A 186,944-nucleotide genomic window follows, 5' to 3' on the forward strand; every position below is an offset into this window, starting at 1 on the left:
CATCCCCTCCGACTTGTGGAGCCGTCTGATCTCGGCCCAATCCTCCACGCTGATCACTCCCTCACTCTGTCCGAGGGGGTCAACTTTCACTCGGCACCAGGGGGTCAGTATTCACGTGGCACTGACAATGTAGTGGATGGCCTGCGTCATGAGCACGCCACCGCCATCGGTGTCCCATTTTCCTCGCCATGGATCTCTCGTGAAGTAGTCCGGGTCGCGGTGCAGGAGCACTGAACAGTGCGCCAGGAACGGAGCGCCCAGGACCCCTTCGTCAATGGTCCTCCGGACTTTCTGGCTGGCCGGCCAGAATCGACGCTGAAACAAGACGCCGAGCTCCACGCCCGCAGTGTCGCAAGCATCGACCATCCGCTGCGCAGCTGCAGTTGTGAGAGCGATGGGCTTCTCGCACAGGACGTGCACCCCTGCTTTCGCGGCGTCAATAACCGCCTGCTCGTGCGTGGGGTGCGGCGTGCAGACGCTCAGGACATCGATGCCTACCTCAAGCAGTTCGCCCAGTGATCCAACCCAGATCGGCAGGTTGTACTTCTCTGCGAACGACCGCGCTCTCGGACGGTCGACATCCGCGCATGCGACTACCTCGACTTCGGCGACCTCCCGGTATGCCTCCACGTGATTACCCGCGATACCACCACAACCTAGGATCCCCACCCGGATCGTCATGGCGCCTCAGCCGGTCGTCCCGATGACGTCGGCGCGAACCGCGCCCTCTCCGGCCACACTCTGGCCTTCGAGCCAAGCTGCGCCGTCGCGATAGAGCTGCTCGGTAGCCGCTCCTGTCAGCTCAGGCAGACCTGTCCGCACCTTCATACCGAGCTGTTCTTGAATGTAACCGAGGTTCCTGTAACCGAATGGCAACGACTCCCAGCGCCCCATGTCGAGCTCCGGAACCGCGCCGGGCACGACCGGGACCATCCGATCCATCTCGTAGATCGGTTGCCGTCGCCTCAACAACCACTCTCCGGCATCGCGAATGAAGAAGTCGTAGAAGCGCCCGGTGCAGATGACGTCCACAAGAACGCCGTGCACCTCGGCGCGTTGTGTGATTGTCATCTTGGTCTCGCTCACCGCCCGGTCGCCCGTCACGTCCACAGCTGATCCCCCCAAGAAGTGGAGGATCCGCACGCCGGAGTCAAAGCCTCGACGACTCGCTTCGATGAAGTCCCTGTAGCCGCCCACGAACCAGGTGGCGCTCATGGTGCCCTCGTCGTGCCAGAGTGTTGCGAACCGGTCCCAGTAACCCGCGTCCCGCCAGACAGCCCATTGCTCAACTGCCTGCCGGACCATGTGTGCGTCATTCATAATCTCGCCTCCAAATTGGTGTCTGCGCGTTGTTCTGCCTGCTGCTGAGCCGCCGTCCTTACTCGGACTGCCATCTGCGATCCAGCTGCCACATGCACAACCTCGCCCGTGATTGCCCGTGCGCCTGGCGAGGCTAAGAAAGCCACGGTCTCCGCTACGTCCTCAGGGGTGACCGGACGATTGAGCGGGCTGGCGTCCATGAACCGCTGCGCGAAATCCTCAATCTGATCCGCGTCCCCCTTGACGTTGCTGAGCTGCGACCTGACAAAGCCCGGAGCAACGGCGTTGCTTGTCACGCCCAGGTACCCCAGCTCGGATGCAAGGGCACGCGTCAGCCCGACGAGCGCAGCCTTCGAAGAAACGTAGGCAGCGTCGCTTCCACCACTCAGCCATGTCCGCGAGGAAATGTTCACGATGGTGCCAGCTCGCGTGCGAAACCATATCGGTAGAGCCGCCCGCGCAAGCAGGAATGGACCGGTGACGTTAACCTCGAAGATTTGCCTCCAGTCGCTCACCGTCAGGTCGGAAAGAAGAGCTCCGCTCTCAATTCCAGCATTGTTGACCAGCACATCGAGCTGACCGTGCTTTTCTTCGACGCGACCCATCAGCTGACTGACGGAACCCTCGTCGGTCACGTCGCACTGGTGGATCTCCCAGGAGCCGGTCAGCGTTTGTGCGATTCGCTCCAAGCCCTCGATCTCGACATCGACAAGCAGAACATGAAAGCCTGCCTCGGAGAGTCTGCGACAAACCACGGACCCCAGGCCGCCTCCGGCACCCGTCACGAGGGCGATCGATTTCATTGTCATCGAGACACGCTCGCTGGTCCGGAAATCGTGACCGCGGGCTCAGAACCTGGGCGCCTCACCCCACTGAGGAAGGCTCTGAGCAGATCCGCAAGGTCTACCGGCTGTTCTTCGGGCACCCAGTGTCCACAGTCCTCGATCACTGCACCGGTGACGTCGTGGGCGAATTCGCGCATGATGGACTCCATCTGAGATCCCCACCGCGCGCGGCCCCCGATGGCAAGCACCGGGAGCGTCAGCTTACCCAGTTCGAGACGCCCTCGATTATCTTCGGCATCCTCGGGAAATGCTCGGTACCAGCCGAGCATCCCATGCTTGGTGCCAGGAGCTGCGAAATTCTGCGTGTACGTGTCGAGGAGCCCATTCTCGAATGCGTCCAGATTGACTGCACGCTCGCGAACAAACTCACGAATGTAGAGAGCCTCTTTACCCTCCAGCAGAGCTTCCGGAAGGTTCTCCTTCAGGTGGAACGCGAAATGCCACAGAAGCGGGTCCCTCAGGGCGTCGTCCCAGAAGCTCACGCCGGGGATCGGGACGTCGATCACCGCGATGCGCGAGACCCGGCCGGGGTGGAAGGCCGCCCACGAGTACGCGATCATCCCTCCGATGTCGTGGCCGATCACTGCCACCTCGTCCAGACCAAGCTGATGACACGCGGCATCGATCTCAGCAGCTAGGCGTTTCTTGTCGTAGCCGGCCGCCGTTTTCGAAGATCCACCGCTCCCCTTCAGGTCGAACGCTATTAGTTCGTAATCGTCCTGGAGCAGCGGCGAGATCTGGTCCCACTCATGAAGATCCTGGGGAAATCCGTGCAGGAGCACAACCGGATAACCATGGCCCACGCGTACACCATGGAGCACAACCCCGTCATCGACCTCGATCTTGAAATGCCTTCTGGACTCGGTCACTTGTCGCCCTCTCCAACCAATCGTGTAAATAACGTGAACCTACTGACGGACGTCGGGACAGCCCGTTCCTCGCTCACCCGGGACGTCCTTGGGAGACCAGCCCGCGTCCGAGAACGTCTGTCGCCGCCGCGTACAACTGTTGGGCCGCTTCACGCTGATCGAGATCATTGAGATCGTCGGACCACACTTCGACGGCATACCGCGGCTCGTGGCCGAGGCGGTCCAGCGTTTCGACGAGTTGTCGGGACTGTTCACCGGGCAGTTTCCGGTGGTGACGCGCCTCCCACCTGAGGTCCGCCGCCGCTTGCTCCTGGGTATCGCACAACTGGACCGAGCAGATGGAACCAATCGGGATGTTGTGGATCTCCGACCATGCCCCTGTCCGCTCCACGTGCCATGTGTCGAGCAGCAACCCGACACTGCCACCGTCCACGGCGTCCAGAACGTCGAGAGCGCATCGCAGGTTCGGCACCTGACCGAAGGGCATGAACTCCAGTGCGAACACGGAGTTGCGCTCTTGCACGAGCGTCGCCCATCGACGTAAGCCTGCACGAATTCCGCGGCCGGTTGCCGGAGCCAGCTGCACCGCAGTCACCTGTAGGGGTCCGAACGCGTCGAGGAGTTCTAGCATCAGCGCGTCTTCTTCGTTCATGTCGCCTTGGTGTGCCCAATCCCAGGGCCCCTCGATCTCCGTCAGCGCCAATCCGTTTTCTGCGAGGATCGCCTTGATCGTTCGCGCGCCCGCGCCTCGGTGGCGCTCGGTCAGCCACTGCCGGAGGCTGATGCCTATCCCGGTAAATCCTGCCGCCGCAGCCGCTTCACATCTTTGTTGGAAATTGAGTAGCGGAAGGTTCATTGCGGAGAGGGTGACACCGAACGCCACCGAGTGTTGCATTACTTCACCCCTATCAGGAAGGATCGCCGGATCAACCGCCAGCAGCTCAGTCAGTTGCCCGCGATTAGTTCGTCGACGTCGATGGGGGCCTCGATGAGTCCGTCGTCCTGGGCGAGCTGTGCCTGCGTACGGATCGACTCGGCGTTGATGCTTTCCGGGTACTGGGGAAGCAGCACCTTGGCTGTCAGATCGTCGTCCATCTCGGTGAAGTTGGAGGTCTGGGCGCGCACCTCGTCAGGGTTCTCGGAGGCGAACTTGGAAGCCTCCGAGATTGCCGCGGTGAACCGCTCAACAGCGTCTGGCTGCTCCTCGAAGGTCTGCTGCATCGTGAAATAGACGCCCGCCACATTGTTGGGGCTGGTGTCAAGGAAGGGCCAGGAGAGGACCTTGTTGCCTGCATCCTTGTGAAGAGAAACGAAGGGTTCGACCGCGAAAGCGGCGTCAACGCGGGACTCAGCCAGCGCCGGGACCATGTCCGGGTAGTTGAGCTCGACGAAGTTCACCTTGTCGGGGTCGCCCCCGGCGGCCCTGATGGACTGGCGGGTCGTGACATAGGCATTGCCCGCCAGTGTGTTCACCGCGACCGTCTTGCCCTCGAGTTCCTTGGCAGAGGTCAACGTGCTCTGCCCGTTCACCAGGACAGCGCTGTAGTCGGGTTCCTCATTCAGCGACGCACTTCCGGCGGCGATGATCGTTACATCCATGCCTCGCCCACGAGCGACGGCAAGCGACACTGGGTTGCTGAACCCGATGTCATATTGTCCGCTGACCACGCTCGGGAGTAGGGCTGCGCCACCCTCGGCGACTTCGAAGGTCACGTCAAGACCGTGCTTGTCGAACATCCCCAGTTCCTCAGCCAGGTAGGCCGGCGCCACGTCGAGGCTCGTGAGTACGCCTACGGTGAGAGGAATGGCTTCCGTTGCGGACCCTTCGGTTTCCGGCGCGCCGGCACTGGACCCGCAGGCCGCCGTGGTGGCCAGCACAGCAGCAACGGCGATGAGGGTGGTCGAACGTCTACGAAGCGGCATCTTTGCCTCCTGGTGAGTCGCGGAGTGGCTCTGGGGGACGAGCCGGGCAAGACGCTAACTCGGAGGAAGAGGGCTTGGTGCCGATGCTCCCGCTGAGCGGAAGTGACCCTTAGGCGCCGCCTCCCACGGCGGGGGACAGCCGGCGGCCGATCGCTGATGCAGATGTTCGAAGAGCTGGTACGAGACGTGAGTAGTTGGTCCCGGCTCGAGCGACGATGGTAAGTGCGGCCGCGAATTGTCCGGCCGAATTGAACACCGGCACCGCGATGGAGCTGACACCGATAGTGAACTCACTGTGCACGGCAGCGACCTGTTCTTCTTTCACCGTCGCTACGACCTGACAGAGGCGCCTGAAGTTGGTGACGGTGTAGGGCGTGTACTGACGCAGGGGTGTCTCGCCGACTGACGCCAGGAGGTCATCTCCGCCGAACGCGAGAATTACCTTCCCGACGCTCGTTGCGTGTAGGGGCGCCCTCCGCCCGATGTTCGTTTCCGTGCGAACGGACTTGTGGCCGGAAATAACTTCAATGTAGAGAGCCTCGAGCGCATCCTCCACGGCGAGATGCACGTTTTCGTGCGTTGCCTCGTAGAGGTCTTGCATGTACGGCAGGGCGACTCGCTGCAGTTGTGCTCGAAATGGTATCAAAGACGCAAGCTCCCAGAAACGCAGTCCGATTCGGTAACGCCCTGCAGAGGTGCGGTCTAGCGCCCTGACATCCACAAGCTCGGCGGCAAGTCGATGGACCGTGGAAAGCGGAATTCCGGTCGCGCTGGCTATTTCCGTCAGCGTCATCGTCGGTCGCGTCGAGTCGAATGCGCCTAAGACTGACCAAGCACGATGGATCGTCGTTCGGCCCGGCTCTCTGGAATTGCCACTCATACGAGCACGTCCAAGTCTTCTACTTGTCGGACACTTGCAACACCCGTCACCGTGGACTGGATGGTGGACGCCAGCGGTATCTCAACAGGCATTCCGCAACCGCCGCTAGCGGACGAAAACGGCTGGGACCGACATCAACTGGCTCCTTCTCCTACGCTAGCGCCACCCGCCTCGCACGCTGCTCACCATGGGTGGGGGTGCCGGCGGAGGACGCCCGCGAGGTCGCCGCGCGCCCGCTCCCGCAGCTGCCCGCGGGTATCTGACCCGGCCCGCTGGGCTAGTCGGGACGGACGGCCGAGGAGCGGCACCCGGGCGTCAGGCACGCGTCCCCGAGAACTCGGCCTCCGGGTCGTGGCCGTAGATCCAGCCGTTGGCCACCAGCGGGTCGCCGTCCGCGAGGGCGGCGTCCCGCGCTGCCTGCTCCGGCCCGTCGGGAAGGTGGTTGATGTGTGCGCGGGCGTGGCTGACCTGCTGGATACGGGTGGTCCGCGGCAGGCGGAGCTCCTCGTACCGGCGCAGCGCCTGCCCGGGGTCCGACTCGGCTGCGAGGCAGGCCGCCAGGGTGGCGGCGTCCTCGAGGGCCTGCGCCGCCCCCTGGGCGTAGAACGGGAACATCGGGTGTGCGGCGTCGCCGAGCAGGGTGACGCGCCCGGAGGTCCAGCGGGTCAGGGGCGCCCGGTCCAACAGGGCCCACCGCCCCGGGGTGCCGGCGGCGCTGATGAGGTCCGTCAGCCGCCGATCCCAGCCCTCGAACTCTGCGAGGAACTCCTCGACCGTCGCGGTCGCGCTCCAGGACTCCTCGGTGTACTCCCCGGCAGGTGCGAAGGCCACGAGGTTGACCAGGCGCCCGGCGGAGATCGGGTAGTGCACCAGGTGGTGGTCCGGTCCGATCCAGAGCGTGTGCGCGCGTCGGCGGGCGAACTCCGGCGCAGCGTCCGCGGGGACGAGTGCACGGAAGGCACTGATGCCCGAGTACTCCGGCGGGGACGGGTCCGTCGTCGCGCTCCGGACCACCGAGTGGACGCCGTCGGCCCCGATGACGACATCGGCCCGCTCCGTCATGCCGTCGGCGAACGTGAGGCGGGCGCCGTCGTCGTCCTGCTCGACGGCGACGCACCGGGCACCGAGGCGGACGGCACCGCCCGGCACCGCCGCGCGGATCACGTCGAGGAAGTCCGCGCGGTGGACCGTGTAGGTGCGCTCGCCGTAGTGCCGTTCGCACGCCTCGCTGAGGTCCTCCGCGGAGATGACCTCCCCGTCCCGCCACCGCCGGAACTCCCAGCCCACCTCCATCCGTACCGCCGACCTCTCGAGCAGGTTCATCACGCCGAGACGGCGGACCAGCCGGCCCGCGTTGGGGGCGACGACCAGACCCGCCCCCACTTCCCCCAGCTCGCCAGCCTGCTCGTACACCGTCGCACCGATCCCGGCGCGGCGCAGGAACGCCGCCGTCGCCATCCCGCCAATGCCGCCGCCCACGACGGCGACGCGCGGACCGTCTGATCTCATGCTCATCTCGCTCCTCGTCCTTCCGGCCGGGTCACGGCAGGAGGGCTGCGACGTCGACCGGCTCGCTGACCAGCCCGTACTCGAGCGCGAGGTCGGCGTGCAGCTCGACGGCCTCGGCGCTGAGCTCGGTCGGGAACTCCGGCATGACCAGCTGCTCCCGGACCTCGGGCGAGATCTCGGTGTACTCGCCGAGGATGGCGCGCGCGTCGTCGGGGTTGTCCCGGGCGAACGACTGGGACTCGGCCATGGCGGCGGTGAAGGCCTCGACGGTGTCGGCGTTCTCCGTGGCGTAGTCGCCGGTGGTGAAGTACGCGGCGATGAGGAGGTCGGGGTCCGTCTCGGCGTAGTTGTGGCTGATCACGCGCCCGCCGTCGTTCTTGGCGATCGTGAGGAACGGTTCCAGCACCCAGATGGCGTCGACCCGTCCGGAGGCCAGCGCGGCAGGCATGTCGGGGAACGGCATCTCGACGAACTCGATCGCCGAGGGGTCGCCGCCCGCGCCCTTGACGACGTGGCTGACGGTGACGTCCCCGATGTTCTTCAGGGTCGAGACCGCGACCGTGTGCCCGGCCAGGTCGCTGGGGTTGTGGATGTCCGAGCCCTCCGGGACGACGACGGCACTGAAGTCCGACTTCGTGTCGCCGGTGGTCGTGTTGGCTGGTGCGATGAGCCGGAGCGGCAGGCCTTGGCCCGTGGCGACGATGAGGGAGGGGACGTTGGAGAAGCCGAAGTCGTAGGTGCCGCTGACGACGGCCGGGATGATCGCCGCTCCGCCCTGCGCCATCTCGAAGGTCAGGTCGAGGCCGTGCTCGGCGAAGATTCCCTCCTTCTCGCCGAGGAAGATGGCCGCGGTGTCGACGATCGGCATGACACCCACGGTGACGGGGGTCAGCGTGCCGGCCGTGGCTGCATCACCACCGCCACCTCCACTCTCAACCTCCCCGCCGCCACAGGCGGCAAGGGCGACGGCCGCGGCCAGCGCGGCGGCGGGAGCGAGTGTCTTCTTCATTCGGCGGACTCCTTCGTCACGGGCGTTCGGGGTGGAGCTCCGATGCTTTCCGATGTTGCGTGCCGGGAGAACGGCTATGTTCATTCAACGATCGTCGGCCGGTTGCGTCGGAGGAGAGGCATGCCGCGAACGAGCCAGCCGGGCCGGAGCGTCAGCTCGAGGCTGTTCGAGATCCTCTACGCGTTCGGGCCGGGGCGGACGCGGCTGACGCTCGCCGAGCTGACCCGCGTCACATGCCTCCCCCACGCGACCGTACGGCGGCTCGTTCTCGAGCTCGTCCAGGCCGGCGCCCTCGACCGCGCCGCCGACGGCACGCTCACGATCGGGCTCCGACTGTGGCGGCTCGGCACCCTCGCGCCGTTGACGGTCCCGCTCCGCACGGCCGCGCAGCCGTTCATGGAGGACCTCTACACCGCGCTGAACCAGCACGTTCAGCTCGCAGTGCGAGAGGGCACGGAGGCGGTGATCGTGGAGAGGCTGTCCGCGAGCCCCGCGGTCGACGTCGTCTCGCAGGTCGGTGGTCACCTGCCGCTCCACAGCTCCGGGGTGGGAAAGGTGCTTCTGGCGCACGCACCGGAGGAGATCGGCGAGCGCCTCCTCACCGCCGGGCTCCCGCGGCTGACACCGCGGACCATCACGGACCCCCAGCGGCTCCGGCAGGTGCTGGTCGAGTGCCGACGGACCGGCATCGCCACCGTCCGCGAGGAGACGAGCACCATGGCCGACTCCGTGGCCTCGCGGGTCATGGATGCCGACGGCAACGTCGTCGCCGCCCTGTCCGTGGTCGTCCGGTCGGGCACCGTCGACCTGCGGGCCGTCACACCGACCGTCATCGCCTCGGCGCTCGGCATCTCCCGGCGGCTCGGCTGGACCCCGAGAGCCGGAGTTCGGTAGCAGGGTGGGAGCAGTTGCCGATCCGCTGTCCCCGCATCGCCACGGGCCACGACCCATGGACCACGGACCACGAACCACGGATGAACGTCCCGCAGGTGTGAGCCGGCCCACCCCGGATTCGGAAACATCACGCACTACTTGCCGGTTCAACCACTTGTGACTACTACTGCTGACCACCAGACCCAGGACGCCCTCGTTCTCGACGAGCACGCCCAGGACCTGCTCTTCCGCGAGGCCCGTACCGCCAACACGTTCACGGACGAGCCGGTCACCGACGAGCAGATCGACGCGATCTTCGAGCTCGTCAAGTGGGCTCCGACGTCGATGAACACCCAGCCGCTCCGGGTCGTCGTCGTCCGCTCCGACGAGGCCAAGGCCCGCCTCCTCCCCCACATGTCCGAGGGCAACCGGGCGAAGACGGCGGCCGCCCCCGCCACCGCCCTCCTCGCCGCGGACATCGACTTCCACGAGGAGCTGCCGCGGACCTTCCCGCACTTCCCCGGCGCCCGCGACATGTTCGCCGGCGACGAGGAGTCGCGCGCCCGCACGGCCGAGCTCAACACGGGCCTCCAGGTCGGCTACGCGATCATCGGCATCCGCGCGGCCGGCCTCGCCGCCGGCCCGATGACCGGCTTCGACGCCGACGCGATCTCCCGCGAGTTCTTCCCGGACGGCCGCCACCGCGTGCTCGTCGCGATCAACATGGGCAAGCCCGCCGAGGACGCCTGGCACGACCGCCTGCCCCGCCTCGGCTTCGACGAGGTCGTCACCACTCTGTGAGCCTCTGAGCTGACACCGACGGGCGCGGCCTCCGACCGGGGCCGCGCCCGTCGCGTCTTCCCGCCCGCCCTACCGCGCAGCGGCGATGCTCGGGCTCACCGGGATGTCGCGGCGCATGACCAGCCGGGGCATCCTGCTCGCGACGGCGTCGGTCGTGCCGATCACCCGGAACCCGGCCTTCTCGAACATCGCGCGGGTGCCGACGAACGCCATGGTCGTGTCCATCCGGCCGGGCGGGTCCACCGGGTAGGCCTCGACCGCCGGCGCGCCGCGCGAGGCGGCGTACGCCACGGCCCCCTCGAGCAGCGGCCCGGTGACGCCCTTCCTCCGGTGCCCGCCGCGCACGACGACGCAGATGATGCTCCACACCGGCACGTCGTCGACCGGGCGGATGAGCTTGGAGCGCGAGAGGCGCGGGATCTCGGCGCGCGGCCCGACGTTGCACCAGCCGACCGGGACGCCGTCGAGGTAGGTCACCACCCCGGGCGGGTTCTCCCGCTCGCACAGGGCGCGCATCGCCCGCTCCCTGTCTCCACCACCGAGCTCCTCGATGTCCTTGGCCTGGAGGCGGTGCGAGAGGCACCAGCAGTGGGTCGCCCGGCGGTTGGGGTTGATGATGTCGGCGAAGTCGTCGAAGCGGTCGGGCGTGACGGGATGGGTCTCCCAGGTCATGAATGTCCTTCCCCCCACGTGGGCGCTCCGAAGCGGCGCCGACGCACGCCCTCAGTGTGGCGCGTCCGCCGGCGGCTGACGGCCGCGCCGTCGTCACTAGGCTGCGGCCATGCACAGGGACGGGCTGGGACGGCTCCAGGTGGTGTGCGGGCCGATGTTCGCCGGGAAGTCCGAGGAGCTGCTGCGGCGCGTGCGCCGCGCCCAGCTCGCCGGGCTCGCCGTCGAGGTGGTCAACCACGCGCTCGACGAGCGGCACGGCGCCGGCCAGGTGGCCTCCCACTCCGGACTGAGCGTCCCCTCCAGCGCGGTACCGGACGTCCCCTCGCTGGTGGAGCATCTCGACGGCCGGCGGCTCGACCTCCTCGCGATCGACGAGGCCCAGTTCTTCGGCGCGGGCCTCGTCCCCGTGGTCGGCGACCTCGCTCTCCGGGGCGTGACGGTCGTCGTCGCCGGCCTGTGCGTGACGTTCGACGGCCGCCCGTTCGAGCCGCTCCCCTCCCTCATGGCGCTCGCCGAGGACGTCACCAAGCTGACGGCGGTGTGCGCGGTGTGCGGGGAGGACGCCCCGTTCCACCAGCGCGTGCGGGCGGGCGACGTGGGGGACGCCCGCGTCCCCACCGCCGAGCACGTCGGCGGGATCGAGTCCTACCAGGCCAGGTGCCGGCGTCACCACGAGGCGCTCCCCTGATCCGAGGCGGCCCGGCGGCCGGGAATTTCCCCACGAGCGCGGTCGCACGTCCGAAAACGCCTCGCGAGCCAAACTTCTCCCGAATAATCCGGCGAATGAAGAAGTGGTTCCAGCGCGACTACCGCCCTCTGCTGGACGCCGGCAACGGCGAGGTCATCGAGGTCTCGGCGTCGGTCGAGATCGCCGCCACGCGCCAGAGCGTCTGGGCGCTGATCAAGCCGGCGGAGAACGGCCCGCTGCTCAGCCCGCACATCCTCCGGGGGTTCCACGTCCCCGGGACGCCCGAGGGCACCGGTGAGGTCCAGGGGTTCCTCACCGTGCACGAGGGTCGCAAGCACATCGTCGGCATCGAGCTGGTCGACGAGGTCCCGGGGACGATCGCGGTGACCCGGGTGCTCGGGAGCCTCGACGACGCCTCGCGGTCCACCTACGTGCTCGGCGACATTCCCGGCGGTTGCCGGTTCGAGCAGCGCGAGCGGTTCACCGTCCCGCTCGGCCACGATCCCGAGACGGTGGAGCGTCAGCACCAGGACGTCGTCGATCTCCTGGTCCAGCGGGTCAAGGTGGTCGCGGAGCGGGGGTGGACGCCCTACCCGGCAGCCGCGGACGGGCGCTCCGACCAGCGGTTCAGCCCCGAGTACCGCGCCGCCCGCTCGTAGTCCTCGGAGGCGGACGCCGACGTCGTCCCCTCTCCGCCGGCCTCCCCCCTCCGGCCGGGACTCTTCGGGAATTTCCGGCATCCCACCCAGGTTCATGCAAATACATGAACATGCGACCGCCACAGGGACGGCCGCGAAGCCAGAAAGAAGTGAGCAGCATGTCTTCCGTCGACAGCAAGGTCGCCATCGTCACCGGGGCCGGTTCGGGCCTGGGCGCCGCCATCGCCGAGGAGCTCGCGGCCGGCGGGGCGCGCGTGGTCGTCACCGACATCAACCTCCCCGCCGCGGAGGCCACCGTCGGGCGCATCACGGAGGCGGGCGGGACGGCCATGGCGGTCCAGCAGAACACCGCCGTCGCCGCCGAGTCCGAGAAGGTCGTCCAGGCCGCGCTCGACGCCTACGGCCGCCTCGACCTCGCGGTGAACAACGCCGGCATCGGCGGCAAGGCCGCCCCCACCGGCGAGATCGACCTCGAGGACTGGGCGCGGGTCATCGACATCAACCTCAACGGCGTGCTCTACGGCCTGCGCTACCAGATCCCGGCGATGCTCGCCTCGGGCGGGGGCGCCATCGTCAACATGGCCTCCATCCACGGCGCGGTCGCCGCGCCCGGCAACACCGCATACACGGCCGCCAAGCACGGCGTCGTCGGGATGACCAAGAACGCCGCCGTCGAGTACGGCACCCAGGGCGTGCGCGTCAACGCCGTGGGCCCGGGCTACATCGCCACCCCGCTGCTCGAGAACCTGCCGCAGGAGCAGCGCGACGCCCTCGCGGCCAAGCACGCGCTCGGCCGCCTCGGGCGCGCGGAGGAGATCGCCCACCTGGTCACTTTCCTGCTGAGCGACCAGGCGTCGTTCCTCACCGGCGGCTACTACCTGGCCGACGGCGGCTACACCGCGAGCTGACGCGGAAGGTCCCACGTTCCGAGTCGAGCAGGTCCGTAGGCTGGTTCCGAACCGGCCCGAAGGGATGAAGTCATGAAGGCATGGATGTTCAACGGTGCAGGGCAGCCGCTCGAGCTGGCAGAGATACCTGACCCAACCGCCAGACCCGGCGAGATCGTCATCGACGTCAAGGCGAGCGGCCTGTGCCACTCGGACGTGTCGGCGCTGGACGACCCGAACTGGCGCGTCAACTTCGGCGATCTTCCCGTCGTCCTCGGTCACGAGCCGGTCGGCGTGGTGACGGAGATCAGCGAGGGCGTCACGGAGGTCCAGGTGGGCGACCGGGTCGGCATCCCGTCCGGCCCGCCGAACGTGAACGGCTACTTCCGGGACGGTGGCTACGCCGAGAAGACCACCGCGATCGCTGCCGAGGTCGTCAAGATCCCGGACGGGCTCGACTTCCTGCGGGCCGCCTCCGGGACGGACGCCGGCAACGTCGCGCACCACGCGGTCGTGACCCGCGGGAAGGTCGAGGCGGGCCAGAAGGTCGGCATCATCGGGATCGGCGGACTCGGTCAGGTCGGCGCCCGGATCGCCGTGCTCAAGGGCGCCGAGGTCTACGCCGCCGAAATCAAGGAAGACGTCTGGCCGATGGCTCGCGAGCTCGGCGTGGTGAGGTGCGTCAAGGACATCCGAGAGCTCTCGGACGTCGGCCTCGACACGATCATCGACTTCGCCGGCTTCGGCACCACCACGACGGGCGCCATCGAGGCCGTGCGGGAGTACGGCCGGGTGGTCCAGGTGGGCATGGGCAAGCTGGTGTTCGAGATCAACTCGAACCCGCTCATCATCAAGCAGATCGAGCTGGTCGGATCGATGGGTGGGGGCGTCGAGGACCTCCGGGGCGTCTACGAGATGATGGCGTCCGGTGGCCTGGACCCGAAGATCACCACCACGACGTTCGACAAGATCGACGAGGGCCTCGACCTGCTGCGGCACGGCAAGGTGCAGGGCCGCATGGTGGTCGACATGCAGAACGGCATCTAGCCAGCCAGGCGAGACGGTCGGCCCCGCTCCGTCGGAGCGGGGCCGTCGTGCTGGGCGCGGGAGGGCTCCCCCCGAGCCGTCCTTCCCGGCGCGGCGGGGCGTCGTGCTTGACGCAGGCCATAGCCTTCGGGCCATGAGCCCCACGCCCTACGTCCTCTTCCCCGGCACGGCGCGCGAGGCCCTCACCTTCTACGGCGAGGTCTTCGGCTGCGGGGTCCAGCTGCACACCTACGAGGAGTTCAGCCGGGAGGACGGACCCGCCGACGCCGTGGCGCACGGCCTCCTCACCGACGGCCCCGTCGCGCTCTACGGCTCCGACGCGTCAGGCGACCAGGCTCCCGTGCGGCTCGAGGGCATGATGCTGTCGCTGCTCGGCACCGCCCCGCCGGAGACCATGCGTGGCTGGTTCGCCAGGCTCTCCGACGGCGGCCGGGTGGTGGAGGCCCTGGAGACGCGGCCGTGGGGTGCGTCCGACGGCCAGGTCGTGGACCGCCACGGCCTCCACTGGTTGATCGGGTTCGAGGCCTGACGAGAGGCGGCCTACGCGGACGTCCCCGAGGCGGGCCCCGCCGTCACCTCCGCGTCGGGACCAGGCTCCGGCGTCGTCCCCCGGTCGGCGGGTGCGTCCGACTCCCGCAGCGCCGCCTCCGCCTGCTCCGCCGTCACGGCCTCGCCGCGCGCGATCATCCCGGCGACGTCGGACAGCGCGATCTCCCGCACGAAGAACGCGAGGACGAAGCCGAGCGCCAGCAGCGGCACGAGGTACCAGAACGCCGGGGCGAGGGCCTCGGCGTAGGCCTCGACCACACCGTCCTTCAGCGGGGCGGGCAGGGACTGCACCGCCTCGGGCGTCAGCGACGACGGCGCGGCGGCCTGGCCGGTCTGCGGCACGCCGGCGAAGACGTCCTCGAGGCCGTCGACCAGCCGGGAGGTGAAGATCGAGCTGAACAGCGCGGTCCCGAGGGCGGCGCCGATCTCGCGGAAGTAGTTGTTCGCACTGGTGGCGGTGCCGATCTCGTGGGGGTCGACCGCGTTCTGGACCGCCAGCACGATCGTCTGCATGACGAGCCCGAGCCCGGCGCCGAGCACGAAGATCATCGCGGAGTACTGCAGCATCGAGATGTCCGCGGTGATGGTGGTCATCCACACCAGGGTGGCGGTGGCGATGCCCATGCCGGTGATCGTGTAGATCCGGTACTTCCCGGTCCTGGTGATCGCGACGCCGGAGGCGATCGCCGTCGCCATCATGCCGACCATCATCGGGATCATCAGGAACCCGGACTGGGTCACGCCCACGCCGGTGGCCATCTGCAGGAACGTGGGCAGGAAGCCCAGCGCCGCGAACATGCCCATCCCGATGACCAGGCCGATCACGGTGGACAGGGTGAAGACGGAGTTGCGGAACAGCCGCATCGGCAGGATCGGGTTCTCCGCGCGCAGCTCGACCGCGACGAACGCGACCGAGGCGGCGAGCGTGCCGAGCAGGAGCCCGGCGAAACGGGTGTCGCTCAGGTCGTAGCTGCCGACCAGGCTCTCCCAGCTGGCGACGACGACGAGGCCCGTGGTGCCGAGCGTCATGAGCACGGCGCCGAGGACGTCGACCCGGTGCTCGGAGCGGTGGCTGGGCAGCTTGAGGGTCACCCAGGCGACGGCGAACGCCAGCAGGCCGACGGGGATGTTGATCCAGAACGCCCAGCGCCAGTCGTGGACGTCGGTGAACCACCCGCCGAGCAGCGGCCCCGCCACGGCCGCGACGCCGAACAGCGCACCCATCGGGCCCATGTACTTCCCGCGCTCCCGGGCGGGCACGATGTCCGCGATGATCGCCTGGGACAGGATCATCAGGCCGCCGCCGCCGAGGCCCTGGATGCCGCGCCAGGCCACCAGCTCGGTGAAGCTGCCGGCGAACCCGGCCCCGGCCGAGGCCGCGGTGAAGAGCGCGACGGCGATGAGGAACGGCCAGCGCCTCCCCCAGCTGTCCCCGGCCTTGCCGTAGATCGGCATGACGACGGCGACGGCGAGGATGTAGATGGTGATGAGCCAGCCCTGGTGCTCGACGCCGTCGAGCTCGCCGACGATGGTGGGCATCGCGGTGCTGATGATGGACTGGTCCAGCGAGGACAGGAACATGCTGGCCATGAGGGCCGCGAAGATGAGCCACACCGTGCGGCGGTCGAGGACGATCGGGGCGCGGTCGGGCGGGGTGGTTGTCAGGGGCGCGGCGGTCACAGTTCTCCTACGCGGGAGCGTCGTTGGTGGGGGGGCGCACGCCAGGGGGACCTCGTCCCGGTGGTGGCTGGTAGAACGCTACGCGTAACGGCCGGGGCCGCCCAGATATTTCTCGACGACGCCGGAACAGCACGGTGCTAGCGCGAACCGGTGCCGGGTTCGGCGTCGTCGTCGATCTCCTCGTCCTCACGGCGCTTCGGCCGCTGCTCGAGGTAGGCGACGCCGGAGTCCAGGTCGACCGGCCCGAACGGCGGGGCACCGTCCCCGGGGCGCCGCACGTCCAGCTCCAGGCGCTCACGCTCCTCCACGAGGTGCCGCAGGCCCGGCTCGAAGATCATGAAGAACTCCGACATGTCCGCACCGTACGCCGCGGCGGCACGGCGCGGCGGACGTTCGGGCGACCCCGACCGCCGCCGCGACGGCGGTCGGGGTCGCCACCGGGATGAGCTAGGCGTTCACCTGCTGCCCGGCCGCCTCGCGTCCGGCGATGTGCCCGAAGACGAGCCCGAGCGAGATCGTCCCGCCGGCTCCGCCGTAGAAGCCCTTGGTCGGCGCGCCTCCGGCGTTGCCGGCGGAGTACAGGCCGGGGATGACCCTGCCCTCGGTGTCCAGCACCTGCCCGCGGGCGTCGGTCTTCGGGCCGCCGACCGTGCCGAGCGCGCTGGCCTCGACCTTGAGCGCGTAGTACGGCGCGGTGTCCACCGGCCCGAGGACGCTGGACCGGGGGCTCTTGAGGACCGGTCGCATGATGGCCGCGAGCGGACCGACGACGAGGGAGCGCAGCCGGTCGAAGTCGGCCTTCTTCGCCGTCCCGGCGGCGGCCTTGTTGGCGACCGGACCGATCAGCTTGGCGATGGCCGTCCGCGCCCTGGCCGTGGCGGCCGGGAAGAGCGCGTCGGGCGAGGCCTTGCCCAGGCGGGGGTAGTACGCGCCGAAGTAACGGTCGAAGAGCGTGCCGCCGCGGTTGAACTTCGGGTCCTGGCCGCGTGCGGCGTGGGGGTTGAACTCGTCGACGGTGCGGAGCAGGCCGACCTCGTCCACCCCGATCTGGGCCGCCAGGCCCGCCAGGGTGTCGGCGCGGTGGAGGTACTCGGGCACCTCGCCGCCGGGCGTGACGCCGAAGATGCCGAACTTCTCCCAGTAGTTCTGGTCGAAGATGAGCCAGGCCTCGGCGTTCGGCTTCTCGCCGGTCGCCGGGTCGGTCTCGCTCATGATGGCGCCGAACTGGTCGTACGCGAGGGCCTCGTTGGCGAAGCGCTCACCCTTGCGGTTGACCATGATGCTGTGCGGGAGCGCACGCTCGCCGAGGAACACGCGGGCGAGCGGGCGGCCCTCGAGCTCCTCGCCGGGCAGCTGGACGCCGGGCATCCACCACGCGTCCTCCATGCCGGTGAGGTCGGCCCCGATCTCCTCGGCCAGCTGCACCGCGATGCCGTCGTGGCCCTTGGGCGAGACCTGCGTGCCGAACGGTGCGCCGAGGTGCTTGGTGGTGAGCTCGTCGTTGGTCTCGTAGCCGCCGGTGGTGAGCAGCACCCCCCTGGTCGCGCGGACCGTCCGCTCGACGCCGTCGGCCCGGACGACGACGCCGCTCACCCCGGACTCGTCCGTGACGAGCCTGACCGCCGGCGCCTCGACGCGGACGTCGACGCCGTTGCGCAGGCTCGCGTCGAGCAGGGCGCCGACCAGGGCCGGCCCGGCCATCCACACGTCGTCGGGGCTGATGCCGTTGAGCATCCAGAACGGGAGCGGGTTCTTGGCCATGCCGGTCGTCAGGGCCGGGCGCACGTACTTGGCGGCCTCCCCCAGCCGCTCGGGCGAGAAGGGTCCGGGGAAGAGCGCCCGCCCGACGGACGCACCGTCGATGTCGGACCGGTAGTCCGGCCAGATCGCCGGGATCCACCCGAAGGCCGTGTGCTCCTCGATGTAGCGGGCGACGTGGGGGCCGGTCTGGAGGAAGGTCTCGACGATGTCGTGGTCGAGGGTCTTGTCCCGGCCCTGGCCGTACATGTAGCGCCGGACCTGGTCGAGGTCATCGCGCACCTTGAGCTGCTTGGTCGAGAAGCCGTGGTTCGGGATCCAGGCGGCCCCGGCGGAGATGCCGGTGGCACCCCCGACGAGCTCGCGGGACTCGACGACGAGCACCCGCGCACCCTGCTTCGCGGCGGTGAGCGCGGCCATCAGCCCCGCCCCGCCGGATCCGACGATCGCCACGTCCACCTCGTCGGGGAGGCCCAGCTGCGACACGGTCCCGATGGAGCCGCGGTGCGTCGTCGCGCGAGCGCCCGCCCCGCCGAGGCCCTGGGAGCGAGCCGCTGCCTTCTTGCCGTCGGACTGCATGAGATGTACTCCTCTCGGCCGGCCATGGTGCAGCCGGCCACGATTACTCCGAACAATTGATGCGTACGCATCGACGTGTCCAGGGCAACCCCGGGGAGCAGCCGGAAATTCCGGTTCCGGACTCGACAGTCGTGAAACAGAGTGGCGGGAGACCGGCCCGCTACCGCAGCGGCGGCTCGGGCCCTGCGACGAGAGGCTCGAGCATGTGGCCGGCCCACTCGTACGCCTGCAGGTACGCCTCGTAGACGGAGAAGGTGCTGGGCCGCTCGATCTCCAGGAGCAGGTCACCGTCGAAGCAGCCGGGCAGCGCGGCGAGGACGCGGTCGAACGGGACGACGCCGGCGCCGGGCTCGGCCCAGAGCCGCCGGGTGGCGACGAGCTCGGGATAGCTCTTGCCACGCCCGCGCCGGGTGGGCTGCACGTAGTCGGCGTAGACGTCGGAGAGGTGGACGGCACCGACGCGGTCGGCGTAGCGGGCCACCATGTCGGCCGGGTCCATGCCGGCCCACCGCAGGTGACCGGTGTCCGGGCCGAAGCCGACGACGTCGGGCCCGAGCTGGTCCAGCGCGGCGACGACCTCGGCCTCCGTCTCGACCAGCCCGCCCACCCGTGGGTGGAGCAGCGGGCGCAGGCCCTCCGCCCCGAGCACGCGGGCCGTCTCGCCGATCTCCTCGAGGGCGCGGGCGAAGGCCTCCCTGTCGTGCTTGGCGCCGACCGCCGGGCGGGCCACCCGTGCCGGGACCGGGTCGGGCAGCAGCATCACGCGGTCCAGCCCCAGGGCGGTGTGCTGGGCGGCGGTGCGGCGGGCACGCTCCAGGATGCCCGGCAACGTCTCTGCGCCGTCGAACGTGGCGGCGAAGACTCCGGTGGCCGGAGTGAGCTGGTAGACGCCGAGCCAGTGCGCGTAGTCGTCCAGCGGGAGGTCGTCCGGGACGTCCACGCGCACGGCGGTGAAGCCGATGTCGTGCAGGTCGGCGTAGCACTGTGCCATCTGCTCGAGGGGGGTGGTGTCCACCGAGCCCCACAGGTACCCCAGGGTGCTGACGGCCAGGCGCGGCCGGGTGGTCGTTCGGGTCGTCATCGTGGGGCCTCGCCTGGCGGATCGGTCGGTGTCTGCGATCAGACTGTGCCACCGCCGTCACTCTGCCCACTGGTTGCCGTTTGTTGCCCGAAATGCCGCGTTTTCACGCCGGCCAGACCGGCGCACGCGCCGCCCTCGCCCCCTCCCACGCCGAGCAAGAAGTTCTGTGCCGAGAAAGAAGGTCTGATCCCGCTTGCTCGGCACAAGACCTCTTGCTCGGCCGGGAGCGCCAGGCCGCCGCGAGCGCCTACTCGGCGTCGTCGGGGTCCACCGGGGCGTGGTGGTCGTGGTTGGCGACACCGCGCTTCCAGTAGCCGCTGCACTCCACGGTCGAGGCGTCCAGGGCGAGCTCGCGGCGCAGGTAGCGGCGGATCGGCCGCAGTGTGCCGGCCTCGCCCCCGAACCACCAGAAGACGAGCCCCTGGGCGGGCGGGAGGGCGCGCACCGCGTCCTCGAGAAGGGAGGTGGTGCCGGGCACGTCGTCGCCGCGGTGCAGCCAGGTGATCCGGCGGCCGGGCCCGGCAAGCCCCGCGAGATAGGCCTCGTCGTCGGCGTCCTGGATCTCGGCGAGCACGGTGACGTCGGCGTCGCCGGGCAGGATCCGCAGCCAGCGCGAGAGCGCGGGCAGCGCGGACTCGTCGCCGCCGAGGACGAACCGGTCGGCGCCGGTCGGTGCCAGCTTGGAGCCCCGCGGGCCGGCGACGACGATCTGGTCCCCCGCGCTCACGCGCGCGGCCCAGCCGGCGGCGGGTCCGCCGTCGCCGTGGAGGAAGAAGTCCAGCTCGAGCTCGCCGTCGTCGTTGACCAGCGGCGTGTAGTCGCGGCTGACGAGCTCGACACCCTGGGGCCGCTCGATGCCGCCGCCCGGCGCGACCCGGGGGGCGTGGAGCTCACCGGTGTCCGGGTGCGGGAAGAACACCTTGACGTGGTCGGCGGGGCCGTCGCTGGCGAAGCCGTCCATCGGGCCGGCGAGCGTCACGCGGCGCATGCGGGGCGTGACGTCGCGCCAGCGGGCGACGGTCATCGGGCGGACGGCGAACTCGCGGCGGACGCGCTCACGGACGAGCGCGGGAGAGGAGAGGTTCATCGTCGGTCAGGAGACACGGCCTGTCCGGCCGATGCCCCGTTCCCCTTTCGGTCGTGCGTGCGGTCCTTCCGCACGCGGGTGGTGGTCGTGGCGTCAGCGCCCCGGCCGGAGCAGGTCGAAGAGCGCGCCTGGCGCCGGCCGAGCACCTGCTCGAGCAGGACGATCTCCGCCGCCTCGACAGCGCCTCGAGGTCGGAGTCCTCTGCCGGCGATGACGAGACGCCAGGCGGCAACAGACCGTCGGGGGTCGGCGGCGGGGCAGCGGGGACATGCCGACCACAACGTACCTCTCACACGCCTGCCGCTGTGACGTCGCCCGAGAACCGGGTAGCGAGTTGCAGCGGCTGCCCGATCCTCGTGCACGTGGCTCGTGGCCGCGATGTCGTCGAGGTCCGGCAGCCAGCTCATCTCCCAATCGCCGACGGCGACCGGGCCTCCAGGATGGGTCTGCACCGCTCGTACCGGCGGACGGTGTACTGGAACGCCTCGTGGTCCTCGGGCCTACCCGGAACCGGTGGGCGTGGCGTGAGCGGTCGCCAAGCCGTCAGACGCAGGTCATCAGCTTCGCGGCGGTGCTGTGGAGCAGCGGGACGATCGTCATGACCGTGTCGATGGTGAGGCGCGAGTCGGGGCCGAGGATGGAGAGCGCCATCGGCACGGGCGCCTCGGGGACCGAGACCGCGATGCTGCGCAGGCCCTTCTCGGACTCGCCGTCGTCCACCGCGAAGCCCTGCTTCTCGATGGTGGCCAGCTCCTCCTTCAGCTCGGGGAAGGACGAGATCGTACGGGGCGTGTAACCGAGCATCTGGGTGCGCGTCATCAGGTGCTTCACCTGGCTGAGCGGAAGCTGCGCGAGGATCGCCTTCCCGACGGCGGTGCAGTGGAGCGGCGAACGATGCCCGACCTCGATGGTCATCCGCATCGCGAACCTCGAGGGTGCCTGGGCGACGAAGGCGGCGCTCTCGCCGTCCAGCGCGGCCAGACCGGCGGTCTCCCCCACGATCTCCACGAGCTCCTCGAGGAAGGGGTCCGCGCACGCGCCCAGCATCCGCGAGGCCACCGCCCCCAGGCCGATGAGCCGGGGCCCCAGCGCGTACCCCCGCTCCTGCAGGCGGCGGACGTACCCCTCCGACACCATCGAGTTGACGACGCGGTATGTGGTCGGCAGGGGGAGCCCGGACTGGCTGGCCAGGTCGCTGACCGACATCGAGCCGCCGTTGGCCGCCATCAGCTCGAGCAGCTGGAACGCCCGGGTGAGCGACTGCATGCGCTGCTCGCTCCGGTCGCCGTCCGGCACCTCGGGCGTCTCGTGCGCCTCCAGCTTGGGTGCAAGACTCATGGCATCCTCCGGTCCTCGTGCCGATCGACAGACATCACGCTCTCCCTCTCATGGCGTGGCGAGCTGGAGGAGCTCTCCGAGCTCCGCGACGAGGCTGGACTTCGTCCTGGCGCCCACGATCGTGTGGACGACCTCGCCGCCGCGGAACAGCTTGAGCGTGGGCATGGACCCGATGGCGTACCTCTCAGCGGTCAGCGGGCTCTCGTCGACGTCGACCTTCCGCACCGCAAGCACTCCCTCGTACTCGCGGGCGAAGTCGTTCAGCGCCGGGAACATCAGCTGGCACGCGCTGCACCAGGTCGCCCAGAAGTCGACGAGCACGGGCTGGTCGTGCTCCAGCACCTCGCTCGCGAAGGTGTCGTCGTTGACGGGCTGCACGTCGTTCGCAGTCATCTTCCTCGTCCCCTCCGTCGCGGGCAGGACCGCCTGGATCGCGGTTCGAGCCACGTCCGTCGGCCCTGTCGCCACCGTACTCGCGGGGCTAAAGGCCCGGCTATCTGACGGCACCCCGAGGTCGCCGAGGTACCGCTGGGCGTCCAGAGCTGCGGCGCAGCCGCTCCCCGCAGCGGTGATCGCCTGGCGGTACCGCGCATCCACGACGTCGCCGCACGCGAAGACGCCGGGCAGGCTGGTCGCCGTGGTCGGGGACTGCACGCTGATGTGGCCGCCGGCCGTCAGCTCGAGCTGGCCTCTGAACAGGTCGCTCCTGGGGACGTGCCCGATCGCGATGAAGAGGCCGTCTACCAGCAGCTCGCCGAGGTCACCGGACCGAGCGTCGGCAAGCTGGACCCCCCTGAGCCTGTCCTCTCCCACCAGGCCGATCACCTCCTTGTTCCACGCGAAGGAGATGCGCGGGTTCGCGCGCGCCCGGTCCTGCATCACGGCCGAGGCGCGCAGGGCGTCTCGTCGGTGGATGATGGTCACCGAGCGGGCGAAACGGGTGAGGAACAGGGCCTCCTCCACGGCGGAGTCCCCGCCGCCGACCACGGCGACGTCCTTCTCCTTGTAGAACGCCCCGTCGCAGGTGGCGCACCAGGAGACCCCGTACCCGGTCAGTCGCGCCTCGTCGCTCAGTCCCAGCTCGCGATAGCCGGCACCGGTAGCGACGATCACAGCCCGCACCTCGTACTCCGCGCCGCTCTCGGTACGGAGCCGCTTGGTCTCAGACGCCAGGTCCACCTCGACGACGTCCTCCGTCACGAGCTCGGCGCCGAACTCCTCGGCCTGCCGGCGAAGCAGCGCCATGAGGTCGGGTCCCTGGATGCCGCCCGGAAACCCGGGGAAGTTCTCCACGCCCGTGGTGGACATCAGCGCGCCACCGGCGCTGATCGACCCCTCGAGGACGAGCGGCGCGAGGTTGGCGCGTGCGGCGTACAGGGCGGCTGTGTATCCCGCAGGGCCGGATCCGATGATCGCGACCGCTCGGACTTCAGGCGACACGGGTAACTCCTCAGGTGTTGGTGCGCGGGTGTTCCCTGAACGCACAGGCGGAGACCGGGGTGGAGCACCGACCGGACGGGGACGAGAACGCCGACCGGAAGGAGATGGAGCACCGCCGGAAGGGGCGAAGCACTACGGGAAGTCGTGAGCCACGGCAGCTCCCCGGTCTTGCCGGGTTCCGGCGGGCAGGTGCCCGCCGGAACCCGGTGGATCTAGCAGTCCAGCTTGATCTCCGCGACGGCCAGCTTCTGGAACGTCGCTGGGTTCGGGGTGTACTGCACGCACTCGTTCGCGGTGATGAGCGTGTCGGTCGTGTACGCGACAGGCACCAGGAAGGTCATCTCGTCGTGGGCGTACCGTGCTGCATCCTGCAGGAGGCTCTCCCGCTCGTCGCCGCTGGCGGCGCCGGCGGCGTCGAGCATCTGCTGGAACGTCTCGTCGCAGACCGGCGACTGCGGGGCTCCGCAGCCCAGCTTGCCGGCGAGGCTGAGATGGGCGTCACCGAGCGAGTTCCCGTGCACGTTGACGATCATCATCGGCAGTGCGGCGGGGTCCTGCGGAGCCTCGAACCGGTCCCGGTACTGCTCGAACTCCATCACCACGGTCCGGGCCTTGAGGCCCACCTCGCCGAGCATGGCCGCGAGCGTGTCCATGGTCTCGGAACCGTTGGAGTTGCGGAGCCCCGCGCGGCCGAGAATCTCGATCTCGCGGTCCACGTCGACGCCGTCGGCCTTGGCCTCGGCGATGAGCCGCCTGGCCTCGTCGGGGTCGTACTCCCACGTCACGTCGGGGTTGTAGCCGACCACGTTGGGCAGGAAGATCTCGCTGGCGGGCTCCCCCTTGCCGCCGAAGACGTTGTCGATGAACGTCTGCCGGTCGATGGCGAGGTTCACGGCCTTGCGGACCCGTGCGTCGTCGAACGGCGGGACCTCGCTGTCCAGCCGCGCGTAGAGCGTCTCCGAGATGGTGTAGGTCTGCGCGTTGGGTGCGTCGGCGTCCTGTGCGGTGATCGACATGGCGAGGTCCACCTCCCCGGTCGAGGCCATGGCCGCGCGCACCGCGCTCTCACTGCGGAAGATGTACTCGACCTCCTCGACGTCGGGCGCCTCTCCCCAGTAGTCCGCGTACCGCTCCATGGTGAAGGACTGGTCGGGGGTGTAGTTGACGAACTGGTACGGGCCGGTGCCCACCGGGTCGGTGACCTCGGCCAGCGGGTCGTCGGTGGGGGCCCCGATCGGGGTGAACGCGAGCCGGCGCGGCAGGATCGGGTCCGGTGAGCCGAGGTCGATCGCGAGGGTGTGCTCGTCGACCGCGCTGACCGAGGTGATGTCGGAGGTCAGGACGCTCTCGAGCACGTAGCAGTCCGTCGCCGGGTCCAGCACCCGGTTCAACCACCACGCCGCGGCCTCGGCGTCGAAGGGCTGCCCGTCGTGGAAGGTGACGCCCTCCCGGAGGGTGAAGAGCCACCGGGTCGCGCTCTCCTCGGTCCACTCCACCGCCAGCAGCGGTTCGAGCTCGCCGGTCTCGCCGTTGGCCCGCACCAGCGGCTCCGTGATGTTCTCCTGGAGGAGCTGGTTGTTGTCCCCGTCGCAGGTGTCGAGGGTCCCCTCCTTCGGGGGGTTGGCCATCACGATCCGCAGGGCGGCGTCGGAGCTGCCGCCCGTCGTACCGGCCTCCCCCGCCCCTCCGGCGGAGCAGGCGGTGAGCGCGACCGCCGCCAGTGCGGCGACGGCCGTACCGGCCGCGGATCGACGTGGGGTCCGGGATCGGTGCTGCACGAGGTCCCTAGATGTCGTCATTGACATGCCTTTCGGAGAGGGGGGCTTGGGGTCAGTCGTTCAGGGTCGGCGTCGACGTGATCAGCTCGGTGTACGGCCGTGAGCGGGTGGGCATGAGGAGGTCCTTCGCACGGACCGAGCCGACCACGACGATGGAGTACTCCTCCGGCTTCTCGATGACCGGGAGGGTGGTGCGCCTCGCCTCCTCCGGAGACATCTCGAACAGCCAGCGCCACTCGGGCTTGACCTTGCCGTCGGCATAAAGCTTGCGGATCGGCTCGATCATCCGGTCGACCGGCTCCTGGCCGTGGTGGAACATGAACTTCTCCAGCGCGTGCTTGGAGAAGCCGCCCTCGTTCGCCAGCGGCAGGGCATGGGGCGGGGCCAGGAACAGCAGGCGACCCAGCCCGGAGAACCGCTCCGAACCGCCCAGGTTGGTGAAGTACCCGCTGCTGTTGTTGCCACCGCTGAAGGAGGCGATGGACCGCGCGAGCTGGGGAGCGTCCAGGGCGCCCTGGATGCTGATGTCCCACTCGCCGCTGGTGAAGAAGACCGACGCGGTGCTGTCCGTCGGCTTGTGGCCGAGCGAGACGTGGTACGGCTCCCAGGGGCTCTCCTCCTCATTCTCGGCGACGACGACGATGTGCTTGCGGGTGGTGCCGATCGTGTCCATGTCCATCACGCCGGGGTACCAGGAGCCGATGTTCTTGAGGGCGAACACGATGGCCCGGCTGATCCGGATGTTCACCTCGTTCTGCTTGCCCGGCCCGAGGCACGAACGGCCGCCGTTGATGCCGAGCTCGCGGGCGATGGGGCCGTTGACCACCACCAGTGGGGCGTAGGCGCTGGTGGACATCAGCGCCCCGCGCGGCACCGGGCGCATGTTGGCGATGGCGCGCAGCGACGCCATGATCACCGGCATCTCCTGCGGCAGGCACCCGGCCATCGCCGCGTTGATCGCGACGGAGCGGACGGTAGCCTCGCCGTTGCCGGGAGGCAGCACGCACACGACGTCGTCGGGCCGGCCGTCGACGGCACCCATGAGGCGATCGACCGCGTCGCGGGTCGGCGGCCACAGCGGGTAGCCGTCGCCCCAGTCTCGGTCCATGAAGTCCTTGTTGAACTCCTCGATGACGGCGAACGCGTCGCCCGCCGCGTAGCGCCAGCTCTCCTTCGGCTCGTCCAGGAGCACCGACGAACCGTCCCGGGGCACCGTGAGGTTCTCGATCACGTCGTCGACCAGGTCGAGGGTCTGCTCGACGGCCTCGTCCTCGGTGAGGTTGTTGTAGACCTTCGGGGCCAGCACGTAGTTCGGGTCGGGCAGCGCGAAGGCGCGTGCGCTGACCTCCACGTCGTGCTCGAATCCCTTGGAGGCCAGGATGACGGTGGGCTTGCCCATCCGCTCGATCTGTGTGGTGTCGTGGGTCATCCAGGAGGTGCAGGAACCGCAGTCGGCGGTGCAGCCGATGACGGCGTCGCACTCCTCGGCAGCCTGCTTCACCAGGTCCGGCGGGCAGGGCATGGCTCCGCTGTAGAACTTGAAGGTCACACCCGGCACGCGCTCCTCGATGAGCCTGGCCGCGGTACGCAGGGCGACGTCGCCGTTGGCCTTGCCGTTCCACAGCAGGCCGATCGTCTTGTTCTCCAGGGTGCGCAGCCGGGGCGCGCGCCTGCCCGGCTCCTGCCCCCCGTGCCGAGCGGGCCGAGGATCGAGCACGTCGAGCTGGACCGCCCCCTCCGGGGCCTCGCTCTGCTCGTGCTCGAGCAGGTTCACGCTGTGGTCGGACGCCATGGGATTCTCCTCTGTGTCTGGCTGGAAGTCGCCGCCGGGGTGCGTGAGCAGATGCCTCTCACCCCCGGGCGTGCGTCGGATGGTCGGGCGTTACTCGACGCCGGCGACGATGACCTCGTTGGTGGTGACGCCGTGGGCCCGGAGGCCCTCGACGAGGAACGACTGGAGCATCTCCGGCGGGATGGAGCAGGTGGCGCAGTCAGGGTCGACGCCCATCCGGTACTCGACGTTCAGCACCCCCGCCGCGGCGTCGAAATCGATCAGCTTGATGTCTCCTCCGTCGCGCGCCACGATCTGGTTCATCGAGTCGAGGACCTCCTGCACCGCGGCATCCTGATCACTCATGGCACTTCCTTCCTGTGGGTTCGTCTATGTGGGATTCGTCGGGACCGTCGTCAGCTCGGGCGAGCGACGACGTCCGTCTCCGCCGGTACCGCCTGAGCGGCCGACGCGAGCGCGTCCGCCGCGATGCCGGGGAAGTGACAGGCGGCGCCCTGGTCCGCCGTGCGGTGGTCCGGGAGCGACGGCTCCGACTCGGCGCACAGGTCTGTCGCGAAGGTGCACCGGGTGCGGAATCGGCAGCCGGACGGCGGGTCGATCGGGCTGGGCACGTCACCGGTGAGCAGCTGCCTCGCGGGACGGCCGGCACCGGCGCCGAACCGTGCCCTGGGGACGGAGCGAAGCAGCGCCTGCGTGTACGGGTGCTGCGTCCGCTCGAAGATGTCGGCCTCGGGTCCGTACTCGACCATCCGACCGAGGTACATCACGCCGACGGTGTCGGCGATGTGCCGTACGACGCCGAGGTCGTGCGCGATGAACACGTAGGACAGCCCGAGCTCGGCCTGGAGCTCCTGAAGCAGGTTGATGACCTGCGCCTGGACGGAGACGTCCAGCGCCGAGACCGGCTCGTCGCAGACGATGAGCTCCGGTCCCAGGGCGAGCGCGCGGGCGATGCCGATCCGCTGGCGCTGCCCGCCCGAGAACTGGCCGGGATAGCGGTCGAGGTGGTCCGGCCGCAGCCCCACCATCTCGAGCAGTTCGCCAGCGCGGCGCCGACGGTCGGTGCGGGCCACGACGTCGGGATGGATCTCCCACGGCTCCGAGAGAATCTGCCGGACCGTCTTGCGCGGGTTGAGCGACTCGAACGGGTCCTGGAACACCAACTGCACCTTGCGCCTGAAGGCGCGCAGCTCGGCGGGCGTCATCGTCAGGATGTCCTGGCCGCGGTAGCGCACCTGCCCCGAGGTAGGCTCGACCAGCCGAGTGATGGTCTGGGCGAGGGTCGACTTCCCGCAGCCGGACTCACCGACCAGCCCGAAGGACTCGCCCTGGCGGACAGTGAAGGTGACGCCGTCCACCGCCCTCAGCGTCGCGGTCTGCCGCTTGCGCACCCGCCCCTCCTTGACGGGGTAGTGCTTGTGCAGGTCGACCACCTCCAGGAGCGGTTCCCCGGACGTCGCGCCTGGGCGGAGCGGAGCGGTGCTAGTCGCGATGGGAGACACCGGCGACCTCCTCGAGTCGGTGGCAGCTGGCGGCACGTCCCGGTCCGAGCGGCTGCGCGGGCGGCAGCTCCGTGCTGCACAGCTCGCTCGCCCACTCGCACCGCGGGTGGAACGGGCACCCGGACGGTGGTCGCATCAGGTCGGGGGGCGAGCCCTTGATCGGGTGCAGGCGGTCGCGCTTGTGGCTGACGTCGGGGATCGAGCGCAGCAGCCCGCGGGTGTAGGGATGGGCGGGGCTCGTGAAGATCTCCTCCGCGGTCCCGGTCTCCACCTCCCGGCCGGCGTACATCACGACGACGCGATCCGCGGCCTCGGCGACGAGCCCCAGGTCGTGGGTGATGAGGATGAGCCCCATGCCGTTCTCGTCCTTGAGCTCGGTGAGCAGCTCCATGATCTGCGCCTGGATGGTCACGTCGAGCGCCGTGGTCGGCTCGTCGGCGATCAGGACGTCCGGCTCCAGCGCCAGGGCCATCGCGATGCTGGCGCGCTGGCGCTGACCACCCGAGAACTGATGGGGGTAGTCGTTCACGCGCGTGCTCGCCGAAGGGATGCCCACCCGGTCGAGCAGCTCGGCCGCGTGCTTGAGGGACTGCGCCTGGGACATCCCGCGGTGCACCCGGAACGGCTCACCGACCTGCCAGCCCACGGTGAAGACGGGGTTGAGGGAGGAGTTCTGGCTGATCAGCGAGAGCCGGTCGCCCCGCACGGCCCGTCGTTCGCGCTCGGGCATTGTCAGGAGCTCCGTGCCGCTCAGCCGCACCGACCCGTGGATCTCGTGGACCGGCAGCTCGTTCAGCACACCGAGGACGGCGTGCGCGGCCACGCTCTTGCCGGAGCCGCTCTCCCCCACGATGGCGAGCGTCTCGTGCCGGCCCACGTGGTAGCTGAGCCCGGCGACCGCCTTGACGGTCCCGCGCCGTAGATGAAGGTCCACCCGCAGGTCCCGCACCTCGAGGAGGGTGTTCTCCCCGGGGGCCGGCGCGGTCCGGGTGTCCGTGGCGCTCACGGCTCTGGTGATCGTCCTCATGTCCTGGTCTCCCATGGTCTAGTCCGTCTCGTTGGTGCGCCGGACCGCGTCCGCGACGAGGTTGACGGAGACAGCTGTCAGGGTGATGACGAGGCCGGGGAGCAGCGCCACCCACCAGGCGTCCCGGAGGTAGTTGCGCCCCTCGGCGATGAGGCCGCCCCAGGTGACGTCCGGCGCCTGGATGCCGAGACCCAGGAAGCTCAGGGCCGACTCGGCCAGGATGATCAGCGCGAACTCCAGGGTCGCCAGCGCGACGAGGGGTGGCGCGATCACGGGCAGGATCTGCTTCGCCATGATGCGGAACGGGCCACTTCCCAGCGACCGCGACGCCGTGATGAACACCCGTTCGCGGACCGCCAGGGCCTCGCCCCGGGCCACCCGGGTGAAGGCGGGAAGTCTGCCGATGGCGAGCACGAACATCAGCGAGGCCACCCCCGGGCCGAGGATGTACAGCACGATGAGGGCGAGCAGGAGCGAGGGGAAGGCGAGCATCACGTCGGTGACCCGCATGACGACGGTCTCCGCCGCGCCGCGCACGTAGCCGACCGTGGCGCCGATCATCGACCCGATGACTGAGGCGAGCAGCACCGCGACAAGAGCGATGAGGAGCGTCGTGCGGCCGGCCACGACGAGCCGGGCCAGGAAGCTCCGCCCCAGGGCGTCGGCCCCGAGCACGTAGTGCCAGCCGTGCTCGAGCGTCGGCGGCGTGAACCGCATGTCCAGCCTGGGGACGAGCGCGTCGGTGACGAACAGCGGGGACAGCACGGAGGACGCCAGGACGACGCCGAGGAACGCGATGCCGAACTGGGCCCCACGGTCGTGCCGGACGGTGTGTGCGAGCTTGGCCCGGAATCGTTCCGACTGCTGCACCTGCTCGGCGTCGCTCCCGGGATCGCCGCCGTGCAGGGCGGCGTCGGACGCCGAGACCAACCTGCGGCGCGGAAGGGCTGTCTTCAGCACGTCAGTCTCCAAACCGGATCTGCGGGTTCACCCAGGAGTAGGCGACGTCGATGAGGAAGTTCAGGGCGATGATCGCGGCACCCGTCACCAGGACGACCGCCTGGATGACCGCGAAGTCCCGGGCGTAGATCGAGGTGACCATCAAGGTGCCCACGCCCGGCCACCCGAACACCGTCTCGACGACGAGAGCGCCGTTGACGACCTGGGCGAGCGAGAGACCGGCGACCGTGATGATGGGGATGGCCGCGTTGCGCAACGCGTGCTTGTAGACGATCCCCGCGGGCCGGACGCCCTTGCCGCGGGCGACCTTGACGTAGTCGGAGTCCAGGGCGCCGAGCATGGAGCTGCGGGTGACCTGCGTGAGGATGCCGGCCGGCCGCATGGCCAGCGTCATCACCGGCAGGATCCAGTACTGCCAGCCGGCGTTGCCCGACGTCGGCAGGAGGCCGAGCCACACCGAGAAGACCGCGATGCCAGTGATGCCGATCCAGAAGTCCGGCACGCTCAGGGCGGCGAGAGACATCACCCGGGAACCGCCGTCGAACACGGACCGTCTGCGTGCCGCGCTGGCCGCGCCGACGAAGATGCCCAGAACGGCCGCGATGACGATGGTGACGAGGGACAGCTGGAGCGTCGCCGGGTACCGCGAGAGAACGGTGGCCAGCGCCGGCTCGCCGTACGCCATCGACTCTCCGAGGTCGAGCCGGACCAGACCCTTGAGGTAGTCGAAGAGCTGGATGTAGAGAGGCTGGTCGAGCCCGTGCTCGGCGTTGAACGCCGCGATCGCCTCCGGGCCGGCGTCCTCGGGGAGGTACAGCCGGGCCGGGCTGCCCGTGGCTCGCGCCAGAAGAAAGACCAGGATCACGATGCCGAACAGGCTCAGCAGCCCGTGGCGCAGTCGTTTGAGCACGAAGTACGTCACTGTGACCTCGCGGAGAAGTGGTTCGTGGGACTCGCTCTGTCGTTCAGGCGGCCCTACCGCCTGCACACCGACCCGGCTCTGGCTTGTGACCGCCGGTCCCTCGTGTTGGTGGTGAACAGTACAACTCACTGACCGAAAGTCAATGGGTATCGGAGCGCCTACTTTTTGAAAGGTTTCATATCCGGGATGCCATTGCGCCTGGAGAACTCCGTACCGGAAGGCGACGCCGGCGGGGCAGCCGCCGGGGTCGCCGGAGCGCGCCCAAGGCGGGGATTCCGCGGATCCGATCGGGTTTGCGGGCAGCTCGGGGATCCGACAACCACTGAGTGGAAACGAATCGTTGACCTATCTGGTCCGCACCGCTACCTTCCGTTCACGCAATGAGGCACACCTATCACCTATCGAGAGGGCTGCGACGATGCACCCGTCGAGGTATGCGGTCAACTGCTCCATCATGTTCACGGAACTGCCGCTGACCGAGCGAGCGCAGGCGGCCCGTGCCGCCGGTTTCGGCGCCGTCGAGTTCTGGTGGCCGTTCCGGGACGCCGTTCCGGGCGACGGCGAGGTCGACAGATTCGTGACCTCCGTCCAGGACGCCGGCGTCCAGCTCGCCGGCCTGAACTTCTTCGCCGGTGACATGGCGGGCGGCGACCGCGGCGCGGTGTCCTGGCCGCGACGCTCCCGGGAGTTCCGGGACAACGTCGACGTGGTCGTCGACATCGGGCGGCGCCTGGGGTGCCGGTCTTTCAACGCCCTGTACGGCAACCGCGTCGACGGTGCCACGGCGCCCGAGCAGGATGAGCTCGCGGTGGAGAACCTCGCGGCCGCGGCCCGCGCCGTCGCCGCGATCGACGGAACCGTCCTCCTGGAGGCGGTGAGCGGGACGCCTGCGTACCCGCTCAAGCTGGCGGGCGACGCGATCGGGGTGCTCGACCGGGTCCAGCGGGAGACCGGCGCCACCAACCTCGCGTTCCTGCTGGACCTGTACCACCTCACAGTCAACGGCGACGACGTGGGGGCCGTCCTGGACACCCAAGCGGAGCGGATCGGGCACGTCCAGATCGCCGACGCACCGGGGCGGGGCGAGCCGGGCACGGGAGGCATCGACATCCCCGCCTTCCTCGGCCGGCTCGAGGACGCCGGTTACGCCGGCTGGGTCGCGCTGGAGTACAAGCCGACCACCCGGACGGCCGAATCGTTCGGCTGGTTGCCCGCGCAGACGGCGGCCGGCACTGCCAGCACCTCGGAGAGGAAGCCGTCATGACCCGCATCGCCTTCATCGGGCTCGGCATCATGGGCAGCCCGATGGCCGTCCATCTCGCGCGCGCCGGGCACGACGTCGTCGGGTTCAACCGCACGCCGGAGAAGACGGCGCCGCTCGTGGCGGCGGGCGGGCGGGCCGCCCCGTCCGTGCGCGAGGCCGTCCGGGGTGCCGAGGTCGTCATGACCATGCTCCCGGACTCCCCGGACGTCGAGGAGGTTCTCGGCGGGGACGACGGCGTGCTCGCCCATGCCGAGCGAGGTGCGCTGCTCGTCGACTTCTCCACGATCCGGCCCGACGTGACCCAGGACCTCGCGGGACGGGCACGGGAGCGGGGCCTGGCGTTCCTCGACGCCCCCGTCTCGGGCGGCGAGGCCGGCGCCAAGGACGCCGCGCTGTCGATCATGGTCGGCGGTGAGCCCGCGGACTTCGCCGCGGCGCGGCCCCTGCTCGACGTCGTCGGGAAGACGGTCGTCCACGTCGGGCCGAGCGGCTCCGGCCAGACCGTCAAGGCCGCGAACCAGCTGATGGTCGCCGCGCACATCCAGGCCCTGGCCGAGGCCACCGTCTTCCTCGAGGCGTACGGCGTCGACGTCGACGCCGCCTTCGAGGTGCTGGGAGGCGGGCTCGCCGGCTCCAAGGTGCTGACGCAGAAGAAGGCCAACATGCGCGACCGCTCCTTCGACCCCGGCTTCCGGCTGCAGCTGCACCACAAGGACCTCGGCATCGTGCAGGCGGCGGCCCGCGAGGCGGGGGTCATCACCCCGGTCGGCGCCCTGGTCGGTCAGCTGGTCGGCTCCCTCGTCGCCCAGGGCCACGGCACGCTCGACCACTCCGCGCTCCTCAAGGGCGTCGAGCAGCTCTCCGGTCGCCAGTCCGACTGACCCCCCGGCGCGGCGACGGTGCCGTCCAACCACCTCCAGGAGGTGCCATCCATGTCAGAGACCGCAGACGGGCCGCTCACCGGCACGTTCGTCGTCGACCTCTCCCGGGCCCTCGCCGGCCCCCACGCCACGATGATGCTCGGGGACCTAGGCGCCCGGATCGTCAAGATCGAGGCCCCCGGGGCCGGCGACGACACCCGCGGGTGGGGCCCGCCCTTCGTCACCCCCGCCGGCGGCGGAGCTCCCGAGTCGACCTACTTCCTCGCCGCGAACCGGAACAAGGAGTCGGTGACGCTCGACCTCAGGGACGACGGCGACCGTGCGGTGCTCCTCGGTCTCGTCCGCCGCGCCGACGTGCTGGTGGAGAACTTCCGCACCGGGGTGCTCGACCGTCTGGGTCTCGGCCTCGAGACCCTGCACGAGCTCAACCCCGGCCTGGTCATCCTCTCCATCACCGGGTTCGGGCACGACGGGCCGGAGGGCGGCCGGCCCGGCTACGACCAGATCGCCCAGGGCGAGGCTGGGCTGATGTCCCTCACCGGGCCGGACCCGGACACCCCGCAGAAGTCGGGAGTGCCGATCTCGGACCTGCTCGCCGGCATGTACGGCGCCTTCGGCGTCGTCGCCGCCCTGCACGAGCGCAGCACGACCGGGCGCGGCGCCGTGGTGCGCACCTCGCTGCTCGCCGCCACCGTGGGGGTCCACGCCTTCCAGGGCTCCCGGTGGACGGTGGCCAGGGAGGTCGGCCGGGCCCAGGGGAACCACCACGCGTCGATCGCGCCGTACGGGCTCTTCCGCTGCGCGGACGGCTCGGTGCAGATCGCGGTCGGCAGCGAGGGCCTGTGGCGCACCTTCTGCGCCGCATTCGGCCTCGACCCCGGCGCACCGGGCCTGGCCAGCAACGCCGAGCGGGTGGCGAACCGCGACGCGCTCGTCGCCCTTGTGGAGGAGGTCTTCGCCGGCTGGGAGGCCGCGGCCCTGCTGACCCGGCTCCGCGAGCTCGGCATCCCCGCCGGCCGGGTCCGGACCCTCGAGGAGGTCTACACCTGGGACCAGGTGCTCAGCCAGGGCCTGCTCGTCGACGTCGACCACGAGACCCTCGGCCGGCTCCAGCTGCCTGGGCCGCCGCTGCGGTTCTTCGACACCGTCGGCCGGGAGCTGACGCGCACCCGCCACAAGGCGCCGCCCGTGCTCGGCGCCGACGGTTCCGCCGTGCGTGCCTGGCTGGCGTGGGAGGAGGAGAGCCATGACGCACCCACGCGCCGCTGAGCTGCTCGCCCAGGTGATCGATACGGGGACGTTCGTCTCGTGGGACGCAGAGGTGGATCTGGCCGGCTACGACGAGCAGTACGCCGCCGAGCTACGGGCCGCCCGCGCACGCGCCGGCACCGACGAGGCGGTGATCACCGGGCAGGGCACGATCCGTGGCCACCGGGTGGCCGTCATCGTCAGCGAGTTCGCCTTCCTCGGTGGCACCATCGGCCGCGCCACGGCCGCCCGCGTCACCGCCGCCGTGTGCCGGGCCACTCTCGAGCGGCTCCCGCTCATCGCGGCGCCCGCGTCGGGCGGCACCCGCATGCAGGAGGGCACCCCGGCGTTCGTCGAGATGGTGACGATCTCCCGCGCCGTCGTCGCCCACAAGGCGGCGGGGCTGCCCTACATCGTCTACCTGCGTCACCCCACGACCGGCGGCGTGTTCGCGTCGTGGGGCTCCCTCGGCCACGTCACCGTGGCGGAGCCAGGGGCTCTCATCGGGTTCCTCGGCCCGCGGGTGTACGAGGCGCTCCACGGGGAGCCTTTCCCTGCCGGGGTGCAGGTGGCGGAGAACCTCGTCGACAAGGGCATCCTCGACGCCGTCGTCCCGCTGGAGGACGTCGCCGAGGTGGCCGCCCGGGTGCTCGCCCTGCTCTCCCCGCCCGCCTCGAGGGCGCCGGCACGCCCCGAGACGCCCACCCCTTCCCTTCCCGCCCCGGCGCACGACGCCTGGGAGTCCGTGCTGCGTACCCGGGACCCCAGGCGACCGGGCGTGCGCGAGCTGCTGCGGTACGCCGCCGACGACGTCCTTCCCCTGTCGGGCACCGGCGACGGCGAGCACGAGGCCGGCCTGATGCTTGCCCTCACCTCCTTCGGCGGGCTCCCGTGCGTGCTCGTCGGGCAGGACCGGCGCTACCAGAGCGCCGGTGACTCCATGGGGCCCGCCGCCCTGCGGGAGGCACGCCGGGGCATGCGGCTGGCCGACGAGCTCGGCCTGCCGCTCGTGACGGTCATCGACACCCCGGGCGCGGACCTGTCTCCCCGGTCCGAGGAGGGAGCCCTTGCCGGCGAGATCGCCCGGTGCCTGGCGGACATGGCGGGCCTGCGTGTGCCCAGCGTCTCACTGCTCCTCGGCCAGGGCTGCGGCGGGGGCGCGCTGGCGCTGCTGCCGGCACGGCGGGTGATCGCTGCCGAGCACAGCTGGCTCTCGCCGTTGCCGCCCGAGGGAGCCAGCGCCATCGTCTACCGCGACGTCGAGCACGCGGCGGAGATGACGCGCAGCCAGCGGGTCAGCGCACCTGAACTGCTTGCTGCGGGCATCGTCCACCACGTCGTGCCGGAGGTGCCCGACGCGGCGGACGACCCTCGGGGCTTCGCCGTCGCCATGGCGGACGCCTTCGTGGATGAGCTGCGCGGCCTGCTCTCCGTCACCGGCACCTCGCCGGTGAGGGTCCCGGCCCGATCGGCGGCGCGTGCATGACCCCGCGCACTCGGGTCCCCCGATCAGCTCGTGCGTGACTCCGGCACGCGGGTCCGGGCCGGCTAGCGAACGCGCTCGAGCGCGAGCGTCTCCGGACTGACCCGGATCGCGGCGACCGCCGCCAGCGCACCCGCCATGGCACGGCCCGCGGCGGTGTGCAGGTGCTCGTGCGTGCGCGAGGCGACCAGTCTCAGCGCCTCCTCGGCGTCCAGGCCGAACCACCGCTGCACCGTGGAGAGCCCGTGCGGGGTGATCCGCCAGAGCTTGTCGGCGTCCTTGACGCAGGCGTCGTCGACGGAGAGCGCCTCGGCGCGGCTGTCGTGACCGTCGACGATGGCGACGATCTTCTCGATGTCCCCGGGGTCGTGCCGCAGGTCGGTGAGGATCTCCCGGGCGATGCGCGCGCCGGCGATCTCGTGAGCCCGTACGAGCTCGGGCCGCCGGGCCTGGGGGGCGATCGCCTCCAGGATGTGCTCCTCCGGCACGGCCGACCAGCCGGTGTCGTGCAGGAGGATCGCCGGGAGCACCACCTCGGCGCTGGCCTCGGGCGTCTGCGCGAGCAGCGCGGTGGCGAGCGCGTAGGAGTACAGCGTGTGGCTGTCGTTGTCGCGCACGCGCAGGTACCCCGCCGCGCGTTCCCACACGGCGCGGTCGCGGCCGGTCAGCGTGATCAGGCCGGGCACCGCGGAGTCCGGCGGGACGAGGTGGCGCACGTCCCGGCCGAGCAGCGAGGCCCGGGTCATCGCCTCGCCCGTCGGTGGACGGACTGCGGCGAGAGGTAGGCGTGCAGGCCCTCGAGCCCGTACTCCACACCGAGGCCGGAGTCGCCGCGCCCGCCGAAGGGGGCGCTGTGGTTGGAGGCGAAGAAGTTCAGCCCGATCGAGCCGGTGCTGACCCGCCGCGCCACCTGGTACGCCCGTTCGTCGTCGGCCGAGAAGACGATGCCGCCGAGGCCGAAGGTGGTGTCGTTCGCGAGCTCGACCGCCTGGTCGACGCCCTCGTAGCGCAGCACGCTGAGCACCGGCCCGAAGATCTCCTCGCGCGCGATCCGCATGCCGGGCGTGACGTCGGCGAAGACGGTGGGGCGGACGTAGTAGCCGCGGCCCAGGTCGGCCGCCGCCCCGCCGGTGGTGGCCCGGGCCCCCTCGGCGTGCCCGGCGGCGAGGTACTCCAGCACGCTGTCGTACTGGGAGCGCGTGGCCACCGGCCCGAACACGGTGCGCTCGTCGAGCGGGTCACCCAGGGGCGCGGCCGCGACGGTGGCCGTGACGGCGTCGACCACCTCGTCGTACCTCTCGGCGGGCGCGAGCAGGCGGGTGGAGATGTAGCAGGTCTGCCCGGTGTTGCGCAGGCACGAGCGGATGAGCACCCGGGACAGCTCGTCGAGGTCGGCGTCGGGCAGCACGATGCCGGCGGACTTCCCGCCGAGCTCGAGGGTGACCGGCCGGAGCAGCTCGCCGCACGCTGCGGCGATGCGGCGTCCGACGGGGGTGGAGCCGGTGAAGGCCACCTTGTCGACCTGCGGGTGGCGCACCAGGGCGTCCCCCACCGACCCGCTCCCGGTGACGAGGTTGACCACGCCCGCGGGAAGGCCCGCGGCGGCGACGGCGTCGACCACCAGCCGGATCGACAGCGGGGTGGGCGAGGCTGGCTTGACTACCACCGTGCAGCCCGCGAGCAGGGCCGGCGCGAGCTTGATGACCACCAGGTTGATGGGGAAGTTCCACGGCGCGATGAGCGCGCACACGCCGACCGGGTCCCAGCTGACCACGGTCTCCCCGGCGCCGTTCGGGAACGGGCGGACGTCCGGCGTCTCCAGATGACCGGCGAGCGAGGCGAAGTAGCGCAGGATGCCCGCGGCGTTCGCGGCGGCCCCCGACGTCTCGGCCAGCGGGGAGCCGTTCTCCCGGGTGTTCGTCCAGGCCAGCGGCTGCGCGCGGCGCTCGAGCTCGTCGGCGGCCCGGAGCATGAGCGCGGCACGTTCGGAAGGTGCGAGGGCGGCCCAGCCGGGCAGCGCCCGCCGCGCGGCGGCCACCGCGCGGTCGACGTCCTCGGCGGTGGCGTTCGGGACCTCGCCCCACGCCTCCTCGGTGGCCGGGTCGACGACGACGTTGCGCACGGTGCCGGTCGAGGGCCGCCAGGCGCCGTCGATGAAGTGGTCGTCTTGCCGGGTGTACGGCAGGATGAGACTCCCCCGGTCGAGGACCGCCGGGCCGGCCCCGGACGTCACCGCGCTCACCGCAGCACGTCCGTCTTCAGCAGCGCGCGGGACCGGGCGAGGTGGGCGACGGCGAGGGTGTGGGCGGCCTCGGTGAGCAGCTCGGGCAGGATCTCGGTCTCGAGCCGGTCGGCGTAGGTGGCCGGGTCGAGCCGGAACCAGCCGGCGGCCAGGGCGATGCCCGCGTAGTCGAAGCGCCACAGCCGGTCCGCGTCCCGCACGAGGGAGTCCTCCAGCGACAGCGAGTACGGCCGGGTGTCGTGCCCGTCGATGATCGCCGTGACCCGGTCGACGAACTCCGGCGCGTAGCCCAGCGGCGGCAGCACCTCGCGGGCGACGAGGCAACCCTGCCGCTCGTGCTCGTACCGGATCTCCGCCTTGCGCCAGTCCCCGGTGAACCCCTCGGAGAGGATGCGCTCCTCGTCCACCCGCCCCCAGCCTGTGTCGTGCAGCAGGGTCGCCACCCGCACCAGCCGGGCGTCCGCCCGGGGGTGCACGGCGCACAGCCGCTCGGCGTAGGCGAGGGACATCGGCAGATGGACGTCGTTGCTGCGCGCCCTCGACTCGGGGACGACGGCGCGCCAGACGTCGTCGAGGTCCGTCCCGGCGGCGGGGGTCAGGACGATCGGCGAGGTGTCAACGGTCAGGTTGGTCGTCAGGCGGGCGGCGGGCGGTGCGGACATGGCACTTCCTTCATCGGGCGGCGGGCTCGCGCCGGGCGAGGCCCTTCAGCGGGACGGTGGCGTCGGCGGCAAGCTCGGCGGGGATCGTCGCTGCCTGGGCGAGTGCGTTCTTGACGGCCATGAAGTCGAGCGGGTTGTTGACGCAGTCGGCGGCGACGAGCCGCCCGGCGCGGTAGTAGAGGACGGAGAACTTCCCCCGGGTGTCGTCGCGGCGCACCACGGTGGCGTCGTGCCCGAGCGACAGGCCGGCGATCTGCAGCTTGAGGTCTCCCTGGTTGGACCAGAACCAGGGGATGCCGGCGTACTCCTCGCGGCGTCCCACCAGCGAGTAGGCGGCCACCTTGGCGTGCTCGACCGCGTTGTTGACGCTCTCGAGCCGCAGCCGTTCCCCGGCCGGCGAGCCGGGGACCGGGTTGGGCAGGTTGGCGCAGTCGCCGATGGCCAGGGTGCTGCCGTCGGACGCGCGCGCCGAGCGGTCGACGACGATGCCGTTGTCTACCTCCAGGCCCATCTGCTCGGCCAGCTCGGTGTTCGGGACGGCGCCGATCCCCACCAGCGCGACCTGCGCGGGCACGGTCTCGCCGTCGGCGAGCACGACGCCGGTGAGCCGGCCGTCACCGTCGCCGACGAACCGCGTCACCTGGGTGCCGAGGCGGACGTCCAGCCCGGCGGCGCGGTGCGCGCGGAGGAAGTACTCCGAGGTCTCCTCCCCCACCGCCCGGCCCACCAGGCGCGGCCCGGCCTCCAGCACGGTGACCCGCTTGCCCAGCGCGTGGGCGCTGCGGGCCACCTCCAGTCCGACGAACCCGCCGCCCACGACGACGACGTCGCTCGCGGCGGGCAGGTGCGCCTTGAGCGCCAGGGCGTCGTCGGCGTTCCGCAGGTACAGCACCCCGGTCAGGTCGTGGCCCGGGCTCTCCAGTCTCCGAGCCCGGGCGCCGACGGCGAGCGCGAGATGGTCGAACCGGAACGCCCGGCCGGAGGCCGTGTGCGCGGTGCCCGAGCCGTCGTCCTGCCGCTCGACCCGCTCGATCCGCTCGCCCTTGACCAGGTCCACGCGGTGCTCATCCCAGTACTCCTGGGTGCGGAAGATCAGCGACTCCTTGCCCACCTTGTCCTGGAGGAACTCCTTGGACAGCGCGGGGCGCTGGTAGGGCCGGTGGTTCTCCTCGCCGAGGAGGGTGATCGGCTCGTGGAAGCCGAGCGCGCGCAGGGAGGCGACGAGCTGGACCCCGGCCTGGCTCGCGCCGACGATGAGCAGTCCGGTCATCGCTCAGACCTGCGTCTCGGGGGTGGTGACGTGGAGGTCGCAGCCCTCGGTCAGGCGCAGCTGGCAGGAGAGCCGGGAGTTCTCCTCCCGGTCCACGGCGGTGCCGTAGAGCATCTCGTCCTCCATCTCGCTCATCGGCGGGAGCAGCTCCAGGTCCTCCTCGGCGACGAACACGTGGCAGGTGGCGCACGACAACGACCCGCCGCACTCGGCGACGATCCCGGGGACCCCGTGGCGCACCGCGGTTTCCATGACCGAGTCCCCGGCGACGCCGTCGACGACGCGGGTGGCGCCCTCGTGGTCGGTGTAGGTGATCTGGGGCATGGTTCCTCCTAGATGAACTGACGTCCGCCGTCGACCACGAGGGTCTGCCCGCTCACGTACGCGCTGTCCGGGCTGGCGAGGTAGCGGGCGGCGCCCACGATGTCCTCCGGCCGGGCGGCGCGCCGGAGGGCGCCCCGGTCGACGCCGTAGCTCTCGGCGTCCTCCATGAGGCCGTAGCTCGCCTCGGTGAGCGTGAAGCCAGGCGCAATGGCGTTGACGCGGATCCCGCGGCGGCCGAGCTCCTTGGCCATCACCCGGGTCAGTGCGACCACCCCGCCCTTGGAAGCGACGTAGTGCATCCACTGCTCCGAGCCGCTGTAGACGGTGGCGGAGGAGACGTTGATGACCGAGGCGCCCTCGCGCAGGTGGGGGCTGCATGCCCGGGCGCACAGCCACGGTCCCTTGAGGTTGACGGCCATGACCCGGTCCCACTCGTCCGGGTCGATCTCCTCGAACGGGCTGCGGGTGATGCCCGCGTAGATCGCGGCATTGTTGACCAGGACGTCGATGCCGCCGCCGAGCCGGGCCACCTCGGCGGCCATCGCCTCGGTGGAGGCCGGGGAGGTGACGTCGACCTCGACGGCGGCGGCCTGCCCGCCCTGCTCGCGCACCAGGGCGGCGGTCACCTCGGCGCCGGCGGCGTCGACGTCGGCCACCGCCACGGTGGTGCCGGGGCCGGCGAGCCCGAGCGCGAACGCACGCCCGAGCCCGCCTGCCCCGCCCGTGACGAGCACGGTCCGGCTGCTAGCTGCGGTCACCGCACCGCCCCGTCGAGCACGGTCTCGGGCGACTCCTGCGCCTCGTCGTCGAGGATGGTGACGGTGCCGGTGTTGCCGTCCACCCTCAGGCGCTGCCCCGTGCGGATGGTCGTCGACCCGGAGCCGGTCCCCGTGACGGCCGGCAGGCCGTACTCCCGGCAGACGATGGCGGCGTGGCTCATCATGCCCCCGATGTCGGTCACGGTGGCCCTGATCTTCCCGAAGATGGGCCCCCAGCTCGGCGCGGTCACCGTGGCGACGAGGATGTCGCCCTCCTGGACCTGGCCGAGCTGGTCGGCGTCGTGGACCACGCGGGCCACACCCTCGACCACCCCCGGGGAGGCGGCCATACCGCGCAGGCCGGTGAAGCCGTCCTCGTCGTCGACGCCCAGCCACGACTGGACCTGCTCGGTGGTGATGCCCCAGAGCATGCGGGTGAACGGCTCGGTGATCACCGCCGGCGGCGTGTTGAGCGCCGGGGCGGGGCGGGCCGTCTTGAGGGCGTCGACGATCTTCCGGCGCCGCTCGATCTCGGCGGGCCAGTAGACCGGGCCGACCGGGCCGCTCGGGGCGCCGACGCCCCAGCCGGTGACGAGGTCGAAGAGGGCGTCGCGCACCTCGTTGCGATTGAGGTAGAGCAGGTCGTCCGGCTCGCTCCAGAAGCCCTCGGCGTGGAGCATGCGGCTGAGCTGGCGGACCTTGCGCCAGAACACTCCCATGGTCCAGTGCTCGATGTAGAAGTTGTGGTTCTCGACGTAGGGGTAGGCGGTGGCCGCGAGCTGACGCTTGGCGTCGAAGGCGGCCCGGGTCTCGCCGTCGAGAAGTTCGCGGTACTCGGCGACGATGCGCTCCTTCTCCGCGATGAGCTCCTCGACCGGCCGCCGGATCTGCTGGCCGTCCTGAAGGCGGCGGATGTAGTCCGCGATGTAGCCGAGCGGGATCTCCTGGTGCTCGTTCCAGTACTTGTCGTGCCCGTAGAACCCGTTGCCGACGGTGAAGTTGAACCACGGGTCCTGAGCCTGCTCGTAGCGGGCGGTCCACCGGTCCCCGCCCGGGGCGGCGGCGATCGCCGCGAGGGTCCCCGCGACGTCGTCGGTGCTGCCGAAGTGGCCCTCGAGCCCGAGCTCGACGGCAAGGGTGGCGAGCTCCTTGAGCTCGTCGTCCGGCTTGAAGAGCTCCATGTCGACGCCCTGGACCATGGTGGCGATGGCCAGGTCGGGGATGTTCGGGAACGCCTCCTTGCAGAAGTTGAAGAAGTCGAGGTAGGCGATGTAGCCGAGGTTGAGGAACTCGAAGTGGTACTGCCAGTTGCGGTAGCACAGCTGGATCAGCCGGTCGTAGTTCTCGAGGAGCTTCTCGCTGCCGTCCATCGCCTTGCCGGAGAGGATGTCCTCGGTGGGGACGATGTCGGGCAGCTTGGTGAACTCGATCGTCTCCATCTCGTCGATGGTGGCGCGGACCTTGACCTTCCACTGCTCGAGCAGGCGCTCCCAGTTCTGGAAGTAGTACCCGACCCGCTCCTCGAACACGGGCACCCGGGCCGCGATCTGGTCCTCGGGCACGGGGATCGGGGACATGTAGAGGTAGCCCAGGTGGACCCGGAACTCGATGCCGTTGGCGTTCGGGATCATCAGGTGCCGGGCGTTGTACTGCCCCAGGCACTTCACGGCGAACTCCCCGCCGATGGTCTCGAACGGCTTGTAGACCGTCGGCCAGTGCTGGCTGTCGCAGAACCAGAACTTCTCGTCCTCCGCCTGCTTCAGGGCGTCCTGGAAGACGAGATAGTAGGGGTAGATGTCCTCCCACCCCTCGGCACCGGGGGGCGTGGGGAGGTCGAACGGACTGGGGAAGGACTTGCTGGCCATGGCTCACCTTTTCCGTCGGCTGCGTCGGTGCAGCGGGGGTGCGGCGTCGTCGTCGCGGGGGGGTCGTGCGGGGTCAGGGGGGCTGCTCGGGTGCGGTTCTGGTGGGGACTGCTCTCGCGCGGTTCTGGTGCGGCGGACTGCTCTCGTGCCGGTCGGGCCTGCGCCGGCGTCACCCGGCGTTCGCGCCCAGCAGGACGCTCGTGAAGCTGCTGAGGCCTGCGGCGCCGGCGTGGGAAACGGGTGCGGGCGCCGCCGCAGGCTTCGCCGACCAGACCGTCTCCGGGCGAGACTGCAGGAGGAGCAGGTTCACGCCGTCGGGAAGGTCGGCGTCGATCGCCCACTCGATGTCCTGCGGGGAGCCGTAGTGCTTCTCCGCGCGCTTCGCCATCGTGGCGACCGCCACCAGCTCGGCGTCGGTGAGGCTGCGGCGGGCGCGACGCTCGGCGTCCACCTCACGCTCCACGAGCGAGCGGGACCCCGGGTCGGGCACCAGCTCGGCGTGCTTGTCCCCGAGGGTCTCCGCGACGACGGTGAGCATGACCTTGTCGAGCCAGACGTTGTCCGGGGTGACCTGCCCGGAGACGACCATCTCGCCGAGCCCGTAGGAGGCGTCGATGACGATTTTGGACCGGTCGCCGTTCGTGGGGTCCAGGGTCATGGCGACGCCGGAGACGCGCGCGTTGACCATCTTCTGCACGCCGACGGCGATCGAGAGTCCGTCGTCGGGGATGCCGTTCTTCAGCCTGTAGATGATCGCCCGGCTCGTGTAGAGCGAGGCCCAGCAGCGGCGGACGTGCTCGCGGACCTCGTCCCAGCCGGTCAGCCACAGGTATGTGTCCTGCTGGCCGGCGAAGCTCGCGCCGGGCAGGTCCTCCGCCGTCGCCGAGGACCGCACGGCCACCGGCACCTCCCCGCCGCACCGGGCCATGAGCTCGTCGTAGGCGGCCTTGGTGGCCACGCGGAGAGGCTCCGGGATCGCCCGGGAGCAGATCTCCTCCCGGATCTGGGCGGAGACGGCGTCGACGTGGGCGACGTCGTCGGCGTCGAGCCCCGCGAGGAGCCGGTGGATGTCCGCGGCGATGCCCGCCTCCGCGAGGAAGGCGTCGTACAGGGCAGTGGTGACCGCGAACCCGGGCGGGACGGGCATGCCCGCGGCGGTCATGGACACGAGGGATGCGCACTTGCCTCCCAGGAGGTCGTGCTCCGGCTCGAGGCCCGCGTCGAAGAACTGCAGGTAGGTGGTCACGTCAGGCCTCCCAGGTCACGGGCACGGCGAGGGGGATGCGGAAGGAGAGGTTTTCCCGGAACCCGATGGCGTCGGGGTCGTCGAGGGCGAGGTGCGGGGCCCGGGCGGCGACCTCCTCGAGCACGATCCGTGCCTGGAGCTTGGCGAGCATGTTGCCCAGGCAGTAGTGGATGCCGAAGCCGAAGGACAGGTGCTCGCGCGCGTTGGGCCGGTCGACGTCGAAGACCTCGGCGTCGGCGAAGTGGGCCTCGTCGCGGTTGGCCGAGCCCATAAGGAGCAGGATGTCGGCGCCCGCGGGGATCTCGACGCCGCCGATCGTGGCGTCCCTCAGGGCCCGGCGGCGCCAGCCCACGATGGACGGGCTGTACCGCAGCACCTCCTCCACCGCCGCCTTGATCTTCTTCGGGTCCGCGACGAGGGACTGCCACTGGTCGCGGTGTGCCAGCAGGACCCGCAGGGAGTTGGCGATGAGCGTCGTCGTGGTCTCGTGGCCGGCGAAGAGCAGGCTGTAGGCGACCGAGGCGATCTCGTGGTCGGTGATCTCCGCACCACCCCGCTGGTCGCGCACGAGGTCGGCGATGAGGTTGTCCCCACCCTCCGCGTGGGCGCGGGCGACCAGGGCCAGGCACTCCTGCCAGTACTCGACGAGGTTGTGGGCGTGGGGCACCTGCTCTTCGTCGGAGAGGTCGCCCCAGGTCATCGCGGCGCGCGAGTCCGACCAGCGCTTGTAGGTGTCGATCTGCCCGACGTCGGCGCCGAGCAGCGTGAGGATCGTGATGGTGGGGACGTCGTAGGCGAGGTCCCGGAACAGGTCGGCGCGCCGCTCGGGCCGGGCGAGGATCTTCTCCAGCAGGTCCACCACGTTCTGCCGGATCGCCGGCTCGAGCGATTTGTACCGGCGGGGGGTGAACTCGCGCTGGACGATCTCGCGGATCCTGGTGTGCTCCGGGGGAACCCGGGCGGAGAGCCCGGAGTAGGCGGTGAAGCCGCCCTCCTCCATGATCTTCCGCGCCTGCGGACCGCGCTCGCGCACGGGCTTCTGGGCGTTCTCGCTGCTGAACGTCTCCCAGTCGGCGAACACGGCCTTGATGTCGTCGTAACGCGTGACCACCCAGTACCCGATCCGCTCGTCGAACATGACGGGCGCCTCGCGCCGGAGCTCGGCGTAGGCGGGGAAGGGGTCGTGCTGGTCGAACGGCTGGTAGCCGTGGTGGTCCACCGGGCAGCCGGGGGACCGGGTCGTCACGTCGTGCGTCGTTGCCATGCCTGCTCCATCGCTGGTCTGACCGTGAGGCCCATGAAACCGGACCGGGTCGCGCCCCGGCCAGGCCCTGCTTCTACTGAGTGGAAGCAGGTTAGGTGGGTGGCCGGGCCGGTCCGCCGCCCGGCCGGAACGTGGACAGGAGGGTCGAGAGCGGGAAGGGCGCCGTGACGCGCTCGATCTCGCCGGCCGCGGCCCGCAGGGCGGGTAGGTAGCGGGTCAGCGCGCCGGTCTGCCCCGCCGCCACGACCAGCCCCAGAGCGGCGGCGACGGGGCCGCCCCGGTGGAAGACCGGCACGGCGACGGAGCTGGACCCGACCCGGGCCTCCTGCTCCGTGATCGCGTACCCCTGGGCGGCTGTCCGGCGGAGGTCCGAGCGGAGCTGCGCCGTGTCGACGTGCGAGCGCGGGGTGAGGGCCTCGAGGTCCCGCATGAGATAGGTGTCCTGGAACCACTCGTCCTCGTGGGCGAGCAGCACCTTGCCGACGGCGGAGACGTGCAGTGGCAGCCGGCCGCCGACGCGCGCGGCGCGCGGCACGCGCTTCGAGCTGTAGATGCGTTCCACGAAGAGCACGTCCGGGCCGGAGCGGACCGCCAGGTGGGCGGTCTCCTGGGTCAGGCCGAAGAGGTCCTGGAGGATGGGCCGGGCCCGCTCGCGCACCTGCCGGCCGGCGTGCTGCCCCAGCTCCCACAGCCGCATCCCCACGCGGTAGTCGCCGTCCGGGTCCCGGTTCAGCGCCCCCCACTCCTCGAGCTCGCGCACCAGCCGGTGCACGGTGCTCAGCGGGAGGCCGCTGCGGCCGGCGATGTCGGTCAGCGACTGTGCCGGGGGACCGCTCTCGAAGGCAGCCAGGACGGCGAGGACCTTGGAGGCCACACTCTGCCCCGGTGTGCGTGCGCCTCCGGCCACGTCGCTCCCTTCAGCCCTTCACCGCACCGCCGCTGAGTCCGGAGACCATGTAGCGCTGCACGAAGACGAACAGGAACACGGCAGGCAGCATGGTAAGCACGCACGCGGCCATGAACGGCCCCATGTACTCCACCGCCCCGCCCTGACCGAAGAACGACCGCAGCCCCACCTGCAGCATGGTCTTCTCGCCCTGGTACAGCAGGGTGCTCGCCCAGATGAAGTCGTTCCAGATCTGGAGGAAGACCACGCAGACGATGGAGAGGATCCCGGCACGGGACACCGGGAGGAACACGCGGAAGAAGGCTCCGAAGTGGGAGCAGCCGTCCACGTAGGCCGCCTCCTCGAGCGTCTTGGGGCAGCTGTCCTGAAAGTAGCCGTGCAGCACCAGGACGGCGAACGGGAGCATGAAGCCCATGTAGGTGAGGATCATGCCGGTGTAGGTGTTCACGAGGTTCAGCCGCTCGAGCAGGAAGTACACCGGGAAGAGGCGGGTGATCTCCGGGACGAGCTGGTTGAAGATGAAGACCCCGAGCACGATGCCGGTGATGCGCATGCGGAACCGTGAGGTCACGTACGCCGCCATGCTGGCCACCACCGCCGTCCCGGCCGCGGCGACGCCGGCCACCAGCAGTGAGTTCATCATCTGGCGACCGAACGGCATCATCGCGAGCGCCTGGCGGAAGTTCTCCGTCGACGGGTCGGTCGGCACCCACACCGGCGGGATGCTCGTGATCTCGGCCGGCGCCTGGAACGCGGACTTGAGCATCCAGAAGAACGGCAGCAGCAGGTAGCCGACCACGACGGTGGCGACCACGACGGACACGATCTGGAGCGTCGAGATGCGCCGTCGGGACGTCCGGCCGGGAGCGTCCGGCCGCGCGCCCGCCCTCTCGGCCCGCCGCTTCTCGGGTTCCTGAACGGCTACCTGCTCGAGCATGGCTTGTCCATTCATGGGTCTGCGATCCGTCTACCGGTTGGCCCTGCGGTCGGCGAGGATGTAGCCGACCCCGATCACTGCGCTGATGACGAGGATGAAGCTGCTGGCCGCCCCCGCCAGGCCGAACTGACCGTTCGTGAACGCCTCCTGGTAGGAGTACACGGCCAGGGTGTTCGTGAGGTTTGCGGGCCCACCGCCGGTCATGAGGTACACGAGCTCGAAGTGCCCGACCGTCCCGATGAGGAGGAGGGCGGTCAGCACGCTGATCGTGGGCATCATCATGGGGATCGTGATGCTGAAGAGGGTCCGCGCCGGCGACGCTCCGTCGATCTTGGCCGCCTCGTAGACCTCCTTGCTGATCGACTGGAGCCCGGCGAGGAGAATCATCACCGCGAGCGGCAGACCGTTCCAGATGCGGGCGGCCGAGATGGACAGCAGCGGGCTGCTGAGCGTCCCGACGGACGACGTGTCGGCGAGGAAGCGGACGTCCTCCTGGATGAGCCCGACGGCGTGGAGCAGCTGGTTGATGGGGCTCTGGGCGGGCGAGAGGATCCACACCCAGATGGCGGCGGCGACGACGCCGGGCACGAACCACGGCATGATCGAGACGGTCCTCAGCAGCGCCCGGCCGCGGATCTCGCTGTTGAGCACGTGCGCGACGAGCAGACCGACCACGATCAGCGCGGTGGTGACGACGAGGCCGAAGGTCAGCGTGTTCGCCAGCGTCCGGAGGAAGGCGTCGTCCTGGAACAGGGTCCGGAAGTTTTCCAGACCCACGAACGGCGTGCCCGCGAAGGCGATTCGGTACAGGTCGTACTCGTAGAAGCTCAGCCTCAGGGTCTCGACCATCGGGTACACGCCCAGCACGAGCACGAGGAGGAGCGCCGGCGCGAGCATCACGCCCATGAACACCCGGCGGCGCGCCCGCATGGTCATCGCGAGTCACCCTCGCGTGCCGACGCGGCCTCCTGCACGAGCACCGGCGTCCGGCCTCCGCGGAGCGTGAACTCGTCGACCCGCACGGTCGGGCTGCCGTCACCACGCACGCCGTGCACCTCGACCACGAGGTCGCCGTCGGCCGTGAAGCGCAGCCGGGCGAAGTTGTGGATGGTGTTGTTGCGGACGGCCGTCCAGTGCGGGGGTTCCTCGGTGGCGAAGTTCGAGAAGTTCTTGTTGATGTTGCTGCGCTTCCCGCCGGGGCTGACCTTCAGGTACACCGTGCCGTCCTCGGGCCCGTACTCGACGAGCGAGTCGGAGGTGGGGGCGTTCCGCTCCGGGACATCGACCAGGGGGAAGGTCCGCTCGTAGGCCTGGTCGTGGGACGTCACGACGAGCCTGATCCCGAGCTCCTCGAACACCGGGCCCAGCTGGGCGCGTAGCGCGAGGTTGGACGGGTGGTTCCGCCCCTCGGCGAAGGGGGCCACGTGCAGCACGGGGATGATCCACCGCTGACCCGCCGCCTGGGCGGCCCGGATGTCCTCGATCATCCAGCGCAGCCGCTCCTCCGGCAGCGGGTCGTCGAACTGGAAGGCGCAGATGGACAGGAAGTGCACGTGCCCGACGTCGTAGGAGTAGTTGAGCCGGCCCTCGCTGCCCTCGGGTGTGGCGTAGCGCTCGAGCCACGGCTCGATGCGCTCCTGGAGGATGTACATCAGCTCGTGATTACCCCAGGTCGGCATCATCGGCGCGTGGGCGGCGACGGGCGCCATCTGGTTGAAGAAGTAGTCGATGGCCTCCTCGAGGAACTCGAAGCGCCGGTCGGTGTCGAAATAGGTGAAGTCCCCGCCGTGCAGGACAAGCAGGGGGTCAAGCTTCGCGATCTCTTCGATGACCTGAGCGGTGCCGTCCGCGAGCCCGTCCTTCCGGCCGATGAGGCCGGTGTCGGAGACGAACACGACGTCCAGGGCCGTGACCTCCCCGCGGGGCGGCGCGGTCTCGAAGGAGCCGACGTCGCCCCACCGGCCCCCACCGCATCCCACGCGGTACTGGTACCTCGTGCGCGGCTGCAGGCCGGCGAGGTTGACCTCCTGGAGCACCCCGAGATCGTCGGTCAGCCGGTGGCGCCCGACCGCCGTCTGCCACTCACCGCCCGCCTGGCGGTACTCGACGACGGGCTCGGCCTGCGAGTCGCAGCTGCGCCAGATCACTGTCATCGTGCTGGCCGAGTCGCCGACCCATGACAGGTGGAGCTGGTCGGCACCGTGGACGTGCGCGCTGTAGTCAGTCATGATTCGTCGCTCCTCTAGAGGTCTCAGGCCCGGACGCCGTGCGCGTCCACATCCACGCCCGCGGCGGCCGGCGCGCTACCGGTCAGCCGGGCCACGTGCCGGAAGAACGCCTGCTTGCGCGGCGTCGTCAGCCCCCAGTTGACCGGCGGGCACTGGAAGCCGTCGTGGTAGTCCCCGCCGGCGCCGGGGTCGAAGTAGCCCCACGACGCATAGTTCTCGACCGCCGTGTAGAGGTGGTTGGGCCGGTCGTCGAAGTCGAAGTGGTTGTCCTCGTTGACGACGACCGGGATCGGCCGGTGGCGCGTCAGGTCGCGCACCGCCCGGATCTGCGCCTCGAAGTCGGCGGTTCCGTGGATCTCGTTGCCGTGGATGAGGGCGACGTCGACGACGTCGATCAGCTCCTGCGGGGGCACGATCCCGAACTGCGGGACGCCGGCATAGCTGGCAGCCAGGGGCAGGGCCGTCGTCGTGGCGGCCCGGAGCTCCTTGATGAAGGAGACCATGCCGCGGGGCGTGAGCAGGTCGTGGGTGTAGCGGGGGACGTTGCACTCGTTGGCGATCTCGACGATGACGTTGCGACGGTCGTTGTCGTCGAGCCAGCCGATGACGTTCTCGGCCGCCCGACGCACCGCGTCCTCGTCCTCCAGCCGGTGGTCCTGGCCGAAGTAGAACAGGCCCAGGATCACGACCATGCCCAGCCTGTCCGCCTCGTCGAGGATGCGGCCTAGCCGGTCGAGCCACTCGGGACGCAACGAGCCGTCCCGGTGGTACGCCGAGACGTTCCAGGGCTGATCGAGGGGCACGATGCCGCCGGGGGCGGAGCGGCTGCCACGCACGGGGTTCCCGCACTGGAGGTTGAGGGTGAGACCGAGCAGACCCTGCGCGCGCCACACCGGCATCTGCTCCAGGAACTCATGAACGTTGCGCTCTGCGTCCCAAACCCCGGTGTCCGGGTAGGCCCAACGGGCCCGGGTGTCCTCGTTCAGATCGTCGAACAATCCCATCACGAGACGGGCGTTGAACAGCAGGCCCTCCACGGGCCTGCCCTCGAACGAGACTCCCTCGTACGTGGGGCGCCTGTTCAAGAGGAAGCGCTCCTCCTGCAGCTCCAGGTGCGTCGTCGCCATGCTGAGCTCCTTTCGAGTGCGGTATCCCGTCGGGTCCGCGTCGGTCGCGTCTGGACGGGCCGCCGGTCAGGCCGGGCGGGCCTGACCGGCGGCCGGCGGCTCACCGGGCGCCGCGGTCCAGCTCGGTCTGCATGCGCTCCTGCGCCTTCGCGATCGCGTCGTCGATCGGCTGCCCGGACTCCAGCACCTCGGAGTACATGTCCCACAGGACGCCGCCCGGCTTCTCGTCCCGGATCACGGTCCAGAACGGCGACGGCGCCTGGGAGGTGTGCGCGTGCTCCTCGATGACCTCGGTGAAGGTGGTCTTCCACTCGGCGTCGGTCCAGAACTCGGAGGCCATGACCGCGCGGTTGGTGCTCGGGAAACCGGTCGTCTCCGAGATCCGCTGCATGTTCTCGTCGCGGCTGAGGAACGCGATCCACTCCACCGACGCCTCGACGTTGTCCGAGCCCTGCAGGACTCCCCAGTACCCGGAGCCGGAGTAGGTGGCCCTGTTCTCAGGCCCCTGCGCCGGCGGGGCCACCGCCCACTTGCCGTCGAGCTCGGGGTAGTCACGCTCCAGCGTCGCGATGTCCGACCCGCTGGCCCCGCCGAGGATCGCGATGCGCCCGGAGCGGAACTCCGCCATCGGGTCGAAGGTGGGGGACATGAAGTCCTCCGGCACCACGCCGTCCTCGACCAGGCCGCGGAGCCAGGTGAGGGTCTCGCGCATCTCGGGGGTGTCGAGGTTGGCGGCGGTGCCGTCCTCGGACATGTACTCCTCGCCAGTCTGCCAGTAGTAGGGGATCAGCCCCTGGACCACGTCGACCCCGCCGAAGGAGAACCCGGTGACGTCGCCTTCGGTGAGCGCGGCGGCGTACTCCTCGATCTCCTCCCAGGTGGCCGGCGGCTCCGTGAGGCCGGCGTCCTCGAGGAGGTCGGTGCGGTAGAGCATCGGCCGGATGTCGACCCGCCAGGGGATGCCGTAGAACTCGTCCTGCCACTGCCCGTCCACCATCATCGACGAGAAGAACCGCTCGTCGAGGTCCGGCCAGTACTCGTCCTTGTACTCGGTGATCGGCATCGGGCCGGCCTTGCCGCCGCCCAGCGGCGCGTAGGTGGTGAGCTGGAACATGTCGGCGGCGTCGGGCGCGTCGCCGCCCTGCGAGACGAGCAGCCAGCGGTCGCGGGCCTGGGCGAAGTCGATGAGCTCGACCTCGACGGCTGTCCCTGTCTCCTGCTCGAACTCGTCGGCCAGCTCCTCGACGAGCGCCCGCCACTGGGCCGGGTCGCCGTAGATCTGGCTCCAGAATTCGATGCTCCCGCTCCCGCCCGCATCGCTGCTGGCGGCCGACCCCGGGTCCCCGGGAGAGCTCGCGCAGGCTGCGAGCATCGAGAGCCCCGCGGCTCCGGCGAGGATCTGTACGCTGCGTCGTCTCATGTAGACCACTCCTTTGTGTCCGGTCCGACCTGTCATACAGGCTGCCAGCCTGCCAGGAACACTGTCAAGCATGTCCCAAAAGGTCTTGTCATCTTCAGGGGTTGGCAGTGCGCTCAGCGACGGCTGGGGTCGCCGCCGTCTCGCACGGGGTCGCACGGTACCGGGACGAGACTGACGTCGCGCCCCTCGAGGAGGAAGAACAGCCGGGCCGTCTCCTCGAGCTCCTCGACGGCGTCGACGGCGGAGGCGAGGTCGGTCCCGGCGACCACCGGACCGTGGTTGGCCAGCAGCAAGGCATGGTGGTCCACCGCGAGCTCGCGGACGGGCCCTTCCATCGCCCGGTCACCCGGTGCGTGGTACGGCACCAGCGGCAGCCGGCCGACCCGCATCGTGTAGTACGCCGTCAGCGGTGGCAGCACGTCCGACGGGTCGGCGTGCCGCAGGCAGGACACGGCGACCGCGTAGGTGCTGTGGAGGTGGACCACGGCACCGGCGCCGGGTCGGGCCCGGTAGATCGCCTCGTGCAGGAACGCCTCCTTCGTCGGCGGCGGCCCCTGCGCCTCCCCGGTGCGCAGGTCGATGAGGCAGATGTCCTCCCGGGTGAGGGACCCGAGGCTAACCCCGGACGCGGTGAGGTGGACGGTGTCGCCCACGCGCACGCTGATGTTGCCGGTCCGGCCCGACGTCAGCCGGCGGGCGAACAACGAACGCCCGATCTCCACGATGCTCGCCGCAGCGTCCGTCACGGGTGCCCCGTCCCCGTCGTGGCGGCCCGGTGGAGCAGGTCCGCGCGACCGAAGTTTCCCGACTTGAGCAGCAGCGCGAGCGGCCGCTCATCCGGCGTTAGCAACCACGGGACGCCGGGGTCCTCCTCGTGCCCGACGAGCGCGGACTCGACCCCGAGGCGCTGGATGACGGCACCCGACGTCTCACCCCCGGCGACCACGATCCGGTGCGCGCCACGTTCGCGGGCCACCCGTGCAAGATCACCGAGGACGTCCTCGAAGACCTCGGCGGTCCGTGCGCCGAACACCTTGGCCGCGGCCGCGCGCTCCTCGGGCCCGGCTGAGGAGTACAGGAGGACCGGACCCTTGCCGAGGTGGTCGGTCAGCCAGGCGGTCGCCCGTGCCCGCAACTCCTCGGCGCCCGGGGTGACGAGCGGGTCGAGCCGGTGGGAGGGCATGCGCTCCCGGGCGTACGCGAGCTGTTCCATCGTGGCCCGCGAGCAGCTTCCGGCCAGGACGACGGCCGGCCCGGCCGGCAGCCCCACATCCGCCCGTCCGGCTCCGGGGGCCGGCCCGGCCTCGGCCGAGACGCCGTCCGGGGCGAGCGCGGCGGCGAGGCCGGCCGCTCCGGTGAGCACGGGGAGATGCTGAGTGGCGGCGGCGATGACGCGCAGGTCCGCATCGTCGATCGCGTCGGTGACCACGTGCCGCACGCCGTCGGCCTCGAGCGCGTCCAGTCGTTCGCGCACCGCCGCGGGCCCCGACCGGACCACGGAGTGCGGCAGCAGTGCGACGTGGTGCGGAGTCTGTCGGCCCAGCACGCGGACGAGGTCAGAGTCGGTCATCGGGGTGAGCGGGTGGTGCCGCATCGGTGACTCGGAGAGCAGCTGGTCGTGCACGAACAACTGGCCGCCGTAGACCGTGCGGCCGTGCACCGGGGAGCCGGGGCAGATGACGGTCAGCCGGGCACCGGAGCGGTCCAGCAGCGCGTCGGTGACCGGGCCGATGTTGCCGGAGTCCGTGGAGTCGAACGTGGAGCAGTACTTGTGGAACACCCGCTGCACGCCCAGCTCGTCGAACCAGTCCGCCGCCTCCAGCGACCACGCGACGGCGTCGGCGGCCGGCGCGGTCCGGGACTTCAGCGCCACCACGACCGCGTCCGCCCCCGCAGGTGCGCTCCGGTCACCGGGGACGCCCCCGAACAGGATCGCTGGGCGGAACCCGGACCGCCGCAGAGCGGTGGCGACGTCCGTGGCACCGGTGTAGTCGTCGGCGACGCACCCGAGCAGCACCCGCGACGGCGCGTCCACCTCGGTCGCGTCCCGCCCCGCCTCGTGCCGGACGTCAGTCGGACGCACGGCTGAGCTCCGCGGCGCCCTGGCGACCCTTCTGCATGGTGGCCCAGTGGGCCGCCACGTCGTCGAGGTGCCTCTCCATCGCCTGCTCCGCGGCGTCGCAGTCCCGCCGGAGGACGGCGTCGAGGATGCGCTGGTGGAACTCCGCCGCGTGCCGCGCCCGGCTCGGCGAGAGCACCGCGCCCCGGCGCGCCTCGATGAGGACGCCGTGGAGCGAGTCCAGCACGACCACGTAGAGCGGGTTGTGGGTGGCCACGGCGAGCTGCCGGTGGAAGTTGACGTCGAGCTTGGCGGCGGTCTCCGGGGACGCCACCGCAGCCGTCATCTGCTCGTGGGTCCGGCGGATCTCCTCGAGGTCCTCGTCCGAGGCGCGCTCGCAGGCCAGGCGCACGACCTGGAGCTCGAGCAGGTGCCGCACCTCGTGCACCTGCTGGTAGTCGAGGCCGCCGTGGATCCGCAGGAAGAGACTCAGCGCGTCGCTCACCAGCTCGGAGCTGACGTTGCCCACGCGCAGACCGACGCCGGAGCGGGTCTCGATCACTCCCCTCGCCACGAGGGAGCTCACCGCCTCACGGACGACGGTCCGCGAGACGCCGAACTCCTCCCCGAGCTCGCGCGCCGAGGGCAGCGGCTCACCCGGGCTCATGCCGGCGGCGAGAATCTTGTTGAGGATCTGCTCGGCGACCTGCTCCGCGAGCGTGGGCCCGGGCAGGATGCGGGTCGATCCGGGGTTCTGCGGCATCAGCGTTCTCCTTGCCCGACGAGACTGAGCGAGCTGACGAACTGGTACGACAGCTCGGCCGTCCGATCACCGCGGTCCTGGGCGTGCTCGAGCGTGATCCAGCCGCGGTAGCCCAGGCGGTCCAGGACCGCGACGACGTCGGGGAACGGCATGTCCCCCGTCCCCGGGCTGCCCCTGCCCGTGTCGCCGAACTGCACGTGCTCGAGCAGCGGTCCGGCCGACTCGAACGCCTCCACCGCGGAGCCCTCGGTCAGCGCGAGGTGGTAGGTGTCGCCGATGACGCCGATGTTGGCGCGGCCGGTCGCGGCGATGAGCGTGCGGGCGTCGTCGATCGTGTTCACCAGATCGGTCGAGGCCCGGTTCTGGGGCTCGACGAGCAGGCGCACACCTCGCTCGTCGCCGTAGTCGGCGAGCTCGCGCAGCATCCTTGCCGTCTGCTCCATCCGGTCCCGCGGGTCGACCGTCCGGTCGGGCGCGTTGTCCAGGATCCGCCCCAGCGAGACGCGGGTGCCCAGCACCGCGGCGCGGTCGACGAGCGTGCGCAGCTGGCCGAGAACCGCCTCGCGAGCCGCGGGTTCCACCTCGCACATGCTCGCCCCGCCGGCCGCCAATGGGCCGGTGGCGAGCGCGGCCACGGCGAGTCCGACGCCGGACAGCTCCCTGACCAGTCGCTCCGCGTCGAGCTTCGCAGGCGAGGCCACCTGGAGCTCCACGCCGTCGTACCCGATGTCGGCCAGCCGCCGGATCGCCTCGGCGAACGGGCCGTCGTAGGCGAACTCCTGGCGCTCATCGGCCTCCGGCGACATCACCGTGTAGGCCAGGCGGACCCCCCGTGGTGCGTTCACTCCGCCCACTCCTTCCACTTCTGCTTCCCTGTCGGTCTCTGCCCGCCGGCTGACGATGCCGCCGCCCGGGGCTTCTCGGCTCATGCCTGCGCCGGTGACGGCGCGGCCGCCCGGACGGCCTCGACGACGGCGTCCGCGACGTCCGTGGTGGTGGCCGTCCCACCGAGGTCCGGCGTGCGGACTCTTGTCAGAGCGGTCTCGACGGCCGCCTCCACGGCGTCGGCGGCGGCGGCGTCACCGAGGTGACGGATCATCATCGCGCCCGAGAGGATGAGGCCGACGGGGTTGGCCCGCCCGGTTCCGGCGATGTCCGGCGCGGCGCCGTGGCACGCCTCGAAGACGGCGACGCTCTCTCCGAAGTTGGCGCCCGGGCCGAGACCGATGCTGCCGGTCACCCCGGCGGCGACGTCCGAGAGGATGTCGCCGTACTGGTTGTCGAGCAGGACCACGGCTCGCGGGACCGCCCCACGGACGATCGCCTGGCCGAGGGCGTCCACCATCATGTCCTGGAGCTCCACCTCCGGGTACTGGCGGGCGACCTCCTGCACGACCTCGAGCTCGAGGCCGTCGGTGAGGTTCAGAACGTTGGCCTTGTGCCCGAGAATGACGCGGCCGTACCCCTGCTCGACGGCGAGCCGGAACGAGAAGTGCGCGATCCGCTCCCACGCCCCTCTCGTCACGACCTTGACGGCCTGGGCGACGTCGTCGCCGATCCTGTACTCGATGCCCGAGTAGGTCCCCTCGGAGACCTCGCGGACGATGAGGAAGTCCAGGTCCGGGCCCGACGAGATGCCCGGCAGGCTCTGGATGGGCCGGACGTTCGCGAAGAGATCCAGCTCGCGCCGCACGGCGTTGTTGATGCTGGGATAGACGCGGTCGCCGTCCGGCCGGACCTTGACGATCCGACCCGTGCGGCGCGGCGCCACCAGCGGAGCCTTGAGCGCAGCACCGAGGCGCCGGATCCCGGCGACGGCGGCATCGGGCAGGGGGTCGTGCTCACCACCGGGGATGAGGTGACCGACGGGGATGTACTCGTAGCTCAGGTACGGCGCTGCGGCGCTGAGCACCCGGACCGTCGCCTCCGTGATCTCCGGTCCGATCCCGTCCCCGGGGATGATTCCTACCGTTGCCATCTCACGCTTCCTTCGTCGAATGGATGATCTGTGCGTCGGTCTCGTCCGTCGCACCGAGGCGACGCCGGAGCTCCGTGGCGGCCGCCCGTGCCCCCTCGTGCACGGGCACCCCGAGGCGTTCGGTCAGGGGCCCGGCGGCCGCGGCGAGCGAGTACTGGGCGAGGAGGATCTCGCTCGCGCCGGCGGCGACCGCCCGCGCCACCTGGTCGTGCATGCCGGCCGCCAGGACGTCGCCCGTCGCACCGGGGGCCGGCTCGACGAGCACCCGGTGGATGACGGCCGTCGCCGTGCCGGGCTGCGCCCCGAGCTGCGCCTCGGCCGGCGCGAACGCCGTCTCGGTCGACGCGACGAGCGCGACCGCCGCGGGCCTGCCCCGCGCGGCGGCGCGGAACATCTCGGCGTCGGGCCTGACGACCGGGGCGTCCCACCGGAGCTCGGCGGCGTCCGCCAGCTCGGAGTAGCTGGAGCAGGTCACCAGGACACCGGCGGCTCCGCCGTCGAGCAGCACGTCGACCAGCCCGAGGAACCGCCGCCTCAGCCGGCCGGTGAGCGTGCCGGCCTCCTGGAGGTCGGGCAGCAGCCGATCGTCGAGGAGGTGCCACTGCTCGGCCTCGGGCAGGACCTCGCGAAGAGCCCGCTCCGCCGGGCCCCGGGCCAGCGGCGTGGCATGGACGAGACCGATCCTCATGGCGTCACCCGTCCCGTCGCGCGCACGCCCACCGGGATGGTGGCGTCGATCTCCGCGCGTCCTAGCGTCCGACCGCTGTCCACGGACTCGTAGGCGGCGAGCACCAGGCGCATCGTGGACAGGTTGTCGTAGATGTCCGTCTCGAACGGTGCGCCGGTGATGATGCCCCGTGCGAAGGCACGGATCGCCCGCGCATAGCTGGCGACGTAGGGGTCGGCCTCCGGGGGCACGACGTCCACCCGCCGGGTCGCCGAGTCCTCCGTGACGATGCGCAGCTCCCCGGAGGCCGAGACGAAGGCCGTGCCCGCCGTTCCCTCCACGACGACGCTCTCGCTGAGCAGCGGGGGGTCCTCGCGCCCCTTGGAGGCGTAGCTCCGGTCGACCACCGCGGTCGCCCCGGGGTAGCCGAGCACCACCGTTGCGACGTCCTCGCCGCGGACCCGGTCGCTGACCCGGTGGGCCCTCGCGTAGAGCACGTCGGGCTCGCCGAGCAGGTAACGGGTGACATCGAGCTGGTGGATGACCGACTCGAGGATTAAGAACCGGTCCATCTCCGCGAAGAAGGGCTGACGCGCCAGGCTGAACGGCGTGTCGGGGTGTTGCGGCGTGGTCACGGTGCCCGCGAACCGCGCGGACGAGCTGAGGTGGAAGACGGTGCCGAGCTCGTCGCCGTCGATGCGTCTGCGCAGCTCGCGGAACCAGCTCCGGTACCGCCAGTTCTCGTGGATCATCAGCCGTCCCGGACCTGCGACAGCGGCGTCGTAGATCCGCGCGATGTCCTCGCGCGTGTCTGCCACGGGCTTCTGGCACAGCACATGGATCCCGGAGGCGAGCGCGTGCTCGACGATCTCGGCGTGGGCGTGGGCGGGCGTGATGACGTCGAGGGCGTCGACGGCTCCGGAGTCCACCAGCTCGTGCACGTTGCCGCCGCTGCGCGGGACTCCGTACTCCCGGGCCCGTCGCTCGGCTCGCTCGGGCACCGCATCGACGATGTGGACCACGTCGCAGCCGGGCAGTCGCCGCCAGCCGGCGAGGTGGTGGGAGCTCGCGTTGCCCGCGCCCACCACACCGATCCGCAGACGTCTCCGGGTCATGCCGGCACCTCCCAGCCAAGCAGTTCCGCGGCGGTGGTCAGGCCCATGAGGGTCAGCTCCGCCTCGCTGATGCCTTCGTCGAGGAGCTGTTCGGCGAATCGCCGGAACCCCTCCGGCGGCACCGGGTTGTGGGGCTGCCCGAGGTCGCTGCCGAGCACGTTGCGCCCGACGCCCACGGCCCCGATCCGGGCAACCATCCCGGGCAGGTCCACGTCCGAGATCTCCCGCCGGGGCACCACCCGCTCCATCACCGCGCCGCGTCGCGCGAGGTCGCTCTGGAGCGACACGGGCATGTCGACGTGCCTGTGGTCGGGGTGGCTGACCACGAACCGCTCGACGCCGTGCTCGACGGCGGCGTCGAAGAGCGCGACGACCTCGTCGGGGGCGAGGTGGCCCGAGCACACCACCTGGTCATGGTCGGCGGCCAGCCGGAGGACGTCGTGAACGTCCGGCGTCAGGGCCCCGCCGCTGCCCCAGATCGAGACGGCTGGGCCACCAGCCCCGGTCCTCCGGCGCTCGTTCTCAGAGTCCTGGGTGGGAAACCAGATCACCTTGCCGCCCGCGCGGGCCGAGGCCTCGACGGCCTCCGGGTTGATGCCGCCGGCGGCCCGGTTCATGGCTATCCCCCCGGACACCCGAAGGCCCGGCTGCACGCGCTCGAGCACGGACGCGGTCCCCACGGTGCTGAGCGTGTGGGACTTGAGCACCATCCCCACGATCCCGTGCGCGTGCGCCGCTGCGGCGATGTCGAAGGCATCGCACCTGCGTGGCCGGGAGTCCGGCCCCGGGTGGACGTGGAAGTCAACGAGGAGGGCCTGCCTGGTCGCGGACGGCGAACGGCGTTGCTGCTCCAGGTCCACGTCTTCCCTCCCCGTCGAGGATGCCGCCAGCACACCTGACAGCCTGTATGACAGGCAGGCTAGCGCACTGGAAGGGCGCGGGGCAATGTGGGCGCCGGACGCCCGGACGAAGCGAGAGCTATGTCGTACACGGGCGGCTGAGGAGAGTGGGCCAGCAGGGGCTGCCTGTCCGAACCCTCAGCTTCAAGGGGCAGGTCAGCTCACGTTGCCCTTGAGCAGGCGGTGCCAGTAGATCTGCGGCTCGAGGTAGCGGTCGAAGACGAAGGTGCTACGGCGCGGCCGCGCGAGGTCCGGCGTGCTGACAGTCGGCTGGGGCCTGCCGTCACGGTCGAACTCCGCCAGGAGCAGCTCGCGCCGGTTGGTGGTGACGGGGGCGACGGAGTAGCCGTCGTAGTGGCGCATCGTCCGCCGGGCCCGCTGGGCGGCGATGTTGTGCGCGACCACGGGGACCTGCTTGCGCAGCGCTCCGCCGGACGGGAGCGTGTCCACGGTGGCGACGTCGCCCAGGCCCCAAACCCGCGGGTGCGTCCGGTGCCGGAGGGTGCGCGGGTCGACGGCGAGGAACCCGCCGGCGTCGTCGGTGCTGAGGTCGCTGTCGGCGACCCAGTCCGGGGCGCGGTGGGGCGGGGCGAGGTACAGGGCGTCGTACGCCAGCTCGTCGGTGCCCTCGGCGGACTGCACCCGGAGCGTCTGGGAGACCGCGAAGACGGCCTCGACGGTCGTCCTCGTCCGGACGCGGACGCCGTAGGCGTCGGCCGCCGCGCGAAGCTCACGGTCGGCGTCGTCGTGGTTGACGAGCCTGGTCCCCTCGACGAGGAGCTCGATCTCGATGTGGTCCAGGTTGCCGGCGCGGCGCCAGTGGTCCGCGGCCATGAAGAGCGGCTTGAGACCGACCGGAGCGCACGGGACGTGCCGCTCGGAGATGACGAAGACCGCCCGTCCGGCCGTCAGCGAGGACAGCATGGCCCAGGTCTTCTCGGCCATCTCCGGCAGGTAGTTGGTGGCCGCCGCCGGGGTGGCGACCGCCTCCTCGGCACCGGTGATGGCGTCCCAGTCGACGCGCGAGCCGGGGCACACAGCGACGTCGTTGTAGTGCAGCTCCCGCCCGGCGGAGAGGTGCACGACCGACCGGTCCGCCTCGATCGCCGTCACGTGGTCGGCGTACCAGGTGCACCCGTCCGGGATGCACTTGGTCTGGGCACGCGTCAGGTCCGCCATCGTCGCCATCCCGCCGCCGACGATCACGACGTCGTGGTGACGAGGGGCGTTCATGCCAGATCACGCTCCAGGTGCTCGAGGACCGGGAGATGCCACGGTAGGTGCGGGTGCGGTCAAGCGCCCGTCGGCGCCACGGACCACCAGGTCGCCGGGGCACCGCATGCCCCACCGCGGCTGCAGCGGCTTCCCGCAGCCTCCGGTGCGAACCTCGTGGCCAACACGTCAGCGCGTGCCGGATCTCCCCGCGCCGCCTAGCGTCGTGCTCTGCCGATGTGCGGCAAGGCCTCGGGAAGGAGTCGCTCATGCCGGAGGCGCGCGCCGTCCACCGGGTCCACGAGCAGCGGGTCTGCCACGACTGCGGCACGTCCGTCCGGACGGCCGAGGACAGCGCCCGCACCTTCTGCTCACGCTGCCGGGGGCGCTGATGCAGACGTTCGTCCCCTACAGCGACTTCGCGGCCACCGCGGGGGTGCTCGACGACAAGCGGCTGGGCAAGCAGCGCGTGGAGGTCATCCAGATCGTCCGCGCGCTGACGTGGCCGGACTACGCCTGGAAGTCGCACCCCGCCGTCCTCATGTGGAAAGAGCATGAGGAGGCGCTGGGCCGCTACGGGCTGACGATGTGCGAGGCCTGGACCGCGCGGGGCTTCGGCGACACCTGCGCGGACACGATCGCCACCGACCTCGCCGCCGCCGGCGTGACCGGCATCCGGAGCTATGAGGAGCTGCTGGCCGACGGCGCCCTGCCCGGCTGGCTCTTCGATCCCGAACTCCTCCGCAGCCACCGGTCGAACCTGATCCGCAAGGACCCCGCGCACTACCGACCGCTCTTTCCCGACGTGTCCGACGACCTGCCCTACGTGTGGCCGGTGCGGTCACCGGCGGTGCTCGAGCGCGAGCGCCGGAGACTGGAGAACATCGAGCGTCGGCGTCGCCGAGCGGAGTCCTGAGAACCCTCTCCCGCGCACCGCCGACCGCCCTTGTCGCGGGACCTTGGGCCGTGGGACCGAAGCCCGCCTTCGGCGCAATTTGCCCGACCTACGTTGGTCGCAGCAGGCCGGCGATCCGCGCCGGGCCGTCGAAGGAGCACCAGTGGACACCCCCGAGATCGACCAGCTCGTCGCGATGGGTCTCACGGCCCTCTCCCAGTACGCGGCGCTCACCCAGGAGGACGTCGACCGCATCGTCAGGAAGGCGTCCGTCGCGGCACTGAACCAGCACGGCGTCCTCGCCGAGGCGGCCGTCGCCGAGACCGGACGCGGCGTCTTCGAGGACAAGGCGACGAAGAACATCTTCGCGTGCGAGCACGTGACCTACTCGATGCGCGACCTGCGCACGGTCGGGGTCATCCACCGCGACGACCTCAAGGGCATCGTCGAGATCGCCGAGCCCGTCGGCGTCGTCGCGGCGGTCACCCCCGTCACCAACCCGACGTCGACCGCGATCTTCAAGGCCCTCATCTGCCTCAAGACCCGCAACCCCGTCATCTTCGCCTTCCACCCGGGCGCCCAGGAGTGCTCGGTGGCCGCCGCCCGCGTGGTGCGGGACGCCGCCGTCGCGGCGGGCGCCCCGGAGGGCTGCATCCAGTGGGTGAGCGAGCCCAGCATGGCCGCCACCGGGGCGCTCATGAACCACCCGGGGGTCTCGCTCATCCTGGCCACAGGGGGCAACTCGATGGTCCGGGCGGCCTACTCGTGCGGCAAGCCGGCCCTCGGCGTCGGCGCGGGCAACGTCCCCGCGTACGTGCACACGAGCGCCAACCTGGAGCGGGCCGCGACCGACCTGGTGATGTCGAAGTCCTTCGACAACGGCATGGTGTGTGCCTCGGAGCAGGCGGCCATCCTCGACGACGCCGTCTACGACCAGACCCTCGAGCACCTCGACCGGCTGCACGCCTACCGCGCCACCCCCGCCGAGAAGGCGATGCTCGAGGAGCTCATCTTCGGCGTCGGGGCGAACTCGGAGAACTGCGGCGAGGCGAAGCTCAACGCCTCCGTCGTCGGCAAGTCCCCGAGCTGGATCGCCCGCAGCGCCGGCTTCACCGTCCCCGAGGACACCTCGATCATCCTCGCCGAGGTCTCCGGCGTCGGGCCCCCCGAGCCGCTGACCCGGGAGAAGCTCTGCCCGGTCCTCGCCGTCGTGCGGGCCTCCTCGACCGAGGAGGGCATCACCCTGGCCGAGCGGATGGTCGAGCTGGACGGGCTGGGCCACTCGGCCGTGATCCACGCGAGCGACACCGAGCTGATCGAGCGCTTCGGCACCCGCGTCAAGGCCGTGCGCATCATCACGAACGCCCCGTCCTCGCTCGGCGGCATCGGGGACATCTACAACGCCTTCATCCCCTCGCTCACGCTCGGCTGCGGCTCCTACGGCCACAACTCGGTGTCCAACAACGTCTCGGCGGTGAACCTCATCAACGTCAAGCGCATCGGCCGGCGCACCAACAACCTCCAGTGGTTCAAGGTGCCCGCGAAGACCTACTTCGAGCCGCACGCCATCCGCTACCTCTACGACATGGAGGGCATCGACCGCGTGACGATCGTCACCGACGCGACGATGACGCGGCTGGGCTACGTCGACAAGATCCGCGACGTCCTGGACCGTCGGGCCCGGCCCGTCGCGCTCCAGGTCATCGACGACGTCGAGCCGGAGCCCTCGATCGGCACGGTGCGCCGCGGCGCGGAGTCGATGCGCTCCTTCCGCCCGGACACCATCATCGCCCTGGGCGGCGGCTCCCCGATGGACGCCGCCAAGGTGATGTGGCTGCTGTACGAGCACCCGGAGGTCCGGTTCGAGGACCTGCGCGAGAAGTACCTCGACGTGCGCAAGCGGGCGTTCCGCTTCCCCGCGCTCGGCGAGCTCGCCAAGCTCGTGTGCATCCCGACGTCGTCCGGGACCGGCGCCGAGGTGACCCCCTTCGCGGTGATCTCCGACCCGGCGACCGGGTACAAGTACCCGCTGGCCGACTACGCCCTGACCCCGTCGGTGGCGATCATCGACCCCGAGCTCACCGCCCGGATGCCCTCCAGCCTGGCCGCGGACTCCGGGTTCGACGCCCTGACCCACGCCACGGAGGCGTACGTCTCGGTCTACGCCAACGACTTCACCGACGCGCTGGCCCTCCACGCGATCAAGATGGTGTTCGACAACATCGCCATCTCGGTCAACGGCGAGCGTGACGGGCTCCCGGCGGCGTCGATCGGCAAGGCCCGCGAGCGCATGCACAACGCCTCGACCATCGCCGGCATGGCGTTCGGCAACGCCTTCCTCGGCGTGGTCCACGCCATGGCGCACACCGTGGGGTCCACCTACAACCAGGTCCACGGCCGCACGAACGCCGTCCTGCTGCCGCACGCGATCCGCTACAACGGCCAGGTCCCCACCAAGCTCAGCAACTGGCCCAAGTACGAGACCTACACCGCCCCCGAGCGCTTCCGGCAGATCGCCGCCCACCTCGGCCTGCCGGCCGCCACGCCGGAGGAGGCCGTCGAGGCCTACGCCCGGGCGGTGGAGGAGCTGCGCGCCTCGCTCGGCATGCCGGGCTCGTTCGCCCAGATGGGCATCGCGGAGGAGGCCTTCGTCCCCGCCCTGGACACCCTCGCCATGCGTGCCTTCGAGGACCAGTGCGCCCCGGCGAACCCGCGCCTGCCGATGGTCAGGGACATGAAGGACATGATGCAGGCGGCCTACTACGGCGTGCGCGTCGAGCAGGTCCGGCTCGACCGCGCCGCGGCCAGCCTCGCAGAGGAGGACGCCGACGCGTCCGCCGACCGGGTGGCAGCCCGGCCGCGGGCCTGACGCCCGCGGCGCGGACAGCCGCCTGAGGCGCGGACAGCCGCCTGAGGCGCGGCACCTGCCGGCGCGGCGGGCACCTCGGTGCCCGCCGCGCCGGTCCTGGCAAGGCTCGCCGCCCCGGTCAGGGCAGAGCTCGCCGCCCCGGTCAGGGCAGAGCTCGCCGCCCCGGTCAGGGCAGAGCTCGCCGCCCCGGTCAGGGCAGAGCTCGGCGCGCCGGTCAGGCCAAGGGCTCGCGCAGGCCGCTGGCGCGACGCACCGGCCGGGCGACGGCGGCACGCACCGCCTCCTCCGTGCCGACCACGCGCACCGACACGCGCGCCCGCGTCACGGCGGTGTACAGCAGCTCCCGGGTGAGGAGCGGCGACGTGGCCGGCGGCAGGATCAGCGAGACCTTGCCGAACTGGCCGCCCTGCCCGCGGTGCACGGTCATGGCGTGGACCGTCTCCACGGGGGGCAGCCGGTGCGGGCGCACCCGCATGGGGTCGCGCGGATCGCCGAAGACGACGACCACGCCGCCCTCCCCGTCCGCGACCACCACCCCGGTGTCCCCGTTGTACAGGCCCGTCTCGCGGTCGTTGGCGGTGACCAGGAGGGGTCGGCCGGGGTACCAGGGGGACGCGCCCGCGCGGCCGGGTCCCGCGGTGCGGCCGGGACCCGAGGTCGGCGTGCGACCGGGGTCGGACGTCGGGGCACGCTCGGGGCCGGCGGCCTCGGTCACCCACTGCTCGACCAGAGCCGCCCAGTGCGCCACGCCGGCCGGGCCGCGCCGGTGCGCGAGCATGAGCCGGTGCGCCTCCAGCGCGCGGAGCGCCCGGGACGCGTCACCCTCGCGAGCGGCGACGACGAGGTCGACGCCCGCCTCCTCCGCATCGTCGCGGACGGGCCGGATCTCCTCCTCGGTGAGCCGGTCGCCGACGCCCTCGACGAACTGCACCGACCGCCCGCCCGCGCGGAGCACGGCGAGCGCCCGGTCGGCGTCGCCGTCGCGGATGGCGGCGGCCAGCGGCAGGATCTGGCTGTCCTCCTCCTGGCGGTGCACCGTGGTGAGGCGGACGACGCCGTTACGCAGCTGCTGCCGCTCCGGCTCCGCGAGGCCGGCGGGCTCGAACGCGCCCACGGCATCGAGGAGGCCGTCGGCCACCGCCGGCCGGTGGACGAGGTCGCCGAGGACCGCGCCGGCCTCGACGGACGCGAGCTGGTCCGGGTCGCCGACGAGGAGCAGGCGGGCGTCGGGACGCAGCGCCTCCAGCAGCCGGGCCATCAGCGGCAGCGAGACCATCGACGTCTCGTCGACGACGACCACGTCGTGCGGGAGGTGGTGGCTCGCGTCGTGCCTGAACCGGGTGGAGCTGCCGGGCCTCCACCCGAGCAGCCGGTGCACGGTGGTCGCCTCGGGCGAGCCGACCCGCTCCTGGTCCGCGGCGTCGTCGAACCCCGTCACCACCTCGCGCACCGCCTCCTGCAGGCGCGCGGCGGCCTTGCCGGTCGGGGCGGCGAGCGCGATGCGCAGGCCCGGCCCCGCGACGTCCTGGAGCACGGCGAGCACCCGCGCGACCGTCGTCGTCTTGCCGGTGCCCGGGCCGCCGGTCAGCACGGTGAGCCGGCCGAGCACGGCCGTCGCCGCGGCGAGACGCTGACGGTCGTCCCGCGCCTCGGGGAAGAGCCGGTGCACGGCGCCCGCGAGGCGCCGCTCGTCCACGCCACCGACCGGCGCGCGGAGCCGGGCGTCGACCTCGCGCCGTACCAGCAGCTCGTCCCGCCAGTAGCGGTCGAGGTAGAGCCGGCCGTCGACCCACCGGGCGGGCCGGTCGGCGGGACCGTCCACGCCGACGGCGACGGCCGGGCTGGCCTGCACCGCCGCCTCCCAGGCGCGCTGCTCGGGCCAGGGCAGGGGGCCGGCGGGCACGGCGTCCTCGCCCTCCGGGACGGCGAGCGCGTCCAGCTCGCCGAGCCGCACGCACACCGAGCCGGAGCGCACGGCGCGCACGGCCAGGGCGAGGGCGAGCAGCACCCGCTCGTCGCCCTCCCCGGCGAGCCGGCCGATCCGCTCGGCGACGTGGACGTCGGCGGCGGCGAGCACCCCGGCAGCGTTGAACTCGGCCAGCAGCGGCGTCGCGCGCAGGGCGAGGCGGACGTCCTCGACGACGGTCATCGGGACCTTCCCTCCAGGAGCGCGGACAGCTCGACCACGAGCCCGGCGGGCGGGCGCCAGGACATCACGCCGTACGGGACGCCGTCGGCCTCCGGCGTCCCCGGCCCGCACATCCCGCGGACGAACAGGTACAGCCCGCCGCCGAGGTGGCGTTCGGGGTCGTAGCCGCGCTGGCGCCAGCGCAGATAGCGGTGCAGGGCGGCGAGGTAGAGCAGCAGCTGCAGCGGGTAGTGGGCCTGCATCATCGCCTCCGCGAGGGCGGCGGGGCGGTAGTCCCAGGCGGTGAGCGGCTCGTCGAAGGTGCCGAGCCGGTTGGTCTTGTAGTCGACCACCAGGTAGCGCGGGTCGGCGTCGGCGGTGCCGCCGGGCACGGCCGCGGCCGGTCCCGCGGGCGCGCCGCGGGTCCGGAGCACGGCGTCGATGCTGCCGGTGAGGTACCCGAGCAGCCGCGCCTCGCCAAGCCCGTCGAGGTGGTCGGCGTAGGGGGCGAAGACGTCGTCGGGGCCCAGGTGGCGCCGCAGCAGGGCGGCGAGGTCGGCGAGGGTCGACGCGGGCCCGTCGGGGTGGTCCCCGCCGGCGAGCGGGAGCTCGAACTCGAGCTCGGGCAGCCGGTCCGCCGGGGTGAAGTCGGCGAGCATGGCCCCGCGGGCGAGCGGGCCGAGCGGGGTGGCCAGCACGTGGCCGAGCGCCTCGGCGAGCGCCTCGGGGTCGACGCCGGGCACCCGGGCGGTGCCGGCCTCGCGGCAGCGCTCGAGCAGCTCGGCGGCGAGGTCGGGCGCCGTGGTGTCGACCTGCTCGAGGATCTCGTGGACCAGGGTGCCGAAGGCGGCGCCGGCGGGCAGGTCGGCCATCGGGGAGGGCAGGAGGCGCGCGTCGGGCCCCGCCGCGCCGTCGGCGAGCCTGCCGCCGACGGCGACCTCAGCCTCGTCCTGGATCCCGGTGGTCTCCGGCTCGCTGGCCACGCCCTCGGCGTGGGCCGCGGCGGTGAGCCCGGTGTAGGAGGTGCGGCGCCAGGAGTGGTCGAGGGTGCGGCCGAACCGGGCGACGGCGAGGCCGGGGCGTCCGCGGTCGGGCGGGGTCCAGGAGGCCGGGGCGGGACGCTCGGTCACCTGCTCGACGGCGATGGCGCCGCCAGCGCGCCGGGCGAGGTCGGCCAGGGCGGTGGCGACGACGTCGTCGGCGGCCACGGTGACCCGGTCGGGCGGCAGCTCGCCGGGCGCGAAGGTGCCCAGGAGCAGACGCGAGAGCGGGCCGCCGCCGCTGTTCGACGACGGCGCCCAGTGCGCCACCACCTGGGTGGCCGCGCGGGTGAGCGCGACGTAGAGGAGCCGGAGGTCCTCGCCGCGCTCCTCGGCGAGGTGACGCTCGCGCGCGGCGTCGTAGTCGTCGGCCTCCTTGCCGCCCACGTCGAGCAGGCGGGCGCCGGCGTCGTCGTGGAGGCGCAGGATCGGCGGCGTGCGCGACTCGTACCGGTCCCACCCGAAGGGCACGTAGACCACCGGGAACTCCAGGCCCTTGCTGGCGTGCGTGGTGACCACCTGGACGGCGGCGGCGTCGGTCTCCAGGCGGCGGCTGCGCTCCTCGGCGTAGTCCTCCTCCGCCTCGGCGATGCGGCGGCGCAGCCAGTCCGTCAGCGCGGCCACCCCGAGCCTGTCCGCCACGGCGACGAGGTGCAGCGACTGACCGATGTGCCGCAGGTCGGTGAGCACCCGCTCACCGGTGTCGGTGCGCAGGAGGCGCTCGGCGACGCCCCCGATGCTGACCGCCTCCAGCAGCGCCGCGACCCCGCGCTCGGAGAGCAGCCGGGCCCAGGTGCGGACCTGGTCGGAGAGCTCGTCGAGCTCCCCGTCGTCCGCGCCGGCCAGCCGGGCGGCGTCCCAGCCGACGAAGGGAGTCAGTGCGAGCGCCGCCGTGCGCCCGGCGTGGCCGGGTTGCTCCAGCGCGCTGAGCAGGGTGAGCCACTGCTTCGCGGCGGGCTGGGCGAACACCGAGACCAGTGCTGAGACGACGGCGGGCACGCCGGCGTCCGCGAGGGCGTCACGGACCATCGCCGCGTCGGCGTTGCGGCGGGTGAGGACCGCGACGTCGCCGGGCTCGAGGGGTCGCCAGGTTCCGCCGTCGAGAAGCCGGGTGCGCCCGAGCTGGCGGACCACGTCCGCGGCGACGTCGGCCGCGATGAGCTCGCGGACCTTCCCGACCGTGGGGGTCTTGGTCCCCTTGACCCGGAACGGCTCGCGGGTGACCTGCCGCAGACGCACCGGCGCCCCGCCGTCCAGCCGCCGGCCGGTGTGCTGGGCGTCGACCGGGCGCACGACGATCGCCTCGTCGCCTAGGGCGGCGCCTCCGAAGACCTGCTCGAGCCCCTGCAGGAGCGGCTCGTCGCTGCGCCAGTTGCGCCCGAGCGTGGCGGTGGTGGTGGCGTCCTGGCGGGCCGCGAGATAGGTGACGACGTCGCCGCCGCGGAAGGCGTAGATGGCCTGCTTCGGGTCGCCGATGAGGACGAGCGTGCGGCGGCCGTGGAAGGCGGTGCGCAGGATCTCCCACTGGACGGGGTCGGTGTCCTGGAACTCGTCGACCAGCACGACGGCGTACCGGGAGCGCACGCGTTCGGCGGCCGCCGGGCCGTGCCGGGGGTCGACGAGGGCGTCGCGCAGGAGGACGAGCAGGTCGTCGTAGTCCAGGAGGTGCCGTTCGCGCTTGCGGCGCAGCACCTCGGCGACGACGTCGCGGGCGAAGGCGTAGCGGTGCCCGGCGAGGGAGTCCGGCTCCGCGCCGGTGGGTTCGAGGCGGGCCTGGTAGTCGCTGACCGCGGCCTTCGCGACGGCCCGCGCGTCGGCCGGGGTCAGCGAGGGCTGCAGGGAGTCGGCGTAGCGCTGGAGGTAGAGGTCGTCGACCACCTCGTCCACGAGGTCGGCGATGTCGGGGACGAAGGTCGCGTCGGCGTCGACGTCGCCCGCCACCCCGAGGGTCCTGAGCATCTGCTGGCAGAAGCCGTGGGTGGTGGTGATGGTGGCGGCGTCGAACTGGGACAGCGCCCGGGTGAGGCGATGACGGCGGCGCTGCAGCTCGTCGTCGCCGACCGCGGCGAGGTGGGCCACGACGGCGTCGTCGCTGGTGCGCGCGTCCGGGCTGCGCAGGGCGCGCTCGGCGGAGACGAGGCGCTCGCGCACCCGGTCGCGCAGCTCGGAGGTGGCGGCGCGGCCGAAGGTGACGAGCATGAGCTCGGACAGCTCCGCGACGCCCTCGGCGACGTACCGGGTGGCGAGCGCTGCGATGGTGAACGTCTTGCCGGTGCCGGCGCTGGCCTCGAGCACGGTGGTGCCGGTGGGCAGGGCGCCGCAGACGTCGAAGACCTCGGGATCCGTTGACACCTCGCCGAGGAGTTGCCGTCTCGCGCCTGTCAGGGGGGCTCCGGTCACGGGATCTCCGTCTCCTCGTGGGCGAGCAGGGGCTCCCACACCCGGCGGGCGAGGACGCCCAGGCGGGTACGGTCCTCGGGCCACCAGGCCTGCTCGGCCTCGGTGGGTGTGCCGAGGATGTCGGCGAGCGCGGCGCCCTCGCCCCAGCAGATGACGTGGTGCTCGTCGTCCCGGTCGAAGCCGCCGTTCCACTCGCGGGTGGCGTTCTCCAGGGCCATCGCCTCGGAGTCCCCGCCGTAGCGGCTGTTGGCGTAGGAGCAGGAGACGGGGACGGGCATGGGCAGCGGCTCGCGGGCGGCGAGGCCCCGCAGGTGCACGAGCTGGTCGAGGAGCTCGCGCGCCTCCTGCTGGGACGGTGCGGCGATCTTGGAGACGACGGCGCCGGGGCGGTTGTGCTTGGGCCGCCCGATGGTGACCGCGGACCAGTCGGGCCCCGGGCGGCCGGCCGCGAGCGCGAGCGCCTGCACCCAGGCGCGCAGCCGGTGCTTCGGGCCGAGCCGGGAGAAGACGGTGCGGACCACCGTGGTGCCGTGCACGCCGGGCACGGTGCCGGTGAGGGTGGTGCCGGACGCGAGCCGGACGGTGAGGTCGACCGCGGTCGCGGGGCCGAGGGCGTAGCTCGCGGCGGCGTCGGCGATCGGGGCGACCCGGGTGTCGACGTCGAGGAGGGTGGCGCGGCCGAGCTCCTTGGGCGGGACCTCGCCACGGCGCCACTCGGCGTTGACCGCCTGGCGGTGGTCGACGCCGGCGAGGCGGGCGGCGAGCAGCCGGTCGCCGATCTGCCAGGTGCCCAGCCCGTCCAGGCTGAGCGGCAGGCGGTCCTCGACGTCCTCGATCTCCCCGGCCAGGGAGAGCTGGAGGCGCCGGCGCAGGAACCACTTCACGGGGTGCTCGAGCATGGTGACGAGGTCGTCGAGATCGATCCCGAGCGGGGCCTCCAGGGCCGGGAGCGGCTCGGTGAGGAACGCCGTCGCCGACGCACGCTGTCCCCGGCCCGCCAGCGCGGCCCGGTGCGCCACGGCGTCGAAGCTGAACGGGCCCGGGGTGCCGAGCGCCCCGGGGGTGAAGTTGCGCTCGTCGACCACCTGGAGCGGGTGGTGGACCAGGACGTGCTCGCGCACGGGGCGGCCGTCGGCGGTCGCGGCGGCGGCATCGAGGGCGTCGAGCAGCTCCCCGACGGGCACGGCGGGCGGCCGGGCGGCACCGGTGCGCTCGTCGGCGCCGGAGTAGAGGACGACGAGGTGGTCGGAGGCGGCGGTGACGGCGTCGAGGAAGAGCTGACGGTCCTCGCTGCGGCGGTCGCGCTCGCCCAGGCACGGGTCGCGCAGCAGGAGGTTGTCGCCGTCGGCGGAGCTGCCGCGGGGGAAGACGCCGTCGTCGACCCCGAGGAGGCAGACCACCCGGTGCGGGACGGCGCGCATCGGCTCCATGGAGCACATGGTCAGCGCCCCGGTGCGGAAGCCGGCGCGGGTGGGCCGGCCCTCCAGCCGGTCGGCGAGGAGCGCGCGGACGTCGGCCAGCCGCAGCGGGACCTGCTCGTGGTCATCGCCGGAGTCGCGGACGTCGCCGAGGACCCACCGCGCCTGGACGAGCTGCCAGGAGTCGGTGGGGGTGGTGTCGGCGAGGAGGGTCAGCGCGCGGTCGAGGGCGTCGACCCAGTGGCCGAGCGGGTGGGTGCCGTCGAGGGTGGCGAGGACGTCGGTGAGGCGGGAGACGAGCTCGGCGAGGCGGCCGGCGAGGTCGATGTCGGTGGAGTCGACGTCGTCCATCGGCAGGGCGGGGCCGACGTAGCGGTAGTCCTCCTCCGCCATCGCGGCGCCGAGCAGGATGCGGTCCAGGGCGAGGTCCCAGGTGCCCTGGCGCAGCTGCGGCAGCCCGAAGCGGGCGCGGCGGCCGAGGTCCTCGCCCCAGTGGACGCCGGCGGCCACCGACCAGTCGCGGATGCGGTCGAGGTCGTCGTCGTTCAGGCGGAAGCGGCGGCGGACCGGCTCGGAGGCGGCGAGGTCGAGCACCTCCGAGGCGGTGACGCGGCCGTCGGCCAGGGCGAGCAGTGAGCTGAGCACGCCGAGCACGGGGTTGGTGCGGCCGGGCGAGCGGTCGGCCAGGCGCACGCGCAGGGACTGGCCGGGGTGGACCTGGTGGCGGTGGTCCGCGTCGTCGGCGACGAGCCCGAACGTGGCCGCGACCGTCGGAGCGATCGACTCGATGTCCGGGCACATGACGATGACGTCGCGGGGCTCGAGGGTCGGGTCGTCGGCGAACAGGCCGGCGAGGACCTCCCGGAGCACCTCGACCTGGCGGGTGCGCCCGTGGCAGGCGTGGACCTGAACGGTGCGGTCGGCCGGTGCGAGGGCGTGGCGCGGCGGTTCGGGGGCGTCCTCGCGCAGGCGCTGCTGCAGCGCGCCGAGCAGCGTGCCCGCGGGGGCCGGGGCCGGGTGGTGGGCGGCGGAGGAGGAGGCGCCGAGTCGGCGCTGGAGCTCGACGGCGTCCCGCGCCATCGAGGCCAGCATGGGGTGCTCAGCGGCGGCGGGCTGGGCGCTGCGCCGGCGGGGCGTGGTCCCGGCCGCGGCGACCCGGTCCCACAGCACGGGCGAGGGGTGCGGGAGCCAGAGGTGCACGTCGCGGTGCTCCGCCAGGGCGGTGAGGACACGGAGCTGATCCTCGGGCAGGCGGGTGGGCCCGAAGACGGAGAGCCGGTCGGGCAGGTCGACGACCTCGGGACGCTCGGTGATCGTGCGCAGCGCCTCGGGGAGCTGCTCCCCCGGGCTCGAGACGCCGACGTGGTCGCGCAGGCGGCGCCAGAGCTCGGGCTGCCAGGCGAGGTCGTCGGGCACGGGGGCGCCGGCGCCGTCCTCGTCCAGCCCGCGCGCCCAGGCGTCAATCACGTCCGGGCGCTGCGAGGCGTAGGCGGCGAACAGCCGGGCGACGTGGCGGGCCAGGCCGAGCCGGCGGCCGCGGCGGATCTCGTCGTCGTCCGCGCCCAGGTACCGGGCCAGCGGCGCGGCCCAGGTCTCGCCGAGGACGGCGTCGACCACCTCGAGCAGCGGCCAGGTGAGGCGCTCGGGCTGCCAGGGGTCGTCGTCGGCGCTGAGACCGAGGCTCGCGGTGAGGACGTCGGCAACGAGGCGGTGCGGGGAGCCGAAGGTGACGTTCGCGCACACGCCCGGTTCGCCGTCGGGCCCGGCGCCGAGATGGTGGGAGAGGCGCTGGGCGAGCCAGCGCTCGACACCGCGGGTCGGCACGGCGACGACGTCGGGCGCGAAGGGGTCCTCCGGCGGGTCGGCGAGCAGGGCTGCGAGCGGCGGCACGAGCGCGTCGGCACGCTCCGAACGGTGCAGGTGCAGCACTGGCGTCCTCCCCCGGGCTGGTCTGCCGCCACCCTATGACGGCGCACTGACATCGGGCCGGTAGGCGGTCACCCCGGACACGACTCCGACGCTCGGCATACGGTCTCGGAAGAACATCGGACGCGACAGGAAGGCAACGACAGGATGGGCGAGAAGATCCGCATCGGCATCGTCGGGTACGGCAACCTCGGGCGCGGCGTCGCCCTCGCGGTGCCGCAGAACCCGGACATGGAGCTCGTGGGCATCTTCACCCGCCGGGCCCCCGCGGACATCGACGCGCCGGAGAAGAGCACGCCGATCCTGCCTGTCGACGCCTTGACCGATCGCCGCGACGACGTCGACGTGCTGATCCTGTGCGGCGGGTCGAAGGACGACCTGCCCGAGCAGGGGCCGGCGCTGGCCGCGCACTTCAACACCGTCGACAGCTTCGACACCCACGCCCGCATCCCGGAGTACTTCGCGGCGGTCGACGCGCCGGCGCGGGCGGGCGGCCGGACGGCGCTGATCTCGACCGGCTGGGACCCCGGCATGTTCTCCCTCAACCGGCTGTACGGGGAGGCCCTGCTGCCGGACGGCGAGACGTACACGTTCTGGGGCAAGGGCCTGAGCCAGGGCCATTCCGACGCCGTCCGCCGGGTGCCCGGCGTGGCCGCCGGCGTGCAGTACACCGTCCCCTCCCAGGAGGCGATCGACGCCGTCCGGAGCGGGCGGCGGCCCGAGCTGAGCACGCGGGAGAAGCACCGACGCGAGTGCTACGTCGTCCTCGAGGAGGGCGCCGACGCCGCCGAGGTGGAGAAGGCCATCGTGACGATGCCCCACTACTTCGCCGACTACGACACCGAGGTGCACTTCATCAGCGCCGTGGAGCTCCGCCGGGACCATGGCGCGATGCCGCACGGCGGCTTCGTCATCCGCTCCGGGAACACCGGGGGCGGGCACGCGCAGGTCGTGGAGTACCGGCTGCAGCTGGAGAGCAACCCCGAGTTCACCGCGAGCGTGCTGGTCGCGTTCGCCCGGGCGGTGCACCGGCTCAACGCCCAGGGGCAGGTGGGTGCCAAGACGGTGTTCGACGTCCCGCCGGGCCTGCTGTCCGCGAGGTCGCCGGAGCAGCTGCGCGCCGAGCTGCTCTAGAGCTCGGCAGGGGCGGGCGACCGTCAAGGGACGTCCGCGGTCACCGTCCACTGCTGCGCGCCGGCAAGACGCCGTCGCGCCCCTTCCCCACCGATCTCCTCGACCAGCGCCCGCGGGCCGACGACGACGAGCAGCGAGCTGGCGCGGGACAGCCCGGTGTAGAGGATCTCGCGGGCCCGCTCCAGGTCCCGGAAGCCGTTGACGCACAGGACGACGACCGGGCGTTCGAGACCCTTGAAGCCGAGGACGTGCCCGTAGAAGACGTCCTCGCCGGCCAGGAAGTCGTCCCAGTACTCCTGGTACCCGGCGAGCTCGACGCTGTGGCGCTGCTCGGGATGCCGCCGCCCAGTCGTCAGCAGCGCGACGTGCCCGGGGTCCCAGCCCTCGCCGAGGAGCGCCTCGACGGCGTCGTCCGCCACCTCCACGGCCTCCTCCGGAACGACGTCGACCACCCGGACCGGCTCCCCGGGCGCGCCCCGCGGGCGCATGGCGACCTGGGACATGCTCCCGATGAGCTGGGCGATCTGCTTGGTGTTGCGCAGGTTCTCCTCGAGCTGGAACGGGGGCAGCTCGATCGGGTCGTGACCGTTGCGCGGAAAGACGCGCTGCCCGTCGTCGAGGAAGACGTAGAGACCCCCGCGCTCCGGGTCGCGCAGGCACTGCAGGAGGTTGGGCCACCAGATGTCGGAGAAGTCCTGCGCCTCGTCGACGACGACGGCGTCGAACAGCTCGCCCGCCGGTCGCGTGGCCGCGAGGGTGCCGAGCTGCTCGGGAAGGCGGCGCTCCCAGTAGTCGGAGTCGTCGTCGGCGCCCGGCTCCGCACCCCACCGGATGGGAAGGTCGTGGAAGAGACCGACGTACGCTGGCCGGTCCCGGGCCGGCCAGGTCGCGACGAGCCGCTCGAAGAAGCGGCCGAGCCCGCGGCTGTAGCAGACCAGCGCGACGCGCCTGCCGCTGCGCGCGAGCCGTCGGGCCTGTGCGGTCGCGACCCAGGTCTTGCCCGTGCCGGCGCCGCCGATCACGCGCGCGCGGCTCTGGTGGCTGAGGAACTGGGTGAGGAGGTGCGCCTGGTCGCGGGTGAGCTGCTCGACGACGGCGCGCTGCTCGGCGGCCCGGGCGATGGAGTCGACCTGCCGCGGCAGGGAGGACGCGACGACGTCGACCAGGATCTGCGCCTCGACGGCGGACAGCGGCTTGTGGCCCGCGCCGTGCGCGTCGATGGCGTGCAGCACGCGTGCCGCGACGTGCCCGAGCTCGTGCCGGTCGACGACCATGGTCCGTGCCAGGTTCGGCGCCGACCAGTCCTGGGGCACCTCCGTGAAGGGCAGCGCGACCAGGTGCGCCGTGCGGGAGCTCGCGACGGCGGCGGGGCCGCTGCCGCGCCGGCGCAGGTAGCTCTGCAGCAGGTGGCGGGCGTCCTGCACCTGCTCGGCCGGGTCCTCGATGCGCCGCTCGCCGCCGCCCGAGGAGACGTGCCAGGCTCCGGCGTCGTCCTTCCAGACGTTGCCTCCCTTGACCTCGATCACGGCGATCCCTGCCCCCGGCCAGGCGACGAGCAGGTCGATCTCGCGCTCCTTCGCGCCCTCGATCAGGGGGATCGAGCGGAAGAGGACCGCCTCGTCGGGCAGCTGGTCGCGCAACGCCTCCCACACAGCACGCTCGCCGTGGAACCCGTCAGGGAAGTCGGGGTCGGGCGGGAAGAGGCGCGGCATGCCTTCTTCCTACCCCACGGCCCCGCGTCCCGGACGTGTTTCGTCCGGGACGAGTGCTGCTGGGCGCCACCGCGTGCCTGGAGGTGGACGACCGGCGTGGCAACGGAGCCACCGTTGCCTGCCGGTCTGTCCGAGTGTCCGAGGGGGCGCCACCACCAGGGGGGACCTCGCAAGACGCACCCACCAGTCATGACCCCGCACTGGCGGTCGCCGGGCCCGGGCACGCTCATCCCGCCGTCGCGTGCCGGCGGAGCACGGCCCTGTCCCAGGCGCGGTCGGGAAGGATCCGGCGGAAGGCGACCGCGAGATGCGCGCCACGGCCCACGAGGTACCGAGGGCGCGGCCGGTCCGCCGTCGCCGCCGTCACGACCACCGCGGCGACGTCCTCCGCGTCGGAGGTGATCGACTCGTCGTCGAAGCCCGTGATGACCTTCGAGACGCCGCGGGCGAGCGCGGCGTAGGGGCCCGACGACGACACGTGCCTGAGCCCGACGTCGGCCCGCGCGTGCCAGGCGGTCCGCACGGGGCCCGGCTCGACCAGCACGACGTCGATCCCGAACTGCACGACCTCGACGCGCAGGCTGTCCGACATCGCCTCGAGCGCGAACTTCGAGGCGGAGTACCACCCGCCGAGCGGCGAGGCGAAGAGACCGGCGAGGGAGGAGATGTTGACGATCCGCCCCGACCCTTGTGCGCGCATCGTCGGCAGCACGAGCTGCGTCAGGCGCGCGAGGCCGAAGAGGTTGACCTGGAACTGCTCGCGGGCCACGTCGAGCGGCGTCTCCTCGATCGACCCGAACGCGCCATAGCCGGCGGAGTTCACCAGGACGTCGATGCGTGACTGCTCCGCCAGGACGGTCCCGACGGCGGCCCGAAGGCTGTCGTCGTCGGTGACGTCGAGGGCGAGGACGTTGATCCCCCGCCGCTCGAGGTCGGCCATCCGGTCCACGCCGCGGGCCGCGGCGTAGACGGTGGTGCCGCGGGCGTGGAGGGCCAGCGCCGTGGCGCGGCCGATGCCCGAGGAGCCGCCGGTGACGAGTGCGACGTGGGCCATGGTCGTCGATCCTATCTGTGACTGTCATTCGCAGTTACAAGAAGAGACGTTATTGTGAACGACATGCGCAGTCAAGAGGGCCTCCCGGACGCCATCGCCGAGCTGTGGGCGGGTCGCGCGCCGCGCCGCGGACCCCGGCCCCGGCTCTCGGTGGCCGGCGTCGCCGAGGCGGCGGTCGCCGTCGCCGACGACGCCGGCCTGGCGGCCCTCTCCCTCCAGTCGGTCGCGGGCCGGCTCGGGATCGCCACCACGGGCCTGTACCGCTACGTCGACAGCAAGCGCACGCTGGTCGAGATCGCCGTCGACCACGCGACCGGGCCGCCCCCCGCCCTGCCGGCCGGCGACTGGGCGGCGGCGGTGCGGCGCTGGAGCCAGGAGCTGCTCGCCACGCACCGGCGCCACCCGTGGCTGAGCGACGTGGAGCCGAGCGGGATGCCCCGGACGCCCAACCCGCTCGCCTGGCTCGACCGCCTGCTCGGCGCCCTGGCTGACGCGCCCGGGCTCGACGACCCCATGAGCGCCGCCCTGCTCCTCGAGGCCGTCGTCGGCCGGTACGCGGCGCTGCTCCGGAGCGTCCAGCCGGCGGGGGACGGCGGCACCGAGGAGCTGCTGGGCCACCTCGCGGGCGCCCGGGCCGGCGACTTCCCGTTCCTGGCGCGGGCGGTCGACCGGGACTGGTCCGACGTCGAGCGGGAGTTCGACTTCGCCGTCGGGACGGTGCTGCGCGGGCTGGTGCGGTAGCGAGCGGCCGCCGCTACCTCAACGCGGCATCACGGGCAGCCTCTGTCCGTCCGAGACCGGCGCGGCCGACGAGCCCGAGGGCTCGGTCCCGCAGGGGCTGCCCCCGCTCGGCCAGGGCGAGGCGCATCACCGCGGCCGAGGCGGCCCGCAGCGCCTGGGTCCGGGCGACGCGCCGACGCTCGTAGGCCGCGAGCGCGTCGCCCGTCGGCCGCGTGTTGAGGAGCTCGGCCAGGGTGACCGCATCCACGAGCGACTCGCAGGCTCCGCGGCCGAGGTTGGGCGTCATCGCGTGCGCGGCGTCCCCCACGAGAACCACGCCGTCCTTGACGTAGCGGCGCAGGGGTGGGGTGGTCCAGATGCGCTGGGCGAGGCTGGTCACGGGCGTGGCGGCGGCGAGCACGCGGCGCACGGCGGGGGCACCGTCGGCGTAACGCGCGCGGGCGACGTCGAGCGCGGCCGCGACGTCCACCTCGGCCGGCCCGAGGTCGGAGCGGAACGACGCGTACCAGTTGGTGCCGGTCCGGGAGGGGCCGATGCCGAAGAGGTCCCCCCTGCCCCAGTACTCGCCAGTGCCGTCCCGCCAGACCGGGTCGGCGATCACGCCGCGCACCGCCAGGTAGGGGGTCAGCCGGGCGGCAGTTCCCTCGCCCCAGACGGCGCGGCGGACGACGCTGTGGACGCCGTCGGCGCCGACGACCAGATCCGCGCGGACCTCCCGGACGTCCCCGACCCGCCCGGTCACGCGGCGCACCGACTCCTGCACCGCGCCGTCGAGGAGGCCCAGGAGGTCCCCGCGCGAGACGCCCATCAGGTTCTCGGCGCTCGGGGTGGCCCACACGTGGCCCCGGTGGTCCTGGACGGGCAGCGCCGTGATCACCGGGCTCACGGCCCGCACGGCACCGAGGATGCCCACCGCGTCGAGCGCACGCTGCGCGGCCGGCCACATCCCGAGCACCGTGCCGGTGGGCGGCAGCCCGGCCCGCCGCTCGTGGATCGTGACGTCGAACCGGTCGGGGTCGAGCCGGGCGGCCAGCGCAAGGCCGGCGATGCCGCCACCGACGATGGTGATCCTCATGACGAAGACGCTACTACTCTTGTAGTGCTGTGTCACTATGTATCTAGTGCGGAATGCCGTATCCCGATCGAAACCGCCCACCGACAGCCTCGCACCTATGCTCGCCGGACTGGTGCCTGTCGGACCGGTCCTGCCCGGGCGCCGACGCGATCTAGGAGGACGGCATGAGGGTTCTGTCGCGCAGCGGGCTGCGCACCCTCGGGCAGGTGGCGCTCGGCGGCGTCCTGCTCACCGCGGGGAGCGCCCACCTGACGGCGCTACGTCAGGAGTTCCGGGCCCAGGTGCCGTCGTGGGTGCCCGTGGATCCCGACCTCGTGGTGGTCGGGTCGGGGGTGGTGGAGCTGGGCCTGGGCACCGCCCTCGCCACTGTGTGGCGCCAGCCGGCACGGGGACTGGTGGGCGCGGCGGCCGCTGCCTTCTTCGTCGCCATCTTCCCGGGCAACATCGCGCAGCTCGTCGAGCGGCGTGACGCCTTCGGACTCGACTCCGACGTGAAGCGGGCGGTCCGGCTGGTGTTCCAACCTCTGCTCGTGGCATGGGCGCTGACGACGACGGGGGCTGCCACCGCGGTACGGCAGGTGCGCGCCTCGCACTGAGGACCTGCCCACCCGGCCGGGCGGCCCCTACGCCCCGAGCAGCAGCTACACCTCGAGCAGCTCCCGGATGTCGCCCGCGCTCAGCGGCGCGGACAGCGCCCCGCCCTCGTCGATGACCTTGTCGAACAGGTCGCGCTTGCGCGCCTGCAGGGCGAGGACCTTCTCCTCGATCGTGTTCTCCGCGACCAGCCGGTAGACCATGACGTGCTTGTCCTGCCCGATGCGGTGCGTGCGGTCCACGGCTTGCGCCTCGGCGGCGGGGTTCCACCAGGGGTCGAGGATGAAGCAGTAGTCGGCCTCGGTGAGGTTGAGACCGAACCCGCCCGCCTTGAGGCTGATGAGGAACACCGGCGCGGCACCGGCCTTGAACTCAGCGATGCGCCGCGCGCGGTTGCGGGTGCGGCCGTCGAGGTAGCAGTAGTCGATGCCCTCGGCGTCCAGCCGGTCCTGGACCGTGGCGAGGAACCCGGTGAACTGGGAGAAGACCAGCGCCCGGTGGCCGCCCGCGACGACCTCCTCCAGCTGCTCCATGAACACGTCGGCCTTGGAGGAGGGCACCTTCGCGTACTGCTCGTCGACGAGCGAGGCGTCGAGGCTGAGCTGGCGCAGGAGGGTGAGCGAGCGCAGGATCGTGAAGCGGTTCTTCTCGACGTCGTCGAGCAGGCTGAGCACCTTGCGCCGCTCGCGCTGGAGGTGGGTGTCGTAGACCTTGCGGTGCCTCGGGTTGAGCTGGACGTGCAGCACCTGCTCCTGCTTGGCCGGGAGGTCAGTGGCCACCTGCTCCTTGGTGCGACGGCGGATGAAGGGCCGGATCCGGCGGCGGAGCGTCTCCAGCAGCTCGGGCCGGGTGCCGCGCTCGATCGGCTTGCGGTACAGCTCGGCGAACACCTTGGGGTCGGGGAACATCCCGGGCGCGACGATCGAGAGCAGCGCCCACAGGTCCATGAGGCTGTTCTCGAGCGGGGTGCCGGTGATCGCGAGCTTGAACGGGGCGCGCAACCGCCGCGCGCACTGATACGTCTTGGCCTGGTGGTTCTTCACGAACTGCGCCTCGTCGAGGATCAGCCCGCTCCACCCCAGGCCCCGGTAGGCGGCCTCGTCGATCCGGAAGAGGGCGTAGGAGGAGACGACCAGGTCCGCGTCGGCGACGTCGTCGGCGAGCTTCCGGCCGGACTTCTTCTCGGTCTCGGTCACGGCGACCACGCGCAGGTCCGGCGCGAACCGGGCGGCCTCCTCCGTCCAGCCGGCGACGACCGAGGTGGGTGCGACGACGAGCGCCGGGGCGGTGAGCGTGCCGTTCTCCTTGGCGCGCAGGAGGGTGGCGAGGGTCTGGACGGTCTTGCCCAGGCCCATGTCGTCGGCGAGGATCCCGCCGAGCCCGGCGTCCCAGAGGTAGCTCAGCCACCGGAACCCCTCGGCCTGGTACGGGCGCAGCGTGGCGCGCAGCCCGGCGGGCACGGCGGGCGGGTCGGCGCCCTCGCCGGCCAGCAGCCGGCCGACCGAGCGGGTCCAGCGCTCGCTCTGCTCCTCGACGACGCCGATCGCCGCCAGCTCCTCCCACAGCCCGGCCTGGTAGCTCGTCAGCCGCAAACTGCCGGGCGGGCGGTCCTGGAGCTCGGTGGCCTCCTCGATGAGCCGGCGCAGCTGGTCGAGCTCGGGCCGGTCGAGGCCGAAGTACGTGCCCGAGGGCAGGATCAGGTGGCTGTCGCCCCGCACGAGCGCGACGAAGAGGCTCTCGAACGGCACGCGCTCGCCGTCGATCTCGACCGTGACACCGAGGTCGAACCAGTCCCCCTCCACGGCGTCGGTGGCCGAGACCCGGATGACGGGGGCCGAGTCGGAGCGCCGGTACTCCACCGGCGTCCCGACCACGTCGATCTCGACGCCCTGCTCGACCAGCCCCGGCAGCGTCTCCTCGACGAAGAGCGCGGCGTCGAGCCCGCGCACCCGCACGCTCCCGGCAGGGCCGGGCAGCCCGCCCCCGGCCTGCAAGGACGCCGGCAGCTGCACCTCGCGCAGCAGCCGCTGCTCGGCCGAGCGGTCGCGTCCCGGCCCGCGGCCGGCGTCGAGCGGGACCCGGCGGGTGGTGCCGCCGACGTCGTAGAGGAAGGCCCAGTCCAGGGAGAGGTGGTGGTCCGGTTCGTAGCTCAGCGTCAGGCCGAGCCGCGGCGCCGCGACCGTCGGCAGCGCCACTGAGCCGTCGGAGGAGCGCACCGTGACGAGCCGGCTCAGCGTCGGGTAGTACTCGGCGAGGAAGCGGTCGACGTCCTCCTCCGGCACCTCCAGCTCGCCCGCGGCGAGGAGGTTCGAGGCCTTGGTGGTCAGCGGCCTCGCCAGGGGCGCCAGCACGAGGCCGACGGCGGAGCCGCCCGGTGCGCCGCGGCCGCCGCGCGAGAGGTGCGGCGCGAGATCCAGAACCACCCCGTGGCCCGGCCGGCCGACGATGGAGACGCCGCTGCCGCCGTCGGGCGGCTCGTGGCCTGGGACGGCGACGGCGGGCGTCGCCCGCAGCGTGCCGTCCTCGTCCCGGGCGAGGTCGAGGGAGACGGTGGCCGGCGCGTCGGCGAGGACCACCGCTCCGGCGGAGAGGGTGGCGTGGACGAGGGGCACGCCGGCGTCGACGGCGGCGCGCAGCAGCGGCCACAGGGCGGGGCCGAACTCGTCGAGGAAGAGGGCGGTGTCGTTGTAGGCGTAGGCGGAGGGCTGGTGCGCCATGTAGATCGCGTGCAGCGCCTCGCGGTGGGCCTCGACGCGGCCGTGGGCGCCCCACCGGAAGCTCAGGTCGCGCCACCCGATGCCGGAGCGCACCCAGGGGCTCTTCTTGCCGGGGACCACCGGGCGGATCCTGATGCACGGGGTGTCGGCGCGGCCGCGCCAGCCGGTCTCGACGACGGGCTCGAACTGCAGACCGATCGGCACCTCGCCGCCGTCGGTGCGCTCGTCCTCGACGACGTCGGCGAGCAGGCGCTCCCAGGCGTGCGCCTTCCGGCTCAGCGGCGTGAGCTCGTCGCGCGCCGCCACCAGCACGGCAGCCACGTGCTTGCAGTCCAGGGCCACGGGGCACGTGCAGCGGCCGGTGCTCAGCCGCTTCCCGCCCGGGACGCCGACCTGGACCAGGGTCTGGTACGGCGTGGGCTCGGTGCCCTGGACCTCCGCGTAGAGGACCCGGCGCTCGGGGTCCGACGTCAGCCAGGTGACCTTGCCGCCCTTGGCGTAGGCGAGGCCCCGGGCGAAGGCGGGCGCCCCGACGGCGAGCAGGATCTCCTCCTCACCCGGCAGGTCGGTCCAGGTGCGGAGCGTCGCGAGAGCGGGGCGGCGGGCCACGTTTCCCAGCGTAGGTGGCACCGCCGACATGGCGGGACGGCGGTCCGGGGCGGGCACGAACACCAACCGTTTGAGTCACCACGGATCGTCGCCAGGGTCCGGGCTGACGCCCCGGAGGGGCGGCGCCTGGTCAGGAGGGCCGGGCCCGCCCCCCGGTGCCAGCTGGTGCGGGCGAGCTTGCCGATGTGGTCGCTGGGAGCGACCACATCAGCGATCTCGTCAGGCTGTCAGACTGCGTCAGGCTGCTTCACCCCTGCGTCAGATGCATCAGCTGCATCAAGCTGCGGCCGACTCCATCACCCACGAGCCGGCGAGCACGATGTTGTCCGCGAGCAGCTGGATCTGCTCGCGCAGCTCCACGTGGGGGCTCGAGAAGCTGAGCAGGCAGAGGCCGCGCCGGTCGGGGAAGAGCAGCCAGTAGTCGGTCACCAGGAGCGTGATGCCCTCTCCCCCGACCTCCTTGGCCCCCGACGTCGTCCGGGTGTGCCGGACGAACGGGCCCGCGGTGGAGGTGGCGCCGACGAGCTCCTCACCCTCGGCCATCCGCGAGCGGATCCTGTCGGTCATGGCGTCGAGGTGGCTGCGGCCGCCGATCTCGGGCCCGAGCTCGTGCCAGTACATGGTCACCGTGAGCGCGACGGCGGCCTCCTCGTTGCGCCGCAGGAAGAACGCCATGAACCGGCCCCGGCCGGCGGCGGCCACCTGGCCGGAGGACGTGAGCCACCGGGTCATCTCCGCGCGCAGCACCGGGCTCGGCGGGAGGCCCTTGAGCTGGTCGGCGACGAGCTGCGCCGCCTGCCGCTCGATCGTGGCCTGGTCGGTGAGGTCGATGACGGCCCAGTCCTTCGACAGGGCGAGGTCGAGACCCACGGCCCGGTCCCCGGCCGCGCCGGCGGAGCCTCGGCGGCCGGCCGCCGCGTCCCCAGCGGCCGCGGTGGCCCTGCCGGAGCCGCCGTCCCCGCCGCCCGTCTCCGGCGCCCCGGCGACCCAGGCGACGTCGTCGTCGGTCACCTGCGGCTCGAGCACCGCGAGGACGTCCTCCACGGCGGCCTGGACCGCGTGCGGCCCGGCCGGGTCGAAGACCACGCGGCCGATGACGTCGCGGTGCTGCTCGAGGAAGGGCCCCAGCGAGGAGCCGGTCTGCAGGGCGAACTCGCGTGCCGGGGCGTCCCCGACGAACGCGGCGAAGGTGCTCGCCGACGAGAACACGTAGAGGTCGTACCTGACGGGCGCGCCCGGCTCGCCGGCCCCGTACACGGCGATCTGGCTGGCGCCGGAGGGGTCCCGGGTGACGGGGACGACGACGTAGTCGTGCCTCAGGGCCTGGCCGACGGCGGGGATGTCACGCTCCGCGAGCGCGGCGGCGAGCCGCTCGGACCCCACGTCCGCGGCCGGCTCGACCGGGATGCTGGTGTGCTCGTCGGTCATCGGGCCGGTCCTTCCGTCAGCTGCTCGAGGGTGCCGAAGGTCAGCCGGGCGGCAGGGCGCCCGCGGCCGGAGCGCACCTTGGCGGCAACCTTCTCCTCGTCACGGTACGTGCAGGCGTGGACCTCGGCGTCCACCGGCCCGTCGGCGGCCTCCTCGGCCAGGCCGGGCCGGGCGAGCAGGAGGACCGTGTCCTGCGGGACGACGCCGACGCCGAGCACCCGCACCCGTGTGACCCCGTCGAGCCGGTCCGACGGCTCCAGCGCCGCGGGCACCGGACCGCCGCCGTCGGCCCTGACCCAGATCTCCGCCGACGGGGCCGCCGACGTGGCCGCCGACGGAACCAGGGCGGCCGCCGGGTCCGTCGCCGCGGCGAGCTCGGCGATCTGGCGGAGGCGCCGGTCCTCCGACGGGTGGTGCCGGGGCGGGGAGCCGTCGGCGTCGCCGTCGACGGCGTAGAGGAGCACCTCCGCCTCGACGGCTCCCTCCCGGTCGACCGCCCACCGGGAGACCACGTAGCCGTACCGGGTGGCGACGGCGTCCCGGTAGCGGACGAACGTGCTCACCCCGTCCGCGGTCAGCGGCGCCACCGCCTCGACGTCGACATGTCCGAGGTGCGGCCCGCCGCCGTGGAGCGTGAACCGGTGGGCGAAGGGAAGGTCGCGGACCGCGGTCACGGGAGCCGGAACACCGTGTCGGAGAGCTCGGTCAGGGCCGGGGAGTCCACCCCGCCGGGGAGGATGTACTCCGGCGCGCCGCCGGGCATCCCGTCGAGCGGGAGCGCGTGACGCTGGAGGACGACGGCGCCCGGGTCGTCGAGCCGGGCGACGATGAGCCGCTCGGCGGTGTTGACGTCGGGCAGCCCGAGCTGCTGGCGCGGGTTGGCCAGGGTGTGCGGGTCGACGCTCGACCACGAGGCACCCGTCCGGCCGGACGCACCGCCGTGGAGCCGGTACACCGCGTCCCCGCGGGAGAGGTCCGGGACGCTCTGCCGCCACAGCCGCTCGGAGCGGGCGAGGTCGCCGGGGCTGAGGTTGACGGCCTGCCGGTAGGTGAGGCGCTCGCCCTTGGCGCCGGCCTGGACGGCGGCACGGGAGTTGATGCGCCCGGCGGCGGCGACCTTGCCGAGGACGCGTGCCGCGCCGCCCAGCCCGACGACGGAGAGCGCGGCGCCGAGGATCGAGATCCCGGCGTCCACCCACGAGCGTTCCCCGGTCGAGGCGAGCACGATGTTGCCGATCGCGTTGACGACCGCGGCGACCCCGGCGACGACGAGCAGCGCCGCCGCGAGCGCCTGGCCGACCACGGGGATCCACGCGACGGCGATCGCGAGGACGCCCGCGACGGTCGAGACCCAGCCGGCGACGTCGGTGACGACCGCGAGGACGTCGGCGCCCCAGTCGTCCCACCAGGAGTCGTCGAGCCCGTCCCCGCCCGTGGTGTGCTCGATCCGGTCGGCGGCGGAGTCGGCGGCCCGGTCGCGCATGCTGACGGCGTCGTCGACCTGGGCGCGGGCGGCGTCGAGCTGGCGGGCCGCGCCGGCCGCGTCGCCCGCCGCGCTCTCGGCGAGGTTCTCGTACCGGACCCGCTGCTCCGGGTCGGCGCCCTCCGCGAGGGAGAGGTAGTAGGTCCGCTGCGCGGAGGCCTCCTCCTCGGCCGCCCGCGCCGTGGAGGCCGACTGCCACGCCAGCTCGGACTCCTCCTGCGCGCGGGCGAGGATCGGCGCGTAGTCGAGCAGCGCCTCCCCCGTCTCGCGGTAGCGCCCCTGGGCCTGCGAGATCTTGTCGGCGATCTGGGTGGCGTTCTCCGCCAGGGCGTCGACCGCCTCGGAGATGTGGACGCCGAGCTCGAGCCCGCGCAGACGGTCGGCGGCACGTCCGATCGCGTCGGCGACCTCGACGTACTGCTGACCGCCGTCCCTGACCACGCCCGGCTCACCGGGAACCGGGTCGGCGGAGAGACCGAGGACCGACCAGTCGTAGCTGCGCGTCACCGCGCACCGCCCGAGGACAGCCCGGCCGCGAGGTCGCCGTCGACCTGGGTGAACGCGTCGGCGATCGCCGTGGCGACCTCGGCGAGCGACTCGATCCCGCCGACCATGTCCTCGCGGGTGTCGTCCCAGCCGCTGGCGAAGGAGCGGACCCTCTCCTCGAGCCTGGCGTGGCCGGTGGCGGCGGCGATGCCGGCGCTGGTCACGTTGGCCTCGCGGAACTCGGCCGCGACCACGCTCAGGTCCGCGCCGATGTCACGCAGCGCACCCACGTCCACCCGCAGATCGGTCATGGCTCCCCCTCGACGTCGTCGTGGGAATCGTGCCAGAGCGGTCCGGTCCCGCACGAGCCCCGGGCATGGGGACAACTCCCCGGGTAACGGGCACCTCCGCCGTCGCGGCCGCCCGATCGCGTCTCTCCGCGCCCCCGGGCAAGGCCCACCCTGCGGGTGCGTCACTCCCGGGGCCGCTCCCGCACGACGACGACCGCGGGCGCCCGCTGGAGCACCTCGCGGCTCACCGAGCCGAGCAGCAGGCCGGTGAGGCCAAAGTGCCCGCGGCTGCCGACCACGACGAGACTGCGGTTCCCGGCGACCTCGATCAGCGCGTCGGCGGGGTGACCGGCCAGGCGGCGGACCTCGGCGTCGACGCCTCGTTCGAGGGCCATCTCGTCCACCGTGCGGGTGAGCGACTCCAGGTCCTCCTCCGCCTGCGCGGCGAAGAACTCGCTCACCACCGGCGAGTAGGAGTGGGTGGTCCGCGCGCGCTCGGTGGCGCAGACCACCACGACGCCCACGCCACGGCGCCTCGCCTCGTCGAAGGCGAACCGCAGGGTCTCCAGCGGCGGGTCCGACGGGTCGGCGCCGACCACGACCGGGCCGGTCATCTGCGCGGGCGCCTCCTCGCGCACGACGGCCACCGGCCCGTGCGCGTGTGCGACGACCTTCTGGGAGACGGAGCCCAGGAGCGGCCCGGCGACCGGCCGGTGCCCGGCGGCGCCGACGACGACGAGCCCTGCCCGCTCGGACGCCTCGACCAGGACGACGGCGGGCCTGCCGGACACGGCCGCGCCGGTCACGGTGACCCCCGGGTGCGTGGCCCGCACCCGCCCGAGCTCCTCCTCCACGACCCGGCGCGCGGGGCCGAGCAGATCGTCCTCGCTGGGCGGCGCCACGCCACCCTCGGCCATGACCTGCCACGCCACGGCGCACACGAGGAGCAACGGGGCACCGCGCCGCTCCGCCTCGCCGGCCGCCCACTCCACGGCGCGGCGCGACCGGCCGGAGCCGTCGGCGCCGACGACGACCGCGCGCCCCGGCACGTCCAGCCTCGCTGCCATCTCGTCCCTCCTCCGCCGGGCCGCCGCCCTCCGGCCGCCCGCTGGTGACCGGCCACGCGGCGGCAGCCGCCCGGTCGCACCATGGTGACCCCGCCGCGGCGGTGCTGGTGGCCGAACGGGCGCGGCCTTCACGGTGCGCCGCCGACGTCTCACGATGAGGGTGGGGGTGATCAGCACGTGAGACGACGGCGGGAGCCGACTCCGCCGTCGGGCCCGCTTCGACCTACCCTCGGGAGGCACCTTCCCCGACCGAGACGAGTCCCGTGACACCCGACCTTCGCACCATCGCCCGCGAGCGCATCCTCGTCCTCGACGGGGCGTGGGGGTCCCTGCTGCAGCAGGCGGGCCTGGAGGAGGCGGACTTCCGGTTCGAGGGCGCCGACCCGGGACGCGCCTACACGGGCGACTTCGACCTCCTGGCGCTGACCCGCCCCGACGTGCTGCGCGAGGTGCACCGCTCGTACTTCGCCGCGGGCGCGGACATCACCACCACGAACACCTTCAGCTCCACGACGATCGCGCAGGCCGACTACGGCACCGAGCACCTCGTGCCGGAGATCAACCGGCGCGCCGCCGCGCTGGCCCGCGAGGTCGCGGACGAGGCGACCGCGGCGGACGGCCGCCCGCGCTGGGTGGCCGGCGCGATGGGGCCCACCAACCGCACGGCCTCCCTCTCCCCCGACGTCGAGCGCCCCGAGTACCGCGCCGTCACCTACGAGGAGCTGCGTGCCGCCTACGCCGAGCAGGCGCGCGCGCTGCTCGACGGCGGGGCGGACCTCATCCTGATCGAGACGGTCTTCGACACCCTCAACGCCAAGGCGGCCCTGCACGCGGTCGACGACGTCGGCGCCGCGCTCGGCCGCACCGTCCCGGTGATGCTCTCCGGGACCATCACCGACGCCTCCGGGCGCACCCTCTCCGGCCAGACGCCGGAAGCCTTCGTCATCTCCACCGAGCACGCGGACCTGCTCTCCGTCGGCCTGAACTGCGCCCTCGGGCCCGAGGCGATGCGCCCGCACCTGCGCGAGATCGCCGGCGCCTCCGACCGGCTCGTCTCGGTCCACCCCAACGCCGGGCTGCCCAACGCGTTCGGCGGCTACGACGAGACCCCCGAGGACATGGCCGAGGTCCTCGGCGACTTCGCCCGCCAGGGCCTGGTCAACATCGTCGGCGGCTGCTGCGGCACCACCCCCGAGCACATCCGCGCGATCGCCGACGCCGTCGCGCGCCACCGCCCGCGCACGCCCGGCGAGCGGCCGCACCGGCTGCGCCTCTCCGGGCTGGAGCCGTTCACCCTCACGCCGGAGATCAACTTCGTCAACGTCGGCGAGCGCACCAACGTCACCGGCTCGCCGAAGTTCAGCAAGGCCGTCCTGGCCGGGGACTGGAACACCGCCGTGCAGATCGCTCGGCAGCAGGTCGAGGCCGGCGCCCAGCTCATCGACGTCAACCTCGACGAGGGCATGCTCGACGGCGTCGAGGCCATGACCCACTTCCTCAACCTGCTCGCCGCCGAGCCCGACATCTCCCGCGTGCCGGTGATGGTCGACTCCTCCCGGTGGGAGGTCATCGAGGCGGGCCTGCGCTGCCTGCAAGGTCGCGGCGTCGTCAACTCCATCTCGCTGAAGGACGGCGAGGAGGAGTTCCTGCGCCGGGCCGCCGTCGTCCGCCGCCACGGCGCCGCCATGGTGGTCATGGCCTTCGACGAGCAGGGCCAGGCGGACAGCTACCAGCGCCGCATCGAGGTCTGCGAGCGCGCCTACCGGCTGCTCACGGAGCGGGCCGGCGTGGCCCCGCAGGACATCATCTTCGACCCCAACGTGCTCACCGTCGCCACCGGCATGAGCGAGCACGACCACTATGCCCTCGACTTCATCGAGGCCACCCGCTGGATCAAGGCCAACCTGCCCGGCGCCCTGGTCAGCGGCGGCATCTCCAACGTCTCCTTCAGCTTCCGCGGCAACAACCCGGTCCGCGAGGCGATGCACGCCGTGTTCCTCCTGCACGCGATCCGCGCGGGGCTGGACATGGGCATCGTCAACGCCGGGATGCTCGGGGTCTACGAGGACATCGACCCGGTCCTGCGCGAGGCCGTCGAGGACGTGATCCTCGCCCGCCGTGAGGACGCCACCGACCGGCTCATCACCCTCGCCGAGTCCTACCGCGACCAGCAGCGCGAGGGCGGCGACGGCGCGGCCGCCCGCAACGCCTGGCGCGACGCCGGCGTCCAGGACCGGATCCGTCACGCCATGGTGCACGGCATCTCCGACCACATCGTCGACGACGCCGAGGAGGCCTACCAGGAGCTCGGCTCCGCCCTGGAGGTCATCGAGGGCCCCCTCATGGAGGGCATGGACGTGGTCGGCGACCTCTTCGGCGCCGGCAAGATGTTCCTGCCCCAGGTGGTGAAGTCGGCCCGCGTGATGAAGCGGGCGGTCGCGCACCTGACCCCGTACCTCGAGGCGGCGGCCGTCGACACCGGCGGGCGCTCCAAGGGCCGCGTGGTGCTCGCGACCGTCAAGGGCGACGTGCACGACATCGGCAAGAACATCGTCGGGGTGGTGCTCGCCTGCAACGGCTTCGAGATCACCGACCTGGGCGTCATGGTGCCCGCGGAGAAGATCCTCGACACCGCCGCGGAGATCGGCGCGGACATCGTCGGGCTCTCCGGGCTGATCACCCCGAGCCTGGACGAGATGGTCAACGTGGCGGGCGAGATGACCCGCCGCGGCCTGAGCACCCCCCTGCTGATCGGCGGGGCCACCACCTCCGCCGCCCACACCGCGGTGAAGATCGACCCCGCCTACCGCGGCACCGTGGTGCACGTGACCGACGCCAGCCGGGCCGTCGGGGTGGCGGCCGACGTCATCGGGCGCGAGGCCGAGATCGCCGAGCGGGTGCGCGGGGAGTACGCCGAGCTTCGCGAGCGGCACGGCGCCAAGAAGGTCACCCTCGTGGACCTGGAGACCGCCCGGGCCGACTCCCGCGCCGTCGACGCCCCCGGGCAGCCGGCCCCGCGCACGCTCGGCCGCCAGCTCCTCGAGCCCGATCTCGCCGAGCTCGTCGAGATCATCGACTGGACCCCGTTCTTCTCCGCGTGGGAGCTGCGCGGCACCTACCCCGGCATCCTCGAGGACCCCCGCCAGGGCGAGCAGGCCCGCCAGCTCCTCGCGGACGGGCGCGCCCTGCTGGACCGGATCGTCGCGGAGAGGCTGTACCAGGCGCGCGGCGTCGTCGCCCTCTGGCCGGCCCACCGGGAGGGTGCCGACGACATCGTCGTCGAGGCGACCCCTGCCGACGCCGGTGCCGACGCGGGTGCCGATGCCGGTGCCGATGCCGGTGCCGCCCGGACGGGCTCCACCACCTTCCACACGCTGCGCCAGCAGAAACAGCGCGCCAACCGCTACGCCGCCCTCGCCGACTTCGTGGCCCCCGAGGGCGACCACCTGGGCGGCTTCGCCGTCGCCGTCCACGGGGCGGACGAGCTGGCGCAGAAGTTCAAGGCCGACCACGACGACTACAACGCGATCCTCGCCCAGTCCCTCGCGGACCGGCTGGCCGAGGCGTTCGCCGAGTGGGTGCACCGGTACGTGCGCACCACGATGTGGGGGTACGCCGCCGACGAGGCGCTGCCCGTGCCGGAGCTCATCCGCGAGCGGTACGCCGGCATCCGGCCCGCGCCCGGCTACCCCGCCCAGCCGGACCACACGGAGAAGCGCATGCTGTTCGCGCTGCTCGGCGCCGGGGAGGCGGGGCTGGAGCTGACGGAGTCGTGCGCGATGTACCCGACGTCGGCGGTGTCCGGGCTGATCCTGGGACACCCCGAGGCGACCTACTTCGCCGTCGGGAAGCTCGGGCGCGACCAGGTGGCCGACTACGCAGCCCGCAAGGGGTGGACGCTGGACGAGGCGGAGACGTGGCTGGCGCCCAACTTGGGGTACGTCCCGTAGCTGGCCCGCCCCGTCTCGAGCCACCGCCGCGACGACGCGCCCGAGCCACCCTGGACTCTGCCTGGGCGCCGCGGCGCGGCACCGGTACGGTCGTGCCCACGGGCGTCGCCGCCCGACCCGAGGGAAGGACAGCGATGGGCCGGATCGTCTTCTCCATCTCCGTCTCGCTGGACGGGTACTTCGAGGGGCCCGACCGTGAGATCGACTGGCACCTGGTCGACGAGGAGCTGCACCGGCACTTCAACGACTGGCTGCGCCAGGCCGGCGCCTTCCTCGAGGGCCGGATCACCTACGAGCTCATGGCCGGCTACTGGCCCCGCGCCGGGGACGACCCGGCCGCCACGCCCGTCGAGAAGGACTTCTCGCGGGTCTGGGTGGACATGCCGAAGATCGCCTTCTCCCGCACGCTCGACGAGAACGCGCGGTGGAACACCGTGGTGTGGCGCGACGTCGACCGCAAGGAGATCGAGGCGCTCAAGGAGCGCACCGACGGCGATCTGGTGGTGGGCGGGCCGGACCTCGCGGCGTCGTTCGCGGCGCTGGACCTCATCGACGAGTACCGCATCTACGTCCACCCCGTCCTGATCGGCCGGGGCCGGCCCGTCTTCCCGACGACGGACGCGCGCACCCCGCTCCGGCTCGCCGGCACGCGCACCTTCGGCAACGGCGTGGTGCTCCTGCACTACGAGCGGGCGTAGGCGGAGGGCCGGTCCGCCGGAGCCCGGACTGACCTGGCGGGCGCGCCCGTCCGCACACCCACACACCCGCACACCCTTGGCGCCACGTCCCCCGGCCGGCAAGTGCTCCTGGGCAGATCAAGTCGTTCTAGGAGCACTTCATCTGCGCAGACCACGTAACGTTGCGGACCTGACCAGCGAGGCCACGCCGATGTGCCCTCAAGCGGTGGGGCGACACTAGCGGTGGGGCGCCTCGGCGTCCCGGTGCCGCACCCGCACGACGGCGACGGCCGGCGCCCGGTGCAGCACCCCGCGGCTGACCGACCCGAGGAGCACGCTGGCCAGTCCGCCGTGCCCGCGGCTGCCGACGACGACGAGGCTGTCGGTCCCGGCCTCCTCAACGATGGCGTCGGCCGGGTGAAGGGTGCTCTCGGTGATCTCGACCGCCACGCCCGGGAACTCGGCCGCGGTCTCGTCGACGATCTGCCGCAGGCGCTCGTGCGCCTCCTCCAGCTGACGGGCGACCTTCATGCGCGCGGAGTCGGGCGCCTGGGCACCGCCGGCGAACCGGCGGCCGGCGCCCTTGACCACGGTGACGCCCACGTCCCGGCGCCGGGCCTCCTCGAAGGCGAAGCGCAGGGCCTCGGTGGGCGGGTCGAGCGGGTCGGCACCCACGACGATCGGCCCGGGCAGGTCGCCGACCTGCTCGCGCACCACGATCACGGGGCCGTGCGCGTGGGCGGCCACCTTCTGCGACACCGAGCCCAGCAGCGGGCCGGTGAACCGGCCCAGCCCGCGCGCGCCCACGACGACCGCTACCGCCGTCCGCGACGCCCCGACCAAGGCGACCGCGGGCTGGGAGACGATCACCTCGCCGGTGACGGTCACGCCCGGGTACGCCTCGCGCAGTGTCGCGACCTGCTCGTCGACCAGGTGCTCGGCCCCCTGCGTGAGGCCCGGCGTGACGGTGGCGGGGTCGTAGCCCTCCGTGACGGCCGGCCACTCGAAGACGTAGAGGAGGTGCAGCGGCGCGCCCCACAGTCTCGCCTCCTCGGCGGCCCAGTCCGCCGCGCGCTGCGACCGCTGGGACCCGTCGACGCCGACGACGACGGCCCCGGCCGGGACCTGAAGCTCCACGCTCATGGCCGACCTCCCTGGCTCGTGCTCCCATCGTGGCAGCGAACGACGGCGCGCGGGAGGGATTGGGGCAAGCCGCCGCCGATCGCGGCAGGGTCCCTGTACGTTGCCGACCAGGACTGGAATCCTTGAGACGACCGGCGAGCGCGCCGGTCACGACCGCAGAAGTGGTGAGCCACATGTCCAGCAGCTACCCCGGACCGAGCAGCGCCCGTACCCCGGACCGCTCCGACGACGACGGCGGGCAGTCCGCGGAGGCGCCGCGCGACCCCGAGAGCCCGGGCTACCACCAGCCGGGCGAGCCGGCGGTCGGCGAGCCGGGTCCCGCGGACACCGGGACCACCGCAGGCGGTGCGACGTACGGCCAGGGCACGGTTCCCCCGCCGCCCGGGTCGGCCGGACAGGGCTGGCAGCAGGACGCGAGCTCCGCCGGGCACGGGCAGGGCGGGTACGGGGCCGGGTACGGGGAGCCGCAGGCCGGCCAGGGCGAGCACCCCGGGTACGGCGCACCCGGCGACGCGGGCGCCCAGGGGTACGGCGGGAGCGAGGCCTACGGGCCCAGCGGGGCGTACGGGCAGGGGCAGCCCGGCGCGGCGCCGCCGCAGTACGGCAGCTTCCAGCAGGGACAGTCCGGGCAGCCAGGCCAGTACGGGCAGCAGGGCCAGTTCGGCCAGCCCGGCTACGGCCAGCAAGGTCAGTACGGCCAGCCCGGCTACGGCCAGCAAGGTCAGTACGGCCAGCCCGGCTACGGCCAGCAGGGCCAGTACGGCCAGCCCGGCTACGGCCAGCAGGGCCAGTACGGCCAGCCCAGCTACGGGCAGCCGGGCTACCAGGCCGCCGGCCCGAACATCATGAGCGACGCCGACCAGCGACTGTGGGCCACCCTCACCCACCTCAGCGGGCTGATCTTCCCGCTGGTCGGCCCTCTGGTGGTCTGGCTCGTGCTCCGCGAGCGGGGCGCGTTCGTCGAGGACCAGACCAAGGAGGCGCTGAACTTCAACATCACCCTGGTGATCCTCGGCGTCGTCATCTCCATCATCTCCGTGATCACGCTGGGCATCGGGGCGGTGCTGTACCTCTACTACATCGCCGCCGTGGTCTTCATGATCCTGGCCGCCGTCGCTGCCAACCGCGGCGAGCGGTACCGCTATCCCCTCACCATCCGGCTCGTGAACTGAGGGCACTCGCCGCGGATCTGCGGCCGCGCCGGCGTCTGTCGGCACGGTGCCGTCCGGCCGTCCGCCAGTCGGCCGGGATGCCGTGGTTTCTGTCACGCTGTCCCGAAAATCGGGCGCGGCGGGTTAGTGTGGTCGCGCCTAGTTGAACCAGCAACCGTCGTCGCGCGGCCGGCTGATGAGGAGACCCGTGAGCAAGCAGCGTCACCAGGAGCGAGCCGAGAAGGTCGCGGCCATGCGCGCGGAGCAGCAGCGCAAGGACCGCAAGAACAAGATCCTGATCTTCGGGACCACGGGCGTGGTCGCGGTGGGGCTGATCACCGCCGCGGCGATCCCGCTGGTGAACCAGGCGCAGCAGAAGGCCGAGATCGAGGCCGCGGCGAACGCGCCGATCGAGGGCGTCGAGGAGACCACGGACCTGACCTCGAACCACGTCGAGGGCACGGTGGACTACGCGAGCGCGCCGCCCGTCGGCGGGGACCACAACGCCGTCTGGCAGAACTGCGGTGTCTACACCGAGCCGGTGGTCGAGGAGCACGCCGTGCACTCCCTCGAGCACGGCGCCGTGTGGATCGCCTACTCGCCCGACCTCGCCGCGGACGACGTCGCCACGCTCGCCGCCAAGGCCGAGAACGAGCCGTACGTGCTCGTCAGCCCCTACGAGGGTGCCGAGTCCCCGATCACGCTGAGCGCGTGGGGCTTCCAGCTCGAGGTCGACGACCCCGCAGACCCGCGTATCGACGCGTTCCTCGAGCGCTACCTGCAGGGTGAGCAGACCCCCGAGCCGGGCGCGGCCTGCTTCGGCGGCACCGGCACCCCGGTCTGAGCAGATGACGACCTCCCGGCCTACCTCGCAGGAGGCGCCCACGCAGGACGCCGCACCGCAGGAGCCGCAGGGACCGCGGGAGCCTGAGAGGACCGCCGCGCCGTCGGCACGGCTGGGCGGCCCACTGCTGGCGGCTGTCGTCGTCCTCGTCGCAGCGGTCGCGGCGGTGGTCGGTCTGCTCGTGGGCTCGCGCCTGGGCGCCGTCGACGCCACGGAGCACCCGGCCGAGGGCTCGGTGGACGTCGGCTTCGCCCGGGACATGCAGGACCACCACGGCCAGGCCGTCCAGATGGCGACCCTCGTGCGGGACCGCACGGACGACGAGGCGATCCGCAGCATCGCGCTCGACATCACCCTCACGCAGCAGCACCAGGCGGGCCAGATGTTCGCCTGGCTCGAGGACTGGGGCCTGCCCCAGAGCTCGACCGAGCCGCCGATGCTGTGGATGGCGGACCACGCCGACCACGCGGACGCCGTCGCCCAGGGCGGCCTGATGCCCGGGATGGCGACCCAGGCAGAGCTCAACCAGCTCGCCGCCGCCAGCGGCGAGGAGGCGGAGCGGCTCTTCCTGACCCTGATGATCGAGCACCACCAGGCCGGCGTCGACATGGCGGAGTACGCGGTCGACAAGGCCGAGGAGGACGTGGTCACGCACCTCGCCGCGACCATCGTGCAGTCCCAGACGGCGGAGCTGACGGTGCTCGAGGAGCTGCTCGAGGCCCGCGGCGGCCCGCTGGAGTGAGCCGCCGCTCCGGCCCGGGCGCCGGTCCGGGCACACGGCGGTGACCTAGAGTCGCAGCCGTGAGCGAGCCGCCGAAGAGTCCCCGCGGCGGCCTCCTCGTCCCCGGGACGCCCGCCCACCGGCGCGCGCTGCTCGCGCTCTTCGGCACCGGCGTCGCCACCTTCGCCCTGCTGTGGTCAGCGCAGCCGCTCCTCGTCCTCATCGGCGAGGAGTTCTCCCTCGCCGCCACCGAGGCCAGCCTCCTGCTCTCCGTCGCGACGGCGGCCCTCGCCGTCGCCGTGCTGCCGCTCGCCCGGCTCTCCGAACGGCTGGGCCGGGCGCGGGTGATCGGCGGCGGACTCGCCCTGGCCGTCCTCGCCGGGGTCGCGCTGGTCGCGGCCGACAGCTGGCCCCTCGTCCTGGCGCTGCGCACCCTGCAGGGCGCAGCCCTGGCCGCGGTGCCCGCGGCAGCCCTGGCCTGGGTGGCCGAGGAGGTGCACCCGACGGCGGTGACCCGGCTGGGCGGCCTGTACATTGCCGGGACGTCCATCGGCGGGATGGGCGGGCGCCTCCTCGCCGGCGGCGCGGCCGAGCTGTGGGGCTGGCGCGGCGCGCTGCTGGCGATCGCGGCGCTCTCCGCCGTCGTCGCCCTTGCGGCGCTGACGCTGCTTCCGCCGTCGCGCCACTCCGGCCTCCACAGCCCTGCCGTCCCCGTGCGCGACGGCGACCCGTACCGTTCCGCGCGACTGCGCCTCTACGCGGTGGGCGGCCTCGGCATGGCGATGTTCGTGGGGATCTACAACGTGGTGGTCTACCGCACCTCCGCCGAGCCGTACTCCCTCGGCGTCGGGCTGGGCTCGATGTTCTTCCTCACCTACGCCGCCGGCACGCTGACCTCGGCGCAGGCCGGCCGGCTCACCGCCCGGTTCGGCGTCCGCGCGGCGATCCTCGCGGGGCTGGCCATGTGCGCGGCCGGCGTCGTCGTCACGCTTGCTGCACCGTTGTGGACGATCTGGGCCGGGCTGCTCCTGCTGGCCGCCGGGTTCTTCGTGGCCCACGCGGTGGCCAACTCCACCGCCGCACGCCTGGCGCCCCGCCCCTCCGCGGCCGCGGGGCGGTACACCCTCGCGTACTACCTCGGCTCCTCGGTCGGCGGCGTGCTGCTGGGCCAGGCGTGGGACCTGGGCGCCTGGGGAGCGACCGCGGTCGCCGCCCTGGTCATCATCGCCGTCGCCGCCCTGGCCGCCGCGGGGCTGCCGCACCGGCCACGGACGGGAAGGGCCACCGCCGGCCGGGCCGTGGGCTGACCTCACCTGCGTCAGCCGCCCCGGCGGCGGGCTGACCGTCGCCTGGCCAGCCCGCCGCGCGGCGGCCTGCCCCCCGCGCGTGGGCCGTCACTTCCCGCCGTCGGCCGGCCCCCCGTGCCCCGGGACAGCAACGAGATCGAGGTTCCGGTTCGAAGATGAACCAGAACCTCGATCTCGTTCGGGCGGAGCGCCGGCGTGGACCGGATCGGCACGGGCGTCGCCCTGACCGGTCGAGCGTGGGCGAAGACCGCGGGCCGGAGTGCCGGTGGGACGGTCGGCCGGACGTCGCCCCGACTAGACCGACGTGGGGCTCAGCCGGGAGAGCGCCTCGAGCGCCCGCTGGGTGTCGGCTCGCACCTGCGCCTCCATCTCGGCGCTCAGCGCGGTGCGCGGCGGGCGGCACGGGCCGCCGTAGCGCCCGACCATGTCCATGCCGAGCTTGATGGCCTGGACGAACTCGGTCCTGGAGTCCCAGCGGAAGGCCGCGATGAGGCTGCGGTAGATCTCGCGGGCCTCGTCGTAGCGCCCCTCGGCCATGTAGTTGTAGACCGCGACGGTCTCGGACGGGAAGACGTTGGGGTACCCGCCGAACCAGCCGACCGCGCCGTCGACCATCAGCTCGAACAGGACGTCGTCGGCGCCGGCGATGACGTCGATGCTCGTCCCGGCCGCCTCGCAGGCGTCGTTGATCTCGAACGCCCGGCGCACGTCGGCGCTGAACTCCTTGATCGCGACGACGTTCTCGATCCCGGCGAGCTCGGCGACGAGGTCGGGCACGAGGTCGACCTTGGTGTCGAACGGGTTGTTGTAGATCATCATCGGCAGGCCGGCCTCGGAGACCTTCTCGAAGTGCTCGACGATCCCGCGCCGGTCGGAGCGGTACATCGTCGGCGGCAGGCACAGCACCCCGTTCGCGCCGTCCTCGGCCGCGAGCTCCGCCCAGTGCTTGGCCTGGTGCCAGCCGGGGCCGTGGACGCCGGCGACGACGACGCCGCGGTCCCCCACCGCCTGCACGGCGGTCTGGACGACCCGGCGGCGCTCCTCGTCCGTCAGCGAGGAGTACTCGCCGAGGGAGCCGTTCGGACCGACGCCGCGGCAGCCGTTGTCAATCAGCCACTCGCAGTGCGCGGCGAACCGGTCGTAGTCGACCTCAAGGCCGGCCGGTGCCGCCGGGTTCTCCTTGTACGGCAGCGCGGTCGCGACGACGACTCCGCCGAGGTTGAGCTCTCGTGCCATGCCAACACCTTTCTCCTGCCGCCGGGCCGCGGTGCCCAGCAGTAATATGTGACACTGTACATGTGGTTGTGGGTGGTTGCCCAGTGGTTGTGGACGGGCGTCCAGTCAGGTTCGGACGGTTGCCCAGAGCCCGTGCCGGCGGCGGCCGGTACCGGCGCGGGCGGTTGCCCACTGCCCGGGTCGGGCCGGCCGCGGCGCCAGGGCGCGGCACTCCCGGCGCCCGGGCCCGGGCGGTCAGCCCATGTAGGCCTCGATGATCGCCTTGTCCTTCGCCAGCTCGGCCGCCGGGCCGGACAGCGACACGCGTCCGGTCTCGATGACGTACGCGCGGTCGGCGATCCGCAGCGCGGCCCGGGCGTTCTGCTCGACCAGGAGGACGGTCGTGCCGCCGTCGTTGATCTGCTTGATCAGCTCCATCACCTGCTTGACCACCAGCGGGGCCAGCCCCATCGACGGCTCGTCGAGGAGGAGCAGCTGCGGCTTGCCGACGTAGGCGCGGCCGATCGCCAGCATCTGCTGCTCGCCCCCGGAGAGGGTGCCGCCCTGCTGCGCCCTCCGCTCGGCCAGGCGCGGGAGCATCTGGTAGACCTCGTCGATCCGCCCGGCGAGGGCGCGCTGGTCCCCGGTCTGGTAACCGCCGAGCTGGAGGTTCTCGTGCACGGTCATCGTGGAGAAGATCCGGCGCCCCTCGGGCACCTGGATGAGGCCGTCGCGCACCAGGTCCCACGGCTTGGCGCGGGAGATGTCCCTGCCCCGCCACGTCACGGTGCCGGTGTGCGCCCGGAACAGGCCCGAGATCATCGACAGGGTCGACGTCTTCCCGGCCCCGTTGTTCCCGAGCAGCGCCACGATCTCCTTCTCCCTGACCTCGAGGGTCAGCTGCCGCAGCGCCTTGACGCGACCGTAGAAGAGGTCCACGTCCCGCAGCTCGAGCTCCGCCGTCGTCATGACTCCTCGCCCTCCTCCGCACCGAGGTAGGCCTCGATGACCTGGGGGTTTCTCCTGACCTCGTCGGGCGTGCCGTCCGCGATCTCGCGGCCGAAGTTCAGCACGATGACCCGCTCGGAGATGTTCATGACCAGCCCCATGTCGTGCTCGATCAGGACCACCCCGATCCCCATGTCCCTGATCCGGCGGATGAGGGCGATGAGGTCCTGCTTCTCGCTGTGGTTCAGGCCCGCGGCCGGCTCGTCGAGCAGCAGCATCTTCGGCTGGGACGCCAGCGCGCGCGCGATCTCCACGCGGCGCTGCTCGCCGTAGGGCAGCTGCGAGGCGAGCAGGTCCTCGTCGAGGGAGTACCCGACGAAGTCGAGCCATCCGCGCGCGTCCTCGACGCACTGGCGCTCTACGCGCCGGTAGCGCGGGGTGTGGAGGATGGCGTCGAAGACGTTCTGCGAGATCCGCGCGTGCATCGCCGTCTTGACGTTGTCGACGACCGTCATCTCGCGGAACATCCGCACGTTCTGGAAGGTCCGGCCCATGCCGAGCTTGACGATCGAGGACGGCAGCTTGCGGATGATGCTCTCGCCGTCGAACAGGATGTCGCCGGACGTCGGCCGGTAGAAGCCGGTGATGCAGTTGAACGCACTGGTCTTGCCGGCACCGTTGGGCCCGATCACGGAGATGATCTCGCCGGGGTAGGCGTCGAACGTCAGCCCGTCGACCGCCTTGACCCCGCCGAACCGGAGCCTCAGGTCCCGGACGGACAGCAGCGGCGTCCGGCCGTCCATCTGCGGCCGGTGGACGTCCGCCGCCGTGGCGGGACCCACCGCCGCCACGGAGGTCTCCTCGGCGCTCATGCCAGCTCCTCCGACCTGTCGACGTTCTCGGAGGGTTCGCCGTGGTCGGTGAATCCCTCACGTGGGGAGCGGCCCCGGGCCCGGAACCGCAGGAACGGCAGCACCGCCGTCGAGGGCCACAGGCCCTGCGGACGGAAGAGCATCATCAGCACGAGGAGCACCCCGAAGACCAGGTACCGCCAGCTGGAGAAGTCACGCAGGAGCTCGGGCGCCAGCGAGATCACGAGCGCGCCGATGATCACGCCCGGCGTCGAGCCCATGCCGCCGAGCACGACGGCCATGAGCAGCAGCGCCGAGTTGAGGAAGACGAACGACGTCGGGCTGATCGCCGTCTGGTGCGCCGCCATGAGGATGCCCGCCAGCCCGCCGAAGATCGCGCCCATGACGTAGGCGGCCAGCTTGGCCAGGTAGGTGTTGATGCCCATCGCCTCGGCGGCGTCCTCGTCGTCCTTGATCGCGCGCCAGGCGCGGCCCAGCCGCCCGCGGCCCAGCCGGGAGACGGCGAGCACCGTGAAGGCGCCGCCGGCTATCACGGCCGTGTAGTACAGGAGGATCTTGCCGTTGAAGTGGATCCCGAACAGGTCGAGCCCGTCGCGGAACGACCAGCCGAGGAACGAGAAGGTGGGGATCCCGCTGATCCCGGACGGCCCGCCCGTGAGCTCGAGGTTGTTGGCGGTGAGCCGGATGATCTCGCCGAAGCCGAGGGTGACGATGGCGAGGTAGTCGCTGCGCAGCCGCAGGGTCGGCCCGCCGATGATGAGGCCGGCGCCGATGCAGGCGACGACGACGAACGGGATGGTGAGGACGAGCGGCATCTCGTTCGTGGCCAGGACCCCGGAGGTGTAGGCGCCGACGGCGAAGAAGGCGTAGTACCCCAGGTCGAGGAGGCCGGCGTAGCCGACGACGATGTTCAGGCCCATCGCCAGCATGATGTAGATGAACGCCGACGTGCCGATGGAGATGACGTACGGCGAGGCGTTGATGAACGGCAGCGCCAGGGCGAGGAGGAGCAGGACGGCGCCGACCGCGGACATGAACCGCCGCGGCTCGCGCAAGCCCCGCGCGGGGGCCGGGCGGACGCGGGTGGGGGCGGGCGGCTGGATGCGGTAGGTCAGGCCGCGGACCGACCGGGTCTCTGGAGCTCGGGTGGTCATGGCGGTCACATCCGTTCCACGACGCGGGCACCGAGGATGCCCGTGGGTCGGAGGGAGAGGAAGAGGATCAGGCAGGCGAAGGAGAAGACGTCGCGCCACTCGCCGCCGAGGAAGGCGGTACCGAACGACTCCAGCAGGCCCAGCAGGATCCCGCCGAGCATGGCGCCGTAGAGGTTGCCGATGCCACCGATGACCGCGGCGGTGAAGGCCTTGAGGCCGATGACGAACCCCATGAGGAAGTCGACGGTCCCGTAGTAGGCGCCCGCCATCACGCCGGCGGCACCCGCGAGCGCGGACCCGATGAAGAACGTGCGGGAGATGACGCGGTCGACGTTGACGCCCATGAGCTTCGCGGCCTGCGGGTCCAGCGCGATCGCGCGCATGGCGCGGCCGTCGCGGGAGCGCATGACCAGGAAGTTCAGCGCCACCATCAGGAGGCCGGCGACGGCGAAGAGGATGAGCTGCGGCAGCGTGATGCGCGCGCCGAGAAGGTTGAACGTCTCCCCGGTCAGCCGCACCGGGTACACCCTCGGGTTGGGGCCCATGATCTGGCGGACGCCGTACTCCAGGATGAAGGAGACGCCGACGGCGGTGATGAGCACCGCGAGCCGGGGGCTGCCGCGCAGCGGGCGGTAGGCCACGCGCTCGACGAACACGCCCAGCAGGCCCGTGAGGACCATCGCCACGAGCAGGACGAGCAGCAGCGACATCAGGCCGCCGCTCGCGACGAGGCCCGTGACGGTGGAGAACAGGAGGAAGCCGGCGAAGGCGCCGACCATGTAGACGTCGCCGTGAGCGAAGTTCAGCAGCTTGATGATCCCGTAGACCATGGAGTAGCCGAGCGCGACGAGGGCGTAGAAGGAGCCGACGAAGAGTCCGTCGACGACGAGCTGGAGCACGCGCGTTGTCCTCTCGGAGGGAGAAGGTGGAACGGCGCCCGGGCGGGCCGGCGGCCCGCCCGGGCGGTGACGGTCAGCCCTGCAGGTCGTCCTTGAGGACGAACTCCCCCTCCGGCCCGACCTCGACGATGGCGAAGCCGCCCTCGGAGAGGGTGCCCTCCTCGGTGAACTTCAGCGGACCGGAGAACAGCTCGAGCCCGTCGATGCTCTGGATGGCCTCGATGAGCGCCTCGCTCTCCGTGCCGCCGGCCTGCTCGATGCCCTCGGCGACGACGCGGACGGCGTCGTAGGCCTGGGTGGAGTAGGGGCCGGGGCCCTCGCCGTAGAGCTCCTCGTACTTGGTGATCCACTCGTCGGCGCCCTCGAGCATGTCGGGCGTCTGGGTGAACGTGCCCTCGACGCCCTGGGCGGCGTCGCCGGCGATCTCGGAGAACTTCGCGTCGACGGTGCCGTCGGCGACGAGCAGCTCGCCGTCGTACCCGGCGGCGGCCAGCTGGGAGGCGATCAGGCCACCCTCCTGGTAGTAGCCGGTCCAGTACACCATGTCCGGGTCGGCCGAGAGGATCGAGTTGACGTTGGCGGAGTAGTCCGACTCCCCGGCCGTCACGGACTCCTGCAGCACGACCTCGATGCCCGTGCCCCCGGCCTGCTCGGCGACGGCGTCGGCGAGGTCGGCGGAGTAGTCGGTGTTGTCGTCGACGAGGGCCAGGCGCTTCACGCCCTGCTTCTCCGCCCACGCCAGGGCGGCCTGCGCCTGCTGGTCACCGGTGCCGTTGATGAGGAAGACGCCGTTCTGGTCCGCCTCGACGAGCTGGTTGGAGTTCGCCGCGGGGATGACCATCGGGACGCCGGCGTCGGCGAAGATCGGGAGGGTCGGCAGCGTCGCGCCGGAGCAGTAGCCGCCGACGGAGGCGACGATGCCGGAGGTGATGAGCTTGTTGGCGGCGGCGGTGGCGCTGGTGGCGTCGCACGCGTCGTCCTCCGTGACGAGCTCGAGGTCGCGGCCCAGGACGCCGCCGGCCTCGTTGATCTCGTCGATCGCCATCTGGGCGCCGTTCTCCATGTACGGGCCGAAGGCGGCCTCGGACCCGGAGAACGGGGCGAGCATGCCGAGGACGATGGGACCCTCCTCGGTGCCCTCGTCCCCGCCTCCCGTGACGCCGCCGGAGCAGGCGCTCAGTGCGATCGCCGAGACGGCGCCCACGGCCAGGATGCGGAGCTGCGGACGACGCCGCCGGGAGTGGTTGGTCATGGTCGAGTCCTTCCGAAAGACGACTGTGTCTTGCCGCCCGGACTGCCGGACGATGGGGTGTCACACATTACATACCGCAGAGCCGTCCGCCTACCGTTTCTCCTGCCGAGACACAGTTGTGACTCGGGCGGAGCCCGTCCGGAAACGGGACCGGACGCCGCCGTCAGTCGCCGGCGGGCTCCGGGTTGCCGGACCACCAGCCCAGCACGTGGCCGATGTGCCGGTGCATGAGCGCCTCGACCCCGGCGGCGTCGCCGGCCTCGAGGAGGTCGAGCAGCCGCTCGTGCTCCTGCGCGGACTCGCGCAGCTGCTCGGTGTGCAGGAGGCCCGACAGCCCGGTCAGGCGGGTCTGGCGCCGCAGGTCCGTCACCAGGGACACGAGCCGGCTGTTGCCGGTGAGCGCGAGCAGGTTCCGGTGGAAGTCGATGTCGGACGCCAGGTACGTCGCCAGGTCCCCCTCGCCGGCCGCCTCGACGATGCCGCGCGCCTGCGCCCGCAGCCGCTCGCGCGGCGCCTCGGGGAAGTCGCCGGCGAGGTCGCGCACCACCGGGACCTCGATGAGCTGGCGCAGCTGGACGAGCTCCTCGAGGTCCTTGCGGGAGACGTCGGTGACCCGGAAGCCCTTGTTGCGGACCGGCTCGACGAAGCCGCGCTGCTGGAGGTTGATCATGGCCTCGCGCACCGGCGTGGCGGAGACGTCGAACTTCGTTGCCAGGCCCGGCACCGAGACGAGCTCCCCGGGGGGCAGCTGGCCGGAGACGATCGCGGCCGCGACCGAGTCCTCGACGTGGCTGCGCAGGCTGGCCGCGTGGACGACCGGGGCGAACGGCGTCGACATGTCGACCTCCGAGAAGGATGGGGTGCTCGGTGCGTCCGCACCAGAGATCTGTAACATGTCACACTGTATCGCCGGTGAGGGCAATCTCGCCGCGACTTCAGGAACGCTCGCTGAGAGGCAACGATGCGCACGAGCAAGGTCTTCCACGCCGTCGACTCGCACACCGAGGGCATGCCGACCCGCGTCATCACCGGAGGTGTGGGGGTGATCCCCGGCGCCACGATGGCCGAGCGGCGCGTGTGGTTCGCCGAGAACGCGGACGAGATCCGCACCCTGCTCATGTACGAGCCCCGAGGCCACGGCGCGATGAGCGGCGCGATCCTCCAGCCCCCCACCCGCCCCGACGCCGACTACGGCGTGCTGTACATCGAGGTCTCGGGCCTGCTGCCGATGTGCGGCCACGGCACGATCGGCGTCGCCACCGTCCTCGTGGAGACCGGCATGGTGCCCGTGACCGAGCCCGTGACCACGGTGCGGCTGGACACCCCGGCCGGTCTCATCGTCGCCGAGGTCCAGGTCGAGGACGGCGCCGCGAAGGCCGTCACGATCCGCAACGTGCCCTCCTTCGCCCACACCCTCGACGGGCGGGTCGAGGTCCCCGGCCTGGGCACGGTGGACTACGACCTGGCCTTCGGCGGCAACTTCTACGCCGTGGTCGACCTCGAGGCGCTCGGGCTGCCGTTCGAGCGCGCCGCGAAGGACCGGCTGCTCACCGCTGGCCTGGCGATCATGGACGCCATCAACGCCGAGAACGAGCCCGTCCACCCCGAACGGGAGGACATCCGCGGTTGCCACCACGTCTACCTCAAGGCGCCCGGCTCCACGGCGCGGCACTCCCGCCACGCGATGGCCATCCACCCGGGCTGGTTCGACCGGTCGCCCTGCGGCACCGGGACCTCCGCGCGCATGGCGCAGCTGCACGCGCGCGGCGAGCTGGGCCTGCACGAGGACTTCGTCAACGAGTCCTACATCGGCACCCGCTTCGTCGGCCGCCTGGTCGAGGAGACCGAGGTCGGCGGACGCCCCGCCGTCGTCCCCACGATCACCGGCCGCGCCTGGGTGACCGGCACCGCCCAGTACTTCCTCGACCCGACCGACCCGTTCCCCGCCGGGTTCCTGCTGTGACCGACCGACGACGGCGGAGCCTGCCTCGCGCGGGGCGTTCACGGTGACCCGGCACCCCGACCTCCTCGTGGTGGGCGCCGGAATCGTGGGCGCCGCGACGGCGTACCTCGCCGCCCGCGCCGGGCTGGCCGTCACCGTGGTCGACCGCGGGATCCCCGGCGGCGGGACGTCCTCCCACGGCGAGGGCAACATCCTCGTCTCCGACAAGGAGCTCGGCCCCGAGCTCGACCTCGCCCTGTACTCCAACGAGGTCTGGCGCACCGAGCTCCTCGACTCCGGGCACCTGTGGGAGCTCGAGCCCAAGGGCGGCGTCGTGGTGGCCTCGACCGAGGAGAGCCTGCAGGCGCTGCTCCGGCTGGCCGAGCACCAGCGCTCCGCCGGCATCGCGGCCGAGCCGGTCGACGCCGCCGGCCTGGCGGACCTCGAGCCGCACCTGGCCCCGGGTCTTGCGGGCGGCGTGCTCTACCCGCAGGACGCCCAGCTGATGCCCATGCTCGCCGTCGCCCACCTGCTCCGCCTGGCCCGCGAGCTCGGAGCCCGGGTGCTTCCCCGCACGCCGGTCACCGGGTTCCTGCGCGACGGCGAGCGCGTCACCGGCGTGCGCACCGCCGCCGGGGACCTGCCCGCGGGCGCCGTCCTCAACGCGGCCGGCCCCTGGGCGGCGGACGTCGCCGCCCTCGCCGGGGTCTCGCTGCCGGTGGCGCCGCGCCGCGGGTTTGTCCTGGTCACCGAGCCCCTGCCGCCGACGATCCGGCACAAGGTCTACGCCGCGGAGTACGTCAGCGACGTCGCCAGCTCGGACTCGGCGCTGCAGTCCTCCCCCGTCGTCGAGGGGACGCCGGGCGGCACGGTGCTCATCGGGGCCACCCGCGAGCGCGTCGGCTTCGACCGCACCGTCTCCGTCACGGCGCTCGCCCGGATGGCCGCCGCCGCCGTGCGGCTCTTCCCGATGCTGGCCGGCGTGCAGGCGATGCGGCACTACCACGGCTTCCGCCCCTACTGCCCGGACCACCTGCCCGTCATCGGCCCGGACCCGCGCGCCCCGGGCCTCTGGCACGCCAGCGGCCACGAGGGCGCCGGCATCGGGCTGTCCGCCGGGACGGGCGCGCTGCTGGTCCAGGCCCTCACCGGCCGGGAGACCGCCCTGCCGCTGGCCCCGTTCGCCCCGGAGAGGTTCGGATGAGCACGCTTCCCGCCACCTTCGACGGCGCCCCCCTGGCCGGCGATCCCGGCCAGTCGGTGGCCGCCGCCCTCGTCGCCGCCGGCGTCACGTCCTGGCGCACCACCCGCCGGGGCGGTCGCCCGCGCGGGATCTTCTGCGGCATCGGGGTCTGCCACGACTGCCTCCTCACCGTCGACGGCGTCCCCAACCAGCGCGCGTGCCTCGTCCCGCTCGCGCCCGGGATGGTCCTGGAGACGGGGGACGGCCGTGGCTGAGCGCGCGGCACCGGGCGGACCGGCCCGGTCTGGCGACGGCCGCTCCGCCGTCGTCCACGACGTCGCCGTGGTCGGCGCCGGGCCCGCCGGGCTCGCCGCCGCCGTCACCGCCGCGGAGGCCGGCAGCCGGGTGCTGCTGATCGACGCCGCGGGCCAGACCGGCGGGCAGTACTGGCGCCACCGCGACGAGGCCACGCACGCGGACGACCCGCACGGTCACCACGACTGGAAGGTCTTCACCGACCTGCGCGCCCGCCTGCGTGACACCGTCGCCGCCGGGCGGGTCGAGCACCGGCCGTGGACGTCGGTGTGGCTGCTCGAGCGGGCGGGCGAGGGCTTCCGGCTACGCACCACGCCGACTGTGGGCGGCGCCGGCACCCCGTCCAGCCACCTCGCCCGGCGACTGGTGCTGTGCCCCGGCGCCTACGACCGCCAGCTCCCCGTGCCCGGATGGGACCTGCCGGGCGTGCTCGCCGCGGGCGGCGCCCAGGCCCTCCTGAAGGGCCACGGCGTGCTCGCCGGGCGCCGCGTCGTCGTCGCCGGGACGGGCCCGTTCCTGCTGCCGGTCGCCACCGGGCTGGCCGACGCCGGTGCCCGGGTCGTCGCGCTGTGCGAGGCGGCCTCCCCCTCGCGCTGGGCCCGTCACCTCCCCGCCGCCGCCCGCCAGGGCGCCAAGCTGGTCCAGGCCGGCGAGTACGCCGCACGCCTGGCCCGCCGCCGCGTGCGGCTGCGCACGCGGACGGTCGTGACCGAGATCCTCGGCGAGGACCGCGTCACCGCCGTCCGGCTCGGCCGCGTGGACGCCCGCGGCGAGGTCAGCGGCGAGGGACCGGTGGTCGCGGCGGACGCCGTCGCCCTGGGCTGGGGCTTTACCCCGCAGCTCGAGCTGCCCCTGATGCTCGGGACCGAGACCGCGCTCGGCGCCGACGGCAGCCTCGTGGTGCGCGTGGACCCCGACCAGCGCTCGTCCGTGCCGGGGGTGTTCGTCGCCGGCGAGGCCACCGGGGTGGGCGGCGCGGGGCTGGCCGTCGCCGAGGGCCTGGTCGCCGGCGCCGCGGCGGCGGGCGGTCGGCCGGCCGCCCGCCACCGCCGGCAGGTGCTCGCCCAGCGCGCCTTCGCCCGGGCGATGCACGACGTCTACCCGGTGCCCGCCGCCTGGACCGGGTGGGTCACCGCGCGCACGCTGGTGTGCCGCTGCGAGGAGGTCACCGCCGGCGACCTGCGGCGCGCGTGCCACGACCTGGCGGCCGAGGACCCGCGCGAGGCGCGCTCCACCACCCGCGCCGGCATGGGCCGGTGCCAGGGGCGCGTGTGCGGCTACGCCACGGCGGGCGTCCTGGCCGGGCTGACCGGCCGCGCCGTCACGGAAGAAGACCTGCTGGCCACCGGCCGGCGCCCCCTGGCCGCCCCCGTCTCGCTCGGCACCCTCGCCGCGCTCGACGGCGCGGCCGACGACGAGGAGGTACCCACCGCATGAGCACCGAGACCGCACCCGCCGACACCACCGAGACCGAGGTGGACGAGCTCGCCCGCGCAGCGGCGGCGGCTGCGCCGGCCTGGGCGGCGATCGCCCCGGCCGACCGGGCCGCGGCGCTGACCGCTGTCGCCGACGCGCTCGACGCCGCCCGGGACGAGCTCGTTCCCCTCGCCCAGCAGGAGACCCACCTGCCGGAGGGCCGCCTGACCGGCGAGCTGAAACGGACCACCTTCCAGCTGCGCCTGTTCGCCGAGGTCGTCACCGAGGGCGCGTACCTCGACGCCCGCATCGACCACGCCGACCCGGAGTGGCCCATGGGCGCCGCACGCCCCGACCTGCGCCGCGTCAACGAGCCGCTCGGCCCGGTGCTGGTGTTCGCCGCGTCGAACTTCCCGTTCGCGTTCTCGGTGGCCGGCGGCGACACCGCCTCGGCGCTGGCGGCCGGCTGTCCCGTGCTGCTCAAGGCGCACCCCGGCCATCCCGCGCTCTCGCACCGCACGGGCGAGTTCGTCGTCGAGGCCCTGCGCGCCGCCGGCGCCCCGGACGGCACCTTCGCGGTGCTCTTCGGCGTCGAGGCCGGCACCGCCGCGCTGCGTCACCCGGCGGTCAGGGCCGCGGCGTTCACCGGGTCGCAGCACGCCGGGCGGGCGCTCTTCGACATCGCCGCCGCCCGCCCCGAGCCAATCCCCTTCTACGGCGAGCTCGGCAGCGTCAACCCCACCTTCGTCACCCCCGCCGCCGCGGGCGAGCGGGCCGACGAGATCGCCGCCGGCTTCATCGCCTCCTTCACCCTCGGCGTGGGGCAGTTCTGCACCAAGCCGGGCATCCTGTTCGTCCCGCGCACCTCCGGCCTCGCCGAGCGGCTCGCCGCGGCCGACCTTCCGGCCGGGGGCCCGATGCTCAACGAGCGGCTGCACGCCGGCTACGTCGACCGCCTCGGCGAGCTGCGGGCCCACCCCGCGGTGCGGGTGCTGGCCGAGGGCGACGACCCGCTCGGGGACCGTCCCGGACCGACCGTCCTGGCGACGTCGGCCGAGGACTTCCGCGCGGCGACGGCGGAGCTGGCCGGGGAGTGCTTCGGCCCCACCGCGCTCGTGGTCGAGTACGACGATGCCGACGAGCTCCCCGGTCTCGCGACCGCGCTCGAGGGCCAGCTGACCGCCACGATCCAGGGGAGCGAGGGCGACGACGTCGCCGACCTCGTCGCCGCGCTCGCCGGCCGGGCCGGCCGGGTGCTGTGGAACGGGTGGCCCACCGGCGTCTCGGTCACCCACGCCCAGCAGCACGGCGGCCCCTACCCCGCCACCACCGCCCCGGCCACCACCTCGGTGGGCACCGCCGCGATCACCCGCTTCCTGCGTCCGGTGGCGTACCAGGACATGCCGGAGCAGTTCCTCCCGCAGGCGCTCCGCGAGGGCAACCCGCTCGGGATCCCGCGCCGTGTGGACGGGGTGCTCGAGCACTGATGGCCACCGCAGAACGTGGGGAGCACGGCGTGAGCACCGTCTCGACCATCGACTACCACACGGCCGGCGAGCCGTTCCGCATCGTCACCGACGGGCTGCCCGAGATTCCCGGCGAGACCGTGCCGGACCGCCGCGAGTTCGCGCTGTCCAGCCCGGAGATCGACCACTACCGCCAGCTCCTCGTCCAGGAGCCGCGCGGGCACGCCGACATGTACGGCGGTTTCATCGTGCCGCCCGACGACCCCGGCGCCGACTTCGGCGTGCTGTTCTGGCACAAGGACGGCTACTCCACCGCGTGCGGGCACGGCACCATCGCTCTCGGGGTGTGGGCGGTCGAGCACCGGGTGGTCCTGGCCGAGCCGGACGGCGAGACCGACGTCGTCATCGACGTGCCGTCGGGGCGGGTCCGCGCCACGGTGACGTGCCGCGCGGGCGCCGTCATCGGGGCGACCTTCGTCAACGTCCCGTCCTGGGCGATCGCCCGGGCGCTGCCGGTCGAGACACCGTTCGGCACCGTCGAGGCCGACGTGAGCTACGGCGGCGCCATCTACGCCTCCGTGCCGGCGTCGGCGTTCGGGCTCGAGGTCACGCCGGAGCACTACACCGCGCTGATCGCCGCGGGACGGGCCGTGAAGTGGGCGCTGAACGACTCCCCCGCCGCGCAGCACCCCGACGACCCGCGCTTGTCCGGCATCTACGGGACCATCCTCTACGACGACCTCGGGCGCACCGCCGAGGGCCCGCACCAGCGCAACGTCACCGTCTTCGCCGACGGCGAGGTGGACCGGTCGCCGTGCGGTTCGGGGACCAGCGCACGCCTGCCGCTGCTCGTCGAGGACGGCCTGCTCGGCGACGGCGAGACGCTCACCCACGACTCGATCGTCGGCACGCGGTTCACGGCCCGGGTCCGCGAGCGGGTCGTCGTCGCCGGGCGCTCCGCCGTCGTCCCCGAGGTCACCGGCCGGGCCTCCATGACCGGGGAGCACCGGTTCGTGCTGCGGGAGGACGACGAGGTGGGGACCGGCTTCACCCTGCGCTGACCGGTGACCCTGACGATCAGCACGCAGATCCGCTGACCTCCGCAACCTGTGCACTTCCCTTGCCGGACCGGAAGGGAAGTGCACAGGTTCCACCGTGGTTGGCTTCGGCCGTCACGGCACCGAGCCGTCAGGACCTGCGGCGACCACGGGTGCGGGACTTCAGCGACGCGTCAGCCGACGTCAGCTTGGCGGCCCGGGCGTGGGCGCCGTTCTCGACGTCGCCGATCATCCCGGCGAGCACCGCCGACTCCTCCCCCAGGTCGGCCCGCAGCGACGCCGGCGCGAACGCCATCGCCGCGGCGACCGTCCCGCCCGCGCTGCGCAGGTGCCGCAGCGCGCCGGCCACGTCGCCGTCACTGAGCAGGGTCGAGGCCTCGCGCTTGGCGCGCTGCGCCTCCAGGTAGGCGAGCTCGGTGCGGACCACGGGGTCCGGGACCCGGCCGGCGGCCTGGTCGCCCGGCACGACGTTGACGTGCACGGGCACCGTGACCGTGTGCTCCTCCAGGCTCGGCAGCTCGATCCAGCTCAGGGTCAGCTCCGCCACCTGGAGCAGCCCGAGCGAGGGCAGGCGGGGGACGTCGAAGGTCAGCACGAGCTTGCGGGTCTCGCCCGCGTACAGCCCGCCGATCTCCACCTGCACGCCCTGCTCGACGAGGTTGGCCGGCAGGTCGTTGAGCACGCGGAGCCCGCGCACCTGCGGGGACATGGCGACCAGCAGCGTGGCGGCCTGCGCGGCCTGGCTGAGCAGGCCGTCGACCTCGGCGGCGATCGCGTGGGCGGCGGCGTCGGGGTCCTCGGCGAAGCTCTCGTTGCCGCCGCCGGAGCGGGCGACGGCGGAGAGGAGCCGCTCGTCGTAGCCGAGGCCGTAGCCCAGGCTCGAGGTGGTCACGCCCTGGGTGCGCGCCTTGGCCGCGACGGCGCCGAGAACGTCGGGACGGGTCTCGCCGTGGTTGGCGTGGCCGTCGCTGACGAGCACCAGCGTGGCTCCGGCGGCGGTGGCGGCCCGGCGCGCCTCCTTCAGCCCGCGCAGGTAGCCGGCCGCGAGGTCCGTGGACCCGCCGGCGTCGACGGCGGCGATCGCCCGCCTGACCGCCGACCTGTCGGTGAGCGGTCCGGCCGGGACGACGACGCGGGCCTCGTCGTCGAAGGCCACCAGCCCGAAGCGGTCGCGGGGGTCGAGCCGGTCGACGAGCTCGAGCAGGGCACGCTTGGCGCCCTCGAGCGGCGCGCCGTGCATGGAGCCGCTGCGGTCGAGGACAACCTCGAGGGTGGCCTCCGCCCGCCCGGCGTCGACGGCCGGGGCGGGCGCGGCGATCTCGAGCAGCATGGAGAGGGTGGAGTCCGTCTCGACGGCGACGACGTCGACGTCGAGGTGGGTGGTGAGGTGCATGAGGAACTCCTTCGTGCCCTGGCCGGATCGGGTCCGGCCGACCTATGATGCTGTCAGCATAGATCCGCTGCATAGGAGTGTCAATGCCATGGGCATAGGTCGAGATTCTGCGAGCGAGAAGGATCGGTACGCCGGACTGGCCCGGCTGCTGCGGGACCGGCGCACCGAGCTCGGCCTCTCGCGCCGCGACGTCGTGGCGCGCACCCAGCTCTCCTACCCCTACGTCTCCCAGCTGGAGGGGGGCTATCGCGCGCCGTCGCTGAGCTCCGCCCGCAAGCTGGCCGACGCCCTGCACCTCCAGGTCGAGGACATCGTGCGGGCCGCGGGCGGCGACCTGCCCGAGTCGCGCACCCGGCCTCCCGCGGCCGCGCGGCTGGCATCGGGGACGCAGTTCCGCAACCCGGCCTATTCCGCGGGCATTATGCAGACCGGGGTGCACGCGCTGGCCGCCACGGTGGGCAGCGCGCGCGGTGACGCGTTCCCCGCCGCGGCGGCGGGCGCTTCCTACGACGTCGCCGCTGGCGCCCCGGCCGCCCTGGCTGGAGGGACTTCGGCGGACGAGGCGCGGACACCGAGCGGCCGCAGCGCCCCGGGCGATCTGGAGGCCGTCGCCGAGGACGTCGGCCGGCTGCTGCGCCGCCTGCCGGCCGAGAGCCGGCTCGACGCCCTGGCGCTCGCCCAGTCACGGCTGATGGCCGAGATGGTGCAGGAGCAGGTGCGCCGGGCCACCGAGAGCTGAGGCTGCGACCTGGCCGGCTACGCGCCGCGAGGCATGAGGGCGGCGATCGCGCTCACCTCGATGAGCGCACCGGGAACGCCCAGTCCCGCGACCCTTGCGGCTGTCACAAGAGGTGGCGCGCCGTCACGGGCGAGCCGCGGCGCGACGGCGCCGTACGCGGAGGCGAGATCGGCGTTCGCGTCGATCATCACCGACCAGGCGATGACGTCCGCGAGCGACGCTCCGGCCGCCTCCAGGGCGATGCTCGCGTTGTCGATCGCCTTGAGCGCCTGCTCCGCGACCTCGCTCGAGACGACCGAGCCGGTCTCGTCGACGCCGTTCTGGCCGCCCACGTAGATCGTGGTGGCACCCGGCGGGACGATCGCCACGTGGCTGAACGCAGGGCTGGCAACGAGGCCGGGCGGCTGGATCAGGGTGATGTCCATGCCCGCCATCCTGGACCCGGCAGAACCTCCTAGCCGCCGGACGGACGGTGGTTCGTCGTCCTCCTGACGCTCCCGTCGGGGTTGTACACAGTCCACTCCCCGACCTTCCGGCCGTTGTCGAACTCGCCGCTGTCGATCAGCGCGCCCTGCGGGTTCCAGCGCTCCCACCGCCCGTGCTTCTCGCCCCGGGAGAACCCGCCGCGCTGCATCAGCGCCCCGGACGCGCGGTACCAGACCCATGGGCCGTCGAGCGCGCCGGCCGCGTAGCCGCCCTCGGACCGCAGACGCCCGTCAGCCGCGAGGTGCCGCCAGGCCCCGTGCCGCTCGCCGTCGACGTACTCGCCGACCATGACACCACCGTGCGGGTCCGGCTCCGTCCAGTCCCCGACCTTGCGGCCCTGGCCGTCCACGGCGTTCGGACTCTCCGGCGGGCCGGCGGTGTGCCCGGGCGCCGCACCGCCCGAACCGTTCTCCGCGGTGCTCACGCGGGGCTCGACAGCATGATGAGGTTGCCGCAGGTGTCGTCGAGCACAGCGGTCAGCAGCTCCGGCCCCATCGCGGTCGGCTCCTGGGTGAAGGTCACCCCCTTGGCCGTCAGCTCCCGGTAGGTCGCGTTCAGGTCGTCGACGGCGAACGAGGCGGCCGGGATCCCGTCCTCCTTCAGGGCGCTCTTGTACGCCTTGGCCGCCGGGTGGTCGTCGGGCTCGAGGAGGAGCTCGACGCCGTCGGGCTCGTCGGCACCGACGACCGTGAGCCAGCGGAAGGCGCCGGCGGGCACGTCCGTCTTGGCGACGAAGCCGAGCTTGTCGGTGTAGAACTCGAGCGCCTTCTGCTGATCGTCGACGAAGACGCTCATCACGTGGATCCTGGGCACGTCACTCTCCTGGTGGGTCGAGGGGCCAGCGCTCGATGATCGCGCGCAGCGGCTCCGTGTCGAGGTGGTGGACCTTGGTGCGGCCGTCGCGGTGCGAGCGCACCAGCCCGGCCTGTTCGAGCACCGCAAGGTGCTGGGAGATCGCCTGCCGCGTCGAGGTGCTGCCGTGCCGCATGGCGAGGCGCCCGCAGATCTCGAAGAGCGTCTGCCCGTCGCGGAGCAGCAGCTCGTCGAGGATCAGCCGCCGCGTGGGGTCCGCGAGCGCCCGGTAGACGTCTTCCATGGAGCTGAACAATAGGTAAGTCGCGACTTGCCTGTCAACACCCGGCCGACGGCACGAGCGATCACGAGGACGGCGAACGCGCACCCACCCCGGCCGGAACGAGAACGGCCGGCCCGGGCGATGCCGCCCGGGCCGGCCGTGGGAGTCACCGGCCGTGCGAGTCAGCCGGTCAGTCCACCAGCGACCACCCGTCGGCGACCATGCGCCCCCGGTCGGCCGGGCGCCGGTCGTCGAAGACCGGCCCGTCCGGGGAGTCGACCCGCACCCGGTCGAGGTAGACCCCCTGGCCGCCGTAGAGCGCGTCGGTGACATAGCTCAGGCGCACGGTCACCTCCCCCGCCAGGCCGTCGAGCGCGAACGTGGCGTCCCACCAGCGGTGCTCGCCGAACCCGGAGACGACGCCGTCGCTCACCCGCTCCTCCGCCCCGGCCACGAGGGTGCCGGGCAGGCGCTGCCACGTGGCGCCGCCGTCGTCGGAGGCCTCGACGAAAAGCCGGTCGCTCTCCTCGGTGTGGAACCACAGGTCGAGCGCCAGCTCCGCCCCGCCGTCAGGCACGACGACGTCCACGGCCAGGGTGCTGGCGAGCCGGTCCCCGGTGCCGGAGTGCCACGCCTCCCCCTGGGTGAACCGGTGGTCGGCGGCGGCGAGCCCCGCGGCGCGGGCGACGGCGCGGCGCTGCGGGTTGACGTTGCTCCAGTCGCGGCTCGGGTGGACGCGGTTGGTCATGAGGATCGCGATCGTCTCCGTCCACGGGTCGATGACCAGCGAGGTGCCGGTGTAGCCGGTGTGGCCCGCGCTGCCGGGGCTGGTGAGCGCGTCGTGGTAGAACCACGCCTCGAGCTCCGGCCCGAGGCCGCGGTGGTTGGAGCTGATGTCCCCGGTGCGGTCCTGCATCATCGCCTCGACGGTGGCCGGATCCAGCACCCGGGCCTGCCCGTAGCGTCCGCCGTTGAGGAGCATCTGGGCGAAGACGGCGAGATCGTCGGCGGTGGAGAAGACCCCCGCGTGGCCGGCCACGCCGTCGAGCGACCAGGCGTTCTCGTCGTGCACCGATCCGTGCACCAGGCCGCGGCCCGTCCAGGGCTGGTACTCGGTGGCCGCGATCCGCGGCAGCAGCTCGGCGGGCGGGTTGTACATGGTGTCGGTCATGCCGAGCGGGCCGGTGATCTGCGCGCCCACGTACTCGTCCAGCGGCTGGCCGGACACCGTCTCGACGACCTTGCCGAGGGTGATGAGTCCGATGTCGCTGTAGACGTAGCGGGTCCCGGGCTCGGAGGTGGGCTTCACGGCGTAGACGGCGGCGAGACGCGACTCGACGTCCGGGTAGGCGCTGTACAGCGGCAGCCAGGCGGGCAGCCCGCCGGTGTGCGTGAGCAGCTGCTCGATCGTCACGTCGGCCTTGCCGTTCGCACCGAAGGCGGGGATGTGGTCGGCGACCGGGTCGTCGAGCGCGACCTGCCCGGACTCGACGAGCTGCATGACCGCGACGGCGGTGAAGAGCTTCGAGATCGAGGCGAGGTCGAACATGGTGTCGGTGCCCATCTCGACCTGCTCCGACGCCGGCAGCTCCGTGTCCGGGTCGGCCCAGCGCAGCGAGTGGCCGACGGCCGTGCGCTCGGCGACGACCCCCTTGGAGGCCACCAGCGCCACGGCGCCGGGATAGGCCGGGTTCGGCTCGACCGTCAGGCCGGCGGCGAGCGCGGGGGCGATCGCGGCGAGCGCCTCCGCGTCGAGCCCCGCCTGGCTCGCGCTGCCGTCCTTGAGGGTATGCGGCGGGGAGGTGGTGCGGTCCCACGGGTCGGCGGTGGCGACGGCGGGGCCGGCCGCCCGCGCGGCGGCGGGGGCCTGGGTGGTGGTCGTGGTGGCGGCCGGGGTGGCGGTCGCTGCTCCGGCGGGGACGACGGCGGCCCCGAGGAGGGCGGCCCCGAGGGCGGCGGCGGTCAGGGTCTGTTTCATGAGGTCTCCAGGCAGGGAGGACCGGGCCGGCGGTCCCTCGAGGGACCACGGGCCTGGTCGAAGCTCGGGCGGGTGCGGCCGCACCGCCGTCGGTCAGGGGCGACGGCGGTGCGGCCGGGACGGCGGGCGGGCCGGACGGCGGGACCCGACGACGGGGTCGGACCTCCGGCGTCGTGAGCCGAGCCGCGTCGAACTACGGCGTCGGGAGCCGCGTCAGCCGTTCGCGCCCTCGCCGGGCTTGCCGGCGTGGTCGGGCCGGCCCGGTCCGCCGTCGTAGAGGCGGTACTGCTCGGCCAGCTCGTCGAAGGCGGCGAGCTCCTCGGCCCAGCCGGCGACGATCTCGTCCGGGTCGACGCCCGCGTCGAGCTGGGCGCGCACGTCCTTGGAGCCGGAGAGCTGGTCGATCCAGCACAGCTGCTCGGCCGTGCGGCAGTTCGCGCCCTCCCGCCAGTCGACCTCGTCGATGTGCTCGAAGAGCGCGTCGAGCACGTGCAGGCCGGTGGGCACCGGCTCGTAGGCAGCCTCGTCGAGGATGTGGATCTGGACGCCGCCGGAGAAGCGCCCGGAGTGCTTGCTGGCGCTCGGGGTCGCGGACATCGGCCGGAACGTCACGCCCTCGAGGCCGCGGGCGTTGAGGTCCTGGGCGAGCGCGTAGGACTCGGTCTCGTCGATGAACGGCGCCCCGAACCACAGGAACGGAGTCGTGGTGCCGCGCCCCTCGGAGACGTTGATCGACTCGATCAGCCCGGTGCCCGGGTAGACGATCGCGGTCTCGCGGGTGGGGATGTTCGGGGAGGGCAGCACCCAGGGCAGATCCCAGTCGCTGACGATCCCGGCGGGGTCGTAGCCCTCCATCTCGACCACCTGCAGGTCCGCCGGCGTCTCGAGGAACTCGGAGTTGAAGAGCAGGGCGAGCTCACCCACGGTCAGGCCGTGCTGCAGCGGGATCTCGCGCAGACCCACGAAGGAGCTGATCTCCGGGTAGTCGAGGACGGGTCCGTCCATCCGGTCGCCGAGCGGGTTGGGCCGGTCGAGGACCACAAAGGTCTTGCCGTGCTCGGCGGCGGCCTCCATCGCGTAGTACATCGTCCAGATGTAGGTGTAGAAGCGGGCGCCGATGTCCTGGATGTCGAAGAGGAGGACGTCGACGTTCTTGAGCATCTCGGCGCTCGGCTTCCGCGTCGGCCCGTAGAGGGAGTACACCGGCAGGCCGGTGCGCTCGTCGGTGTAGCTCTCGACGTAGGCGCCGGCGGGGACGCCGCCGCGCACGCCGTGCTCGGGGCCGTACAGCGCCGTGAGGTCGTACCCGCCCTCCTCCTCACCCGCGATGAGCGCGTCGATCGTGTGGGTGAGGTCGCTGGTGACACCGGTGGGGTTGGTGATGAGGCCGACGCGCTTGCCCTCCAGCATCTCGATCTGGTCCTCGAGCAGGACCTCGACGCCGAGCTCCAGCTCGACCTCGAGGCCGGGCGGGGTGTCCGGCCGGCCGCCCGGGTCCGTGGTCGCCAGGGCGCCGCCGACGCCGACGACCCCGGAGACGGCGAGCGCCAGGGCCGCCGTGCGGGAAGTTCTGCGTGTCATGACCGCTCTCTCCTTCGGTGGTCCGCCCGCGTGCGCGGGCGGGTGGTGGCCGCCGCGCGTGGGCGCGACGGCGTCGTCCGGGGTGGCGGGGAGGGAGCCGCCGGGTGGGTGCGGGCGGCGCGAGGCCGCCGGGTGGGTGCCGGCGGCGCGAGGCCGCCGGATCTTCGCGGCCGGAGCCGCCCGGTGTGACGCGGTGCCCGGCCGGCCGAGGTGCTGCGGCCGGCCGGGCGTCGCGGGTCAGCCCTTGGGGCCGCTGGCGTGCTGGTTGCCCTCGGCGGGCCCGGCGTTCTCCGGCGGACCGGCGTTCTCGGGGGCGCCGGAGCCGTCCTTCGGCCCTGCGTTCTCGGGCGGGCCGGCGTGCTGCGGCGCGCCCGCGTAGGACAGGCCGAACCCGAGCGGGAGGAGGATGCCCTCGCCGTCGGCGGTGGGGATGTCGACCGGCAGGCGTCCGGCGGGGTTGATGTCCCCGAGCAGCACCCGGACCACGCCCTGGAAGTTCACCAGGTTCCAGCCGTAGCTGTTGACCACGGCGTCAGCGTCGGGGAAGACGCTGATGTCGTACGGGTTGCGCGTGGCGATGACGATCACGGGCACGCCGGTGGCGGCCAGCTCCTTGACCATCTGCTGCTGCGCGGTGTTCGCGGTGGCGTTGTAGGAGGTGAAGACGACGGCGTCCACGTCGCCCTGGGAGGCCCGGGCGACGGCGCGCGCCCGGTAGGTCGCCGACGGCGAGGTGCCGTTCTCGTAGTCCGCGATGACGTCCACGCCGCGCTCGGCGAGCATCGGCCCGACGCGCTCGGGCCAGCCGGCGCCGGACCCGACGACCAGGACGGTCTCGTCGCCGTCCAGCGGGAGCGTGCGCTCCTCGTTGCGCAGGAGCGTGGCGGAGCGATCGGCGATCGTGGCGGCGGTGGCGAGGTGGTCGGTGTTGCCGAGGACGTCGCCGACGGCGTCGACGTCGGTGAACGGGTCCTCGAGGATGCCGCGTTCGGCCTTCCAGGTGAGGATCCGGTGCACCGACTCCTCGAGCCGCTCCTCGGTCAGGGTGCCGTCGGCCACGGCCTGGCGGACGCCGTCGAACGAGGCGTCGACGTCCGGGGAGTTGAGCAGGATGTCCGAGCCGGCCTGGATCGTCATGACGGCGATCTCCTCCTGGCTCCAGTTCGCCGCCATGGCCGCCATGTCCAGCGCGTCGGTGGTGACCAGCCCGTCGAAGCCCATCTCCTCGCGCAGCAGCCCGGTCAGGACGGCGGGCGAGAGGGTGCCGGGCAGGGTCGGGTCGATCGCCTCGACGATGATGTGCGCGGTCATGACCATGTCGACGCCGGCGTCGATCGCGGCCTGGAAGGGCTGCAGGTGCTTGTCGAGGGTGGCGCGGTCGTAGGTGACCACGGGCAGCCCGTAGTGCGAGTCGACGTTGGTGTCGCCGTGACCGGGGAAGTGCTTGGCCGTGGCCGCCACGTGCTCCTGCATGCCCTGGATCTGGGCGACGCCGAGCTCGCTGACGGTGTCGGGGTCCTCGCCCATGGAGCGGATGCCGATGACCGGGTTGTCCGGGTTGGAGTTGAGGTCCAGCACCGGGGCGAAGTCGACGTTGACGCCGATGGCGCGCATCTCCTCGCCGAGGATCTGGCCCTGCTTGTAGGCGAGGTCGGCGTCGAACGTGGCGCCGAGCGCCATGTTGCCGGGCAGCACGGTGGCGGGCGGCCCGACGCGGGCGACGATCCCGCCCTCCTGGTCGATGGTGACGGCGAGCGGGACGCCCGGTCCGTCGTCGCCGAGGGCGGCCTCCTGCAGGCCGTTGGACAGCACTGCGGTCTGGCTCGCCTTGGCGGTGTTGCCCGACCAGGCGAAGTAGAGCACGCCGCCGAGGTCGTACTTCTCCACCACCTGGGCGGGCGTGTCGACGCCGTAGCGCGCCTGGTTCTGCGCCTTCATCGAGGTGTCGTGGGCCGAGGAGCCGTAGACGTGCGTCCAGGTCATCTGGCCGATGAGCTCGTCGAGCGTCATGTCCTCGACCATCGCGTCGATCTCTGCGGCGGTGGGCGTCGCGGCGGGCGCCGTCGCGGCGGGGACGGCGGCCGGCGCCACGGGCGCCGTCGCGGCGGCGGAGTGGGCGGGTGCCGTGGCGGCGAGGAGCATCCCTCCGGCCGCCAGGACGGTCAGCCCGGTGCGGGCCGACGTGGAACGGGTCAGAGTCACGGTGTCCCCTTGCTGTGTGCCGCCCGGGGACGCGCGGAAAACCGTCCCCCGGCAGTTCCTTGCACCCGGGCGACCTCGCCCGGACACGTCTTGACCGGAACCGTAGGACCGCCCCACCCCTACGTCAAGACCTTCCAGATATTCGCGGAACCGTGCAAAGCCTTTTCATAGGGCGCGCCCGGAAGCCCCGCACACCGCTGACCCGTGGTGTGATCCACGTCACATCCAATGGGGGAACTGTCGGGACGAAGGACCCGCGATCTGGACATATGGGATCGGGATGCTTGATGCAACAAAGACGTTCACAAACAGCCCAAAAGGGAGAGCACGATGGCCACCACCGAGAGTGTCCGGTCCACCAGCACCACCGTCTATCAGGAGCAGATCGTCACCTCCGGCGCCGCTCGCAAGGCGCTGGCAGTCAGCCGCATCATCATCGGCTGGGTCTTCTTCTGGGCCTTCATCGACAAGCTGTTCGGCCTGGGCTTCATGACGCCGACCGAGCGGGCCTGGATCAACGGCGGCACGCCGGCGCAGGGCTTCATCAAGGGCATCGAGGGCCCGTTCGCCGGCTTCTTCCAGATGTTCGCCAACCCCTTCGGCGACGTCCTCTTCATGGCCGGCCTTCTGGGCATCGGCGTCGCGATGATCACCGGCGCGGGCCTGAAGATCGCCGCGGTCACCGGCACCCTGCTCATGCTCTTCATGTACCTGGCCGAGCTGCCCCTGGCCAACGGCGGAACGAACCCGATCACCGACTCCCACTGGGTCGAGGCGATCCTGCTCATCATCGCGGCCGCCACGCTCTCCGGCGACACCTGGGGCCTGGGCAAGTGGTGGGCCGGCAAGGTCGGCAACAGCTGGCTCCGCTGAGTCGCCAGGCATCACCCGAGATCTGTCCCTGAGACCCCCACCGAGGAACCCCGGCCCGTAAGCGCCGGGGTTCTTTGGTGCACGGCCACGGTGCGCACCTCGCCGCCGGTTCACGGGCCAGAGCCTGCACAGGCTTCCGTGGACCGCTCACGTCGGGTGCGACAACCTCAACCGCCCAGCGCGGCGAGTGCGCCACCCTCGACCGCCCTGCCCCGCCCCCCGCGCGGAGAGTGCGACACCTCCGGGCGGGCACGTCCGTCGAGTGCGACGACTTCTACGTTGTGACCGCCGGAAAAGGCGAAACTCGTCGCACTCGGCACAGAAGACCCCAATGAACGCCGCCGACTTCGCCGTGTCCGCGGCGCCGCGGCACCCGCGCGGCGCGGTGATGTATTCGGGTCAGGCTGTTCACCCGCCGGTGGCCCCGACGTCGCCGCGCGGACCGTACGGCGACACCTCGCCGGGGCACCGTTGACGCGGCGGCCCGCTCGGGCCGAGGTCCGAGTACAGGGGGTACTTCTGATGTCTGTCCGTGCACGCAGGAACGGCACGCGGATCACGCTCGCCGCCGCCGCGGTGGCCGCGAGCGCACTGATCGCTCCGGCGGTGGCGGCTTCGTCCGCACCGGTCCCTGCGACGACGCGGGGAGCTGAGCCGCCGCGGCTCGACGCCACCGTCGAGTCGGTGTTCGAGGGGACGTGGGACGCGGACCAGGGCATCGCCGTCGACCGGACGTACTTCTACGCCATCGACAACAGCGAGATCACCAAGCACGAGCGCGCGACGGGTGAGCCCGTCCTCCAGTTCGCCGGCGCCGACGGCGGTCCCGTCGAGCACCTGGACAGCGGCGTCGTCGTCAGCAACAAGCTGTACGCGGCCCACTCGAACTACCCGGAGTGGCCGATGGAGAGCTCGATCGAGGTCTTCGACACCCGCACCATGGAGCACGTCGGCACGCACAGCTTCGGCATCGACCGGGGATCCCTGACCTGGCTGGACCACCACGACGGCTCGTGGTGGGCGGCGTTCGCCAACTACAACAGGGTCATGGACGGGATGGACGAGCCCTACGGCCAGACCTACAACACGCAGGTGGTCAAGCTCGACGACGACTTCCAGGTGGTCCAGTCCTGGACGATCCCCAAGTCGATCCTCGACAAGTTCGAGCTGATGAGTAACTCGGGCGGCTCCTGGGGCCCGGACGGGAACCTCTACCTCACCGGCCACGACCTGCCGGAGGCCTACGTCATGGCGCTGCCCGAGGCGGGCTCCGAGCTCGAGTGGCTGGGTACGGTCTCCCTGGAGGGCATCGAGGGCCAGGGCATCGCCTGGGACCGGACGGACAACACGAACCCGTCCCTGTGGGGCATCAGCCGGGACAACGACGAGGTCCGCGAGTTCGCGGTGCCGGTCGACGACGTCGCCGAGCCGAGCGGACCGGAGTGGGGCGTGCTCGGTCCGGACGAGTTCCGCCGCTGAGCCGCGACGGCGGGGCGCACCCCGGCGTGCGCCCCGTCGTCGCGTCCGAGTCACCGCCGCACTCGGGCGACGTGGCGCAGGGCCCTCAGAGGTGCCGCCGTCACAGGTTGATCATGTGACCCGTCAGCCCGTGGAAGCCCTCCTGGAGGGATTCCCCCAGCGTCGGGTGCACGTGCACGTTGCGGGCCAGCTCCGCGGCGGTGAGGTCCCACTTCTGCGCGAGGGTCAGCTCGGGCAGCAGCTCGGCGACGTCCGCGCCGACGAGGTGGCCGCCGAGCAGCTCCCCGTGCGTGCCGTCCGCCACCAGCTTGATGAAGCCGGTGGCGTCGCCCAGGCCCTGGGCCTTCCCGTTGGCGGTGAAGGGGAACTTCGCGACCTTGACGTCGTAGCCCTCCTCCCGCGCCTGCGCCTCGGTGAGCCCGAAGCTGGCCACCTGGGGCTGGCAGAAGGTGGCCCGCGGCATCATCCGGTAGTCGCCGAGCGGCATGGTCTCCGCGCCGGCGACGGTCTCCGCGGCAACGACACCCTGCGCCTCCGCGACGTGGGCGAGCTGCAACTTCGCGGTGACGTCGCCGATGGCGAAGATGTGCGGGACGTTGGTGCGCAGATTGTCGTCGACGGCGATCGCGCCGCGGTCCGTCAGCTCCACGCCCGTGCGCTCCAGCCCGAAGCCGTCCACGCGCGGGGCGAACCCGATGGACATGAGCACCCGGTCGGCCACCAGCTCACCCGGCACGCCATCCACCCCCGTGTAGGTGACGGTGACCTGCCCGCCGTCGTCCACGACGGTCTCGACCTTCGTGGAGGTCAGGATGGTGACGCCGAGCTTGCGGTACTGCCGGCCGACCTCCCGGGAGACCTCCTCGTCCTCCATCGGCAGCGGCCGGTCGAGGTACTCCACGATGGTGACGTCGACGCCGTAGTTCGCGAGCACGTAGGCGAACTCCATGCCGATCGCCCCGGCGCCGACGATGACGATCGACCCGGGCAGCTCCCGGCTGAGGATCTGCCTCTCGTAGGTGACGACGTTCTCGCTCAGCTCCACGCCCGGCAGCAGCCGCACGGTCGACCCGGTCGCGATGATCGCGTGGTCGAAGGTCAGCGTCTCGGTGCCGCCGGCGGTGAGCGCGACCTCGAGGGTGTGCGCGTCCATGAACGTGCCGTGCCCGTCGTACTCGGGGATGCCGTTCTTCTTCATCAGGTAGTGCACGCCGCGCACCCGCCCGCCGGCCACCTCGCGGCTGCGGTCGAACGCCGCGCCGTAGTCGAAGCGGACCTCCCCGGACATGCCGAACGTGTCGGCCTGGTGGGTGAACAGGTGGGCGAGCTCGGCGTTGCGCAGGAGCGCCTTGGACGGGATGCAGCCCACGGACAGGCACACCCCGCCCCAGTACTTCTCCTCGACGACGGCGATCTTCAGGCCCAGCTGGGCGGCACGGATGGCGGCGACGTACCCGCCGGGGCCGGCGCCGAGGACGATCACATCGAAGTGAGTAGCCACCCGCCGGACGTTACGGGTCAGCGCGGCCCGCATCCAGGGTTTTGACGGCCCGCACGGCCCGCCGTCCCGACGACCGCACGACCGGGGCGGACGAGCGGCGGGGAACGCCCGCCGCGCCGGGCCCCGGGCCCGTCACGGCCCCGGGACGGTGAACTCGTCGATGACGTCTCCGGACTGGTCGACGGCGCGGCCCACCATGCGGTCGTCGTAGACGGCGAGGTCCAGGTAGTGCCGCGTGGACGTGCTGACCTCGGTGAAGTCTTCCCATCCGGCCGGCCGTAGTTTGGCCGCTCCGCCGGAGACGACGTAGGTCACCCCGTCGATCGGCCGGGAGCGCTGGTAGTCGTGGTCGTGGCCCGCGAGGACGAGCGGGACGTCGAACCGCTCGAACAGGGGCACCCACGCCCGGCGCACCTCGAGGTCGGAGCCGTGGTCGCCGGCGGAGTAGGGCGGGTGGTGCAGCGCGACGACCGTCCAGGTGCCGGGCGCGACGTCCGCGGCGAGGGTCTCCTCCAGCCAGCGCGTCTGCCGCTCCTCGTCCACCCGGTTGGAGTCGAGGGCGACGACGCGCACGGGCCCGACCTCCTCGACGTACCAGCTCCGGTCCCGGCCGAGCTTCGCGAGGATCTCGTCCCCCTCGCCGCGGCGGACGTCGTGGTTCCCCAGCACGGGGACGAGCTCGACGCCGCCGTCGAGCACGGGCGCGAAGGGCTCTGTGATCCGGTCGTCGACCTTGGAGGCGTTCCCGTCGTCGTAGATGAGATCGCCCAGCAGGACGAGCGCGTCGTAGGGAGCCTGGACGCTCGCCTCGGCCAGCATCGCGTCGACCGTGGCGCGGATCTTCTTGTCACCTGTCCCCGTGTCCCCCGCGACGGCGAGCCGGGCCTCCGGCGTGACCGGCACCGTCACGGCCGGTGGCGCGGCGGTCGGCGGCGCCGTGGTGGGGGGCGCAGGGGTCAGGGGCCCGGCGGTCGGGGGCACGGCGGTCGGCGGCGCAGCGGTCGGGGTGGCCTCCGGCGCACCCGGCGTGCCGTCGTCGGGCTCCCGGCCGCCGGGGCCGATCAGGCCCACGGCCAGGGCCCAGACCACCGCGACCGCGGCGAGGACAAGGACGACGGCGGTCGCCACCAGTGCGCGCCGCTGCCTCATGGCCCCATCGTGCCTTCGCGGGGCCGCGCGCGGGGCCCGCTCGTACTCTCGTCTCATGGGAACAGGCCACGTCTTCGTGGTGCAGGGCCTTCTGGAGCACCTGGACTGCGACGCGATCGTGGTGCCCTCCGACCCGGAGTTCACCATCGAGCCTGACTGGCACGCGGCGCTCCGCCTGGACGAGGGCGGCGAGCCGCCGGCGCGGCCCGAGCGCTGGGAGGAGCACGGCTACGGACGCGCCGGCGGCCCCACGGGGTCCCCGTGCCCGCCCACCTGGTTCGTCGACGCCGTGTGGGGCCCCGGGCGCTCGGCGCGCGCGGCGGCGCAGGACCTCGCGTCCCGGCTGGCTGGCGCGCTGCGGGAGATCGTCGAGGCCGGTCTCGAGCCGCAGCACGGCCGGCCGCACACGCTCGTCGCGGTCCCCGCGCTCGGCACCGGGGGCGGCGGGTTCGACACCGTGCGCGGGGCCCTGATCGACCTGCTCCTCCAGACCTGCCAGGACGCCGTCGACGACGCCCCGCTCGACGTCGCCGTCGTCGCCAAGCACCCCGCCGACTACTCGGCCTTCCAGGAGATCCGGCGACGCCGCCCGGCGGCCGGGCGCGACCTCTCGCCGGAGCTGCAGGACGCCGCCGAGGAGCTGGCGGCGCGCGCCCGGCAGGGCGAGCTCGCCCTCTTCCTCGGCGCCGGCGTCGGCATCGCGGCCGGGCTGCCCTCGTGGGACGGCCTGCTCCGCCGGCTAGAGCGGCGCACCGGCCTGGCCGCCGAGGACCTCGCGCCGCTGGACCGCGGCGAGCTGCTCCGCCGGGAGCTCGGCGGTTCCGTGGGCGATGCGGTGGTCGCCGAGCTCGCCGGGGCCGACCGCTACGGGCTGGCGCACGCGGCGCTGGCCGCGCTGCTGTGCACCGAGACGGTGACCACCAACTACGACGACCTCTACGAGCTGGCGGCCCGGGACGCGTTCCAGCGGCCGATCTCGGTGCTGCCCGGCGTCCCGGTGGAGCCGGGCAGCCCCTGGGTGCTGAAGATGCACGGGGATGTCGCCCACCCCGAGTCGATCGTGCTCTCGCGCAGCGACGTCGTCGCCTACGACGCCACCTCGCGCCCCGTGAGCTCGGTGGTGCAGGCCCTCATGCTGACGCGGCACCTGCTCGTGGTGGGCGCCTCCATGACAGACGACAACTTCCTCCGCCTCGCCCACGAGGTGGCGCGGTTCCAGGACCGCGACTCGCGCACCCACGACAGCGACGGCGACACCCTCATCGGCACCGTCGTCACCCTGACGCCCAAGCCCGCGCAGGAGCGGCTCTGGCGGGGGCGGTTCCGCTACCTCGCCGCCTCCGACGGCGGCACGGGCGCCGAGCGAGCCCGCGACCTGGCGATCTTCCTGGACCTGCTCGCCATGCTCGCGGCCAGCCGCGACCGCTACCTCCTGGACCCGCGGTACGAGCAGATGCTCTCGGAGGACGAGCAGCACGTGGCGACGGCGGCCCGTGCCCTGGCCGAGGCGGTCGCCCGCCTGCCGGGGGACGGGGCGACGGCGTGGGCCGGGCTCCGCGCGCAGCTGCGGCGGCTCGGGGCCGAGCCGGGGGACTGACGCGCTGGCCTGGCGAGCGGACTCAGGTGCGCACGACGGTGTCGCCCATGGGGTGGAGCTCGGAACCGAAGCCGGCGTCGGAGCGCACGGCGGGGTCGCCGTCGGCGATCGCCTGCGCCGCGGCCGCGTCCGGCACCTCGAGGATGGCGACGCCGTAGGTGCCTCGCGGGTCCATGACCGGCCCGTAGGCCACCACCTTCCGCTCGTTGATCAGCCCCGTCCAGTAGCCGAAGTGCGCCTCCATGATCCGGTTCTCGGCGTCGGTGGCGTCGGCGGGGAAGGTCGGGCGTGGCGGGATGAGCCGGTACAGGAAGTGCTCCATCGGTCTGCCTCTCGCTGCGGTGACCCGCCGATCGTCGCAGGAGCGCGGCAGCGAAGACGGCCGTTCGGCGAACGGCATCGACATCGCTCGGCATCGGCATCGGCATCGGCATCGGCATCGGCATCGGCTGCAGGATCTTTCCGGCCCGCACGGCAGCGCGGCGAGTCGTGCTCTCGAGTGCCGATGTCGGTGGCAGGCGTCACGCTTGGGCCATGACACCGCTGCGCAGCAGAGATCCTGTCCACGTCGTGCTGGTGCCCGGCTACTGGCTCGGGGGCTGGGCCTGGGACGACGTCGTTCCCTACCTCGAGGAGAACGGGCTCGTGCCGCACGCCGTGACGCTGCCGGGCATGGGCTCGCGCTCCGAGAACCGGGCCGGGCTGACCCTGGACGATCACGTCAGGGCGGTGCGAGAGCTCGTGGAGGGGCTGGACGGGCGGGTGGTCCTGGTCGGCCACAGCGGTGGGGCGCCGGTGGTGAGCGGCGTGGTGGACGCCGTCCCCGAGCGGATCGCCCGGGTCGTCTACGTGGACGCCGGTCCGCTGCCCGACGGGGCGAGCATCGGCATCGACCTGCCCGAGGACGCCGTCGACCATCCGCTCCCCTCCTGGGAGGACCTGGCCGCGGACGACACGCCGCACGACGGCATGGACGACGCCATGCTCGCCGACGTCCGGCAGCGGTCCGTGCCGACCCCGGCGGGTGTGGTGCGCTCCGTCGCCCGACTGACGAACGAGAGCCGCAAACGTGTGCCGGTCACCCTCGTCTGCTCCACGATGCCCGCCGGCGAGATACGCGACGCCATCGCCCAGGGCGCGCCCTGGGCGAGCGAGCTGGTCGGGGCGGACGTGACGCTGGTGGACCTGCCCACCGGGCACTGGCCCTTGTTCAGCCGGCCGTTCGACCTGGCCGAGGTCATCGTCGCCGCGGCGAGGTGACGGCCCCGACGGCCTTGTCAGGTGCCGGCCTCGGCGCTGCGCCGCTCGAGCAGGACGGTGTCCCGCCACTGTCCCGCCAGCGGCCCTGACGTCATGCGCGCGATGCGGCGCCGGGTCCCGATCCGACGGAATCCCGAAGCACTGTGCAGGGCCAGGCTGGCGACGTTCTCCGGGAAGACGCTGGCCTGGAGGGTCCAGATCCCGGCCGCCTCGGTGGAACGGACGAGCCCGTCGAGCAGCGCCCTGCCCACTCCCCTGCCGCGGGCCGCGGGGTCGACGTAGACGGAGTGCTCCACGACGCCGGCATAGACGGCGCGCGCCGAGACGGGACTGACGGCCGCCCAGCCGAGCACGGTCCCGGCGCCGTCGAGACAGACGAACCGGTGATCGGCGAGGTGCCCGGCGTCGAACGCCTGCCAGCTCGGGGTGGTCGTCTCGAAGGTCGCGTGCCCGGTGGCGATGCCCGCCGCGTAGACGGCCTCCACCTCCGGCCAGTGCACCGGTTTCATCGCTGCGAGGGTGAGCAGGGCTGTCATGTCGCAGAGTATGCCGCAATCGATTGACAAACGTCGATGGATGTATCAGTCTTCGGGGCAGACATCGACGATCGTCGATGAATCGCCCGGCCGGGCATCCGGCAGACGCACATCGGAGGCACCCGTGTCCCAGCACCCCGCACCGTCCCTGAGGTCCCTGCCCGTCGTCGTCATCGGTGCCGGTCCCGTGGGGCTTGCCGCCGCCGCCCACCTGATCGAGCGCGGCCTGGACCCGCTGGTCCTCGAGGCAGGTGAGCAGGTGGGCGCGGCGGTCCGCGAGTGGTCTCACATCCGCCTGTTCTCCCCGTGGCAGTACGACGTCGACGCCGCCGCGCGGCGCCTCCTGGAGGCCTCCGGGTGGGCGGCGCCGGCGGCCGCACGGCTGCCGACCGGCGCGGAGCTGGTGGCCGACTACCTGGAACCGCTGGCCGCGACGCCACAGCTGCGCGACCGGATCGTCACCGGCGTCCGGGTTGTTGCCGTCAGCCGCGCCGGGCTGGACAAGACCCACGGGACCGGCCGCACGGAGCGAGCGTTCCTGGTCCGCACCGTCGTCGACGGCCGCGTCGTGGACCACCACGCCCGGGCCGTGCTCGACGCCTCGGGAACGTGGTCGCAGCGCAACCCCCTGGGGGCGGCCGGCCTGCCGGCGCCGGGCGAGGCGGCGGCGGCACGGTTCCTGCTGGGCCCGCTGCCGGACGTGCTGGGCACGGACAGGCACCGGGTCGCCGGCCGGCACGTGCTCGTCGTCGGCGCCGGTCACTCCGCGACGAACACGCTGCTGAACCTCGCGGAGCTCGCGCTGACCGAGCCGGGCACGCGCATCACGTGGGCGGTGCGTGGCGCCTCGCCGACCCGGGCCTACGGCGGCGGCGACGCCGACGGCCTGCCCGCCCGCGGCCAGCTCGGCACCCGCCTGCGCGAGGCCGTGGAGGCGGGGCGCATCGAGCTGCTCACGTCGGTGACCGTCGCCGGGTTCGAGAGCGCGGGCGACCGGGTCACGCTCGCGCTCGACACCCCGGCCGGCCGTCGGGAGCTCACCGTGGACGCCGTCGCCGGGGCAACAGGTTTTCGCCCCGACCTGGAGATGCTGCGCGAGCTGCGGCTCGACCTGGACCCCGGGCTCGAGGCACCCAGCCGGCTCGCGCCGCTGATCGACCCCGAGTTCCACTCCTGCGGCACTGTGCCCGCGCACGGCGCGGAGACGCTGACGCAGCCGGAGCCCGGCTTCTTCGTCGTCGGGATGAAGTCCTACGGCCGCGCGCCGACCTTCCTCCTGGCCACCGGGTACGAGCAGGTGCGGTCGGTCGCCGCCCACCTCGCCGGGGACGAGCGGGCCGCCGGCGAGCTCGAGCTGAGCCTGCCCGAGACCGGCGTGTGCTCGTCCGCGCTTCCCCTCTCCGACGCCGACGGGAACGCCGTCATCGATCCGACCTCCGGCGGGTGCTGCACCCCGGACGCGCCGCAGGTGGTGACGATCGGGTTCCCGACCGGCCTGCGGCACGGGCGCTCGGGCCGGTAGCGCCGGCTCTCACGAGCGGCACCCTCGCCCCGCTCGGCCGTGCGGGCCGAGCGGGGTCAGGTGACGGCCGGGACCGGGGTCAGGCCGCGGCCGGGACCGGGGTCAGGTCGCGGCCCGAGCGGGTCAGGTGGCGGCCGGGACGGGGGCCGCCGTCAGTGCTCGCAGCGCGGGGAGGCCGACCGGCTCCGTCGCGAGCAGCGGGATCACCGCACAGCGGGAGGAGTCCCGCTCCATGACCCGGGCGATCTCGCCGGACTCGTTGCGGGCGCGGCGGCGCAGCAGCGGGTCGGTCGTGGTCGCGGCGGCCAGCGAGTTGTTGACCACCCACGCCCACGGCTCGATGCCGGCCCGGCGCAGATCTACCTGGAGCTCCTCGGCCTCCAGCACCGGTGTGGTCTCCGGCAGGGTCACGACCACGACCTTCGTGAGGTCGGGGTCCTGCAGCCGCATCATCGGGGTGACGAGGGAGGTGCGCTCCCCCAGCTGCCGCACGACGTCGCGGTGGTAGGAGCCGGTGGCGTCCAGCAGCAGCAGGGTGTGCCCGGTCGGGGCGGTGTCGATGACGACGAAGCGTCGCCGCGCCTCGTTCACCGCGCGCGAGAACGCCTGGAAGACGGCGATCTCCTCGGTGCACGGGGAACGCAGGTCCTCCTCCAGGGCGGCCCGGCCGGCGTCGTCGAGCGCCGCCCCCTTCGTGCGCAGCACGGTCTCGCGGTACGTGCGGGTCGCGACCTCGGGGTCGATCCGGGAGACCTCGAGGTTCGCCACGGAGCCGGCCAGGGTCTCGGTCAGGTGCGCGGCGGGATCGGTGGTGGTCAGGTGCACCGGCAGTCCACGCTCGGCCAGGGCGACGGCGACCGCGGCGGCGACGGTGGTCTTGCCGACCCCACCCTTGCCCATCAGCATGACCAGGCCGTGGCCCTGCCCGGCGAGCTCGTCGACCAGCGCGTCCAGGCCCTCGGCGCCCTCGGGAAGCTCCGGCGTCGGCCCGGGCTCGTGCTCGGCCGCGGCGGTCTCCACCCGGCCGGGCTCGAAGAGGCTGCCCACGGCGTCCAGGCCGACCATGTTCTCGCCCTTGAGCTCGAGCACGTCGGCCGGAAGGCCGCGGAGGGCGGCGGGCAGGTCGCGCAGCACTGCCTGCTCGCGCCCGTGCACGGCGACAGCGAGCTCATCCCCACCCGGAGGCAGGGGCATGACGGCGTTGACGACGACGTGCTGCTCGCGCATGCCGAGGGCGGCGAGCTCGGCACCGGTGCGCTCGATCTCCTCCACCGCCGCGCGCTGGGCGCGGGTGACCAGCACCAGGCGCGTGCGGCCGGCGTCGGCCAGGGCGTTGACGGCCTCGGCGTAGACGGCACGCTGACGCTCGAGCCCGGCGAGCGGGCCGAGGCAGGAGGCGTCGCCCTTGCCCTCGTTGAGGAACTCGGTCCACGAGCCGGGCAGCTGGAGCAGCCGGATGGTGTGCCCGGTGGGCGCGGTGTCGAAGACGACGTGGTCGAACCCGGCGACCGCGGCATCACCGGAGAGCAGGCCGGTGAACTCGTTGAAGGACGCGATCTCGGTGGTGCATGCTCCGGAGAGCTGCTCCTCGATCAGGCTCACCTCCGCCGCGGGCAGGAGGTTCCGCACCGGTCCGACGATGCGCTCGCGGTAGGCCGCGGCCGCCTCGTCCGGGTTGATCTCCAGGGCGGACAGCCCCGGCACCGCGGGCACGGCGGTGACGGTGTTACCCACGCGGAGGCCGAAGACCTGGCCGACGTTCGAGGCCGGGTCGGTGCTGACGAGCAGGACCGACCTGCCGTCGCGGGCCAGCGCGACGGCGGCGGCACAGGCGACGGAGGTCTTGCCCACGCCGCCCTTGCCGGTCAGGAACAGGTAGCGGGGCGCTCCTGCGAGGAAGGAGGGCGCGGTCACGGTCGGTCTCCTCGGCTCAGCAGCAGCCGGTGCCGCCGCAGCAGCCACCGGACTCCTGCGCCAGCCCCGGGTCGCCGCGTCCGGCCGGTGCCGCGGTCAGCCCCAGCTCGGCGCGGCCGGCCGGCACCGCGGTCAGACCCAGCTCGGCGCGACCGGCCGGCACCGCGGCCAGCTCGGCCCAGCGCGCGAGCTGGTCACGGTCGGGGTAGCGCCCGGTCATCGCGACGGCGCCGTCCACGAGCACCAGCGGAAGCCCCGCCGAGCCGGAGAGCTCGAGGAACTGCACGACGGCCGGGCGTCCGGCGAACGCCGTCGGCTCGCTCGCCAGGTTGTAGCGGGCGACGTCCGCACCCTGTGAGCGGAGCCAGTCCAGGTCCGCGGAGAACGTCACCAGCTCCTGTGGCACGTCCGTGCCGCAGACGCCGGTGCTGCAGCACATGGCCGGCTCGTAGACCTCGATGGTGCTCATGGACTCCCACTTCCTTATCGATGACTGTCGATGAATTGAGCATACGGGGCCGGCGCCGAGGCCCATGGCACCAAGGTCCCACCCGACCTCAGTCCGACCGCGACACCACCGCCGGCTCGGGCAACCGCTCCGTGGGCACGGCGACGGCGGCGGGGAAGAAGAATCGCGCGGCCAGGACGCCGACGGCGCCACCCAGCAGCTGCGCGAGGACGAACGGGAGCACGGACGCCGGTGCGATGCCGGCGAAGGTGTCGGTGAACATCCGGCCGACCGTCACGGCCGGGTTCGCGAACGACGTCGAGCTGGTGAACCAGTACGCCGCACCGATGTAGGCACCCACCGCGGGCGCGACCCAGGCCCCCCGCCCGGAGCGCGTCAGGGAGAAGATCACGAGAACCAGGCCTGCGGTGGCCACGACCTCGGCGAGCAGCAGCCCGGAGCCCGCCCGCGCCGTGGTCGCTAGCTCGGTGGGTACCTCGAACATGAGGTTCGCGAGCACGGCACCGGCGACACCCCCGGCGATCTGGGCCGCGACGTACCCGCCGGCGCCGCGCAGGCCGAGCCCGGCACCGGCCCGTCGCCCGGCGGCCCACTCGGCCAGGGAGACGACCGGGTTCAGGTGCGCGCCGGACACCGGCCCCAGGACGACGATCAGCACCGACAGCCCCAGCGTGGTCGCCAGGCTGTTCTGCAGCAGCTGCAGTCCGACGTCCCCGGGGGAGAGCCGTTGCGCGGCGATCCCCGACCCGACGACCACGGTGACCAGCCCGGCGGTCCCCACCAGCTCGGCGACCAGGCGGCGCGCCCACGACGGCGGGGGCGCCGCTTCAGAAGTGTTCATGGGCCCATGGTTGACGACGACAGATAACTCAGTCAAACTTGAGGCAATGAACGTCGAGCGAGGGGCCGAACCCCGGCGCAGCGAGCAGCTGGCACGCCGGGCGGCGCTCCATGCCGCCCTGGCGGACCCGGCGCGCCTCCAGATCGTCGACACGCTCAACCTCGGTGACGCCTCGCCCTCCGAGCTGGCCGAGGCCCTCGCCATGCCCTCGAACCTGCTCGCTCATCACCTCAAGGTGCTCGAGCGTGAGGGCGTCGTCGGGCGGACCCGCTCCGAGGGCGACAAGCGTCGTTCGTACGTCCACCTGGTCCCGGGCGCGCTCGACGACCTCACCGCGGGTCAGGTCCGGCAGGTGCCACGGGTGCTGTTCGTGTGCACGGCCAACTCCGCCCGCTCCCACCTCGCGGCCGCCCTGTGGCGGCAGGCCAGCGAGATCCCCGCCGTCTCGGCCGGCACCCACCCGGCGGAGGCGATCGCACCGGGCGCCGTCGAGAGCGCCCGCCGCCACCACCTGAAGCTGCCCCGGGTCCGGCCCCAGCACGTCGACGGCGTGCGTGCCGACGACGATCTGGTCGTCACGGTCTGCGACCGCGCGCACGAGGAGCTCCGCCTCCCCGTCGACGTCCACTGGTCCATCCCCGACCCGATCCGCGCCGGCACCCCCGAAGCGTTCGACCACGCTCTCGAGGAGATCGGCCGCCGTGTCGGCAACCTCGCCCCCCGACTGTCCCTGCCCACCAACCCCACCGACGTCGCGCCCGCCGCGACCCGCTGACCCGAGGAGAACCCCATGTCCGAGCGCCCCAGCGTCATGTTCGTCTGCGTCCACAACGCCGGCCGGTCCCAGATGGCCGCCGCTTGGCTGTCCCACCTCGCCGGCGACGCCGTCGAGGTGCGCTCCGCCGGCTCCGCCCCGGCGGACCAGGTCAACCCCGCCGCCGTCGAGGCCATGGCGGAGGTCGGCATCGACATCGCCGCGGAGAAGCCCAAGGTCCTGACCACGGAGGCCGTCAAGGAGTCCGACGTCGTCATCACCATGGGCTGCGGGGACGCCTGCCCCATCTTCCCCGGCAAGCGCTACGAGGACTGGGAGCTCGAGGACCCCGCCGGCAAGAGCGTCGACGGCGTCCGCCCGGTGCGCGACGAGATCAAGGCCCGCGTCGAGGAGCTCATCGCCAGCCTCCTGCCGGCGAGGGCCTGACCGCCGCCGCACCGGCTGCGTCCCCACACCCTGAAGGAGCGAGCATGAGCAACGTCCCCGCGGTCACCGACGCCACGTTCGACGCCGAGGTGCTCCAGTCCGACACGCCCGTGCTGGTCGACATCTGGGCAACCTGGTGCGCCCCGTGCCGCCGCACCGAGCCGATCATCGAGGAGCTGGCGGCCGAGCACGGCGACAAGATCCGGTTCCTCAAGCTCGACGCCGACGCGAACGTCGAGACCGTGACGAAGTACGGCGTCGTGTCCATCCCGACCTTCAACCTCTACTCCGGCGGCGAGGTCGTGAAGTCTCTCGTCGGTGCGCGGACGAAGAAGCAGTTCCTCGACGAGCTCGCCGAGTACCTCTAGCACGACCCTCGCCGAGCATCTCTCGCACCACAGGCAGGGGGAGGTGGCTCCTCGGTGGCGTGCCCGGTCCTACCGGCCGGGCCGCTCGATGCCCTTGCGCTGCTTGAGCGCCTCGAGCTGGCTGCGCACCGCGGCCTCGTTCTCCAGCTGCTCGAAGGCCTCGCGCACCTGCGCGGAGTCGGGGTCGGCGCCGGCGATCTCGTCGTGGGCGGCGGCACGTGCCTGGAGACGCCGGATCTCCCGCTCCGCCTCGAGGGCCGCGGACTGCGCACCCACCGCCTGCCGCCCGGCCGCGGCGGTCGCCTCGCGCATCTGGAGGGCGGCCTGCGCCGCGCCGTGGTCGGCCCGCAGGGCCTGGAACCGGACGTAGGAGTCCTGGACCTGCCGCTCGAGGCGGACGAGGTCGTGCTCCAGGCGGCGCACCTGCTCGTCGATCGAGCGGTGCTGGGCCCCGAGGGTCTCGAGGCGCCTCCCGGCCTCGATCGACCGGCGGAGATACTCGCGGGCGCCCTCGTCGTGCCCCATGGCGACGGCGGCCTCGGCCTGCCGGTCCCACTGCTGGCGCTCCGCGCTGGCCTGCTGGGCGAGGACCTCCACCCGACGGCGGTTCGCGGCCAGGTCGGCGACGCTGCGGCGGGCCTGGTCGAGACGACGGAACTGATCCGCCTGCGCGGCCTCCACCGCCTGGACCGGGTCGGCCGGCCCCTGCTTCCGGGCGGCCCGTTCGGCGCGGTTCGCCCGGGCGATGCGGCCGAGGCGGTCACGGATCGACAAGGCGGGGCCTCAGGCGGCGCGGCGCGTGCGGTAGGAGGTGCCCCAGGCCTGCAGAGCCTCCACCTCCAGCGCCAGGTGGTCGCCGGCGCGGGTGAGGTGGGCGGGGCCGGTGGCCATGGTGGCGCTGAACAGGGAGCGGCGCAGGTCCGCGCACAGGCGCCCGTGCTCGGCGACCTGGTCGGTCAGCCACGCCACCCACGTCCGCCGGAGGTCGAGATCGGGCTCGATCTCGGCGAGCCGGAGCTCTTCGTCCAGCTGGTGGCCGGCGCGCACGAGATTGGCCGCCACCGAGGGCATGGCGCCCACCGGCGCGCCCTGGGCCTGCGCGGCTCCGATCGCGCGTTCCGTCGCGTCGACGGAGCGCTGGACCTCCAGGCGCATCCGGGCCAGCCGGCGCCCGGCGTCGTCGCCGGTCACGGCCCGGACGGTGAGGCGGCTCCGGTCGACGCCGCGGCGCAGGCGGCGCGACCGGCGGACCCGGCGCACCACGTACCAGAGCGACCCGACGGCGGCGAGGCCGAGCACGAGCATGACGGCGCCCCCGACCAGCACCACCTGGGCCAGCGCGTCCACGACGTCGGCGGCGTCCGCCTCGGCGGCATATGTCATCTCGGCTCACTCCTCACGCGCGCGGGAGCACAGGGCCCGCACGGCCACACTACTTCTGACGATCGGCGCCCCGCCAGGGTTCCACGGTGCACCGACCCTGGGCGTCGCGCTCACCTCGCAGCCCGCAGCCAGCCCAGGTACGAGTGCACCAGGCTGACCGCGAGCGCCCCCTCCCCGACCGCGGCGGCGACCCGCTTGACCGACCCGCGTCGCACGTCCCCGGCGGCGAAGACGCCCGGCAGCGACGTCTCCAGCAGCGCCGCCGCGCGGGGGCCCGCCCGCGGCGGGGTGTCCGCGCCGGTGAGCACGTAGCCCCGGCGGTCCTTGGCGATCTCCTCACCGAGCCAGTGCGAGCGCGGCTCGGCACCGATGAGGACGAAGAGCGTGCCGGGCACCTCCTCCTCCCGGCCGGTGTCGACGTCGCGCAGCCGCAGGGACTCGAGGAACTCCGTCCCCGTCCCGCCCACGACCTCGGTGCGGTAGCGCACGGCGATGTTGGGCGCCGCCTCGATCTCCCGGATCAGGTACTCGGACATCGTCTCGGCCAGGCTGGAGCGACGCACCAGCACCGTGACGCGGTCGGCGTAACGGGCCAGGTGCACGGCCGCCTGCCCGGCCGAGTTGCCGCCCCCGGCCACGTAGACCTGCTTCCCACGCACGGACGAGGCCTCCGAGACCGTCGCCCCGTAGAACACCCCACGCCCGGTCAGCGCCTCGAGCTCGGGCACCCCGAGCCGCCGGTAGGCGGCCCCGGTCGCGACGACGACCGTCGCGCTGCGCACGGAGGAGTTGTCGCTCAGCCGCACCGAGAGGTGGTTGCCGGAGGCGGCGAGCGCGGTCGCGGCGCGCATGAAGTGGAACCGCGCCCCGAAGGTCCACGCCTGCTCGTAGGCGCGGAACGCCAGGCGGCTGCCCGAGATCCCGCTGGGGAAGCCCAGGTAGTTGCGGATCAGCGACGACGTGCCCGCCTGCCCGCCGACCGCCTCGGTCTCCAGCACGATGGTGCGCAGCCCCTCCGACGCCGCGTACACCGCCGCGCCGAGCCCGGCCGGGCCGGCACCGACGATCGCCACGTCGAACTCCTCGTCCTGGCCCACCGGCTCGAACAGCCCGAAGGCGTCGGCGATCTGGATGTCGCTCGGGTTCTGCAGCACGGTGGCGTCGCGGCGGAAGTGCAGCAGCACGACCGGCAGCGCGGGGTCGCTCACCCCGGCCCCGAGGAGGATGGCCTGACCGTCCGGCGTCGCGACGTCGTAGAAGCCGGTCGGGATGTGGTTGCGGTCGAACATGTCGCGCAGCTGCTGGGTGCGCCGGTCCCAGCGCCGCCCCACCAGGCGCACCGCCTCGAACGAGGTGCCCCGCCGGGTGGCGGCCTCGTCGAGGAACTCGCTGACGGTGCGGTGGAACTCCTCGTCCGACTCCAGCTCGGGGCAGGTGAGCCACCGGTCCACGCGGCCCATCCCGATCGCGTCGAAGATCGGCCGGGTGGTGCTCCAGTCGCCCCAGCGCACCACGGACACGCGGAGTGCCGTGCGCTCCACCGGGAGCTGCTCCAGCACGCTCAGCCCGTCCGGCTCGGCCGCGCCGTAGCCCACCATCAGCAGCGCCACGGGGACCCCGTCGGCCCGCAGCCGGTCGAGGGTCTCCCGCGTGGACGCCGCGTCGCCGTGCACGCGCACGTCGTAGTCGTTGGCGTACCGACGGCGCAGCGCCCGCTGCACCAGCGCGCGCATGCCGGGGTCCCGGCTGAGCAGGACGATCGCCGGCCGGTCCACGGTCACGGCGTCTCTCGCGCGGGGGCCCGGCCGGGCTCGGTGGCCACGAACGCGGCAACGCCGGTGGCGGCGACCGCCGTCGCCATGACGAGGAAACCCGCGGCCGACGGCGCCTGCCACCGCACGTCCTCGGCGAACCGACCCGCCACCATCAGCTGCAGGACGCCCAGGACGGCGTAGGCGAGCGCGGGCACCCGCAGCAGGTCCAGGTCGCCGGCCCGGACCAGGAGCGCCGCCGCAAACCCGTAGGCGGCCAGCCACGACCCGACCGCCCGCGCCGTGAGCGGGGTGAGCGTCCAGGGCCAGAGCACCTCCGCCGTCGCCGGTGCGAGGTACAGCGCGACGCCGACGCCGAGGAGGACCAGGCCCTCGACGGCGAGGAGGGCGCGGAGCCAGGCGGGCAGCGGCCGCCGCCGGGGCGGAGGAAGGGCCCGGCGCTCCTGGACAGCCAGCGCCGCCGCCATGCCCACCGGCACCACGACGTAGACCGCCAGCCAGAACCAGGCCGCGAACCGGGGCAGGGAACCGTCTGCGGCGAGATGGAAGCGGTCGAGGTGGACCAGCGTGGCCACCAGCGTCAGCGCGGTGAAGACCAGGATGGTGACCAGCGGGATGCGGGTGCGCGCCCAGCTGCCGCCGAGCAAGGACAGCACCACCAGCACCGTCCCGGAGGCGTAGCCGCCGCCGAGGAACGCGGCCGTGGCGGGAGGGTCGATGGTCCAGGCGAAGGTCTCCGCGGTGTGCTCCGCGCGGACGAGCAGGGCGCCGACGGCGAGCGCGGTGAGCACCGCGAAGAGGCCGAGCAGGACCCGGGTGGGAGGGAGCAGCCGGTCGGTCCGGCCCCGCGAGGTCATGGCACGCCTCCGCGTCCGGCGTCATCTGGTGCGCACTCACGCGTCTCCCCCGCGGCCGGCCTCGTCACCGACCTCGGCTCCAGGGTACGTCCGCGACCCCGGCCGTGAGGACCGCAGATCCGGCCGAGGACAGCCGATCAGCGGGACGTCCTCAGCGCAGACGTCGGTCCCCGGCGGCGGGCCCGGGCGCGGACCGGCCGTGGCTCCGGCCGCGGCCGGCGCAGCGGCCGACCGGTCGAGCGGGCGGGGCGCCGGCGCTACAGCTCGCCGACCGCCTTGAAGCTGGCGTCCAGCGCCCGCCGGGTGCGCTCGAAGTCCCGGGCTGCCACGCCGACGAAGACGCAGTCCACCACGGTGAGCTGGGCGATCCGGCTCGCCATGGCGCCGGAGCGGAAGGTGGTCTCGCGCGTCGTCGTCGTCAGCACGAGGTCGGCGCGCCGGGCGAGCGGCGAGCGCGGGTGGTTCGTCAGCGCGACCGTCCGGGCGCCCCCGTGCCCGGCGACCCGGAGCGGCTCGATGACGTCCGACGTCGCCCCGGAGTGCGAGACGGAGAACACCACGTCCTCGGGGCCGCGCAGGGAGGCGAGGGTCATGGCGGCGTGGCGGTCGGTCGCCACGTTGACGGCGAGCCCGAGCCGGGACAGCTTCTGGCCGAGGTCGGAGGCGGTCAGTCCGGACGCGCCGATGCCGAAGATGTCGATGTGCCGGGCGCCCACGAGCGCGTCGACCACCTTCTCCAGCACCGCGACGTCCAGCCCCGCGGTGGTGCTCTCGACGGCGCGGGAGTCGGCGTACCCGATCTTGGCGACGATGTCGGCCAGGGTGTCGCTCGGGTCCATCTCGCCCGACAGCGGGGCGCGGGAGCTGCGGCCCTCCTCGATGCCCGCCGCGGTCGCCAGCGCGAGCTTGAGCTCGGGGAAGCCGGAGAAGCCCATGTGCTGGGCGAACCGCACGACCGTGGGCGGAGACGTCCGGCAGCGCTCCGCGAGGGAGGTCACCGACTCGCGGGCGACGAGCAGCGGGTCCGCCACCACGGCCTCGCCGACGCGCCGCTCGGCGGGACGCAGCTCGGGGAGCATCCCGCGCACGCGGCTGACCAGGCCGACGGTCGGCGCCTCGCTCATCGGACCTCCTCGGGGCGGCGCACGCCTCCGCGCGCACGACAGCCATGTAAACCAGTGAACCGAAGTTACATTCTCATGAAAACTCTTGACATCCCAGCCCTTTCGGGGAAACGTCCCCTCGTGACATCGCCGTCACGACCCTCGTGCCGAGCCCGACCCGCCCGCCGTGCGGCGACGACCCGCCGAGACCGGCCCGAAAGGACACACCATGCACCGCCGGAGAGTACTTGCCTCCACAGCCGCCGTCGCGGCTGCCGTCCTCGCCCTGTCCGCCTGCGCGCCCTCCGACGACGCGCCGGACCCCGGCGCCGACGGGGGCGCCACCTCCGCCGCGGGCTCGGAGGACTGCGCCGAGCCGGTCGCCCTCGACGTGTGGTCCTGGCGCACGGAGGACAAGGACACCTACGAGACGATCTTCGACGTCTTCGAGGAGGCCAACCCCTGCATCACGGTGAACTTCCAGGCCTACAAGAACACCGAGTACAACCAGATCCTGCAGACCGGCCTCACCGGCTCCGACGGTCCCGACGTGGCGCAGGTGCGCTCGTACGGCCTGCTCCAGCCCCTGGTCGAGGGCGGCAACCTCGCCCCGCTGGACGACGTCGTCCCGGCCCTCGCCGAGTTCGACGACGCGATCCTCGACGGCGCCCGCGGCAAGGAGGACGGCGCCCTGTACGGCGTCCCGTTCGCCACCCAGACGATCCAGGTCTTCTACAACACGGCGATCTTCGAGGAGCACGGCCTCGAGGAGCCGGAGACCTGGGAGGACTTCATCGCGATCAACGACACCCTCGAGGCCGCCGGCGTGACGCCGCTCGCCGTCGGGGCGAAGGATGCCTGGTTCGTCCCCACCGTCCACGACGCGCTCACCGCCGCCCAGTACGGCGGTGCGGACTTCCAGCAGGCGCTGCGCGAGGGCTCGACCGACTTCAACGACCCGGCCTACGTCGCCTCGATCCAGACCTTCGCCGACCTCGAGCAGTACATGCCCGACGACGTCGTGGGCGTGGGCTACACCGACGCCCAGGTGCTCTTCACCTCCGGCGCGGCCGCGATGTTCGCCGGCGGGTCCTACGAGCTGGCCTTCTTCCAGTCGTCGAACCCCGAGCTCGAGCTCGGCGTGTTCCAGGTGCCGCCGCCCGAGGGCTCCGCGCTCGACCACCCGGTCAGCCCCGGCTACGCCGACGGCAACTGGGGCCTCTCGGCCGCCTCGGACAACGCCGAGGAGGCGGAGACGCTGCTGAACTGGCTGGCCGACGCCGAGTTCGGGCAGATGGTCGCCAACGACCTCAAGCAGTTCTCCCCCGTCCCCGGCGTGGAGTTCGACGAGCCGCTCATGCAGGAGATGTGGGACCTCTACCAGGAGAATCCCGCCCCGTACCTGCTGCTCGTGGACTACCGCTACGGCGACCCGGTCGGCACCGACCTCATGGGTGAGGGCGGTCAGCAGCTGTTCCTCGGCGAGCTGGACGCGGCGGGCGTCGCGAGCAAGATCCAGGACGGCCTGTCTGCCTGGTGGACGCCGGGCCAGTGACCGCTCCGTCCGGACCCGCGACGGTGACCGGGCCGACGGCGGAGGTTCCGCCGTCGGCCGGGCGCCGCCGTCGTCCCCTGACCGCGGCCCTGCCGACGGGGACGGCCCTGCTCTTCCTCCTGCCGGCGGCGCTGCTGTTCGGGTTCTTCGTGCTCTACCCGATGGTCACCGCGCTGACGTACTCGCTGTACTCGTGGCGGGGCACCTCCCAGGAGTCGTTCGTGGGGCTGGGCAACTTCGTCCAGCTCTTCACGGCCGAGCCGTACGCCACGCAGGTGCCGCGGGCGTTCGCCCACAACCTGCTGCTCTTCGCCGGGTCGATGGTGGTGCAGAACTCCGTCGGCCTGCTGCTCGCGGTGGTCCTCCACCGGCGCCGGCGGTTCAAGCGGCTCTTCCAGGTGCTCTACACGATGCCGTACCTGGTCTCGCCGCTGGTCATCGGGTACCTGTGGTCGCTGCTGCTCTCCCCGTTGTTCGGGCCGGTCAACGCCCTGCTCAAGGCGGTCGGGCTCGAGGCGCTCGCCCTGCCGTGGCTGGGTGACCCGTCCACGGCCCTGTGGGTCGTGGTGCTGGTGACGGCGTGGCAGTGGGTGGGCTTCCCGCTGCTGCTCTACGGGGCGGCGCTCGGCGGCCTGGACGCCTCGCTGGAGGAGGCGGCCGAGCTCGACGGCGCCACCGCCCGCCAGCGCTTCTGGCACATCACCCTGCCGCTGCTCACCCCGATCATCGGCACCGTGAGCGTGCTGACGTTCATCTTCTCGATGGAGGCGTTCCCGATCCCGTACGCGCTCGGCGGCTCGACCGGCTCCCCCGCGGGCGCCACGGACGTGATGTCGCTGCTCTTCTACCGCACCGCGTTCCAGTCCGGCTCGTCGAACGCCATCGGCACGTCCTCCGCGATCGCCATCCTGCTGTTCCTGGTGATCTTTGGGCTCTCGATCGCGTTCAACAAGTGGTTCCGCCGGGCAGAGAGGCGGTTGTTCTGATGGCCACGACCCTCGCCGTCCCCGGCACCGCCCCGGCGACCGCCCGGGCCGCGACGCCGCCCGGGCGCCGCACCGGCGGCGTGCGCGCGGCGCTGACGTCGACCCTGCTGTGGGTCTACGCCGCCGTGGCGATCCTGCCGCTGCTGACCATGGTGCTGAACTCCTTCCGCACCAACCAGGAACTCGTGTCCGAGCCGCTGGGCCTGCCCGCCGAGCCGAGCCTGGCGGCGTACCAGGAGGCGTGGATCGAGGCGTCGTTCTCGACCTACTTCTGGAACTCCATCGTGGTGACGGTCGGCTCGGTGGCGCTCTCGACGGTCGTGTCGCTGCTCGCCGCGTACGCCCTGGCGCGCAGCCGCTCCCGGCTCATGGGGGTGATCGAGCAGGTCTTCGTCTCCGGCCTGATGATGCCGGTGTTCCTCATGATCGTGCCGATCTTCTACCTGCTCGACGCGATCGGGATGGTCTCCACCCGCACCGGGCTGGTGCTCGTCTACGCGGCGGTGTCGATCCCGTTCTCCGTGTTCGTGCTCGGCACGTTCTTCCGGCAGCTCCCCGGCGAGCTCGAGGAGGCCGCGCGCATCGACGGGGCGGGGCCGCTGCGGATGTTCTGGTCGGTGATGCTCCCGCTGGTCCGGCCCGCGGTGGCCACCGTGGTGGTCTTCCGGTTCGTGCCGATCTGGAACGACTTCTTCTACCCGCTGATCCTCGTGCGCGACCGCACGAGGTACACGCTGCCGGTGGGGCTGACGACCTTTTTCGGCGAGTACCAGACGAGTTGGTCCACCCTCTTCGCGGGGCTGGTGATCGCCACGCTGCCGCTGGTGGTGCTGTTCCTGCTGGCGACGAAGCAGATCATCTCCGGGCTCACGGCGGGCATGGGCAAGTAGGGCTGACGCCGCCGCGGGGGTGGGATGATCTCCCCCGCCATGTCAGCCTCCCGCCCCGTGCCCCTGCCCCGCGAGATCTGGGTCCTCGTCTCGGCCGCCTTCGTCATCGCCATGGGGTACGGACTCGTCTCCCCGGTGCTGCCGCAGTTCGCCCGGAGCTTCGACGTCGGTGTCACCGCGGCGTCCGTGGTGGTCAGCGTCTTCGCGTTCTTCCGGCTCGTCTTCGCGCCGGTGGGCGGCAGGCTCATCGGGCGGATGGGCGAGCGCCCGGTCTACCTCGCGGGGCTGCTGGTGGTGGCCGGGTCGACCGCGGCGACGGCGTTCGCGCAGAGCTACGCCCAGCTGCTCGTCTTCCGGGGGCTGGGCGGCATCGGCTCGACCATGTTCACCGTCTCGGCGATGGGGCTGATCGTCCGCCTCGCCCCGCCGACGGCACGCGGACGGGCGTCCTCGGCGTACGGCACCGCGTTCCTCCTGGGCAACATCGGGGGGCCGCTGGCCGGCGGCCTGCTCGCGGAGGCCGGGCTGCGCGTGCCGTTCCTCGTCTACGCCGCCTCGCTGCTCGTCGCGACCGCCGTGGTCGCGGTCTTCCTCCGGCCGGCAGCGCTCAGACCGCCGCCCGGCACAGCGCAGCTGCCGGCGATGCGGCTGCGGGATGCGCTCGCGCACCCGGCCTACCGCGCCGCGCTCGTCTCCGCGTTCGCCAACGGCTGGTCGAACTTCGGGGTGCGGGTCGCGGTCCTGCCGCTGTTCGCCGCGGCCAGCCTCACGGCGGGACCGTGGGCGGCCGGCGCCGCGCTGGCGGCCTTCGCCATCGGCAACGCCGTCGCCCTGACGCCGGCGGGCCGCGCCTCGGACGCGCGCGGCCGCAAGCCGCTGCTCGTCACGGGCCTCCTCGTCAACGGCGCCCTCACGGCCGCCCTCGGGCTGACCGGGGACCTGGTGGCCCTGCTCGTGGTCTCCGCCCTGGCGGGCGTGGGGGTGGGGATGCTCAACCCCGCCCAGCAGGCGACCGTGGCGGACGTGGTGGGCAGCGGGCGGACCGCCGGACCCGTGCTGGCCGCCTTCCAGATGTGCAGCGACGCCGGCCAGATCCTGGGGCCGGTCCTCGCCGGGCTGCTGGTGGACCACGTGGGCTACGGCGCGGCGTTCGCCCTGTCGGGCGCCATCACGCTGGTGGCCGCTGCCGTCTGGGTGCGGGCCCCCGAGACCCTCGCGACGCGCCCGCGGAGCTGAGCGGACCGAGCGGCCGGGCGGAGCGAGGGCCCGAGCACCCACGCGGCCGGGGCGATCAGATCGAGCGCTCCTCGACGTACCGCTGCACCACGGAGCTGTCCAGGTCTCCCAGCCCGCGCTCGGCGATCTCCCGGTAGACGCGCTGCAGCACCGGCAGCTGCTCGACGGCGGTGCCCGTGCTCTCGGCCTCCGCGGCGGCGAAGGCGAGGTCCTTGATCATGAACCGCGCCGGGCTGGCCGGCGTGTGGTCGTGCGCGACGAGCCGGGACCTTTTCACCTCCAGGACACGCGAGCCCGCGTAGCCGCCGCCGAGGAGGTCGAGCAGCCGGCCCAGGTCGAGCCCCGCCCGCTCGGCGATGACGCTCGCCTCGCCCAGCGCCACGGTGGTGGCGGCGACGATCAGCTGGTTGCACGCCCTGGCCACCTCCCCGGCGCCGACCGGGCCCAGGTGCACCGGCGTGCCGAGGACGCCGAGCCACGGCAGCACCCGGGCGACGTCGTCGTCCGCGCCGCCGACCATGATCGAGAGCGACCCCTCCGCGGCACCCTCCACCCCGCCGGAGACGGGGGCGTCGACGACGGCGAGGCGGCCCTGCGTCCGGTCGGCGACGTCCCGGGCCAGGCGACGGACGCCGTCGGGCGAGCTCGTGGAGGAGACCACCAGCACGGAGGGCCGGGCGAGGCCGGCGAGGAGCCCGTCGTCGCCGTCGAGGACCGCGTCGAGCTCGGGGAGGTCGGGCAGCATCGTCAGGACGACGTCGCAGCGCGCGGCGACGTCCCGGGGCGTGTCCGCCCAGCGCGCGCCGTCCGCGACGAGGCCGGCGGCGCTCGACTCGCGGCGGCTGTGGACGATCAGCTCGACGCCGCGCTCGCGCGCCGCGCGCAGCAGGTGCGCGGCCATGGGCCGTCCCATCGCGCCGAGCCCGATCAGCCCGACGTCCGCCCGCTGCTCCGACATGTCGTCCCCCGTTCCGCGCGACCCGGCGTGCCCGAGGCAGCCTAAGGTGTCGCGGCGAGGATCGGGGGCGGCTCGACGAGCCGTCAGACCATCGTGGTGCCGAACGCCAGGCCGAGCCCGTAGGTGACCGCGGCGGCGCCGTACCCGATCCCGAGCTGGCGCAGCGCGCGACGCAGCGGCGGCGCCCCGGACAGCACGCCCACGACGGCACCGGTGCCCAGGAGGGCGATCCCCACCAGCCCCGCGGCGACGCCGATCGCCGGGAGCCCGCTCAGCCCGAACAGGTACGGCAGGATCGGGATCAGCGCGCCGGAGGCGAAGAAGCCGAAGCTGGACAGGGCGGCGGACCAGCCGTTGCCGATCTCCTCGTAGGCGTGCGCGACGTCCGCCGCGGGCATGCCGTGGCCGGCGAGCATCCGGGCCATCACACCGGCGGCGTGCTCCTCGGCCTCGGCGGGCGCCATGCCACGGGCGCGGTAGACCAGGGCCAGCTCGTTGGCGTCGACGTCGAGGGCCGGGATGGACTCGTGCGCGTCGGCGTCGGGGATGGAGGCCTCGAGAAGCTCGCGCTGCGAACGGACGGAGACGTACTCCCCCGCCGCCATGGACAGGGCGCCGGCGAGCAGGCCGGCGACGCCGGTCACGAGCACCGTGCCGGCCGGGACGCCGGTGGCGCCGACGCCGAGCACGAGCGCGAGGTTGGAGACGAGCCCGTCGTTGGCGCCGAAGACGGCCGCGCGGAACGTGCCCGACATCCGCGCCCGGCCGCGGGTCGCCAGCGCCCGGACCACCTCGCCGTGCACGCGCTCGTCGGCGGCCATGGCGTCGGTGGCGTCCGCGTCGTCGGCGTAGGACGAGCGCGCCTCCGCGTTCTGGGCGAGCGCGAGGACGAACACGCCGCCGAAGGTCCGGGCGAGCCAGCCCAGCAGCCGGGTGCGCAGCGCGCCCTTGCCCGGCCGGCCGACCTGGTCGCCGAGCAGGTCCCGCCAGTGCTGCTCGTGGCGTCGCTCGGCGTCGGCGAGGCCGAGGAGGATCTCGCGCTCCTCGCCCTCGCGCCGGGAGGCGAGGTGGCGGTAGACCGCACCCTCCGCCCGTTCGTCGGCCAGGTAGCGGCGCCAGCGGCGGACCTGCTCCCGGGTCGGCGCGGTCCGGGCGGCGCGCTCGTCGCCGGGCAGGGGCGGGGTCGAGGTGGACATATCGCCATCGTGGCAGCCGCGGGAGGTGGGCCCAAGCCCCGCGGCGGTGGGGTTGCGCACTGTTCGCCTGCCCGAAAAATCCGCGGCCCCGCGCCGAAAGATCGGCGTCGCGCCCGGGCCCGATCAGGCGGAGGCGTCCCGCATCGCGCCGGCCGCGGGGGCGGCCGAGACGTCCCGCCCGGGCGCCGGCGCGATCCGCGCCTCCAGCCGGGCGCGGACCCGCGGCCACTCGTCGGCCAGGATCGAGAAGACCACCGTGTCGCGGAAGCTGCCGTCGGCCCGGCGCCGGTGCCGGCGGAGGACTCCCTCGCGAACCGCCCCGAGCCGGGCGATGGCGGCCTGGGAGCGGGTGTTCAGGACGTCGGTCTGGAGCCGGACCCGCCCGAGGCCGCAGTCGTCGAACGCGTGAGTGAGGATGGCCAGCTTCGTCGCCGGGTTGACCGCCGTGCCCCAGACGGACGGGGCGTAGGCCGTCCACCCCAGGTGCGCCGACTCGTTGGGGAGGTCGACGTCCCCGAGGCTCGACGTCCCCACCAGATCCCCGCCTCGCAGGCGCACCGCCCACGGGACGCGGTCCGCGGCGCCGAGGAGGTGGCCGGTGACGTACTCGCGCATGCCGGCGACGTCCCCCGGCCGCCCGGCCGGGCCGCCTCCGTACCCGGCGGCCCACACGCGCGGGTCGTCGAGGGCGGCGAAGAGGTCGGGTGCGTCGTCGGCCGTCAGCGGCGTGAGCTCGACGACGGCGTTGCCCAGGATCACGGGCTCGGGCGCGCGGGCGGGCATGACCGCAGCGTAGAACGCGCCGGCAGACCACCGGCCCGCGATTCCCGCCCCCGGCTCTCGGGACAGAAGTAGGTTGTGGTCCACAACCGTCCGCCTTCAGGCGGTGCACTGTCGCGCTCCACGGAGGAGACTGCCATGCCGCTAGTACGCATCGACCTGCCGGAGGCGACTCCCCCGGAGTACCGGCAGAGCATCGTCGAGGTCGTCTACGAGGCGCTGGTCGACGCCGTCGGCGCGCCTGTCAACGACAGGTTCATGATCGTCTCCGAGCACGAGCCGGAGAACCTCGTGATGGACCCGACGTACATGGTCGAACGCACCGAGCGTGCGCTCATCATCCAGATCACGTTCAACGCCGGCCGCACGGTCGAGGCGAAGAAGAACCTCTACCGTGCCATCGCCTCGGGCCTGCACGAACGCATCGGGCTGCGCCCGGAGGATGTGTTCATCAGCCTTGTCGACGTGCCCAAGGAGAACTGGTCCTTCGGGCTCGGCGAGGCCCAGTACGTCGACTGAGGGCCCCGCGCCCCGACCGGGTCAGCGCCTCGGGGTCCAGTCCTGCCGACGGAGCCGCTCGAACCCGTCCAGCATCAGGTCGAGGGTGAACTCGAACTCGAACTGGTCGTCGCAGCCCTGGCCGACCACCGAGCCCTGGTCGTGCGCCCCGGCCCCGGCGATCTCGAGGATGTGGGGCCAGCGCGCGGCGACCTGCTGGAACATGGCCGCGCGCTGCTCGGGGTCCTCGGGCGGGGGCGCGCTCGGGAACACCTCCTGGGTGAAACCCCACATGCGGCTCCCGAGGGCGTGCATCACGTGGTGGGTCAGCACCGCCGAGAAGCCTCCCGCGCGGAACATCCCGATGAGCGAGTTCATGTGGTCCAGCACCACGGGCGACGCCCCGGTGCGCGACTCGATGACCGGGCGCGCCCACGGGTGCCGCAGCAGTGCCCGCCGCGCGGAGAGGATCCGCTCGCGCACGGCGGTCCGCCAGTCGGCACCTTCGAGCGGGGGGTCGATCTCACCGATGACGACGTCGACCATGCCGTCGAGGAGCTCTTCCTTGTTCGCCACGTGCCTGTACAACGCCATCGGGACGACACCGAGGCGCTGGGCGAGCCGGCGCATGCTCAGCGCGTCGATGCCCTCCTCGTCGGCGAGCGCCACCCCGGCCCGCAGCACCCGGTCCCTGCTGAGGGCGACGCGCCGCGGGGCCCCGGCCTGGACCGTCGGTGCCATGTCGTCCTCCCGCTCTCGTGCTGGCGGCCGACTCTAACCCCTTGACGAGTGTACTGCGTACACGTACCTTCTGCGTGTACGCGGTACACATCCCGGACCGCGACACCAGCGAGAGGCGATGGACATGGCCAGCACCGAACCCACCGAGCCGACGACGAGGCGGCCGATGAGCTGGCTGAGGAAGGTCGCGCTGCTCGCAGGCGCGCTCTACCTGGTCACGTTCCTGTCGTCCATCCCCGCGGTCTTCCTCCTCGACCCGGTCCTGAGCGACCCGGGCTACATCGTCGGGCCGGGCGACGACACGCGCGTCCTCCTCGGCGGCCTCCTCGACATCGTCAACGCTCTCGCCTGCATCGGCACCGCTGTCGTGCTCTACCCGGTGGTCAGGCGGGAGAACGAGGCCCTCGCCCTCGGCTTCGTGGCGGCCCGCGTGCTCGAGGCCGCGATCATCTTCGTCGGCGTCATGAGCATCCTGACGGTCGTGACGCTGCGGCAGGACCTGGGCAGCACCCCCGGAGCGGACGCCGACTCCCTGATCACCACGGGCGAGGCGCTCGTCGCGTTGCGCGACTGGACGTTCCTGCTCGGGCCGGGCCTCGCCGTCGCGAACGCGCTGCTGCTGGGAACGCTGATGTACCGGTCCCGTCTCGTGCCACGCGTCATCCCGCTGCTGGGACTCGTCGGAGCACCGCTGCTCCTCGCGTCGAACACCGCGACGATGTTCGGCGTCAACGACCAGTTCTCCCTGCTGTCCCTGGTCGCGCTTCCCGGCATCTTCTTCTGGGAGCTGTCCCTCGGCGTCTACCTGGTCGTCAGGGGCTTCAGGCCCTCACCCGTCACCGCGGGACTGGACGCCAACGGCGGGCGTGCCCCGGTCGACGTCGCCGCCGGACCGGCAGGGCCGGCCACCACGGCAGGAGGCTCGTGACGCCAGCGGCAGCGCGGCGGCGGCAGCGGCGGCGGCGGCGGCGATGACCTTGCCGACGGCCCGCCGCCTCTTCGCGCCCCTCTGACGCGATACCACCTGGCCGCCCTTGACGACGGATGTGACGGGGTCCATACTCGTGTAATCGATCCCATGGGAACGATTACACAGACCGCGCAGAGCCGCCGGGGAGGAAGTCAGTGCCGACGATCAAGGACGTTGCGCGTGCCGCGGGCGTCTCCACCGCCTCCGTCTCGCGCGTGCTGACCGACCACCCCGCCACGTCGCCCGAGATGCGCGAGCGCGTGCTGGCCGCCGTCCAGGCCCTGAACTTCCGGCCCAACGCCGTCGCCCGCTCCCTCCGCAGCACCGGGACCCGCACCGTCGGCCTGGTGGTCTCGGACCTGATGAACCCCTACTTCACCGAGCTGGCACGGGCGGTGGAGGACACCGCGCGCGCCGCCGGCTACTCCGTCATCGTCGGCAACGCGGACGAGGACCCCGCCCAGCAGGACCACTACATCCGGATCCTCCTCGAGCGGCAGGTCGACGGGCTCATCGTCGTCCCCACCGTGGAGACCTCCCCGCTGCTGCGCGAGGCCGCCGACCTCAACCGGCACCTGGTCCTGGTCGACCGCCCCGCGGCCGACGTCGACGCCCCCACCGTCCTCGCGGACTCCTCCGCGGCCATCGCGGCCCTCGTCGACCACCTGGTGGCCACCGGCCGCACCGACCCGGCGATCATCACCGGCCCCGAGCACGCCGGCACCGCCCGGCTGCGGCTCGAGCACTTCCGGGCAGCCCTCGCCCGCCACAGCCTGGAGCTGCGGCCCGAGCGCGTGCAGCACGGCGACTTCCGGCCGGCCTCGGGCCACGAGGCCATGGCGGACCTGCTCGCCATGCCGTCGCTGCCCGACGCGGTGTTCGTCACCAACGGGTCCATGGCGCTCGGCGTCCTGCAGCTCCTGGCCGAGCAGCGCGCCACCATCCCGGTGCGCATCCCGGACGACCTCGCGCTCGCCGTGTTCGACGACATGCCGTGGTTCACCCTGCTGAGCCCGACCGTCACGGCGATCGCCCAGCCGACGGCCCAGCTCGGCCAGCGCGCCATGCGGCTGCTGCTGGCCCGCATCGCCGGTTCACCCGAGACCGACGGCGGAACCCCGGGCACCGACGCGCTCGAGTGCTGCCTGGTCCTACGCGAGTCCACCCTCCCGAGGAGGAGCGCATGAACACCCGACCGACGAACACCGCCACCCCGCCCGCGGGGCGCGAGCTTCTCCGCGTGGAGAACCTCGTCAAGAAGTTCCCGGGCGTGGTCGCCCTCGGCGGGGTCTCCTTCGACCTCCACGCCGGGGAGGTCCACGTGCTGCTCGGCGAGAACGGCGCCGGCAAGTCCACCCTGATCAAGTGCCTCGCGGGGGTGTACCAGCCCGACGGCGGCACGCTCTTCGTCGACGGCGAGAAGGTCCACATCTCCTCGACCGCGCACGCCGAGCAGCTCGGCATCGCGACGATCCACCAGGAGTTCAACATCGTCCCGCAGCTGAGCGTGGCGGAGAACGTCCTGCTCGGCCGGCCCCCGCGCCGGTTCGGGATCGTCGACCGCCGGAAGATGCACGCCAAGGCACGGGCCGCGCTGCAGCGGGTCGGCCTCGACGTCGACCTCCGCCGCCCGGTCTCGACGCTCGGCGTCGCCCGCCAGCAGCTCGTGGAGATCGCCAAGGCCCTCAGCCTCGACGCCCGGGTCCTCATCCTGGACGAGCCCACCGCCGCGCTGACCGACGCCGAGGTGGACCGGCTGCTCGAGCTCATGGCCGAGCTGCGCCAGAACGGCGTGGGCATGGTCTTCATCTCCCACCACCTCGAGGAGATCCAGCGCATCGGCGACCGCGTCACCGTGCTCCGCGACGGCCAGTCGGTCGGCACCGTCCCGGCCACCACGGACACCGGGGAGCTCGTCCGCCTGATGGTGGGCCGCTCCATCGAGGCGCAGTACCCGCGCGAGCAGACCCCGCTCGGCGACGAGCTGCTTCGCGTCGAGGGGCTCACGAGCACCGGGCACTTCGAGGACGTCTCCCTCTCCGTGCGCGCCGGCGAGGTGGTCGGGCTCGCCGGGCTGGTCGGCGCGGGCCGCACGGAGGTGCTGCGCGCGATCTTCGGCGCCGACCGCTACGACTCCGGCACGGTGAGCGTGCGCGGCAAGGCGGTGCCCCGGCACGACGTCCACGCCGCCATCGGCGCCGGCCTGGGGCTCGTCCCCGAGGACCGCAAGGCCCAGGGTCTCGTCCTGGGCGCGAGCGTCGAGGAGAACCTCGGCCTGGCGATCCTCCGCGCCGCGACCCGGGGCGGCCTCGTCGATCGCGCCCGGCTCCGCGAGCAGGCCCGCACCAGCGTGAAGAACCTGCGCATCCGCACCCCGTCGACCCGGGCCACCGTGAAGAACCTCTCGGGCGGCAACCAGCAGAAGGTCGTCATGGGCAAGTGGCTCGCCGCCGACCCCGCGGTGCTCCTCCTGGACGAGCCGACCCGCGGCGTCGACGTCGGCGCGAAGGTCGAGATCTACCAGCTCATCAACCAGCTCACCGCCTCCGGACGCGGGGTCCTGCTCGTGTCCTCGGAGCTGCCCGAGGTCCTGGGCATGTGCGACCGCATCCTCGTCATGGCCCAGGGACGCCTGGTCGGCGAGCTCACCCGCGAAGAAGCAACCCAGGACGCCGTCATGGCCCTGGCCGTCAAGGAAGTGGAGTCCTCCCGTGCCCACTGAGACCGCAACCGCCCGGACCGAGCAGCGCGAGTCGCTCGGCTCCCGCGCCCAGGTGCTGCTCGGGCAGAACGGCGCCCTGGTCGCGCTGGTGCTGCTCAGCGTCGTCATGGCCGTCCTCAGCCCGGTGTTCTTCAGCACGCAGAACCTGCTCAACGTCGGGGTGCAGGCCGCCGTCGTCGCGATCCTCGCCTTCGGGCAGACCTTCGTCATCGTCTCCGCCGGCATCGACCTCTCGGTCGGGTCGGTCGCCGCGCTGGCGTCGATCGTGACGGCCTACACCGCCACCACGACCGGGCTGAACCCGCTGCTCGCGATCGTGGTCGGGCTGCTGACCGGTGTCATCGCCGGGTTCATCTCCGGGGCGCTGGTCGCCTACGGCCGGCTCCCCGCGTTCATCGCGACGCTGGCGATGCTCTCGATCGCCCGCGGACTGGCCCTCGTCCTCTCCGACGGCGTCCCGATCGCCCAGCCCTCCGCCGTCGCCTGGCTCGGCAGCACCATCGGCGGGTGGCTGCCCGTCCCGGTGCTCGTGATGATGGTGCTCGGCGGCCTGGCGGCGTTCATCCTCAACCGCACCTTCGCCGGGCGCGCCATGTACGCCATCGGCGGCAACGAGGAGGCCGCCCGGCTCTCCGGCATCAACGTCCGCCACCAGCAGCTGGTCATCTACTCGCTCTCCGGCGCCTTCGCGGCGGTCGCCGGCCTGGTGCTGGCCGGCCGGCTCGCCTCGGGCCAGCCGCAGGCCGCCGCCGGCTACGAGCTCGACGCGATCGCCGCCGTCGTCATCGGCGGCGCCAGCCTCGCCGGCGGGTCCGGCCGCGCCTTCGGCACGTTCGTCGGCGCCCTCGTCCTGGCCGTCATCCGCAACGGCCTCAACCTGCTCAACGTCTCCTCGTTCTGGCAGCAGGTCGTCATCGGCGCCGTCATCGCCCTCGCCGTCCTCAGCGACACCCTGCGCCGTCGGCGCGCCTGAGTCCCCCGCACCACCCGCACCACCACCCCCCACCCCTCCGGGAACCGTTCCCGGTCGACGCAAGAGAAAGGAAGGGGTTCCGATGAAGAAGCCCGCCCTCAGCATCGCCGCCCTGCTCGCCTCCTCCGCCCTGCTGCTCTCCGCGTGCGGCAGCGCCGACCAGGGTGGTGCCGGCTCCACCGGAGGCACCGCCGGGGCCGGCGGCGACCACACCCTCGGCCTCGCCGTCTCCACCCTCAACAACCCGTTCTTCGTCTCCCTGCGCGACGGCGCCCAGGCCGCCGCCGACGAGGCCGGCGCCGAGCTGACCGTCACCGACGCCCGCGACGACGCCACCCAGCAGGCCGACCAGGTGGCGAACTTCCAGACCCAGCAGCTCGACGCGGTGCTCATCAACCCCGTCGACTCCGACGCCGCCGGCCCGATCGTCTCCCCGCTCATCGCGGGCGACATCCCGGTGATCGCCGTCGACCGTGCGGTCAACGGCGCCGAGGTCAACACCTTCGTCGCCTCGGACAACGTCGAGGGCGGGCGCCTCGCCGCCCAGGCGCTGGCCGAGGCCATCGGCGAGAAGGGCCAGGTCATCGTGCTCCAGGGCGTCGCCGGCACCTCGGCCTCCCGCGAGCGCGGGCAGGGCTTCACCGAGGGCATCGCCGAGTTCCCGGACATCGAGGTCGTGGCCACCCAGCCCGCCGACTTCGACCGGGCCCAGGGCCTCGACGTCGCGACCAACCTCCTCCAGGCCAACCCGGACGTCGTCGGCATCTTCGCCGAGAACGACGAGATGGCCCTCGGCGCCGTCCAGGCGCTCGGCGACCGGGCGGGCAAGGACGTCTTCGTCGTCGGGTTCGACGCCACCGAGGACGCCCAGGCCGCCATCAAGACCGGCACCATGTACGCCTCGATCGCCCAGCAGCCCGAGGAGCTCGGCCGCGCCGCCGTCGAGGCCGCGCTGTCGATCCTGAACGGCGAGGAGGTCGAGGCCACCGTGTCCGTGCCGGTCGTCGCGATGACCAAGGACGACCTCTGACCGACCTCCCGGCCTGCCGCGACCCGTCGCGGCGGGCCGCACGACCTCACGGAGCACCCCACATGCAGACCCCACAGGTGGTCGTCGTCGGCTCGGCGAACGCCGACCTCGTCCTGGACATCGACCACCGGCCGGCGCCCGGCGAGACGGTGATCGGCTCCGACGTCGTCACCACGCCCGGCGGCAAGGGCGCGAACCAGGCGGTCGCGGCCGGCAAGGTCGGCGGGGCGGTCGCCTTCGTCGGCTGCGTCGGCGACGACGACCACGGCGCGCTGCTGCGCGACTCGCTCTCCTCCGCCGGCGTGGACCTGACCGACCTGCGCACGGTCGACGCCCCGACCGGCACGGCCACCATCATGGTGACGCCGGACGGGGAGAACTCGATCATCGTCTCCCCGGGCGCCAACCGGCACGTCACCCCCGCGATGCTCGAGGAGACCCGGTCCTCGTGGGGAGCGGCGCCCGTGGTCGTCCTGCAGCTCGAGATCCCGGTGGAGTCGGTCGCCGTCGTCGCGACCGGCGCCCGCGGCCGCGTCGTCGTCAACGCCGCCCCGGCCGCGCGGCTCGGGTCCGCGGTGCTCGCCGCGGCCGACCCCCTGGTGGTCAACGAGAGCGAGGCCGCGTTCCTCCTCGAGGACGCGGGGGCCGCCGCGGGACCGGCCGACGACACCGGAGCCACCGCCCGCGCGCTGCTGCGCCTGGGTCCGCGGTCCGTCGTCCTCACCCTGGGGGCGGCGGGTGCCGTGGTCGCCGAGACCCGCCGGGCCGACGCCGACCGCCCGTCCGACGATGTCCGCGTGGGCGACGAGGTTCCCCCGGCCGACGACGCAGCCGAGGTGGTCCGGGTCCCCGCCCTCCGCGTGGAGGCCGTGGACACCACCGGGGCCGGCGACTCCTTCGTGGGTGCGCTGGCCGTCGAGCTCGCCGCCGGCGCCACCCTGGAGCGGGCGGTCCGGCTCGCGACCCGGGTGGCCGCCGTCGCGGTCACCCGCCGCGGAGCCCAGACCTCCTTCCCGACCCTCGAGGAGCTCGAGCGCGCCGCGACCCAGCTGCAGGACCGGGAGTCCGGGCGGTGAAGCGCGGCGGCATTCTCAACCAGCCGCTGTCCGGCGCGCTCGCCGGGCTCGGCCACACGGACCGGGTGGTGGTCGGCGACTGCGGTCTCCCGCGCCCTCCCGGCGTGCCGGTGGTCGACCTCGCGGTGACCTTCGGGGTGCCGAGCTTCGCCGACGTCGTCCGCGCCCTTGCCGCGGAGATCGTCGTCGAGTCCGCACTCCTGGCGAGCGAGACCCGCGACCGCAACGCCGACGTCCTGACGCTCGTGCGCGAGCTCTTCGGCGAGCCCGCATGGTGCAGCCACGAGGAGCTCAAGGCTGCGAGCGCCTCGGCCAGCCTGTTCGTGCGCACGGGCGAGGCCACCCCGTACGCGAACGTCGTCCTGACCTGCGGCGTGCCGTTCTGACCTGGCGGCGTGCTGTTCCGACCTGGCCTCCCTCCTGACCGGTCCCCCCGCACTTGCCCCGACCGCGCGTTGGTGCTACTCCGAGAGGGAGAGTCGGCAGGCGCTCGGCACCGTACGCCGTGCCGAGCACGACCGAGTCCCGACGGCCCGCGCGCGGGCCAGGAGAGTGCCGCTCGAGGAGTCATGGCCAGGCAGCCCGACTACTACCTGATCCTCGGGGTCGCGCCCGACGCGAGCCCGCAGGAGATCGCACGCGCCTACCGCTCGCTCGTCCGCCAGCGCCATCCCGACAGCCACCCGGGGGGTGACCAGCAGACAGGCCTCGCCGACATCTACGACGCCTGGGCCGTGCTCCGCGACCCGGCGCGTCGGGCCGACTACGACGGCGCGAACGGGTCTGACCGCACGAGCTCCCGGCGCACGCCGTCGCCGCAGCCGCCCCAGGGCCGGACGGTGCCCGTGCGGGTGCGCGTGCGCGTGCGGCAGGACGACCCGGCCGCGCCGCGCGAGGACGCGCCCACGCCATGGTCCACCGGCACGCCCGGACGGCGCCCCACCAGCCCGACGATCGGGGTCGGCCCGACGGTCATGCTCGGAGCGCGCGGATCGCACCGGCCGCTCAGCGCGCACGGGCCGCTCAGTCCGCTGGCCCCGCCCGACGCCGGACCGGACCTGACCGAACTGCTCCGCGAGCTCCGGCGTCGCCTGCTCTGAGCTGCCCGCGGCACACCTCCTGTCCGGTCTATGTCATCCCTGCGCCGTTTGCGCGATGCAGAAGACGCACAGACCGGCCACAAGTGAGCCGCTCGGCACGCGGCGCGCCGGAAGTCGAGAGGCGCTGCCCGGCTGGCGCCGCGGTCAGATGCTGGGCTGCGGCGGCGTGGGGTCGAGCGGCCCGTCGGTGCCGCGGCCGGTGTTGCCGACCGGGAAGTCGGGGCCCGAGGAGGAGTGGGTCCCGTTGCCCGAGCGGTGGAGCTTGTCCTTGACGGTGGAGGCCACCTTGTCGGTCACCGCGGAGCCGCGCTCCTTGGCGATGTCGGTCACCTTGGTCTCGACCTTCTGGACGTTCTCCTGGACGCGCGGGTTCTCCCACACCTTGGAGCTCGCCTTCTTGATCTTCTCGTACTGGCCGCGACCGGCGCGTGTCCCGAGGACGTAGCCGAGCCCGGCGCCGACGAAGAACGAGAGCTTGCCCATGTGATGAACCTCCGTGCGGTGATGTGGACTGGTGCTGATGCACGAGCCTAGGGCCGATGGCCCGCCCTCGCCCGCGGGCGCCGTCCGCGGTCTAGCCTTTCATTCATGGCGAACGCGAAGAAGCGGGCCGACGGCGGAGCACGCGCCTCCGTCGTCACGGGTGCCGCCGCACAGGCGGAGGCGGACGGCTCGACCGACGTCGCGCCGTCGGAGGCGGTCGGGTTCCGCACCACGAAGATCCCGAACAAGATCTACAACGCCGAGCTCTACCGCCTCCAGGGCGAGCTGGGGAAGCTGCAGACCTGGGTGAAGTCCACCGGGGCGCGCGTCGTCGTCGTCTTCGAGGGGCGCGACGCGGCCGGCAAGGGCGGCACCATCAAGCGGATCACCGAGTACCTCTCCCCGCGCGTGGCGCGGATCGCGGCCCTGCCCGCGCCCACCGAGCGCGAGAAGGGCCAGTGGTACTTCCAGCGCTACGTCGAGCACCTGCCCGCGGCCGGGGAGATGGTGCTGTTCGACCGGTCCTGGTACAACCGCGCCGGCGTCGAGAAGGTCATGGGGTACTGCACGCCCGAGGAGCACAAGCGCTTCCTGCGTCAGTGCCCGATCTTCGAGCAGATGCTCGTGGAGGACGGTATCCACCTGCGCAAGTACTGGTTCTCGGTCTCCGACGACGTCCAGCTCGAGCGGTTCCGCAAGCGCCTGACCGACCCGCTGCGGCAGTGGAAGCTCTCCCCGACCGACCTGGAGTCGATCACCCGGTGGGAGGACTTCTCGCGCGCGAAGGACGAGATGATGGTGCACACGGACACCCAGGTGGCGCCGTGGCACCACGTGGCCAGCGACTCCAAGAAGCAGGCGCGGCTGAACATGATCCACCACCTGCTCGAGTCGCTCCCCTACCGGGAGGTCCACCAGGACAAGGTCGCGCTGCCGGAGCGTCCGCCGGGGACGGGCTACCAGCGCCCGCCGATCGAGGTCTCCTCCTACGTGCCGGACTGGGCGTCGACGCTCGTGGAGGACCCCTCGCGCAGCTGACCTCCCGCCGCCGCCAGCCCGCCGCCCCGCCGGCCCGCCGCGCCGCCAGGCCCGCCGCGCAGCTGACCTCCCGCCGCCGCCGCCAGGCCCGCCGCGCAGCTGACCTCCCGCCGCCGCCAGCCCGCCGCACCGTCAGGCCGCACCCCGGCCGGCCTGCCGGATCGCCCCGCTTGGCGCGTGCCCGGACGGCGGCGTAGAACGACACGGTGAGCTTTTCGAGGACCCAGTGACCGCGGCGAGCCTGTACGACCGGCTCGTTCGCACGCCGGAGGGCGCCACCGACGCGATGGCGCCGGAGACCGCCCGGGACGTGCCGCGCAACGGGCTGCGGCAGATCGTCGCCCAGGCGCTGCAGAGCACGGGCGACCAGGTGGTCAACGCCAAGACCGTGCTGCCGTGGCTGTTCGCCGCGCTCGGCGCACCCGGCGCACTGGTCGGCCTCCTCGTGCCGATCCGCGAGTCCGGGTCGATGCTCCCGCAGGCGGCGATGGTCCCGTGGGTGAGGCGCCACCGGGTGCGCAAGTGGCTGTGGGTCGCCGGGTCGGCCGGGCAGGCGCTGGCCACGGCCGCCATGGCGGTGACCGCGGCGACGGCGACCGGCACGGCGGCCGGCGTCGCGATCCTCGTGGCCCTCGCCGTCTTCTCCCTCTCGCGCGCCCTGAACTCCCTCGCCAGCAAGGACGTCCTCGGCCGCACGATCCCCAAGGGGCAGCGGGGCCAGATCAACGGGCTGGCGACCGTGCTCTCCGGCGTCGTCGCGATCACCGTCGGGGTGGGCATCCGCCTCCTCGGCGGGGACGACGCCGGACCGCTCGTGGTGCTGCTCGCCGCCGCCGCCCTGACGTGGGTGGCGGGGCTCGTCGTGTACGCCGGCATCCGCGAGCCCGCGGAGGAGCTTGCCCCGGCCCCGGCCGACGGCGGCGGCTGGGCGAGCCGCTCCGTCGCCCTGCTCCGGGAGGACGGCACCTTCCGCCGCTTCGTGCTCGTGCGGACGCTGCTGCTCGTCTCCGCGCTCAGCCCGCCGTTCGTCGTCGCCCTCGCCGCCGAGCACGGCGGCGGACTGGGCGGGCTGGGGGCGTTCGTCGTCGCCTCCGGCGTGGCCAGCCTGATCGGCGGGCGGCTGTTCGGTCGGTGGGCCGACCGGTCCAGCCGGCTGCTGATGATCTGGGGCGCCGGCGCGGCGTCCACGGTGATCCTCCTCTTCCTCGGGCTGCTGCTGATGCCTGCGGTGCGCGACTGGACGCTGCTGTACCCGGTGGTCCATCTGCTGCTGGCGCTGACGCACACCGGCGTGCGGGTGGCGCGCAAGACGTACGTGGTGGACATGGCGCAGGGCGACCGCCGCACCGAGTACGTGGCCGTGGCCAACACCGCGATGGGGGTGCTGCTGCTGGTGGCCGGGGCGGTCTCGAGTGCGCTCGCGCTGCTCGGGCCCCAGGCTGCGCTGGTGTTCCTCGCGCTGCTGGGCGTGGCGGGGGTGGTCGCCGGCCGCACGCTGCCGGAGGTCAGCGCGCGCTGAGGCCCGCCGCCTCGGTGCGGCCTCAGCGTGAAGACCGACATCTCAGTCGACGACCGCTGTCTGGACCTCCGTCCTCGGCTCGGACGGCGGTCCTCACGAGCGTGGGTGTGGGTGGGCGTGGGTGTGGGCATGGCGTGTGGGTGTGGGCGTGGCGTGTGGATCTGGGAACGGTACCGGTGGCTATCATCGTCCTATGACGATGCTACCGACCGATCTCGATCGGATGACGGCGGAACGCGGGGCCGGTCCGGACACCCTCGAGCCCGCGGCCGCTCTTTTCCACAGCCTCTCGGACCCGACCCGGCTGACGATCCTGCAGCACCTCACCGCCGGGGAGCACCGCGTGCGGGACCTCACGGAGCATCTCGGGCTGGCGCAGTCGACGGTCAGCGCACACCTCGCCTGCCTCAAGGACTGCGGCCTGGTGGACTCTCGCCCGCAGGGTCGCGCCTCGCTGTACTCGCTCACCACGGACCGCCAGCTGCTGGCCCTGCTGGCCGCCGCCGAGGACCTGCTCTCGGCCACCGGGTACGCGGTGACGCTCTGCCCCACCTACGGCATCGGGGCCGGCAAGTGACGGCGACCCTCACACCCACCGAGACCGAGCAGCTCACCCGCCGCGGTCTGCACCTGGCGCGTTTCACCGTCGCCTACAACCTGGCCGAGGGGGCCGTCGCGATCACCGCCGGCCTGCTCGCCGGGCTGGTCTCCGTGGTCGGCTTCGGCGTCGACTCCGCGATCGAGTCGATCTCCGCCGTCCTCGTCGCCATGCGCCTGTCCGCCCGGCTGCGCCACGGCGCCGCCGACGAGCGCCGCGAGCGCCGGGCCCTTCGGCTCGTCGCGACGACGTTCTTCCTCCTCGCCGCGTACGTGACGTTCGAGGGCGTCCGGAGCCTGGTCGAGGGCGAGACGCCGGACCGCTCCCCCGTGGCGGTCGGCCTGCTCGTCGCGTCGGTCGTGGTCATGCCGCTCCTCGCCGCGGCGAAGAGGCGGGTGGGCCTGGCGCTGCGGGACAACCTCATCCTCGCCGACGCCGCCGAGACGAAGATCTGCGTCCTTCTCAGCGTCTCCACCCTGCTGGGCCTCGTCCTGTTCCAGCTCACCGGCGCCGCCTGGATCGATCCGGTGGCGGGCTTCGTGATCGCCGCCTTCGCCGTCCACGAGGGCCGCGAGGCGTGGGAGGGCGAGCTCGTCGAGGACGACGGGGAGGACGACGACGAGGACGCAGTGGACGACGACGAGACGCCCCGATGAGCCACGACCACGGGCACTCCACCGGCCGGAACCGGCTGGCGATCGCCCTCGCCGTCACGGCGGTGATCCTGGTGGCCGAGGTCGTAGGTTCCTGGTGGACCGGCTCCCTCGCGCTGCTCGTGGACGCGGGGCACATGCTCGTGGATGCCGGTGGCCTCACCATGGCCCTCGTCGCGGCCACACTCGCGGCACGCCCGGCGACGGCGCAGCGGACCTGGGGCTACCGGCGCGCGGAGGTCCTGGCGGCCGCCGCGCAGGCGCTCGTCCTCTTCGCCGTCGCGGTCTACGCCTTCATCGAGGGCGTCCGGCGGCTCTCGGCACCGCCCGAGATCCCCGGTGCGGAGCTCCTCGCGTTCGGCGTGCTCGGCCTGCTTGGCAACCTCGTGGCCATCGTCGTGCTCGCCGGCGGGCGCTCCACCAGCATCAACATGCGGGCGGCCTTCCTCGAGGTCCTCAACGACGCGCTCGGCTCGATCGCGGTGATCGTCAGCGCCGTCGTCATCGCCACCACGTCGTTCGCCCGCGCGGACGCCCTCGCCGGCATGTTCATCAGCCTGCTCATCGTCCCGCGCACGGTCGCGCTGCTGCGCGAGACCACCCACGTGCTCCTCGAGGCCACGCCCCGGGGCCTGGACCTGCACGCCGTGCGCGAGCACATCCTCGACCTCGAGCACGTGCTCGACGTCCACGACCTGCACGCCTCCCAGATCACCACCGGGCTGCCCGTCCTCTCCGCGCACGTGGTGCTGGACGACTCCTGCTTCCGGGACGGCCACGCCCCGCAGGTGCTCGACCTGCTGCAGTCGTGCGTCGCCCGGCACTTCCCGGTCAGCGTCGAGCACTCCACGTTCCAGCTCGAACCAGCCACGCACGCGACGCACGAGCTGCACCGGCACCGCTGACCCGGATGGCGCCGCTGCCCCCGGGCACTGCGAAACCGCCGTCACCAGTGCGGCGGCGGGGGAAGGATGACGGCGTGAACCGCGCCCGCTGGGGCGCCGTCGCCCCCCTGATCCTCGGCACGACGGCGTCCCAGGCCCTTCTGGTGGTGCTGGCGCCGACCGTGGTGGCGATCGGGGCGGACCTCGGCGCGTCGGTGGCCACCGTGGGGCAGGCACGGTCGGTCACCGCCGCCGTCGCCATCACCGTCTCCGTCATCCTCAGCACGCGGCCCGCCGTCTGGCCGGTCCCGCGCCTGCTGAAGGCCGGGGCGCTGCTCGCCGTGCTGGCGTGCGCCCTGGTGGCGGCCGCCGGGTCGGTGGGGACGTTCCTCGCCGCCCACGTGCTCGTCGGCATCGCGTTCGCGCTCCTGCTCTCCGGCGGCTTCGGCGGGCTGGGGAGCTTCGAGGGCTCGGAGCGGGCGTGGGCCGCCGGGCACGTCGCGGCCGCCAACGCCCTGGCGTGGGTGGTCGTGAACCCGGTCGCCGCCTGGCTGACCGCCGCATGGTCGTGGCGGGCTGCACAGGCCGTCCCGGCGACGATCGCCGTCGTGGCCCTGCTGTCGGCGCGGAGGTCCGTGCCGGTCGAGGCGGCACCGGAATCGGGGCCGGCGGGGCCGGGACTCGCCCCGCCGGGGTCGGGACTCGCACCGCCGGGCCCGATGGCGACGGCGCAGCCGTCGGTGACGGCCGGGCGGTGGGCCCCGCTCACCGACCCGTCGGCGCGTCGCTGGGTGGTGGCCGAGACGGCGGCGTTCACCGCCTGGACCTCTCTGCTGACCTTCGCGGGCGCCTACTTCATCCAGCGGACCGCGGCGGACGAGGCGACGGTCGGCTGGCTGCTCGCGGCGGGCGCGGCGGCGTACCTGCTGACGTCGACGCGCTCCGCGGTCCTCGCACGGCGGCTGCGCACGCGGACGCTGGTGGCCGCGTCGGCGACGGCCATGGGCCTGCTGATGCCGCTCATGCTCGCGGTCGCCTCGACACGCGTCGGCGCCGTCGTCGCCTTCTGCCTCCTCGGGCTCCTCGCCGGGATCCGCACTCCGGCCTCCGCCCGCCTTGGTCTGGACCAGCTGCCGGGCAGGTCCGGCGCCATGATGGCGACACGGACCGCCGCGACCCAGCTGGGTTACCTGCTCGGCGCCGTCGCGGGCGGCACCCTCATCGCCGTGTGGGGCTACCGGGCGCTGGGGCTGGCGCTGGGCGCCGTCATGCTGCTCTCCGCGGCACTCGCGCTCCGCATCGCGGACAGCCGGCGGCCGCCGGGGGCGTCGGGCAGTGTCCGCTGAACCTGTGGCGGCCGTCCCCGACGAGCCGGGTCAGTTCATCGCGGCGAGCAGATCGGTGCAGACCTGCTCGCACGCGCCGCACGCCTCGGCGCACACCCGGCAGTGCTCGTGCATGTCCGCATGCGTCTCGCACTCCTCGCCGCAGGTACGGCACGCGATGACACACGCCTGGAGCTGGGCCCGGACGATGGTCAGATCGGTGTCCGTGCGGCGGGACAGCAGCCGCAGCGTCGTGGCGCACACGTCGGCGCAGTCCAGGTCGGTGCGGATGCAGCGGCGGAGCTCAGAGACCATGCCCTCGGCGAGGCAGGCGTCGGCGCAGGTGGTGCACGCCTGGGCACAGGCGGCGAGCGCGTCGATCGCGCGGGCGAGCAGATCGGTGTCGACGGTGGCCTGCTCGGGGTGCGAGCCCAGCATCTCGGCGGTCCTCATGACGTTCCTTCCGGTTGCGGGTCGGGCGCGGCGCGGGCGGCCACCACCCGTCGGTTCCCTCGACGGTACGAACCGCAGCCGACCCCCGCACCCGGGGATCGTCCGCCGCTCTCGGGGAGCGTCCGCCTGGGCCGGGCGGCGAGCATCGGCACGCCCGTCAGCGGACGACGGCGACACGCTCCCGCACGCCGGGCGACGCCGGGCCGAGGCGACGTGCGAGGGCGGCCGCGAGCCGCGAGGTCGCCACCGCCTGGGCGACGATCACCACGGGGAACGCCGCGAGCACGACGACCGTGAGGACCTGGAGCAGCCCTCCGGCGGCGAACGCCGTGCGGTCCTCCTGCAGCGGGATCACCACGCTCTGGAAGAGCAGCACCGCGGCCCCGAGCGCGAGCAGCACGCGGCTGGTCCGGCGCGCGCCGAGGGCCGCAGCCACCGCGCCGGGCACCGTCATCGCGGCGAACACGGCCAGGATGCCCAGCGTCCCCGTGAGAGAGAAGCGGCCCTCCTCACCGGACAGCACCACGAGCAGACGCATGAGCACCCGCGCGAGGCCACCCGCGAGGAGAGCGAGCACGAGGGCCGCGAGGAACCCCGCGCCCAGCCGGGGCACGAGCTGTCGAATCATGGCTGGTTCCGATCTCCCCGGGAGGCTGGGCGAACGTGCGGTCGCCGTCGACCGCGCCGCCCCGGAGAGTAGCGACATCCCGTGCCGACGCGACAGCCGCCACAACGGGGGATGCGGCTCGCCGACGGGCGGGCGGGCCGGAGCGGAACGTCAGAGGGTCGCGCGCACGGCCCTGGCAGCCTGGACGAGGTTCGTCAGGGCCGCCGTCGCCTCCTCGAAGCTGCGCGTCTTGAGCCCGCAGTCCGGGTTGACCCACAGCTGGCCGGCGGGCACCGCGGCCAGCGCGGCGGTGAGCAGGCCGGCGACCTCCTCGGTGGTGGGCACGCGCGGGGAGTGGATGTCGTACACGCCGGGCCCCACGCCGCGGCAGAACCCGGCGGCGCGGAGCCCCGGGAGGATCTCCATCCGCGAGCGCGCCGCCTCGATGCTGGTCACGTCGGCGTCCATGGCGTCGATCGCGTCGAGGATGTCGCCGAACTCGGAGTAGCACAGGTGGGTGTGCACCTGGGTGTCGCGCCCGGCCACGGCGGTGGCGACCCGGAACGCCCGCACCGCCCAGGCGAGGTACTCCTCCCGGTCGGCCCGGCGCAGCGGCAGCAGCTCGCGCAGCGCCGGCTCGTCCACCTGCACGATCCGGATGCCGGCGTCCTGCAGGTCCGCGATCTCGTCGCGCAGCGCAAGGGCCACCTGCTGGGCGGTCTCGGCGAGCGGCTGGTCGTCCCGGACGAACGACCACGCCAGCATCGTCACCGGCCCGGTGACCACGGCCTTGACCGGCCGGTCGGTGAGGGAGGCCGCGTACGCCGTCCACGGCAGCGTCATCGGCGCCCGCCGCGCGACGTCGCCCCACAGGATCGGCGGCCGCGTGCACCGCGAGCCGTAGGACTGCACCCACCCGTGGTCGGTGACCGCGAACCCGTCGAGCTGCTCGGCGAAGAACTGCACCATGTCGTTGCGCTCGGGCTCGCCGTGCACGAGCACGTCGAGGCCGAGCTCCTCCTGGAGGCGCACCACCCGGGCGATCTCCTCGCGCACCACGCGCTCGTAGCCCTCGCGGTCCAGGTCGTGCTTCTTCAGCGCCACGCGCGCCCGGCGCAGCTCGGCCGTCTGCGGGAACGACCCGATCGTCGTCGTCGGCAGGGCGGGCAGGCGGAGGGTCGCGGCCTGCGCGGCGCTCCGCTCCTCGTACGGCGCGCGGGCGAGGTCCGGCTCGGTCAGCGCGGCGACGCGGGCGGCGACGTCGTCGCGCCGCACCCCCGGGAGCCTGGTCCGGGCGTCGCGCGCCTGCCCCGCGGCCGCCAGCTCGGCGCGGACCGAGCCGGCTCCGAGCGCGAGCCCGCGGGCGAGGATCTGCACCTCCTCCACCTTCTGGTCGGCGAACGCCAGGGCCGGGCGCAGGGACAGCCCCAGGCGCCGCTCGCGGGAGGCGTCGTGCGGGACGTGCAGGAGGGAGCACGATGTCGAGACCCCCACCCGTGCGCCCTCGCCGATGCCGTCGCTGAGCCGCTGGAGGAGGTCGAGGGCCCGCTCGAGGTCGGTGCGCCAGACGTTGCGCCCGTCCACGACGCCGCCCACCACCACCTTGCCGGCGAGGCGGCGCAGCACCTCGGGGCGGGGCAGCGGGCCGCGGACCAGGTCGAGCCCGACCGCCTCGACGTGGCTGTCCGCGACCAGGGGCAGCGCATCCCCCAGGTCGCCGTACGGCGCCGCGAGGAACAGGGCGGGCCGCGCCGGCCGGGCGAGGTCCCCGGCCAGCGTCTCGAGCCCGCGGCTCAGCGCCGCGAGCACGCGTTCCCGCGGCACGTCCCAGGTGTCCACCACGAGGGCGGGCTCGTCGAGCTGGACCCACGGCGCGCCGGCGTCCCCGAAGGCGCGCAGCAGGTCCGCGTAGGCGGCGAGGACGTCGTCGAGCCGGTCGAGCGGGTGGAACCCCTTGGGCGAGCCCTCCGCGGGCTTGCTGAGGAGGAGGAAGGTCAGCGGGCCCACCACCACCGGCCGCACGGTGTCGCCGTCGGCGGCGGCCTGCAGGAAGTCGCGCACCAGCCTGTCGTCGGCGAATCGGATCGGGGTGCCGGGCCCGATCTCGGGGACGAGGTAGTGGTAGTTGGAGTCGAACCACTTCGTCAGCTCGAGCGGCGCCCGCTCGCCGTCGCCCCGCGCGAGGGCGAAGTAGCCGTCCGGGCCGACCCGCCCGGCGGCGTCGACCACGTGGGCGAAGCGCTCGGGCACGGCGCCGAGCATCACGGCGGCGTCGAGCACGTGGTCGTACGGGGAGAAGTCCAGCGGGATGGCGCCGTCGTCGAAGGTGAGCCCGAGGTCGGCCAGGTGCCGCCGGGTCTCCATGCGCAGCTTCTCGAGGCTCACCTGCAGGTCGTCGACCTCGCTGCGGCCGGACCAGAACGCCTCGAGCGCCTTCTTCAGCTGCCGCCCAGGGCCGATCCGCGGGTACCCCAGGACCGTGGCCCCGGGGAAGTACGGCACGGTGCGGTCCACGGTGACCGGGCTGGGCATGGCGGCTCCTCAGTTCGGGGCGACGTCCCCATTGTGCTGGGGGGAGCCGTAGGACGCGCCGGCTGCCGCGGTCGGGCGTGCGGCGGCCTCCGGGCCGGCGATCGCGGGGTTGCGCAGCCCGCGGGCCCGCAGGTGCTCGAGGACGTCGAGGGCCGGGCGGTCCTGGTTGAAGGTGTACAGGTGCAGCCCCGGCGCCCCGGCCGACAGCACGCCGTCGATGAGCGTCAGCGTCGCGTCGATGCCGCGCCGCACGCGCTCGACGTCGTCCTCGACCGCGAGCAGGGCGTCGAGCGACGCGGGCACCGGCACCCCGGTGAGCTGGGCGAGGCGGTGCAGCCGCCCCGGGTCGGTCATGGGGATGACCCCGGGCAGGATCGGGATGTGGATCCCGGCCTCGCGGGCGTCGACCACCAGCGACGCGTAGGCCTCGGCGTCGAAGAACACCTGCGTGATCGCGAAGTCGGCGCCGGAGTCCTGCTTCTCGTGCAGCGCCGCCAGCTCCGCCTCGCGGGTGTGGCTCGCGCCGGAGGGGTAGGCGGCGACGGCGACCGAGACGACGTCGGCCGGTGCGATCCCCAGGTCCTGGGCGACGACGGAGGGCGGCTCCGCCGTCGTCTCGCGTCCGCCGTCGGGGCGGGGGGCGCCCAGCCGCTCGTACTCGACCTCCCTGATGAGGCGGACGAGGTCGCTGGCCCGGCTCAGGCCGCCGGCGCAGGGCACCCACTCGGTCTCGCCGGCCGGCGGGTCGCCGCGCAGGGCGAGGAAGTCGCGCACGCCGGCGTCCAGCAGGCCGCGCACCCGGTCGGCGAGCTCCTCGCGGGTGGCGCCCACGCAGGTCAGGTGCGCGATCGGCGGCACGCCGGTCTCGGCGAGCAGGCGGTGCACGAGCTCGGCGGAGGCGGTGCGCGAGGAACCGGAGGCGCCGTAGGTCACGGAGAAGAAGTCCGGTCCGGCGTCGGCCATGCGGAGCACCCGCTGCCACACGGTCTCGACCAGCTCCGCCCGCCGCGGCGGGTAGAGCTCGAAGGAGACCGTCGGGTGGTCGGTGGGCACGGTCACGAGGCTAGACGTCGACACCGGCTGATCACACTCCATCGCACCTGGCGTGAGCACCTTCCTGCGGCGACGGCGGGGCGTCGGCGAGGGGGTTGCTGCGGCGTCACGGAGCCAGGACTCTCGGCCGCTCTGGATGGTCAGGGCCGATCATGACCGATCGGACGGGCCCGGCGGGCACCGGGACGCGGAGGTCCCACCCACTGAGACCTGGGTGGCTGGCCGGGCAGGCTGGCGGACGTGTGCCTCACCCGTTGCGGGCGGTGAGCACCACGGGACCGTCCTCGGTCACGGCGACGGTGTGCTCGGAGTGGGCGCCGCGCGAGCCGTCCTTGCTGCGCAGCGTCCAGCCGTCGTCGTCGGTGTAGAGCTCGTCCGTGCCGGACATGAACCACGGCTCGATCGCGATGACGAGGCCCGGACGCAGCGGCAGACCGCGGTGCGGGCGGCCGTCGTTGGGCACGTGCGGGTCGCCGTGCATGGTCCGGCCCACGCCGTGCCCGCCGAACTGGGTGTTGACCCGGTAGCCGTAGGAGGCGGCCACGCCTCCGATGCGGGCGGAGATGTCGCCGATCTTGTTGCCGACGACGGCGGTCTCGATCGCGGCGTCGAGGGCGGCCTCCGTGGCCTCGATGACCTTCAGGTCCTCCGGCCGCGCGCTGCCGACCACCACGCTGAGCGCGGAGTCGGCCACCCACCCGTCGACGCTCGCGGCGAAGTCGACGGAGAGAAGGTCGCCGTCGCGCAACGCGTAGTCGTGGGGCAGCCCGTGCAGCACCGCGTCGTTGACCGAGGTGCACAGGACGTAGCCGAACGGGGAGGCGCCGAAGGAGGGGTGGTAGTCGATGTAGCAGGACTCGGCGCCACGCTCGCGGATCATGTCGTGGGCGAGCGCGTCGAGCTCGAGGAGGTTGACGCCGACGGCGGCCTTCTCCTTCAGGGCGGTCAGCACCTCGGCGACGAAGGAGCCGGCCGGGCGCATGGCCTCGATCTCGGCGGGGGTCTTCAGGTCGATCACGGCCTCAAGGTTAGGTGCCCGGGCCGTCGGTTCGCCGTCCCGGGGGTGCGACCTCCCCCACGCCCTCCGCGTCCGCGGCCCGTCTGGTTCCGCGCGCGCATGGCAGCCTGCCCGGGCCGCACCAGCGCTCGCCCGACGAATCAGTGCTCCTCAGCAGACGAAGTGGTCTCAGGCGCGCTTGGTCTGCGCAGGAGCACTTAAGCATCGAGAGCGTCCGGGGCGCCCAGCGCTTAGCAGCCGGCCGACGTCGGTGCGCCGGGTGGGGTCGGCGGAAGGGTGGGCAGGGGGAGTGGGTGGCGGGCGGAGGGGTGGGTGTGGCGGTCGGGCGGCCACCGGACCTGGACGCGGTTGCCGTTCGGCTGTGCTCGGCCGCCGCCGGCGCGATGCTTGGAGAAGGGCGCACACGCCTCGAGATCACGAGAGAAGGGACCGGCGATGACCGGTAGGAAGATGACCGGGAAGAAGGGCTGGAAGGACCTGACGCCCGCACAGCGCCGGGCGGTCGGGGCCCTGGGCGCCGTCGAGGCGGCCCTCGCGATCGCCGCCTGGACCGACCTGGCGCGGCGCCCGCCCGAGCTGGTCAGGGGGTCGAAGATCGCCTGGGCCGGGATCATCGCGATCAACTTCGTCGGGCCGCTCCTCTACTTCTCCCGCGGTCGCGTCCGGTCCTAGACCGTGCGGGTGCGACAGGTCCGGCGCGGCCGGCTCGTCCTCGACGTCCGCGACGAGGGCCCGGTCGACGGCGAGACGATGCTGCTGCTGCACGGCTTCCCGCAGGACGGTTCCTGCTGGGGCGCGGTGGTGCCGGCCCTGCACGCCGAGGGCCTGCGCACGCTCGCGCCCGACCAGCGCGGCTACTCCCCCGGGGCCCGGCCGCCCCGGCGCGGGGCGTACCGGTTGGAGTGGCTGGTCGACGACGCGCTGGCCGTCCTCGACGCCGCCGGCGTGGAGCAGGCGCACGTGGTCGGGCACGACTGGGGCGGCGGCGTCGCCTGGGCGGCGGCCGCCCTGCACCCCGAGCGGGTGGCCTCGCTCACGGCGGTCTCGACCCCGCACCCCCGCGCGCTGGCCCGGGCGATGGCGAACCCCGGCCAGGCGCTGCGCACCTCGTACGTCGGCCTGTTCCAGCTGCCGCGGCTGCCGGAGGCGCTGCTCGAGCGGCGGCTCGTGACGTTGCTGACCGGGTCCGGCCTGCCGGCCGCGTCGGCGGAGCACTACGCCGGCCGGATGCGCGAGCCCGGCGCGCTGCGCGCGGCGCTGAACTGGTACCGGGCCCTGCCGCTGACCCGCCTGCGCCCGCCGGGGGACGTCGCGGTGCCCACGACGTACCTGTGGGGATCGGCCGACCCGGCCCTGCGGCGCGGGGCGGCCCGCCGCACGGGCGACCACGTCGGCGCCGCGTACCGGTTCGTGGAGCTGACGGCCGGGCACTGGCTGCCCGAGACCGAGCCGGACGAGGTGGCCGGCGCGATCCTCGACCAGGTGGCCGCCGCAGCCGGGCAGGGGCCCGGCTGACGCCGGACGGGCCTGGGCGACGGCGCGGGCGCCGCGGCTGGGGCATCGCCCCGGTGGCCGGATGACGCAGCGCCCCGGCGCGCCGGTCGCGCTTCGCCCCTGGCGGTGCCGGCGAAGGTCCATCATGCAGGCAGGCATGGAGGACGTGGCCGTCGAGGTCCGCCGGCTCCGGGTGGTCCGCGGCGGCCGCACGGCGCTCGACGACGTCGACCTGGCCGTCCGCGCCGGCACGCTGACTGGTCTGCTCGGTCCGTCGGGGGCGGGCAAGACCACGCTCATGCGGGCGATCCTGGGCGTGCAGGTGGTCGCCGGCGGGGAGGTGCGGGTGCTCGGCCGCCCTGCCGGCAGCCCCGACCTGCGCCGCCGGGTCGGCTACGTCACCCAGGCGCCGAGCGTGTACGAGGACCTCACGGTGGAGGAGAACCTGCGCTACTTCGCGCGCATCCTCGGTGCGCCCCACCACGCCGGGGTGGACGCCGGCCAGGGTCCGGTCTCGGTGGACGAGGCGCTCGAGACGGTCGGCCTCGGCAACCACCGGCGCCAGATGGTCAGGACGCTCTCGGGCGGTGAGCTCTCCCGGGTCTCGCTGGCCACGGCCCTGCTCGGCTCGCCCGAGCTGCTCGTCCTGGACGAGCCGACCGTCGGCCTGGACCCCGTGCTGCGGGACTCGCTGTGGACCACGTTCCGGCGGATCGCGGCCTCGGGCACCACGCTGCTGGTCTCCTCCCACGTCATGGACGAGGCCGTGCGCTGCGACCGCCTGGTGCTGCTGCGGGCCGCCCGCGTGCTCGCGGACACCACCCCCGGCGAGCTGCTGCGCTCCACCGGCACCACCGACGCCGACGCCGCGTTCCTGCACCTGGTCCGCCACGGCTCCGAGGAGGTTCGCCGGTGACCGCCACCGCGCTTCGCGTCCTCGCCCAGCTCCGGCACGATCCACGCACCGTCGCGATGGTCGTGGTGGTCCCCGTGGTGCTGCTCACCCTGCTGTGGTGGATCTACGACGACGGCGGGCCCGTCTTCCAGCGCGTCGGCCCGGCCCTCCTGGCGCTCTTCCCCGTCATCATCATGTTCCTGATCACCTCCATCACCACGCTGCGCGAGCGCCGGTCCGGCACCCTCGAGCGGCTGCTCAGCCTCCCGCTGAGCAAGGTGTCCTTCCTGCTCGGGTACGCGCTGGCCTTCGGCCTGGTCGCCGTGGCCCAGGCGGTGGTCGCGTCGGCGCTCATGCTCGGCCCGCTCGGGCTGGAGACGGCCGGCCCATGGGGGCTGCTCGTGCTCGTCGCCGTCCTGGACTCCCTCCTCGCCGTCGCCCTGGGCCTGTTCGTCTCCGCCTTCGCCAACACCGAGTTCCAGGCCGTGCAGTTCATGCCCGCGATCGTGCTGCCGCAGTTCCTGCTGTGCGGCCTCCTCGTGCCGCGGGACGAGCTGCCGCGCGCGCTGGAGTACGTCTCCGACGTGCTGCCGCTCTCCTACGCCGTCGACGCCATGAACGCGGTCTCGACGCAGGACTCGCCCGACCTGACCCTCGAGCTGAGCGTGCTCGTGGGTTTCGTCGTCGGCGTCCTGCTCCTGGGGGCGGCGACGCTGCGCCGCCGCACGCCGTAGCCCGTCCGCGCCGCCCGCGCGTACCCTCCCAGTCATGGCCACGCGCAGCAACGCCGAGCAGGTGGGCGACGAGCGCCTCCGTGACGCCACCGGACGTTCCCGCGTGGAGTGGTACGCGCTGCTCGACGACGCCGGTGCGCAGGAGTGGGACCACACCCGCATCGCGCGGTGGCTGGGCGGGGAGCACGACGTCGACGGCTGGTGGGCGCAGAGCGTCACGGTCGGCTACGAGCAGTCCCGCGGCCTGCGTGCGCCCGGCCAGCGCAGCGACGGCTCGTGGGAGGCCGGCGCGACCAAGACCCTGTACACCACGCGCGAGGCGCTGTGGCCGCACCTGGCCGACGACGACCTGCGCCGGGACTGGCTGGACGTCGACTGGGAGATGGTGGGCGGCACGGAGCCGCGGTCGCTGCGCCTGACGGCCGCCGACGGCTCACGCGTCAGCCTCGTGGTCGACGCGATGCCGCCCGGGCGGGACGGGCGGCCCAAGGTCCGTCTCTCCGCCCAGCACGTCCGCCTCCCCGACGCCGAGGCGGTGGGCGAGACCAAGAAGTTCTGGCGCGACGCCCTGACGGCGCTGGCGGCCATCGTCAACGGCTGACCGCGGGCGCGGGTCCGCCGGGGCACGGAGTGCCCGCATCCCGAGATCTCGGAACCGCTTCCGCACCAAGTCCATACCAACCCTTTACGGTAGAGGCATGGCCGAGGTCGAGATCACCACGCCCCGTGGGGTCACCCTCGCGGGAACCTTCGAACCCGGTGCCGGGACCACGGCGGTGCTCTTCGCGCACGGCTTCCTCTCCGACCGCCACTCCTCGCTGCGGTTCGACATCCTCGCCTCCGCCTACCGGACGGCCGGGCACGCGACCCTGCAGATCGACTTCTCCGGCTGCGGCGCGAGCGGCGACGACGTCGTCACGGTCGCGAACGAGATCGAGGACCTGCGCTCGGCGTCGGCCTGGCTCACGGAGCAGGGCTACCCCGTCCAGGCCGTGCACGCCCACTCCTTCGGCACCCTCGCCGCGCTGCGCGCCCAGCCGGCCGACGTGGTCACGATGGTGCTGACCGGACCGCTGACCGGGCCGATGTCCTACCCCTGGGAGGAGATCTTCTCCCCCGGCCAGCTCGATGACCTCGAGGTGCACGGCTTCACCCGCATCCCGGACGACAACGAGGCCGCGGCGCGCGAGTTCTCCGTGATCTCCCGGCAGACGCTCGCGGACTACTCCCTGATCGACCAGGCCGAGCTCCTGGGCGGGGTGCGCGTGCCGGTGCTGCTGGTCCACGGGAGCGAGGACGAGGAGGCCACCGAGCTGGTCGACCTCAGCCGCGAGGGCCTGCCGCTCCTCCCCCCGGGATCGCGCCTGGAGGTGGTGGACGGCGCCGGGCACGGGATGAAGTCGCGGATCGACGCCGTCGCCGAGCTGGCGCTGGCCTGGGTCGACCAGCACCTGTCCGCCTACCGGCACTGAGCCCGGGCCGCGGCACCGGGCCCCTGGCACCACCGCCGGCACCGGGCTCAGACGGTCGCCGCGGCCCCCTGCTCCGCGGCGACCGCCCGCGCTCCGGCCGGCCCGCCGTCGTACCGGCGCTGCCAGGCCCCCTCGACGCTCGCCCGGACGAACCCCATCCGCTCGTTGATGGCCAGCATGTGGCCGTTCTCCCCGGCGTTCCAGGTGTGGACCCGGCGCGCCTCGGGCTGGACCGCGGCGAGCAGCTGCAGGTTCGCCGCCTTCACGAGCAGGCCGAGCCGCCGCCCGCGGTGCTCACCGTGGACGAGGGTGTTGTGCTGGAAGACCACGTCCCGGCGGGCCTGGGGCATCGCCAGCTGGGTGAACGCCACGAGCTCGCCGCCGGGCACGTGCTCGACGGCGCTGAGCGCGTAGCGGCGGCCCTTGCGCGCGAGGTCCTCGTCGGCGTCCCGGACGCGCTGCGCGTCCCAGTCCTCCTCGCGGAGGTCGAGGCCACCCAGCGGCACGTCGACGCTCATCCGCCGCTGCAGCTCGGCGAGGGCGTCCTCCCAGCGCTCGGGTGTGCGGTCGCACCACTGCACCACGCGGTAGGCGGCGCCGGCGGCCGCCTGCGCCTCCGCGCGCCAGGCGGCGACCGCGGCGGGGTCCACGGGCAGGTGCAGGGTGGACTGCCGTTCGCCCTGCTCGAGGGTGAAGCCGTGCGAGCGGGCGAAGCGGGCGGCGTCGTCGCGGGCGGGGATGCGGCCGACGCCGGTGCGCGCAACCAGGGCCTCCTCGCCGTCGGGCGCCTCGGCCGGGTGCGAGGTCCAGGTGGTCACGGCGCTCCGGCCGGCGGCGCGGATGCGCTCCTCGACGGTGCGCCACAGCGCGGTGCCGACGCCCCGGCGCCGTGCGGCCGGCCGCACGACGAGCTCCACGTCGGCGAGGTGGCGGTTGTCGGTGCGCGGGAGCGCGATGCGGGCGTAGCCGAGGACGTGGCGGACCTCCGGCCGCGAGGCGGCTCCGGCGTCGTCCCGGACGGCGACGAGGAGCGTCTTCGTCGCGTGCCGCTGCTCGGCGAGGTCGGCGACGAGGGTGGCCGGCGGGTCGGCGAAGTCGTCGTGGCCGAGGACGGCGCGCATGGCCTCCGCGAAGATCTCGTGCCGGGCCAGGACGGCCGGCGAGGGCGACGCGTCGGCGGCCGGCGGCCTGGGCACCTCGACGATCCGGATCTCTTCCATGCCGCGAGGATCGCACCGGCGGCGCGGGCGATCCAGACATTTCCCGCCGCCTCGGCGGCCGCCGGTGGCGGGTCAGGGGCCGACCGGCCGGAGCCGGACCACGAGCCCGCGGTGGTCGCTTTCGCCGCGGTCGACGAGCTGGCCGGCCGTCACCTCGTAGCGCGCCGCGTCGACGAGCACGTGGTCGATGGCCGTCCCCAGGAGGGCGGGCAGCTGGGCGGGCCAGGTGGCCAGGCCGCCGACGCCGGCCTCCACCGAGCCGTCGGTGCAGCGGCCGAGGTCCTGCATCGGGGCGTGGTCGAGGGTGGTGTTGAGGTCGCCGGCCAGGATCATCCCGTCAGGGCCGCGGCTCCCGCACAGGTCCATGACGGCGTCGATGTCGACCAGCCACTGGTCGTGGGTCTCCCGCACGGGCGGCATCGCGTGGACGCCCACCAGCACCGGCCCGACGCCGGACGCCGGCTCGGCGCGCACCGCCCCGCGCTCGGTGGCAGGGCCGGGCACCTGGACGTACTCGCCGAGCGTGGTCGAGACCAGCATCGCGGTGGAGCCGGTGTCCCCGATGCCCTCCGGCCCGCCGGTGGCCATGAAGACCTGGAACGTCTCGTCCTCGCCCGCGAGGCGGGACGCGACGTCCTGGGCCAGCTCGGCCGAGGTCTCGCTCAGCACGAGGACGTCGGCACCGGTGTCCTCCGCCGTCGCGGTGACGTCGCCCACGCCGGTGCGGCCCTCCCGGGTGTTGTAGGCGACGACGGTGAGGGTGCCGTCGCCCGGGTCGGCAGGCCGCAGGCCACGGTCCGCGGGGAGCTCGGCGGGGTTGGACAGGCCCCGGTCCACCAGGACCCAGCCGTGCCCGCCGGCGACGACGGCGAGCACGACGCCGAGCAGAAGGGTGCGCGTCCCGCCGTGGAACCACCTGCGCCGGACCACGCCGACCACCAGCACGACGGCGGCGACGACGGCGAAGGCCACGGCGAGCAGCGCGCGGAGCGCGAAGAGCTGCGAGAACGGGTAGGCCGTGGTCAGCCCGGCCCAGTCGGGATCGACCCGGGCGAGCCACTCGGGGTTGAGCGTGAGCACCGCGGCCGCGCCCAGCACCAGGACGAGGACCCACCCGATCACGCGCACGCGGTCATTGAAGCATCGGGACGGCCCCGGTCCCGGCCGAACGGGCGCCGGCGGAGCACCCGGCTACCGGCGTCGCCGCGGCCGCGGGTGGAGGAGCTCGAAACGCTCGAGCACCACGGGCATGTCGGGCGCGAAGGCGCGGCCCACCCGGGCGAGGGCCGCGGTGAAGTAGGCGTCGTGGTCCCGCCGCCACGACTCGAGCGAGCCGTCACCCTCCCCCTCGGCGGCGGCGTGCTCGGCGGGCACCTGGTCGAAGGGCACGACGTCGACGGCGACGGTGCGCACGAGCGCCCGCGGCTCGCCGGAGCCGTCGCAGACGATCGCGAGGTCACCGGGCTCGGGCAGGGACTCGCCGTCGGCCTCCCACTCCCACCGGGCGCTCGACGTCGCCGTCTTCGTCCCGGCCAGGACCTGGCCGAGGAGCTCGTCCGCCATCTCGGCGCTGTCGCCGAAGGACCACGCCGGCGGCGTCAGCGACTCCGTGGCGCCGACCCCGATGACGGAGGCGAGCCGGGTCAGCCCGGCGACCTTCCGGGCCTCGGCCCAGAACAGCTCGAGGGCGTCGTCGCTCGGCGCGGTGGTCTCCATGGCTGCAGTGTCCCAGCCGCTGCGCCCGCTCGGGAGCGCTCGGGCGGGCTCGTCCTGGCCCTGCGCCCCGGTCCCGGGCGCTCGGTCCCCTCGGTCGGGGGACGCCGGGGTCAGCCCGCGTACCGCGCCTCGAGGAAGGCCCGGACGTCCCGGAGGGTGTCCATGGAGATCCCATGCCCGAGCCCGGGGTAGACGTGGGTGGTGACGTCCGTGTGGGCGGGCAGCCACTCGTCGGAGCGGGCGACGAGGAAGGGCGCGATGACCGGGTCGGCCGCGCCCCGGGCGTAGAGCACGGGCGGGCGGCGCGCGGCGAGGACCTCGTCGCCGGGGAGGTCGCCGGGGGCGACGAAGCCGGAGAGGATCACCACGTGGTCCGCCGCGTCGGGGTCCTGCCGGAGCACCTGGAGGGCGACGGCGCCGCCCTGGGAGAACCCGAGGAGCCCGACGGCACCCGGCGCCTCCTCCAGCCCGGCCAGCCACTCGCGCACGGCCGCCGCGGCGGCGTTCGTGCCCTCCTCGCGCAGACGGTCGGTCGTCGGCGTCCGGCGGTGACCGAGCTCCCCGGCGAGCTCGCCGTCGAGGGGGAACCACTCGTACCCGGAACGGTTGGAGCCCGGGCCGCGGAGGGAGGCGACGACGGCGTCGTCCGGCAGGTGCGGCACGAGGCCGAACAGGTCGCGCTCGTCCGAGCCGTAGCCGTGGAGGAGGACGAGGAGCGGGCGGCCGGCCCGGCTCCCGGCCGGGGCGGACCACCGCACGGCGTCGTGGTCGATCGTGAGGCTCATGCGCGGGGATCTCCTGGGTTCGGGACGGCTCGGCACGGTCGTTGCCGGGCAGGTCAACCATGACCGACCGCGCCGCTATTCCGTCACGGGCCCCTGTCCCGCCGCAGGGACCGCCTGCGTGGCTGCGCGCACCCCTGTCCGCGTGAACGCCTACAGCTCCCGCTCGCGGCGGGCAACGGCGAGCAGCGTCGCCCCGGCGAGCGCGAACGCGACGACCATCACCCCGCCCATGGCGAGGACCGAACCGCCCAGCACGCCCGACAGCGGCGCGCCGAGGGCGGCCATCCCGAACTGGGAGGCGCCGATGAGGGCGGCCGCGCTCCCGGCGTCGTGCGTCTGCCGGGCGAGGGCGATGCCCGGGATGGCGGGGATCAGCATGCCGATCGCGCCGATCGTCGGCAGGAGCACCACGAGCAGCGCCCACAGCCGCCCGGGCCCGGTCCCGACCGTCAGGGCGACGACGGCGATGCCCACCGCCCCGCCCAGGGCCACGGCGAGTGCGACGCCGGCGATGCGGGTCCCGCGGGCCCGGCCGAGCAGGAAGCCGGTGACCTGCGTGCCGAGGGTGACGGTCACCGCGCAGACCCCGAACAGCACCCCGTACTGCTGGGCGCTGAGGCCGTAGGTCTCCTGAAAGACGAACGCGGAGGCGGTGACGTAGGTGAACTGGCCCGCCATCGCCAGGCCGGCGACCAGGACGAGCCCGAGGAAGGTGCGGTCGCCGAGCAGCGTCCGGTAGCTCCGGGCGGCCGAGCGGGTGCCGCCGCGGCGCCGCAGCTCCGGCGGCAGGGACTCCGGCAGGACGAGCGCCACGAGCACGACGAGCACCGCCGCGAGCGCGGCCAGCACCACGAACAGCAGCCGCCAGGACCCGACCAGCAGCAGCTGGGAGCCGAGCGCCGGGGCGAGCACGGGCGCGACGCCGACGACCAGCATGAGCCGGGAGATCGTGCGGCCGACGGCGATCCCCTCGGAGGTGTCGCGCACGACGGCGAGCGCGATCACCATCCCGGCCGAGCCGAGCAGGCCCTGGAGGAGCCGCAGCGCCAGGAGGAGGGTCACGTCACCGGAGGCGGCGATGCCGAGGGAGACGACGGCGTAGCCGCCGTAGGCGACCATGAGCGGCGCGCGCCGCCCGGCGGCGTCGGAGACGGAGCCGAGCACGAGCTGGCCGATGGCGATGCCGACGAGCGCCGCCGTCATCGTCAGCTGCACCTCCCCCTGCCCGACCCCGAACTCGCGCGAGATCACGGGGAACGCGGGCAGGTACAGGTTGATCGTCAGCGGGCCGAGGGCGGTGAGAGCACCGAGCAGCACGACCAGCGGTCCGCTGGTGCGCCGCGCCTCGCCGGTCATCGCTGCAGAGTACGGCGCGGTCAGGTTCATCGACGGTGCCCGTCTCGGGGTTGCCGGTCCGGGGCCGCACGGTGGTGGGTCCGCCGCTCTGCCGGCGGGCGCGCATGAACGAGGTCGAGGTTCTGGTCGGCGCGAGCGCCTGTGGTGACCAGAACCTCGACCTCGTCCGCCCGGCTCGGGGCCGGGCGCGCGGCGGTGGTCTCAGCGATCGAGCACACCGAGGGACGCCTGCCCGGCGGACGCGCGGGCGGATGCCGAGGCGACCCGGGCCCGGGCGGTCTCGAGACCCGCGGACCGCGCGCGCAGGTGCGCGGCCAGGCGGGCGAACAGGCTCGGCCGGCGGACCACGCGGTCCGGCTGCTCGCGCAGCAGCCGCGCGAGCTCTGCGTTGGCGAGGGCCTCGTCCAGACGGATGCGGCCGATCACTTCGTGCGGGTGCCCGACGTAGGGCTCCATCGTCCTTCTCCTTGTTCCCAACTGGTCGACGTCGCCAGTTGACGCCGTCGTCTCTCTGATGTCGCCTCTTTTTCTGAGGCGGCGCTCCGCGGTCGAACTCGGACCGGCGCGACGCCCATGGCAGAAATCCTGCGCCCGGCCATCTCCTGCCACCAGTGGCAGGAATGCCGGTTCCCATCGATTTTCTGCCAACGTTGTGGGAGGATGGATCACGTGATCAGCGACGTGGTGGTGATCGTCTACGACGGCGTGTCTCCGTTCGAGCTGGGCGTCGTCTGCGAGGCCTGGGGCGTCGACCGCACCGACATGGGCCTGCCCACGTTCGACCTCGCCGTCGTCACGCCCGAGCCCGGACCGGTGCGCACCTCCATGGGCTTCGAGCTGCAGGTGCACCACGGCCTGGACCGGGTGCGGTCTGCCGACCTCGTCGTCGTCCCGGCCGTGCCGCGCAACGCCCCGGTGCCGCCCGAGGTGCTGGACGCCCTGCGCGAGTCCCACGAGCGCGGCGCCCGCGTGATGTCCGTGTGCTCGGGCGCGTTCGTGCTCGGCGAGGCGGGCCTCCTCGACGGGCGACGGTGCACGGCGCACTGGATGCAGACCGACGAGCTCGCGGCCCGCTTCCCCCGCGCCGAGGTGGTGCCCGAGGTCCTCTACGTCGAGGACGAGCGGGTCCTCACCAGCGCGGGCACCGCCGCCGGCATCGACGCGAGCCTGTACCTGTGGCGCGAGGAGTTCGGCGCCGCCGCGGCCAGCCTGGTGGCCCGCCGCATGGTGGTCCCGCCGCAGCGCGAGGGTGGGCAGGCCCAGTTCATCGACAACCCCGTCCCCCAGTGCGACGGCGAGACCCTCGGGCCGGTCCTGACGTGGATCGTCGAGCACCTCCAGGAGGAGCTGCCGGTCGAGGAGCTGGCCGCGCGCTCCGCGATGTCCCCGCGCACCTTCGCCCGCCGCTTCCGCGCCGAGACGGGGACGACGCCCCACGCCTGGATCACCGCCCAGCGCGTGCACCGAGCGGAGCAGCTGCTCGAGCAGACCGACCGGTCGGTGGACCAGATCGCCGCGGACGTCGGGTTCCTCAACGCCGCCACGCTGCGCCACCACCTCCGGCGCGTGCGCGGCCTGAGCCCGCAGCAGTACCGTCGCCGCTTCCGGACCGCGCCCCGGCGCGAGACGGTCCAGGCCCCCGAGCTCGAGGCCGTCCAGACCGCCCGGCGCAAGACGGTCGAGGCGCCCGAGCCCGAGACGGTCCAGGCCGGCGCCTGACTGTCCGATCGGTGCACGCCGGGTCTCACGAAGTCGCTGGCGAGAACCGCCGGTGCGCATCGGTGACAATGGGGGATCGTGAGCACGGACCGGGACGACGCGACGACGACGCAGGCTGCGCCGTCGGGACAGCCGACCGGTGACGCGCGAGCGGAGCCGGGGACCCGCACGGGCGGTGACGGCCCCAGCCGGCGTGGTGCGGACGGTGGCGGAGCGCGGCCGGCCGGCGATCGGCGGCGCCGGGGCGGCCGCCGCGGTGGGGGCCCACGGCGTCCGGAGGGTGAGCCCGAGCGCCGCCCGGGTGAGGCGCCCACCGACGAGGGCGGCGGCGACGAGCGCCGCCAGGGCCAGCGGCCCACCGGCGAGCGTGGAGACGGCGAGCGGCGCCAGGGCCAACGGCCCACCGGCGAGCGTGGAGACGGCGAGCGCCGCGACGGCGAGCGGCGCGGCCGAGGCGGGTTCCGGCCGTTCACCGCGGCCCAGCTCGAGGCCCGCCGCGCCGCGCTCCCCCGCATCACCTACCCCGAGCAGCTGCCCGTCTCGGCGCGCCGCGAGGAGATCGCCGCCGCCATCCGCGACCACCAGGTGGTGATCGTCGCCGGCGAGACCGGGTCGGGCAAGACCACGCAGATCCCGAAGATCTGCCTGGAGCTCGGCCGCGGGATCACCGGCCTGATCGGGCACACCCAGCCGCGCCGGATCGCGGCGCGCACGGTCGCCGAGCGCATCGCCGAGGAGCTCGGCGTGGAGATGGGCGGCGCGGTCGGGTACCAGGTGCGCTTCACCGACGAGGTCTCCGGAACCACGCTGGTCAAGCTGATGACCGACGGCATCCTGCTCGCCGAGGTCCAGCGCGACCCGCTGCTGCGCCGGTACGACACGATCATCGTGGACGAGGCCCACGAGCGGAGCCTGAACATCGATTTCCTGCTGGGCTACCTCGCCCAGCTGCTCCCGAGGCGTCCGGACCTCAAGCTCATCATCACCTCCGCCACGATCGACTCCGAACGCTTCGCCGCCCACTTCGGCGAGCGGGAGGGCGGGCGCCCCGACGGCGGGCCGGTCCGGCCGGCGCCGGTGGTCGAGGTGTCCGGGCGCACCTACCCCGTCGAGCTGCGGTACCGGCCCCTCGTCCCCGACGCCGACGAGGACTCCACCGACAACGGAGGGGCCGAGAATGCCCTAAGTGCCCGTACGGCCCCGAGAACGGGCAGTAAGGGCATGGTCGGCGGCGGCAGCGGCGCCCGCGAGGAGCCGATCGACCAGGTCACCGGCATCACGATGGCGGCCGACGAGCTGATGGCCGAGGGGCCCGGCGACATCCTCGTGTTCCTCTCCGGCGAGCGCGAGATCCGCGACACCCACGTCGCGCTCGCCGAGCACCTCGGCCCGCGCTACCTCGCGCCGGGCACCGCCAAGGGGTCCGGGCACGCGCCCGACGCCGTCGAGGTCGTGCCGCTGTACGCGCGGCTGTCCTCGGCGGAGCAGCACCGCGTCTTCGAGCACCACACGACGCGCCGCATCGTGCTCGCCACGAACGTCGCCGAGACCTCGCTGACGGTGCCCGGCATCCGGTACGTCATCGACCCGGGCACCGCCCGGATCTCGCGCTACTCCAACCGCACCAAGGTCCAGCGCCTGCCGATCGAGCCGATCTCCCAGGCCAGCGCCAACCAGCGCTCGGGCCGCTGCGGGCGTGTGGCGGACGGTATCGCGATCCGGCTGTACTCCGAGTCCGACTTCGCCTCGCGGCCCGAGTTCACCGAGCCGGAGATCCTCCGCACCTCCCTGGCCTCCGTCATCCTCCAGATGGCGGCCCTGAACCTGGGCGACATCGCGCGGTTCCCGTTCGTCGACCCGCCGGACACCCGGGCCGTGCGCGACGGCGTGCAGCTCCTCCACGAGATCGGTGCCCTCGACCCCGAGGCGAGCGACCCGCGCAGGCGGCTCACCGCCGTCGGGCGCCAGCTCGCCCAGCTGCCCATCGACCCGCGGCTCGGTCGGATGCTGCTCGAGGCCCAGCGCAACGGCTGCGCCGCCGAGGTCATGGTCATCGTCGCGGCGCTGAGCGTGCAAGACGTGCGCGAGCGGCCGGCCGAGCACCAGCAGGCCGCCGACGAGAAGCACCGCCGCTTCACCGACCCGACGTCGGACTTCCTCGCCTACCTCAACCTCTGGCGCTACCTGCGCACGCAGCAGCGCGACCTCTCCGGCTCGGCGTTCCGCCGCCTGTGCCGCGCGGAGTTCCTCAACTACCTGCGCGTGCGCGAGTGGCAGGACGTCGTCGCCCAGCTGCGCCAGCTGGCGAAGCCGCTCGGGCTGACCATGAAGCCGATCGCCCTGCCGCACGAGGGCGACATCGCGGCGACGGCGGAGAAGACGCCGGACGGCCGGCCGGACACCGCACGGGCGGTGGTGGCCGTCGGGCGGTCCGCGGACGCGGTGAGCGCCGACGCCCTGCACCAGTCGCTGCTGGTGGGGCTGCTGTCCAACCTCGGCTCCTACGACGAGCGGCGCCGCGAGTACGCCGGCGCGCGCGGCACCCGGTTCATCGTCTGGCCCGGCTCCGGCCTGGCGAAGAAGACGCCCGCCTGGGTGATGGCCGCCGAGCTGGTGGAGACCTCGCGGCTGTTCGCGCGCACCGTGGCGCGGATCCAGCCCGAGTGGGTCGAGCCGCTCGCGGCGCACCTGGTCAAGCGCTCCTACTCCGAGCCGTACTGGTCGACCAAGCAGGGCGCGGCCATGGTCAAGGAGAAGGTGCTGCTCTACGGCATGACCCTGGTGGCCGACCGCAACGTGCTCCTCGGCCGGCTCGGCGACCTCCCCCTCGGCGAGGTCACCGCCCGCGAGCTCGCCCGCGAGATGTTCATCCGGCACGCCCTCGTGGGCGGCGAGTGGCGCACCCACCACGAGTTCTACGCCCGCAACCGTGAGCTCCTGGCCGAGGCCGGGGAGTACGAGAACCGGGCGCGCCGCCGCGGGCTCGTGCTCGACGAGGACGGGCTGTTCGACTTCTACGACGAGCGGATCCCCGACGACGTCGTCTCCGCCCGGCACTTCGACTCGTGGTGGAAGAAGGCCCGCCGCGAGGACCCCGAGCTGCTCACGTTCACGATGGACCTGCTGGTCCCGGACGCCGGGGCCGTCTCCGGGGCGGACTTCCCGGACACGTGGCGCCAGGGCGACCTCACCCTCCCGCTGACCTACCAGTTCGAGCCCGGCAGCCACGCGGACGGCGTCACCGTGCACGTGCCGGTGGAGGTCCTGGGGCGGCTGCGGCCGGACGGCTTCGACTGGATGGTGCCGGGCCTCGCCCTCGAGCTCGCCACCGCGACGATCCGTGCGCTGCCGAAGAAGACGCGGGTCCAGCTGGTGCCGGCGCCCGACGTCGCGGCGCAGGTTGTCGGGCTGCTGCCGGCGTGGCCGGAGGTCGCCCCGGCGCCGCCCGGCGCGCCGTCGTACCACGAGGCGTTCGCGACGGCGGTGCGCACGCTGCGTGGCGTGGAGATCCCGGACGACGCCTGGGACGAGGAGAAGCTCCCGGACCACCTGCGCGTGACCTTCCGGGTGCTCTCCGAGCGCGGCGCGGTGCTGTCCGAGGGCAAGAGTCTCGTGGCCCTGCAGCGCGAGCTCGCGCCGCAGACGCAGCGCGCCGTCAGCTCGGCCGTGCGCGGAGCGGTGCGGATCGCGATGGAGGAGGCCGCGGCCCGCTCGGGTCGCACCACGGAACTTCCCGCCGGTGCCTCGGGCGACGGCGGTCGCGGCAGGCACCCGGGCGGCACTGGCGGCCTCGCGGCCGGCTCTTCGCCCGACGGCGGCACCGCCGGTGTCTCCGCGCTGCTGCCCGAGCAGGAGAACCTCACCACCTGGCCGGACGTGCCGGGCGGGGTAATCCCGAGGCAGGTGGAGTCCACCGGGCCGCACGGGCTCGTGGTCCGCGGGTACCCGGCGCTCGTCGAGGTGACCGCCGCCGGGGGCGGCGCGACGGCGAAGGGCGGCGGCGCGAAGGGCGGCGGCAAGGGTGGCAAGGGCGGCGGCTCCCCGCGCACCGCCCCGACCGTGGCCCTGCGCGTCCTCGCCGACGCCTCCGAGCAGGTGCGCGCCCACCGCCTGGGCCTGCGCCGCCTCGTGCTCGTCGAGACCGCCCTGAACGTCCAGCGCATCACCACCCGGTGGACCGGCAAGGAGGCCCTCACGCTCGCGGCCAGCCCCTACCCGAGCACCGAGGCGCTCGTGGCGGACGTCCAGCTCGCCGCTGTCGGGGCGCTGGTGGACGAGTGGACCGCGGGCCACGGTGGTCGCCAGGTGCGCGAGGCCGGCGCGTACGGCGAGCTGGTGGCCCACGTGCGCGCCCACCTGGAGGAGCGCGTGCACCAGGTGATCCGGCAGGTCGTCGCGACGCTCGACGCCCACCGCGAGCTCGAGGCGACGATCAAGGGCGCGACGTCGATGTTCCTGCTCAACACGCTCACCGACGTGCGCGACCAGGTGGCCAGGCTGGTGCGGCCGGGCTTCGTCTCGGCAACCCCGCCGGAGCGGCTCGTGCACCTGCCGCGCTACCTCCGGGCCGCCCAGCGGCGGATCGAGCGCGCCCAGCAGAATGTCCACCAGGACGCGAACCTGGCGTGGACGGTCGGGGAGCTGGAGGACGCCTACGAGGCAGCCGTAGACGCGTCCGACCGGCTCGCCCCCGACCCTGCCCGTGACGCCACCCTGGAGGAGGTGCGCTGGCTCATCGAGGAGCTGCGCGTCAGCCTCTTCGCCCAGCAGCTTGGCACGCCGGTGAAGGTCTCCGAGAAGCGGATCCGGAAAGCGCTTGCGCAGGTGTAGCCCAAGACCGGCGCACAACATCTCCGCCCGTTCGAAAGATCGATGGAGATCTTCTCATCGTCTGGGTCGCCGTCAGCATCTAAACCGGACCGCTCAATTGCCAATCCAGCCGCTTCGGCGCGGTTCTGGATCTCATCGATAACCTTCGCCCGCTCAGCCATACTCAGCGGCGGATCCTCTTCGATTGTGGTCTGGCACGCGATGTTACGGCCGCGTCGCGTCGTGAGGTGAGATATGAGCGATCGCGGGGTTCTCTCCTCCGAAGACGAGGACGTTCATCCTTGCCGTAACCGCCGCGTCGAAGGAGGCTGCCGCCTGCTGGGTTCGGGCAGTACAGGGCCCTAGTGAACCTCGGCCCTGTGCCCCTCGCCTGCCTGCTCTGGTACTGGGACCTGCCTGGCGACCCCGTGGCCTGTTTCCGGGAGGCCGAACTTCAGGCGGCCTCCGCCAGAGCGAACGCTTGGGCGACGACGAAACTGGGAGCGCTCAATGGCATGGGGAGCGACCGCCGCGCCCGCCGTGTGGCACCTCGGGTTTCGGAGTAGGTAGCCCACTACCCTGGTGATGTGCGGGTCTGCTGCACGGATAGGTGACATCTGATCTGTGGTGCCGCAGGGTGCCACTGGAAGGATGTGCACCGTGCCTAAGCCATACCCCAAGGAGTTCCGCGACGACGTCGTGCGGGTCGCGCGGAATC

Annotated in this window: 167 protein-coding genes, 1 pseudogene and 1 riboswitch; of the genes and pseudogenes, 64 read left to right on the plus strand and 104 right to left on the minus strand. The window is 72.9% G+C overall.

All coding sequences use genetic code 11. The annotated features are described in order from the left end of the window. Positions 1-111: 111 nt before the first annotated feature. From ABD774_RS11170 to ABD774_RS11210, 9 genes are all read right to left on the minus strand, one after another. Entirely contained in the window at positions 112-681 is a 570-nt protein-coding gene (locus ABD774_RS11170) for a Gfo/Idh/MocA family protein (RefSeq protein ID WP_345041033.1), read from the minus strand. Between the two features lie 6 nt (positions 682-687). Continuing rightward, positions 688-1,320 carry a nuclear transport factor 2 family protein gene (locus tag ABD774_RS11175; protein WP_345041036.1) on the minus strand — a complete coding sequence of 211 codons (633 nt, stop codon included), beginning with the start codon at positions 1,318-1,320 and terminating at the stop codon, positions 688-690. Then, positions 1,317-2,129, minus strand: coding sequence for an SDR family NAD(P)-dependent oxidoreductase (locus ABD774_RS11180; protein ID WP_345041038.1), 813 nt, complete (start codon positions 2,127-2,129; stop codon positions 1,317-1,319). The genes ABD774_RS11175 and ABD774_RS11180 overlap by 4 nt, the downstream gene beginning before the upstream one ends. Next, positions 2,126-3,034 carry an alpha/beta fold hydrolase gene (locus ABD774_RS11185; protein ID WP_345041041.1) on the minus strand — a complete coding sequence of 303 codons (909 nt, stop codon included), beginning with the start codon at positions 3,032-3,034 and terminating at the stop codon, positions 2,126-2,128. The genes ABD774_RS11180 and ABD774_RS11185 overlap by 4 nt, the downstream gene beginning before the upstream one ends. 73 nt (positions 3,035-3,107) lie before the next feature. Next, positions 3,108-3,917 (minus strand): sugar phosphate isomerase/epimerase family protein, encoded by an 810-nt coding sequence (locus ABD774_RS11190; RefSeq protein ID WP_345041043.1) that lies wholly within the window; start codon positions 3,915-3,917, stop codon positions 3,108-3,110. Between the two features lie 62 nt (positions 3,918-3,979). Further along, the gene (locus tag ABD774_RS11195) at positions 3,980-4,957 is read right to left on the minus strand and encodes an ABC transporter substrate-binding protein (protein ID WP_345041045.1); all 978 of its coding nucleotides are present in this window, start codon (positions 4,955-4,957) and stop codon (positions 3,980-3,982) included. A 109-nt stretch (positions 4,958-5,066) separates the two neighbouring features. Next, on the minus strand, positions 5,067-5,837 hold the full coding sequence (locus ABD774_RS11200) for an IclR family transcriptional regulator (RefSeq protein WP_345041048.1): 771 nt from the start codon (positions 5,835-5,837) through the stop codon (positions 5,067-5,069). A gap of 315 nt (positions 5,838-6,152) precedes the next feature. Further along, on the minus strand, positions 6,153-7,352 hold the full coding sequence (locus ABD774_RS11205) for an FAD-dependent monooxygenase (protein WP_345041050.1): 1,200 nt from the start codon (positions 7,350-7,352) through the stop codon (positions 6,153-6,155). A 25-nt stretch (positions 7,353-7,377) separates the two neighbouring features. Continuing rightward, positions 7,378-8,355 carry an ABC transporter substrate-binding protein gene (locus tag ABD774_RS11210; protein ID WP_345041053.1) on the minus strand — a complete coding sequence of 326 codons (978 nt, stop codon included), beginning with the start codon at positions 8,353-8,355 and terminating at the stop codon, positions 7,378-7,380. A 120-nt stretch (positions 8,356-8,475) separates the two neighbouring features. On the opposite strand from ABD774_RS11210, the gene ABD774_RS11215 reads away from it, so the two are divergent. Then, positions 8,476-9,249, plus strand: a complete 774-nt coding sequence (locus ABD774_RS11215) for an IclR family transcriptional regulator (RefSeq protein ID WP_345041055.1) — start codon at positions 8,476-8,478, stop codon at positions 9,247-9,249. A 156-nt stretch (positions 9,250-9,405) separates the two neighbouring features. Continuing rightward, positions 9,406-10,029 carry a malonic semialdehyde reductase gene (locus tag ABD774_RS11220; protein WP_345041058.1) on the plus strand — a complete coding sequence of 208 codons (624 nt, stop codon included), beginning with the start codon at positions 9,406-9,408 and terminating at the stop codon, positions 10,027-10,029. 69 nt (positions 10,030-10,098) lie between these two features. Here the strand turns inward: ABD774_RS11220 and ABD774_RS11225 are convergent, their stop codons facing one another. After that, the gene (locus ABD774_RS11225) at positions 10,099-10,701 is read right to left on the minus strand and encodes a GNAT family N-acetyltransferase (RefSeq protein ID WP_345041060.1); all 603 of its coding nucleotides are present in this window, start codon (positions 10,699-10,701) and stop codon (positions 10,099-10,101) included. Between the two features lie 109 nt (positions 10,702-10,810). On the opposite strand from ABD774_RS11225, the gene ABD774_RS11230 reads away from it, so the two are divergent. From ABD774_RS11230 to ABD774_RS11250, 5 genes are all read left to right on the plus strand, one after another. Beyond that, entirely contained in the window at positions 10,811-11,389 is a 579-nt protein-coding gene (locus ABD774_RS11230) for a thymidine kinase (RefSeq protein ID WP_345041062.1), read from the plus strand. Positions 11,390-11,484: 95 nt separating this feature from the next. Continuing rightward, complete coding sequence (locus ABD774_RS11235) at positions 11,485-12,048, plus strand: SRPBCC family protein (protein WP_345041065.1); 564 nt, start codon at positions 11,485-11,487, stop codon at positions 12,046-12,048. 158 nt (positions 12,049-12,206) lie between these two features. Next, positions 12,207-12,956: an SDR family NAD(P)-dependent oxidoreductase gene (locus tag ABD774_RS11240; protein ID WP_345041067.1), complete on the plus strand. Its 750-nt coding sequence runs from the start codon at positions 12,207-12,209 to the stop codon at positions 12,954-12,956. Positions 12,957-13,028: 72 nt separating this feature from the next. Further along, complete coding sequence (locus ABD774_RS11245) at positions 13,029-13,982, plus strand: alcohol dehydrogenase catalytic domain-containing protein (RefSeq protein WP_345041069.1); 954 nt, start codon at positions 13,029-13,031, stop codon at positions 13,980-13,982. Positions 13,983-14,115: 133 nt separating this feature from the next. Continuing rightward, positions 14,116-14,511, plus strand: coding sequence for a VOC family protein (locus ABD774_RS11250; protein ID WP_345041070.1), 396 nt, complete (start codon positions 14,116-14,118; stop codon positions 14,509-14,511). An 11-nt stretch (positions 14,512-14,522) separates the two neighbouring features. Here the strand turns inward: ABD774_RS11250 and ABD774_RS11255 are convergent, their stop codons facing one another. From ABD774_RS11255 to ABD774_RS11320, 14 genes are all read right to left on the minus strand, one after another. Beyond that, positions 14,523-16,211, minus strand: a complete 1,689-nt coding sequence (locus tag ABD774_RS11255; RefSeq protein ID WP_345041072.1) for an MDR family MFS transporter — start codon at positions 16,209-16,211, stop codon at positions 14,523-14,525. A 137-nt stretch (positions 16,212-16,348) separates the two neighbouring features. After that, entirely contained in the window at positions 16,349-16,564 is a 216-nt protein-coding gene (locus ABD774_RS11260; protein ID WP_345041074.1) for a DUF6191 domain-containing protein, read from the minus strand. A gap of 94 nt (positions 16,565-16,658) precedes the next feature. Then, positions 16,659-18,548: an FAD-dependent oxidoreductase gene (locus tag ABD774_RS11265; protein WP_345041076.1), complete on the minus strand. Its 1,890-nt coding sequence runs from the start codon at positions 18,546-18,548 to the stop codon at positions 16,659-16,661. A gap of 160 nt (positions 18,549-18,708) precedes the next feature. Further along, on the minus strand, positions 18,709-19,629 hold the full coding sequence (locus ABD774_RS11270) for a sugar phosphate isomerase/epimerase family protein (protein WP_345041079.1): 921 nt from the start codon (positions 19,627-19,629) through the stop codon (positions 18,709-18,711). 247 nt (positions 19,630-19,876) lie between these two features. Beyond that, entirely contained in the window at positions 19,877-20,716 is an 840-nt protein-coding gene (locus ABD774_RS11275) for a siderophore-interacting protein (protein WP_345041081.1), read from the minus strand. A 543-nt stretch (positions 20,717-21,259) separates the two neighbouring features. Then, positions 21,260-22,054, minus strand: a complete 795-nt coding sequence (locus ABD774_RS11280) for an IclR family transcriptional regulator (protein WP_345041084.1) — start codon at positions 22,052-22,054, stop codon at positions 21,260-21,262. A 48-nt stretch (positions 22,055-22,102) separates the two neighbouring features. Next, positions 22,103-23,494 carry a thioredoxin-disulfide reductase gene (gene trxB, locus ABD774_RS11285; protein ID WP_345041086.1) on the minus strand — a complete coding sequence of 464 codons (1,392 nt, stop codon included), beginning with the start codon at positions 23,492-23,494 and terminating at the stop codon, positions 22,103-22,105. Positions 23,495-23,706: 212 nt separating this feature from the next. Further along, positions 23,707-25,293: an ABC transporter substrate-binding protein gene (locus ABD774_RS11290; protein WP_345041089.1), complete on the minus strand. Its 1,587-nt coding sequence runs from the start codon at positions 25,291-25,293 to the stop codon at positions 23,707-23,709. A gap of 31 nt (positions 25,294-25,324) precedes the next feature. Then, positions 25,325-27,064, minus strand: coding sequence for a UGSC family (seleno)protein (locus ABD774_RS11295; protein WP_345041091.1), 1,740 nt, complete (start codon positions 27,062-27,064; stop codon positions 25,325-25,327). A 90-nt stretch (positions 27,065-27,154) separates the two neighbouring features. Continuing rightward, complete coding sequence (locus ABD774_RS11300) at positions 27,155-27,409, minus strand: NifU family protein (protein WP_345041093.1); 255 nt, start codon at positions 27,407-27,409, stop codon at positions 27,155-27,157. 50 nt (positions 27,410-27,459) lie between these two features. After that, positions 27,460-28,566: an ABC transporter ATP-binding protein gene (locus ABD774_RS11305; protein ID WP_345041095.1), complete on the minus strand. Its 1,107-nt coding sequence runs from the start codon at positions 28,564-28,566 to the stop codon at positions 27,460-27,462. Next, complete coding sequence (locus ABD774_RS11310; protein WP_345041097.1) at positions 28,547-29,593, minus strand: ABC transporter ATP-binding protein; 1,047 nt, start codon at positions 29,591-29,593, stop codon at positions 28,547-28,549. Before ABD774_RS11310 ends, ABD774_RS11305 begins: the two co-directional genes overlap by 20 nt. Positions 29,594-29,611: 18 nt before the next feature. Further along, on the minus strand, positions 29,612-30,553 hold the full coding sequence (locus ABD774_RS11315; RefSeq protein WP_345041100.1) for an ABC transporter permease: 942 nt from the start codon (positions 30,551-30,553) through the stop codon (positions 29,612-29,614). 1 nt (position 30,554) lies between these two features. Then, the gene (locus ABD774_RS11320) at positions 30,555-31,475 is read right to left on the minus strand and encodes an ABC transporter permease (protein WP_345041102.1); all 921 of its coding nucleotides are present in this window, start codon (positions 31,473-31,475) and stop codon (positions 30,555-30,557) included. A gap of 454 nt (positions 31,476-31,929) precedes the next feature. Here ABD774_RS11320 and ABD774_RS11325 point away from each other — a divergent pair, with 454 nt between their 5' ends. The 4 genes from ABD774_RS11325 to ABD774_RS11340 are packed head-to-tail and all read left to right on the plus strand — an operon-like array spanning position 31,930 to position 36,354. After that, complete coding sequence (locus ABD774_RS11325) at positions 31,930-32,739, plus strand: hydroxypyruvate isomerase family protein (protein WP_345041104.1); 810 nt, start codon at positions 31,930-31,932, stop codon at positions 32,737-32,739. Further along, positions 32,736-33,620, plus strand: a complete 885-nt coding sequence (locus ABD774_RS11330) for a 2-hydroxy-3-oxopropionate reductase (RefSeq protein WP_345041106.1) — start codon at positions 32,736-32,738, stop codon at positions 33,618-33,620. The genes ABD774_RS11325 and ABD774_RS11330 overlap by 4 nt, the downstream gene beginning before the upstream one ends. Positions 33,621-33,671: 51 nt before the next feature. Then, the gene (locus tag ABD774_RS11335; protein WP_345041109.1) at positions 33,672-34,889 is read left to right on the plus strand and encodes a CaiB/BaiF CoA transferase family protein; all 1,218 of its coding nucleotides are present in this window, start codon (positions 33,672-33,674) and stop codon (positions 34,887-34,889) included. Next, positions 34,867-36,354, plus strand: coding sequence for a carboxyl transferase domain-containing protein (locus ABD774_RS11340; protein WP_345041111.1), 1,488 nt, complete (start codon positions 34,867-34,869; stop codon positions 36,352-36,354). The genes ABD774_RS11335 and ABD774_RS11340 overlap by 23 nt, the downstream gene beginning before the upstream one ends. A 62-nt stretch (positions 36,355-36,416) precedes the next feature. Here the strand turns inward: ABD774_RS11340 and ABD774_RS11345 are convergent, their stop codons facing one another. The 24 genes from ABD774_RS11345 to ABD774_RS11460 all read right to left on the minus strand — a co-directional run bounded on the left by ABD774_RS11345 (position 36,417) and on the right by ABD774_RS11460 (position 61,315). Then, positions 36,417-37,097: an HD domain-containing protein gene (locus tag ABD774_RS11345; protein ID WP_345041112.1), complete on the minus strand. Its 681-nt coding sequence runs from the start codon at positions 37,095-37,097 to the stop codon at positions 36,417-36,419. Beyond that, on the minus strand, positions 37,094-38,593 hold the full coding sequence (locus ABD774_RS11350; RefSeq protein ID WP_345041114.1) for an aldehyde dehydrogenase family protein: 1,500 nt from the start codon (positions 38,591-38,593) through the stop codon (positions 37,094-37,096). The genes ABD774_RS11345 and ABD774_RS11350 overlap by 4 nt, the downstream gene beginning before the upstream one ends. Continuing rightward, complete coding sequence (locus tag ABD774_RS11355; RefSeq protein WP_345041115.1) at positions 38,590-39,255, minus strand: HD domain-containing protein; 666 nt, start codon at positions 39,253-39,255, stop codon at positions 38,590-38,592. The genes ABD774_RS11350 and ABD774_RS11355 overlap by 4 nt, the downstream gene beginning before the upstream one ends. Before the next feature lie 10 nt (positions 39,256-39,265). Beyond that, positions 39,266-40,525, minus strand: coding sequence for an NAD(P)/FAD-dependent oxidoreductase (locus tag ABD774_RS11360; RefSeq protein ID WP_345041117.1), 1,260 nt, complete (start codon positions 40,523-40,525; stop codon positions 39,266-39,268). 3 nt (positions 40,526-40,528) lie between these two features. Next, entirely contained in the window at positions 40,529-40,849 is a 321-nt protein-coding gene (locus tag ABD774_RS11365) for a 2Fe-2S iron-sulfur cluster-binding protein (RefSeq protein WP_345041119.1), read from the minus strand. 8 nt (positions 40,850-40,857) lie between these two features. After that, on the minus strand, positions 40,858-41,607 hold the full coding sequence (locus ABD774_RS11370; protein WP_345041122.1) for an SDR family NAD(P)-dependent oxidoreductase: 750 nt from the start codon (positions 41,605-41,607) through the stop codon (positions 40,858-40,860). Next, on the minus strand, positions 41,604-43,472 hold the full coding sequence (locus ABD774_RS11375; protein ID WP_345041125.1) for a PEP-utilizing enzyme: 1,869 nt from the start codon (positions 43,470-43,472) through the stop codon (positions 41,604-41,606). Before ABD774_RS11375 ends, ABD774_RS11370 begins: the two co-directional genes overlap by 4 nt. A 169-nt stretch (positions 43,473-43,641) precedes the next feature. Further along, positions 43,642-44,718: a PEP/pyruvate-binding domain-containing protein gene (locus ABD774_RS11380; protein ID WP_345041128.1), complete on the minus strand. Its 1,077-nt coding sequence runs from the start codon at positions 44,716-44,718 to the stop codon at positions 43,642-43,644. A 1-nt stretch (position 44,719) separates the two neighbouring features. Then, complete coding sequence (locus tag ABD774_RS11385; protein WP_345041130.1) at positions 44,720-45,982, minus strand: cytochrome P450; 1,263 nt, start codon at positions 45,980-45,982, stop codon at positions 44,720-44,722. 91 nt (positions 45,983-46,073) lie between these two features. After that, complete coding sequence (locus tag ABD774_RS11390) at positions 46,074-46,889, minus strand: IclR family transcriptional regulator (RefSeq protein WP_345041133.1); 816 nt, start codon at positions 46,887-46,889, stop codon at positions 46,074-46,076. Positions 46,890-46,899: 10 nt separating this feature from the next. Beyond that, positions 46,900-47,826, minus strand: coding sequence for a carbohydrate ABC transporter permease (locus ABD774_RS11395; RefSeq protein ID WP_345041135.1), 927 nt, complete (start codon positions 47,824-47,826; stop codon positions 46,900-46,902). Between the two features lie 30 nt (positions 47,827-47,856). Then, positions 47,857-48,762 (minus strand): carbohydrate ABC transporter permease, encoded by a 906-nt coding sequence (locus ABD774_RS11400; protein ID WP_345041137.1) that lies wholly within the window; start codon positions 48,760-48,762, stop codon positions 47,857-47,859. After that, entirely contained in the window at positions 48,759-50,054 is a 1,296-nt protein-coding gene (locus tag ABD774_RS11405; RefSeq protein ID WP_345041140.1) for a purple acid phosphatase family protein, read from the minus strand. The genes ABD774_RS11400 and ABD774_RS11405 overlap by 4 nt, the downstream gene beginning before the upstream one ends. Positions 50,055-50,077: 23 nt before the next feature. Continuing rightward, entirely contained in the window at positions 50,078-51,181 is a 1,104-nt protein-coding gene (locus tag ABD774_RS11410; protein WP_345041143.1) for a hypothetical protein, read from the minus strand. Between the two features lie 100 nt (positions 51,182-51,281). Continuing rightward, the gene (locus tag ABD774_RS11415; protein WP_345041145.1) at positions 51,282-52,601 is read right to left on the minus strand and encodes an extracellular solute-binding protein; all 1,320 of its coding nucleotides are present in this window, start codon (positions 52,599-52,601) and stop codon (positions 51,282-51,284) included. A 113-nt stretch (positions 52,602-52,714) separates the two neighbouring features. Next, positions 52,715-53,347 (minus strand): class II aldolase/adducin family protein, encoded by a 633-nt coding sequence (locus ABD774_RS11420; protein ID WP_345041148.1) that lies wholly within the window; start codon positions 53,345-53,347, stop codon positions 52,715-52,717. Next, complete coding sequence (gene otnK / locus ABD774_RS11425; RefSeq protein ID WP_345041150.1) at positions 53,344-54,684, minus strand: 3-oxo-tetronate kinase; 1,341 nt, start codon at positions 54,682-54,684, stop codon at positions 53,344-53,346. The genes ABD774_RS11420 and otnK overlap by 4 nt, the downstream gene beginning before the upstream one ends. Then, positions 54,671-55,423, minus strand: a complete 753-nt coding sequence (locus ABD774_RS11430; RefSeq protein ID WP_345041153.1) for a FadR/GntR family transcriptional regulator — start codon at positions 55,421-55,423, stop codon at positions 54,671-54,673. Before ABD774_RS11430 ends, otnK begins: the two co-directional genes overlap by 14 nt. Beyond that, complete coding sequence (locus ABD774_RS11435) at positions 55,423-56,268, minus strand: sugar phosphate isomerase/epimerase family protein (protein ID WP_345041155.1); 846 nt, start codon at positions 56,266-56,268, stop codon at positions 55,423-55,425. The genes ABD774_RS11430 and ABD774_RS11435 overlap by 1 nt, the downstream gene beginning before the upstream one ends. An 80-nt stretch (positions 56,269-56,348) precedes the next feature. Next, entirely contained in the window at positions 56,349-57,401 is a 1,053-nt protein-coding gene (locus ABD774_RS11440; RefSeq protein ID WP_345041158.1) for an isocitrate/isopropylmalate dehydrogenase family protein, read from the minus strand. Between the two features lies 1 nt (position 57,402). Continuing rightward, on the minus strand, positions 57,403-58,089 hold the full coding sequence (locus ABD774_RS11445) for an aspartate/glutamate racemase family protein (RefSeq protein ID WP_345041160.1): 687 nt from the start codon (positions 58,087-58,089) through the stop codon (positions 57,403-57,405). Further along, on the minus strand, positions 58,086-59,183 hold the full coding sequence (locus ABD774_RS11450; RefSeq protein ID WP_345041162.1) for a Gfo/Idh/MocA family protein: 1,098 nt from the start codon (positions 59,181-59,183) through the stop codon (positions 58,086-58,088). Before ABD774_RS11450 ends, ABD774_RS11445 begins: the two co-directional genes overlap by 4 nt. Next, a complete protein-coding gene (locus ABD774_RS11455; protein ID WP_345041165.1) occupies positions 59,180-60,043 on the minus strand; it encodes a DUF6282 family protein in 864 nt (287 codons plus the stop codon). The genes ABD774_RS11450 and ABD774_RS11455 overlap by 4 nt, the downstream gene beginning before the upstream one ends. A 195-nt stretch (positions 60,044-60,238) precedes the next feature. Next, the gene (locus tag ABD774_RS11460; RefSeq protein WP_345041167.1) at positions 60,239-61,315 is read right to left on the minus strand and encodes an NAD(P)/FAD-dependent oxidoreductase; all 1,077 of its coding nucleotides are present in this window, start codon (positions 61,313-61,315) and stop codon (positions 60,239-60,241) included. Positions 61,316-61,563: 248 nt separating this feature from the next. Between ABD774_RS11460 and ABD774_RS11465 the strand changes: the two genes are divergently transcribed. The 3 genes from ABD774_RS11465 to adhE all read left to right on the plus strand — a co-directional run bounded on the left by ABD774_RS11465 (position 61,564) and on the right by adhE (position 65,058). Beyond that, positions 61,564-61,686, plus strand: coding sequence for a hypothetical protein (locus ABD774_RS11465; protein WP_345041169.1), 123 nt, complete (start codon positions 61,564-61,566; stop codon positions 61,684-61,686). Further along, positions 61,686-62,210 (plus strand): MSMEG_6728 family protein, encoded by a 525-nt coding sequence (locus ABD774_RS11470; protein ID WP_345041172.1) that lies wholly within the window; start codon positions 61,686-61,688, stop codon positions 62,208-62,210. The genes ABD774_RS11465 and ABD774_RS11470 overlap by 1 nt, the downstream gene beginning before the upstream one ends. Positions 62,211-62,385: 175 nt before the next feature. Further along, positions 62,386-65,058, plus strand: coding sequence for a bifunctional acetaldehyde-CoA/alcohol dehydrogenase (adhE, locus tag ABD774_RS11475; protein ID WP_425554536.1), 2,673 nt, complete (start codon positions 62,386-62,388; stop codon positions 65,056-65,058). 214 nt (positions 65,059-65,272) lie between these two features. On the opposite strand, the gene recD is transcribed toward adhE, so the two are convergent. The 3 genes from recD to recC are packed head-to-tail and all read right to left on the minus strand — an operon-like array spanning position 65,273 to position 73,973. After that, a complete protein-coding gene (recD, locus tag ABD774_RS11480; RefSeq protein ID WP_345041177.1) occupies positions 65,273-67,207 on the minus strand; it encodes an exodeoxyribonuclease V subunit alpha in 1,935 nt (644 codons plus the stop codon). After that, complete coding sequence (locus ABD774_RS11485; protein ID WP_486327303.1) at positions 67,204-70,578, minus strand: UvrD-helicase domain-containing protein; 3,375 nt, start codon at positions 70,576-70,578, stop codon at positions 67,204-67,206. Before ABD774_RS11485 ends, recD begins: the two co-directional genes overlap by 4 nt. A 44-nt stretch (positions 70,579-70,622) precedes the next feature. Continuing rightward, positions 70,623-73,973, minus strand: a complete 3,351-nt coding sequence (gene recC, locus ABD774_RS11490) for an exodeoxyribonuclease V subunit gamma (protein ID WP_345041181.1) — start codon at positions 73,971-73,973, stop codon at positions 70,623-70,625. Positions 73,974-74,117: 144 nt separating this feature from the next. Here recC and ABD774_RS11495 point away from each other — a divergent pair, with 144 nt between their 5' ends. Then, the gene (locus tag ABD774_RS11495; protein ID WP_345041184.1) at positions 74,118-75,104 is read left to right on the plus strand and encodes a diaminopimelate dehydrogenase; all 987 of its coding nucleotides are present in this window, start codon (positions 74,118-74,120) and stop codon (positions 75,102-75,104) included. A gap of 23 nt (positions 75,105-75,127) precedes the next feature. Here the strand turns inward: ABD774_RS11495 and ABD774_RS11500 are convergent, their stop codons facing one another. Together ABD774_RS11500 and ABD774_RS11505 are read right to left on the minus strand one after the other, a co-directional pair. Beyond that, positions 75,128-76,816, minus strand: a complete 1,689-nt coding sequence (locus ABD774_RS11500) for a nuclease-related domain-containing DEAD/DEAH box helicase (protein WP_345041186.1) — start codon at positions 76,814-76,816, stop codon at positions 75,128-75,130. Positions 76,817-77,042: 226 nt separating this feature from the next. Next, positions 77,043-77,870, minus strand: coding sequence for an oxidoreductase (locus ABD774_RS11505; RefSeq protein WP_345041188.1), 828 nt, complete (start codon positions 77,868-77,870; stop codon positions 77,043-77,045). A 63-nt stretch (positions 77,871-77,933) separates the two neighbouring features. Here ABD774_RS11505 and ABD774_RS11510 point away from each other — a divergent pair, with 63 nt between their 5' ends. Continuing rightward, positions 77,934-78,611: a TetR/AcrR family transcriptional regulator gene (locus tag ABD774_RS11510; protein WP_345041190.1), complete on the plus strand. Its 678-nt coding sequence runs from the start codon at positions 77,934-77,936 to the stop codon at positions 78,609-78,611. Between the two features lie 13 nt (positions 78,612-78,624). On the opposite strand, the gene ABD774_RS11515 is transcribed toward ABD774_RS11510, so the two are convergent. Beyond that, the gene (locus ABD774_RS11515) at positions 78,625-79,686 is read right to left on the minus strand and encodes an FAD-dependent monooxygenase (protein WP_345041192.1); all 1,062 of its coding nucleotides are present in this window, start codon (positions 79,684-79,686) and stop codon (positions 78,625-78,627) included. 164 nt (positions 79,687-79,850) lie between these two features. Here ABD774_RS11515 and ABD774_RS11520 point away from each other — a divergent pair, with 164 nt between their 5' ends. Next, on the plus strand, positions 79,851-80,282 hold the full coding sequence (locus tag ABD774_RS11520; protein ID WP_345041194.1) for a DoxX family protein: 432 nt from the start codon (positions 79,851-79,853) through the stop codon (positions 80,280-80,282). 45 nt (positions 80,283-80,327) lie between these two features. Here the strand turns inward: ABD774_RS11520 and ABD774_RS11525 are convergent, their stop codons facing one another. The 6 genes from ABD774_RS11525 to ABD774_RS11550 form a co-directional block, all read right to left on the minus strand. Next, on the minus strand, positions 80,328-83,606 hold the full coding sequence (locus tag ABD774_RS11525; protein WP_345041196.1) for a DEAD/DEAH box helicase: 3,279 nt from the start codon (positions 83,604-83,606) through the stop codon (positions 80,328-80,330). A gap of 276 nt (positions 83,607-83,882) precedes the next feature. Then, positions 83,883-85,034, minus strand: a complete 1,152-nt coding sequence (locus ABD774_RS11530) for a hypothetical protein (RefSeq protein ID WP_345041199.1) — start codon at positions 85,032-85,034, stop codon at positions 83,883-83,885. Beyond that, positions 85,031-85,708, minus strand: a complete 678-nt coding sequence (locus tag ABD774_RS11535) for a hypothetical protein (protein WP_345041201.1) — start codon at positions 85,706-85,708, stop codon at positions 85,031-85,033. The genes ABD774_RS11530 and ABD774_RS11535 overlap by 4 nt, the downstream gene beginning before the upstream one ends. After that, positions 85,705-87,024 (minus strand): hypothetical protein, encoded by a 1,320-nt coding sequence (locus ABD774_RS11540; RefSeq protein WP_345041204.1) that lies wholly within the window; start codon positions 87,022-87,024, stop codon positions 85,705-85,707. Before ABD774_RS11540 ends, ABD774_RS11535 begins: the two co-directional genes overlap by 4 nt. Continuing rightward, positions 87,021-87,314, minus strand: a complete 294-nt coding sequence (locus tag ABD774_RS11545; protein WP_345041206.1) for a hypothetical protein — start codon at positions 87,312-87,314, stop codon at positions 87,021-87,023. Before ABD774_RS11545 ends, ABD774_RS11540 begins: the two co-directional genes overlap by 4 nt. Before the next feature lie 161 nt (positions 87,315-87,475). Beyond that, positions 87,476-88,360, minus strand: a complete 885-nt coding sequence (locus ABD774_RS11550; protein ID WP_345041208.1) for a universal stress protein — start codon at positions 88,358-88,360, stop codon at positions 87,476-87,478. A gap of 263 nt (positions 88,361-88,623) precedes the next feature. On the opposite strand from ABD774_RS11550, the gene metH reads away from it, so the two are divergent. Together metH and ABD774_RS11560 are read left to right on the plus strand one after the other, a co-directional pair. Next, positions 88,624-92,310, plus strand: a complete 3,687-nt coding sequence (gene metH, locus ABD774_RS11555; protein WP_345041210.1) for a methionine synthase — start codon at positions 88,624-88,626, stop codon at positions 92,308-92,310. Positions 92,311-92,444: 134 nt separating this feature from the next. Then, a complete protein-coding gene (locus tag ABD774_RS11560; protein WP_345041212.1) occupies positions 92,445-93,008 on the plus strand; it encodes a dihydrofolate reductase family protein in 564 nt (187 codons plus the stop codon). 216 nt (positions 93,009-93,224) lie between these two features. Here the strand turns inward: ABD774_RS11560 and ABD774_RS11565 are convergent, their stop codons facing one another. Continuing rightward, on the minus strand, positions 93,225-94,130 hold the full coding sequence (locus ABD774_RS11565) for a universal stress protein (protein WP_345041215.1): 906 nt from the start codon (positions 94,128-94,130) through the stop codon (positions 93,225-93,227). A gap of 173 nt (positions 94,131-94,303) precedes the next feature. On the opposite strand from ABD774_RS11565, the gene ABD774_RS11570 reads away from it, so the two are divergent. The 4 genes from ABD774_RS11570 to ABD774_RS11585 all read left to right on the plus strand — a co-directional run bounded on the left by ABD774_RS11570 (position 94,304) and on the right by ABD774_RS11585 (position 98,153). Continuing rightward, positions 94,304-95,302 (plus strand): DUF4870 domain-containing protein, encoded by a 999-nt coding sequence (locus tag ABD774_RS11570; RefSeq protein WP_345041217.1) that lies wholly within the window; start codon positions 94,304-94,306, stop codon positions 95,300-95,302. A 187-nt stretch (positions 95,303-95,489) separates the two neighbouring features. Next, positions 95,490-96,125 carry a thioredoxin-like domain-containing protein gene (locus ABD774_RS11575; RefSeq protein WP_345041220.1) on the plus strand — a complete coding sequence of 212 codons (636 nt, stop codon included), beginning with the start codon at positions 95,490-95,492 and terminating at the stop codon, positions 96,123-96,125. A 4-nt stretch (positions 96,126-96,129) separates the two neighbouring features. Next, on the plus strand, positions 96,130-96,867 hold the full coding sequence (locus tag ABD774_RS11580; protein ID WP_345041222.1) for a DUF305 domain-containing protein: 738 nt from the start codon (positions 96,130-96,132) through the stop codon (positions 96,865-96,867). Positions 96,868-96,926: 59 nt separating this feature from the next. Continuing rightward, entirely contained in the window at positions 96,927-98,153 is a 1,227-nt protein-coding gene (locus ABD774_RS11585; RefSeq protein WP_345041224.1) for an MFS transporter, read from the plus strand. 294 nt (positions 98,154-98,447) lie between these two features. On the opposite strand, the gene ABD774_RS11590 is transcribed toward ABD774_RS11585, so the two are convergent. From ABD774_RS11590 to ABD774_RS11620, 7 genes are all read right to left on the minus strand, one after another. Next, on the minus strand, positions 98,448-99,389 hold the full coding sequence (locus tag ABD774_RS11590) for a dihydrodipicolinate synthase family protein (RefSeq protein WP_345041226.1): 942 nt from the start codon (positions 99,387-99,389) through the stop codon (positions 98,448-98,450). A gap of 234 nt (positions 99,390-99,623) precedes the next feature. Continuing rightward, positions 99,624-100,337: an ABC transporter ATP-binding protein gene (locus tag ABD774_RS11595; protein WP_345041229.1), complete on the minus strand. Its 714-nt coding sequence runs from the start codon at positions 100,335-100,337 to the stop codon at positions 99,624-99,626. Next, entirely contained in the window at positions 100,334-101,188 is an 855-nt protein-coding gene (locus ABD774_RS11600; RefSeq protein WP_345041231.1) for an ABC transporter ATP-binding protein, read from the minus strand. Before ABD774_RS11600 ends, ABD774_RS11595 begins: the two co-directional genes overlap by 4 nt. Next, positions 101,185-102,342, minus strand: a complete 1,158-nt coding sequence (locus ABD774_RS11605) for a branched-chain amino acid ABC transporter permease (RefSeq protein WP_345041233.1) — start codon at positions 102,340-102,342, stop codon at positions 101,185-101,187. The genes ABD774_RS11600 and ABD774_RS11605 overlap by 4 nt, the downstream gene beginning before the upstream one ends. Before the next feature lie 5 nt (positions 102,343-102,347). After that, on the minus strand, positions 102,348-103,241 hold the full coding sequence (locus tag ABD774_RS11610; protein ID WP_345041236.1) for a branched-chain amino acid ABC transporter permease: 894 nt from the start codon (positions 103,239-103,241) through the stop codon (positions 102,348-102,350). A 73-nt stretch (positions 103,242-103,314) separates the two neighbouring features. After that, entirely contained in the window at positions 103,315-104,493 is a 1,179-nt protein-coding gene (locus ABD774_RS11615; RefSeq protein ID WP_345041238.1) for a branched-chain amino acid ABC transporter substrate-binding protein, read from the minus strand. Between the two features lie 163 nt (positions 104,494-104,656). Continuing rightward, on the minus strand, positions 104,657-105,388 hold the full coding sequence (locus ABD774_RS11620) for a GntR family transcriptional regulator (RefSeq protein WP_345041240.1): 732 nt from the start codon (positions 105,386-105,388) through the stop codon (positions 104,657-104,659). 66 nt (positions 105,389-105,454) lie between these two features. Between ABD774_RS11620 and ABD774_RS11625 the strand changes: the two genes are divergently transcribed. Genes ABD774_RS11625 through ABD774_RS11650 form a run of 6 tightly spaced genes read left to right on the plus strand, consistent with a single transcriptional unit; the run spans position 105,455 to position 111,876 of the window. Next, on the plus strand, positions 105,455-106,456 hold the full coding sequence (locus ABD774_RS11625) for a proline racemase family protein (protein WP_345041242.1): 1,002 nt from the start codon (positions 105,455-105,457) through the stop codon (positions 106,454-106,456). 43 nt (positions 106,457-106,499) lie between these two features. Further along, on the plus strand, positions 106,500-107,639 hold the full coding sequence (locus ABD774_RS11630) for an NAD(P)/FAD-dependent oxidoreductase (protein WP_345041244.1): 1,140 nt from the start codon (positions 106,500-106,502) through the stop codon (positions 107,637-107,639). Beyond that, positions 107,636-107,893, plus strand: a complete 258-nt coding sequence (locus tag ABD774_RS11635; RefSeq protein ID WP_345041247.1) for a 2Fe-2S iron-sulfur cluster-binding protein — start codon at positions 107,636-107,638, stop codon at positions 107,891-107,893. The genes ABD774_RS11630 and ABD774_RS11635 overlap by 4 nt, the downstream gene beginning before the upstream one ends. Then, positions 107,886-109,370 (plus strand): FAD/NAD(P)-dependent oxidoreductase, encoded by a 1,485-nt coding sequence (locus ABD774_RS11640; RefSeq protein WP_345041249.1) that lies wholly within the window; start codon positions 107,886-107,888, stop codon positions 109,368-109,370. The genes ABD774_RS11635 and ABD774_RS11640 overlap by 8 nt, the downstream gene beginning before the upstream one ends. Continuing rightward, positions 109,367-110,836, plus strand: coding sequence for an aldehyde dehydrogenase (NADP(+)) (locus tag ABD774_RS11645; RefSeq protein ID WP_345041251.1), 1,470 nt, complete (start codon positions 109,367-109,369; stop codon positions 110,834-110,836). Before ABD774_RS11640 ends, ABD774_RS11645 begins: the two co-directional genes overlap by 4 nt. After that, entirely contained in the window at positions 110,836-111,876 is a 1,041-nt protein-coding gene (locus ABD774_RS11650; RefSeq protein WP_486327302.1) for a proline racemase family protein, read from the plus strand. The genes ABD774_RS11645 and ABD774_RS11650 overlap by 1 nt, the downstream gene beginning before the upstream one ends. Positions 111,877-112,003: 127 nt before the next feature. On the opposite strand, the gene ABD774_RS11655 is transcribed toward ABD774_RS11650, so the two are convergent. Further along, on the minus strand, positions 112,004-113,266 hold the full coding sequence (locus ABD774_RS11655; RefSeq protein ID WP_345041256.1) for a vWA domain-containing protein: 1,263 nt from the start codon (positions 113,264-113,266) through the stop codon (positions 112,004-112,006). An 88-nt stretch (positions 113,267-113,354) separates the two neighbouring features. On the opposite strand from ABD774_RS11655, the gene ABD774_RS11660 reads away from it, so the two are divergent. Then, positions 113,355-114,005, plus strand: a complete 651-nt coding sequence (locus tag ABD774_RS11660; protein WP_345041259.1) for a helix-turn-helix domain-containing protein — start codon at positions 113,355-113,357, stop codon at positions 114,003-114,005. 17 nt (positions 114,006-114,022) lie between these two features. Here the strand turns inward: ABD774_RS11660 and ABD774_RS11665 are convergent, their stop codons facing one another. The 7 genes from ABD774_RS11665 to ABD774_RS11695 all read right to left on the minus strand — a co-directional run bounded on the left by ABD774_RS11665 (position 114,023) and on the right by ABD774_RS11695 (position 121,327). Further along, entirely contained in the window at positions 114,023-114,430 is a 408-nt protein-coding gene (locus ABD774_RS11665) for a RidA family protein (RefSeq protein ID WP_345041261.1), read from the minus strand. A gap of 29 nt (positions 114,431-114,459) precedes the next feature. Further along, entirely contained in the window at positions 114,460-114,780 is a 321-nt protein-coding gene (locus ABD774_RS11670) for a toxin-antitoxin system YwqK family antitoxin (protein WP_486327304.1), read from the minus strand. Positions 114,781-114,911: 131 nt separating this feature from the next. Next, the gene (locus ABD774_RS11675; protein ID WP_345041413.1) at positions 114,912-115,286 is read right to left on the minus strand and encodes a VOC family protein; all 375 of its coding nucleotides are present in this window, start codon (positions 115,284-115,286) and stop codon (positions 114,912-114,914) included. A gap of 19 nt (positions 115,287-115,305) precedes the next feature. Then, positions 115,306-115,587, minus strand: a complete 282-nt coding sequence (locus ABD774_RS11680; RefSeq protein WP_345041266.1) for an ArsR/SmtB family transcription factor — start codon at positions 115,585-115,587, stop codon at positions 115,306-115,308. Positions 115,588-115,756: 169 nt separating this feature from the next. Further along, entirely contained in the window at positions 115,757-117,544 is a 1,788-nt protein-coding gene (locus tag ABD774_RS11685) for a serine hydrolase domain-containing protein (protein ID WP_345041268.1), read from the minus strand. A 213-nt stretch (positions 117,545-117,757) separates the two neighbouring features. Further along, positions 117,758-119,125 carry an exo-beta-N-acetylmuramidase NamZ family protein gene (locus tag ABD774_RS11690; RefSeq protein ID WP_345041270.1) on the minus strand — a complete coding sequence of 456 codons (1,368 nt, stop codon included), beginning with the start codon at positions 119,123-119,125 and terminating at the stop codon, positions 117,758-117,760. A gap of 237 nt (positions 119,126-119,362) precedes the next feature. Further along, a complete protein-coding gene (locus ABD774_RS11695) occupies positions 119,363-121,327 on the minus strand; it encodes a glycoside hydrolase family 3 protein (RefSeq protein WP_345041272.1) in 1,965 nt (654 codons plus the stop codon). Between the two features lie 330 nt (positions 121,328-121,657). Between ABD774_RS11695 and ABD774_RS11700 the strand changes: the two genes are divergently transcribed. Next, positions 121,658-122,200, plus strand: coding sequence for a DoxX family protein (locus tag ABD774_RS11700; RefSeq protein ID WP_345041274.1), 543 nt, complete (start codon positions 121,658-121,660; stop codon positions 122,198-122,200). A 522-nt stretch (positions 122,201-122,722) separates the two neighbouring features. Then, the gene (locus ABD774_RS11705; RefSeq protein WP_345041276.1) at positions 122,723-123,679 is read left to right on the plus strand and encodes a hypothetical protein; all 957 of its coding nucleotides are present in this window, start codon (positions 122,723-122,725) and stop codon (positions 123,677-123,679) included. Positions 123,680-123,779: 100 nt separating this feature from the next. Here the strand turns inward: ABD774_RS11705 and lpdA are convergent, their stop codons facing one another. Together lpdA and ABD774_RS11715 are read right to left on the minus strand one after the other, a co-directional pair. Further along, positions 123,780-125,180: a dihydrolipoyl dehydrogenase gene (lpdA, locus tag ABD774_RS11710; RefSeq protein WP_345041279.1), complete on the minus strand. Its 1,401-nt coding sequence runs from the start codon at positions 125,178-125,180 to the stop codon at positions 123,780-123,782. 132 nt (positions 125,181-125,312) lie between these two features. Then, complete coding sequence (locus ABD774_RS11715; protein WP_345041281.1) at positions 125,313-126,329, minus strand: metallophosphoesterase family protein; 1,017 nt, start codon at positions 126,327-126,329, stop codon at positions 125,313-125,315. A gap of 55 nt (positions 126,330-126,384) precedes the next feature. Between ABD774_RS11715 and ABD774_RS11720 the strand changes: the two genes are divergently transcribed. Beyond that, positions 126,385-127,926, plus strand: coding sequence for an SIR2 family protein (locus ABD774_RS11720; protein ID WP_345041283.1), 1,542 nt, complete (start codon positions 126,385-126,387; stop codon positions 127,924-127,926). A gap of 22 nt (positions 127,927-127,948) precedes the next feature. Here ABD774_RS11720 and ABD774_RS11725 read toward each other — a convergent pair whose 3' ends face one another. Continuing rightward, a complete protein-coding gene (locus ABD774_RS11725) occupies positions 127,949-128,248 on the minus strand; it encodes a YciI family protein (RefSeq protein WP_345041285.1) in 300 nt (99 codons plus the stop codon). Positions 128,249-128,460: 212 nt separating this feature from the next. Here ABD774_RS11725 and ABD774_RS11730 point away from each other — a divergent pair, with 212 nt between their 5' ends. Continuing rightward, a complete protein-coding gene (locus ABD774_RS11730) occupies positions 128,461-129,186 on the plus strand; it encodes an alpha/beta fold hydrolase (RefSeq protein ID WP_345041288.1) in 726 nt (241 codons plus the stop codon). A gap of 17 nt (positions 129,187-129,203) precedes the next feature. Here the strand turns inward: ABD774_RS11730 and ABD774_RS11735 are convergent, their stop codons facing one another. Continuing rightward, positions 129,204-129,722, minus strand: coding sequence for a GNAT family N-acetyltransferase (locus tag ABD774_RS11735; RefSeq protein ID WP_345041290.1), 519 nt, complete (start codon positions 129,720-129,722; stop codon positions 129,204-129,206). A gap of 124 nt (positions 129,723-129,846) precedes the next feature. Between ABD774_RS11735 and ABD774_RS11740 the strand changes: the two genes are divergently transcribed. Next, positions 129,847-131,244, plus strand: coding sequence for an FAD-dependent oxidoreductase (locus tag ABD774_RS11740; protein ID WP_345041292.1), 1,398 nt, complete (start codon positions 129,847-129,849; stop codon positions 131,242-131,244). A 123-nt stretch (positions 131,245-131,367) separates the two neighbouring features. On the opposite strand, the gene arsA is transcribed toward ABD774_RS11740, so the two are convergent. From arsA to ABD774_RS11755, 3 genes are all read right to left on the minus strand, one after another. Then, positions 131,368-133,158 (minus strand): arsenical pump-driving ATPase, encoded by a 1,791-nt coding sequence (gene arsA, locus ABD774_RS11745; protein WP_345041294.1) that lies wholly within the window; start codon positions 133,156-133,158, stop codon positions 131,368-131,370. Positions 133,159-133,174: 16 nt separating this feature from the next. Continuing rightward, entirely contained in the window at positions 133,175-133,627 is a 453-nt protein-coding gene (gene arsD / locus ABD774_RS11750) for an arsenite efflux transporter metallochaperone ArsD (RefSeq protein ID WP_345041297.1), read from the minus strand. An 88-nt stretch (positions 133,628-133,715) separates the two neighbouring features. Continuing rightward, positions 133,716-134,468, minus strand: coding sequence for an aquaporin (locus ABD774_RS11755; protein WP_345041299.1), 753 nt, complete (start codon positions 134,466-134,468; stop codon positions 133,716-133,718). A gap of 46 nt (positions 134,469-134,514) precedes the next feature. Here ABD774_RS11755 and ABD774_RS11760 point away from each other — a divergent pair, with 46 nt between their 5' ends. The 3 genes from ABD774_RS11760 to trxA are packed head-to-tail and all read left to right on the plus strand — an operon-like array spanning position 134,515 to position 136,037. Continuing rightward, positions 134,515-135,243: an arsenate reductase/protein-tyrosine-phosphatase family protein gene (locus ABD774_RS11760; RefSeq protein WP_345041302.1), complete on the plus strand. Its 729-nt coding sequence runs from the start codon at positions 134,515-134,517 to the stop codon at positions 135,241-135,243. 15 nt (positions 135,244-135,258) lie between these two features. Beyond that, a complete protein-coding gene (locus ABD774_RS11765) occupies positions 135,259-135,669 on the plus strand; it encodes an arsenate reductase ArsC (RefSeq protein WP_345041304.1) in 411 nt (136 codons plus the stop codon). A gap of 44 nt (positions 135,670-135,713) precedes the next feature. Further along, positions 135,714-136,037: a thioredoxin gene (gene trxA, locus ABD774_RS11770; RefSeq protein WP_345041306.1), complete on the plus strand. Its 324-nt coding sequence runs from the start codon at positions 135,714-135,716 to the stop codon at positions 136,035-136,037. A gap of 69 nt (positions 136,038-136,106) precedes the next feature. Here the strand turns inward: trxA and ABD774_RS11775 are convergent, their stop codons facing one another. The 5 genes from ABD774_RS11775 to ABD774_RS11795 form a co-directional block, all read right to left on the minus strand. Further along, complete coding sequence (locus ABD774_RS11775) at positions 136,107-136,811, minus strand: PspA/IM30 family protein (RefSeq protein ID WP_345041309.1); 705 nt, start codon at positions 136,809-136,811, stop codon at positions 136,107-136,109. Positions 136,812-136,820: 9 nt separating this feature from the next. Next, a complete protein-coding gene (locus tag ABD774_RS11780; RefSeq protein ID WP_345041311.1) occupies positions 136,821-137,420 on the minus strand; it encodes a hypothetical protein in 600 nt (199 codons plus the stop codon). Between the two features lie 110 nt (positions 137,421-137,530). Next, on the minus strand, positions 137,531-139,201 hold the full coding sequence (locus tag ABD774_RS11785) for an NAD(P)/FAD-dependent oxidoreductase (RefSeq protein ID WP_345041314.1): 1,671 nt from the start codon (positions 139,199-139,201) through the stop codon (positions 137,531-137,533). After that, positions 139,198-140,049, minus strand: a complete 852-nt coding sequence (locus ABD774_RS11790) for a hypothetical protein (protein ID WP_345041316.1) — start codon at positions 140,047-140,049, stop codon at positions 139,198-139,200. The genes ABD774_RS11785 and ABD774_RS11790 overlap by 4 nt, the downstream gene beginning before the upstream one ends. 257 nt (positions 140,050-140,306) lie before the next feature. Next, complete coding sequence (locus ABD774_RS11795) at positions 140,307-141,173, minus strand: MurR/RpiR family transcriptional regulator (RefSeq protein ID WP_345041318.1); 867 nt, start codon at positions 141,171-141,173, stop codon at positions 140,307-140,309. Positions 141,174-141,381: 208 nt separating this feature from the next. Here ABD774_RS11795 and ABD774_RS11800 point away from each other — a divergent pair, with 208 nt between their 5' ends. The 4 genes from ABD774_RS11800 to ABD774_RS11815 are packed head-to-tail and all read left to right on the plus strand — an operon-like array spanning position 141,382 to position 145,819. Further along, positions 141,382-142,707 carry an ABC transporter substrate-binding protein gene (locus ABD774_RS11800; protein ID WP_345041319.1) on the plus strand — a complete coding sequence of 442 codons (1,326 nt, stop codon included), beginning with the start codon at positions 141,382-141,384 and terminating at the stop codon, positions 142,705-142,707. Then, positions 142,704-143,693, plus strand: a complete 990-nt coding sequence (locus ABD774_RS11805; RefSeq protein ID WP_345041321.1) for a carbohydrate ABC transporter permease — start codon at positions 142,704-142,706, stop codon at positions 143,691-143,693. Before ABD774_RS11800 ends, ABD774_RS11805 begins: the two co-directional genes overlap by 4 nt. Beyond that, positions 143,693-144,583 carry a carbohydrate ABC transporter permease gene (locus tag ABD774_RS11810; protein WP_345041323.1) on the plus strand — a complete coding sequence of 297 codons (891 nt, stop codon included), beginning with the start codon at positions 143,693-143,695 and terminating at the stop codon, positions 144,581-144,583. Before ABD774_RS11805 ends, ABD774_RS11810 begins: the two co-directional genes overlap by 1 nt. Positions 144,584-144,622: 39 nt before the next feature. Beyond that, positions 144,623-145,819: an MFS transporter gene (locus tag ABD774_RS11815; RefSeq protein ID WP_345041325.1), complete on the plus strand. Its 1,197-nt coding sequence runs from the start codon at positions 144,623-144,625 to the stop codon at positions 145,817-145,819. A 55-nt stretch (positions 145,820-145,874) separates the two neighbouring features. Here ABD774_RS11815 and ABD774_RS11820 read toward each other — a convergent pair whose 3' ends face one another. From ABD774_RS11820 to ABD774_RS11830, 3 genes are all read right to left on the minus strand, one after another. Further along, the gene (locus tag ABD774_RS11820; protein WP_345041328.1) at positions 145,875-146,777 is read right to left on the minus strand and encodes an NAD(P)-dependent oxidoreductase; all 903 of its coding nucleotides are present in this window, start codon (positions 146,775-146,777) and stop codon (positions 145,875-145,877) included. Between the two features lie 83 nt (positions 146,778-146,860). Then, positions 146,861-147,973, minus strand: coding sequence for a VIT1/CCC1 transporter family protein (locus ABD774_RS11825; RefSeq protein WP_345041330.1), 1,113 nt, complete (start codon positions 147,971-147,973; stop codon positions 146,861-146,863). A gap of 123 nt (positions 147,974-148,096) precedes the next feature. After that, positions 148,097-148,756 carry a GNAT family N-acetyltransferase gene (locus ABD774_RS11830; RefSeq protein ID WP_345041333.1) on the minus strand — a complete coding sequence of 220 codons (660 nt, stop codon included), beginning with the start codon at positions 148,754-148,756 and terminating at the stop codon, positions 148,097-148,099. A 135-nt stretch (positions 148,757-148,891) separates the two neighbouring features. On the opposite strand from ABD774_RS11830, the gene ABD774_RS11835 reads away from it, so the two are divergent. After that, positions 148,892-149,272 (plus strand): tautomerase family protein, encoded by a 381-nt coding sequence (locus tag ABD774_RS11835; RefSeq protein WP_345041335.1) that lies wholly within the window; start codon positions 148,892-148,894, stop codon positions 149,270-149,272. A gap of 21 nt (positions 149,273-149,293) precedes the next feature. On the opposite strand, the gene ABD774_RS11840 is transcribed toward ABD774_RS11835, so the two are convergent. Next, positions 149,294-149,992 carry a TetR/AcrR family transcriptional regulator gene (locus ABD774_RS11840; RefSeq protein WP_345041338.1) on the minus strand — a complete coding sequence of 233 codons (699 nt, stop codon included), beginning with the start codon at positions 149,990-149,992 and terminating at the stop codon, positions 149,294-149,296. A gap of 124 nt (positions 149,993-150,116) precedes the next feature. Here ABD774_RS11840 and ABD774_RS11845 point away from each other — a divergent pair, with 124 nt between their 5' ends. The 7 genes and pseudogenes from ABD774_RS11845 (at position 150,117) to ABD774_RS11880 (ending at position 157,863) form a co-directional block, all read left to right on the plus strand. Then, positions 150,117-150,920 carry a DUF4386 domain-containing protein gene (locus ABD774_RS11845; protein ID WP_345041340.1) on the plus strand — a complete coding sequence of 268 codons (804 nt, stop codon included), beginning with the start codon at positions 150,117-150,119 and terminating at the stop codon, positions 150,918-150,920. A 197-nt stretch (positions 150,921-151,117) separates the two neighbouring features. Then, positions 151,118-152,149 carry a LacI family DNA-binding transcriptional regulator gene (locus ABD774_RS11850; protein WP_345041342.1) on the plus strand — a complete coding sequence of 344 codons (1,032 nt, stop codon included), beginning with the start codon at positions 151,118-151,120 and terminating at the stop codon, positions 152,147-152,149. After that, on the plus strand, positions 152,146-153,684 hold the full coding sequence (locus ABD774_RS11855; protein ID WP_345041345.1) for a sugar ABC transporter ATP-binding protein: 1,539 nt from the start codon (positions 152,146-152,148) through the stop codon (positions 153,682-153,684). Before ABD774_RS11850 ends, ABD774_RS11855 begins: the two co-directional genes overlap by 4 nt. Next, a pseudogene (locus ABD774_RS21850) lies at positions 153,674-155,687 on the plus strand (ABC transporter permease/substrate-binding protein). The gene ABD774_RS11855 and the pseudogene ABD774_RS21850 overlap by 11 nt, the downstream one beginning before the upstream one ends. A 62-nt stretch (positions 155,688-155,749) precedes the next feature. After that, positions 155,750-156,763 (plus strand): ribokinase, encoded by a 1,014-nt coding sequence (locus ABD774_RS11870; RefSeq protein ID WP_345041352.1) that lies wholly within the window; start codon positions 155,750-155,752, stop codon positions 156,761-156,763. Continuing rightward, positions 156,760-157,149, plus strand: coding sequence for a D-ribose pyranase (rbsD, locus tag ABD774_RS11875; RefSeq protein ID WP_345041354.1), 390 nt, complete (start codon positions 156,760-156,762; stop codon positions 157,147-157,149). Before ABD774_RS11870 ends, rbsD begins: the two co-directional genes overlap by 4 nt. Before the next feature lie 183 nt (positions 157,150-157,332). Next, on the plus strand, positions 157,333-157,863 hold the full coding sequence (locus tag ABD774_RS11880) for a J domain-containing protein (protein ID WP_345041357.1): 531 nt from the start codon (positions 157,333-157,335) through the stop codon (positions 157,861-157,863). 144 nt (positions 157,864-158,007) lie between these two features. Here ABD774_RS11880 and ABD774_RS11885 read toward each other — a convergent pair whose 3' ends face one another. Further along, positions 158,008-158,346, minus strand: a complete 339-nt coding sequence (locus ABD774_RS11885; RefSeq protein ID WP_345041359.1) for a YtxH domain-containing protein — start codon at positions 158,344-158,346, stop codon at positions 158,008-158,010. A 105-nt stretch (positions 158,347-158,451) separates the two neighbouring features. Here ABD774_RS11885 and ppk2 point away from each other — a divergent pair, with 105 nt between their 5' ends. From ppk2 to ABD774_RS11915, 6 genes are all read left to right on the plus strand, one after another. After that, complete coding sequence (gene ppk2 / locus ABD774_RS11890) at positions 158,452-159,384, plus strand: polyphosphate kinase 2 (RefSeq protein WP_345041360.1); 933 nt, start codon at positions 158,452-158,454, stop codon at positions 159,382-159,384. Between the two features lie 226 nt (positions 159,385-159,610). Beyond that, positions 159,611-160,903 (plus strand): MFS transporter, encoded by a 1,293-nt coding sequence (locus ABD774_RS11895; protein WP_345041362.1) that lies wholly within the window; start codon positions 159,611-159,613, stop codon positions 160,901-160,903. 199 nt (positions 160,904-161,102) lie between these two features. Further along, the gene (locus ABD774_RS11900) at positions 161,103-161,480 is read left to right on the plus strand and encodes an ArsR/SmtB family transcription factor (protein ID WP_425554537.1); all 378 of its coding nucleotides are present in this window, start codon (positions 161,103-161,105) and stop codon (positions 161,478-161,480) included. Further along, positions 161,477-162,157 carry a cation diffusion facilitator family transporter gene (locus tag ABD774_RS11905; protein WP_345041365.1) on the plus strand — a complete coding sequence of 227 codons (681 nt, stop codon included), beginning with the start codon at positions 161,477-161,479 and terminating at the stop codon, positions 162,155-162,157. Before ABD774_RS11900 ends, ABD774_RS11905 begins: the two co-directional genes overlap by 4 nt. After that, positions 162,154-163,059 (plus strand): cation diffusion facilitator family transporter, encoded by a 906-nt coding sequence (locus tag ABD774_RS11910; RefSeq protein ID WP_345041367.1) that lies wholly within the window; start codon positions 162,154-162,156, stop codon positions 163,057-163,059. Before ABD774_RS11905 ends, ABD774_RS11910 begins: the two co-directional genes overlap by 4 nt. Before the next feature lie 74 nt (positions 163,060-163,133). After that, complete coding sequence (locus ABD774_RS11915; protein ID WP_345041368.1) at positions 163,134-164,384, plus strand: MFS transporter; 1,251 nt, start codon at positions 163,134-163,136, stop codon at positions 164,382-164,384. Positions 164,385-164,414: 30 nt separating this feature from the next. Here ABD774_RS11915 and ABD774_RS11920 read toward each other — a convergent pair whose 3' ends face one another. The 5 genes from ABD774_RS11920 to map all read right to left on the minus strand — a co-directional run bounded on the left by ABD774_RS11920 (position 164,415) and on the right by map (position 170,026). Then, on the minus strand, positions 164,415-164,816 hold the full coding sequence (locus tag ABD774_RS11920; protein ID WP_345041370.1) for a four-helix bundle copper-binding protein: 402 nt from the start codon (positions 164,814-164,816) through the stop codon (positions 164,415-164,417). Positions 164,817-164,973: 157 nt separating this feature from the next. Continuing rightward, positions 164,974-165,444, minus strand: a complete 471-nt coding sequence (locus tag ABD774_RS11925; RefSeq protein WP_345041372.1) for a hypothetical protein — start codon at positions 165,442-165,444, stop codon at positions 164,974-164,976. 150 nt (positions 165,445-165,594) lie between these two features. Then, entirely contained in the window at positions 165,595-167,955 is a 2,361-nt protein-coding gene (gene metE / locus ABD774_RS11930; RefSeq protein WP_345041374.1) for a 5-methyltetrahydropteroyltriglutamate--homocysteine S-methyltransferase, read from the minus strand. Positions 167,956-167,964: 9 nt separating this feature from the next. After that, positions 167,965-169,008, minus strand: coding sequence for a methylenetetrahydrofolate reductase (locus ABD774_RS11935; protein ID WP_345041377.1), 1,044 nt, complete (start codon positions 169,006-169,008; stop codon positions 167,965-167,967). A 35-nt stretch (positions 169,009-169,043) separates the two neighbouring features. Further along, positions 169,044-169,151: riboswitch (SAM riboswitch) on the minus strand. A gap of 104 nt (positions 169,152-169,255) precedes the next feature. Further along, a complete protein-coding gene (gene map / locus ABD774_RS11940) occupies positions 169,256-170,026 on the minus strand; it encodes a type I methionyl aminopeptidase (protein WP_345041379.1) in 771 nt (256 codons plus the stop codon). Positions 170,027-170,461: 435 nt separating this feature from the next. On the opposite strand from map, the gene ABD774_RS11945 reads away from it, so the two are divergent. From ABD774_RS11945 to ABD774_RS11970, 6 genes are all read left to right on the plus strand, one after another. Then, entirely contained in the window at positions 170,462-170,698 is a 237-nt protein-coding gene (locus ABD774_RS11945) for a PLDc N-terminal domain-containing protein (protein WP_345041381.1), read from the plus strand. A 9-nt stretch (positions 170,699-170,707) separates the two neighbouring features. Continuing rightward, positions 170,708-171,541 carry an alpha/beta fold hydrolase gene (locus tag ABD774_RS11950; protein WP_345041384.1) on the plus strand — a complete coding sequence of 278 codons (834 nt, stop codon included), beginning with the start codon at positions 170,708-170,710 and terminating at the stop codon, positions 171,539-171,541. Between the two features lie 124 nt (positions 171,542-171,665). Then, on the plus strand, positions 171,666-172,436 hold the full coding sequence (locus ABD774_RS11955) for an ABC transporter ATP-binding protein (protein WP_345041386.1): 771 nt from the start codon (positions 171,666-171,668) through the stop codon (positions 172,434-172,436). Next, positions 172,433-173,149, plus strand: a complete 717-nt coding sequence (locus ABD774_RS11960; RefSeq protein WP_345041388.1) for an ABC transporter permease — start codon at positions 172,433-172,435, stop codon at positions 173,147-173,149. The genes ABD774_RS11955 and ABD774_RS11960 overlap by 4 nt, the downstream gene beginning before the upstream one ends. Before the next feature lie 34 nt (positions 173,150-173,183). Next, positions 173,184-173,750, plus strand: a complete 567-nt coding sequence (locus tag ABD774_RS11965) for a hypothetical protein (protein ID WP_345041390.1) — start codon at positions 173,184-173,186, stop codon at positions 173,748-173,750. A 97-nt stretch (positions 173,751-173,847) separates the two neighbouring features. Beyond that, the gene (locus ABD774_RS11970) at positions 173,848-174,621 is read left to right on the plus strand and encodes an alpha/beta hydrolase family protein (RefSeq protein WP_345041393.1); all 774 of its coding nucleotides are present in this window, start codon (positions 173,848-173,850) and stop codon (positions 174,619-174,621) included. A 47-nt stretch (positions 174,622-174,668) separates the two neighbouring features. Here ABD774_RS11970 and ABD774_RS11975 read toward each other — a convergent pair whose 3' ends face one another. The 6 genes from ABD774_RS11975 to ABD774_RS12000 form a co-directional block, all read right to left on the minus strand. Beyond that, on the minus strand, positions 174,669-175,841 hold the full coding sequence (locus ABD774_RS11975) for a GNAT family N-acetyltransferase (RefSeq protein ID WP_345041395.1): 1,173 nt from the start codon (positions 175,839-175,841) through the stop codon (positions 174,669-174,671). Positions 175,842-175,913: 72 nt separating this feature from the next. After that, positions 175,914-176,969: an endonuclease/exonuclease/phosphatase family protein gene (locus ABD774_RS11980; protein WP_345041397.1), complete on the minus strand. Its 1,056-nt coding sequence runs from the start codon at positions 176,967-176,969 to the stop codon at positions 175,914-175,916. 63 nt (positions 176,970-177,032) lie between these two features. Beyond that, positions 177,033-177,557, minus strand: coding sequence for an ASCH domain-containing protein (locus ABD774_RS11985; RefSeq protein WP_345041399.1), 525 nt, complete (start codon positions 177,555-177,557; stop codon positions 177,033-177,035). Between the two features lie 110 nt (positions 177,558-177,667). Next, positions 177,668-178,342: an alpha/beta hydrolase gene (locus ABD774_RS11990; protein ID WP_345041402.1), complete on the minus strand. Its 675-nt coding sequence runs from the start codon at positions 178,340-178,342 to the stop codon at positions 177,668-177,670. A 150-nt stretch (positions 178,343-178,492) separates the two neighbouring features. Beyond that, a complete protein-coding gene (locus ABD774_RS11995) occupies positions 178,493-179,698 on the minus strand; it encodes a Bcr/CflA family efflux MFS transporter (RefSeq protein WP_345041404.1) in 1,206 nt (401 codons plus the stop codon). 201 nt (positions 179,699-179,899) lie between these two features. After that, complete coding sequence (locus ABD774_RS12000; protein ID WP_345041406.1) at positions 179,900-180,154, minus strand: hypothetical protein; 255 nt, start codon at positions 180,152-180,154, stop codon at positions 179,900-179,902. Positions 180,155-180,367: 213 nt separating this feature from the next. Between ABD774_RS12000 and ABD774_RS12005 the strand changes: the two genes are divergently transcribed. Both ABD774_RS12005 and hrpA read left to right on the plus strand, forming a co-directional pair. After that, entirely contained in the window at positions 180,368-181,417 is a 1,050-nt protein-coding gene (locus ABD774_RS12005) for a GlxA family transcriptional regulator (protein WP_345041408.1), read from the plus strand. Positions 181,418-181,495: 78 nt separating this feature from the next. Beyond that, positions 181,496-186,247: an ATP-dependent RNA helicase HrpA gene (gene hrpA, locus ABD774_RS12010; protein WP_345041410.1), complete on the plus strand. Its 4,752-nt coding sequence runs from the start codon at positions 181,496-181,498 to the stop codon at positions 186,245-186,247. Positions 186,248-186,944 lie beyond the last annotated feature (697 nt).

Source organism: Georgenia daeguensis, assembly GCF_039537705.1.
Taxonomy (GTDB): domain Bacteria; phylum Actinomycetota; class Actinomycetes; order Actinomycetales; family Actinomycetaceae; genus Georgenia; species Georgenia daeguensis.

Bases quoted from the DNA above. Each gene is read 5' to 3' on its own strand.
- ABD774_RS11355 (WP_345041115.1), bottom strand. From the start codon at position 39,255: ATGTCCGCACCGCCCGCCGCCCGCCTGACGACCAACCTGACCGTTGAC.
- ABD774_RS11175 (WP_345041036.1), bottom strand. From the start codon at position 1,320: ATGAATGACGCACACATGGTCCGGCAGGCAGTTGAGCAATGGGCTGTC.
- ABD774_RS11845 (WP_345041340.1), top strand. From the start codon at position 150,117: ATGGCCAGCACCGAACCCACCGAGCCGACGACGAGGCGGCCGATGAGC.
- ABD774_RS11200 (WP_345041048.1), bottom strand. From the start codon at position 5,837: ATGAGTGGCAATTCCAGAGAGCCGGGCCGAACGACGATCCATCGTGCT.
- ABD774_RS11670 (WP_486327304.1), bottom strand. From the start codon at position 114,780: ATGGTCGGCGAGTACGTCGACGGCGAGCGGCACGGGGCCTGGCGGCAC.
- ABD774_RS11830 (WP_345041333.1), bottom strand. From the start codon at position 148,756: ATGCCCGCCCGCGCGCCCGAGCCCGTGATCCTGGGCAACGCCGTCGTC.
- ABD774_RS11965 (WP_345041390.1), top strand. From the start codon at position 173,184: ATGGCCACGCGCAGCAACGCCGAGCAGGTGGGCGACGAGCGCCTCCGT.
- ABD774_RS11440 (WP_345041158.1), bottom strand. From the start codon at position 57,401: ATGGCAACGGTAGGAATCATCCCCGGGGACGGGATCGGACCGGAGATC.
- ABD774_RS11330 (WP_345041106.1), top strand. From the start codon at position 32,736: ATGACCCGCATCGCCTTCATCGGGCTCGGCATCATGGGCAGCCCGATG.
- ABD774_RS11195 (WP_345041045.1), bottom strand. From the start codon at position 4,957: ATGCCGCTTCGTAGACGTTCGACCACCCTCATCGCCGTTGCTGCTGTG.
- ABD774_RS11780 (WP_345041311.1), bottom strand. From the start codon at position 137,420: ATGACATATGCCGCCGAGGCGGACGCCGCCGACGTCGTGGACGCGCTG.
- ABD774_RS11445 (WP_345041160.1), bottom strand. From the start codon at position 58,089: ATGAGGATCGGTCTCGTCCATGCCACGCCGCTGGCCCGGGGCCCGGCG.
- ABD774_RS11415 (WP_345041145.1), bottom strand. From the start codon at position 52,601: ATGAGACGACGCAGCGTACAGATCCTCGCCGGAGCCGCGGGGCTCTCG.
- ABD774_RS11720 (WP_345041283.1), top strand. From the start codon at position 126,385: ATGGGAACAGGCCACGTCTTCGTGGTGCAGGGCCTTCTGGAGCACCTG.
- ABD774_RS11170 (WP_345041033.1), bottom strand. From the start codon at position 681: ATGACGATCCGGGTGGGGATCCTAGGTTGTGGTGGTATCGCGGGTAAT.
- ABD774_RS11450 (WP_345041162.1), bottom strand. From the start codon at position 59,183: ATGACCCGGAGACGTCTGCGGATCGGTGTGGTGGGCGCGGGCAACGCG.
- ABD774_RS11530 (WP_345041199.1), bottom strand. From the start codon at position 85,034: ATGACCGACGAGCACACCAGCATCCCGGTCGAGCCGGCCGCGGACGTG.
- ABD774_RS11270 (WP_345041079.1), bottom strand. From the start codon at position 19,629: ATGACGACCCGAACGACCACCCGGCCGCGCCTGGCCGTCAGCACCCTG.
- ABD774_RS11395 (WP_345041135.1), bottom strand. From the start codon at position 47,826: ATGCTCGAGCAGGTAGCCGTTCAGGAACCCGAGAAGCGGCGGGCCGAG.
- ABD774_RS11250 (WP_345041070.1), top strand. From the start codon at position 14,116: ATGAGCCCCACGCCCTACGTCCTCTTCCCCGGCACGGCGCGCGAGGCC.
- ABD774_RS11215 (WP_345041055.1), top strand. From the start codon at position 8,476: ATGCCGCGAACGAGCCAGCCGGGCCGGAGCGTCAGCTCGAGGCTGTTC.
- ABD774_RS11815 (WP_345041325.1), top strand. From the start codon at position 144,623: ATGTCAGCCTCCCGCCCCGTGCCCCTGCCCCGCGAGATCTGGGTCCTC.
- ABD774_RS11800 (WP_345041319.1), top strand. From the start codon at position 141,382: ATGCACCGCCGGAGAGTACTTGCCTCCACAGCCGCCGTCGCGGCTGCC.
- ABD774_RS11600 (WP_345041231.1), bottom strand. From the start codon at position 101,188: ATGAGCGCCGAGGAGACCTCCGTGGCGGCGGTGGGTCCCGCCACGGCG.
- ABD774_RS11515 (WP_345041192.1), bottom strand. From the start codon at position 79,686: ATGAGGATCACCATCGTCGGTGGCGGCATCGCCGGCCTTGCGCTGGCC.
- ABD774_RS11970 (WP_345041393.1), top strand. From the start codon at position 173,848: ATGGCCGAGGTCGAGATCACCACGCCCCGTGGGGTCACCCTCGCGGGA.
- ABD774_RS11755 (WP_345041299.1), bottom strand. From the start codon at position 134,468: ATGAACACTTCTGAAGCGGCGCCCCCGCCGTCGTGGGCGCGCCGCCTG.
- ABD774_RS11570 (WP_345041217.1), top strand. From the start codon at position 94,304: ATGTCCAGCAGCTACCCCGGACCGAGCAGCGCCCGTACCCCGGACCGC.
- ABD774_RS11590 (WP_345041226.1), bottom strand. From the start codon at position 99,389: ATGGCACGAGAGCTCAACCTCGGCGGAGTCGTCGTCGCGACCGCGCTG.
- ABD774_RS11545 (WP_345041206.1), bottom strand. From the start codon at position 87,314: ATGACCGATCTGCGGGTGGACGTGGGTGCGCTGCGTGACATCGGCGCG.
- recD (WP_345041177.1), bottom strand. From the start codon at position 67,207: ATGACCGTCGTCGAGGACGTCCGCCTCGCCCTGCGCGCGACGCCGCTG.
- ABD774_RS11765 (WP_345041304.1), top strand. From the start codon at position 135,259: ATGTCCGAGCGCCCCAGCGTCATGTTCGTCTGCGTCCACAACGCCGGC.
- ABD774_RS11345 (WP_345041112.1), bottom strand. From the start codon at position 37,097: ATGACCCGGGCCTCGCTGCTCGGCCGGGACGTGCGCCACCTCGTCCCG.
- ABD774_RS11880 (WP_345041357.1), top strand. From the start codon at position 157,333: ATGGCCAGGCAGCCCGACTACTACCTGATCCTCGGGGTCGCGCCCGAC.
- ABD774_RS11690 (WP_345041270.1), bottom strand. From the start codon at position 119,125: ATGACACGCAGAACTTCCCGCACGGCGGCCCTGGCGCTCGCCGTCTCC.
- ABD774_RS12000 (WP_345041406.1), bottom strand. From the start codon at position 180,154: ATGGAGCCCTACGTCGGGCACCCGCACGAAGTGATCGGCCGCATCCGT.
- ABD774_RS11790 (WP_345041316.1), bottom strand. From the start codon at position 140,049: ATGACCTCGCGGGGCCGGACCGACCGGCTGCTCCCTCCCACCCGGGTC.
- ABD774_RS11725 (WP_345041285.1), bottom strand. From the start codon at position 128,248: ATGGAGCACTTCCTGTACCGGCTCATCCCGCCACGCCCGACCTTCCCC.
- ABD774_RS11955 (WP_345041386.1), top strand. From the start codon at position 171,666: ATGCAGGCAGGCATGGAGGACGTGGCCGTCGAGGTCCGCCGGCTCCGG.
- ABD774_RS11910 (WP_345041367.1), top strand. From the start codon at position 162,154: ATGAGCCACGACCACGGGCACTCCACCGGCCGGAACCGGCTGGCGATC.
- ABD774_RS11595 (WP_345041229.1), bottom strand. From the start codon at position 100,337: ATGACGACGGCGGAGCTCGAGCTGCGGGACGTGGACCTCTTCTACGGT.
- ABD774_RS11230 (WP_345041062.1), top strand. From the start codon at position 10,811: ATGCACAGGGACGGGCTGGGACGGCTCCAGGTGGTGTGCGGGCCGATG.
- ABD774_RS11985 (WP_345041399.1), bottom strand. From the start codon at position 177,557: ATGGAGACCACCGCGCCGAGCGACGACGCCCTCGAGCTGTTCTGGGCC.
- ABD774_RS11335 (WP_345041109.1), top strand. From the start codon at position 33,672: ATGTCAGAGACCGCAGACGGGCCGCTCACCGGCACGTTCGTCGTCGAC.
- ABD774_RS11605 (WP_345041233.1), bottom strand. From the start codon at position 102,342: ATGACCACCCGAGCTCCAGAGACCCGGTCGGTCCGCGGCCTGACCTAC.
- ppk2 (WP_345041360.1), top strand. From the start codon at position 158,452: ATGGCGAACGCGAAGAAGCGGGCCGACGGCGGAGCACGCGCCTCCGTC.
- ABD774_RS11945 (WP_345041381.1), top strand. From the start codon at position 170,462: ATGACCGGTAGGAAGATGACCGGGAAGAAGGGCTGGAAGGACCTGACG.
- ABD774_RS11410 (WP_345041143.1), bottom strand. From the start codon at position 51,181: ATGGCGACGACGCACCTGGAGCTGCAGGAGGAGCGCTTCCTCTTGAAC.
- ABD774_RS11920 (WP_345041370.1), bottom strand. From the start codon at position 164,816: ATGAGGACCGCCGAGATGCTGGGCTCGCACCCCGAGCAGGCCACCGTC.
- ABD774_RS11265 (WP_345041076.1), bottom strand. From the start codon at position 18,548: ATGCAGTCCGACGGCAAGAAGGCAGCGGCTCGCTCCCAGGGCCTCGGC.
- ABD774_RS11430 (WP_345041153.1), bottom strand. From the start codon at position 55,423: ATGCCGCAGAACCCCGGATCGACCCGCATCCTGCCCGGGCCCACGCTC.
- ABD774_RS11645 (WP_345041251.1), top strand. From the start codon at position 109,367: ATGAGCACCGAGACCGCACCCGCCGACACCACCGAGACCGAGGTGGAC.
- ABD774_RS11295 (WP_345041091.1), bottom strand. From the start codon at position 27,064: ATGGCGTCCGACCACAGCGTGAACCTGCTCGAGCACGAGCAGAGCGAG.
- ABD774_RS11290 (WP_345041089.1), bottom strand. From the start codon at position 25,293: ATGACGACATCTAGGGACCTCGTGCAGCACCGATCCCGGACCCCACGT.
- ABD774_RS11995 (WP_345041404.1), bottom strand. From the start codon at position 179,698: ATGACCGGCGAGGCGCGGCGCACCAGCGGACCGCTGGTCGTGCTGCTC.
- ABD774_RS11885 (WP_345041359.1), bottom strand. From the start codon at position 158,346: ATGGGCAAGCTCTCGTTCTTCGTCGGCGCCGGGCTCGGCTACGTCCTC.
- ABD774_RS11465 (WP_345041169.1), top strand. From the start codon at position 61,564: ATGCCGGAGGCGCGCGCCGTCCACCGGGTCCACGAGCAGCGGGTCTGC.
- ABD774_RS11715 (WP_345041281.1), bottom strand. From the start codon at position 126,329: ATGAGGCAGCGGCGCGCACTGGTGGCGACCGCCGTCGTCCTTGTCCTC.
- ABD774_RS11825 (WP_345041330.1), bottom strand. From the start codon at position 147,973: ATGTCCACCTCGACCCCGCCCCTGCCCGGCGACGAGCGCGCCGCCCGG.
- ABD774_RS11360 (WP_345041117.1), bottom strand. From the start codon at position 40,525: ATGACCGGACTGCTCATCGTCGGCGCGAGCCAGGCCGGGGTCCAGCTC.
- ABD774_RS11615 (WP_345041238.1), bottom strand. From the start codon at position 104,493: ATGACCAACCACTCCCGGCGGCGTCGTCCGCAGCTCCGCATCCTGGCC.
- ABD774_RS11700 (WP_345041274.1), top strand. From the start codon at position 121,658: ATGGCCACCACCGAGAGTGTCCGGTCCACCAGCACCACCGTCTATCAG.
- arsD (WP_345041297.1), bottom strand. From the start codon at position 133,627: ATGAGCACCATCGAGGTCTACGAGCCGGCCATGTGCTGCAGCACCGGC.
- ABD774_RS11385 (WP_345041130.1), bottom strand. From the start codon at position 45,982: ATGGCAACGACGCACGACGTGACGACCCGGTCCCCCGGCTGCCCGGTG.
- ABD774_RS11975 (WP_345041395.1), bottom strand. From the start codon at position 175,841: ATGGAAGAGATCCGGATCGTCGAGGTGCCCAGGCCGCCGGCCGCCGAC.
- ABD774_RS11210 (WP_345041053.1), bottom strand. From the start codon at position 8,355: ATGAAGAAGACACTCGCTCCCGCCGCCGCGCTGGCCGCGGCCGTCGCC.
- trxA (WP_345041306.1), top strand. From the start codon at position 135,714: ATGAGCAACGTCCCCGCGGTCACCGACGCCACGTTCGACGCCGAGGTG.
- ABD774_RS11245 (WP_345041069.1), top strand. From the start codon at position 13,029: ATGAAGGCATGGATGTTCAACGGTGCAGGGCAGCCGCTCGAGCTGGCA.
- ABD774_RS11280 (WP_345041084.1), bottom strand. From the start codon at position 22,054: ATGAGTCTTGCACCCAAGCTGGAGGCGCACGAGACGCCCGAGGTGCCG.
- ABD774_RS11340 (WP_345041111.1), top strand. From the start codon at position 34,867: ATGACGCACCCACGCGCCGCTGAGCTGCTCGCCCAGGTGATCGATACG.
- ABD774_RS11680 (WP_345041266.1), bottom strand. From the start codon at position 115,587: ATGGAAGACGTCTACCGGGCGCTCGCGGACCCCACGCGGCGGCTGATC.
- ABD774_RS11310 (WP_345041097.1), bottom strand. From the start codon at position 29,593: ATGAGGACGATCACCAGAGCCGTGAGCGCCACGGACACCCGGACCGCG.
- ABD774_RS11835 (WP_345041335.1), top strand. From the start codon at position 148,892: ATGCCGCTAGTACGCATCGACCTGCCGGAGGCGACTCCCCCGGAGTAC.
- ABD774_RS11365 (WP_345041119.1), bottom strand. From the start codon at position 40,849: ATGCCCCAGATCACCTACACCGACCACGAGGGCGCCACCCGCGTCGTC.
- ABD774_RS11520 (WP_345041194.1), top strand. From the start codon at position 79,851: ATGAGGGTTCTGTCGCGCAGCGGGCTGCGCACCCTCGGGCAGGTGGCG.
- ABD774_RS11495 (WP_345041184.1), top strand. From the start codon at position 74,118: ATGGGCGAGAAGATCCGCATCGGCATCGTCGGGTACGGCAACCTCGGG.
- metE (WP_345041374.1), bottom strand. From the start codon at position 167,955: ATGCCCAGCCCGGTCACCGTGGACCGCACCGTGCCGTACTTCCCCGGG.
- ABD774_RS11840 (WP_345041338.1), bottom strand. From the start codon at position 149,992: ATGGCACCGACGGTCCAGGCCGGGGCCCCGCGGCGCGTCGCCCTCAGC.
- ABD774_RS11235 (WP_345041065.1), top strand. From the start codon at position 11,485: ATGAAGAAGTGGTTCCAGCGCGACTACCGCCCTCTGCTGGACGCCGGC.
- ABD774_RS11405 (WP_345041140.1), bottom strand. From the start codon at position 50,054: ATGACTGACTACAGCGCGCACGTCCACGGTGCCGACCAGCTCCACCTG.
- ABD774_RS11760 (WP_345041302.1), top strand. From the start codon at position 134,515: ATGAACGTCGAGCGAGGGGCCGAACCCCGGCGCAGCGAGCAGCTGGCA.
- ABD774_RS11730 (WP_345041288.1), top strand. From the start codon at position 128,461: ATGACACCGCTGCGCAGCAGAGATCCTGTCCACGTCGTGCTGGTGCCC.
- ABD774_RS11510 (WP_345041190.1), top strand. From the start codon at position 77,934: ATGCGCAGTCAAGAGGGCCTCCCGGACGCCATCGCCGAGCTGTGGGCG.
- ABD774_RS11400 (WP_345041137.1), bottom strand. From the start codon at position 48,762: ATGACCATGCGGGCGCGCCGCCGGGTGTTCATGGGCGTGATGCTCGCG.
- ABD774_RS11580 (WP_345041222.1), top strand. From the start codon at position 96,130: ATGACGACCTCCCGGCCTACCTCGCAGGAGGCGCCCACGCAGGACGCC.
- ABD774_RS11205 (WP_345041050.1), bottom strand. From the start codon at position 7,352: ATGAGCATGAGATCAGACGGTCCGCGCGTCGCCGTCGTGGGCGGCGGC.
- ABD774_RS11260 (WP_345041074.1), bottom strand. From the start codon at position 16,564: ATGTCGGAGTTCTTCATGATCTTCGAGCCGGGCCTGCGGCACCTCGTG.
- ABD774_RS11635 (WP_345041247.1), top strand. From the start codon at position 107,636: ATGAGCACGCTTCCCGCCACCTTCGACGGCGCCCCCCTGGCCGGCGAT.
- ABD774_RS11685 (WP_345041268.1), bottom strand. From the start codon at position 117,544: ATGAAACAGACCCTGACCGCCGCCGCCCTCGGGGCCGCCCTCCTCGGG.
- ABD774_RS11660 (WP_345041259.1), top strand. From the start codon at position 113,355: ATGGGCATAGGTCGAGATTCTGCGAGCGAGAAGGATCGGTACGCCGGA.
- ABD774_RS11470 (WP_345041172.1), top strand. From the start codon at position 61,686: ATGCAGACGTTCGTCCCCTACAGCGACTTCGCGGCCACCGCGGGGGTG.
- ABD774_RS11870 (WP_345041352.1), top strand. From the start codon at position 155,750: ATGCAGACCCCACAGGTGGTCGTCGTCGGCTCGGCGAACGCCGACCTC.
- ABD774_RS11505 (WP_345041188.1), bottom strand. From the start codon at position 77,870: ATGGCCCACGTCGCACTCGTCACCGGCGGCTCCTCGGGCATCGGCCGC.
- ABD774_RS11900 (WP_425554537.1), top strand. From the start codon at position 161,103: ATGCTACCGACCGATCTCGATCGGATGACGGCGGAACGCGGGGCCGGT.
- ABD774_RS11550 (WP_345041208.1), bottom strand. From the start codon at position 88,360: ATGGCAGCGAGGCTGGACGTGCCGGGGCGCGCGGTCGTCGTCGGCGCC.
- ABD774_RS11665 (WP_345041261.1), bottom strand. From the start codon at position 114,430: ATGGACATCACCCTGATCCAGCCGCCCGGCCTCGTTGCCAGCCCTGCG.
- ABD774_RS11650 (WP_486327302.1), top strand. From the start codon at position 110,836: ATGGCCACCGCAGAACGTGGGGAGCACGGCGTGAGCACCGTCTCGACC.
- ABD774_RS11675 (WP_345041413.1), bottom strand. From the start codon at position 115,286: ATGAGCGTCTTCGTCGACGATCAGCAGAAGGCGCTCGAGTTCTACACC.
- ABD774_RS11225 (WP_345041060.1), bottom strand. From the start codon at position 10,701: ATGACCTGGGAGACCCATCCCGTCACGCCCGACCGCTTCGACGACTTC.
- ABD774_RS11735 (WP_345041290.1), bottom strand. From the start codon at position 129,722: ATGACAGCCCTGCTCACCCTCGCAGCGATGAAACCGGTGCACTGGCCG.
- ABD774_RS11705 (WP_345041276.1), top strand. From the start codon at position 122,723: ATGTCTGTCCGTGCACGCAGGAACGGCACGCGGATCACGCTCGCCGCC.
- ABD774_RS11560 (WP_345041212.1), top strand. From the start codon at position 92,445: ATGGGCCGGATCGTCTTCTCCATCTCCGTCTCGCTGGACGGGTACTTC.
- ABD774_RS11810 (WP_345041323.1), top strand. From the start codon at position 143,693: ATGGCCACGACCCTCGCCGTCCCCGGCACCGCCCCGGCGACCGCCCGG.
- ABD774_RS11500 (WP_345041186.1), bottom strand. From the start codon at position 76,816: ATGCCGCGCCTCTTCCCGCCCGACCCCGACTTCCCTGACGGGTTCCAC.
- ABD774_RS11460 (WP_345041167.1), bottom strand. From the start codon at position 61,315: ATGAACGCCCCTCGTCACCACGACGTCGTGATCGTCGGCGGCGGGATG.
- ABD774_RS11240 (WP_345041067.1), top strand. From the start codon at position 12,207: ATGTCTTCCGTCGACAGCAAGGTCGCCATCGTCACCGGGGCCGGTTCG.
- ABD774_RS11565 (WP_345041215.1), bottom strand. From the start codon at position 94,130: ATGAGCGTGGAGCTTCAGGTCCCGGCCGGGGCCGTCGTCGTCGGCGTC.
- ABD774_RS11375 (WP_345041125.1), bottom strand. From the start codon at position 43,472: ATGGCCAGCAAGTCCTTCCCCAGTCCGTTCGACCTCCCCACGCCCCCC.
- ABD774_RS11325 (WP_345041104.1), top strand. From the start codon at position 31,930: ATGTTCACGGAACTGCCGCTGACCGAGCGAGCGCAGGCGGCCCGTGCC.
- ABD774_RS11625 (WP_345041242.1), top strand. From the start codon at position 105,455: ATGCGCACGAGCAAGGTCTTCCACGCCGTCGACTCGCACACCGAGGGC.
- ABD774_RS11795 (WP_345041318.1), bottom strand. From the start codon at position 141,173: ATGAGCGAGGCGCCGACCGTCGGCCTGGTCAGCCGCGTGCGCGGGATG.
- ABD774_RS11300 (WP_345041093.1), bottom strand. From the start codon at position 27,409: ATGAGTGATCAGGATGCCGCGGTGCAGGAGGTCCTCGACTCGATGAAC.
- ABD774_RS11990 (WP_345041402.1), bottom strand. From the start codon at position 178,342: ATGAGCCTCACGATCGACCACGACGCCGTGCGGTGGTCCGCCCCGGCC.
- ABD774_RS11655 (WP_345041256.1), bottom strand. From the start codon at position 113,266: ATGCACCTCACCACCCACCTCGACGTCGACGTCGTCGCCGTCGAGACG.
- ABD774_RS11820 (WP_345041328.1), bottom strand. From the start codon at position 146,777: ATGTCGGAGCAGCGGGCGGACGTCGGGCTGATCGGGCTCGGCGCGATG.
- ABD774_RS11180 (WP_345041038.1), bottom strand. From the start codon at position 2,129: ATGACAATGAAATCGATCGCCCTCGTGACGGGTGCCGGAGGCGGCCTG.
- ABD774_RS11275 (WP_345041081.1), bottom strand. From the start codon at position 20,716: ATGAACCTCTCCTCTCCCGCGCTCGTCCGTGAGCGCGTCCGCCGCGAG.
- adhE (WP_425554536.1), top strand. From the start codon at position 62,386: ATGGGTCTCACGGCCCTCTCCCAGTACGCGGCGCTCACCCAGGAGGAC.
- ABD774_RS11925 (WP_345041372.1), bottom strand. From the start codon at position 165,444: ATGATTCGACAGCTCGTGCCCCGGCTGGGCGCGGGGTTCCTCGCGGCC.
- ABD774_RS11620 (WP_345041240.1), bottom strand. From the start codon at position 105,388: ATGTTACAGATCTCTGGTGCGGACGCACCGAGCACCCCATCCTTCTCG.
- ABD774_RS11855 (WP_345041345.1), top strand. From the start codon at position 152,146: ATGAACACCCGACCGACGAACACCGCCACCCCGCCCGCGGGGCGCGAG.